This is a genomic window from Nonomuraea sp. NPDC049649 (assembly GCF_040675175.1).
GTDB lineage: Bacteria > Actinomycetota > Actinomycetes > Streptosporangiales > Streptosporangiaceae > Nonomuraea.
Map to the genome: position 1 here is coordinate 225,685 of NZ_JBFAOH010000002.1, position 223,393 is coordinate 449,077.

General features: G+C 72.4%; 209 protein-coding genes, 3 pseudogenes and 1 riboswitch (1 of these 213 cut by a window edge). Of the genes and pseudogenes, 81 read left to right on the forward strand and 131 right to left on the reverse strand.

Annotated elements, in window-relative coordinates; all coding sequences use genetic code 11:
* Positions 1-2,042 carry the 5' portion of a glycoside hydrolase family 3 N-terminal domain-containing protein gene (locus tag AB0J42_RS04290; protein WP_364288725.1) on the reverse strand. The gene continues 376 nt to the left of window position 1, outside the view, so the window shows 2,042 of its 2,418 coding nt (coding positions 1-2,042); the start codon lies at positions 2,040-2,042; its stop codon lies off the left edge, out of view.
* A gap of 332 nt (positions 2,043-2,374) precedes the next feature.
* On the opposite strand from AB0J42_RS04290, the gene AB0J42_RS04295 reads away from it, so the two are divergent.
* Genes AB0J42_RS04295 through AB0J42_RS04310 form a run of 4 tightly spaced genes read left to right on the forward strand, consistent with a single transcriptional unit; the run spans position 2,375 to position 6,678 of the window.
* The gene (locus tag AB0J42_RS04295; protein WP_364288727.1) at positions 2,375-3,676 is read left to right on the forward strand and encodes an extracellular solute-binding protein; all 1,302 of its coding nucleotides are present in this window, start codon (positions 2,375-2,377) and stop codon (positions 3,674-3,676) included.
* 53 nt (positions 3,677-3,729) lie between these two features.
* Positions 3,730-4,605: a sugar ABC transporter permease gene (locus AB0J42_RS04300; RefSeq protein WP_364288729.1), complete on the forward strand. Its 876-nt coding sequence runs from the start codon at positions 3,730-3,732 to the stop codon at positions 4,603-4,605.
* Position 4,606: 1 nt separating this feature from the next.
* The gene (locus AB0J42_RS04305) at positions 4,607-5,506 is read left to right on the forward strand and encodes a carbohydrate ABC transporter permease (RefSeq protein ID WP_364288731.1); all 900 of its coding nucleotides are present in this window, start codon (positions 4,607-4,609) and stop codon (positions 5,504-5,506) included.
* A gap of 32 nt (positions 5,507-5,538) precedes the next feature.
* Entirely contained in the window at positions 5,539-6,678 is a 1,140-nt protein-coding gene (locus tag AB0J42_RS04310; RefSeq protein WP_364288733.1) for an NAD(P)/FAD-dependent oxidoreductase, read from the forward strand.
* Here AB0J42_RS04310 and AB0J42_RS04315 read toward each other — a convergent pair.
* On the reverse strand, positions 6,668-7,609 hold the full coding sequence (locus AB0J42_RS04315) for a UbiA family prenyltransferase (protein ID WP_364288735.1): 942 nt from the start codon (positions 7,607-7,609) through the stop codon (positions 6,668-6,670). The genes AB0J42_RS04310 and AB0J42_RS04315 overlap by 11 nt on opposite strands.
* A 376-nt stretch (positions 7,610-7,985) precedes the next feature.
* Here AB0J42_RS04315 and AB0J42_RS04320 point away from each other — a divergent pair, with 376 nt between their 5' ends.
* The 4 genes from AB0J42_RS04320 (at position 7,986) to AB0J42_RS04335 (ending at position 11,604) form a co-directional block, all read left to right on the forward strand.
* Positions 7,986-9,209: a 3-oxoacyl-[acyl-carrier-protein] synthase III C-terminal domain-containing protein gene (locus tag AB0J42_RS04320; protein ID WP_364288737.1), complete on the forward strand. Its 1,224-nt coding sequence runs from the start codon at positions 7,986-7,988 to the stop codon at positions 9,207-9,209.
* A 4-nt stretch (positions 9,210-9,213) separates the two neighbouring features.
* Positions 9,214-9,723 carry an isoprenylcysteine carboxylmethyltransferase family protein gene (locus AB0J42_RS04325; protein WP_364288739.1) on the forward strand — a complete coding sequence of 170 codons (510 nt, stop codon included), beginning with the start codon at positions 9,214-9,216 and terminating at the stop codon, positions 9,721-9,723.
* Complete coding sequence (locus AB0J42_RS04330; protein ID WP_364288741.1) at positions 9,720-10,733, forward strand: NAD(P)/FAD-dependent oxidoreductase; 1,014 nt, start codon at positions 9,720-9,722, stop codon at positions 10,731-10,733. The genes AB0J42_RS04325 and AB0J42_RS04330 overlap by 4 nt, the downstream gene beginning before the upstream one ends.
* Before the next feature lie 139 nt (positions 10,734-10,872).
* Positions 10,873-11,604, forward strand: coding sequence for a carboxypeptidase-like regulatory domain-containing protein (locus AB0J42_RS04335; RefSeq protein WP_364288743.1), 732 nt, complete (start codon positions 10,873-10,875; stop codon positions 11,602-11,604).
* Positions 11,605-11,654: 50 nt separating this feature from the next.
* Here the strand turns inward: AB0J42_RS04335 and AB0J42_RS04340 are convergent, their stop codons facing one another.
* From AB0J42_RS04340 to AB0J42_RS04365, 6 genes are all read right to left on the reverse strand, one after another.
* Entirely contained in the window at positions 11,655-13,985 is a 2,331-nt protein-coding gene (locus tag AB0J42_RS04340) for a rhamnogalacturonan lyase (RefSeq protein ID WP_364288745.1), read from the reverse strand.
* The gene (locus AB0J42_RS04345) at positions 13,952-14,341 is read right to left on the reverse strand and encodes an Rrf2 family transcriptional regulator (protein ID WP_364288747.1); all 390 of its coding nucleotides are present in this window, start codon (positions 14,339-14,341) and stop codon (positions 13,952-13,954) included. Before AB0J42_RS04345 ends, AB0J42_RS04340 begins: the two co-directional genes overlap by 34 nt.
* A 36-nt stretch (positions 14,342-14,377) precedes the next feature.
* The gene (locus AB0J42_RS04350; RefSeq protein WP_364288749.1) at positions 14,378-15,307 is read right to left on the reverse strand and encodes a sulfite exporter TauE/SafE family protein; all 930 of its coding nucleotides are present in this window, start codon (positions 15,305-15,307) and stop codon (positions 14,378-14,380) included.
* A gap of 76 nt (positions 15,308-15,383) precedes the next feature.
* Entirely contained in the window at positions 15,384-15,524 is a 141-nt protein-coding gene (locus tag AB0J42_RS04355; protein ID WP_364288751.1) for a hypothetical protein, read from the reverse strand.
* A 23-nt stretch (positions 15,525-15,547) separates the two neighbouring features.
* A complete protein-coding gene (locus AB0J42_RS04360; protein ID WP_364288753.1) occupies positions 15,548-16,858 on the reverse strand; it encodes a lanthionine synthetase LanC family protein in 1,311 nt (436 codons plus the stop codon).
* Positions 16,859-16,896: 38 nt separating this feature from the next.
* Entirely contained in the window at positions 16,897-17,547 is a 651-nt protein-coding gene (locus AB0J42_RS04365; RefSeq protein WP_364288755.1) for a nitroreductase family protein, read from the reverse strand.
* Positions 17,548-17,819: 272 nt separating this feature from the next.
* Positions 17,820-17,954: riboswitch (cyclic di-AMP (ydaO/yuaA leader) on the forward strand.
* Between the two features lie 10 nt (positions 17,955-17,964).
* Here AB0J42_RS04365 and AB0J42_RS04370 point away from each other — a divergent pair.
* The gene (locus AB0J42_RS04370; RefSeq protein ID WP_364288757.1) at positions 17,965-18,723 is read left to right on the forward strand and encodes a GH25 family lysozyme; all 759 of its coding nucleotides are present in this window, start codon (positions 17,965-17,967) and stop codon (positions 18,721-18,723) included.
* Positions 18,724-18,773: 50 nt separating this feature from the next.
* Here AB0J42_RS04370 and AB0J42_RS04375 read toward each other — a convergent pair whose 3' ends face one another.
* Complete coding sequence (locus AB0J42_RS04375) at positions 18,774-19,127, reverse strand: cupin domain-containing protein (protein WP_364288759.1); 354 nt, start codon at positions 19,125-19,127, stop codon at positions 18,774-18,776.
* A 212-nt stretch (positions 19,128-19,339) separates the two neighbouring features.
* Here AB0J42_RS04375 and AB0J42_RS04380 point away from each other — a divergent pair, with 212 nt between their 5' ends.
* Positions 19,340-20,113: a sigma 54 modulation/S30EA ribosomal C-terminal domain-containing protein gene (locus AB0J42_RS04380; RefSeq protein WP_364288761.1), complete on the forward strand. Its 774-nt coding sequence runs from the start codon at positions 19,340-19,342 to the stop codon at positions 20,111-20,113.
* 56 nt (positions 20,114-20,169) lie between these two features.
* Here AB0J42_RS04380 and AB0J42_RS04385 read toward each other — a convergent pair whose 3' ends face one another.
* The 9 genes from AB0J42_RS04385 to AB0J42_RS04425 all read right to left on the reverse strand — a co-directional run bounded on the left by AB0J42_RS04385 (position 20,170) and on the right by AB0J42_RS04425 (position 26,080).
* Positions 20,170-20,589 carry an Hsp20/alpha crystallin family protein gene (locus tag AB0J42_RS04385; protein ID WP_364288763.1) on the reverse strand — a complete coding sequence of 140 codons (420 nt, stop codon included), beginning with the start codon at positions 20,587-20,589 and terminating at the stop codon, positions 20,170-20,172.
* 56 nt (positions 20,590-20,645) lie between these two features.
* The gene (locus AB0J42_RS04390; RefSeq protein WP_364288765.1) at positions 20,646-20,816 is read right to left on the reverse strand and encodes a hypothetical protein; all 171 of its coding nucleotides are present in this window, start codon (positions 20,814-20,816) and stop codon (positions 20,646-20,648) included.
* A gap of 160 nt (positions 20,817-20,976) precedes the next feature.
* Entirely contained in the window at positions 20,977-21,189 is a 213-nt protein-coding gene (locus tag AB0J42_RS04395; RefSeq protein WP_364288767.1) for a hypothetical protein, read from the reverse strand.
* Between the two features lie 3 nt (positions 21,190-21,192).
* Positions 21,193-21,921, reverse strand: a complete 729-nt coding sequence (locus tag AB0J42_RS04400; RefSeq protein ID WP_364288769.1) for an alpha/beta hydrolase — start codon at positions 21,919-21,921, stop codon at positions 21,193-21,195.
* Positions 21,918-22,529: a LysE family translocator gene (locus AB0J42_RS04405; protein WP_364288771.1), complete on the reverse strand. Its 612-nt coding sequence runs from the start codon at positions 22,527-22,529 to the stop codon at positions 21,918-21,920. The genes AB0J42_RS04400 and AB0J42_RS04405 overlap by 4 nt, the downstream gene beginning before the upstream one ends.
* Before the next feature lie 30 nt (positions 22,530-22,559).
* The gene (locus tag AB0J42_RS04410; RefSeq protein WP_364288773.1) at positions 22,560-23,531 is read right to left on the reverse strand and encodes a transcriptional regulator; all 972 of its coding nucleotides are present in this window, start codon (positions 23,529-23,531) and stop codon (positions 22,560-22,562) included.
* Between the two features lie 21 nt (positions 23,532-23,552).
* Complete coding sequence (locus tag AB0J42_RS04415) at positions 23,553-24,314, reverse strand: TSUP family transporter (protein WP_364288775.1); 762 nt, start codon at positions 24,312-24,314, stop codon at positions 23,553-23,555.
* 583 nt (positions 24,315-24,897) lie between these two features.
* Positions 24,898-25,515, reverse strand: a complete 618-nt coding sequence (locus AB0J42_RS04420) for an ATP-dependent Clp protease proteolytic subunit (RefSeq protein ID WP_364288777.1) — start codon at positions 25,513-25,515, stop codon at positions 24,898-24,900.
* Position 25,516: 1 nt separating this feature from the next.
* Positions 25,517-26,080 carry an ATP-dependent Clp protease proteolytic subunit gene (locus tag AB0J42_RS04425; protein WP_364288779.1) on the reverse strand — a complete coding sequence of 188 codons (564 nt, stop codon included), beginning with the start codon at positions 26,078-26,080 and terminating at the stop codon, positions 25,517-25,519.
* 145 nt (positions 26,081-26,225) lie between these two features.
* Here AB0J42_RS04425 and AB0J42_RS04430 point away from each other — a divergent pair, with 145 nt between their 5' ends.
* Both AB0J42_RS04430 and AB0J42_RS04435 read left to right on the forward strand, forming a co-directional pair.
* On the forward strand, positions 26,226-27,605 hold the full coding sequence (locus tag AB0J42_RS04430) for a histidine kinase (protein WP_364288781.1): 1,380 nt from the start codon (positions 26,226-26,228) through the stop codon (positions 27,603-27,605).
* Entirely contained in the window at positions 27,602-28,240 is a 639-nt protein-coding gene (locus AB0J42_RS04435) for a response regulator transcription factor (protein ID WP_364288783.1), read from the forward strand. The genes AB0J42_RS04430 and AB0J42_RS04435 overlap by 4 nt, the downstream gene beginning before the upstream one ends.
* On the opposite strand, the gene AB0J42_RS04440 is transcribed toward AB0J42_RS04435, so the two are convergent.
* A complete protein-coding gene (locus tag AB0J42_RS04440; RefSeq protein WP_364288785.1) occupies positions 28,210-29,085 on the reverse strand; it encodes a DUF2268 domain-containing putative Zn-dependent protease in 876 nt (291 codons plus the stop codon). The genes AB0J42_RS04435 and AB0J42_RS04440 overlap by 31 nt on opposite strands.
* A 34-nt stretch (positions 29,086-29,119) precedes the next feature.
* The gene (locus AB0J42_RS04445; RefSeq protein ID WP_364288787.1) at positions 29,120-29,890 is read right to left on the reverse strand and encodes a hypothetical protein; all 771 of its coding nucleotides are present in this window, start codon (positions 29,888-29,890) and stop codon (positions 29,120-29,122) included.
* 55 nt (positions 29,891-29,945) lie between these two features.
* On the opposite strand from AB0J42_RS04445, the gene AB0J42_RS04450 reads away from it, so the two are divergent.
* From AB0J42_RS04450 to AB0J42_RS04485, 8 genes are all read left to right on the forward strand, one after another.
* Positions 29,946-30,947 carry an AAA family ATPase gene (locus tag AB0J42_RS04450; RefSeq protein ID WP_364288789.1) on the forward strand — a complete coding sequence of 334 codons (1,002 nt, stop codon included), beginning with the start codon at positions 29,946-29,948 and terminating at the stop codon, positions 30,945-30,947.
* Between the two features lie 7 nt (positions 30,948-30,954).
* Positions 30,955-31,893 (forward strand): DUF58 domain-containing protein, encoded by a 939-nt coding sequence (locus AB0J42_RS04455; protein WP_364288791.1) that lies wholly within the window; start codon positions 30,955-30,957, stop codon positions 31,891-31,893.
* Positions 31,890-32,837, forward strand: coding sequence for a VWA domain-containing protein (locus AB0J42_RS04460; RefSeq protein WP_364288793.1), 948 nt, complete (start codon positions 31,890-31,892; stop codon positions 32,835-32,837). Before AB0J42_RS04455 ends, AB0J42_RS04460 begins: the two co-directional genes overlap by 4 nt.
* 11 nt (positions 32,838-32,848) lie before the next feature.
* The gene (locus AB0J42_RS04465) at positions 32,849-33,439 is read left to right on the forward strand and encodes a methyltransferase (RefSeq protein WP_364288795.1); all 591 of its coding nucleotides are present in this window, start codon (positions 32,849-32,851) and stop codon (positions 33,437-33,439) included.
* Positions 33,436-33,975 carry a TrmH family RNA methyltransferase gene (locus tag AB0J42_RS04470; RefSeq protein WP_364288797.1) on the forward strand — a complete coding sequence of 180 codons (540 nt, stop codon included), beginning with the start codon at positions 33,436-33,438 and terminating at the stop codon, positions 33,973-33,975. Before AB0J42_RS04465 ends, AB0J42_RS04470 begins: the two co-directional genes overlap by 4 nt.
* Positions 33,976-34,011: 36 nt before the next feature.
* A complete protein-coding gene (locus tag AB0J42_RS04475) occupies positions 34,012-34,812 on the forward strand; it encodes a glycerophosphodiester phosphodiesterase family protein (RefSeq protein WP_364288799.1) in 801 nt (266 codons plus the stop codon).
* 15 nt (positions 34,813-34,827) lie between these two features.
* Positions 34,828-36,270 carry an MFS transporter gene (locus AB0J42_RS04480; RefSeq protein ID WP_364288801.1) on the forward strand — a complete coding sequence of 481 codons (1,443 nt, stop codon included), beginning with the start codon at positions 34,828-34,830 and terminating at the stop codon, positions 36,268-36,270.
* A 194-nt stretch (positions 36,271-36,464) separates the two neighbouring features.
* Entirely contained in the window at positions 36,465-36,809 is a 345-nt protein-coding gene (locus tag AB0J42_RS04485; protein WP_364288803.1) for an RNA polymerase-binding protein RbpA, read from the forward strand.
* Between the two features lie 84 nt (positions 36,810-36,893).
* On the opposite strand, the gene AB0J42_RS04490 is transcribed toward AB0J42_RS04485, so the two are convergent.
* The 4 genes from AB0J42_RS04490 to AB0J42_RS04505 all read right to left on the reverse strand — a co-directional run bounded on the left by AB0J42_RS04490 (position 36,894) and on the right by AB0J42_RS04505 (position 42,537).
* On the reverse strand, positions 36,894-37,388 hold the full coding sequence (locus AB0J42_RS04490) for an FxsA family protein (protein WP_364288805.1): 495 nt from the start codon (positions 37,386-37,388) through the stop codon (positions 36,894-36,896).
* Positions 37,389-37,457: 69 nt separating this feature from the next.
* Positions 37,458-38,201 (reverse strand): polyprenol monophosphomannose synthase, encoded by a 744-nt coding sequence (locus tag AB0J42_RS04495; RefSeq protein ID WP_364288807.1) that lies wholly within the window; start codon positions 38,199-38,201, stop codon positions 37,458-37,460.
* 2 nt (positions 38,202-38,203) lie between these two features.
* Positions 38,204-39,706, reverse strand: coding sequence for an apolipoprotein N-acyltransferase (gene lnt, locus AB0J42_RS04500; protein ID WP_364288809.1), 1,503 nt, complete (start codon positions 39,704-39,706; stop codon positions 38,204-38,206).
* Between the two features lie 602 nt (positions 39,707-40,308).
* The gene (locus AB0J42_RS04505; RefSeq protein WP_364288811.1) at positions 40,309-42,537 is read right to left on the reverse strand and encodes an ATP-binding domain-containing protein; all 2,229 of its coding nucleotides are present in this window, start codon (positions 42,535-42,537) and stop codon (positions 40,309-40,311) included.
* A 341-nt stretch (positions 42,538-42,878) separates the two neighbouring features.
* Here AB0J42_RS04505 and AB0J42_RS04510 point away from each other — a divergent pair, with 341 nt between their 5' ends.
* Both AB0J42_RS04510 and AB0J42_RS04515 read left to right on the forward strand, forming a co-directional pair.
* Positions 42,879-44,195: an ROK family transcriptional regulator gene (locus tag AB0J42_RS04510; RefSeq protein WP_364288813.1), complete on the forward strand. Its 1,317-nt coding sequence runs from the start codon at positions 42,879-42,881 to the stop codon at positions 44,193-44,195.
* A gap of 44 nt (positions 44,196-44,239) precedes the next feature.
* Positions 44,240-46,450, forward strand: a complete 2,211-nt coding sequence (locus AB0J42_RS04515) for a hypothetical protein (protein WP_364288815.1) — start codon at positions 44,240-44,242, stop codon at positions 46,448-46,450.
* Positions 46,451-46,453: 3 nt separating this feature from the next.
* On the opposite strand, the gene AB0J42_RS04520 is transcribed toward AB0J42_RS04515, so the two are convergent.
* The 4 genes from AB0J42_RS04520 to AB0J42_RS04535 all read right to left on the reverse strand — a co-directional run bounded on the left by AB0J42_RS04520 (position 46,454) and on the right by AB0J42_RS04535 (position 51,404).
* The gene (locus AB0J42_RS04520) at positions 46,454-46,936 is read right to left on the reverse strand and encodes an Lrp/AsnC family transcriptional regulator (RefSeq protein WP_364288817.1); all 483 of its coding nucleotides are present in this window, start codon (positions 46,934-46,936) and stop codon (positions 46,454-46,456) included.
* A 44-nt stretch (positions 46,937-46,980) separates the two neighbouring features.
* Positions 46,981-47,574, reverse strand: a complete 594-nt coding sequence (locus tag AB0J42_RS04525) for an ATP/GTP-binding protein (RefSeq protein WP_364288819.1) — start codon at positions 47,572-47,574, stop codon at positions 46,981-46,983.
* Between the two features lie 259 nt (positions 47,575-47,833).
* Positions 47,834-48,745, reverse strand: coding sequence for a terpene synthase family protein (locus AB0J42_RS04530; RefSeq protein WP_364288821.1), 912 nt, complete (start codon positions 48,743-48,745; stop codon positions 47,834-47,836).
* Positions 48,746-48,818: 73 nt separating this feature from the next.
* Positions 48,819-51,404 (reverse strand): CHAT domain-containing tetratricopeptide repeat protein, encoded by a 2,586-nt coding sequence (locus AB0J42_RS04535; protein WP_364288823.1) that lies wholly within the window; start codon positions 51,402-51,404, stop codon positions 48,819-48,821.
* A 141-nt stretch (positions 51,405-51,545) separates the two neighbouring features.
* Here AB0J42_RS04535 and AB0J42_RS04540 point away from each other — a divergent pair, with 141 nt between their 5' ends.
* The 4 genes from AB0J42_RS04540 (at position 51,546) to AB0J42_RS04555 (ending at position 54,352) form a co-directional block, all read left to right on the forward strand.
* Complete coding sequence (locus AB0J42_RS04540; RefSeq protein WP_364288825.1) at positions 51,546-52,886, forward strand: S8/S53 family peptidase; 1,341 nt, start codon at positions 51,546-51,548, stop codon at positions 52,884-52,886.
* Positions 52,887-52,969: 83 nt separating this feature from the next.
* Positions 52,970-53,566: a sigma-70 family RNA polymerase sigma factor gene (locus AB0J42_RS04545; RefSeq protein WP_364288827.1), complete on the forward strand. Its 597-nt coding sequence runs from the start codon at positions 52,970-52,972 to the stop codon at positions 53,564-53,566.
* On the forward strand, positions 53,563-54,009 hold the full coding sequence (locus tag AB0J42_RS04550; RefSeq protein WP_364288829.1) for a hypothetical protein: 447 nt from the start codon (positions 53,563-53,565) through the stop codon (positions 54,007-54,009). The genes AB0J42_RS04545 and AB0J42_RS04550 overlap by 4 nt, the downstream gene beginning before the upstream one ends.
* Positions 54,010-54,217: 208 nt before the next feature.
* Complete coding sequence (locus tag AB0J42_RS04555; RefSeq protein WP_364288831.1) at positions 54,218-54,352, forward strand: hypothetical protein; 135 nt, start codon at positions 54,218-54,220, stop codon at positions 54,350-54,352.
* A gap of 694 nt (positions 54,353-55,046) precedes the next feature.
* On the opposite strand, the gene AB0J42_RS04560 is transcribed toward AB0J42_RS04555, so the two are convergent.
* Complete coding sequence (locus AB0J42_RS04560; RefSeq protein WP_364288833.1) at positions 55,047-56,156, reverse strand: Xaa-Pro peptidase family protein; 1,110 nt, start codon at positions 56,154-56,156, stop codon at positions 55,047-55,049.
* A gap of 131 nt (positions 56,157-56,287) precedes the next feature.
* Here AB0J42_RS04560 and AB0J42_RS04565 point away from each other — a divergent pair, with 131 nt between their 5' ends.
* Genes AB0J42_RS04565 through AB0J42_RS04575 form a run of 3 tightly spaced genes read left to right on the forward strand, consistent with a single transcriptional unit; the run spans position 56,288 to position 59,825 of the window.
* Positions 56,288-57,460: a SpoIIE family protein phosphatase gene (locus tag AB0J42_RS04565; RefSeq protein WP_364288835.1), complete on the forward strand. Its 1,173-nt coding sequence runs from the start codon at positions 56,288-56,290 to the stop codon at positions 57,458-57,460.
* Positions 57,460-58,353, forward strand: coding sequence for a 5'-3' exonuclease (locus AB0J42_RS04570; protein ID WP_364289121.1), 894 nt, complete (start codon positions 57,460-57,462; stop codon positions 58,351-58,353). The genes AB0J42_RS04565 and AB0J42_RS04570 overlap by 1 nt, the downstream gene beginning before the upstream one ends.
* A gap of 29 nt (positions 58,354-58,382) precedes the next feature.
* Positions 58,383-59,825, forward strand: coding sequence for an RNB domain-containing ribonuclease (locus AB0J42_RS04575; RefSeq protein ID WP_364288837.1), 1,443 nt, complete (start codon positions 58,383-58,385; stop codon positions 59,823-59,825).
* Between the two features lie 7 nt (positions 59,826-59,832).
* On the opposite strand, the gene AB0J42_RS04580 is transcribed toward AB0J42_RS04575, so the two are convergent.
* The 7 genes from AB0J42_RS04580 to AB0J42_RS04610 form a co-directional block, all read right to left on the reverse strand.
* Positions 59,833-62,568, reverse strand: coding sequence for a DEAD/DEAH box helicase (locus AB0J42_RS04580; RefSeq protein ID WP_364288839.1), 2,736 nt, complete (start codon positions 62,566-62,568; stop codon positions 59,833-59,835).
* Between the two features lie 79 nt (positions 62,569-62,647).
* Positions 62,648-63,535, reverse strand: coding sequence for a YegS/Rv2252/BmrU family lipid kinase (locus AB0J42_RS04585; RefSeq protein ID WP_364288841.1), 888 nt, complete (start codon positions 63,533-63,535; stop codon positions 62,648-62,650).
* Between the two features lie 17 nt (positions 63,536-63,552).
* On the reverse strand, positions 63,553-64,431 hold the full coding sequence (tatC, locus tag AB0J42_RS04590; RefSeq protein WP_364288844.1) for a twin-arginine translocase subunit TatC: 879 nt from the start codon (positions 64,429-64,431) through the stop codon (positions 63,553-63,555).
* Between the two features lie 39 nt (positions 64,432-64,470).
* Positions 64,471-64,791 (reverse strand): Sec-independent protein translocase subunit TatA, encoded by a 321-nt coding sequence (gene tatA, locus AB0J42_RS04595; RefSeq protein WP_364288846.1) that lies wholly within the window; start codon positions 64,789-64,791, stop codon positions 64,471-64,473.
* A 69-nt stretch (positions 64,792-64,860) separates the two neighbouring features.
* Positions 64,861-65,016 (reverse strand): hypothetical protein, encoded by a 156-nt coding sequence (locus tag AB0J42_RS04600; protein WP_364288848.1) that lies wholly within the window; start codon positions 65,014-65,016, stop codon positions 64,861-64,863.
* On the reverse strand, positions 65,013-65,978 hold the full coding sequence (locus tag AB0J42_RS04605; RefSeq protein WP_364288850.1) for a WYL domain-containing protein: 966 nt from the start codon (positions 65,976-65,978) through the stop codon (positions 65,013-65,015). Before AB0J42_RS04605 ends, AB0J42_RS04600 begins: the two co-directional genes overlap by 4 nt.
* Complete coding sequence (locus tag AB0J42_RS04610; RefSeq protein WP_364288852.1) at positions 65,975-66,937, reverse strand: WYL domain-containing protein; 963 nt, start codon at positions 66,935-66,937, stop codon at positions 65,975-65,977. Before AB0J42_RS04610 ends, AB0J42_RS04605 begins: the two co-directional genes overlap by 4 nt.
* A gap of 37 nt (positions 66,938-66,974) precedes the next feature.
* Here AB0J42_RS04610 and AB0J42_RS04615 point away from each other — a divergent pair, with 37 nt between their 5' ends.
* Positions 66,975-68,063: a DUF3866 family protein gene (locus tag AB0J42_RS04615; RefSeq protein WP_364288854.1), complete on the forward strand. Its 1,089-nt coding sequence runs from the start codon at positions 66,975-66,977 to the stop codon at positions 68,061-68,063.
* Here AB0J42_RS04615 and AB0J42_RS04620 read toward each other — a convergent pair.
* The 8 genes from AB0J42_RS04620 to prcB all read right to left on the reverse strand — a co-directional run bounded on the left by AB0J42_RS04620 (position 68,009) and on the right by prcB (position 74,264).
* Positions 68,009-68,488 (reverse strand): DUF3291 domain-containing protein, encoded by a 480-nt coding sequence (locus AB0J42_RS04620; RefSeq protein WP_364288856.1) that lies wholly within the window; start codon positions 68,486-68,488, stop codon positions 68,009-68,011. The genes AB0J42_RS04615 and AB0J42_RS04620 overlap by 55 nt on opposite strands.
* Before the next feature lie 33 nt (positions 68,489-68,521).
* Complete coding sequence (locus tag AB0J42_RS04625; protein ID WP_364288858.1) at positions 68,522-69,166, reverse strand: helix-turn-helix domain-containing protein; 645 nt, start codon at positions 69,164-69,166, stop codon at positions 68,522-68,524.
* A gap of 19 nt (positions 69,167-69,185) precedes the next feature.
* Positions 69,186-69,416, reverse strand: a complete 231-nt coding sequence (locus tag AB0J42_RS04630; RefSeq protein WP_364288860.1) for a hypothetical protein — start codon at positions 69,414-69,416, stop codon at positions 69,186-69,188.
* Positions 69,417-69,536: 120 nt separating this feature from the next.
* Entirely contained in the window at positions 69,537-70,460 is a 924-nt protein-coding gene (locus AB0J42_RS04635; RefSeq protein ID WP_364288862.1) for an FKBP-type peptidyl-prolyl cis-trans isomerase, read from the reverse strand.
* A 95-nt stretch (positions 70,461-70,555) separates the two neighbouring features.
* Positions 70,556-71,914, reverse strand: coding sequence for a Pup--protein ligase (pafA, locus tag AB0J42_RS04640; protein ID WP_364288864.1), 1,359 nt, complete (start codon positions 71,912-71,914; stop codon positions 70,556-70,558).
* 62 nt (positions 71,915-71,976) lie between these two features.
* Positions 71,977-72,501 carry a hypothetical protein gene (locus AB0J42_RS04645; RefSeq protein WP_364288866.1) on the reverse strand — a complete coding sequence of 175 codons (525 nt, stop codon included), beginning with the start codon at positions 72,499-72,501 and terminating at the stop codon, positions 71,977-71,979.
* An 80-nt stretch (positions 72,502-72,581) separates the two neighbouring features.
* Positions 72,582-73,427 carry a proteasome subunit alpha gene (gene prcA / locus AB0J42_RS04650; protein ID WP_364288868.1) on the reverse strand — a complete coding sequence of 282 codons (846 nt, stop codon included), beginning with the start codon at positions 73,425-73,427 and terminating at the stop codon, positions 72,582-72,584.
* Between the two features lie 21 nt (positions 73,428-73,448).
* Entirely contained in the window at positions 73,449-74,264 is an 816-nt protein-coding gene (gene prcB / locus AB0J42_RS04655) for a proteasome subunit beta (RefSeq protein ID WP_364289123.1), read from the reverse strand.
* Positions 74,265-74,465: 201 nt separating this feature from the next.
* Here prcB and AB0J42_RS04660 point away from each other — a divergent pair, with 201 nt between their 5' ends.
* Positions 74,466-75,518, forward strand: a complete 1,053-nt coding sequence (locus AB0J42_RS04660; RefSeq protein WP_364288870.1) for a DNA polymerase IV — start codon at positions 74,466-74,468, stop codon at positions 75,516-75,518.
* A gap of 193 nt (positions 75,519-75,711) precedes the next feature.
* On the opposite strand, the gene AB0J42_RS04665 is transcribed toward AB0J42_RS04660, so the two are convergent.
* Complete coding sequence (locus AB0J42_RS04665) at positions 75,712-75,921, reverse strand: ubiquitin-like protein Pup (protein ID WP_364288872.1); 210 nt, start codon at positions 75,919-75,921, stop codon at positions 75,712-75,714.
* A 150-nt stretch (positions 75,922-76,071) separates the two neighbouring features.
* On the opposite strand from AB0J42_RS04665, the gene AB0J42_RS04670 reads away from it, so the two are divergent.
* Positions 76,072-76,476 carry a hypothetical protein gene (locus AB0J42_RS04670; protein ID WP_364288874.1) on the forward strand — a complete coding sequence of 135 codons (405 nt, stop codon included), beginning with the start codon at positions 76,072-76,074 and terminating at the stop codon, positions 76,474-76,476.
* A 12-nt stretch (positions 76,477-76,488) separates the two neighbouring features.
* Here the strand turns inward: AB0J42_RS04670 and dop are convergent, their stop codons facing one another.
* On the reverse strand, positions 76,489-78,003 hold the full coding sequence (gene dop, locus AB0J42_RS04675; protein ID WP_364288876.1) for a depupylase/deamidase Dop: 1,515 nt from the start codon (positions 78,001-78,003) through the stop codon (positions 76,489-76,491).
* 85 nt (positions 78,004-78,088) lie between these two features.
* Positions 78,089-79,225, reverse strand: coding sequence for an acyltransferase (locus AB0J42_RS04680; RefSeq protein WP_364288878.1), 1,137 nt, complete (start codon positions 79,223-79,225; stop codon positions 78,089-78,091).
* A gap of 728 nt (positions 79,226-79,953) precedes the next feature.
* Here AB0J42_RS04680 and AB0J42_RS04685 point away from each other — a divergent pair.
* Positions 79,954-80,637 (forward strand): serine hydrolase, encoded by a 684-nt coding sequence (locus tag AB0J42_RS04685; protein WP_364288880.1) that lies wholly within the window; start codon positions 79,954-79,956, stop codon positions 80,635-80,637.
* A 51-nt stretch (positions 80,638-80,688) separates the two neighbouring features.
* Here the strand turns inward: AB0J42_RS04685 and arc are convergent, their stop codons facing one another.
* Positions 80,689-82,452 carry a proteasome ATPase gene (gene arc, locus AB0J42_RS04690; RefSeq protein ID WP_364288882.1) on the reverse strand — a complete coding sequence of 588 codons (1,764 nt, stop codon included), beginning with the start codon at positions 82,450-82,452 and terminating at the stop codon, positions 80,689-80,691.
* Between the two features lie 204 nt (positions 82,453-82,656).
* Complete coding sequence (locus AB0J42_RS04695) at positions 82,657-83,520, reverse strand: tRNA (adenine-N1)-methyltransferase (protein WP_364288884.1); 864 nt, start codon at positions 83,518-83,520, stop codon at positions 82,657-82,659.
* A 55-nt stretch (positions 83,521-83,575) separates the two neighbouring features.
* On the opposite strand from AB0J42_RS04695, the gene AB0J42_RS04700 reads away from it, so the two are divergent.
* Together AB0J42_RS04700 and AB0J42_RS04705 are read left to right on the forward strand one after the other, a co-directional pair.
* Complete coding sequence (locus tag AB0J42_RS04700) at positions 83,576-84,694, forward strand: GNAT family N-acetyltransferase (protein WP_364288886.1); 1,119 nt, start codon at positions 83,576-83,578, stop codon at positions 84,692-84,694.
* A gap of 99 nt (positions 84,695-84,793) precedes the next feature.
* The gene (locus tag AB0J42_RS04705; RefSeq protein ID WP_364288888.1) at positions 84,794-85,309 is read left to right on the forward strand and encodes a hypothetical protein; all 516 of its coding nucleotides are present in this window, start codon (positions 84,794-84,796) and stop codon (positions 85,307-85,309) included.
* A gap of 84 nt (positions 85,310-85,393) precedes the next feature.
* Here the strand turns inward: AB0J42_RS04705 and AB0J42_RS04710 are convergent, their stop codons facing one another.
* Positions 85,394-86,971, reverse strand: a complete 1,578-nt coding sequence (locus tag AB0J42_RS04710; RefSeq protein ID WP_364288890.1) for an FHA domain-containing protein — start codon at positions 86,969-86,971, stop codon at positions 85,394-85,396.
* A 293-nt stretch (positions 86,972-87,264) separates the two neighbouring features.
* Positions 87,265-88,401, reverse strand: coding sequence for a site-2 protease family protein (locus AB0J42_RS04715; protein ID WP_364288892.1), 1,137 nt, complete (start codon positions 88,399-88,401; stop codon positions 87,265-87,267).
* Positions 88,402-88,551: 150 nt separating this feature from the next.
* Between AB0J42_RS04715 and AB0J42_RS04720 the strand changes: the two genes are divergently transcribed.
* Genes AB0J42_RS04720 through AB0J42_RS04730 form a run of 3 tightly spaced genes read left to right on the forward strand, consistent with a single transcriptional unit; the run spans position 88,552 to position 91,337 of the window.
* Complete coding sequence (locus AB0J42_RS04720) at positions 88,552-89,412, forward strand: PD-(D/E)XK nuclease family protein (RefSeq protein ID WP_364288894.1); 861 nt, start codon at positions 88,552-88,554, stop codon at positions 89,410-89,412.
* 60 nt (positions 89,413-89,472) lie between these two features.
* Positions 89,473-90,648, forward strand: coding sequence for a sensor histidine kinase (locus AB0J42_RS04725; RefSeq protein WP_364288896.1), 1,176 nt, complete (start codon positions 89,473-89,475; stop codon positions 90,646-90,648).
* Positions 90,645-91,337: a response regulator transcription factor gene (locus AB0J42_RS04730; protein ID WP_364288898.1), complete on the forward strand. Its 693-nt coding sequence runs from the start codon at positions 90,645-90,647 to the stop codon at positions 91,335-91,337. Before AB0J42_RS04725 ends, AB0J42_RS04730 begins: the two co-directional genes overlap by 4 nt.
* Positions 91,338-91,355: 18 nt before the next feature.
* Here the strand turns inward: AB0J42_RS04730 and AB0J42_RS04735 are convergent, their stop codons facing one another.
* The 8 genes from AB0J42_RS04735 to metH form a co-directional block, all read right to left on the reverse strand.
* Complete coding sequence (locus AB0J42_RS04735; protein ID WP_364289125.1) at positions 91,356-92,345, reverse strand: dipeptide ABC transporter ATP-binding protein; 990 nt, start codon at positions 92,343-92,345, stop codon at positions 91,356-91,358.
* Positions 92,346-92,377: 32 nt separating this feature from the next.
* The gene (locus AB0J42_RS04740; RefSeq protein ID WP_364288900.1) at positions 92,378-93,403 is read right to left on the reverse strand and encodes an ABC transporter ATP-binding protein; all 1,026 of its coding nucleotides are present in this window, start codon (positions 93,401-93,403) and stop codon (positions 92,378-92,380) included.
* Complete coding sequence (locus AB0J42_RS04745) at positions 93,400-94,413, reverse strand: ABC transporter permease (RefSeq protein ID WP_364288902.1); 1,014 nt, start codon at positions 94,411-94,413, stop codon at positions 93,400-93,402. Before AB0J42_RS04745 ends, AB0J42_RS04740 begins: the two co-directional genes overlap by 4 nt.
* Positions 94,414-94,497: 84 nt before the next feature.
* Positions 94,498-96,267 carry an ABC transporter substrate-binding protein gene (locus tag AB0J42_RS04750; protein WP_364288904.1) on the reverse strand — a complete coding sequence of 590 codons (1,770 nt, stop codon included), beginning with the start codon at positions 96,265-96,267 and terminating at the stop codon, positions 94,498-94,500.
* Positions 96,268-96,312: 45 nt separating this feature from the next.
* Positions 96,313-97,305, reverse strand: coding sequence for an ABC transporter permease (locus AB0J42_RS04755; protein ID WP_364288906.1), 993 nt, complete (start codon positions 97,303-97,305; stop codon positions 96,313-96,315).
* Positions 97,306-97,531: 226 nt separating this feature from the next.
* Entirely contained in the window at positions 97,532-98,005 is a 474-nt protein-coding gene (locus AB0J42_RS04760) for a cellulose synthase (protein WP_364288908.1), read from the reverse strand.
* Positions 98,006-98,126: 121 nt separating this feature from the next.
* Positions 98,127-98,771, reverse strand: coding sequence for an HAD family phosphatase (locus AB0J42_RS04765; protein ID WP_364288910.1), 645 nt, complete (start codon positions 98,769-98,771; stop codon positions 98,127-98,129).
* A 27-nt stretch (positions 98,772-98,798) separates the two neighbouring features.
* Positions 98,799-102,263 (reverse strand): methionine synthase, encoded by a 3,465-nt coding sequence (gene metH, locus AB0J42_RS04770; protein ID WP_364288911.1) that lies wholly within the window; start codon positions 102,261-102,263, stop codon positions 98,799-98,801.
* 197 nt (positions 102,264-102,460) lie between these two features.
* Between metH and AB0J42_RS04775 the strand changes: the two genes are divergently transcribed.
* The gene (locus tag AB0J42_RS04775; protein WP_364288912.1) at positions 102,461-103,315 is read left to right on the forward strand and encodes a PAC2 family protein; all 855 of its coding nucleotides are present in this window, start codon (positions 102,461-102,463) and stop codon (positions 103,313-103,315) included.
* A 425-nt stretch (positions 103,316-103,740) separates the two neighbouring features.
* Here AB0J42_RS04775 and AB0J42_RS04780 read toward each other — a convergent pair whose 3' ends face one another.
* Both AB0J42_RS04780 and AB0J42_RS04785 read right to left on the reverse strand, forming a co-directional pair.
* Positions 103,741-104,433 (reverse strand): sirohydrochlorin chelatase, encoded by a 693-nt coding sequence (locus AB0J42_RS04780; protein ID WP_364288914.1) that lies wholly within the window; start codon positions 104,431-104,433, stop codon positions 103,741-103,743.
* Positions 104,434-104,593: 160 nt separating this feature from the next.
* Positions 104,594-105,763: a uroporphyrinogen-III synthase gene (locus AB0J42_RS04785; protein WP_364288916.1), complete on the reverse strand. Its 1,170-nt coding sequence runs from the start codon at positions 105,761-105,763 to the stop codon at positions 104,594-104,596.
* 211 nt (positions 105,764-105,974) lie between these two features.
* Here AB0J42_RS04785 and def point away from each other — a divergent pair, with 211 nt between their 5' ends.
* Complete coding sequence (def, locus tag AB0J42_RS04790) at positions 105,975-106,460, forward strand: peptide deformylase (RefSeq protein WP_364288918.1); 486 nt, start codon at positions 105,975-105,977, stop codon at positions 106,458-106,460.
* Here the strand turns inward: def and AB0J42_RS04795 are convergent.
* Genes AB0J42_RS04795 through AB0J42_RS04805 form a run of 3 tightly spaced genes read right to left on the reverse strand, consistent with a single transcriptional unit; the run spans position 106,396 to position 108,230 of the window.
* Positions 106,396-106,686, reverse strand: coding sequence for a WhiB family transcriptional regulator (locus AB0J42_RS04795; RefSeq protein WP_364288920.1), 291 nt, complete (start codon positions 106,684-106,686; stop codon positions 106,396-106,398). The genes def and AB0J42_RS04795 overlap by 65 nt on opposite strands.
* 24 nt (positions 106,687-106,710) lie before the next feature.
* Positions 106,711-107,631, reverse strand: coding sequence for a glycosyltransferase (locus tag AB0J42_RS04800; protein WP_364288922.1), 921 nt, complete (start codon positions 107,629-107,631; stop codon positions 106,711-106,713).
* Entirely contained in the window at positions 107,628-108,230 is a 603-nt protein-coding gene (locus tag AB0J42_RS04805; protein WP_364288924.1) for an HAD-IIIA family hydrolase, read from the reverse strand. Before AB0J42_RS04805 ends, AB0J42_RS04800 begins: the two co-directional genes overlap by 4 nt.
* Before the next feature lie 170 nt (positions 108,231-108,400).
* Here AB0J42_RS04805 and AB0J42_RS04810 point away from each other — a divergent pair, with 170 nt between their 5' ends.
* Genes AB0J42_RS04810 through AB0J42_RS04850 form a run of 9 tightly spaced genes read left to right on the forward strand, consistent with a single transcriptional unit; the run spans position 108,401 to position 117,884 of the window.
* Positions 108,401-110,032: a carbamoyltransferase C-terminal domain-containing protein gene (locus AB0J42_RS04810; RefSeq protein WP_364288926.1), complete on the forward strand. Its 1,632-nt coding sequence runs from the start codon at positions 108,401-108,403 to the stop codon at positions 110,030-110,032.
* Positions 110,029-111,171 (forward strand): glycosyltransferase, encoded by a 1,143-nt coding sequence (locus AB0J42_RS04815; RefSeq protein WP_364288928.1) that lies wholly within the window; start codon positions 110,029-110,031, stop codon positions 111,169-111,171. The genes AB0J42_RS04810 and AB0J42_RS04815 overlap by 4 nt, the downstream gene beginning before the upstream one ends.
* On the forward strand, positions 111,168-112,184 hold the full coding sequence (locus tag AB0J42_RS04820) for a glycosyltransferase family 9 protein (protein WP_364288930.1): 1,017 nt from the start codon (positions 111,168-111,170) through the stop codon (positions 112,182-112,184). The genes AB0J42_RS04815 and AB0J42_RS04820 overlap by 4 nt, the downstream gene beginning before the upstream one ends.
* On the forward strand, positions 112,181-113,368 hold the full coding sequence (locus AB0J42_RS04825) for a glycosyltransferase (protein ID WP_364288932.1): 1,188 nt from the start codon (positions 112,181-112,183) through the stop codon (positions 113,366-113,368). Before AB0J42_RS04820 ends, AB0J42_RS04825 begins: the two co-directional genes overlap by 4 nt.
* A gap of 2 nt (positions 113,369-113,370) precedes the next feature.
* Positions 113,371-113,919 carry an SIS domain-containing protein gene (locus tag AB0J42_RS04830; RefSeq protein ID WP_364288934.1) on the forward strand — a complete coding sequence of 183 codons (549 nt, stop codon included), beginning with the start codon at positions 113,371-113,373 and terminating at the stop codon, positions 113,917-113,919.
* Positions 113,919-115,394, forward strand: coding sequence for a PfkB family carbohydrate kinase (locus AB0J42_RS04835; protein WP_364288936.1), 1,476 nt, complete (start codon positions 113,919-113,921; stop codon positions 115,392-115,394). The genes AB0J42_RS04830 and AB0J42_RS04835 overlap by 1 nt, the downstream gene beginning before the upstream one ends.
* Complete coding sequence (locus tag AB0J42_RS04840; RefSeq protein WP_364288938.1) at positions 115,391-116,065, forward strand: SDR family oxidoreductase; 675 nt, start codon at positions 115,391-115,393, stop codon at positions 116,063-116,065. The genes AB0J42_RS04835 and AB0J42_RS04840 overlap by 4 nt, the downstream gene beginning before the upstream one ends.
* Positions 116,056-116,928, forward strand: a complete 873-nt coding sequence (locus AB0J42_RS04845; RefSeq protein ID WP_364288940.1) for a glycosyltransferase family 9 protein — start codon at positions 116,056-116,058, stop codon at positions 116,926-116,928. Before AB0J42_RS04840 ends, AB0J42_RS04845 begins: the two co-directional genes overlap by 10 nt.
* Positions 116,925-117,884, forward strand: coding sequence for a UDP-glucuronic acid decarboxylase family protein (locus tag AB0J42_RS04850; RefSeq protein WP_364288942.1), 960 nt, complete (start codon positions 116,925-116,927; stop codon positions 117,882-117,884). Before AB0J42_RS04845 ends, AB0J42_RS04850 begins: the two co-directional genes overlap by 4 nt.
* A gap of 38 nt (positions 117,885-117,922) precedes the next feature.
* Here the strand turns inward: AB0J42_RS04850 and mshC are convergent, their stop codons facing one another.
* From mshC to AB0J42_RS04875, 5 genes are read right to left on the reverse strand one after another with little or no spacing between them, the layout of a single operon-like run.
* On the reverse strand, positions 117,923-119,146 hold the full coding sequence (gene mshC, locus AB0J42_RS04855) for a cysteine--1-D-myo-inosityl 2-amino-2-deoxy-alpha-D-glucopyranoside ligase (RefSeq protein WP_364288944.1): 1,224 nt from the start codon (positions 119,144-119,146) through the stop codon (positions 117,923-117,925).
* Between the two features lie 23 nt (positions 119,147-119,169).
* A complete protein-coding gene (locus tag AB0J42_RS04860; RefSeq protein ID WP_364288946.1) occupies positions 119,170-119,808 on the reverse strand; it encodes an NRDE family protein in 639 nt (212 codons plus the stop codon).
* Between the two features lie 23 nt (positions 119,809-119,831).
* The gene (locus AB0J42_RS04865; protein ID WP_364288948.1) at positions 119,832-120,596 is read right to left on the reverse strand and encodes an SCO1664 family protein; all 765 of its coding nucleotides are present in this window, start codon (positions 120,594-120,596) and stop codon (positions 119,832-119,834) included.
* Positions 120,593-121,141, reverse strand: coding sequence for a DUF3090 domain-containing protein (locus tag AB0J42_RS04870; protein WP_364288950.1), 549 nt, complete (start codon positions 121,139-121,141; stop codon positions 120,593-120,595). Before AB0J42_RS04870 ends, AB0J42_RS04865 begins: the two co-directional genes overlap by 4 nt.
* A gap of 9 nt (positions 121,142-121,150) precedes the next feature.
* Positions 121,151-121,837, reverse strand: coding sequence for an MSMEG_4193 family putative phosphomutase (locus tag AB0J42_RS04875; protein WP_364288952.1), 687 nt, complete (start codon positions 121,835-121,837; stop codon positions 121,151-121,153).
* A 65-nt stretch (positions 121,838-121,902) separates the two neighbouring features.
* On the opposite strand from AB0J42_RS04875, the gene AB0J42_RS04880 reads away from it, so the two are divergent.
* Both AB0J42_RS04880 and AB0J42_RS04885 read left to right on the forward strand, forming a co-directional pair.
* Positions 121,903-122,850 carry an aldo/keto reductase gene (locus AB0J42_RS04880; RefSeq protein ID WP_364288954.1) on the forward strand — a complete coding sequence of 316 codons (948 nt, stop codon included), beginning with the start codon at positions 121,903-121,905 and terminating at the stop codon, positions 122,848-122,850.
* 124 nt (positions 122,851-122,974) lie between these two features.
* A complete protein-coding gene (locus tag AB0J42_RS04885; RefSeq protein ID WP_364288956.1) occupies positions 122,975-123,877 on the forward strand; it encodes a hypothetical protein in 903 nt (300 codons plus the stop codon).
* A 77-nt stretch (positions 123,878-123,954) separates the two neighbouring features.
* On the opposite strand, the gene fabI is transcribed toward AB0J42_RS04885, so the two are convergent.
* Positions 123,955-124,722: an enoyl-ACP reductase FabI gene (gene fabI, locus AB0J42_RS04890; RefSeq protein ID WP_364288958.1), complete on the reverse strand. Its 768-nt coding sequence runs from the start codon at positions 124,720-124,722 to the stop codon at positions 123,955-123,957.
* Between the two features lies 1 nt (position 124,723).
* On the reverse strand, positions 124,724-125,419 hold the full coding sequence (locus AB0J42_RS04895) for a beta-ketoacyl-ACP reductase (protein WP_364288960.1): 696 nt from the start codon (positions 125,417-125,419) through the stop codon (positions 124,724-124,726).
* Positions 125,420-125,496: 77 nt separating this feature from the next.
* Between AB0J42_RS04895 and AB0J42_RS04900 the strand changes: the two genes are divergently transcribed.
* The gene (locus AB0J42_RS04900; RefSeq protein WP_364288962.1) at positions 125,497-126,990 is read left to right on the forward strand and encodes a TldD/PmbA family protein; all 1,494 of its coding nucleotides are present in this window, start codon (positions 125,497-125,499) and stop codon (positions 126,988-126,990) included.
* Positions 126,987-128,357, forward strand: coding sequence for a metallopeptidase TldD-related protein (locus AB0J42_RS04905; RefSeq protein ID WP_364288964.1), 1,371 nt, complete (start codon positions 126,987-126,989; stop codon positions 128,355-128,357). Before AB0J42_RS04900 ends, AB0J42_RS04905 begins: the two co-directional genes overlap by 4 nt.
* 285 nt (positions 128,358-128,642) lie before the next feature.
* On the opposite strand, the gene AB0J42_RS04910 is transcribed toward AB0J42_RS04905, so the two are convergent.
* On the reverse strand, positions 128,643-128,855 hold the full coding sequence (locus AB0J42_RS04910) for a dodecin (protein ID WP_364288966.1): 213 nt from the start codon (positions 128,853-128,855) through the stop codon (positions 128,643-128,645).
* Between the two features lie 99 nt (positions 128,856-128,954).
* Between AB0J42_RS04910 and AB0J42_RS04915 the strand changes: the two genes are divergently transcribed.
* Complete coding sequence (locus AB0J42_RS04915) at positions 128,955-129,269, forward strand: DUF3099 domain-containing protein (RefSeq protein WP_364288968.1); 315 nt, start codon at positions 128,955-128,957, stop codon at positions 129,267-129,269.
* A 316-nt stretch (positions 129,270-129,585) separates the two neighbouring features.
* Here AB0J42_RS04915 and AB0J42_RS04920 read toward each other — a convergent pair whose 3' ends face one another.
* The 6 genes from AB0J42_RS04920 to AB0J42_RS04945 all read right to left on the reverse strand — a co-directional run bounded on the left by AB0J42_RS04920 (position 129,586) and on the right by AB0J42_RS04945 (position 134,943).
* A complete protein-coding gene (locus AB0J42_RS04920) occupies positions 129,586-129,843 on the reverse strand; it encodes a DUF6457 domain-containing protein (protein WP_364288970.1) in 258 nt (85 codons plus the stop codon).
* Entirely contained in the window at positions 129,827-130,882 is a 1,056-nt protein-coding gene (locus AB0J42_RS04925; protein WP_364288972.1) for an NTP transferase domain-containing protein, read from the reverse strand. The genes AB0J42_RS04920 and AB0J42_RS04925 overlap by 17 nt, the downstream gene beginning before the upstream one ends.
* Positions 130,879-132,096 carry a P1 family peptidase gene (locus AB0J42_RS04930; protein WP_364288974.1) on the reverse strand — a complete coding sequence of 406 codons (1,218 nt, stop codon included), beginning with the start codon at positions 132,094-132,096 and terminating at the stop codon, positions 130,879-130,881. Before AB0J42_RS04930 ends, AB0J42_RS04925 begins: the two co-directional genes overlap by 4 nt.
* Entirely contained in the window at positions 132,097-133,086 is a 990-nt protein-coding gene (gene moaA, locus AB0J42_RS04935; RefSeq protein ID WP_364288976.1) for a GTP 3',8-cyclase MoaA, read from the reverse strand. It abuts the gene before it with no gap.
* Positions 133,087-133,156: 70 nt separating this feature from the next.
* Positions 133,157-133,945, reverse strand: a complete 789-nt coding sequence (locus tag AB0J42_RS04940; protein WP_364288978.1) for a phosphotransferase — start codon at positions 133,943-133,945, stop codon at positions 133,157-133,159.
* Between the two features lie 62 nt (positions 133,946-134,007).
* A complete protein-coding gene (locus tag AB0J42_RS04945; RefSeq protein ID WP_364288980.1) occupies positions 134,008-134,943 on the reverse strand; it encodes a MerR family transcriptional regulator in 936 nt (311 codons plus the stop codon).
* A gap of 126 nt (positions 134,944-135,069) precedes the next feature.
* Here AB0J42_RS04945 and AB0J42_RS04950 point away from each other — a divergent pair, with 126 nt between their 5' ends.
* Genes AB0J42_RS04950 through AB0J42_RS04960 form a run of 3 tightly spaced genes read left to right on the forward strand, consistent with a single transcriptional unit; the run spans position 135,070 to position 137,929 of the window.
* A complete protein-coding gene (locus AB0J42_RS04950) occupies positions 135,070-136,224 on the forward strand; it encodes an RtcB family protein (protein ID WP_364288982.1) in 1,155 nt (384 codons plus the stop codon).
* A 14-nt stretch (positions 136,225-136,238) separates the two neighbouring features.
* Entirely contained in the window at positions 136,239-136,694 is a 456-nt protein-coding gene (gene aroQ, locus AB0J42_RS04955) for a type II 3-dehydroquinate dehydratase (protein ID WP_364288984.1), read from the forward strand.
* Positions 136,695-136,726: 32 nt separating this feature from the next.
* Positions 136,727-137,929 carry a serine hydrolase domain-containing protein gene (locus tag AB0J42_RS04960; RefSeq protein ID WP_364288986.1) on the forward strand — a complete coding sequence of 401 codons (1,203 nt, stop codon included), beginning with the start codon at positions 136,727-136,729 and terminating at the stop codon, positions 137,927-137,929.
* Here the strand turns inward: AB0J42_RS04960 and AB0J42_RS04965 are convergent, their stop codons facing one another.
* From AB0J42_RS04965 to AB0J42_RS04985, 5 genes are all read right to left on the reverse strand, one after another.
* Complete coding sequence (locus tag AB0J42_RS04965) at positions 137,930-139,183, reverse strand: IucA/IucC family C-terminal-domain containing protein (RefSeq protein WP_364289127.1); 1,254 nt, start codon at positions 139,181-139,183, stop codon at positions 137,930-137,932. It abuts the gene before it with no gap.
* A gap of 51 nt (positions 139,184-139,234) precedes the next feature.
* Positions 139,235-140,368 (reverse strand): alanine racemase, encoded by a 1,134-nt coding sequence (locus AB0J42_RS04970; protein WP_364288988.1) that lies wholly within the window; start codon positions 140,366-140,368, stop codon positions 139,235-139,237.
* 142 nt (positions 140,369-140,510) lie between these two features.
* A complete protein-coding gene (locus AB0J42_RS04975; protein ID WP_364288989.1) occupies positions 140,511-142,208 on the reverse strand; it encodes an endo-1,4-beta-xylanase in 1,698 nt (565 codons plus the stop codon).
* Positions 142,209-142,720: 512 nt separating this feature from the next.
* The gene (locus AB0J42_RS04980) at positions 142,721-143,110 is read right to left on the reverse strand and encodes a hypothetical protein (RefSeq protein WP_364288991.1); all 390 of its coding nucleotides are present in this window, start codon (positions 143,108-143,110) and stop codon (positions 142,721-142,723) included.
* Positions 143,107-144,630 (reverse strand): MDR family MFS transporter, encoded by a 1,524-nt coding sequence (locus AB0J42_RS04985; protein ID WP_364289129.1) that lies wholly within the window; start codon positions 144,628-144,630, stop codon positions 143,107-143,109. Before AB0J42_RS04985 ends, AB0J42_RS04980 begins: the two co-directional genes overlap by 4 nt.
* Before the next feature lie 139 nt (positions 144,631-144,769).
* Between AB0J42_RS04985 and AB0J42_RS04990 the strand changes: the two genes are divergently transcribed.
* From AB0J42_RS04990 to AB0J42_RS05025, 8 genes are all read left to right on the forward strand, one after another.
* Positions 144,770-145,351, forward strand: a complete 582-nt coding sequence (locus AB0J42_RS04990) for a TetR family transcriptional regulator (protein WP_364288993.1) — start codon at positions 144,770-144,772, stop codon at positions 145,349-145,351.
* 166 nt (positions 145,352-145,517) lie between these two features.
* Positions 145,518-146,534 (forward strand): LacI family DNA-binding transcriptional regulator, encoded by a 1,017-nt coding sequence (locus AB0J42_RS04995; protein WP_364288995.1) that lies wholly within the window; start codon positions 145,518-145,520, stop codon positions 146,532-146,534.
* 162 nt (positions 146,535-146,696) lie between these two features.
* Positions 146,697-147,533 (forward strand): STAS domain-containing protein, encoded by an 837-nt coding sequence (locus AB0J42_RS05000; RefSeq protein ID WP_364288997.1) that lies wholly within the window; start codon positions 146,697-146,699, stop codon positions 147,531-147,533.
* Positions 147,533-147,901, forward strand: coding sequence for an STAS domain-containing protein (locus tag AB0J42_RS05005; protein ID WP_364289131.1), 369 nt, complete (start codon positions 147,533-147,535; stop codon positions 147,899-147,901). The genes AB0J42_RS05000 and AB0J42_RS05005 overlap by 1 nt, the downstream gene beginning before the upstream one ends.
* On the forward strand, positions 147,898-148,302 hold the full coding sequence (locus tag AB0J42_RS05010; RefSeq protein WP_364288999.1) for an ATP-binding protein: 405 nt from the start codon (positions 147,898-147,900) through the stop codon (positions 148,300-148,302). The genes AB0J42_RS05005 and AB0J42_RS05010 overlap by 4 nt, the downstream gene beginning before the upstream one ends.
* Positions 148,287-149,489 (forward strand): ATP-binding SpoIIE family protein phosphatase, encoded by a 1,203-nt coding sequence (locus AB0J42_RS05015; protein ID WP_364289001.1) that lies wholly within the window; start codon positions 148,287-148,289, stop codon positions 149,487-149,489. Before AB0J42_RS05010 ends, AB0J42_RS05015 begins: the two co-directional genes overlap by 16 nt.
* Positions 149,459-151,129, forward strand: coding sequence for an ATP-binding protein (locus tag AB0J42_RS05020; protein WP_364289003.1), 1,671 nt, complete (start codon positions 149,459-149,461; stop codon positions 151,127-151,129). Before AB0J42_RS05015 ends, AB0J42_RS05020 begins: the two co-directional genes overlap by 31 nt.
* Positions 151,122-152,702, forward strand: a complete 1,581-nt coding sequence (locus AB0J42_RS05025; protein WP_364289005.1) for a SpoIIE family protein phosphatase — start codon at positions 151,122-151,124, stop codon at positions 152,700-152,702. Before AB0J42_RS05020 ends, AB0J42_RS05025 begins: the two co-directional genes overlap by 8 nt.
* Positions 152,703-152,987: 285 nt before the next feature.
* Here AB0J42_RS05025 and AB0J42_RS05030 read toward each other — a convergent pair whose 3' ends face one another.
* Positions 152,988-153,320: a YnfA family protein gene (locus AB0J42_RS05030; RefSeq protein WP_364289007.1), complete on the reverse strand. Its 333-nt coding sequence runs from the start codon at positions 153,318-153,320 to the stop codon at positions 152,988-152,990.
* 104 nt (positions 153,321-153,424) lie between these two features.
* Here AB0J42_RS05030 and rfaE2 point away from each other — a divergent pair, with 104 nt between their 5' ends.
* Both rfaE2 and AB0J42_RS05040 read left to right on the forward strand, forming a co-directional pair.
* Positions 153,425-154,858, forward strand: coding sequence for a D-glycero-beta-D-manno-heptose 1-phosphate adenylyltransferase (rfaE2, locus tag AB0J42_RS05035; protein WP_364289009.1), 1,434 nt, complete (start codon positions 153,425-153,427; stop codon positions 154,856-154,858).
* 82 nt (positions 154,859-154,940) lie between these two features.
* Positions 154,941-156,650, forward strand: a complete 1,710-nt coding sequence (locus tag AB0J42_RS05040) for a carbamoyltransferase C-terminal domain-containing protein (protein ID WP_364289011.1) — start codon at positions 154,941-154,943, stop codon at positions 156,648-156,650.
* Here the strand turns inward: AB0J42_RS05040 and AB0J42_RS05045 are convergent.
* Complete coding sequence (locus tag AB0J42_RS05045) at positions 156,647-158,068, reverse strand: N,N-dimethylformamidase beta subunit family domain-containing protein (RefSeq protein WP_364289013.1); 1,422 nt, start codon at positions 158,066-158,068, stop codon at positions 156,647-156,649. The genes AB0J42_RS05040 and AB0J42_RS05045 overlap by 4 nt on opposite strands.
* A gap of 220 nt (positions 158,069-158,288) precedes the next feature.
* Between AB0J42_RS05045 and AB0J42_RS05050 the strand changes: the two genes are divergently transcribed.
* The gene (locus tag AB0J42_RS05050; RefSeq protein ID WP_364289015.1) at positions 158,289-160,349 is read left to right on the forward strand and encodes an AAA family ATPase; all 2,061 of its coding nucleotides are present in this window, start codon (positions 158,289-158,291) and stop codon (positions 160,347-160,349) included.
* Here the strand turns inward: AB0J42_RS05050 and AB0J42_RS05055 are convergent.
* The 4 genes from AB0J42_RS05055 to xylB all read right to left on the reverse strand — a co-directional run bounded on the left by AB0J42_RS05055 (position 160,255) and on the right by xylB (position 165,569).
* Positions 160,255-161,391: an acyltransferase gene (locus AB0J42_RS05055; protein ID WP_364289017.1), complete on the reverse strand. Its 1,137-nt coding sequence runs from the start codon at positions 161,389-161,391 to the stop codon at positions 160,255-160,257. The genes AB0J42_RS05050 and AB0J42_RS05055 overlap by 95 nt on opposite strands.
* Before the next feature lie 310 nt (positions 161,392-161,701).
* Positions 161,702-163,804: an ROK family protein gene (locus AB0J42_RS05060; protein WP_364289019.1), complete on the reverse strand. Its 2,103-nt coding sequence runs from the start codon at positions 163,802-163,804 to the stop codon at positions 161,702-161,704.
* 32 nt (positions 163,805-163,836) lie between these two features.
* On the reverse strand, positions 163,837-164,142 hold the full coding sequence (locus AB0J42_RS05065; RefSeq protein WP_364289021.1) for a hypothetical protein: 306 nt from the start codon (positions 164,140-164,142) through the stop codon (positions 163,837-163,839).
* 14 nt (positions 164,143-164,156) lie between these two features.
* A complete protein-coding gene (gene xylB, locus AB0J42_RS05070; protein ID WP_364289023.1) occupies positions 164,157-165,569 on the reverse strand; it encodes a xylulokinase in 1,413 nt (470 codons plus the stop codon).
* 80 nt (positions 165,570-165,649) lie between these two features.
* Between xylB and xylA the strand changes: the two genes are divergently transcribed.
* Both xylA and AB0J42_RS05080 read left to right on the forward strand, forming a co-directional pair.
* The gene (gene xylA / locus AB0J42_RS05075; protein WP_364289025.1) at positions 165,650-166,825 is read left to right on the forward strand and encodes a xylose isomerase; all 1,176 of its coding nucleotides are present in this window, start codon (positions 165,650-165,652) and stop codon (positions 166,823-166,825) included.
* 250 nt (positions 166,826-167,075) lie between these two features.
* Positions 167,076-168,095 (forward strand): CAP domain-containing protein, encoded by a 1,020-nt coding sequence (locus tag AB0J42_RS05080; RefSeq protein WP_364289027.1) that lies wholly within the window; start codon positions 167,076-167,078, stop codon positions 168,093-168,095.
* A gap of 81 nt (positions 168,096-168,176) precedes the next feature.
* On the opposite strand, the gene AB0J42_RS05085 is transcribed toward AB0J42_RS05080, so the two are convergent.
* From AB0J42_RS05085 to AB0J42_RS05100, 4 genes are all read right to left on the reverse strand, one after another.
* On the reverse strand, positions 168,177-169,340 hold the full coding sequence (locus AB0J42_RS05085) for a histidinol-phosphate transaminase (RefSeq protein ID WP_364289029.1): 1,164 nt from the start codon (positions 169,338-169,340) through the stop codon (positions 168,177-168,179).
* Positions 169,341-169,468: 128 nt separating this feature from the next.
* On the reverse strand, positions 169,469-169,963 hold the full coding sequence (locus AB0J42_RS05090) for a hypothetical protein (RefSeq protein ID WP_364289031.1): 495 nt from the start codon (positions 169,961-169,963) through the stop codon (positions 169,469-169,471).
* Positions 169,964-170,076: 113 nt separating this feature from the next.
* A complete protein-coding gene (locus AB0J42_RS05095; protein ID WP_364289033.1) occupies positions 170,077-170,874 on the reverse strand; it encodes a hypothetical protein in 798 nt (265 codons plus the stop codon).
* Between the two features lie 69 nt (positions 170,875-170,943).
* On the reverse strand, positions 170,944-172,779 hold the full coding sequence (locus tag AB0J42_RS05100) for an AMP-binding protein (protein WP_364289035.1): 1,836 nt from the start codon (positions 172,777-172,779) through the stop codon (positions 170,944-170,946).
* Between the two features lie 108 nt (positions 172,780-172,887).
* Here AB0J42_RS05100 and AB0J42_RS05105 point away from each other — a divergent pair, with 108 nt between their 5' ends.
* Together AB0J42_RS05105 and AB0J42_RS05110 are read left to right on the forward strand one after the other, a co-directional pair.
* A complete protein-coding gene (locus AB0J42_RS05105; RefSeq protein WP_364289037.1) occupies positions 172,888-174,402 on the forward strand; it encodes an oligopeptide:H+ symporter in 1,515 nt (504 codons plus the stop codon).
* Positions 174,403-174,412: 10 nt separating this feature from the next.
* A complete protein-coding gene (locus AB0J42_RS05110; protein ID WP_364289039.1) occupies positions 174,413-175,027 on the forward strand; it encodes a trimeric intracellular cation channel family protein in 615 nt (204 codons plus the stop codon).
* A gap of 18 nt (positions 175,028-175,045) precedes the next feature.
* On the opposite strand, the gene AB0J42_RS05115 is transcribed toward AB0J42_RS05110, so the two are convergent.
* On the reverse strand, positions 175,046-176,476 hold the full coding sequence (locus AB0J42_RS05115; protein WP_364289041.1) for a PLP-dependent aminotransferase family protein: 1,431 nt from the start codon (positions 176,474-176,476) through the stop codon (positions 175,046-175,048).
* 63 nt (positions 176,477-176,539) lie between these two features.
* On the opposite strand from AB0J42_RS05115, the gene AB0J42_RS05120 reads away from it, so the two are divergent.
* Positions 176,540-177,157: a hypothetical protein gene (locus tag AB0J42_RS05120; protein ID WP_364289043.1), complete on the forward strand. Its 618-nt coding sequence runs from the start codon at positions 176,540-176,542 to the stop codon at positions 177,155-177,157.
* 35 nt (positions 177,158-177,192) lie between these two features.
* Positions 177,193-178,956 carry a glycoside hydrolase family 15 protein gene (locus tag AB0J42_RS05125; RefSeq protein ID WP_364289045.1) on the forward strand — a complete coding sequence of 588 codons (1,764 nt, stop codon included), beginning with the start codon at positions 177,193-177,195 and terminating at the stop codon, positions 178,954-178,956.
* 1 nt (position 178,957) lies between these two features.
* Here the strand turns inward: AB0J42_RS05125 and AB0J42_RS05130 are convergent, their stop codons facing one another.
* Both AB0J42_RS05130 and AB0J42_RS05135 read right to left on the reverse strand, forming a co-directional pair.
* The gene (locus tag AB0J42_RS05130) at positions 178,958-179,821 is read right to left on the reverse strand and encodes a hypothetical protein (protein ID WP_364289047.1); all 864 of its coding nucleotides are present in this window, start codon (positions 179,819-179,821) and stop codon (positions 178,958-178,960) included.
* A 40-nt stretch (positions 179,822-179,861) separates the two neighbouring features.
* Positions 179,862-180,755 (reverse strand): LD-carboxypeptidase, encoded by an 894-nt coding sequence (locus AB0J42_RS05135; protein WP_364289049.1) that lies wholly within the window; start codon positions 180,753-180,755, stop codon positions 179,862-179,864.
* Positions 180,756-180,806: 51 nt separating this feature from the next.
* Here AB0J42_RS05135 and AB0J42_RS05140 point away from each other — a divergent pair, with 51 nt between their 5' ends.
* Positions 180,807-181,691, forward strand: coding sequence for a sulfotransferase (locus tag AB0J42_RS05140; RefSeq protein ID WP_364289051.1), 885 nt, complete (start codon positions 180,807-180,809; stop codon positions 181,689-181,691).
* On the opposite strand, the gene AB0J42_RS05145 is transcribed toward AB0J42_RS05140, so the two are convergent.
* From AB0J42_RS05145 to AB0J42_RS05195, 11 genes are all read right to left on the reverse strand, one after another.
* Positions 181,663-183,549, reverse strand: coding sequence for an ABC transporter ATP-binding protein (locus AB0J42_RS05145; RefSeq protein WP_364289053.1), 1,887 nt, complete (start codon positions 183,547-183,549; stop codon positions 181,663-181,665). The genes AB0J42_RS05140 and AB0J42_RS05145 overlap by 29 nt on opposite strands.
* A 91-nt stretch (positions 183,550-183,640) precedes the next feature.
* Complete coding sequence (locus AB0J42_RS05150) at positions 183,641-184,426, reverse strand: enoyl-CoA hydratase/isomerase family protein (protein WP_364289133.1); 786 nt, start codon at positions 184,424-184,426, stop codon at positions 183,641-183,643.
* Between the two features lie 168 nt (positions 184,427-184,594).
* A complete protein-coding gene (locus AB0J42_RS05155; RefSeq protein ID WP_020547488.1) occupies positions 184,595-184,810 on the reverse strand; it encodes a helix-turn-helix domain-containing protein in 216 nt (71 codons plus the stop codon).
* A 113-nt stretch (positions 184,811-184,923) separates the two neighbouring features.
* Entirely contained in the window at positions 184,924-186,522 is a 1,599-nt protein-coding gene (locus tag AB0J42_RS05160) for an ABC-F family ATP-binding cassette domain-containing protein (RefSeq protein ID WP_364289054.1), read from the reverse strand.
* Positions 186,523-186,655: 133 nt separating this feature from the next.
* Entirely contained in the window at positions 186,656-189,235 is a 2,580-nt protein-coding gene (locus AB0J42_RS05165) for a Tat pathway signal sequence domain protein (protein ID WP_364289056.1), read from the reverse strand.
* Between the two features lie 5 nt (positions 189,236-189,240).
* Positions 189,241-190,140: a carbohydrate ABC transporter permease gene (locus tag AB0J42_RS05170; protein ID WP_364289058.1), complete on the reverse strand. Its 900-nt coding sequence runs from the start codon at positions 190,138-190,140 to the stop codon at positions 189,241-189,243.
* A 12-nt stretch (positions 190,141-190,152) separates the two neighbouring features.
* On the reverse strand, positions 190,153-191,130 hold the full coding sequence (locus AB0J42_RS05175; RefSeq protein WP_364289060.1) for an ABC transporter permease subunit: 978 nt from the start codon (positions 191,128-191,130) through the stop codon (positions 190,153-190,155).
* Positions 191,131-191,191: 61 nt separating this feature from the next.
* A complete protein-coding gene (locus AB0J42_RS05180; protein WP_364289062.1) occupies positions 191,192-192,631 on the reverse strand; it encodes an extracellular solute-binding protein in 1,440 nt (479 codons plus the stop codon).
* 113 nt (positions 192,632-192,744) lie between these two features.
* Entirely contained in the window at positions 192,745-193,368 is a 624-nt protein-coding gene (locus AB0J42_RS05185) for a DUF624 domain-containing protein (protein WP_364289064.1), read from the reverse strand.
* 199 nt (positions 193,369-193,567) lie between these two features.
* Complete coding sequence (locus AB0J42_RS05190; protein WP_364289066.1) at positions 193,568-194,590, reverse strand: LacI family DNA-binding transcriptional regulator; 1,023 nt, start codon at positions 194,588-194,590, stop codon at positions 193,568-193,570.
* Between the two features lie 93 nt (positions 194,591-194,683).
* On the reverse strand, positions 194,684-195,346 hold the full coding sequence (locus AB0J42_RS05195) for an acVLRF1 family peptidyl-tRNA hydrolase (protein ID WP_364289068.1): 663 nt from the start codon (positions 195,344-195,346) through the stop codon (positions 194,684-194,686).
* A gap of 116 nt (positions 195,347-195,462) precedes the next feature.
* Between AB0J42_RS05195 and AB0J42_RS05200 the strand changes: the two genes are divergently transcribed.
* Positions 195,463-196,563: an EAL domain-containing protein gene (locus tag AB0J42_RS05200; RefSeq protein WP_364289070.1), complete on the forward strand. Its 1,101-nt coding sequence runs from the start codon at positions 195,463-195,465 to the stop codon at positions 196,561-196,563.
* Between the two features lie 249 nt (positions 196,564-196,812).
* Positions 196,813-197,571 carry an endonuclease/exonuclease/phosphatase family protein gene (locus tag AB0J42_RS05205; RefSeq protein WP_364289072.1) on the forward strand — a complete coding sequence of 253 codons (759 nt, stop codon included), beginning with the start codon at positions 196,813-196,815 and terminating at the stop codon, positions 197,569-197,571.
* Between the two features lie 256 nt (positions 197,572-197,827).
* Here AB0J42_RS05205 and AB0J42_RS05210 read toward each other — a convergent pair whose 3' ends face one another.
* The 7 genes from AB0J42_RS05210 to AB0J42_RS05240 form a co-directional block, all read right to left on the reverse strand.
* Complete coding sequence (locus AB0J42_RS05210) at positions 197,828-198,433, reverse strand: response regulator transcription factor (RefSeq protein WP_364289073.1); 606 nt, start codon at positions 198,431-198,433, stop codon at positions 197,828-197,830.
* Positions 198,430-199,551 (reverse strand): sensor histidine kinase, encoded by a 1,122-nt coding sequence (locus AB0J42_RS05215; protein WP_364289075.1) that lies wholly within the window; start codon positions 199,549-199,551, stop codon positions 198,430-198,432. Before AB0J42_RS05215 ends, AB0J42_RS05210 begins: the two co-directional genes overlap by 4 nt.
* Positions 199,548-200,282 (reverse strand): ABC transporter permease, encoded by a 735-nt coding sequence (locus tag AB0J42_RS05220; protein ID WP_364289077.1) that lies wholly within the window; start codon positions 200,280-200,282, stop codon positions 199,548-199,550. The genes AB0J42_RS05215 and AB0J42_RS05220 overlap by 4 nt, the downstream gene beginning before the upstream one ends.
* Positions 200,282-201,166 (reverse strand): ABC transporter ATP-binding protein, encoded by an 885-nt coding sequence (locus AB0J42_RS05225; RefSeq protein ID WP_364289079.1) that lies wholly within the window; start codon positions 201,164-201,166, stop codon positions 200,282-200,284. Before AB0J42_RS05225 ends, AB0J42_RS05220 begins: the two co-directional genes overlap by 1 nt.
* Before the next feature lie 102 nt (positions 201,167-201,268).
* The gene (gene hisG / locus AB0J42_RS05230) at positions 201,269-202,114 is read right to left on the reverse strand and encodes an ATP phosphoribosyltransferase (protein WP_364289080.1); all 846 of its coding nucleotides are present in this window, start codon (positions 202,112-202,114) and stop codon (positions 201,269-201,271) included.
* A gap of 63 nt (positions 202,115-202,177) precedes the next feature.
* Complete coding sequence (locus AB0J42_RS05235) at positions 202,178-202,441, reverse strand: phosphoribosyl-ATP diphosphatase (protein WP_364289082.1); 264 nt, start codon at positions 202,439-202,441, stop codon at positions 202,178-202,180.
* Positions 202,442-202,560: 119 nt separating this feature from the next.
* A complete protein-coding gene (locus AB0J42_RS05240) occupies positions 202,561-203,322 on the reverse strand; it encodes an SDR family NAD(P)-dependent oxidoreductase (RefSeq protein WP_364289084.1) in 762 nt (253 codons plus the stop codon).
* A 262-nt stretch (positions 203,323-203,584) separates the two neighbouring features.
* On the opposite strand from AB0J42_RS05240, the gene AB0J42_RS05245 reads away from it, so the two are divergent.
* Positions 203,585-204,502: an RNA polymerase sigma-70 factor gene (locus tag AB0J42_RS05245; protein ID WP_364289086.1), complete on the forward strand. Its 918-nt coding sequence runs from the start codon at positions 203,585-203,587 to the stop codon at positions 204,500-204,502.
* Between the two features lie 419 nt (positions 204,503-204,921).
* On the opposite strand, the gene AB0J42_RS05250 is transcribed toward AB0J42_RS05245, so the two are convergent.
* The 10 genes from AB0J42_RS05250 to AB0J42_RS05295 all read right to left on the reverse strand — a co-directional run bounded on the left by AB0J42_RS05250 (position 204,922) and on the right by AB0J42_RS05295 (position 214,757).
* Positions 204,922-206,781 (reverse strand): DEAD/DEAH box helicase, encoded by a 1,860-nt coding sequence (locus AB0J42_RS05250; protein WP_364289088.1) that lies wholly within the window; start codon positions 206,779-206,781, stop codon positions 204,922-204,924.
* A 302-nt stretch (positions 206,782-207,083) separates the two neighbouring features.
* Positions 207,084-207,443: a metal-sulfur cluster assembly factor gene (locus AB0J42_RS05255; RefSeq protein ID WP_364289089.1), complete on the reverse strand. Its 360-nt coding sequence runs from the start codon at positions 207,441-207,443 to the stop codon at positions 207,084-207,086.
* A complete protein-coding gene (gene sufU, locus AB0J42_RS05260) occupies positions 207,440-207,880 on the reverse strand; it encodes a Fe-S cluster assembly sulfur transfer protein SufU (RefSeq protein ID WP_364289090.1) in 441 nt (146 codons plus the stop codon). Before sufU ends, AB0J42_RS05255 begins: the two co-directional genes overlap by 4 nt.
* 2 nt (positions 207,881-207,882) lie before the next feature.
* Complete coding sequence (locus AB0J42_RS05265) at positions 207,883-209,145, reverse strand: cysteine desulfurase (RefSeq protein ID WP_364289091.1); 1,263 nt, start codon at positions 209,143-209,145, stop codon at positions 207,883-207,885.
* Complete coding sequence (sufC, locus tag AB0J42_RS05270; RefSeq protein ID WP_364289092.1) at positions 209,142-209,888, reverse strand: Fe-S cluster assembly ATPase SufC; 747 nt, start codon at positions 209,886-209,888, stop codon at positions 209,142-209,144. The genes AB0J42_RS05265 and sufC overlap by 4 nt, the downstream gene beginning before the upstream one ends.
* Positions 209,889-209,892: 4 nt before the next feature.
* On the reverse strand, positions 209,893-210,210 hold the full coding sequence (locus AB0J42_RS05275; RefSeq protein WP_364289094.1) for a non-heme iron oxygenase ferredoxin subunit: 318 nt from the start codon (positions 210,208-210,210) through the stop codon (positions 209,893-209,895).
* Positions 210,207-211,337 (reverse strand): Fe-S cluster assembly protein SufD, encoded by a 1,131-nt coding sequence (sufD, locus tag AB0J42_RS05280; protein WP_364289096.1) that lies wholly within the window; start codon positions 211,335-211,337, stop codon positions 210,207-210,209. Before sufD ends, AB0J42_RS05275 begins: the two co-directional genes overlap by 4 nt.
* The gene (gene sufB / locus AB0J42_RS05285) at positions 211,337-212,749 is read right to left on the reverse strand and encodes a Fe-S cluster assembly protein SufB (RefSeq protein WP_364289098.1); all 1,413 of its coding nucleotides are present in this window, start codon (positions 212,747-212,749) and stop codon (positions 211,337-211,339) included. Before sufB ends, sufD begins: the two co-directional genes overlap by 1 nt.
* A complete protein-coding gene (locus AB0J42_RS05290) occupies positions 212,746-213,450 on the reverse strand; it encodes a metalloregulator ArsR/SmtB family transcription factor (protein ID WP_364289135.1) in 705 nt (234 codons plus the stop codon). The genes sufB and AB0J42_RS05290 overlap by 4 nt, the downstream gene beginning before the upstream one ends.
* A gap of 95 nt (positions 213,451-213,545) precedes the next feature.
* A complete protein-coding gene (locus tag AB0J42_RS05295; protein ID WP_364289100.1) occupies positions 213,546-214,757 on the reverse strand; it encodes a multidrug effflux MFS transporter in 1,212 nt (403 codons plus the stop codon).
* A 184-nt stretch (positions 214,758-214,941) separates the two neighbouring features.
* Between AB0J42_RS05295 and AB0J42_RS05300 the strand changes: the two genes are divergently transcribed.
* Together AB0J42_RS05300 and AB0J42_RS05305 are read left to right on the forward strand one after the other, a co-directional pair.
* Positions 214,942-215,850 (forward strand): ABC transporter ATP-binding protein, encoded by a 909-nt coding sequence (locus AB0J42_RS05300; protein WP_364289101.1) that lies wholly within the window; start codon positions 214,942-214,944, stop codon positions 215,848-215,850.
* Positions 215,851-215,909: 59 nt separating this feature from the next.
* Entirely contained in the window at positions 215,910-216,635 is a 726-nt protein-coding gene (locus tag AB0J42_RS05305; protein WP_364289137.1) for an ABC transporter permease, read from the forward strand.
* On the opposite strand, the gene AB0J42_RS05310 is transcribed toward AB0J42_RS05305, so the two are convergent.
* A complete protein-coding gene (locus AB0J42_RS05310) occupies positions 216,636-217,832 on the reverse strand; it encodes an MFS transporter (RefSeq protein ID WP_364289103.1) in 1,197 nt (398 codons plus the stop codon).
* A 108-nt stretch (positions 217,833-217,940) separates the two neighbouring features.
* Between AB0J42_RS05310 and AB0J42_RS05315 the strand changes: the two genes are divergently transcribed.
* Positions 217,941-218,858, forward strand: coding sequence for an EamA family transporter (locus tag AB0J42_RS05315; RefSeq protein WP_364289105.1), 918 nt, complete (start codon positions 217,941-217,943; stop codon positions 218,856-218,858).
* Here AB0J42_RS05315 and AB0J42_RS05320 read toward each other — a convergent pair.
* The 6 genes and pseudogenes from AB0J42_RS05320 to AB0J42_RS05345 form a co-directional block, all read right to left on the reverse strand.
* Positions 218,855-219,520, reverse strand: a complete 666-nt coding sequence (locus AB0J42_RS05320) for a GntR family transcriptional regulator (protein ID WP_364289107.1) — start codon at positions 219,518-219,520, stop codon at positions 218,855-218,857. The two genes, AB0J42_RS05315 and AB0J42_RS05320, sit on opposite strands and share 4 nt — an antisense overlap.
* A gap of 91 nt (positions 219,521-219,611) precedes the next feature.
* A pseudogene (locus AB0J42_RS05325) lies at positions 219,612-219,935 on the reverse strand (ornithine cyclodeaminase family protein); the annotation flags it as partial.
* A 194-nt stretch (positions 219,936-220,129) separates the two neighbouring features.
* Positions 220,130-220,429 (reverse strand): annotated as a pseudogene (locus tag AB0J42_RS05330) (ornithine cyclodeaminase family protein); the annotation flags it as partial.
* A 137-nt stretch (positions 220,430-220,566) separates the two neighbouring features.
* Positions 220,567-221,400 (reverse strand): annotated as a pseudogene (locus AB0J42_RS05335) (proline racemase family protein); the annotation flags it as partial.
* On the reverse strand, positions 221,397-222,398 hold the full coding sequence (locus AB0J42_RS05340; protein ID WP_364289109.1) for a proline racemase family protein: 1,002 nt from the start codon (positions 222,396-222,398) through the stop codon (positions 221,397-221,399). The gene AB0J42_RS05340 and the pseudogene AB0J42_RS05335, both read right to left, overlap by 4 nt.
* Positions 222,395-223,288 (reverse strand): dihydrodipicolinate synthase family protein, encoded by an 894-nt coding sequence (locus tag AB0J42_RS05345; RefSeq protein ID WP_364289111.1) that lies wholly within the window; start codon positions 223,286-223,288, stop codon positions 222,395-222,397. Before AB0J42_RS05345 ends, AB0J42_RS05340 begins: the two co-directional genes overlap by 4 nt.
* Positions 223,289-223,393: the final 105 nt, after the last annotated feature.

Below are 223,393 nucleotides of genomic sequence, written 5' to 3' on the forward strand. Positions count from 1 at the left end.
CCGTCGGTGGGCACCTCGGTGTCGCTGATCCGGAACTCGCCGAGCTCGAAGGAGGTGTACGAGGTCCCGTACCCGAAGGGGAAGAGCGGGGTCGGGTCCACGTTGCTGATGCCGTCGCTGTCGGCGCCGAGCGGCGGCTGCAGGTAGGTGTGCGGCTGCCCGCCGGGGGTGCGCGGGATCTGCACCGGCAGCTTGCCGCCGGGCTGGACGCGGCCGGACAGCACGCCCGCGATGGCGGCGCCGCCCTCCTGGCCGGGCATGAACGCCTGGACGAGGCCGGCGGCCCTGGGGTGGACCTCGCCGAGCGAGTACGGGCGGCCGGAGACCACGACCACCACGACCGGGGTGCCGGTGCCGGCCAGCTCGAGCACCAGGTCCTCCTGGACGCCGGGCAGGCGCAGGTCGTCGGCGTCGCAGCCCTCGCCGGAGGTGCCCTGGCCGAACATGCCGGCCAGGTCGCCGACGACGGCCACGCACAGGTCGGCGTCGCGGGCCGCGGCGGCCGCGGCGGCGAAGCCCTCGCGGTCCGGGGTCCGGACGTCGCAGCCTCGCTCGTACACGATCTCGGCGTCCGGCAGTTCGGCGCGGAGCGCGTCGAGCACGCTCGGCGCCTCCACGCCGAGGCCGAGGCCGGGGTGGCGGGGCAGCACGTGGTTGGGGAAGGCGTAGCAGCCCATGAACGTGCGCGGGTCGTCGGCGCACGGCCCGACGACGGCGATCCGGCGCGGCGCCGTGCGGTCCTCACCGAGCAGCGGCAGCGCGGTGCCGGCGTCGAGCAGGATGACGGACCGCTCGGCCAGTTCGCGGGCCAGCTCCCGATTGGCCTGCGAGTCCAGCTCGACGGTCCCGGCATCGCTCACCGAGTCCTCCGGGGTCCAGCCGGCGTCCAGCAGCCCGAGCTGCGCCTTCTGGATGAGCAGGCGGCGCGCCGCCCGGTCGATCAGCTCCTCGGGCAGTTCGCCGCGGCGGACCCGTTCGGCCAGGTGCTGGCCGAAGCCGAGCGTGTCGGGCAGCTCGATGTCGAGCCCGGCGGTGAGCGCCTGCACGCCGGCCTCGGCGGCGTCGGCGGCGGTGAGGTGCATGGTGGCCAGGAACGGAATGGACCAGTAGTCGGAGACGACGGTCCCGGTGAATCCCCAGTCGTCGCGGAGCACCTCGGTCAGCAGCCACGGGTCGGTGGCGGCGGGGACGCCGTCGATGTCGGAGTAGGAGTTCATCACCGAGCGGGCGCCGCCCAGCTCGATGGCCGTCTCGAACGGCGGCATGATCATGTCCATCAGCTCGCGCCGGCCCATCGGCACCGGGCCGTGGTTGCGGGCGGCGCGTGAGGCGGAGTAGCCGGCGAAGTGCTTGAGCGTGGCGATGATGCCGGCGCTCTCCAGTCCTCGCACGTACGCGGAGCCGATCATCGAGACGAGGTACGGATCCTCGCCCATGGTCTCCTCGACCCGGCCCCACCGGTAGTCGCGGACCACGTCCAGCACCGGCGCCAGGCCCTGGTGGACGCCGACGGAGCGCATGTCGCGCCCGATCGCGGTGGCCATCCGCGCCACCAGATCGGGGTCGAACGTGGCGGCCCAGGCGATCGCCGCCGGGTATACGGTCGCCCCATAGGCGGTGAATCCGGTCAGGCACTCTTCGTGGACCAGCGCGGGGATGCCGAGCCTGGACTGCTCGACCACCTCGCGCTGCAGCCGGACCACCTCGGCGGCGCCCTCGGCGGGACTCACCGGCTTGCTGCCGTGCACGCGGGTCAGGTGGCCGATGCCGAGGCGGACGGCGTCCCGGAACGAGGAGGTGTTCGCGGCGGCGAACACGTCCTGCAGCGGGGCGACGTTGCCCGTGCCCCCCTCCTCGGGGTCGGGGGCGACCTCGGGGTCGCCCATCGTGTTGCCCTCCCACCGGCTGCCGAGCTGCGCGACCTTCTCCTCCACCGTCATCTCGGCGAGCAGGGCGTCCACCCGCTCCTCGACCGGAAGGGTGGGATCCTGCCAGGGGCGGAGGGTCGACCCCGCCGCCGGCGACCGATCCAGAGCCGTCATTGATCGCTCTCCTTAGAGGGCGGCTCTTTGCCGCAAAGTTTCGAAATGTTTCGGGCGCCTGTCACGGCCCGGGGCGGGAGTGCTCTCGTCCCCAGTAGCCCAGCGTGACGCCCGTGCGAGCGTATCCCACTCGTCAGGCTCTTGAGGAGAGGCTTTTTTCGTGCAAGGAGAGGTTGACACCCTTGCGGCCGAAATCTAGATTGGCGTGCCACGCGGTCGTTTCGAAAATGTTTCGACATTGTGGAGCCGCGGCACCATCCCCCCGGCGTTCAAATACGGAGATCAGCGTGGAGTCCAGGACAACCTCTCGCCGCACTTTCCTCGCCCTTTCGATGGGCCTGCCCCTGGGAGCCGCGCTCGCCGCGTGCGGCACCTCCGGCCCCGGCACCACCGGTGGCGGCGGCCAGGGCGGTAGCGGCGGCGCCAAGGCCAGCTACTGGTTCCTGTCGACGGAACCGCAGGAAGGCGTCCGCAGGCGGACGGCGGAGCGGTTCAACCAGGCCAACCCCGATGGCCAGATCGAATTCACGACGTTCCAGAACGACGCCTTCAAGACGAAGATCAAGACGGCGATCGGCGCGGGCGAGGCGCCCACCATCATCTGGGGCTGGGGCGGCGGCGGCCTGCGCAGCTACGTCCAGGCGGGCCAGGTCGAGGACCTGACCTCGTGGTTCGACGAGAACCAGGCCGTGAAGGACGCCCTGTTCCCCTCGTCCTTCGGCGCGGCGACCGTCGACGGCAAGATCTACGCGATGCCGTGCGAGACGATGCAGCCGATCGTCCTCTACTACGACAAGCGCGCCTTCGACAAGATCGGCGCCCAGCCGCCCGAGAGCTGGGGCGACATCATGGACCTGGTCCCCAAGTTCAACGCCGCGGGCATCGCGCCGTTCTCGCTGGGCGGCCAGTCGCGCTGGACCAACATGATGTGGCTGGAGTTCCTCTTCGACCGGCTGGGCGGCCCCGAGGTGTTCCAGGCCGTGTTCGACGCCGAGAAGGACGCCTGGTCGCACCCCGACTCGATCAAGGCCCTCACCATGATGCAGGACCTGATCAAGGCCGACGGGTTCATCAAGGGCTTCTCCTCGGTCACCGCCGACTCCAACGCCGACCAGGCGCTGCTCTACACCGGCAAGGCCGCCATGATGCTCCACGGCGGCTGGACGTACGGCAGCATGAAGCAGGACGGCGGCGACTTCGTCTCCGGCGGCAACCTCGGCTATATGAACTTCCCGCCGATCGACGGCGGCAAGGGCGACCCCGGCAACACGGTCGGCAACCCCGGCCAGTACATGTCGATCTCCTCCAAGGCCACGCCCGAGCAGAAGGAGATCGCCAAGAAGTTCTTCGCCACCGAGCTGATCAGCGACACCTCGGCCAAGGAGTGGGTGGAGACCGGCGCGGTTCCCGTGATCAAGGGCTCGGAGAAGCACTTCGGCAACTCCGAGGACGCCGACTTCCTCAACTTCGTCGTCGGCATCGCCAACAACGCCAAGGTCTTCCAGCAGTCGTGGGACCAGGCGCTCAGCCCGACCGCCGCCGAGGTGCTGCTCGACAACATCGCCAAGCTGTTCCAGCTGTCGATCGGCCCTGAGGACTTCGCCTCCAACATGAACGCGGTCATCGGCAAGTGAGCACGTTCGTCAGCGTTCCATCCCGAGGGGGCCGGTCTGCCGCCGCGTCACGCGTGCGCGGCAACGGCTCCCTCGCGTGGCTGGCCGTCCCCGCCCTGGTCGTCTTCCTCATCTTCGCGGTGATACCTCTGATCGGGGTGCTGCTGCTGAGCTTCACGACCTGGGACGGGCTCGGCCCCGACATCTCGTTCAGCGGGCTTACGAGCTGGAAGTCGGTGCTGAGCGATCCCGGGCTCCCGCACGCCCTGTGGGTGACGTTCCTGATCATGGCGCTGTCCTGGCTGGTGCAGACGCCGGCCAGCATCCTGATCGGGGTGTTCCTGGCCGGGCGCCAGCGCTATCGGGAGCTGCTCGCGGTCCTGTACTTCATCCCGCTGCTGCTCAGCTCGGCCGCCATCGCGATCACGTACAAGGCGCTGCTCGACCCGAACTTCGGTCTCGGCGCCGGGCTCGGCCTGGACTTCCTCGTCCAGGACTGGCTCGGTGAGGGCTCACTCGCCGTCGGAGTCGTGATCTTCATCGTGTCCTGGCAGTACATTCCGTTCCACTCGCTGCTCTATCAGGGCGGCGTGCGGCAGATCCCGCGCTCGATGTACGAGGCGGCGGAGCTCGACGGGGCGGGACGCGTACGGCAGTTCTTCAGCATCACGCTGCCGCAGCTCAAGTACACGATCATCACGTCCTCCACCCTCATGGTGGTCGGCTCGCTGACCCTCTTCGACCTGATCTTCGTGCTGACGGCAGGTGGACCTGGCGACGCCACTCGGGTGCTGGCGGTCGACATGTACAAGCGGGGCTACAACGCGAACCTGATGGGCCCGGCCAGCGCCATCGCCGTCATCCTCGTCCTCGTGGGCCTCGCCCTGGCGCTCTTCCTGCGCAGGCTGGGCGGCCGGGACTCAAGTGCGAGCCAGCTCGAGGGGGCCTGACATGGCGACCATAATGTCCAGTCACCCGGACACCGCGCGGGGTTCCGGAGGCCGGCGACGCCGCCGTGGCCCGTCCACGCCGCGCGAGGGCTACAACTGGATCGGCGGGGCGCTCTCGTGGGTCTGGCTGGCGATCGTGATCGTCCCCATCTACTGGGTGGTCATCACCAGCTTCAAGTCGCAGAGCAACTACTATCTGTCGAACCCGATGGCGCCGCCCACGGACCCGACGCTGGACAACTACCGGCTGGTCATCGAGTCCGACTTCCCGCTGTACTTCCTCAACAGCCTGATCGTCGCGATCGGCGCGGTGGTCCCGGCGGTGCTGTTCTCGTTCATGGCCGCGTACGCGATCATACGGGCGACCGGGAACCGCTTCCTGAGGTCGGTCAACTCGCTGTTCCTGATGGGGCTGGCCATCCCGCTGCAGGCCGTGGTCATCCCGATCTACCTGATCATCATCAGGATGCAGCTCTACGACAGCCTGCTGGCGCTGATCCTGCCGTCGATCGCCTTCGCGATCCCGCTGTCGGTGCTGGTCCTGGCCAACTTCATCCGGGACGTGCCGAAGGAGCTGTTCGAGTCGATGCGGCTCGACGGGGCCAGCGAGCAGACCACGATGTGGCGGCTGGCCTTCCCGCTCACCCGGCCGGCCGTGGTGACGGTGTCGATCTACAACGCGCTGCAGATCTGGAACGGGTTCCTGCTGCCGGTGGTCCTGACCCACAGCCCCGACAAGCGGACCCTGCCGCTGGCCCTCTGGACCTTCCAGGGCCAGTACAGCGTGAACGTGCCCGCGGTGCTCGCCTCCGTGATGCTGACCACGCTGCCGATCCTGATCCTGTACGTGATCGGACGCCGCCAGCTGCTGAGCGGCCTGACCGCCGGGTTCGGCAAGTGACCCGGACCCCCTGACGGGGGAGAAGTCCTCCCATGGAGGACGTGTGGGATCTCGTGGTCGTGGGCGCCGGGCCCGCCGGATCAGCGGCGGCGCTCGGCGCGCTGCGTCTGCGGCCCGGCCTTAGGGTGCTGCTGCTCGACAAGGCGGGGTTCCCCCGCGACAAGGCGTGCGGCGACGGCATCGCCGCCCACGGCCGTGACGAGCTGGCCCGGCTGGGCGTGCCGGGGCTCATCGACGACTACCGCCCGGCGCCCCGGCTGACCGTGGTCTCCCCCGGCGGGCTGCGGGTGTCGGCGACCGCGGCGCGGCCCAACCACGTGGTGCCGCGCCGGGTGTTCGACGCCCGGCTGGTCGAGGCGGCCCGGGCGGCCGGGGCCGAGGTGCGCGTCCACCGGGTCAGGGCCCTATCGGGGGCAGGGCCGGTGGCCGAGGTGGACGGCATCCGGGCCCGGGCCGTCGTCGCCGCCGACGGGGCCAACTCCGCGGCGCGGCGGCTGATCGGGCTGCCGGCCTCACCCGAACGGCACACCGCCATCGCCGTGCGGGGGTACGCGTCCGTACCGGATGAAGACGACGTGCAGCTCATCGCCATGCAGCGGGCGGGCTGGCCCGCGTACGCCTGGTCCTTCCCGATCGGCGACGGCACCGCGAACGTCGGGTTCGGCATGCTCCTCCCCCGGCTGCACGCCACCGGGCTGCCCGGGCGGCAGGTCCTGCACGGCAGGCTCGCCGAGCTGCTGCCGGACCGGCCCGCCCGCGACCTGCGCGCCCACCACCTGCCGCTGTCGACCGGGCGGCCCGCGCCCGGCGCCGGGCGGGTGCTGCTGGCCGGGGACGCCGCCAGCCTGATCAACCCGCTGACCGGCGAGGGCATCTACTACGCGCTGCTGTCGGGGCGGCTGGCCGGCGAGGCGGCCGCCGCCGCGCCCGGCGACCCGCTGCCCGTCTACCGCGACGCGCTCCGGCGGGAGCTGGGGCGGCACCTGCGGACCACGGACCTGCTGGCCCGGCTGGCGCAGTCACCCGGGTTCATCGACGCCGCCATCGCCACCGCCGCCCGCCGCAAAGAGGTGTTCGACCTGCTGGTGGAGGTGGGGCTGGGGCCGGGGACGGTGCCGGTCCCGCTGGCGTGCGCGGTGGCTCTCCGCTGGCTGCGGGGCTTCATGAGGTGAGCGAGGCGCCGCCGTGCAGCAGCAGCGCCACGTCCACGCCCGCCACCGCGATGGCCGCCGCGAACGGCACCCTGGGGTGGCGGCGGGACATCGTCATCCCTGCCGCCGCGAGCCCTGTCGCCGCAGCCAGCGCGGCCCAGCCCGCCACCTCCTGGGACGGGGTAGGACAATCCCGCTTCGCCGCCTCCGAACAGACCGGCGGTGACGCGGAGGAGCGGTGCGGGGCCGTCCCCGTGGGTGGGGCGGGAGCGTCGAGCTGAGTGCCCGGGCCGAAGACGAGGAGGCAGGTGGCGGCCAGGAGCGGGAGCGGGAGCAGGGCGCGCAGGCGGGCCGCGCCGAGCCGCTGCGGCCAGCCGCGGACGCCGGTCGCCAGGTCGTCCGCCAGGTCCGGCAGCACGTTGGCCAGGTGGGCGCCCACCCCGAGCAGCGCGGCCGCCGCCGTCGCCCACCAGGCGGGCCACGGCTCCCCCGGCAGCCCGAGCGTCACGAAGCCCGGCAGCACCCCGAACCCGACCGCGTACGGCGCCCACGACAGCACGGTGGCCTTCAACCCCAGGTCGTACGCCCACGCCGCGAGCACCCCGAGGAGATGCGCCGAGCCCGCGAGCACCCCGGACGCGAACGAGAGCGGCACACAGCACACCAGCGCCACCGCCGCCGCGACCCACAGAGCGCGCGGCGTGATCGTGCCGTCCACCGCAGGCTTGTCCGCCCGCCCCGCCGCCGCGTCCCGGCCGGCGTCGGCGGCGTCGTTGCACCAGCCGATCGACAACTGGCCCGACAGCACGGCGAATGCCACCAGCAGGCAACCGCCCGCGTCCTGCCCGGCCGCCGCCGCGAGCGCGGTGACCAGCGCCGTGACGGCCACCGTCGGGCCGGGATGGCAGCCACGCGCCAGCCCGGCGACCATCCGGCGCCCGCCCTCCGTCACAGCCCGATGCTACGTTCCCCTCCCCTGCCTGAGATCACCGCGCCAACCCGCATCTACCGCCGATTCGGCCTGGAAGCGACTTTCCACCTAAAAGCGACCCGCCGGGCTTACTAGGGGCGACTCCTCCGTATGGCTTGGTAGCGCACTGCACTGGGGGTGCAGGAGTCGCAGGTTCAAGTCCTCGGCCAGGCATCTCGCCGGAGGCTGGGCGGCGTGGTCATGATTTGCCGGCGCTGATGGCCGTGCCTCGGGTGAATTGTCGTGGGTTGACCGGCTGATCCTCGGGGAAGATCGTGGTGCCGGGCTTAGGCGATCCACCTGGGGGGAAACGTGGCATGGACGAGAGTTTTCGGCCGCCCGGCCCAGGGAGCCCTCCATGACCTATGTCGCCGCAGTCCGCTGCGCCTTTCCCCCGTACCGGTACCCGCAGGCCGAGCTGACCGATATGGCGGCCCGCATCTGTCTCCCGGCCGGTGCCGACCGGCGCCTGCTCGACCGGCTGCACCGCAGTGCCCGGGTGGAGTACCGCAATCTGGCTCTGCCGATCGAGGACTACGAGAAGCTCGACGGCTTCGGCGACGCCAACGACGCGTACGTGAGCGCCGCGGTCGAGCTGGGGCGTGAGAGCGTGGGGGCGGCGCTGGACGCCGCCGGGCTGGTCCCGTCCGACGTGGACATGATCATGTTCACGTCGGTGACGGGGATCGCGGTGCCGTCGGTCGACGCCCGCCTGGTGGGAGCGCTGGGGCTGCGGCCCGATGTGAAGCGGCTGCCGATCTTCGGGCTGGGCTGTGTGGCGGGGGCTGCCGGTATCGCCAGGCTCCATGACTACCTGCGTGGCTGGCCCGATCATGTGGCCGTGCTGCTGGCGGTGGAGCTCTGTTCGCTCACCGTGCAGCGGGGCGACGGCTCGGCCGCGGGGCTGGTGGCGAGTGCGCTCTTCGGGGACGGCGCGGCTGCCGTCGTCGCCTGCGGCTCCCGCCGGGCACCGGGCAGTACGGGCGGCACCGTACGTGCGAACGAGGTGGCGGGCGGCTCTCCCGGCCGTGCGCCAGGGACGCCGGACGGGGTGGCGGGCGGCAGTCCCGGCCGTACGCCAGGGGTGGCGGACGAGCCTGGAGGTGGTACGGGCGAGGCCGCACAGCAGGTGACCGGCGGCGGGCGGGGGCCGGTGGTGGTGGCTACGCGGAGTCATCTGTATCCGGACTCGGAGCATGTGATGGGCTGGCGGGTCGGCGGGGGCGGCCTGCGGGTGGTGCTGGACGCGGGGGTGCCTGAGGTGGTGCGGCGTCATCTCGGGGAGGATGTGCGGGGGTTTCTGGCCGATCACGGGGTCTCGACCGGTGAGGTGGCGGCGTGGGTGTGTCATCCGGGCGGGCCGAAGGTGCTGGAGGCCGTGGCGGAGGTGCTGGACGTGCCGCCGGGGGCGCTGGACGTGACGTGGCGGTCGCTGGCCGAGAACGGCAATCTGTCGTCGGTGTCGGTGCTGCACGTGCTGGGCGAGACGCTCGCGTCGCGGCGGCCGGAGCCCGGCTCGTGGGGGGTGCTCATCGCGATGGGCCCCGGTTTCTGTTCCGAACTCGTCCTGCTGCGCTGGTGACCGCATGATCTGGTATCTCGTCCTCGTTCTGCTGGTCGGCCTGGAGCGGCTGGCCGAGCTGGTCGTCGCGAAGCGCAACACCGCCTGGAGCCTGGCGCGCGGCGGGGTGGAGAGCGGCGCGGGCCACTATCCGTGGATGGTGCTGCTGCACAGCGCGCTGCTGGCAGGGGCGCCGCTGGAGGTGTGGCTGGCCGGGCGGCCGTTCCTGCCGGAGCTGGGCTGGCCGATGCTCGCCCTGGTGCTGGCCGCGCAGGCGCTGCGCTGGTGGTGCATCACCGCGCTGGGGCCGCGCTGGAACACGAAGGTGATCGTGGTGCCGGGGCTGCCGCTGGTGCGGCGCGGCCCGTACCGGCTGTCGTGGCTGCGGCACCCGAACTATGTGGCGGTGGTGGTGGAGGGGTTCGCGCTGCCGCTGGTGCATACGGCGTGGGTGACGGCGCTGGTGTTCACGGTGCTCAACGCGGCGCTGCTCTCGGTACGGATCCGTACCGAGAACGCGGCGCTGGCCACGTGATCGACGTGCTGGTGGCCGGGGGCGGCCCGGCGGGGCTGGCGACGGCGATCCACGCGGCCCTGCTCGGCCTGGAGGCGGTCGTGGTGGAGCCGCGCACCGGCCCGGTGGACAAGGCGTGCGGCGAGGGCCTGATGCCGGCGGGGGTGGCGGCGCTGGCCGCGATGGGGGTGACGGTGCCGGGGCGTGCGCTGCGCGGGATCGACTACCTCGATCACCGGGGCGGGGTGCGGGCGGCGTTCGGGCACGCTCCGGGGCTGGGGGCGCGGCGGGTCGCGCTGCACGAGGCGCTGCAGGAGCGGGCGGCGGGGCTGGGCGTGAAGACGGTCACGGGCCGGGTCACGGATGTCGTGCAGGATCGCGACGGGGTCGAGGCGGCGGGGCTGCGGGCGCGCTGGCTGGTGGCCGCCGACGGGCTGCATTCGCCGCTCCGCCGCTCGCTGGGGCTGGACGCGCCGCCCGGCGGGGTGCGCCGGTACGGGCTGCGGCGCCACTATCGGGTGGCGCCGTGGACAGACTTCGTGGAGGTGCACTGGTCGCGCAGGGGTGAGGCTTATGTCACCCCGGTCGGCGACGAGCTGGTGGGAGTGGCGATCCTGAGTGCGGCGCGTCGCCCGTACGACGAACTGCTGGCGGACTTCGGCGGCCTGGCCGGGCGGCTGCGAGGGCCCGCGGTGACGGCGGTGCGCGGCGCGGGGCCGTTCCGGCAGCGGGCGCGGGCGCGGCGGGCCGGGCGGGTGCTGCTGGTGGGCGACGCGGCCGGGTACGTGGACGCGCTCACCGGCGAGGGGGTGTCGCTGGCGGTGCGCTCGGCGGAGGTCCTGGCGCGCTGCCTGGCGGAGGACCGGCCGGAGGAGTACGAGGGGGCGTGGCGGCGGCTGTCGCGCACGCACCGGGTGCTGACGGGGGCGCTGGCGCGGGTGGCCGGGCGGCCGGGCACGGCGCGGCTGGTGGTCCCGGCGGCGCGGCGGCTGCCGGGGGTGTTCGCCTCGATCGTCCGGCTGCTGGCCTGAAACGGGTAGTTCGGACTCCGTTCACAGGTTCCAAGGGGGTTGCAAGCTGAAGGATCTAGGATGTCCCGCCATGAGAAGAATGGCGCCCACGGGCGCTCTGTTAGTGTGTCTGACGGGTTGCGTCATCACCCCCATGCCGATGACCACCGAACCGCAGAGGGGCGACGAGACCCCGGTCTCGGCGGAAGCCGCAGACAGCGCCGAAAGCAGTGCCGGGGTGGAACCGGGCGTGCTCAAGGGCCGGGTGGTGGGCACCGACGGGCGGCCGCTCCGGGGCGCCAAGATCATCGCCGACAATCAGTTCTTGTATAACAGTAACCTCATCGTGCCGACCGACGCCGACGGCCGCTACCGGGTGGAGACCGACGTCGCGGCCACGTTCCGCGTGACGGCCACGATGGAGGTCGAGCGGGACGGGGTGAAATACCTGCTGGACCTGCACCCCGAGAACGACGCCTCGTTCGCCGGGCCGACCGGCGCGATCAGGGACTTCACCTGGAAGCTCACCGGCGAGAAGCCCGACGGGCTGGGCCACTACGGCGGCCTGGTCCTGTTCCACCTGGACAGCACCGACCCCCAGGACCCGGAGGCGTACCTGGAGGACGAGCACGTCGAGCTGATGCTCACCCCCGAGAGCCCGCTGCTGGACGGCTCCCCGGGTAAGGTCATCAGCCGCCGGGCGATCCGCACCCCCGATGGGTCCGGACTGGTGGACGTCCCCATCGCCCGCTACCGCATCTCGGCGGCCTACGCCGGGCGCCCGCTCCAGGTGGCGCTCCGCGACCAGGAGGAGTACGCGCCGGAGCTCGTCGCCGACTTCTCCGAGTACCTGTCCACGGTGTACTGGATCCGGCTCGACCTGAAGCTCTGACGGCGAGGGACCCGTACGGTGCGGCCGGTCACACCGTACGGGCGAGGCCGCTACCGGCGCGGGGTGTGGATGCGCGGGATCGGCACCTTCGCCCACTCGATGTCCGAGGCCAGGTAGAAGCTCGGGTAGGCGGGCTGGTTGTAGGTGGTCTGCTGCCGCGCGACGTCGGCGCGGTACTGCGCGTCGTGCATCAGCGTGTACAGCTTGCGGTCGGTGACCTCGGTGCTCATGTAGACCCGTACGGCGGTGCTGTCGGCGGTGCGCACCAGCAGCTCCTCGCGCCAGTCGCCGAGCACGTCGGCGACCAGGCCGGGGTTGCCCTTGGTCCAGTTGTTGGTGAGCGTCCCCTCGGCGGTGAGCAGGGTGCCGCGTCTCCAGTCGTCGATGGTCGGCGTCTGGAGTTCGGTGGTGGCGGTGCCGTTGACGATCTGGGTGGTCATGTCGGCGGCCCAGCGGATGCTCATGTTGGTGCCGGGCACGTCCCTGCCGAGGTGTTCGCCGCGGGCGGACCAGAGCCCGGCGTCGATGGCCTGGTCGGGCGGCATCGACGACCAGGCCTCCAGGCCGCGGCGGTCCGGGTCGATGTCGCCGACCATGCCGCGCCCGGTGTCGACGCCGCTGTAGCCGCCGAACAGCACCTCGCCGGTGGCGGCGGCGCGCATGGCCCAGCCGTAGGGCGCCCACCGGCCGCCCTCGTGCACGGTCCAGATCTCCAGGCCCTCGTGGTCGGGGTCGAAGTCGCCGACGTGCATGGCGTCGCCGTGGCCGAGCCGGACGCTCTGGCCGGGGACGGCGCTCTCGGGCGGGCCCTGGGCGAAGGAGGAGTAGAGCAGGCGGCCGTCGTGGTCGATGGTCGCGGCCCCGTACACGATCTCCTGCTTGCCGTCGCCGTCCACGTCGGCGGCGCTCAGGGAGTGGAAGCCCTGCGTGGTGAGCGTGCCGAACTCGGGGTCGGTGCCGTCGACGCCGTGCGGGGAGTCGTCGAACGGGTTGCTCATGGAGACGTGGCCGCTGTCGGCGTACCAGCGTTCCTTGAGCTTCTTGCCGTTCCAGTCGTAGGCGACCAGGGTGGAGCGGGTGTAGTAGCCGCGGGCGAAGACCGCCGACGGGCGCTTGCCGTCGAGGTAGGCGACCGCGGACAGGAACCGGTCGACGCGGTTGCCCGGCTCGATCCTGGACATCGCGTAGTCACCCCAGAGCAGGCCGTCGTCGCCGCGGCCGGGCTTGTACGGGATGGTCTGGAGTTCCTTGCCGGTGGCGCCGTCGAAGACGGAGAGGTATTCGGGGCCGGTCAGGATGTAGCCCTCGAACTCCCGCAACCGGTTGTTGCCGCTGCGGGCGGGCGCGTACTCGTCCACGAAGTAGGTGACGAGGTCGGTGGCCGCCGCGCGCGAGAGCGGGTACTCGTGCCGGGGCTCGATGCCGAAGGCCTGCTCAAGGGTGGCGGGCCAGCGGCCGGCCACCACCTCGGGGTGCTCGTGCCAGCTTTCGAAGATCCCGACGAGGTGGTCGAAGTAGTCGGCGGCGCTCTTGCGGTAGTCGTCGTGGTTGGAGTACCCGGCCTTGACGTCCTGCTTGGGCATGGTGATGTACCGCTCGGACAGGACCCGGCCGTCCTTGGCGTAGCGGGTCGTCTTCGTGCCGGGGGCGGTCTTGAGCATGGTCTCGGCGCGGCCGTCGCCGTCGAAGTCGTAGACGAGGAACTGGGTGTAGTGGGCGCCGGAGCGGATGTTGATGCCCAGGTCGAGCCGCCACAGCAGGGTGCCGTCGAACTCGTAGGCGTCGAGGTAGGTGTTGCCGGTGTAGCCGCGCTGGGAGACGTCCTTGGAGTTGGACGGGTCCCACTTGACGATGTACTCGTACTGCCCGTCGCCGTCGACGTCGCCGACGCTGAGGTCGTTGGCGGAGTACGTGTACGCCTCGCCGGTCGGGGTGACCCCGTCCGCGGGCTTTTTCAGCGGGATGTCGTGAAACGATTCAACCCACGGCGTCGCGGCAGGGCCGTGTTTCCCCTCGCGTCCCTTGACGATCGGGGCGACCCGGTACAGGGACCGTGAGGTGCCGGCGCGGTCGTGGTAGTTGGTGCTGTCGGTGACGGTGGCGATCGGCCGGCCGTCGCGGTAGACGCGGAAGCCCGGCCCCGTCATGCCCCCGGGGCCGTGGCCGGTGACCTCGTCGCCGAGCAACCGCCAGCTCAGGAAGACGCCCTGGCCGGTGGAGACCGCGACGAGCCCGCGGTCGAGGTGTTCGAGCTGGACCTTGCCGCCGGGGCGGCCGTGCCCGTCGCGGCCCGCCTGGACGGGCTGCGCGGCGAGGGTCAGGGAGAGCAGGGCCGCCGAGGCGGCCGCTAAGAAGCGGCGTGCGCTGCTGGGGGGAGACATGCCCGGATTGAATCGATATAACAACCGTTTGTCAAGAGGCGATCCCGTCCGAGGTGGTCACGCCCCCGCCGGGCTCGTCCGTACGATCGAGCACGCGATTCCCGGCAGCCGGGCAGGGCGCGGGCGGAGACATGACGTCGGCGAGGGCGACCTCGCCGAGCAGGGCGTTCTCGTGGTCGCGCAGGCGTTCCCCAGATCGCGTCCAGGGGCGCGGCGGCGCCCGGGAAGCGGCGGGTGGCCTGCTCGACGCCCTCCGTGACGCGGACGACGTCGGCCAAGGAGATCTCGGCGGCGGGGCGGGCGAGCCAGTAGCCGCCGTCGGGGCCGCGCCGGCTGTGCAGGATCGGGCCCGGCACCCTGGGCGGGGGCCGGGCCCTGCGGGCGGTCCGGGGTCAGGCGGAGGCCGTGGGCTCCTCTTTGCGCAGCTCGGCCTCGTAGGCCTCGACCGACTCGTGGGCCTTGTCCTTGCGGTACTCGCGCACCGAGTAGGCGATCGCGGCGGCCCAGACGACCGCGATCGCCGCGTAGGCGACGGCCTGCACGCCGCCGGGGGCGCCGATCCAGTCGCTGCGCAGCAGCGTGCGGACGTTGGTCAGGATGATGAGGCCGCCCACGGCCGAGCCGAGGATCCGCGGCGGGATGTGGCGCACCAGCCACGCGGCGATCGGCGCGGCGATCACGCCGCCGAGGAGCAGCACGATCACCCAGGAGAAGTCGATGTTCTCCGAGCCGAGGCCGACGAGGAAGCCGGCGCTGGCCGCGATCGCGACGAGGAACTCCGAGGCGTCGATCGACCCGATCACCTTGCGCGGCGCCAGCCGGCCGCTGGCCAGGATGGCGGGGGTGCCCACCGGTCCCCAGCCACCGCCGCCGGTCGAGTCCACGAACCCGGCGAACAGCCCGAGCGGGGCCAGGAACCGCTTGCGGAGCGGCTTGCCCAGGTTGCCGCGCGGCAGCCCGAAGGCGGTGAAGCGGACGAGGATGTAGACGCCCAGCGTGAGCAGGATGAGCGCCATGACCGGCGCCGCGACCTCGGTGGAGAGGCTGGACAGGAACGTGGCGCCGGCGAACGCGCCGACGGCGCCGGGGATGGCGATCTTGGCGACGACTTTCCAGTCGATGTTGCCGAAGCGCCAGTGCGAGATGCCGGAGGCCAGGGTGGTGCCGATCTCGGCCAGGTGCACGGTCGCCGAGGCCGCGGCCGGATTCGTGCCGATCGCCAGCAGCAGTGTGGTGGAGGTGACGCCGTAGGCCATGCCCAGGCTTCCGTCGACGAGCTGGGCGGCGAAGCCCACCAGCCCGAGCAGGAGGAGTGCTCGCACGATCGACCCTTTCCGATATACCCTACTTAATCTGTCGGGTTAATGATGATTACGGCGCGGGGCTCGCGTCAAGCCCCTATTCCCTATCTTTTTGGAAGGGATAGCGGCGCCTCCAGGGGATGAGGCGCCACAGGCGGCTCTCCGGCACCGGCTCTTCGAGCTCCGCCTCGTCGTCCGGCAGGTCGTACCAGTGGACGTCGCCGGGGTATTCGGACACCACAGACTCCGTACGTGAAAGAGCTAGCCCAGCGCGCCCGGCGGGACCGGGATGGCGGGGAAGGGGTTGTCGGGCAGGAGGATGACGCGGCGCGCGTGCTCGGCGGCGTCCAGGTGGAGCAGCGCGGCCCCGATGCCGGCCGCGCCGACCATGTAGCCGGTGTCGGCCGTCACCTCGCCGGGCCGCAGCCGCCGGTACGCCTGGTACCAGCGGTAGCCCCGCCCGTCGTGGTCGGAGGCCCGGCCGATCAGGTCGCCGGCCAGCGCGCGGGCGAAATCCAGGTGCGCGTGCCGCCCGGTCGCCGCCCACAGGCCGACGAAGAACTCCACCAGGCCCGCCGTGCCGCAGCACTGGCAGGCCACGTTCCAGTAGCCCTCGCTGCGCCGCGCGGGCGCCCCGCTGCGGACGACGCCGTTGGCGAGCCGTTCCGCCCACTCCAGGTCGCCCGGGTCGCCGCCCACCCGGTGCAGCTCGTAGAACATCCGGGCCACGCCCGCCGACCCCGAGCAGAAGCCGAGGTAGTGCAGCCGCCGGGCCTGCGGCACGTGGTGCGGGACGAGCGCGCAGCGCCCGGCCACGACGCTGAGCTCGCGGACGAACCCGGCTCCCCGCCGCGCCGCGTCCAGGAAGGACTCCTCCCCCGTCACCCCGTACAGGCGGGCGAGCAGGAAGGCGGTGCCCGCGGTGCCGGCCAGGAATCCCGGGGTGACCGCGTCCAGCGGCAGCCCGGCGCAGTCGCCGAACCGGTGGCCCGGCACGGGCAGCGCGGCGATGCGCCGCCCCGCCTCGACGGCCGTCTCCTCGTAGGCGGGCGCGCCGAAGTGGGCGGCGGCGCGCAGCAGGCCGAGGACGATGCCGCCGTCGCCGCGCTGGGCCGGGTCGCGGGACCAGCCGCCGTTCTCGCGCCACCTGCCGACCAGGAGGTCGGCGATGGCCGCGGCCTCCACCTCGAAGGCGTCGTCGCCGAGCGCCCACCCGGCCTCCAGGAGCGCGACCATCGTGCCGGTCAGCCCGTGGTACAGGGTGAGGTCGCGCTGCTCGCGCCAGGTGGCGGCGAGCCGGCGGGCGCCGGCGCGGGCGTCCTCCAGGTACGCCTGGTGGCCGGTGGCGGCCGCCAGTTCCAGGAAGAACAGGACGATGCCGGCCGCCCCGGCGTAGAGCGACGACGGCTCCGGGGTGAGCGCCGAGCCGCCGTGCGGGTCGGGATTGGCCAGCCACCGCCTGCCGTGGTCGTCGTCCACGGCGGCCGAGCGGATCCACCTCCCCGCCCTGATGGCCGCGCTCAGCGGGGATTCGGCTCGGGCACGCTGGGGGCGGATCTCGTCCAGGCTCACCGGCCGATTATCCCACACAGTTGGTAGGAATTTGAGGATTACCAGCCGTCGATGTGGAGGACCTGGTCGAGCGGGACCCGGGCGGCGGGCTTGAAGGTGTCACCGGTGTAGTAGGCCGTGGGGATGAGGACGCCCTGGCGCACGTGCGCGGGCAGGCCCAGCAGCTCGGCGATCTCTGCCTCGTACGCCAGATGGAGGGTCGTCCACGCGGTGCCGAGGCCGCGCGCCCGCGCCGCGAGCATGTAACTCCACGCGGCCGGGAGCAGCGACCCCCACAGGCTCGCCTGGCTGCCCTCCGGGAGCCGGCCGCCGGGCACCTCGATGCACGGGATGACCAGCACCGGCACCTCCCCCAGGTGCTCGCCGAGGTAGGCGGAGCTCTCCGAGATGCGCCGCTGCGCCGCCGCGCGGGCGGGGTCGTCCTTGAAGAGCTGCTCGGGGGGCGTCCCGGAGGCGTGGTAGGCGCGTACGGAACGCCCGTAGTACTCGCCGATCCGGGCGCGCAGGCCGGGGTCGATCACCACGATCCAGTGCCAGCCCTGGCGGTTGGCCCCGCTCGGCGCCTGCAAGGCGATCTCCAGGCACTCGCGCACCAGCTCCATCGGCACGGGACGGGTCAGGTCGAGGCGCTTGCGGACGCTGCGGGTGGTGGTAAGCAGCTCGTCGGGACTCAGCGGCAGGGTCGTCATGGACCCATGCTGTCAGCCGGACACCGGCGCGGCGTGTCGCGGGGGCCCGCTTGACAAATTTTACTTATGCCGGGAAAACCCCTGCTGACCTGCGGTTTTGACCTTACTCGGACGCCGCGGGACAGGGCCTGGAGGTTTGTCATACTTGCTTTATTTTTGTCGTTATATGTACGTTCTGGGGTGTTCGCGGTGGCTGATGCCTCAACCCTGAGTCGCCGCATCGATTGACCGGACCGTGCGCTGTCCTGACGGCGTCCCCCTCGCGTCAGGACAGCGCACGGCCGCCGAATCCGCGTCTCGCGGAGCCGGGGACCCACCTCTCTGGGGCGAATCGGACGTACGCGTCCGTAGGGGACTTCCAACCCCGAACCCGTCAGCTAACCCGGTAGGCGGCATGGAAGCAAGGAGTCATCCCTCATGCCCAAGCCTTGGCTTGACGCTGTCCTGACGTACCGTCCCGGCAACCGTCTCAAGGTCGCGCTCGCGGGCGCGCTGCTGGCGGGGACCACCGCCGTCGCCGGCGTGACCGGCACCGCCATCGCCGCCACCGCCACCCCCGCCGACCCCAACCCGGCCGCCGCCCAGCAGCAGGCCACCCTCACATACGGGCAGGACGTCTCGAACTACCAGCCCAACCACGACTGGGTCTCCAGCCCGGCCGAGTTCGGCATCATCAAGGCGACCGAGGGCCTCACCTTCCGCGACCACACCTTCGCCCGCCACTGGGCCGAGCTGGACAAGAAGGGCATCGTCCGGGGCGCCTACCACTACGGGCACCCGCGCAACAACCCGATCGCCGAGGCGGAGCACTTCCTGTCGGTGGTCAACTCCCAGCCCGCCAAGCCCGGCGACCTGCTGGTCCTCGACCTGGAGACCACCAACGGCCGCTCCGTCGCCGAGGTGAACGCCTGGGCCAAGGCCTGGCTGGCGCACGTCGAGTCCAAGACCGGGGTCAAGCCGATCTTCTACAGCGGCTGGCACTTCGCCGACACCTACGGCGCCGGGCTGTCGGAGTACCCGCTCTGGGTGGCCCACTACAGCAAGCCCGCGGGCCAGGTCACCCCGCCGGCCGACTGGACGTCGTGGGCCATCCACCAGTACACCGAGAACCCCATCGACCAGAACGTCTCGCCCCTGACGCCGGACCAGCTCCGCGCCCTGGGCCGCCCGGCCTGACCCGGCGCACGTGGCGCCTCCCTTTTTCGGGGGGCGCCACTTCTCCGTTCTCAGCCGGCCTCGTCCTTGGTCTTGTGCACCGTGCCGTCGGCGTGCTCGGGCGGGCCGTACACCGTGTAGAGGACGAGCGGGCCGGCGCCGGTGTTGACGAAGTTGTGCCGGGTGCCGGCCGGGACGGCGACCAGGTCGCCCGCCCGCACCGGGCGGACCTCGCCGCCGACGCGGGCCTCGCCGGTGCCGGAGACGAAGTGGAGGAGCTGGTCGGTGCCCTCGTGCACCTCGTCGCCGATCTCACCGCCCTCGGGGATGGTCATGGTGACGAGCTGGGTCCGCGTCCCGGTCCATAAGACCCGGCGGAAGTCGGTGCTCTCCTCGGCGACGGTGGCGATCGCGAAATGGTGCACGTCTGGCTCCCGTATCTCACGGTTCATACCGGCTTATGACTCTTGCCTGGGCAAAAGCCGCCATAAACCAAGTTTCCGGGACCGGGACGGGCCACGACAGGGCTGAAGGTCCTTTTCCCGGGGTCCTTCTCCCCGGTCCTTCTCCTCTACTGCCGCCCTGCCTCCATGCGATGGGCTGAGATCGCAAGGCCAACGGCAGAAGGAGGCACGACATGACACGCCGGATCGCGCCGGTCGCCATCGACCCCGCCGACGTCCTGGTCGAGACACGCGGCCCGGTCCGCCTGGGGGCCGTCGAGCACGCCCGGCAGGCCGTGGCCGACCTCACCCGGCTGGCCCACGAGCCCGTGCTGTTCGCAAGAGTCAAGCTGACCGCCCCGCCCTCCCCGGACCCGAAACGGCCCTACACCGCGCAGGCCAACCTCGACGTCAACGGGCGCCTCATCCGCGCCCAGGCCGCCGAATCCTCCATGTACCAGGCGCTCGACGAGCTGGAGGACCGGCTGCGTACCCGGCTGCGGCGCACCGCCCGGCACTGGGGTGAGCTGCGCGGGCGCCACAGCCCGCGGCGGGAGGTGCCGCTGCCGATCCTGCCGCGCCCCGAACACGAACCGGAGATCGTCCGGCGCAAGACGCTCGGCGACTACCGGGTCCCCCCGGACGAGGCGGCCTTCGACATGGAACGGCTCGACTTCGACTTCTACCTGTTCACCGAGGCCGGCAGCGGCCAGGACAGCGTCCTGTACCGGGACGGCGACGGCTACCGGCTGGCGCAGGTGGAACCGCGGCCGGAGGCTCTCGGGAAGGTCGAACTGCCGCTCCACCTCGACCCCGGCCCGGCGCCCCGGCTCACCACCGCGGCGGCGGTGGACCGGCTGGAGGCCAGCGGGCGGCCGTTCGAGTTCTTCGCCGACCCGGAGACCGGCCGCGGCCGGCTCATCTACCACCGCTACGACGGCGGATACGGGCTGATCACGATCGGCTGACCCCGCGAGACCGGCGCCGGTACCCCAGCCCCCTGGGGTACCGGCGCCTTCGCGGTCTAGTGCTCGACGGGGACGCGCTTGCCCGACGGCTTCTCCGCCTCGGACAGCCCCACGCTGACCTCCAGGACGCCGTCCCGGTAGGTCGCCTTGACGTCGTCCGGGTCGGCACCGGGCGGCAGCGCGACCGACCGGCTGAGCGACCCGTACTCGAACTCCGAGCGCCGCGCTTCCTCCCGCTTGCGGGTCTTCTCCGCGTGGATGTGGAGCATGCCCTGGTCCACGGTGATGTCGAGGTCCTTGTCCGGGTCGATGCCGGGCAGCTCGGCCCGGACCACGTAATGGCCGTCGTCCGTGAAGTCCTCGATCCGGACGGGCCTCGAGAACGGCCGCAGGCCGAACATCGGGCTCTCAAGCCACTCGAACAGGTCCGGGAACGACGGGAATCTGACCGTGTCCCTGCGCTCTGGCAGGCTCATGTCGTCCTCCTCTCTCTCGTCCTCACTAGACGTGCCTGCCCCCGAAAGGCCGGTCATCACCTGTCGGCGCAGGTGAGCGCGGCGGCGTTCGCGGCGATCCACCGGCGCCGCCGCCACCCGGCGACCAGCTCGTCGCGGCTCGGCTCTGCGAAGCGGATCCCCCGGCCGAGCACCTCCCCCAGCACCCGCACCTTCTCCGCGGTGGTGAACACCTCCGGGCCGGTCACCACGTACTCCTGCCCGCCGTGACCGCCTCCTCCAGCGGGCTCGTGTCCAGGCCGCCCTTGAGCACCGTCACCCGGCGCACCCCGGCCCGCACGATGGCGGGGCCGTTCGCCAGCGGCGAGTAGCCGGCCCCGCGGTCAGAACCGGTCTGCGATCTTCGCGCTAGCGCTTGCCGTACTTCTTGTGCACGGCCTGCTTGGTGACGCCGATCGCGTGCGCGATCTGCGCCCAGGCCAGCCCCGCCACCCGGGCCCGCCGCACCTGGACGGCCTCCAGCCGCTCGATCTCGCGGCGCAGCGCGGCGGTGGCCCGCAGCGCCAGCAGCGGGTCGTCGTCCTGGGTCTGCCGCACCAGCTCGGCCAGATCGTCCGCCATGCTCTAAAGGTAGTCCAGCAGCAGCCTGGTGACCTCCTCCGGCCGCTCCAGGGCGGGCAGGTGACCCGCCCACTCCAGCTCGACCAGCTCGGCGCCGGTCAGCCGCTCGGCGAGATGGCGGGCGCTCCGGCGGAAGTACGGCAGGTCGTACGGGCCGGTCACGATCAGCGCGGGCACCCGGATCGCGTCCAGGTCGTACTCCGGGGAGAACTCCGAGAGCTCCGGGTCGGCGGCGAGCTGCATGGTGAAGGCGTGCCGCTGCATCGCCGCCACCCGCCGCCGGGTGTCGTCGTCGGCCTCGGGGCCGAGCCAGGTGCGGGCGTTCAGCTCGGCGGCACCCGCCACGTCGCCGGCCTCCAGCAGCCGGTCCTCCTCCGCCCCGAACTCCTGTACGTCGTCGCTCTCGGGCAGATCGGAGCCGGGGTTCATGAGCACCAGCCGGCCGGCGAGCCCGGCGAGCTGCAGCGCGACCGTGCACCCGTACGAGGAGCCCACCAGCGTGGCCCGTTCGATGCCGAGCCCGGCCAGCACCTCGGCCACGTCGCCCGCGTCGCTGTACGGCCCGTCCGCCTCGTACGGCGTGTGCCCGAACCCCCGGTAGTCGACCCTGATCACCTGGAACCGCGCGGCGAGCGCGTCCCAGTGGGCGTCCCACATGCCGGCGTCGGCGGCGCTCGACGGCAGCAGCACCACCGGCTCGCCCTCGCCCGCCCGCTCGTACCAGATCGTCATCGGCCCTCCACCGCCAGCCGCACGCCCAGCCCGATGAGGACCGCGCCGGACACCTGCTCCAGCCGCCGCCTGACCGCGGGCCGCCCGAGCAGGTCCTTGGCCCGGGCCACCGTCCACACCAGCACCCCGTACCAGAGCAGGTCGACCAGCACCCAGAGGAGGGCCAGCGTGAGCAGGGTGAGCGGCACGTTCGCGCCCTGCGGCACGAACTGCGGCAGGAACGACATCGCGAACACGCCCACCTTCGGGTTCGCCGCGCACGTGCCCAGCCCGGCCAGGTAGGCGCGGCGGTTCCCGGCGACCGGCGCGACCTCGGGGGCGGCGCTCTCGCGGCGCGCCTGCCAGAGCGCCTGCGCGCCCATCACGACCAGGGTGACGGCGCCGGCGACCCGCAGGGCGTCGTAGGCGAGCTGCGAGGCCAGCAGCACCGCCGACAGGCCGAACGCGGCGGCCAGCCCCCACAGCAGGATCCCGGTCTCGTTGCCCAGTGTGGCCGCCAGGCCGGAGCGGCGCCCGGAGCGCAGCGTCTGGCGGAGGATGACGGCGGTGCTGACGCCGGGGGCCATAGCCACCAGGACGCACGCGCCGATGAATGCCAAAAGATACATGCCGGGCATCGTTTCAGAGATGAGCACCGTTCACGCATACATTTTTCCGAGCTCCGCCGCCGTCTCGGCCATCAGCGCGCGCAGCTCGGGCGGCCCCAGCACCTCCACGCCCGCGCCCAGGCGCAGCAGCAGCCAGCGGGCGTGGTTGTACGACTCGATGGGGAGGGTGAGCGTCCGGCGGCCCTCGGCGTCGGGCTCGCCCGCCTCGGCCAGCGCGGCCGTCACCACATCCTGGCCCACCGTGTAGGCGAGAAGCTCCTCCATGCCGGAGGCGAGCCTGATCTCGGCGGTCGCGGTGTAGAGCCGTTCGCGGAACTCGGCCGCGTACGACCGCCAGAACGCGGCCAGGTCGAAGCCCCGCGGGCGTTCGAAGCAGCCGGGCTCGGTGGCCAGGGTGAGGATGCGCGCCACCCGGTAGGTACGCGGGTCCCCGCCGGGCGGGGCCGCCACCAGGTACCACGACCCGCCCTTGAGGACGAGTCCGTACGGGTGGACCAGCCGCTCGACGACCCGCGGCCCCCAGCGCCGGTAGGTCATCCGGAGCGGCCGCTGCCCCCACACCGCCTCCGCCACCTCCGTCAGGTGAGGCACGTCGTCGCGCCCCCGGTACCAGCCGGGCACGTCCAGCAGGAACCGCTCCCGCATCTTGGCCGCCTGCGAGCGCGGCTCCGGCGGCAGCGCGGCCAGCAGCTTCAGCTCGGCGGTGGCGGCCACCTCGGCCAGCCCCAGCTCGGCGGCGGTGGCCGGCAGCCCCGCCAGGAACAGCGACGACGCCTCCTCGGCGGTCAGCCCGTTGAGCCGGGTACGGAAGCCGTCGAGCAGCCGGTACCCGCCCGCCGGGCCGCGATCGGCGTAGACCGGCACCCCGGCGGCCGACAGCGCCTCCACGTCGCGGTAGACCGTGCGGACCGACACCTCCAGCTGCTCGGCCAGCTCGGGCGCGGTCATCCGGCCGCGCGTCTGCAACAGCAGGAGAAGGGAGAGCAGGCGGCTGGCGCGCATGCACACCAGCGTAGAACTCGATCAGCCGAACTGCTGCCAGGCCAGCCTGGACACCATCGCGACCACGACGCAGAGCAGCACGATCCGCACGAAGCCGGTGCCGCGCCGGATCGCCATGCGGGCGCCGAGCTGGGCGCCGGCGATGTTGCAGGCGGCCATGCCCAGGCCGAGCGCCCACAGCACGTGCCCGTGCCAGCCGAAGAACAGCAGCGCGCCGACGTTCGTCCCCGTGTTGATGATCTTCGCCGAGGCGGAGGCGGACACGAAGTCCAGCCCGAGCAGCGCGGTGAACGCGATGATCAGGAACGTCCCCGTACCAGGCCCCATGATCCCGTCGTAGAACGCGATTGCGATCCCCGCCGCCAGCACCGCCGTCACCACCCGGGCCCGCGTCCGCAACTGCGGCCGGGCCGCGGCCCCCATCGCCGGGCGCAGCGTGACGAACGCCGCCACCCCGAGCAGGATCACCATCACCAGCGGCCGCAGCACGTCCGCGGAGATGGCCGCCGCGCCGGACGCCCCCAGCGCCGCACTCAGCACCGCCAGCCCCGCCGCGGGCAGCGCGACCGGCCGGTCCACCTTCGTGGTGCGGGTGTACGTGACGGCGGCGGACGCCGTGCCGAAGACCGAGGAGAACTTGTTCGTCGCCATCGCCTCGACAGGCGCCACCCCGGCCACCATCAGCGCCGGAAGCTGCAACAGCCCGCCGCCCCCCACGACGGCGTCCACCCACCCCGCCCCGGCGGCGGCCACCAGCAACATGAGGACCTGCTCCAGCGGCACGCCACTACTCCCCCGAAACCCCAACGAATCCCCGCAAGCGTAGCGATCCCCCGCCCCCGCCGATCCCCCCGCCCCAGCCACAACCCCGCACCGGTACACCAGCCCAGCACGGACACTCACCTCAACCGCCACCCGGGACGGAAAAAGGCACCACACCAACCCCACCCCGCAATTCCGCAAGGCGACCGCTTTACGCCAGCGGTGCTCAACGCCCATTTCACGGCGGGCACGAGAAAGCGGAGAAGGTGCAATCCGCCAAACCCACAAGGGAACGCCGACGCGGAAATCCGACCTGACGCGGAACAGCGCGAGGTGCCCTCCACATGCGAGGCGAGGCATGCACAATGACCGACCCGTACAAAGCCCGGCTGCCTGCGGACACAAGCCGCCCCCGTACAACCCGTACTCACGAGACCCCCGTGCGGCCCGCGCGAGACCCCCGTATGACCGCGCAGACAGGACCCCCATACGGCCCGTGCGCGCGCGAGACCCCCCGTACAACCCCCGCACACGAGACCCCCTTGCGGCCCGTGTTCGCGAAGGAAGGCGGGCGCCCGGAGCCCATGAACCGGGCGCCCGCGGCTCAGCGGGCGGGCGCGGGGGACCGCTTGCGGGAGGCGTAGACGTCGTCGATCAGCCGGTAGGTGCGCGCCTGCTCGGCGGTGAAGATCCGGTCGCGTTCGATGTCGCGCCTGATCTCCAGGGGGCTCCGCCCGGTGTGCCGGGAGAGGATCTCCTCCTGCTGGTCGCGCATCCGCAGGATCTCCCGGGCGTGGATCTCCAGGTCGCTCGACTGGCCCCGGCCGCCCTCGGTGGCGGGCTGGTGGAGCAGGATGCGGGCGTGCGGCAGCGCGGCCCGTTTGCCCGGGGTGCCCGCCGCCAGCAGCACCGCGGCCGCGGACGACGCCTCGCCGACGCAGACGGTGTGGATCTCCGGCCGGATGAACCGCATGGTGTCGTAGATGGCGGTCATCGCGGTGAACGAGCCGCCCGGCGAGTTGATGTAGAGGTTGACGTCCTGGTCGGGGGCGATCGATTCGAGGGTGAGCAGCTGGGCCATGACGTCGTTGGCCGCGGTGTCGTCGATCGGGGTGCCGAGGAAGATGACCCGGTCCTCGAAGAGCTTGTTGTACGGGTTCATCTCCCTGACGCCGTAGGAGGTGCGCTCGGTGAAGGAGGGCAGCACGTATCGCCCGCTCACGTCAGTTCATCCCTTCGGCGATGTGGTCGACGAACCCGTACTCCAGCGCCTCCCGCGCGGTGAACCACCGGTCGCGGTCGGAGTCGGCCTGGATGCGCTCCAGCGGCTGGCCGGTGTGGCGGGCGATGATCTCGGCGAGGCGGCGCTTGGTGTAGAGCAGGTTCTCGGCCTGGATCTGGATGTCGGCGGCCGAGCCGCCGATGCCGCCGAGCGGCTGGTGCATCACGATGCGGGCGTTGGGCAGGGCGTAGCGCTTGCCGGGCGCGCCCGCGCAGAGCAGCAGCTGCCCCATGGAGGCGGCGAACCCCATCGCGACCGTCGCCACGTCGCACGGCACGAACTGCATCATGTCGTACAGCGCCATGCCCGCCTGCACGGAACCGCCCGGTGAATTGATGTAGAGCGTGATATCCCGTTCGGGGTCCTCGGCCGCCAGCAATAGGAGCTCGCCGCACAGCCGGTTGCATATGTCGTCGTCCACTTCCTGGCCGAGAACGAGGATGCGTTCTTTCAGCAGGCGCTGGCCGAGCTGGTCAGGCCAGTGGGTGCGCGCGTTATCCGTCATGGACTCCGCCTTTCCGCCGCGTACCGATTACATCGAGAACGCTAAGCCCGTACGCGCCGGAGAAAAGAATGTTTTCGCTGGGGGCGCATTTCTCTGAAAGCGCATTCCACCAAGAGCGAATAATGCTCGACATAGAATCCGCGGTGTGAGATGGAACCTCCTGGCCCGGCGGTGGGCGTGCCTGATCCTCGGCGGGGCGCTGCTGATGCCGTACATGATGGCGGGGGTGCTGGTCGCCGGGTGGGCGCAGCGGGACTCGGCCACCGAGCTGCTGATGCCGGTGCAGCTCGGCGTGTTCGCCGGGGTGCTGCCGGTGGTGGCACTGACCGGCCTGTTCCTGCCGGTGCGGGCGCTGGAGGTGAACGCGGCGCAGAGCCTGCTGGGCGCCGGAGTCGAGACCGCCCCGCAGGAGGGCCCGCGCTCCTGGCAGGAACGGCGGCGCACCGCCGCCTGGTACACCCTGCACCTGGCGATCGGCGGCGTGGTCAGCGGCTGCACGCTGGCGATCGTGCCGTTCACGGCGGTGTCCACGGCAGTGCCGTTCATGGGCGACCCGTCAGAGGTGCTGGGCGTGCGGGTGGAGCCCGGCTGGGCGTCGATCGGCTGGCCCTTCGCGGGGCTGGCCATGCTGGCGCTGCTCGTCCTGCTGGTGACCTGGTCGGGCGGGCTGCTGGCCAGGCTCGCCCCCGCCCTGCTCGGTCCCACCCCGGCGGAGCGGCTGGCCGCGGCCGAGGAGCGGGCCCGGGTGCTGGCCCAGCGCAACCGGCTGGCCCGCGAGCTGCACGACTCGGTCGGGCACGCGCTCAGCGTCGTCACCCTCCAGGCCGCCGCCGCGAGCCGGATCCTCGACCGCGACCCCGGCACGGCCAAGACGGCGCTGCGGGCGATCGAGGAGTCCGCCCGGGCGGCCCTGGAGGACCTGGACCACGTCCTCGGCGTCCTGCGCGAGGGCCACGACCGGACACCCCGGGCCACGCTCGCGGACCTGGACGCCCTGGTGCGCTCCTGCGGCGCCGAAGTGCGCCAGGACATAGGCGATCTGTCGTCCGTACCCGCCCTGGTCTCCCGGGAGGCCTACCGCATCGTCCAGGAGGCGCTCACCAACGCCCTCAAACACGGCCGCGGCCCCGTCCACCTCTCCGCCCACGTCCGCGACGACTCCCTCCACCTGCGCATCACCAACCCCCTGCGCTCCGCCGCGGGCAGCCCCACCACCTTTCGCACACCGTACGAGACAAGAAGCGGGCTGGACGGCCCGCACGCCCCCTCCACCCTCGGCTCACGGGACGCGACAGGACCAAACGGAGACGCCGGCCCCCTGGGCCCACCGGACGATCGCGGAGGTACAGGGCTGGACGGACCGCACGCCCCTTCCACCACCCTCGGCCCACCGGACGACCGGGGAGGAAGAGGGCTGGACGGGATACGGGAGAGGGTCCGGCTGCTGCGGGGTGAGGTCACGGCGGGGCCCGGCAGCGACGGGTGGCAGGTGGCCGCGCGGTTGCCGCTACGGTCGGAGGCATGACGATCAGGGTCGTGCTGGCCGACGACGAGGCCCTCATCCGGGCCGGGCTGCGCATCATCCTCGACTCCGAGCCGGGCCTGGCCGTGGTGGGCGAGGCCGCCGACGGCGCCGCCGTGCTGCCCGTGGTGCGGCAGGAGCGGCCGGACGTGGTGCTGATGGACGTGCGCATGCCCGCGCTGGACGGCATCGAGGCCACCCGGAGGCTGCTCGCCCTGGACGACCCGCCCAAGGTCCTCGTGGTGACGACGTTCGAGAACGACGACTACGTGTACGACGCGCTGCGCGCCGGCGCCGACGGGTTCCTGCTGAAGCGGACCAGGCCGGACGAGCTGGTGCGGGCGGTGAAGCTGGTGGCGTCCGGCGAGTCGCTGCTGTTCCCCGCCGCCATCCGCGCCCTGGCCGCCCGCCGCCCCGCAAGGCGGGTCCCCGGGGTCGACCGGCTCACCGGGCGGGAGGGCGACGTGCTGCGGCTGATGGCCCGGGGCCTGTCGAACAGCGAGATCGCCGCCGAGCTGGTGGTGAGCCCCGAGACGGTCAAGACGCATGTGGGCAACGTGCTCACCAAGCTGGGCGCCCGCGACCGCACGCAGGCGGTCATCGCCGCCTACGAGTCGGGCTTCGTCTCCCCCGGCTGACCGGTGACGATCTCGGCGACGGGCAGCCCCGAGAGCTCCGCCGCCGTCTTGCCCGTCTCGGCCATCACCCGGTCCACCAGCCGCAGCCCGACCGCGTACCCGGCCATGTCCGGGATGCCCTTGGGCTCCTGCCCGAACCGGCGGGTGGCGCTGTCGCCGAGCACGTACGCGGGCGTGTTCATCATGCCCTGCAGCCCGAAGTCCGCCATGATCCGCTCGTACGCCAGGTCGAAGGCGTCCCCGGCCACCATCGACGACCACGGCCCCATCGCCTCCGGCCCCGACAGCTCGCGCACGAACGCCTCCGCCAGCCCTTCGGCGATCACGTGCTCGCCGACGGTGACGGTCCGCGGGTTCCATTCCACGTTCGTGTACCGCACGTTGTGGTGGAACTCGTGCACGGCGCAGTGCGCGATCCGCCCGATGACGTGCTCGTCCGGCCAGGCCAGCAGGTAGAGCCAGCCGGGGGAGCCGCCCATGCCGAAGTAGCCGCCCGCGGTGGTCATCAGGTGCTCGTCGTCGGGGTTGCCGAGGACGAACATCACCTGCAAGGTGTCGGCCTGCTTCAGGTGCCCCAGCGCCGCTGAGGCGCGTTCCAGCTCGCGCTCCACCTGGCCGAGCACGTCCGCCGAGGCGAGCCGGTCGAGCGCGGCCAGGTAGCGGGGGTCCTCGGCGTCGACGCGGAAGCCGCCGCCGCCGTGGTGGATGTCGACGATGTCACCCGGCATCGGGATCTCACCGCGGATGGGGGCCAGCATCTCCCGCAGCGCGTCGGGCCTCCGCTCCAGCGGCTCCCGCAGGATCCGGGCCATCTCGGAGACCGTGTCGTGAACGATGAACTTCATGCGGGGAACGCTAAACCCTCCCGTTACGGGAGAGTCAAAGCTGCGGATCCCCGGAGGAGTCGCCGCCGGGCGAGCGGCCGGGCGTCTCCTGCCCGCTCTCGGGGGGCGAGGGCGACGGCGACCGGGTGGGCTCCTGCGGCTCCGGCGAGGTCGGCGTCGGCGGCGGCGTCGGCATGAACTGGGTCGGCGGCAGCTGCTGCGGCATCGGGGCGTCGCCGGAGCGGCCGAGCAGCATCAGCAGCAGGAAGATCGTGGCCAGCAACAGCAGCAGCAACAGCGCCAGCGTTGCCAGCAGCACGCGCTTGCGCGTCTCGGTGAGCGGCCGCCGCCTGACCGGCGGCGCGAGCGCCGGCGCCCGGTCGGTCAGCCAGTACGGGACGAAGTCCGGGCCGTGCGCCTGCCCGATGAGCGTGCCGCCCACCATGACCGGCTCCAGGAACCGCTCGGCGCCCGGCCCGCCCGGCACGTACGGGACGGCCACCCACGGCGCCCGGCCGGTGTCGGCCCCCAGCACCGGCGGCGCGTCCTCCAGCACGGCGCTCCGCGCCCGCCCGCCGCGCGCGAACCAGCCGCGCACGCCTCCCTGCTCCGGCGCCGCCTCCTTGATCGCGGTGACGAACCGGTCGCGCGCCGCCGGGTCGAACGCGGCGCCCCGGGTCAGCAGGGCCAGCGAGACCGCGCGCCCGTCAGGCCCCTGGGCCAGGTAGACGAACCCGGCGGGGGCGGTGTGCAGGCGCGCCTGGACCACGTACGGACCGAGCCGTGGTGGATCGCCGAACTGAAGCGGACTGGCCACATCTGCCATGAAAGCACAGACGTGGCGTCGTGCAGGTTTGCGGCACCTTTGGTGGAATAGCGTCATGAGCGTCGCCGAAGAGCTGCCTGGCGGATCGGACGCGGAGGTGCTGCGTCAAGCCCTCGACGAGGTCCGGCGTGTCATCGTCGGGCAGGAGCACATGGTCGAGAGGCTGGTCGTGGCGCTGCTGGCGCGCGGTCACTGCCTGCTGGAAGGCGTCCCTGGCGTCGCCAAGACCCTCGCCGCGTCCACCCTGGCCACCGTCGTGGGCGGCACGTTCGCCCGGATCCAGTTCACGCCCGACCTGGTGCCGAGCGATATCGTCGGCACCCGCGTCTACCATCCGTCCACCGAGAAGTTCGACGTCGAGCTGGGCCCGGTGTTCGTTAACTTCCTGCTCGCCGACGAGATCAACCGCGCGCCCGCCAAGGTGCAGTCGGCGCTGCTGGAGGTCATGGCCGAGCGCCAGGTCACGCTCGCCGGCGTCACACATCCGCTGCCCAGGCCGTTCATCGTGCTGGCCACCCAGAACCCGATCGAGTCCGAGGGCGTCTATCCGCTGCCCGAGGTGCAGCGCGACCGGTTCCTGTTCCGGGTGCGGGTGCCGCACCCGAGCGCGCACGAGGAGCTGCAGATCCTGCAGCGCATGAGCGTCACCCCGCCCGCCCCGTCCCGGGTGCTGGACCCGGAGCGGCTGATGGCCCTGCAGCGGACGGCCGAGAACGTCTCGGTCCACCAGCTCGTGGCCGACTACGTGGTACGGCTCGTCATGGCCACCCGCGCCCCCGCCGACTACGGCCTGCCCGACCTGGTCGACACCATCGAGGTGGGCGTCAGCCCGCGCGCCACGCTCGGCCTGGTCTCGGCGGGGCGGGCGCTGGCGGTGCTGCGCGGGCGCGACTACCTGCTGCCCGACGACGTGCGCGACGTGGCCGTGGACGTCATGTCCCACCGGCTCATGCTCACCTTCGACGCCCTCGCCGACGGCGTCGACCCGGAGGAGGTCGTCCGCCAGATCCTGCACGCCGTCCCGCCGCCCCTCGTGGTCTGGAACCAGAACCGTTGAGCGGCATATGAGCAGCACAGCCGAGCAGGCCCTGCGCCGCCTGGAGCTCACCGTCATGAGGCGGCTCGACGGCCTGCTGCACGGCGCCCACCGGGGGCTGCTGCCCGGCACCGGCAGCGAGGCCGGCGACAGCCGCGTCTACGTGCCCGGCGAGGACGACGTGCGGCGCATGGACTGGAACGTCACCGCCCGTACGACCGTCCCGCACGTGCGCGACCTGGTCGCCGACCGCGAGCTGGAGACGTGGGCGCTGGCCGACCTGTCGCCCAGCATGGACTTCGGCACCGCCGACACCGACAAGCGCGACCTGGTCGTCGCCGCCGTGGGAGCGATCGGGTTCCTGTCCAGCCGGATGGCCGACCGGTTCGGCGCGCTCGTCATCCACGACGAGCACATCCACCGGATGCCCGCCCGCACCGGCAGGCCCGCCCTGTACGGGCTGCTGAGCGCCCTCATGGACGCCCCGCGCGGCCAGGTCGTGGCCGACCCGCCCGACCTCGCCGAGGGCATCGACGTGCTGGCCGCCACCCGCAGGCGGCGCGGCATGCGGGTGATCGTCTCCGACTTCCTGGACGCCGCCCCCACCCTGGACCCCGACGCGGAACGCCCGTGGGAGCGCCCGCTGCGCCGCCTGGCGGCCCGTCACCAGGTGCTGGCCGTCGAGGTGATCGACCCGCGCGAGCTGGAGCTGCCCGACGTGGGGCGCGTCGCGTTCGCCGACCCGGAGACCGGGCAGGTACGCGACGTGCACCTGTCCCCGAAAGTCCGCCGTGCGTACGCGGAGGCCGCGGCCCTCCAGCGGGAGGGCACCCGCCTCGCGCTGCGCCGCGCCGGCGTCGCCCATCTGGTGCTGCGCACCGACCGGGACTGGGTGTTCGACGTCGCGCAGTTCGTCCTGCGCCAGCGGCGCATGAGCCATCTGGCACACCGGAAGGTGAACCCTTGACGTTCCTGTCGCCCGCCTGGCTGTGGCTGTTCGCGGTGCTGGTGCTCCTCATCGCCGGGTACGTGGCGGCGCAGTTCGCCCGGCGCCGCTACACCGTGCGCTTCACCAACCTGGCCCTGCTCAACCTGGTCGCGCCCGGCGGCCCCGGCTGGCGGCGTCACGTGCCGCCCGTGCTGTTCCTCGTCATGATGTCGCTGCTGGTCCTCGGCGCCGCCCGCCCCGCCGGGGAGGTACGGGTGCCGCGCGACCGGGCCACCATCATGATCGCGCTCGACGTGTCGCTGTCCATGGACGCGGCCGACGTCGAGCCCGACCGGATCACCGCGGCCAAGTCGGCCGCCCAGGCGTTCGTGCGGGAGCTGCCCGACCGGTTCAACGTCGGCGTGGTGGCCTTCGCCCGCTCCGCCAACGTGGTCATCTCCCCCACCACCGACCATCAGGCGGTGGAGACCGCCATCGGCAACCTGACCACCCGGCCGGGCACCGCCATCGGCGAGGCGGTGTTCAACTCGCTCGACGCGATCCGCAACTTCGACCAGGAGGCGAGCAACGACCCGCCGCCGGCGGCGATCGTGCTGCTGTCCGACGGGGACAACACCTCGGGCCGCTCGGTGCGCGAGGCCACCGACGCCGCCCAGCAGGGCCACGTGCCGGTCTCCACGATCGCCTACGGCACGCCCGACGGCACCGTCTCGATCGACGGCCGCCCGGTGAACGTGCCGGTCAACAAGCAGACCCTGCAGTCGCTGTCCGACGGCACCAGCGGCCGCGCCTACACCGCCGAGTCGAGCCGGCAGCTGCGGGAGGTCTACGAGCAGATCGGCACCTCGCTCGGCTACAAGGTGGTCAAGCAGGAGATCACCCACCAGTTCATCCTCGGGGCGCTCTTCGCCGGCCTGCTGGTGGCGGGCGCCGCGGTCCTGTTCGGTACGCGGATCCCGTAACGTTCTGCGCTGTGGGGCACTACTTCTCCGAACGGCCGGAGGCCGAGCGCAGGCCGGGTCAGGCCGACCTCGTCCTGCCGGACCTGCATCTGCGGCTGGAGACCGACAGCGGCGTCTTCTCCCCCGATCGGGTGGATCTGGGCACGAAGATCCTGCTGGAGACCGTCCCGCCGCCGCCGCAGCACGGCGACCTGCTCGACCTGGGCTGCGGCTACGGGCCGATCGCGCTGACGATGGCCTCCCGCGCGCCCGGGGCGACCGTGTGGGCCGTCGACGTGAACCGGCGGGCCGTCGAGCTGACGGCGCGGAACGCCCGGGCCGCCCGCCTTGACAAAGTAAGGTCCGTGCATGTGGACGAGGTCCCCGACGACGTGACGTTCCAGGCGATCTGGTCCAATCCCGCCATCCGCATCGGCAAGGCGGCCCTGCACGAAATGCTCACCAGGTGGCTGTCGCGGCTGGCTCCCGGCGGCGCGGCCTACCTGGTCGTCCAGAAACACCTGGGCTCCGACTCCCTGCAGCGCTGGCTGGGCGAGCAGGGCTGGCGGGCCTCCCGCGAGGCCTCCAGGGCCTCCTACCGCGTACTGAGGGTCGAACGATGAGAAGGCAACTGCGCCCCACCGACGTCAAGCGGCTCAACCGCACCTGGCGCAGGAACACCGCCAACCGGCTGGCGCTGATCCTGGAGTCCGTCACCGGCCCGTTCAACGTCGGGTCGATCTTCCGTACCGCCGCCGCGTTCGGCGTCGAGCAGATCTGGCTGGCCGGCAACGCCACCCCGCCCACCAACCCCAAGGCGGGCAAGACCGCGCTCGGCACCGAGCGGCTGGTGACCTGGCACCCTCCGGTGCCCGCGACGGAGGCGGTCAAGGCGGCCAGGGACGACGGCTTCACCGTCCTGGCGGTCGAGCTGACCGCGGAGGCGGTGCCGCTGCACCGGGCTGCGCTCGACCGCGACGTGTGCCTGGTCGTCGGCAGCGAGGACCACGGCTGCTCCCCCGCCCTGCTGGACTCCGCCGACGGCGTCTGCTACATCCCTCAGGTAGGGCGGGTCGGCTCGGTCAACGTGGCGGTCGCGGCCGCCATCGCGCTGGCCGAGGCACGCCGCCAGGAATGGCAGAATCTCCCCGATTCGTAACCTTAACGTTCACCCGCGGAAGGCATACTTCTGATCGTGCTCAGCCGCCGATTCGCCTTTCTCGACCATCCGGGCCCGCTGGCCTTCGCCCACCGGGGCGGGGCGCTGGAGGGGGCGGAGAACTCGTTCGAGGCGTTCGAACGTGCCGTCCGGCTCGGCTACACCTATCTGGAGACCGACGCGCACGCCACCTCCGACGGCGTGCTGATCGCCTTTCACGACCACACGCTCGACCGGGTCACCGACCGCAAGGGCCGCATCTCGGAGCTGCCCTACCGCGTGGTCAAGCAGGCCCGCATCGACGGCGTCCACGAGATCCCGAAGCTGGAGGACCTGCTCGGCACCTGGCCCGAGGCCCGCTTCAACATCGACGTCAAGGAGTCGGCGGCGATCGCGCCGCTGGCCGAGGCCATCCGGCGGACCAACTCCTACGACCGGATCTGCCTCACCTCCTTCTCCGACGAACGGCTGACCCTGGCCAGGGCGGCGATCGGGCGGGAGGTGTGCTCGGCGCTCGGGCCGCGCGGCGTGGCCGCGCTCCGGGCCGCCGCCGCCACCTCCGGCTACGGCCGCCTGCTGGCCCGGCTGAAACGCGCGGCCATCCCCTGCGCGCAGGTGCCGGTCGGCTTCCGCGGCCTGCGGGTCACCACCCGCAACCTGGTGCGGACGGCGCACGCCATCGGCATGCAGGTCCACGTGTGGACCGTCAACGACACCGCCCGGATGGAACACCTGCTCGACCTGGGCGTCGACGGCATCATGACCGACAACATCACCGGCCTGCGCGGCGTCCTGGAGCGGCGCGGCCTATGGCATCCCGGCCGCATGGCCGCCTAGGAGCGACCCGACACCATGTCCGAACCCGCACCCCCCGCGGCGTCCGATCCCCCCGCAGAGTCGCCGGCCGCGCGCCGGCGCGAGCAGCGCGGCTGGTACGTCTACGACTGGGCCAACTCGGCCTTCTACACCACGATCATCTCCGTCTTCCTCGGCCCGTACATCATCGAGATCGCCAAGACGGCGGCGTGCGCCAAGGACTTCCCCCGGCTCGACGCCGCCGCCTGCGTGAGCGACTTCGACCGGCTCACCGTGCAGAACCCGGGCCTGGGATACGTGGACGTGTACGGCATGGACGTCCGGCCGGCCGCCTTCTTCGGCCTGATCACGACCGTGGCGGTGCTGCTGCAGATCGTGATCCTGCCGATGGTGGGCGCGCTGGCCGACCACACCGGCCGCAAGCGGGAGATGCTCGGCATCTTCGCCTACGCGGGCGCGCTGGCCGCGATGGGCCTGTACTTCCTCGAGGGCGACCGCTACCTGCTCGGCGGCTGGCTGTTCGTGCTGGCCAACCTGGGTTACGGCGCCTCGGTCGTCGTCTACGACTCGTTCCTGCCGCAGATCTCCACACCGGACGAACGCGACCGGGTGTCGTCGCGCGGCTGGGCGATCGGCTACCTGGGCGGCGGGCTGCTGCTGGCGCTCAACCTGGTGCTCTTCCTGAACTACGAGGGTCTCGGGCTGACGCAGGGCCACGCGGTGCGGATCGCGATGGCGTCGGCCGGGCTGTGGTGGGCGGTCTTCACGATCGTGCCGCTGCTGCGGCTGCGCAACCGGCCGGTCCCGGCGCACGAGGGCACCGCGCTGGGATCGGTGGGCGGCAGCTTCCGCCAGCTCTGGCGTACGATCAAGGAGCTGCGCCGCTACCCGCTGACGCTGCTGTTCCTGCTGGCCTACCTGATCTACAACGACGGCATCCAGACGGTCATCGGCAACAGCGCGGCCTTCGCCTCCGAGGCGCTCAAGCTGGAGCGCGACGTCCAGATCTCGGCCATCCTCATGGTGCAGTTCGTCGCCTTCTTCGGCGCGCTGCTGCTGGGACGGCTGGCGGAGCGGTTCGGCACCAAGCGCACGGTGCTGGCCAGCATCGTGGTGTGGACGGCGATCGTGCTGATGGCGATGTTCGTCCGCGAGGGGCAGGCGTTCCAGTTCTACCTCATGGCCTTCGCCATCGCGATCGTGCTGGGCGGCACGCAGGCGCTGTCGCGCTCGCTGTTCTCCCAGGTGATCCCGAAGGGCAAGGAGGCCGAGTACTTCAGCCTGCTGCAGATCAGCGACAAGGGCTCGGCGTTCATCGGCGCGCTGACCGTGACGATCGCGCTGCAGCTCACCAACAGCTACCGCATCGCCATCATGTCGATGGTCATCTTCTTCGTGCTCGGGTTCGTGCTGCTGGCACTGGTGAACCTGCCCAAGGCGATCCGCGCGGCGGGCAACGAGGTGCCGAGCAACATCTGACTCTGCGGAACGGCGCGCTCTCCCGCCGCTGCTCAGCGCGGCGGCGGGCCGCCGGAGCCCGCTGCCGCGGCAACTCCTCGGCGGTAGGGCGATTGGATCACCCTGCGGGTGGGAATCCCATCACGGTACCAAGCGTTACACACCGTGGGAGACAGACCCCCCACGCATGGGGGCCCTGTAGGAGGCATTAGAACATGGGCGAGCGCGCGCTTCGTGGCACCCGGCTCGGGGCAACCAGCTACGAGAACGACCGTAACACGGATCTGGCTCCGCGCCAGGAGGTGTCTTACACCTGCCCCAAGGGGCATCGTTTCGAGGTACCGCTTGCCGTCGAAGCTGAGATCCCGGCGACCTGGGAGTGCCGCATGTGCGGCGCGACCGCGCTGCGGGTCGACGGCGAGCAGCCGGAGTCGAAGAAGGTGAAGCCGCCGCGGACTCACTGGGACATGCTCCTGGAGCGGCGGTCCATCGAAGATCTGGAAGAGGTGCTCAACGAGCGGCTGGCGGTCCTGAGGGCCCAGCGCCGCAAGAGCGCCTGACGACACTCTCACGGTGAACCCCCCGGGCCGGCGGCCCGGGGGGTTCCGTCGTTCTCAGTCGGCGTCTTCTCAGTCGGTGTCTTCTCAATCGGTGTCGTCGCGGATGACCTCGCCGTGCACAACCTTCGCGCGCGGCTCGCCGCCCCGGGCGTCCGACGGCGCCGGGCCGGGCTGGGGCGGGAACAGGTTCGCGTACGGGGAAGCCTCGGCCATCCGCTTGACCCGGCGCTCGAAGAACCATCCGCCGAGCCGCCGCGCCCACGGCCGGGTGAACGGCAGGATGCACAGCAGGCCGACCAGGTCGCTGAAGAAGCCCGGCGTCACCAGGAGCAGGCCGCCCGCCAGCACGAGCGCCGCGTCGGCCAGCTCCCGCTCGGGCAGCACGCCGGTCCGCATCGACTCCTGCAGATCGCGCCAGGCCCGGCGCCCCTCACGCCGCATCAGCCAGGAGCCGAACACCGCGGCCGCCGCCAGCAGCCCGACGGTCTGCCAGCCGCCGATCACCGATCCGACCTGGATCAGCAGCCACACCTCCAGCACGGGGACCACCAGGAAGACCAGGAAGAGCAGGAGCCGCATCGTCGCCTCGTTTCCGCAAACGTCTTACAGCAAGTACAACGCCCGGAACCGCCGCCGCGTTCCGATGAGTCAGGTGCGCCGGCCGCGCAGCCGCGCGGGCATCCCGGTGACGCCCCACTGGAAGATCCGCCAGAACGCCTCGCCCATCACCCGGCCGCTCATCTTGCTGGTGCCGACCGTACGCTCCACGAACGTGATCGGCACCTCCGCGACCCGCAGCCCGTGACGGCAGGTCCGCAGCGTCAGGTCGACCTGGAAGCAGTAACCCTGCGACTCCACGTCGGCCAGCCCGATCTTCTCCAGCGTCGAGGCGCGGTAGGCGCGGAAGCCCGCGGTGGCGTCGCGCACCGGCAGGCCGAGCATGATCCGCGTGTAGAGGTTGGCGCCGCGGGACAGCAGCTCGCGCGAGGCCGGCCAGTTACGGACCTTGCCGCCCGGCACGTAGCGCGACCCGATCGCCAGGTCGGCGCCGTCGGACAGCGCCGTCAGCAGCTTGTGGAGCTCCTCCGGCTGGTGGGAGCCGTCGGCGTCCATCTCCACCAGCACGTCGTAGCCCTCGCCCAGCCCCCACCGGAAGCCCGCGATGTAGGCGGCGCCGAGCCCCTGCTTGGCCGGCCGGTGCAGGACGTGGATGTGGTCGTCCGCCGAGGCGAGCTTGTCGGCGATCTCGCCGGTGCCGTCGGGGCTGTTGTCGTCGGCCACCAGCATGTGGGCCGCGGGCAGGGCGGCCCGCAGCCGCTCGGTGATCCTCGGCAGGTTCTCGCGCTCGTTGTAGGTCGGGACGATGACCAGCACCCGGCCGAGCGTCTCCATCGTCAGTCGCTCCCCATCATCCGGTCGGCCCGGCGCCCGCGCCGGGCGGCGACGACGGTGGCCGCCGCGCCCAACATCATCAATGCCCACTCAGGAGCCGCGCCGACCCTCGTGGCGATGGTCTTTTCGGTACGTACCGGCACCGTCACGACGGTGCTGTCGGCGACGAGTTCCTCGGTGTGCCACGAGACCTTACCGTCGGGCGTGACAAATGCGGAGATGCCTGTGGTGGCGGCCGTGACGACCGCCCGGTTGTGCTCGACGGCCCGCAGCTTCGACATGGCCAGCTGCTGCCAGGGCAGGTTGGACTCGGCGTAGGAGGCGTTGTTGGTCTGCACCACGATCGGCGTCCCCCCGGCCCGGACGGTCTCGCGCACGGTGCCGTCGTAGGCCACCTCGTAGCAGTTGACGGCGCCGACGGTGACCGGGCCCATCTTCAGGTCGCCCGGCCCGCTGCCGGGGACGGACTGCCTGCCGACCAGGTGGGCCCGCTCGTACAGGGCGAGCACGAGGTCCTTGAACGGCGTGTACTCGCCGAACGGCACCAGGTTCTGCTTGTCGTAGTAGTCGCCGGGTCCGGTCTCCGGGTCCCACACCAGGCTGCGGGTGGCCCGGTGCTCGTCGCCGATCGCCACCACCGCGCCGACCAGGGTGGGCACGCCGATGTCGCGCACCGAGTCGTGGATGACGCGGTGGGCGGTCGCGTCGGTGTACGGGTCGATGTCGGTGGAGTTCTCCGGCAGCACCACCAGATCGGGTTCGGGCAGTTCGCCGGCGCGGACCCGCGCGGCCAGCCGCTTGGTCTCCTCGGCGTGGTTGCGCAGCACGACCGCGGGCTCGTCGCCCAGGGCGTACATGCCGCGGCCCGGCACGCTGCCCTGGACGATGCCGACGTTGACGGTGCGGCCCTCGTCCTGCGGCCTGGGCACGGCCAGCGCGATCACGGGCACGGCCAGGGCCAGCGCGACCGGGACGGCCCGCAGCAGGCCCGTGCGCGGCCGTACGAGCACCGCGTGCGCGAGCAGGGCGCCGCAGACGGCCACGGCGAACGACACCATCGGCGCGCCGCCCAGCGCCGCGTACGGGGTGAACACCGACTCGCCCTGGCTGAAGGCGACCCGCGCCCACGGGAACCCGCCGACCGGGACGAGCCCGCGGATCCACTCCATCCCCACCCAGAGCGCCCCGAACCAGATCGGCCACGCCCGCAGCCGGAAGACCGGGGCGGCCGCGGCGGCCATGGCCGCGTAGAACAGGCTCTCGACGCCGACCAGCATGACCCAGATGTCGGCGCCGAGCGCGCTGACCCAGACGAGCGTGGGCGCCAGGAACACGACCGCGGCCAGGTAGCCGATCCAGGCCGCCCTCTTCGGCCGCGTCCCGTACAGGGAACCGGCGATCAGCGCCAGCCCGGCCGGGGCGCACAGCCACCAGTCGAGCGGCGGGAACGCCAGATAGAGCAGCACGCCGCCGACGACGGCGGCGGCCAGCCGTGCGGCCAGCACCCGCCGCGGCTCCGTCTCTCTCGCGGCCGTCTCACCGGTGCCCGGGGAGGCGAGAGCACGGTCCCCGCCCGTGGCCTCAGAAGCGCCCTGGGGTAGAGGGCCGCTCCCGTCGCCGGGAAGGGCGGGGGTGGCCCGAGGGCCCGTCTTCTCCTGAACCACTGCGGGGTCTCCTTGCGATCCGCACGCCTTGCTATGCGAAAACGCTACCGCCCCGCGAGCCCTTCGCGGTCATCCCGGCATGGCGACAGGGTGATCCCGCGAGAAACGGGATCACCCGGCGCACTGGCGAGCCCTGGGCACGGGAACGGGAAGAGGGCCCGGAAACCCTTCGGACCGGACCCGTCTCGTCGGCGGCGAGCGCGGAATTCCGTTGTCTACTGGGCTCCCGGGCCCGTCCCGGGTCCAACCCCCCGCCCGGCTGGGGTGCCCCGACTCGACGGACCGACGGCCCTGCACCTGGCTGTGTGGACGGAGCTGGCTCCGTCACGGACGCAGGATCCGGCGATGTCAGAGACGGCCAACCGGCCAAGTCCCGTGCTGGACTGCGCAGCAAACTACCGACTCAGCCTCAGATGTCAACCGTGTCCCGATCAGCATAAACATCAAGTTTTCGCAGGTGGGCGGCTGTTGCCCGGTGAGTCGGCGGCCCCGGAGGCCCGCTGCCGGGCCGGCAGGCCGCGCAGCGCGTCCGAGAGCGGGCGCTCGTGGACCACGCCGAGCCGCTGGGTGGCCCGGGTGAGCGCCACGTACAGGTCGCTGGCGCCGCGCGGCGGCTGGGCGGCGATGAGGTCCGGCTCGACCACGATCACCGAGTCGAACTCCAGGCCCTTGGCGTCGGCCACGGCGAGCACGGCGACGGGCGCGTCCAGCGCCTCGGCGCCGCGGTCCCGGCCGGAGCCGGGGGTGACGACCACGGCGCCCTCGACCGCCCCGCGCACCGTCTCCCCCACCGAGAAGAGCAGGGCGTCGGGCGCCACGACCGCGACCTTGCCGCCGGAGGCGGCCTCCTCGGCGGCGATCGCGGGCAGCTCGGCCAGCGGCGCCGCCCACGGCCGCGCCCCGCTCTCGCGCACCGACCGGGGCGGCTCCAGGGCGGGGTCGATCGTGGCGAGCACCCGGCCGGCGACCTCCATGAGCTCGACGGGCGTGCGGTAGTTGACGGTCAGCTTCTCCTGCCGCCACCGCCCGGCCACGTACGGGTCGAGCACCTCCGCCCAGGAGCGGGCCCCGGCGGCCGAGCCGGTCTGGGCGATGTCGCCGACGATCGTCATGGACCGGGTGGGGATGCGCCGCATGACGGTCCGCCAGGCCATCGGCGACAGCTCCTGCGCCTCGTCCACGATGATGTGGCCGTAGGCCCAGGTGCGGTCGGCGGCGGCGCGTTCGGCGGTGGTGAGGTGCGGGCCGTCGCCGCGCTGGCGCTCGGCCAGCCGCTCGGCCTCCATGATGTCGGACAGCCCGGTCAGCTCCAGCACCTCGCGGGCGTAGGCGAGCTCGGCCTCGCGTTCGTGCTCCTCGGCCTGGCGGGCCGCGGCCAGCTCCTCCTCGGCCGCCAGGGCGCTGGCCCGCAGCACCTGCTCGTCGATCTCGCCGAGCAGCTCGGCCGCCTCGTCCAGCAGGGGCACGTCGGACTCGGTCCACTCGGCGCGGGCGTCGCGCCGCAGCAGGGCCCGCTCCTCCGGCGTCAGCGCGGCGGCGGCGTGCCCGAGCCGCTCGGGCGAGGTGTACAGGCCGATCAGCAGCCGCTGCGGGGTGAGGTAGGGCCACAGGCGGTTGAGCGCGGACCTGACGACCGGCTCGGTGCGCAGGTCCTCGCGCAGGTCGGCCAGCTCGTCATCGTCGATCAGCCCCTTGCCGATCTTCTTGGCGGCCTGCCGGGCCAGCGCGGTGAGCAGGGTGCGGACGAACACGGCGCGCGCCTGGTTGTGCGGGCGGCGGGAGCGCACGGCCCGGTTGGCGGCCGACTCCAGCATCCGGCGGTCCATCGTCAGGGTGTAGCGGCCCAGGTTCAGCTCGACGGGCTTGCGCGGGACGCGCTGGCGGTCGCGGACCGCCCGGGCGATCACCTCGGCCATCCGCAGGTCGCCCTTGATCGCGGCCACCTCGGGCGTCTCCCGGGCGGTGGCCGTCACGCCCGGGTACAGCTCGCCGACCGTCGACAGCAGCACGTCGGTCTCGCCGAGCGAGGGCAGCACCTGCTCGATGTAGCGCAGGAAGGTCAGGCCGGGGCCGAGGACGAGCACGCCGCGCCGCTCCAGCCGCTGCCGGTGCGTGTAGAGCAGGTAGGCGGCGCGGTGGAGGGCGACGACGGTCTTGCCGGTGCCGGGGCCGCCCTGGACGACGAGGACGCCGTTCAGGTCGGCGCGGATCACCCTGTCCTGCTCGACCTGGATGGTGGCGACGATGTCGCGCATCCGGCCGGTGCGCCGCTCGCCGAGCGCGGCCAGCAGGGCGGCCTCGCCGTTGAGGGTGGCCCGGTCCTCGTCGGTAAGCGCGTCGAAGTCGAGCAGGTCGTCGTCGACGGCGACCACCGTCCGGCCGCGGGTCTGCAGGTGGCGGCGGCGGGTGAGGCCCATCGGGGCGGCCGGGGTGGCGCGGTAGAACGGCTGCGCGACCGGCGCGCGCCAGTCGATGAGCAGCCGCTCCTGCTCGTCGTCGGTCATGCCCAGCTTGCCGATGTAGAGCCGGCCCTCCTCGACGTGGTCGAGCCGGCCGAAGACCAGGCCGCGCTCCACCGCCCAGAGCCGGGCGAGGCGGGAGGCGTACATGTCGGCGAAGGTGTCGCGCTCGGACCTGTTCTGCATGGTGCCGACGGCGCCGGTGGCGAGCACCTCCTTCAGCTGGTGCTGGGTGCGCTCGCGCAGTTCGTCAAGCCGTTCGTAGAGGCGGGTGACGTACGCCTGCTCCCTGGCGAGTTCCGATTGACGGGTTGCCGCCAGACCATTAATGTGGTTAATGGTGCTCTCCGGGCCATTCTGCTTGTAGTTACGACAAACGTCGACATTAGCATGGCAGCGGCGCAGTTCTCGCGCGTTTTGGGCCCTCTTTAAGCAGACCCTGTTTCCCCGGTACGGTCACGGTTCGTCGCGGCTCTTGACCGGGTGCCCCCCCGCTCTTTACGTTCACTCCTGGTTAGGAAACTTATCTAACTCCACGGGGTTGAGGGGTGACAGTGAGCGGTCCCGTACCGGGCACGCCCCGTCTGCTGCGCGCCATCAACGACCGCGCGGCCCTGCGGCTCCTCCTCGAACGCGGGCCGCTCACCCGGCCCGAGCTGGGCGCCCTGACGGGGCTTTCCAAACCGACCGCCTCGCAGCTGCTGTCCCGCCTGCGCGCGACCGGGCTGGTGGTGCTGGACGGGGTACGAGGCGGACTGCCGGGACGCACCGCCGAGGTGTACCGGATCAACGGCGAGGCGGCGTACGCGGCCGCGCTGGACGTCACCCCGGGCCGGATCGAGGCCCGGGTCGCCGACCTGACCGGGACGGTGGTCGGCGAGCACGTGCTGGAGTCGCCCGGCGGCGATCTGATCGGGCGGCTGCGCGCCGCGCTTCACGGGGCGCGTCCCCCGGCGCCGCCGCGGCACGTGGTGATCGGGGTGCAGGCGGCGCTCGACCCGGCGACGGGGCGGCTGGGGTACGCGACCGTGCGGGACATGCCCGGCTGGCACATCGACGACCTGGTGCCGGAGCTGTCCCGGGGGCTGGGCGTGCCGGTGTCGGTGGAGAACGACGTCAACCTGGCGGCCCTGGCCGAGCAGTCCCGCGGGGCCGCCGCTGGCATACCCGACTTCGTGCTGCTCTGGGCGGACGCGGGCATCGGCTCGGCCATCGTGCTCGGCGGGCGGCTGCACCGGGGCGCGACAGGCGGCGCCGGCGAGGTCGGCTACATGCCTGCGCCCGGCGCCCCCACCGCCCGGGACACCGGCCCCTACGCCGACCACGGCTTCCAGGCCCTGTCCGGCGGCGCCGCGGTCCTGCGAGTGCTCCGCCGTCACGGCATCCCGGGCACCGACCTGCGCGAAACCCTCACCAACGCGGCCCGCGCCGCCATGCCCACCCGCCCGGACGCTCCGGGCGCGACGGCGGGACCGGTGGGCGCGTACGGCATCACGCGCGCGAACGGCGTCACAGCGGACGGCGGGGCGGGCGTGGTGCGTGCCGGGGTTGCGGCGGCGGCGTTGCGGGAGGTGGCGGGGCGGCTGGCGGTGGGGCTGGCGGCGATCACGTCGGTAATGGATCCGGCGCTGATCGTGCTGGCCGGAGCGGTGCCGATGGCGGGCGGGGAGCCGCTCAGACGGCTGATCGAGGAGGAGCTGCACGCGCTGACCATCCCCCGGCCGCGGGTGCGGCTGTCGCGGGTGGCGGGCAACCCGGTGCTGGCGGGGGCGCTCGATCTGGCGCTGGCCACGGTGCGGGACGAGGTGCTCGACTCGACGGGTGTGACCGGTTCGCCCGCCTTTGACAGTGGCGCGGGCGTGACAGAGTAGGTCGTCCGCTGGCGTGACCGGCCGTGACCTCCGATGCTGCCGTCATGGACGGGTTCCTGGACACCAGCACGGGCGGGCTGACGGAGTTGCGGGTGCACGGCGTGTCCGGCACTCCCCCGGGCGAGATGCTGGCCCACCCTCATCCCCGGCTGGTCGCGGGCGACGGGACGACCGGGTTCTACCGGCGCTGGTGGCCCGCCGGGCGGCCGGAGACCGAGGACGCGGACGTGCCCGGCGAGCGTCGCCGGGAGACTTACGCGTGGGCGGGGCTCACCTCCGGCGGGCGGACGATCGCGCTGTGGCTGCTGCTCCTGCCGTTCGCGCTGGCCAACCTGGCGTACTTCATGCTGCCCAGGCCCGAGGGCGGGCGGCGGCTGCGGCGGGCGGTGGAGGCGGCGCAGCGGCTGTTCGCGCTGCTGCTGACGGGGACGCTGGTGGCGGCCGTCACCAGGGCCGGCGTGGATCTGATCGGCTGGCAGTGCACCGCTGAGGGGCGGGCGTGCTCGTACGAGACGGCTCCCGGGTGGGTGCGGTGGATGAGCGAGCTGTGGGGCGCCGACCCGTCGCGGCGGCTCGCCGCGACGGCGCTGGTGCCGCTGACGGTGGTGGGCGTGCTCTGGCTGATCGGGCGGCGCACCTGGCGGCGGGACGAGCGGACCGCCATGCCGCCCGGCGGGTCCTGGCCGCGTGGCCCGCTGCTGGCCCGGGCGCGGCTGTGGCACGGCGGCGAGCCGGTGCGGCGGCTGCGCGCGGTGCACGTGGCGTTCGCGCTCGGGTGGATCGGGCTGGCGGTGGCGGCCCCGTTCACCCGCTCGGGCCCGGGGCTGGCGCTGACGGCGGCGAACGCGGCCGTGCTGGTGGCGGCGGTCCTGGCGGTGGTCGCGCCGGGGGTGGCGCGCCGGGTGGATCCGGGCGCGGACGACCCGGGCGGGGCGCTGCTGGGCCGGATCTGCGTCGTGCTGGAGGCGGCGGGCGCCGTGGTGCTGGCGGTGACGCTGGTGAGCGCGGCGGCCGGGCTGCCCGGCGCGGCCTCCTCACGTCAGTTGCCGGGGGTGGGGGCGGGGACGGTCCAGTTCGGGCTGACGCTGGTGCTGGCGGCGGCGACGCTGGCGGGCACCTGGGCGCTGGCCAGGCGTGACCGGGGGCCGCGGGCGATGGGCGGGCTGGCGAGCTGGGTGGCGCTGCTCGCGGCCGCGGCGGTGGCCAACGCGCTCGGGCTCGGCGTGATGTTCTGGACGGCCTCGTTCTTCGGCGTGCCGGCCTCGCCGGGGGCGGGCGGGCCGGTGGGGCGGAGGCTGTTCCTCGACGAGCCGGTGTGGTGGACGGCGGCGCTGGTGCCGGTCCTGGCGGCGGGGTTCGCGGTGGTGGCGCTGGTGCTGCGGAACGCGCGCCGAACCGGCGCGGCCCGGCTGGCTCCCCGGCTGGAGCCGTACTACGGGCGGGACAGCGACGAGGTGGCCGGACAGTGGGCGCTGGCGGGGCTGACCGACCGGGCGGGGCTGGTCCTGGGGCTGCTGACCGGGATCGGGCTGGCGGGGTTCGCCGCGGTGGCGGTCTGCTACCGGTTCGAGCTGCTGAGCCCGGTGGACGGGCTGGCCGGGCTGTTCGCCGCGATCGGCAGCTGGGCGACGGCGGCGTTCCTCGCCGGGCTGGTGCTGCTGGGGCGCCGCGCGTACAGCGATCCGGGGCTGCGCCGCACGGTCGGGATCCTGTGGGACGTGGCCACGTTCTGGCCGCGCGCCACCCACCCGCTCGCCCCGCCCTGCTACACCGAGCGGGTGGTGCCCGAGCTGGTCGCCCGGGTGGGCCGGCTGACCAGGGGCGAGGGCGACGTGGTGCTGCTGTCGGGGCACAGCCAGGGCAGCGTCATCGCCGCCGCGGTGGTGCTGCAGCTCGACCCGGCGGTGCGGGGGCGGGTGCGGCTGCTCACCCACGGCTCGCCGCTGCGGCGGCTGTACGCGGCGTTCTTCCCGGCGTACTTCGGGCCCGCGGGGCTGGGCGCGGTGCGTGAGGCGATGCCCTGGTTCAACCTGTACCGGCTGAGCGACCCGATCGGCGGGCCGGTCGTCGCGCGGGTGGATCCGTTCGGGCCGCGCGAGACGATCTCTACCGTGGACCTGTTCTGCTGGGACCCGGTCCCGCCGGGGCCGGGCGATCCGCTGCCGCGGACGCTCTGGCACGCCGACTACTGGTTCGATCCCCCGTACGCGGAGGCGGTGCGCCGGCTGACGGCGGCGAGTCCGCGCGCGGGATGAGCCTCACGCGGGCACTCCGTCGGGGCCCGCGCTCTCGTCCTCGCTGACCAGGTCGGGGGCGCGGTGCTCGTACGGGGTGCTCAGCACCACCGTGGTCCGGGTCGACACGTTCGCGGCGGCCCTGATCTGCTGCAGGAGCTCTTCCAGCGCCACCGGGGACGCCACGCGGACCTTCAGTATGTAGCTCTCGTCACCGGCGACGCTGTGGCACGCCTCGATCGCGGTGAGGTGGGCGAGCCGGTCGGGGGCGTCGTCGGGGGCCGCGGGGTCGATCGGTTTGATCGAGACGAACGCGGTGAGCGGCAGCCCCACCGCGTCGTGGTCGATGATGGCCGCGTAACCGCGCACCACGCCGCGTTTCTCCAGGCGGCGCACCCTCTGGTGCACCGCCGAGACCGAGAGCCCGGTCTCCCTGGCCAGTTCGGTGAAGCTCATCCGGCCGTCACGGGCCAGCAGCGCGACGATCCGGCGGTCGATCTCCTCCATCGGTCAAAGGTAGCCGGTCGCGGTCATGACGCGTTCATGACATGTCATGACAGTGTGCCGACAGGAGAGGCACCCATGCGCATGGCGTGCTCGACGAGGGTGACGAGCACGTCCCGGCCGGACTCGCGGCGGCGGGCGTCGCAGCGCACGATCGGCACGCCCGGGTCCAGGCCGAGCGCCTGGCGCACCTCGCCGACGGTGAAGGGGCGGGCTCCGTCGAAGCAGTTCAGCGCCACCACGAACGGCTGCCCGCGTTTCTCGAAGTAGTCGACGGCCGGGAAGCAGTCGGCCAGGCGCCGGGTGTCGGCCAGCACGACCGCGCCGAGCGCGCCCGAGGCCAGCTCGTCCCAGACGAAGAAGAACCGCTCCTGGCCGGGGGTGCCGAACAGGTAGAGGGTGTAGTCGCCGCGGATGGTGATGCGGCCGAAGTCCATGGCGACGGTGGTGGTCGGCTTGGACTCCACACCGGTCAGGTCGTCGACGTAGACGCCGGCGTGGGTGAGCATCTCCTCGGTGCGGACGGTCCTGGTCTCCGACACCGCGCCGACCATGGTGGTCTTGCCCGCGCCGAAGCCGCCGGCGATCAGGATTTTGATCGGGGTGGGCAGCCGCCAGTGATCAGAGCGCCCGAAGTCCATCCAGCACCGCCTGTACGTCCCTTCGCGGTCGTGCCGCGCCCGCACGTCTCACCTCGGAGATCCCGTCAACAGGGCTTGTCAAGGCGAGTCAGAGTGATCCATCTGCCTGGCAACGAGTCACCCTAGCAATGCCACAAACCTCACTCAAGCACCTATGCCTCTCAGAAATCAATATGTCACCTTTGCCGTCCATAGCGACTTCAAAAGAGGCGAATTCGCGGTGAGTAAACCCCTCTGTCAGGGCTCCGAGCAGCTTTCACTACTTTCGGTGACTGTGATCCGAAATATTGTGATAACCGGCGTTGAAGCCGATTTGACGCCATAAGAAGGTGGCCGTGCGCGGGCTGCGCTCCCATACCTCGCGGATCCGCTCGCCCGCCTCGCGGGCGAGGCCGCCCATCGCCTCGTCCACCTCCGACCTGCCCACCCCGAGCAGCAGCACGTTGAGCCCGCCCCAGCTCAGGTCCCTGCGGTACGAGGCGAGGTCGCCGAGCAGGTGGAGGTAGCGCTGCACCTGCTCGCAGGCCGGCCGCAGCTCCTCCAGATGGGCCCTGACCCACGCGTCGCCCGCGTAGATGAGGTGGCACAGGTCGACGAAGCAGGTGCCGCGGCTGTCGGCGTTGCCGACATAGCGCTCCAGCGAGACCTCGGCCGCGCTGTCACGCCAGGCCCAAGCCCTGGACATCCCGGCCAGGGTCCGGCCGAGCTGGTCGCGCCAGAGCCGGTGGAGGGCGGCGAACTCCCCGACGGTGGCCAGCTCGTCGCGCAGGTCGGCCAGGAAGCGGGTGACGGCCGCCTTGGGAGGCGCGCCGTCGGCCACCGCCAGGCAGTCGCGGACGAGCCGGTCGACCTGATCGCGGCTGGTGGCGATACGGTCGACGAGCCGGTCCAGAGCGAGCACCCAGAGCGCGGCGCGGTTGACCACCTTGAGCCGGTCGGCGGTGGCCCAGGGCGCGCCGAACGCGCTCGCCAGCGAGAGCGACGAGTAGATCTCCGGGCCGAAGGCGGCCGCCGGGAAAAGCTCTCCGTAGATCTCCGCACAGCGCCTCAGGTCGCGGTCGCACTCGGCGGCCAGCGCGCAGGTCCGGCCCAGCTCGAACGCCTCGTCCAGCTCGCCGGGCATCCTCAGGGCCACCCGGTCGGCATGCAGAGCATCGGCGACAACCCCCATACACCCGCAGATATCAGTGTGTAGCGCATTGTCACATGGCCACTACATCCGATCAAGGTACAGCCGCGTGGCCTCAGGCCCCGATGGCGATGAACGACACGTCGTCGCCCCTGGCCCGCCGCAGCGCCTCGGCCAGCCCTAACCCGGCGCTGAGCCCCTCGTGCAGCCCCGCCATGATCGGCACGGCCTGCTCGTCGTTGACCGGCACCACGCTGGCGACGATCCCGGCCGTGCCGAGGTGGAGCAGGGCGGTGGCCAGGCCCAGCACCTCGTCGGCGCCGACGGGCGCCATCTGGGCGGAGTCGCAGCTCGACAGGACGAGCCGGTAGGGGGCGCGGCGCAGGCGTTCGAGGTCGTAGCCGGTGAGCGGGCCGTCGCCGAGGTGGAGGCTGGAGAACATGGGGCTGTCGGCGCGGAAGGTGCCGTGCGCGGCCAGGTGCGCGAGCCGGCAGCCGTCCATCGCCTCCAGCACGGCCTGCGCGGTGGCGGCCTCCCCGGTCAGCACGGTACGGCTGCGGTCCCCGTACAGCTTCTCGATCGCCCGTACCTCGGCCTCGGCGTTGGGCACGTCGGGACCGCCGACGAGCACCACGCCGCCGTCCGGAGGCGGCGCGGACGCGCGGGCGCGCAGCCAGGCGGCGGCGGACGGCGCGACACTGAAGGCCGTGCGCCGCAGCGACGGCAGCAGCCCCCACGGCGCGGCGTGCAGCACGGCGGGGGGCACCACCACGCACGGCCCGTCGTCGCCCAGCCGGGCGGCGACCGGCCCGAGCAGGGCCTCCTCCAGGTGCCGCCCCAGCGCGGCCAGCTCCGCCGGGTCGGGTCGGCGCTCGTAGGCGAGGCGGCGCAGCCGGGAGCGGGCGTACTCGGTCTCGGCGACCGCCTGCCCGGCCGGTCCGACGGCGTAGGTGCGCACCCGGCCGTCCGCGCAGAGCAGCACGTGCAGGACGCCGTCGATGATCACCAGCTCGGCCAGCCGCCCGCCGGGGCCGAGCGCCCGCAGCATCCGCCCGCAGTCGAAGCCGTGCTCCTCGCGCCCGCCGGGCCCGCGCAGGCTCAACGTCTCGGCCCGGATGCGGGCCTCCAGGGCGGCGCGCTCGCGTTCGAGGCGCGCGGCGGAGGCGGCGCCGCCGGACCGCGCGCCCGCCAGCAGCTGGTCGACCCGGCGCAGCGCGGCGAGCCGGCCGAGCAGCTCAGGGTCGTCGGCGGGCGGCGTGGGCGGCACGTCGAGCGCGGTGGCCCGCCACCGTTCGGTCCAGCCCAGCAGCTCGCGGCCGCGCCCGGCGCGGCGCAGGTGGCGCAGCGCGAGGTCGGCCAGCTCGGCGCCCTGGGCGGTGACCAGCGCCCGCAGCTCCGACGAGCCGAACGTCAGGCGGTGCTCCTCGATCAGCGCCAGCCCGGCCCGGCAGGCGCGCAGCAGCCGGCGCGGCTGCCCGGCCGCCTCCGCCCGCAGCGCCTCGGCCAGCCAGCCGCCCGCCCGCGCGGTGGCCGTGCCGACGTGGCGGGCCGCCGCGGCGGCGGCCAGGTGGCGGTCCGCCTCCTCGCCCCGGCCCAGCTCCAGCGCGGCCCGGCCGGCCAGCAGGTGCGCCTGCCACGCGTCGGGAGAGCCGAGCTCGCGCAGCCGGTCGGCGAGGCGGCGGGCGTCGCCGAGCAGCCGCGGCGTCACCCCTCCGGAGAGCCCGGCCTGGACGAGGATGAGCCGGGCGTGCTCGGCCCACCAGGCGCGCCGCTGCCCGGCGAAGAGCGCCCGGGCCTCGGCGGCGCGCTCGCGGGCGGTGGCCGGGTCGGCGGCGAGCAGCGCGGCCCTGGCGGCCAGCAGCAGCAGCTCGGCCCGCCGGGTGGCCTGGCCGCGCAGCCGTGCGATCAGCCGCAGCCCGGCGTCGGCCTGCTCCAGCGCCTCGCGGGCGAGCCCGGCGGCGAGCAGGACCGCGCACCGGTCGGCGACCAGGTCGGGCATCGGGGTGCCGAGCCGCTGGAACCCCTGGTCGGCCTCGTCGAGCCGGGCGAGCGCCAGGGGCAGGTCGCCGGCCACGAAGGCGGCGACGCCGCGGTTCTGCACGGCCACCACCGAGTCGTGCTCCTGGCGGGTGGTGGCGAACATGCGCTGCGCGGTGCGGAAGTCGGCGTCGGCGGCCCGCACGCTGCCGAGCGCGAGCTGCACGTGGCCGCGGAGGCTGAGCGCGCGGGCCGCCCACACGGTGTCGCCGGCCCGGCGCAGCGCGGGCGCGGCGATGCGCAGGTCGTCGAGCGCCTCGCGGTGCCGGCCGAGGATCCAGCGGGCGCCCGCCCGCCGGAACAGCACGCGGGCCCGGGTGGTGCCGGTGGCCCGGACGGCGGCCGAGTCCAGCGCGGACAGCCCCGAGCGGGTGCGGCCGCGGTGCACCAGCGCGATGCCGAGGGTGGCCAGCACGTCGGCCTCCCGGTCCGGCGAGCCGGAGCGGCGGGCCAGCCGCACCGCCTGCCGCAGCTCGCCGATCGCGGCCTCGACGTCGCCGAACTCGCGGTGCAGGATGCCGATCGCCTGCCGGGCGATCGAGGAGTCGTACGGGCCGCGCCCGCCCGCGAGGATGGCCTTGGCGGCGCGGAGCGCCTCTTTGGGGCGCGCGAAGACCATGGCGAGCACGTCGTGCGGATCGCCGGAGTCGCGGGCCCCAGACACGCATCGATGGTAGAACCGCCGCAGGCCGGGCGTCCACGCGGCAGGTCACACAGGTGTATCAACCGCCGGGGTGGGTGCTCATAGGTGTCAGGACGGCCTGGGAAAGCAGGCGCAGACGAGACTCCGCGGGAGGAACCGACGATGACCACACCGGATCCGGGTGGCGACGCCCGCTTCTGGGCGCAGCTCGACATGGTGAACGCCGCGCTGCCCGCCGGCCTGCGCGCGGTCGCCGGGCCGGAAGGGGCCGCGCCGGGCTCCGCGGTCGAGCCCGCCTACGCCGAGCTCGACGGACACGTCCTGGTCCGCGCCCAGGATCTGGAGCGGGCCGGCAACATGGTCGCGGACCTGCCGGGCGAGGCCGACCCGCGGGTGGTGTGGCCGCCCGAGGACGACGCGGGCCGGGTGTCGGTGCGCCGCCTGTACGTGGGCGACCGCGGCGCGCGCCTGGTCGCCGACACGCTGGGCGGGCAGCGGGTGCCCGCCACGCCGGTCCACCTCGTCTCCGTGGCCGGGGTGAACCTGTGCCCGGGCGACGAGCCCGTGCCCTCCTCCGGCCCGGTGCTGCCCGCCCCCGGGCCCCGCGACGCCGGCGCCGGGGTGCGGGTGACCGTGCTCGACACCGGGCTGGTGCCCGGCTACCTCGACCACCCGTGGCTGGCCGCGGGCTCGGGCGACCCCGCCATCCCGGCCGTCGAGGGCGACGTCACCGACGAGGTCGCCGACGGCGTGATCGGCCCGTACACCGGGCACGGCACGTTCGTCGCCGGGGTGCTGCGCTCCACCGCGCCGGCCGCGGACGTCCGGGTGCACCGGACGTTCCCGTACGCGGGGGCGGTGCCCGAGGACGAGCTGGGCCTGGCGATCCGCGACGCGCTCGCCACCCACGGCTGGCCCGACATCGTGTCGCTGTCGGCCGGCACCCGCAGCCGCGACGCGGCGGCGCTGCTCGGCCTGGCCGACTTCATGGCCGAGCTGACCCTCCACCCGGAGACCGTGCTGGTGGCCGCGGCGGGCAACGACGGCGGCACCGACCCGTTCTGGCCGGCCGCCTACGCCGCCGAGCCGGTCAACGCCTCCGGCGACCTGGTGGTGTCGGTGGGCGCGCTGCGCGAGGACGGCCAGGGCAGGGCGTGCTTCAGCAACCACGGCGGCTGGGTGACCGTGTACGCGCCGGGCGAGCGGCTGGTGAACGCCTTCGCCTCCGGCACCTACACCTACGGCTACCCGCACAGCACGTCCTGCCGCCACTCCGACACTCCGCTGTACGCCGGGTGCACCTGCGTGGCGGCGGCCAAGGCGGGCGACACGGCCACCTTCACCGGGCTCGCGCAGTGGAGCGGCACCTCCTTCGCGACCCCGATCGTGGCCGGGCTGATCGCGGCCCGCATGTCCGAGGCGGGCATCTCGTCGCGGCAGGCGGCGGCCGAGCTGGTGTCCGGGCGGCTGTCCGTACCGGATCTCAGCGGTTACCTACGGTGACGGGACGTTCTCCTGTCCTGGAGCGGCTCACGAAATATCATGAGCTTTCCGCCCCTGGACTGCTAAGGACCCTGGACTACACCGTGGAAGACAGCGCGCTGGATGACACCGCAGCCCTCGTCAAAGCAGCCGCCGGCGGCGACGCCGACGCCTGGAGGGGGCTCTACCAGCGCTTCAGCGGCCTGGTGTGGGCCGTCTCACGCGCCTACCTGCCCGTCGCGGCCGACGCGCAGGACGTGGCGCAGACCACCTGGTTCCGGTTCGCGGAGCACCTCACCAGGCTCCGCGACCCGGAACGGGCCGGCGCGTGGCTCGCCGCCACCGCCAAGAACGAAGCGCTGCGCGTCATCCGCACCAGCGGCCGGGCCATCCCGGTCAGCGACGTCGCGCTGATCGGGTTCGACGTGGACGAGCGCTCGCCCGAGCTGCTGCTGCTCGAGGCCGAGGAGGAGATCGAGGAGGCCGAGCGGGCACAGCAGGTGTGGGACGCCTTCCAGGAGCTGTCGGAGCGCTGCCGGCTCCTGCTGCGCGTCCTCATCGCCGAGCCCAGGCCCAGCTACCAGGAGGTCGCCAGCGGCCTGGGCATCGCGGTGGGCAGCATCGGCCCCATGCGGGGACGCTGCCTGAAGCGGCTCGGGACCCTGGTGGAACGACGGGGAGTGTCCGGGAGGCCGGAGTGAACGACATGGATGACGACTTCGCACTGGAGAACGAGCTGCGGGCGATCGCGAACCTGCTCGACCCGGTGCCGACGGAACTGTTCGAGGACGCCATGGTGGCGTTCCGCATGCGGGCCCTCGACGCCGAGCTGGCGCTGCTCGCCTTCGACTCGTGGGACGCGCACGCCGCCACCCGGGTCCGCGGGGCCGGCGTGCCCCGGCTGCTCACCTTCCGCGCCGCCGAGGTGGAGCTGGAGCTCGAGGTGTCGGGACCGCGCCTGCTGGGGCGGCTGCTGCCCGCTGAGGAGACGGACGTCCGCGTCCAGCGCCGCGACGGCGAGCACCTGGTGCGTTCCGACGCGCTCGGCCGCTTCGCCGCCGACTCCCTCACCCCCGGGCCCCTCCGCCTCCACGTGGTGCCCCGCGCGGGCACCCCGGTGGTCACCTCCTGGATCCGCGTCTAGCAACCCACACCGGCCCACTCTCCCCCGCCCGTGCAGCACCCTGCTCGCGTCCGTGGCTCCCGTGCTCGCGTACGAACCGGCACGGCCCCAAGTTTCCCCACAACTGAGCCTCTTTCATACTCCCGGAGGCGGATCTCTGGCCACAGAGAAACCCCCTGGCAGACGGGTTGATCACCACAATCACGTCCGTCACCACCAGGGGCTTCGGATGCTGTTTTACCGTGCCGCCGCCGATCGTCAGACGGCACCGCAAGGCGATCAAGACCTGAGCGCCGCCCGTATCTGGGGCATCGTGCGGGCGCTGGAGCAAGCCGGGATCGCAGCGGCCGGAATGGGTGGATGAACCGGTTACGCGTGGCGGGCGGGACCGGCGATCCCTGCCAGGACCCTTGGTTGAGCATCGCCGTTCCCGCCGCCACGCAGCTCCGTGGCCGCCGCGCCGGTCCCCTCCTCCGGCGCGGCGGCGTCATCGTCTGGAAGCCCGCCAGGCTCCCGTTGCGGTTCCGATGAAAAGACGTGTCGCGCGTACGTGACGGCGGCGCTCGCGCGTCTTGAGGGCGGGGCGTACGCACCCCCGGGCGGCGGCTCCCCGGCTCCCACCCCCCGGGAGCCGCCGCCCCGTGCCGGCCGCCTGACGTGGACCCCTCACGTCCCCCCGCGGCCGTTTCCCAGGCCTGGTCGCGCCCTCAGGCGCCCGTGCGGGCAGCCTGGCCAGTCCCGCGACCGACAGCCCTTCGAGGGAGATCGGGAAGGCGTCGTCGCCGGTCGGCGGCGGACGGCCGGCGTCGCGGCGGGTGACCGAGATCGGCACCCGCCGTACCCGCCCGGACGCCACCGGGCGCGGCTCGGCTCGTGACAGGCCGAGGTCCGGCTCCGACATCGCTTCCTCCTCCCTCGCCATTCCCAGAGGCGGCGAGGGCGGATTTGATACACCCCCGGCCGCAACGGATTCGAGAATTTCAGAGGAAAGTGATCGCGGGCCGCCTCACGTCCACGTGGAACGGTCCTATGGCGGCCCGCTTCGCGGCGGAACGCCGTCAGACGATGACCAGGTCCCGGGTGGTGACGTTGAGCCGGTCGGCGCCCGACTCGGTGCACACGACGATGTCCTCGATGCGCGCGCCGTGGGACCCGGGCAGGTAGATGCCGGGCTCGACGGAGAAGGCGAAGCCGGGCTCCAGCGGCTCTCCGTTGCCGGAGACGATGTACGGGTCCTCGTGGCCTTCGACGCCGATGCCGTGGCCGGTGCGGTGGATGAAGTAGTCGCCGTAGCCGGCCTCGGCGATGATGTCGCGGGCGGCGGCGTCGATCGACTCGCACGAGACGCCGGGGCGGACGGCTTCGCAGGCGGCGTCCTGGGCACGCCGCAGCACCTCGTAGTAGGCGGCGAAGTCGGCCGGGGGCTCGCCGACGCAGTACATGCGGGTGGAGTCGGAGCAGTAGCCGCTGGGCATCTGGCCGCCGATGTCGACCACGACCGGCTCGCCGGGCTGGATGACCCGGTCGGAGACGTCGTGGTGCGGGCTGGCGCCGTTGGGCCCGGAGGCGACGATGGTGAAGTCGACGGTGGCGTGGCCGGTGGCGAGGATGGCCTCGGCGATGTCGCGCGCCACCTCGCGCTCGGTGCGGCCGGGCCTCAGGAAGCCGGGCACCTGCCGGTGCACCTCGTCGATCGCCTGGCCGGCCTCGCGCAGCGCCGCCACCTCGGCGGGCGACTTGCGCATCCGCAGGTGGCGCAGCACGTTTCCGGCGAGCACCTGCTCGGTGCGGGGCATCACGTCGCGGAAGCGCAGCGACGCCATCGCCCACATGCGGTCGGCCAGGCCGACCTTGGCGACCGGGCCGAGCCGGTCGGCGGCGATCCGGTACGGGTCGTCCGTCTCGTCCCACGCGACGAACTCCAGCCCGAGCCGGGAGGCGGGCGAGGCCTCCGCGGCCGGCATCTCCAGCCGCGGCACCATCATGAACGGGTCGCCGGAGGCGGGCACCACCAGGCACGTCAGCCGCTCCAGCGGCTTGGCGTCGTAGCCGCTGACGTAGCGCAGGTCGGGGCCGGGAGTCAGCAGCAGGGCGTCGATGCCGGCCTTGGCGGTCGCCTCGCGGACAGCGGCCAGACGGGACACGGGATACAGATCAGAGGACGTCACAGGGCTTAATGTACTCGCCTAAAATCCATGAAAAGCTCTCACCACGCCCCAATCCCCGGCACATTCGGCACCCTGCACGTCACGTACTGTGATGCCAATTGTCCTGTTGCCGTGCCGGCCGGAGGTTCTAAATGAGCATGCTCGAAGGCGACTCCGAGCTGCTCGCCGCCCGTCTGGCGCACGCCCAGCGCCTGGGCAACATGGGCTGGGCGGAGTGGAACCTGCGCACCGGCGGCATCGTCTGGTCCGAGCAGGTGTACGCGATCTTCGGCAGGGACGTGGAGGCCGGCCCGCTGCCGCTGGCCGACCTGGCCTGCTACGTCGAGCCCGCCGACCTGGCGGCGCTGGACGAGCTGCTGTGGACGGTGACGCAGGGCGAGGAGCCGGTGCAGGCCGAGTTCCGCATCCGCCGGGCCGACGGCGACGTGCGCAACCTGCGCATGGTGCTGGAGCCGCTGATGGCGACCGGCGGGCCGACCGGGGTGCACGGGGTGATCCAGGACATCACGGGCCGCCGCCGCGCGGAGCGCATCATGTCGGAGTCGCGCCGCCAGTTGCTGGAGGCCCGCGTGCAGGCCGCCGAGGAACGTCACGTGATGCTGGCGCTGCGGGAGGCGATCCTGCCGGAGCCGGTCGGCTGCCTGGACCTGCCGCACACCAGGATCGCGGTCCGGTACGTGCCGGCGGAGAAGACGGCGAGCCTGGGCGGCGACTGGTTCGAGGCGGCGGAGCTGCGGGACGGGCGGGCGCTGCTGGCCATCGGCGACGTCTCCGGTCACGGCCTGCCCGCGATCGCGCACATGGCTCAGCTCCGCCACGCCCTGGTCGGGCTGACGATGACGGGCGAGCCGCCGAACCGGCTGCTGGCCTGGCTGAACGACCTGGTGCTGCACCATCTGGCCGACACCACCGCGACCGCGATCATCGGCCATCTGGACGCGTCCGCCCGGGTGTTCGTCTGGGGACAGGCCGGCAATCTGGCGCCGGTGCTGGTCCGCGACGGGGTGGCCAGCAGGCTCATCCCGCCGCGCGGCATCCTGCTGGGCGCCACGGATGACGTGCCCTACCAGCTGGCCGCGACCCGGCTGCGGCCCGGCGACCTGGTGCTGATGTTCACCGACGGGCTGGTGGAGCGGCGCACCCGCGACCTCGACGAGGGCCTGGACCTGGTGATGACGGCGGCGTGCAAGCTGCCGGGCCGCGACCTGGACGAAGGGCTGGACCGGCTGCTGGAGGACATCGGCGGCCCGAACCCGGAGGACGACGCGTGCCTGCTCGCGGTGGGCATACTGGGCACGTGCTGATGCTTCTGGACACTCCCTCGCTCTACTTCCGCGCCTTCTACGGCATCCCGGAGAAGATCACCGCGCCCGACGGGATGCCGGTGAACGCGGTGCGGGGGCTGATCGACATGATCGCCTCGCTGGTGCGCGGCCACTCCCCCGCCCAGCTCGCGGCCACCATGGACGCCGACTGGCGGCCCGCCTTCCGGGTGGCGGCGCTGCCCTCGTACAAGGCGCACCGGGTGGCCCAGGGCGACGAGGAGGAGGTGCCGGAGACGCTGGTGCCGCAGATCGCGGTGATCGAGCAGGTGCTGGACGCGGTGGGCATCGCCCGGCTGGAGGCGCCCGGTTACGAGGCCGACGACGTCATCGGCACGCTCACGTACCGGGCGCCGGGCGCGGTCGACATCGTGACCGGCGACCGCGACCTGTTCCAGCTCGTCGACGACGCCCGCCCGGTGCGGGTCCTCTACACCGCGCGCGGGGTGCGCAACCTGGAGCTGGTGGACGAGGCGTGGGTGAGCGCCAAGTACGGCATCCCGGGCCGCGGCTACGCCGACTTCGCGACGCTGCGCGGCGACCCGAGCGACGGCCTGCCGGGGGTGCCGGGCGTGGGCGAGAAGACCGCGGCGGCGCTGGTCACCCGGTTCGGCTCGGTGGCGGCGATGCTGGAGGCGCTCGACGCGGGCGGCGCCGAGGGGTTCCCGGCGGGCGCCCGCACCAAGCTGGCCGCCGCCCGCGGCTACCTGGAGGCGGCGCCGGTCGTGGTCAAGGTCGCGCACGACGCCCCGCTGCCCGAGATCGACCTGACACTGCCGGCCGCGCCGCGCGATCCGGAGGCGCTGGTGGCGCTGGCCGACCGGTACGGGCTCGACAGCCCGCTCAACAGGCTCCTGGACGCGCTGAAGCGGTAGCCCGCGGCCGCCCCGATAGGTTGGCTCCCGTGTCCACGACCTTCATCCGGGTCCCGGCCCACGTGCCCGCCCGCCTCCAGGACGGGTTCGGCCGGATCCGCCGCGAGCTGGAGCTGCCGGACGGCTTCCCGGCCAGGGTGACCGAGGAGGCCGGCTGGGTGGCGCGGGTGCCGAGGCCGGGCGGCGAGGACCTCACCGCGCTGCCGTTCGTCACCGTGGGCCCGCCCGGCTCGCCGGTCCTGGACCGGGCCTTCCACCTGGAGCGGCTGCGCGGCGGCTACCGGGTCTGGTGCGCGGTCTCGGACGTGGGCGCGTTCGTCCGCCCGGACGGTGTGATCGACACCGAGGCGCGGGCCAGGGGCGTCACGGTCCGCCTGCCCGGCGGCGACGTGCCGCTGCACCCGCCGGTGCTGTCGCAGGACGCGGCCAGCCTGCTGCCGGGCGCGGAGCGGCCCGCCGTGGTGTGGCGGATCGACCTCGACGGCGACGGCCGCACGGTCGGCGCGGACGTGCTGCGGGCGCGGGTGCGCAGCCGCGAGCGGCTCGACTGCGAGTACGTGCAGGCGGCGGTCGAGACGGGCACCGCCGACGGCACGGTCGGCCTGCTGGCCGAGGTCGGCGCCCTGCGGCTGGAGCGGGAGCGCGCCCGCGGCGGGGCGACGCTGCCGGCGCCGGAGCGGTTCCTGGTCCCGGCCGACGGCGGCACGCCGCCGGCGCCGGGCGACGGCGGCTACCGGCTGGAATACCGGGCGCCGCTGCCCGCCGAGGCGTGGATCTCCCAGCTGTCGCTGCTGGCCGGGATGGCGGCGGCGCGGATGATGCTGGAGGCGGAGACCGGCCTCCTGCGGGTGCTGCCCGCGCCCCGCCCGGCCGACCTCGACCGGGTGCGCCGCGCCGCCCTCGCCCTGGACGTGCCCTGGCCCGAGGGCGCCTCCTACGGGACGGCGGTCCGCGGACTCGACCCCCGCAAGCACGCGGCATTCCTGCACCAGGCGCGGGTGCTGCTGCGCGGCGGCGGATACGCGGCCTTCGACGGGGCGCCGCCGAAGCTGGCCGAGCACGCCGCGGTCGCCGCCCCGTACGCGCACGTGACCGCGCCGCTGCGCCGGCTGGCGGACCGGTACACCGCCGAGGCGTGCCTGGCCATCGCCGCGGGCGAGCCGGTGCCGGCGGAGGTGCGGCGGGCGCTGGCCGGGCTGCCGGAGCTGATGGCGGTCGCGGAGCGGCGGGCGCGGGCGGCCGGACGGGCCTGCTCCCGCCTCGTCGAGGCCTACCTGCTGCGCGACCGGATCGGGCAGGAGTTCGCCGCCACCGTGATCGACCGTGGTGCGGGAGCGGGCGGGCTGGTGCAGCTGGCCGGCCCGGCCGTGCTCGCGCGCTGCGACGGCGACCTGCCGCTGGGCGAGCGCGTGACCGTACGACTGATCAGAGCCGAACCGGCGACCCGCGAGGTCCGCTTCGCCCTCGCCTGACCGGCCGTCACACCAGGGTCGAGTAGGCCACCACGCCGCGCCGCATCGAATCGACCGCCTTCGTCGCGGTCCGCCTGATCGCGCTGCCGGGCGGAGCCGCGTCGCCGAGCTGGCCGAGCAGGTCCATCAGCTGCTTGATCCAGCGGACGAAGTCGCCGGCGGCCAGCTCGCTGCCGTTGACCCCGTCCATCAGCACCGCGTCGAGACTGTGGCCCTTGGTCCACCGGAACGCCGCCCAGGCGAACCCCAGGTCGGGCTCGCGGATGGTGGACAGGCCATGGTCGGACTCGATGGCCTCCAGCTCGCCCCAGAGCCGGACCATGGCCGACAGCGCGTCCTGGGCGCGCCCGGCGGGGATCTTCGGCCTGCGGGCGTCGTCGGACTGGCGCGACTCGAACACCAGCGCCGACACGCACGCCGCCAGCTCGGCCGGGTCGAGCTCCTCCCACAGGCCGCTGCGCAGGCACTCGGCGGTCAGCAGGTCGAGCTCGGTGTAGATGCGGCCCAGGCGGCGGCCCTCGTCGGTGACGTGCTCGCCGTCGAGGTAGCCCAGCTGCTCCAGCACCGTGCAGATGCGGTCGAAGGTGCGGGAGATGACGTGCGAGCGGCCCTCCACCCGGCGGCGCAGCCCCTGCGTCTCGCGGAGCAGCTTGTGGTAGCGCTCGGCCCAGCGGGCGTGGTCCTCCCGCTCGTCGCAGCCGTGGCAGGGGTGCTGCCGGATGCGCCGGCGCAGGTCGGTGATCTCCTCGTCCTCCACGGCGTGGTCACGGACCCGGGGCGGCTTGCCCAGGTCGCGGTCGCCGATCTTGGCGAGAAGCGTGGAGACCAGGTTGGCCCGTTCCTTGGGCGAGCGGCTGTTGAAGTTCTTCGGGATGCGGACCTTCTCCAGCGGCTCGACCGGCACCGGGAAGTCGGCCGGGTCGAGCTTCTTGACCTGCTTGCCGATGGTCAGCACCAGCGGGGTCGGCCCGGCCGCCATCGACCTGCCGCGCGGGTTGCGGCCGGGGTCGAGCACGATCGCCAGCCCGGCCCGCCGCCCGCCCGGCACCCGGATGACGTCGCCGGGCTCCAGCGCCTCCAGCGAGCGCACCGCGGCCGCGCGCCGGGCCGCGCCGCGCTGGCGGGACAGCTCCGCCTCCCGGTCGGACAGCCGCCTGCGCAGCGCGGCGTACTCGCCGAAGTCGCCCAGGTGGCAGGTCATCGCCTCCTGGTAGCCCTCCAGGGCCTCCTCCTGCTTGCGCAGCTGCTTGGCCAGCCCGACGACCGCCCGGTCTGCCTGGAACTGCGCGAACGACTCCTCCAGCAGCGCCCTGGCCCGTTCGCGCCCGAACTGGGAGACCAGGTTGACCGCCATGTTGTAGGAGGGCTGGAAGCTGGAGCGCAGCGGGTAGGTGCGGGTGCCGGCCAGGCCGGCCACCGACAGCGGGTCCATGCCGGGCTGCCACAGCACCACCGCGTGGCCCTCGACGTCGATGCCGCGCCGCCCGGCCCGCCCGGTGAGCTGGGTGTACTCGCCGGGGGTGAGGTCGGCGTGGGTCTCGCCGTTCCACTTGTCGAGCTTCTCGATGACGACGCTGCGGGCGGGCATGTTGATGCCCAGGGCCAGCGTCTCGGTCGCGAAGACCGCCTTGACCAGGCCGCGGGTGAACAGCTCCTCCACGACCTCCTTGAAGGCCGGCAGCATGCCCGCGTGGTGGGCGGCCAGGCCCCGTTCCAGGCAGTCGCGCCACTCCAGGTAGCCCAGCACGGCCAGGTCCTCGTCGGGCAGGTGGGCGGTGCGCTCGTCGACCAGCTGGCGGATCTCGTGGCGCTCCCGCTCGTCCGTGAGCCGGATGCCCGCGTACAGGCACTGCTGCACGGCGGCGTCGCAGCCCGCGCGGGAGAAGATGAACGTGATCGCGGGCAGCAGCCCCTCGGCGTCGAGCCGCTCGATCACCTGGGCCCGGTCGGGCGGCCTGGAGCGGGTGGGCCGTCCGTAGCCGCGCCCGCGCCGGCCGGCCAGCAGCCGCTCGGCGTCGCGGGTGACCCGCATCAGCGTCGGGTTGATGCGCGGCACGCCGTCCTCGTGCAGGAACATGTCGTAGATGCGGTGGCCGACCATCATGTGCTGCCAGAGCGGCACCGGGCGGTGCTCGTCGACGATGACCGTGGTGTCGCCGCGCACCTCGCCGAGCCACTCGCCGAACTCCTCGGCGTTGCTGACCGTGGCCGACAGCGCCACCAGCCGGACCGACTCCGGCAGGTGGATGATGACCTCCTCCCAGACTGCGCCGCGGAAGCGGTCGGCGAGGTAGTGGACCTCGTCCATGACGGCGAAGCCGAGCCCGGCCAGCGTGGCCGAGCCGGCGTAGAGCATGTTGCGCAGCACCTCGGTCGTCATGACGACGATCGGCGCCTCGCCGTTGATGCTGTTGTCGCCGGTCAGCAGACCGACCTTGGCGGTGCCGTACCGCTTGACCAGGTCGTTGTACTTCTGGTTGGACAGCGCCTTGATGGGGGTGGTGTAGAAGCACTTGCGGCCCTGCTCCAGGGCCAGGTGGACGGCGAACTCGCCGACGACCGTCTTGCCCGACCCGGTGGGCGCCGCCACCAGCACGCCGTCGCCCGCCTCAAGCGCCCGGCAGGCGTCGATCTGGAACTCGTCGAGCTCGAACTCGTAATGGCCCCGGAACGACCGGAGAGCGGCCCCATCCCCCGAGTGTTTCTGAAGGAAGGCCGCGTAGCGTTCCGCTGGGGTCGTCATAGTCGCCAGCCTACCGAAACCGCCGTTCCGGTCGGTCCGTTGGTGATCGTTCCCGGCCGCCGCCTTTACAAAGTACGGTTCAGCCGAGCACGGTCAGCGCCCCGGGCCGCACCTCGCAGGTGACCGGGCCGGGCCCGATGCGCTCGCCGTCGGCGTAGGCCACCACGCCGGGCGCCTCCAGCCGCACCTTCCTGGCCCGGCGCACGGTCACGGCCGGGTGCGTCACATGGGTGCCCCGGTAGACGCGGGGGAAGACGCGCAGGAACTCGGCCTTGCCCAGCGCCTCCACCAGCATGACGTCGAGCAGCCCGTCGTCGGGCCGCGCGTCCGGGCAGACCCGCATCCCGGCACCGTAGGAGGAGGTGTTGCCGACGGCCACCAGCATGGCTTCCTGCTCGTACGGCTCGCCGTCGTCGAGCGTGACCCGGAACGGGATGGGCTCGAACGCGCGCAGCTCCTGCGCGGTCGCCACCAGGTAGCGGGCCATGCCGGGCGGCCAGGTGAGCCGGTTGGCGCGTTCGTTGACCCGGGAGTCGAAGCCGCAGCACACCACCCCGGCGAAGAGCTCCTCGCCCTCGTCCGTACTGATGAGGGCGGCGTCCACTGGGCGCGGCCGCATCCGCAGGACGGTCCGGGCGGCGGCGATCGGGTCCTTGCGCGGCAGGCCGAGCGCGGCCGCGATGTCGTTGCCGGTGCCCGCGGGGATGATGCCGAGCGGGACGTCGGTGCCGGCGACGGCCTGCACCGCGAGGTGGACCAGGCCGTCGCCGCCGAAGGCGACGAGCGCGTCGGGCCGTTCGGCGACCGCGAGGCAGGCGCGGGCGAGCGCGTCGGCGGCGTCGGTGCCGACGATCACGGACAGCTCGGCGCCGCCGGCCCGCAGCCGCCGGGCCACGGGCTCCAGGAGGCGCAGCGTCCGGCCGCCGCGGGCGGCGGGGTTGACGAGCAGGGCGAGATGGGGGGCCACGCCCCGGAACCTATCGTCTACCGCGCGGAACCGGAATCCTCTTCGAGTTTCTTGCCGTCGGGCTCGGGGTCGAGGTCCAGCGGCGAGGCCTCGTCGTCGGACAGGTGGTCGAACTCGCCCGCCGGGCGGCGCTTCTCCCGCAGGTACATGAAGAGCTCGGCGCCCAGGAACAGCAGGATCATCGGCGTGGCCAGCGCCATCATGGTGATCGGGTCACCGCCGGGGGTGACGACCGCGCCGAAGACGAACATCAGGAAGATGACCAGCCGCCGGTGCTTGGCCACCGTCGCGTGCTGAAGGACGCCGACGAGGTTGAGGAAGACCAGCAGCAGCGGCAGCTCGAACGACACCCCGAAGATCAGCAGCATGATCAGGACGTAGTCGAGGTACTGGTCGATCCCGATGGTGGCGACCGTGCCGTCGAGGCTGAAGCCGAGCAGGAACCCCAGGGCGACGTCCATGATGAAGTAGGACAGCGCCGCGCCCGCCACGAACAGCGGGATCGCCAGCGTCAGGAACCCCAGCGTGTAGCGCTTCTCGGTGCGGTAGAGGGCAGGGGTGACGAACGCCCAGAGCTGGTAGAGCCAGACCGGCGACGACACCACCAGGCCCACCATGACCGAGATCTTCAGCGTCATGAAGAAGGACGAGAAGATGCCGTTGTAGGTGAGGCTGCACTCGCCGGTCAGCTGCTGTGACTGGGCCGTGGAGCAGTAAGGGTCCTTGAGCAGCTCCCACACCGGCCCCGACACAGTCCAGCCGACGATCACCCCCACCACCACGGCGGCGATGATGATCAAAAGCCGGTTGCGCAGCTCACGGAGGTGGTCCATGAGCGGCATCCGGCCCTCGGGGTCACGCGACGCCTTGGGGCCCGACCGTTTCAGCAGCGCCATCGATGAGTCCTCGCGACGAGGTGGACGAGGGGAACGAGGTCAGGAGCGCTTCTCGGCCTGAGCCGAGGCGCGCAGCCGCGCGGCCTGCTCCTCCAGCTGGCGGGCCTGCTCCTCGACCGAGAGCTCCGGCGCGGGGGTGGCCTGGAGCTGCGGCGGGGACGCCTGCTGCTGGGGCTGGGGCTCGGGCTGGGCCTGCACCACGGTCGGCTTGTCGTTGTCGTCGGTCAGCCCGCTGGTCTCCGCCTTGAAGATGCGCAGGGACCGGCCGACGCCACGGGCGAGATCGGGCAGCTTCTTGGCCCCGAAGAGCAGAACCAAGGCCACCAGAATGAGAACGATCTCGGGAGCTCCCAGGCTCATGTGACCCCCTTCATGATGAGAGCGAGGTGCGGTCTTACCTCACGATCGTACGCTGCCTGGACCGTTGCCTCATCCCTTCGCATCCTCTTTGGGATTGAAATGATGGCGAACGTTAGCAATTGCCCTGTTCAGCTCGGCCGCGGCGGCGTTCACCCGGGCGGCGGCGAAGGCCAGGACGGACACTCCGGCCGCGCCCAGCCCGATCGACACCAGGATCCACGTCATGCCCGCTGAGCGTACAGCTCCAGCGCCCGCTCGGCCTCCTCGCGCACCCGCCCGGCCAGCCGGGGCGGCGAGACGACCCGGCCGGTGTCGCCGAGCCGCAGCGCCAGCTTCAGGATCCAGTCGTCGTCGCGGGCGCGCAGCGTGATCCGCAGCCGTCCCTCGCCCAGCTCGGTGACCTGCTCGCACGGGTAGTACTCGGCGACCCACCGCCCGGCGGCGGTGACCTCCAGCTCCACCAGCTCGTCGGTGGGCGACGGCCGGAACACGCCCTGGGCGAGGTCGATCGGCTCGGCCTCGGCCGGCGGGTCGGCGGGCTCGTCGAGCACCTCGACGCCGAGCATCCGGTCGAGCCTGAACAGCCGCATCGCCTCGGCGCGGTAGCACCAGCACTCCAGGTAGGTGCGGCCGTCGGCGACGACGATCCGCATCGGGTCGACCTGGCGCGGGGTGACCTCGTCGCGGCCCGGCACATAGTAGCGCAGCGACAGCCGCCGCTTCCTGGTCAGCGCCTCGCGCACCCGGGGCAGCGCGTCGGGGGCGGCGTCGACGTCGACGGCGACCTGGCTGCTGACGGCGGCGGCGCCCTCTCCGGCGGCCCGTTCCAGCTTGGCGACCACGCGCGGCAGCGCGTCGCCGTCGTGCGGGGCCAGCTCGGGGGTCGCGGCGAGCATGCGCAGCGCCACCAGCAGCGCGCTGGCCTCGTCGATGCCGAGCCGGAGCGGCCGGGCGATGGTGTCGGCGTTGTCGATGAGGATCTCGCCGCCGTCCCAGGACACGTCGATGAGGTCGCCCGGGGTGTGGCCGGGCAGCCCGCACATCCACACCAGCTGCAGGTCGTCGATGAGCTGCTTCTCGGTCAGCCCGAACACCTCGGCCACCTCGCCCACCTGGGCGCCCGGGTGGGACATCAGGTAAGGCACCAGGGCCAGCAGCCTCGGCAGCCGGTCGGCGGATCCGCTCACGCCAGCGCCCCCTTCAGTCGGCGGATGACGGCCTCGCGCGCGTCGGGCGGCGAGGCCACCTCGACGTCGGAGCCGAGGCTGGCCATCCATCCGGCCAGCCGTTCGGGGTCGGTGAAGGGCAGCTCGGCCTCGTCCCAGCCGTCGCCGCCCGGGCGGACGGCGGTGGCGAGCTGGCGCAGCCCCTCGCAGGCGCCGCGGCGCACGCGCACCACCGCGACCCTCTCCTGGGCCGGCTCGTCCGGGAAGACCACCATCGCGCGCAGGTCGACGCCCTCCGGCACCTGCACGGCGCCCGCCTTGCCGACCGTGGTGACCGGGCCGGTGATGCGGCTGAGCCGGAAGACGCGCGGCGCCTCGCGGCCCCGGTCGTAGCCCGCCAGGTACCACCGGCCCCGGCGGCTGACCACGCCCCACGGCTCGACGGTGCGGGTGTGCACGTTCTCGCTACCGGCCGCGCGGTAGTCGAACCTGACCGCCCTGCGGTCGCGGACCGCCTGCCACAGCGCGGGGAAGGCCGGGTCGCGGGTGTCGACGCGCAGCTCCAGCGCCCCTCCCCCGATGGCGCCGCCGAGCGCGTCGGCGGTGTCGACGCCGCCCGCGCGCAGCTTCAGCAGCGCCCCCGAGGCCGCCTCGGCCAAGCTGGCCCGCTGCCACACCTGGGCGGCCAGGCCCAGCACCGCGGCCTCGTCGGGCTCCAGCGTGATCTCCGGAAGCTCGTACGACTCGCGCTCGATGCGGTAGCCCGGCTCGTCCTCCCACGGGTCGCGCACCACGTCGATGGGGATGCCGATCTCGCGCAGCTCGTTCTTGTCGCGCTCGAACATGCGCTGGAACGCCTCGTCGCTGTCGCGGTCGTAGCCGGGCACGGCCTGCCTGATCTGCTCGGCCGGCAGCGGGCGCCGGGTGGCGAGCAGGCAGATCACCAGATTCAGCAACCGCTCGGTCTTACGGCGCGACATCTGCTCACTCCTCCTTCAACGACGCTACCCTGCCCCCGTGATCAGATGGCGCAAGGGCGAGGTCGTACGGATCCGGCGCGAGTGGCCGGGAGCGATGGAACTGGATGTCGCCGTCCCCGGGGAGGACGGCCCGCCCGGCGGGCCGTGCCGGGCGCTGGCCTACCCGTCACTGGTGGGCCGCCCCGAGCCCGGCGACGAGGTGTTGCTCAACACGACGGCACTCGCGATGGGTCTCGGTACGGGAGGTTACGCCATGGTGGTGGCGGTGCCGAACCGTTTGCCGGAAGATCCCCAAGGGCCCGGGCACCTGGTGAAGGCCCGCTACACACCGCTGCAGGCCACGGTGCTGGGCGCGGACGAGCAGGACTCCCCGCACCACGAGACGCTGCGCGAGGCCGACTCGGTCGACGGGATGCCGGTGGTGGTGGCCGACCTGCACTCGGCGCTGGCGCCGATCCTGTGCGGGCTGTACGCCGACGCGGGGCATGAGGTACGGGTCGCGTACGTGATGCTCGACGGCGGGGCGCTGCCCGCGTGGTTCTCGATGTCGGCGGCGGCGCTGCGGGAGCGGGGCTGGCTGGCCGGGACGGTGACGGTGGGCCAGGCGTTCGGCGGCGACGTGGAGGCGGTCACCACCCACACGGGCCTGCTGGCCGCCCGCCACGTGCTGGGGGCCGACGTGGCGATCGTCGCGCAGGGGCCGGGCAACCTGGGTTCCGGCACCCGGTGGGGGTTCTCCGGGGTGTCGGCGGGCGAGGCGGTCAACGCCGCGTCGGTGCTGCTGGGGCGGCCGGTCGCGGCGCTGCGGGTGAGCGAGGGCGACCGGCGGGAGCGCCATTACGGGGTCTCTCATCATTCGCTGACCGCCTACGGCCGGGTGGCGCTGGCCCGCGCCCGGGTGCCGGTGCCGATGCTGCCGGGAGAGTTCGGCGAGCGGGTGCGGGACCAGGCCGAGTCGCTGGCCGTCCGGCACGAGCTGGTGCCGGTCGGGGTGGACGGCCTGCACGAGGCGCTGCGGGCCTCGCCGGTGCGGCTGTCGACGATGGGCCGGGGGCTGGAGGAGGACCTGGCCTACTTCCTGGCCTCGGCGGCGGCGGGCAGGCTGGCGGCCTCGCTGCTGTCGTAGAAGTCCTTGAACGTGAACGCCTCGGGGCCGGGGCCCTCGGCCTTGAGGCGTTCGAGCCGTGCCATGCCCTCGGCGAGGGAGGGCAGGGTGCCCTCGGGGACCCACCACATGACCGCGTACGGCTCCATCACGCGGTGGAACCACTCCCGGCGGCGGCGCAGCAGTTCCAGGTGGCGGCTGCGGTAGACGAAGTCCCACAGGGAGTCCCGGTCCTCCCAGACCGAGAAGTTGATCAGCAGGTGGTCGCCGTAGTCGTGCCTGATGGTGGCCGTGGGGTCGTCCTCACTCTCCTTCATCCGCCACACGAAGCCGGGAGAGCGGTCGGCGAGCGCGTTGATCGGTTCTAGCAGGGCGACGAACTCGGCGAGCTCGGCCGAGTCGATGGGCGCGCGCAGGTGCGCGGCGTTGAGCTCCGCGAGATGCATGACACCCAGGGAAGCATTGCGCGCACTTCTATGTCAATGCTCATTTGTTTTAGAGAGGGCGACACAGCACTCCCCCGGCCGGGGATCCAGCCGCGCCCGGCCCGGATCGTCGCCCAGCCCGTCGAGCAGGCCCTGGCAGAGCGCCAGATTCATGGAGCAGACGAGCAGCGGATGCTCGCCCGACAGGACGTGGAACGGGCAGTTGCGCATCCGCAGGCCGCCCGCCTCGCCGTACGGCTCGTAGCCGCGCTCGCGCAGCACCTCTTCCACGGTCCGGCCGCGGCCCTGCCTGCCCAGCCGCTCCCCCTCCGCGCGGGCCGCCCGCTCGGCGCGCTCCTCGGCGCCCACCTCGTCCACCACACCGGCCAGCACGGCGGCGAGCGTCACGTAGTCGCGCGGCGGCACGCTCACCGACCGCTCCCCCGGCGCCCTGCGGTAGACCTTCGCGGGCCGGCCGCTGCCGGGGCCGCCGCGCTCCGGGCGGCGGAACCCGCTCTCCAGCAGGCCGGCCTCGACCAGCTTGTCCAGATGGTGCCCGGCGAGGGTCCGGGAGACTCCGGCGGCCTCCGCCGCCTCCTGCCTGCCCACCTCACCCCCGCGCCCGGCCACCACCTCGTAGAGACTGCGCCGTACGGGGTCCTGCAGCAGAGCCAGGGCATCGAGGTCGTCTTCAGTCACAGCCGGAGTCTAGGACGGCTCAGAACCTTCTTGAGCGTGCGGGAGCGGCCCGGCTGGAGCTCGGTGACGCGGCACCGGCTCCCCTCTTGACGACATGGACGGTGATGCCCGCCGACGCGCCGTACCGCCTGCGCGCCGCCTTGGCGTTGCCGACCACCCGCGCGGCGACCGTACGCGCCTTCCGCTTCGACGGGGCGGCCGCGTGCACCCAGGTCCCTCCCAGGTCGCCGCCCCACGCACAGCGGCGCACCTTCGTACAGAACGGCGGCACATCAGGCGCGCGCTACCTCGGCGGTGCCGGCGAGGTGCCCCTATACACAGGACGGGCGTGCCCCCCTGAAGCTGGGAGGCACGCCCGTACGGAAGGTCGTCAGTAGGCCGACAGGACGTCGACCACGAAGACCAGCGTGCTGTTGGCCGGGATGCCCTGCTGATCCTGGGCGCCGTAGCCGAGGTCCGGCGGGATGCTCATGACCACGCGGCTGCCCACCGGCACGCCCTCCAGGCCCTTCTGCCAGCCCTGGATGACCTGCGCCAGCGGGAACGAGGCCGGTTCGCCCCTGCCCCAGCTGGAGTCGAACTCCTTGTCGGTGCCCCAGATCTTGCCGGTGTAGTGGACGGTCAGCGTGTTGCCCGCCTTGACCGGCTCGCCCTCACCCTTGATGAGCGTCTTGACGACGAGCTCCTTGGACGGCTTCTCCTTGGTCTTGGTGGTCAGCGTGGGCGCCTTGTCGCCGCCCGGGCTCTCCACCTTGACGCCCTTGAGGGTCTCGCCGGTCTCCTCGCCGGTGGCGGCCGCCAGCGGCTTCGGCGGCGTGCCGACCACGTCCATCACGAAGACCTTGGTCGGCTCCGCGGGCGGGGTCTGGCCCGCCGGCGGGGTGACGAGGTCGTTGGCCATGACCGCCAGCAGCCGCCCGCCGTGCTTCATCTGGGTGAAGCCCTCGCGCAGCATCTTGGGCAGCTGATCGTTGACCGGCAGCGTCTCCGGCGTGTTGTTGTCGTAGGTGGAACCCTGGAGGGCGTTGTCCTTGCCGTCCCAGTTCCAGACGGACAGGTTGACGATGAGCTGGTCGCCCTGCTTCACCTCCGGGCCGGTGCCCGGCTCCAGGATCTTGTACGAGGACGTGGTGGCGGGGTCGCCGGAGGGGAAGGTCACCGTGGGCTTGGCGCCCACCTGGCCGGTGACCTCCACCCCCGCGGCACCGTCTCCTGCCGGAGGCGACTCGGAGCCGCAGGCGGCGGCGAAGAAGAGCAGAGGCACGGCGGCAACAGCGGCCAGAGCGCGGCGCATGGATTTTCCTCGGGAACGTACGGTCAGATTCGCGTCACCCTACCCGACGCGGAGTACGCCCGAGGTAAACCCACGCAGTCAACGTGCCGTCCCGCTCACATTCCGGCGATCAGCTTGTCCACCCTCTCGTCGACGCTGCGGAACGGGTCCTTGCAGAGCACGGTCCGCTGCGCCTGGTCGTTCAGCTTGAGGTGCACCCAGTCGACGGTGAAGTCGCGCCGCTTCTCCTGCGCCTTGCGGATGAACTCGCCGCGCAGCCGGGCCCGGGTCGTCTGCGGCGGCACCGACTTCGCCTCGAAGATCTTCAGGTCGGACGCCACCCGCTCCACCGAGCCGCGCTTCTGCAGCAGGTAGTAGAGGCCGCGCTTGCGGTGGACGTCGTGGTAGGCCAGGTCGAGCTGCGCCACCCGGGGCGACGACAGCGGCAGGTCGTACTTCTTGCGGTAGCGCTCGATCAGCTGGTACTTGGTCACCCAGTCGATCTCCCGGGCCACCAGGTCGAGGTCGCCGGTCTCGACGGCGCGCAGCGTCCGCTCCCACAGCTCCAGCACCCGGTGGGCGATGGTGTCGCCGCCGCGCCGGTCGACGAAGTCCTGCGCCTTCGACAGGTACTCCTGCTGGATCTCCAGGCTGGACGCCTCGCGCCCGTTGGCCAGCCGGACCCGCCGCCGCCCGGTCATGTCGTGCGACACCTCCCGGATGGCCCTGATCGGGTTCTCCAGGGTCAGGTCGCGCATCACCGTGCCCGCCTCGATCATGCGCAGCACCAGGTCGGTCGCGCCGACCTTGAGCAGCATCGTGGTCTCGCTCATGTTGGAGTCGCCGACGATGACGTGCAGGCGGCGGAAGCGCTCGGCGTCGGCGTGCGGCTCGTCACGGGTGTTGATGATCGGCCGGGACCGGGTGGTGGCGGACGAGACGCCCTCCCAGATGTGCTCGGCCCGCTGCGAGACGCAGTAGACCGCGCCGCGCGGGGTCTGCAGCACCTTGCCCGCCCCGCAGATGATCTGCCGCGTCACCAGGAACGGGATCAGCACGTCGGCCAGCCGGCCGAACTCGCCGTGCCTGCCCACCAGGTAGTTCTCGTGGCATCCGTAGGAGTTGCCGGCCGAGTCGGTGTTGTTCTTGAACAGATAGATGTCCCCGGCGATGCCTTCCTCGCGCAGCCGCTTCTCGGCGTCGACCAGAAGGCCCTCCAGGATCCGCTCACCCGCCTTGTCGTGGGTGACCAGCTCGATGACGTTGTCACACTCGGGGGTTGCGTATTCAGGATGGCTGCCTACGTCGAGGTAGAGGCGTGCGCCGTTGCGGAGGAAGACGTTGCTCGATCGGCCCCAGGACACGACCCGCCGGAACAAGTAGCGCGCGACCTCGTCCGGCGACAGCCTGCGCTGCCCCCGGAACGTGCAGGTCACGCCGTACTCGTTCTCCAGCCCGAAGATGCGACGATCCATCACCTCACACTATGTCCCCCGGGCAAGAATCGGGAGAGATCCCCGCCCGGTGTTTTCCACGGTCAGGGCGTGAAGATCTCCTGGACCCGCACGATCCTGCCCTTGCGGACGGTGATGAGCGCCGGTCGCTCACCGCCCCGGGCCCTCTTGATCAGGTCGGCGCGCGGGCAGCGTTTGCTTCCCAGGCCGGTCCGGCGGTCGACGGTGGCGCGGGTCATCTTCTGCCCGCAGCCCAGAGCGGACAGGAAGACCACGTTCCGGGCGATGGGCGAGGCGTAGACGCGCACGTCGCCCTCGGGCGGGCCGACGAAGCGGCCCTCGGTGTACTTGCCCTTCTTCCACTTGATCGGCTCGTACTCGGCCACGCCGCCCGCGTGCACGTAGGTGATCCAGCCGCGCAGGATGCCGTCGCGGCGCGGGTGGGGCGATCTGGTGAAGTCGTGCTCCGGGTCGGCCTGGAAGGAGGTGCCGAAGATCTTGGGTGCCTTGTGACGCGGGGCCGCGGCAGCCTCGGCGGCCACCGCGGACGTCAGGAGCGTGGCCGCGGCGGCACCGCCGGCGATGAGGCTGCGGATCGTCGTATTCACGGATCTTTCGATGATCCTTGACGGCCCGGGGTTCGCACGACCCCGGTGTGAGAGGGATCACACCGGGGTCGCGCGGGAGGCTACAGCGGGGACGAGCCGTCGTCGACCGGGCCCTCGGGACCGGTGGGCGGCGGCTTCTCGCCCGAGCCCTTGTCCGTGTCCGAGCCCTTGCCGGTGTCCTTGCCGGTGTCCTTGTCCGTGTCCTTGTCCGGGCCCTTCTCCGAACCCTCCGCGGGCGGCTCCGGCGCCGAGGCCAGCAGCTGCTCGAGCTTGGCGCGGGTCAGGCGCTTGAACTTGCGGTGCTCGCGGTTGCGGTCGAGCACCGCGACCTCCAGCTGCTCCACCGGCGGCCGCTCCCCGCCCTGCTCGGTCAGCGCCGCCAGCGCCACCTGCAGCGCTTCCGACAGCGACATCGACTCGCGGTAGCGCTCCTTCAGCCGGCCCAGCACCGCGTCGGCCTGGCCGCCCATCGCGGCGAAGCCGTGCTCGTCGAAGACCGAGCCGTCGAAGGTCAGCCGGTAGATCGCGTCGCCCTCGGGCTCGTCGCCCACCTCGGCGACCACGACCTCCACCTCCAGCGACTTGATCGACTCGGTGAAGATGCGGCCGAGGTTGGACGCGTACAGGTTGGCCAGGCCGCGGCCGGTCACGTCGGAGCGGTCGTAGGCGTAGCCGTTGATGTCGGCGTAGCGGATGCCGCCGAGCCGCAGCTCCTCGAACTCGTTGTAGCGGCCGACGGCGGCGAACCCGATGCGGTCGTAGATCTCGCTGATCTTGTGGAGCGCCCGCGACGGGTTGGGCGCCACGAACAGGATCCCGTCGACGTACTGCAGCACGACCACGGAGCGGCCCCGCGCGATGCCCTTGCGCGCGTAGTCCGCCTTGTCCCGCATGATCTGCTCTGGGGACGCATATCCGAAAGGCATGGACACGGGTGAGGGTCCTTTCTAGCGCAGCGGAGCGATGGGTCCGTCAGGAGAGATCATTCGCGCGTCCATCATCTGCTGGACGTACCCGGAGACCTGCTCATCGGTCAGCCGGCGGAAACCATCGGCGTCGACGACCGCCACGACCGGGAAGATCTTCCGCGCCATGTCGGGGCCGCCGGTCGCCGAGTCGTCGTCTGCGGCGTCGTACAGAGCCTGGATGGACATCATCACGGTGTCCTCGGCCGACGCCCCCTCGCGGTAGAGCTTCTTCAGCGAGCCCCGCGCGAAGATCGAACCCGATCCGATCGCGTCGAACCGGTCGCGCTCGTAAGGACCGCCCGCCACGTCGTAGCTGAAGATCCGCCCGCCGTCGCGGTCGGGGTCGTACGCGGCGAACAGCGGCACCACCACCAGCCCCTGCAGCGCCATCGCCAGGTTGCCGCGGATCATCGTGGCCAGCCGGTTGGCCTTGCCCTTCACCGACATCGTGCGGCCTTCGAGCTTCTCGTAGTGCTCCAGCTCCACGCGGTAGAGCCGGGCCATCTCCAGGCCGGTGGAGGCGGTGCCGGCGATGCCCATGCACGAGTAGTCGTCGGTGCGGAACACCTTCTCCACGTCACGCTGGGAGATGATGTTGCCGGACGTGGCGCGCCGGTCGCCGGCCATCACCACCCCGCCGTCGAAGGTGGCCGCCACGATCGTCGTCGCGTGCGGAACCTGGTCACCGACCGGCGTAGCCAGCACCTCGTCCCTGCGGGGCAGCAACTCGGGCGCGTACGCGCTCACGAACTCGGTGAACGAGGAACTTCCGGAGTTCTGGAAAAGCTGGCTCATCAAGCCGGTGGGCAGATTCCTCTCAGCCACGCGACTCCCTCCCAACATTCAGTGTTCCTGAGCCGACCCTACTGGTGTTGCGTCGCTGTCTGCACTTCCCACGATCAGCTCACGGCGAACCGTTCATCAGATCGTTTCTTTACACCCCGCGGGGCCCGGACTCCAACCGGAGCGCCGGAATAGGGGGCGGATACTGGCCCTATGAGGACCTGGGTCCTGCACGTCGACCTCGACCAGTTCATCGCCGCCGTCGAGCTCCTGCGCCACCCCGAGCTGCGCGGCAGGCCCGTGGTCGTGGGCGGCGACGGCGACCCCACCCGCCCGCGCACCGTCGCGGCCACCGCCACCTACGAGGCCCGCGCCCGCGGCGTCCACTCGGGCACGCCGCTGCGCACCGCCCTGCGCCGCTGCCCGGAGGCCGTCTTCCTGCCCAGCGACCCGCCCGCCTACGAGGTCGCCTCCGCCCGCGTCATGGCCGTCCTGCGCGGGTTCCCCGCCGACGTGGAGGTCTGGGGCTGGGACGAGGCGTTCCTGGGGGTGCGCACCGCCGACCCCGAGGGTCTGGCCCGCGACATCCAGCGAGCCGTACGGGAGCGCACCGGGCTCTCCTGCTCCGTCGGGATCGGCGACAACAAGCACAAGGCGAAGCTCGCCTCGGGCTTCGCCAAGCCCGCCGGGGTCCACCGCCTCACCGGCGAGACCTGGGCCGGGCAGATGCACCACCGGCCCGCCGACGCGCTGTGGGGCATCGGGGCCAAGACCGCCGCGAAGCTCGCCGATCTCGGCATCCATACCGTGGCCCAGCTCGCCGCCGCCGACCCCGGCCGGCTGGCCGCCCGCTTCGGCCCCGTCAACGGGCCCTGGCTGCGCTATCTGGCGCTCGGCAAGGGCGAGGCCGAGGTCGTCACCACCCCCTGGATCCCGCGCGGCCACAGCCGCGAGACCACCTATCGGGAGGACCTCACCGACCCCGCCGAGATTTCCGCGCAGGTGGCCGAGCTCGCCCGCCGCGTCACCGCCGACGCGGCCGGAGCGGGCCGCGCCATCATCCGGGTCACCGTCAAAGTCCGTTTCGCTCCGTTCGTCACGCAGACCCGGCAGACGACGCTTCCCGCTCCCACCACCGACCCCGGCGCCGTCACCCGCGCCGCGCTCGACGCCCTCGCCCGTTTCGCTCTTGATCGGCCCGTCCGCCTCCTCGGCGTCGGCGCCGGTTATCAGATGCCCGCCCGCACCGGTCAGGCCCGTCGCTAGGCCGCGCCGCCTCCGATCGGCGCCGCCGCTCTCGTACCCGGGGCAGATCTCGTCCGGACGCGGCGGCGCGCCCGCCCAACCGGCGGGCGTGCGTTCAGCGCAGGCCGCGGGGAGGCTTCCGGCCTCCCCGCGGCCCGCGGCTCATCCGGCGTTCCCACCCGATCTCCACTCCTTCTCGATGTCCGGTGTCGGACTACTCGCCGCCCTTCTGGACGTAGCTGCGCACGAACTCCTCGGCGTTCTCCTCGAGCACCTCGTCGATCTCGTCCAGAATGGCGTCGACATCGTCCGTGAGCTTCTCCTGGCGCTCCTGGACGTCCGGCGCCGCGGTCGCCTCGGTCTCCTCGACCTCGGACTCACGCCGCCCTGCTTGCTTCTGGCCGCCGGTGTCCTTAGTAGCCATGCCCTACCTCCATCTCGGGGGACTTGCCTCTCAGTCCATATCTTCCCCGAACGGCACGACATTTCGCGCCGATCGTCCTCTGACCATACCCGCTTGACTGGATAGTGACGCTATCCAATACTGGGGGCCCCGACGGCACAGGAGGTTCCGATGTCCCCCGCCTCGCTCAGCACGGCAGGCGTGCTGCTCATCACGGTCCCGGCGGTCGTCTTCGGCGGCGTGACGCTGCTGCGGTTCCTGATGCGGAACGTTCCCGGCTACCTCGACAACCCGGCCCGGCGCCGCCTGTGGCGGGCCGGGCACGCGCACGCGGGCGTCCTGGTGCTCTTCAGCCTCGTGGCGATGCCGTACGTGGACCAGGCGGCGCTGCCGGACCCGGTGAAGACGCTGGTGCGCCTGCTGATCGTGGCGGCGCCGATCCTGATGCCCCTGGGCTTCTTCCTGTCGGTGGCGCGGCCGTCCGACACCGAGCCGAACCGGCTCATCGGCCTGACGTTCCTGGGCGGGGCGTCGCTGGCGGCGGGGACGCTGACGCTGGGCGTCGGGCTGCTCTAGCCCGACGCCCGGCTACTCGCCGCCGGTGAGGGCGGCGACCAGGTCGGCGGCCGTGCGGCAGCGGTCGAAGAGCTCGCCGACGTGCGCCTTGGTGCCGCGCAGCGGCTCCAGCGTGGGAACGCGCTGGAGCGACTCCCTGCCGGGGATGTCGAAGATGACCGAGTCCCAGGAGGCCGCGGCGACGGACTCGCTGTACTGGCGCAGGCAGCGGCCGCGGAAGTAGGCGCGGGTGTCGGTGGGCGGGTTCTCGACGGCGCGCTGGACCTCGTCCTCGGTGATCAGCCGGTGCATGCGGCCGCGGGCCACCAGCCGGTTGTAGAGGCCGCGGTCGGGCCGGATGTCGGAGTACTGCAGGTCGACGAGCTGGAGCCGGGGGTGCGACCAGGCGAGGCCGTCGCGGCTGCGGTAGCCCTCCAGGAGCTCCAGCTTGGCGACCCAGTCGAGCTCCTTGGACAGCTGCATGGGGTCCTCGGCGAGGCGGGTGAGCACCGACTCCCACCGGTCGAGGATGTCCTTGTTCATCTCGTCCTGCGCGGTCCCGCGCTCCTCGACGTACTTGCGCGCCTGTTCGAGGTACTCCATCTGGAGCTGGACGGCGGTGAGCTTGCGGCCGTCGCGCATCGGGATCTCGTAACGGCACGACGGGTCGTGGGAGACGGCGCGGAGCGCCTGGACGGGGTTCTCGACGGTGAGGTCGCGGGTGAGGAACCCGTCTTCGATCATGGCGAGGACGAGCGCGGTCGATCCCAGCTTCAGGTAAGTGGAGATCTCCGACATGTTGGCGTCGCCGATGATGACGTGCAGCCGCCGGTACTTCTCCGGGTCGGCGTGCGGCTCGTCGCGGGTGTTGATGATCGGCCGCTTGAGCGTCGTCTCCAGGCCCACCTCGACCTCGAAGAAGTCGGCGCGCTGGCTGATCTGGAAGCCCTCGCCGCGCGAGTCCTGGCCGATGCCGACCTTGCCGGCGCCGACGACGACCTGCCGGGAGACGAAGAACGGGGTCAGGTGGCGGACGATGTCGGCGAAGGGCGTGGCGCGGCGCATGAGGTAGTTCTCGTGGCAGCCGTAGCTGGCGCCCTTGGCGTCCGTGTTGTTCTTGTAGAGCTGGATCGGCGAGTTGGACGGCAGGGCGCCGGCCCGCTGCGCGGCGTCGTACATGACGCGCTCGCCCGCCTTGTCCCAGATGACGGCCGCGCGCGGGTTGGTGCACTCCGGCGTCGAGTATTCGGGATGGGCGTGGTCGACGTAGAGCCTGGCCCCGTTGGTGAGGATGACGTTGGCGAGGCCGAGGTCCTCGTCGGTCAGCTGGCTGGGGTCCGCCACCTCTCTGGCGAGGTCGAACCCTCTGGCGTCGCGCAGGGGATTCTCCTCCTCGAAGTCCCACCGCGCCCTGCGCGCCTTGGCCGCCGAGGCGGCCAGGTACGCGTTGACCACCTGTGAGGAGGTCACCATCGCGTTGGCGCCTGGCTGACCGGGCACGGAGATGCCGTACTCGGTCTCGATACCCATCACCCGACGCACCGTCATGCGCACCCTCTGTTCGTCCGGATCTGTCTATCCGCCGTTTATATGCCCGAGCCTATGCCCTTCACAGTGCCCCAGGGTCACAGAGTTATGGCACCGTCGTCCTTTCCCCCTGCACATCCCCCTGCACCGGGGGCGTGGCGGCGTCCTGCCGCGCCCGCCGGGGCCTGAGCATCCGCTGGATGGGGCGCTCAGCCAGAACATATATCGCATACGACGCAAAGAGGGCGATAGCGGTGGTGAAGAGGGCGGTGAACCAGGGCGGCAGCCCGCTCGTGAGCGGCGGAATGAGCACGACCGCGATGACGGAGTGGAACAGGTAGAGCGGGTACGTGGTCGCGCCGAGCGCGGTGAACACGGGACGCGCCCGCATCCGCACCAGCCCGAGCGCCACCAGCGCCATGACCAGATAGATCAGCGTGACGGTGATGACCACGCTGGTGTCGGTGACGGGCATGTTCTTGAACCCGGCCAGCTCGATCCGGCCGCGCACCCGTTCCAGCGCCGCGTGCAGGGACATGCCGTACGAGCCGAGGACGTAGATCCAGGGCAGCCAGGCGCCGCCGTGCTTGTGGATGAGGTAGAGCGCCATGCCGGCGATGAAGTACGGCGCGTACCGCGGCATCAGGATTTCGCTGAGCACCGGGTTGCCGAGCAGCTCGGCGCCGAGCGCCCCGGCCAGCCACACCCCGCAGAAGACGAGCACGCGGCCGTAGGTGACGCCCACCACCACGAGAATGCTCGCCAGCAGGTAGAACCGGAGCTCCGCCCAGAGCGACCAGTAGACGCCCGAGGCGTCGCCCACCTTGACCAGCCGCTGGAACATGGTGGCGTTGACCAGATAGTCGCCCGCGGAGAGCTTGGGGTCGAGCGCCTTGGCGTCGGTCAGGCCGTAGACGGCGGCGACCGCGATCAGGCTGAGCCAGTAGGCGGGATAGAGCCGGATGAACCGGGACCGCGCGAAGGACCCGAGGCCGCGCCCCCAGATCGTCATGAGGATGACGAAACCGCTGATCATGAAGAACAGCTCGACGCCGAGGATGCCTAACCCGGCGATCGGCGCCACGGCGGGGAACAGCTCCGCCGGCCGGTCCCCCCAGACGGACGCGTAGGCGACCAGGTAGTGGAATGCCAGCACGGCCAGGGCGGCGATGAAGCGCAGCAGGTCGAGTTCGGCCAGGCGACCGTCCCGGGGTGACCGCTTCGGCCGGTTCTGTTGGTGCACGGCGACTTAGACGTGCCACTGATCGTTTCGGTTCCCTTCCGTCACATCTGTCACTCTGGTCCCCCTTGTAAGCAAAGCTCCGGGGCCGTCCGAGGGGCTGCGCCTGGTTTCGGACCGGTCCGGAGACCTGTGATTCCGGGGCCGTCCGGGGGCCCGTGTCCGACTCCTGGGCCGTCCGAGAAAATGACGATCACCCCGTACGTCCCGGAAGGAACCATCCCGTGACCCCGAACGACCGCCCCTCGCCTGCGCGCGCCGCCGAAATCCTCCGCGCCGCCCTATCAGCGGTGGAGGCGAACGGCATCCCCGCCGCCACAGGGAGCGACGCCGCCGCCCTCGCGGGAACGTTGCAGCGCATCGCAGCCGCCTGCCCCGGCGAACTCGCCGTATCCGTCCGCCCCGCCGTCCCTCTCTCCCCCGCGGACACGCCCCTCCACCAAGCAGTCCCGCCCCACCCCCACCCCGCCCACACGGAGACCGCGCACGCCGACCCTGCACACGCTGGGGCCGCACACACGGGAACGGCCACCGGCCCCTCCGGCACCAGCTCGGCACCCGCCGCGTCCTCCCCCACCAACTCGGCGCGCATGGGGACGGACACCGACCCCGCCGACACGAGCTCGGCACCCGCCCCACCCTCCCCCACCGGCACGGCGCACACCCACCTCTCTGACCCCGGCCACTCCCACACGGGTGCAGTGTCCGGCGGGTCGCTAACCGGAGAGGAGGTGTTCGCTGCGCTGGCGTGGAACGAGGACGTGGAGATGCCGCTGGCCAGCGTGGGCAAGCTGTTGCTGCTGGCCGAGGTGGCGAGGGGCATCGACGGCGGGACGCTGGACCCGGAGGAGCCGGTGCGGCTGCACGAGGACGACTACTGCGGCGGGTCGGGGCTGCTGACGGGCCTGTCCGCACGGACGTGGACGGTGGGCGATCTGGCGCTGCTGACGGCGGCGGTGAGCGACAACACGGCGACGAACGCGCTGCTGCGCCATGTGGGCCTGGACCGGGTGAACGCGGGCGCCAGGGCGCTCGGCCTGACCCGGACCCGGCTGCTGGACCGGATCCGGGAGCCGCGCGGGCCCGAGCACCCGCCGGCGTTCGCGGTGGGCACCGCCAGGGAGCTGGCGGGGCTGGTGGCGGGCGCGGCGGGGTGGCAGCGGGTGATGCGGGAGTGGATGCTGGCCAACACCGATCACGGGCTGGTCCCCGCCCTGGTGCGGCACGATCCGGAGGGCCGCAGGCTGGCGAACAAGACGGGCACCGACGACGGCGTCCGCTCGGATGCCGGGATCATCGGTTCTGTCGCGTACGCGGTCCTGGCGTGCGGCCCGGCCGGGTCGGACGCGGGCCTGGCGCGGGCCGTGCGTCAGGCGGGGGCTCTGGTCATCGCCGCGTCCGGAACGCTCCCCTGAGACGGCAGGAGCCGCCGCCCGGCGTGCGGGCGGCGGCTCTTGATCGGGTTGTTACAGGTACTGGCCGGTGTTGGCGACGGTGTCGATGGAACGGCCGGCCTCGGCGCCCTGCTTGCCGGAGACGAGCGTGCGGATGTAGACGATCCGCTCGCCCTTCTTGCCGGAGATGCGGGCCCAGTCGTCGGGGTTGGTGGTGTTGGGCAGGTCCTCGTTCTCGGAGAACTCGTCGACGCAGGCGGCGAGCAGGTGCTGCACCCGCAGGCCCTTCTGGCCGGTCTCGAGGAACTGCTTGATGGCCATCTTCTTGCCCCGGTCGACGATGTTCTGGATCATCGCGCCGGAGTTGAAGTCCTTGAAGTAGAGGACTTCCTTGTCGCCGTTGGCGTAGGTCACCTCGAGGAAGCGGTTCTCCTCGCTCTCGGTGTACATGCGCTCCACGACGCTCTGGATCATGCCCTGGATGGTGGCCTCTCGGGAGCCGCCGTGCTCGTTCAGATCCTCGGGGTGGAGCGGGAGGTCGGGGACCAGGTACTTGGAGAAGATGTCCTTGGCCGCCTCGGCGTCCGGCCGCTCGATCTTGATCTTGACGTCCAGGCGGCCGGGCCGCAGGATCGCCGGGTCGATCATGTCCTCGCGGTTGGAGGCGCCGATGACGATGACGTTCTCCAGGCCCTCGACGCCGTCGATCTCCGACAGCAGCTGGGGCACGATGGTGTTCTCGACGTCGGACGAGACGCCCGAGCCGCGGGTCCGGAAGATCGAGTCCATCTCGTCGAAGAACACGATCACCGGGGTGCCCTCGGAGGCCTTCTCGCGGGCTCGCTGGAAGACCAGGCGGATGTGCCGCTCGGTCTCGCCGACGTACTTGTTGAGCAGCTCCGGGCCCTTGATGTTGAGGAAGAAGCTCTTGCCTTCCTGGCCGGTGCGCTCGGCGACCTGCTTGGCCAGCGAGTTGGCGACGGCCTTGGCGATGAGCGTCTTGCCGCAGCCGGGCGGGCCGTAGAGCAGCACGCCCTTGGGCGGTCGGAGCTGGTGCTCGCGGAACAGGTCGGAGTGCAGGTAGGGCAGCTCGATGGCGTCCCTGATCTGCTCGATCTGCCGGGAGAGGCCGCCGATCTCGTGGTAGGAGATGTCGGGCACTTCTTCCAGGACGAGCTCTTCGACTTCGGACTTGGGAATGCGCTCGTACACGTAGCCCGAGCGCGGTTCGAGCAGGAGTGAGTCGCCGGCTCTTATGGGCTGGCCGATCAGCGAGTCGGCCAGGCGGACCACGCGCTCCTCGTCGGCGTGCGAGATGACCAGGGCGCGCCTGCCCTCGTCGAGGAGCTCTTTGAGCATGACGATCTCGCCGACCTCTTCGTAGCCGAGGGCCTCGACCACGTTGAGCGCCTCGTTGAGCATGACCTCCTGGCCACGCTTCAGCGAGTCGACGTCGACGGACGGGCTGACGTTCACCCGCAGCTTGCGGCCGCCGGTGAACACCTCGATCGTCCCGTCTTCTCTGGCCTCCAGGAAGGTGCCGAAGCCGGACGGCGGCTGCGCCAGCCGGTCGACCTCCTCCTTGAGAGCGACGATCTGGTCCCGGGCTTCCTTGAGGGTTGCCACCAGGCGTTCGTTCTGGCCGGTGACGGCCGCGAGGTTCGCCTGTGCCTCATGGAGACGCTCTTCAAGGACCCTGGCCTGACGGGGTGACTCGGCCAGCTTCCGCCTCAGCGCGGTGATCTCCTCCTGGAGGAAGGAGACCTGTGTTGAAAGATCAGCGACCTCCCGTTCGCGCTGCGCGGCTCGAGCCTCAGCATCATCGCGAGCTGCCACGCCCCGTCACCTCCTTCCCAGTCGAGGGCGACTACTTAGGACCTTACCTATCTCGGGCCCCTCCGTAACCTGGCCGGGCAGTGTTCGTACAGTGACAACAAGTATTCGGCGAATAATCCCCAATAGGGCGTTTAATACTCCCAGCATATGAACACGGTGATCTGTTCCCGTGTCACGCATCGGCGCAGCCTCGTGGCCAAATCGTCATATTTCCTCGGTGGTTCCCTTCGGTCTCCGGCGGCGCGGCGGCGGGGTCACGCCGTCGGCCATGCGCCTGGCGGTGACGAGGAAACCGGTGTGCCCGACCATCCGGTGATCGGGCCGGACAGCCAGTCCTTCGACATGCCAGTCGCGAATCAGGGTCTCCCACGCGTGAGGCTCGGTGAAACACCCGTGATCGCGAATGGCCTCGACCGTTTTGGACAGTTGCGTGGTGGTGGCGACGTAACAGCAGATCACGCCGCCCGGCGTGAGCGCCTTGGCCGCGGCGTCCACACACTCCCAGGGAGCGAGCATGTCCAGGATCACCCGGTCGACGTCGGACTCGTCGATCGAGGAGACGAGGTCGCCGACGACGAGCCGCCAGTTGACCGCCGCAGGGCCGTCCTCGCCGGAGCCGAAGAACTTCTCCACGTTCTTGCGCGCCACGTCGGCGAAGTCCTGGCGTCGCTCGTACGAGGTCACATGCCCTTCGGGGCCGACGGCGCGGAGCAGGAAGCAGGTCAGTGCGCCGGAGCCGACGCCGGCCTCGATCACCCGCGCGCCCGGGAAGATGTCGGCCATGCCGACGATCATCGAGGCGTCCTTGGGATAGATGACGGCGGCGCCGCGCGGCATGGCGAGCGTGTAGTCCTGCAGCAGGTGGCGGAAGGCGAGGTACGGGGTGCCGCCGGAGGAGCGCACGACCGAGCCCTCGGGCTGCCCGATCAGCTCGCTGTGGGGGATGGCGCCCTTGTGGGTGTGGAAGACGCCGTCCTCCTTGAGCGTGATCGTGTGGCGCTTGTTCTTGGGGTCGGTGAGCTGCACCTGATCCCCGGGCCGGAACGGCCCATGCCTGCGGAAACCCATGGCGGCAAGGTTATAGGGCTTTCGGACGGCTTCCGACGCGCGATATCTATGGGGGATGCTCCCCCGTGAGATCATCGCCGTCGGCTCCCTGGTGCTGCGCCCGCCGGTGGAGGCGGACGCGCCCGCGATCCGGGCCGCCTGCGACGATCCGCTGACCGCCCGCCGCCTGCCGCTGATCCCGTCCCCGTACACGCTGGAGGACGCGCACGCGTACGTGCGGCGCGCCGAGGCGGTGTGGGAGTCGGGCGGCGCGGAGTTCACGATCACCGAGGACGGGCGCTACGCCGGCTCGGCGGGGGTGACGCCGCTGACCCCCCACGGATCGGCGCGGGTGGAGCACGTCATCGCGCCGGAGGCGCGCGGGCGGGGCGTGGCCGGGGCCGTGGCGCGCGGGCTGACGGAGTGGCTGCTCGACCACGGCGTGGAGCGGGTCGAGCTGGAGGCCGAGATGGAGGACCTGCCCGCGCTGCGGGCCGCCTACCGCGCCGGGTTCCGGGAGGAGGGGCGGCGGCGCGGCGCCAAGGCGCTGCGCGACGGGCGGCGGGTGGACCTGGTGACGTTCGCCCGGCTCGCCCGCGACGGCGGCGAGCCGGTGGAGCAGGCGCTGCCGTTCTTCGACGGCGGCTTCGAACGCGGCGAGCTGGGCGACAGGGTGGTGCGGCTGACACCGCTGGCGGCGGAGGACGCGGCCGACTTCCACCGGATGCTGGGCGACCCGGGCGTGGCCCGGTTCGGGGTGGGGCCGGCCGCCTCACTGGAGGACGACGAGCGGCGCTGCCGCGCCACCGGCTACCTGTGGCTGTCGGGGCAGCGGATCGAGCTGGCGGTACGGGACGCGGCCGGCGGGGCGTTCGCCGGTCACCTGCAGCTCATCAACGGCATGCCCGCGTTCGGGGAGGCCATGCTGGGTTACTCGCTGCTGCCGGAGTTCCGGGGCAGGGGGCTGATGACGCGGGCGGTGCGGCTGCTGTCGGACTGGGCGTTCGCGCGTACGTCGCTGCACCGGCTGGTGGCGGGCACCGACGCGGCCAACACGGCCTCTCAGTCGGTGCTCGAACGCGCCGGGTTCGTGCGCGAGGGGGTGCGGCGGGAGTTCTTCCCGCAGCCGGACGGGCGCCGCACGGACGAGGTCTCGTGGCTCCGGTTGCGCCCGAAAAGGGCGATTTCCTCTTGAGGTCTGGTCAAGGGTCGCCCCGCGGGTGATACTCCGGGTCACCGCTCCTGAGTGTCACGTGATCGGGCTGCGCCTCCGAGCTGACGAGGGAATGCCGCGATGCCGCTTGACCGTGCCGAAGTCGCCATGCGTGAGCTCGTCTCGACCTTCGCCTGCCTGGACTCGGCGGGGCTGATGGACCGGCTGGCCCGGACCGCCGCCGCGATGGTACGGGTGGGCTACGCCGGGTTCGTCCGGGTGGATCCGCTGCGGGAGGAGGCGTGCGCCGTGATGACCCACGCACCGCCCGGCGACCCGCTGCGGATCGCGGCGTGGCTGGCCGAGTCGGGGGTGCTGAAGGAACTGGCCGCGTCCGCGGGACCGGTGCTGCTGGCCTGCCAGTGGCCCGCGGGGGCGCCCGGGTTCCTGGCGACGCCGGTGGCCACCGCCACGTGCGACCACGCCTTCCTGTGGGCGGCCGGGCGGGACTTCGACGACCGCGACGAGCACCTGCTGGGACGCTTCGCCACCGCCGCCGGGCGCGCACTGGAGGCGTCCGGCGGCCTGGAGGCCGCCGCCCGCCTGCTCCGCGCCGTGCAGGCCCTCCCCGGGCCCTGCCGCGCCGATCCCCGCTGACGCCGGTCAGGCCCGATGGGCCTGGAGGCGGAGAGTACGCGACACCGACCCGCACGGTCGCGCCCGTGCCCCGCCGAAACCGGTTCAGGCCCGGTGGGCCTCGAAGCGGAGGGTACGGGAGACGCCGACCCGGACGGTCGTGCCCGGGGCGATGGTGACCGGCTCGTTCGGCGGGATGTCGTAGAAGTTCGGGTCGCCCGGCGGCTGGATCTGGGTGCCGTTGACCGATCCGAGGTCGACCAGGTTGACGTCCCAGCCGTCGAGCGCCACCCGCAGGTGGCGGCGGGAGACCGACCCGTCGGGGCTGGTCACCTTGGCCGGGCGGGCGCTGCCGCCCGCGACCTCGGGCGCCCGCTCGGGGTCGCGGCCGAGCAGGTAGTCGGTCTCCAGCGGCAGTGTCGTGCCGTCGTCGAGGACGAGGACGCCCAGCGACGGGCGCGGCCCTTTGTAGGGGACGAGCGCGCGCTGCACGAGGGCGATGCCGCACACCGCGCAGTAGGGCGCGCGCGGGTCGTTGAAGTGGTCGTTGCTGCAGTCGACGCCGTAGACGTGCGGCCGGTCGCCGTGCTCGGCCTGCTCCTGCGCGGGCTGCTGGTCCTGCGACGGCGGGCCCATCGGCGGGTGGAGGTCCTGCGACGACGGCCCCATCGGCGGAGGGAGGTCCTGGGGGCCGCCCATGAGGGGCGGGGCGGGCTCGTAGTGGTCCTGCGGCGGCGCGCCCATGGGGCCGGGCTGCTGCTGCTCGTAGTGGTCCTGGGGGCCGCCCATGGGGCCGGGCTGCTGCTCGTACTCCGGCACGGTGCCGTTGCCCGGCGGCGGGCCGGAGTGGCCGGGCTCCTCATAGGAGGGGAACGGCGGCGGCTCGGAGCGGGGGGCGTGGTCGGCGATCGGCGCCGGCTGAGGCTGGGAGTGGGGCTGCGGCTGGGGGCCGGAATGAGGCTGCGGGCCCGAGTGGGGCTGGGGGCCGGAGTGGGGCTGCGGGCCCGAGTGGGGCTGGGGGCCGGAGTGGGGCTGCGGGCCCGAGGGCGGCTGGGGAGGCAGCGGCGGCGGCTGGTCGGCGCCCGACATCGGGTAGGGCGGCGCCTGCGCGGGCGCGGGGGGCTGCTCCTGGCGGGGCATCAGGTCGGGCTCGAAGTGGAGCGCCGTGTTGGGCATCTCGCTGGTGAGCGGCCGGGACTGGGCCGCGCCCTGGGCGGTGAGCTCGCCCGCGATGCCGCCGCCGTGGACGACTCCGCCCTCGAAGCGGACTGCCGGGTGGGGGTGGCCCGCGCCGGGCAGGGCCAGCTCGACGCGGTCGACGGGACCGGCGATGAGCCGGTCGGCCCAGGTGAGCGAGTCGCTGCCGGACAGGCGCGTCTCGCCGGACGGGCCGATGACGTGGGCGGAGGCGGCGCCGCTGACCAGCACGGCCACGCCGTCGCCGACGCGGCCCGCGACGGCACAGGTGGCGGGGTCACCGGTCATGGTGGCGGCGAGCACCTGGGCGGCCCGCCGCGCGAGCGCCCGGCCGTCGCCGCCGGACGCGGCGGTCTCGCGCAGCGCGTCGATGAGGCGGGCGCCGGAGGCTTCGTCCACGTCGCACACCAGCAGCAGGCCGCCCTCGTACGCGACGAGCCCGTTGCCGGGAAGCGGCCGCACCGTCCCGAAGCCCTGGTCCGTCATGAGTCCTCCCACATGACCGTGCTGAGCTCGGTCACTCAACTGTCCTTCCCGGAAGCAGGCGATGCCGTGGTGCGCGGACCGCCGTGCTGGCCACCAGCCATACGCATACCCAGGCGCCGGGACCACGTCGCGTCTCGATTCGGTGAACCGGGGGACGTGGTAAACCCGTCAACTGTGCAAGTTTGGCCAAACAGCACACTATCGGGCTAGACGTCCTGTCTTCGAATCGCGGGGCGGCTAGATCACCGGAGATGACATTAGTGGTGGCGCGCCGCAGATTCGAGTGGGACAAATCAGACGCCGGTGAAGACCCGGTTGACGTCGGCGGTGGACAGCACCCCGTAGATCTCGCCGCCGCGCTCGACGAGGAGGTACTCGCCCGCGGGCGCCTCGCGCATCGCGTCGATCAGCGGCTCGCCCACGAGGTCGGCGGCGAGGACCATGGACGGCTCCAGGGTCTTGGCCATCGAGCCGACGTTCACCCAGGGGCGGCGGTGCTCCGGCGTGGCCTGCACCGCCGACTCGTTCACGATGGCCAGCGGGCGCCCCTCGTGGTCGACCACGACGAGGGCGCCGGCCCGCTGCTCACCGGCCCGGCGCAGCGCCTCGGCGAGCGGCGTCTCGGCCGTGACCGGGATCGCCCTGCGGGCCAGGGTGCGGGCGTTGACCTGCGGGATGCGGGCGCGGATGCGGGCCACGCGCAGCGACTGGGTGGCGCCCATCCAGATGAAGGAGGCCAGCACCAGCGGCCAGATGAGGTCGCGCAGGTCGATCTCCTGCCCGGTGGCCGTCGCCAACGCGAACGGGGTGGCCACGAGCAGCACGGCGAGGATCCGGCCGCCCCAGGCGGCGGCGACGGTGCCGGTGCCGGGGTTGCGGGCCAGCTTCCACACTCCGGCGCGGAGCATCCGGCCGCCGTCGAGCGGCAGGCCGGGCAGCAGGTTGAAGATGCCGACGATGAGGTTGGCCACCCACAGCTGCCAGATCAGCACCTCGGCGACTCCCCCGCCGTCGACGAGGTAGACGTCGGCGAGGTAGCCGACCCCGGCCAGGCCGAGGGAGAGCGCCGGCCCGGCGGCGGCGACCATGAACTCCTTGCCGGGGGTGGGCGGCTCCTTCTCGATCTCGGAGACGCCGCCCAGCAGGTAGAGGGTGATGCGGCGCACGGGCAGCCCGTACCACTGCGCCAGGACGCTGTGGGCCAGCTCGTGCAGCAGCACCGACACGTACAGCAGCACCGCGAACGCGAACGCGACGCCGTAGGCGGCGGCGGTGCTGATCTCGGGCAGCATGTGACGGAAGGTGTCGCCGAACAGCCAGGTGATGAAGGCCGCGACGAGGAACCACGTCCACGACACGTAGACCGGGATGCCGAACGGCTTTCCCATCCGGAGACCGGAGAACTCCTGCCGCGGGCTCTGCTCGCTCACCGCACTCCTTGCCGTCGACCCTGGCTGCGCCTGCCTCGATGCCTGCCTCGATGCTACGCGCCGGATCAGGTGATCCAGGACGCGTGGCCCTATTGTGCCGGGCCGATCGCCGGAGGCAATGTGTCAGGCCGGTGTCCTAGAGTGCCGTGCATGACGCTGACCGAGCCGGTGATCATCGGAGCCCTCTCCCCGTCCCGGGCGGGCGACTTCATGACCTGCCCGCTGCTCTACCGGTTCCGCGTGGTCGACCAGCTGCCGGAGAAACCGTCGCCGGCGGCGGTGCGCGGCACGGTCGTGCACGCGGTGCTGGAGCGGCTCTACGACCTGCCGGCGCCGGAGCGTTCGGTCCGCGCGGCGCTGGAGCTGCTGGAGCCGCAGTGGTCGCGGCTGCTGGCGGAGGACCCGCAGCTCGGGGAGATGTTCGCCGACGACGACGAGCAGGCGGCGTGGCTGGGCCAGGCGCGCGAGATGCTGGAGCGCTACTTCACGCTGGAGGACCCGACCCGGCTGGAGCCGGCCGAGCGCGAGCTGTACGTGGAGGCGGTGCTCGACGGCGGGCTGATGCTGCGGGGCTACGTCGACCGGCTGGACGTGGCGCCGACCGGCGAGGTCCGGGTGGTCGACTACAAGACGGGCAGCGCGCCGGGGCCGGACTTCGAGGCCAAGGCGCTGTTCCAGATGAAGTTCTACGCGCTGGTGCTGTGGCGGCTGCGCCGCCGGGTGCCGCGGCTGCTGCAGCTGGTCTATCTGGGCGGGCGGGGCGAGGTGCTGCGGTACGCGCCGGACGAGGCCGATCTGCTGGCCACCGAGCGCAAGGTGAAGGCGCTGTGGCAGGCGATCGAGCGGGCGCTCGACACCGGCGAGTGGCGGGCGCGGCGCAGCCGCCTGTGCGACTGGTGCGATCATCAGGCGCTCTGCCCGGAGTTCGGCGGCACTCCCCCGCCGGTGCCCGACCGGCAGCCGGGCGACACGGTGCGCGGCAGCCGGCGCGCGGCCACCGACGAGTTGTAGCCCGCTTCTCCTCCTGGAGGAGGAGGCTCCCCCCGTTCACCTGGGCCTACAGTGAAAGCCGTGCGCGCTGACCGAACGACGTTCCATGACTCGGTCCTGGCGGTGGCGGCGGCCGTGGTGTCGCTGTCGCTGTTCCTGGTCCAGGACGTCGACCGGCTTGAGGCGCGCGGGCTGGTGGTCGAGGGGCTGCGCGGCCCCGACGCGCTGGGCGGGGTCCTGGTGCTGGCGGCGTGCCTGCCGGTGGCGGCGCGCAGGCGCTGGCCCCTGGCGGGCCTGTGCGCGAGCCTGGCACCCGAGACGCTGCTGTCGGCCCTCGGCTACGGCTACGGGCTGGGCGGGGTGCCCGCCCTGATCATGCTCTACTCGGTGGCGTCCTGCCGCGGGCTGGCCACGGCGCTCGGCGGGCTGCTGGTGTCGCTGGCGGTCTACGCGGTGGGGGCGGCCGCCGGGCCGGTGCGCACGGCCCACTGGAGCGACCATCTGATGATGGCGGTGGTGCTGGCGGCGGTCTGGGGCGCCGGCCGGAGCCTGCGGCTGCGCCGCGCCTATCAGGCGGAGCTGAGAGACCGGGCGGCGCGGCTGGAGCGGGCGCACGCGGCCGACACCCGGGCGGCGCGGGCGGAGGAGCGCTCCCGGATCGCGCGGGAGCTGCACGACGTGGTGGCGCACCACGTGTCGGTGATGACCGTGCAGGCCGCGGCGGCGCGGCGGGTGCTGGCCTCGGACCCGGAGGTCGCGCGGGAGGCGCTGGCCGCGATCGAGCAGACCGGCCGGCAGGCGATGTCGGAGATGCGCGACATCGTGTCCGTGCTGCGCGGGGACGCGGACGCCGAGCTGGGGCCGCAGCCGGGGGTGCGGGACCTGCCCGCGCTGGTGGAGCAGATGACGGAGGCGGGCCTGCCGTCGCGGCTGTCGGTGGAGGGCGAGGGCGGCCCGCTGCCGGCGGGCGTCGACCTGGCCGCCTACCGCATGGTCCAGGAGGCGCTGACCAACAGCTTGCGGCACGCGGGCCCGGGCGCGAGCGCCGTGGTGACGGTGCGGCACCGGTGGTGCGAGCTGGACGTGCGGGTGGTGGACGACGGGCGCGGCGGGGCCGCGGAGCCCGAGGAGCCGGGTCTCGGGCTGGTCGGGATTAGCGAGCGGGTGGCGCTCTGTGGTGGAATTCTGAGCGTCGGCCCGAAATCGGGGGGCGGTTTCGAGGTGCGGGCCAGATTCCCGTTGAAGGACGGATCATGACGATCAGGGTGCTGCTGGTGGACGACCAGCCGCTGCTGCGCACCGGTTTCCGCCTGATCCTCGAGGCCGAGCCGGACATCACGGTCGTGGGGCAGGCGGGCGACGGCCACGCCGCGCAGGAGCAGACGAGGGCGCTGCTGCCCGACGTGGTGCTGATGGACATCCGCATGCCGGGGGTCGACGGCATCGAGGCGACCCGCCGGATCGTGCGCGACGCGCCCCGGCTCTCGGCCTCGGCGCACGTGCCGAAGGTGCTCGTGCTGACGACGTTCGACCTGGACGAGTACATCGTGGAGGCGCTGCGGTCGGGGGCTTCGGGGTTCCTGCTGAAGGACGTGCCGCCCGACGAGCTGGTGCAGGCGATCCGGGTGGTGGCCGCGGGTGAGGCCATAGTGGCGCCGAGCGTCACGCGCAGGCTGCTCGACCGGTTCGCGGCCCGGCTGCCCCCGGCCTCCGAGCAGGCCACTCCCGCGAAGCTGGACCGGCTGACCGAGCGGGAGCTGGAGGTGCTGCGGCTGATCGCCAAGGGCATGTCCAACGCGGAGATAGCGGCCAAGCTGGTGGTCAGCGAGACGACGGTCAAGACGCACGTCGGCAACGTGCTGACCAAGCTGGGGCTGCGCGACCGCGTCCAGGCGGTAGTGCTGGCCTACGAGACGGGCCTGATCACCCCGGGCGCCATGTCGTAGCGGCGCCCGGGGCGGCGGTCAGGCCTGGGCGGCGTCGTCCGGCGCGGCGGCGGCGACGGGGGCGTTCTCCGGGAAGTGGCAGGCCACCCGGTGACCGCCCGACAGCTCCTCCAGCGGCGGCTCGACCGTCTTGCAGATCTCCTGCGCCTTCCAGCAGCGGGTGTGGAAGCGGCAGGCGGGCGGCGGGTTGAGCGGGCTGGGCACGTCGCCGGTGAGGCGGATGCGCTCGCGGTCTCGGCGCGCCTTCGGGTCGGGCACCGGCACCGCCGACAGCAGCGCGTTGGTGTAGGGGTGCATGGGCGCCGCGTACAGGCTCTTGCGGTCGGCGATCTCGACGATCTTGCCGAGGTACATGACCGCGACCCGGTCGCTGATGTGGCGCACCACCGACAGGTCGTGGGCGATGACCACGTAGGTGAGGTCGAGCTCGTTCTGCAGGTCCTCCAGCAGGTTGACGACCTGGGCCTGGATGGACACGTCGAGGGCGGAGACGGGCTCGTCGGCGATGATGAGCTTGGGCTTGAGCGCGAGCGTGCGGGCGATGCCGATGCGCTGGCGCTGGCCGCCGGAGAACTCGTGCGGGTAGCGGTTGTAGTGCTCGGGGTTGAGCCCGACCAGTTCCAGGATGTCCTGGACCGCCTTCTTGATGCCGTTCTCGGTCTTGATGCCCTGGATGCGGAACGGGGCGCCGACGATGGCGCCGACCGTGTGCCGGGGGTTGAGCGACGAGTACGGGTCCTGGAAGATCATCTGCATGTCGCGGCGGAGCGGGCGGAGCTTGCCCTGGCTCAGGTGGGTGATGTCGCGGCCCTCGAAGACCACCTTGCCGCCGGTGGGCTCCAGCAGGCGGGTGACCAGCCGCCCGGTGGTGGACTTGCCGCAGCCGGACTCGCCCACCAGGCCGAGGGTCTCCCCCTTGAACACCTCGAAGCTGACCCCGTCGACCGCCTTGACGGCGCCGACCTGCCTTTTGAACAGGCCCGCCGTGACGGGGAAGTGCTTCTCCATGTCGTGCACGGAAAGAAGCGGCTCGTTCTCGCTCACTGCGTCTCCAGGACTGGCTTGATCTCGTTCTCCCACAGCGCCCGCCGTTCCGTCCTGGGCATGTGGCAGCGCACCAGGTGGCCGCGCTCGGTCGGCGCCAGGTCGGGGACCTCGGTGGAGGCGCGCCCCTCGGTGCGCTCGGCGTACGGGCAGCGGGGGTGGAAGGCGCAGCCGGGCGGCACGTTGATGAGCGACGGCGGGGAGCCCTTGATCGGCAGCAGCCGTTCGGTCGGCTCGCGGTCGAGCCGGGGCATCGAGCCGAGCAGGCCCCAGGTGTAGGGGTGCTCGGGCCGGTAGAAGATGTCCTCGGCGTCGCCGTACTCGACGCACTTGCCCGCGTACATGACGAGGATGTCGTCGGACAGCTCCGCCACCACGCCGAGGTCGTGGGTGATGATGATGAGCGCGGAGTTGAACTCGCGCTGCAGGTCGCGCATCAGGTCGAGGATCTGCGCCTGCACGGTCACGTCGAGCGCGGTGGTGGGCTCGTCGGCGATGAGCAGCTCGGGGTCGCAGGAGAGCGCCATGGCGATCATGGCGCGCTGGCGCATACCGCCGGAGAACTCGTGCGGGTAGCTGTCGACCCGCCGGCCCGGCTCGGGGATGCCGACGCGGCCGAGCAGGTCGACGGCGTGCTTGCGGGCGACCTGCTTGCTGACGTCGTTGTGGATACGGTAGGCCTCGACGATCTGGTGGCCGACGGTGTAGTACGGGTGCATCGCCGACAGCGGATCCTGGAAGATCATCGCCATCCGCTTGCCCCGCAGGCCGCGCACCTGCTCGGCGGACATGGCGACCAGGTCCTGGCCGTCGAGCAGGATCTCGCCGGAGATCCGCGCCCGGCCGCCCTTGTGCAGGCCGAGGATGCCGAGGCTGGTGACGCTCTTGCCGGAGCCGGACTCGCCGACGATGCCGAGGGTGCGCCCGCGTTCGACGGAGAAGGTCAGGCCGTCGACGGCCCTGACGAGACCGTCGTCGGTGGGAAAGTGGATCTTCAGATCCTTGACGTCAAGGAAGCTCACGACAACCTCACCCTCGGGTCGACCCAGGCGTAGAGAAGGTCGACGACCAGGCTCGCGACGACCACGAAGCTCGCCGCGAACAGGACCACGCCCATGACCTGCGGCAGATCCTGGTTCCTGATGGCCAGGATGGCGAACTGACCGAGGCCCGGCAGCGTGTACGTGGTCTCGGTGAGGATCGCGCCGCCGATCAGCAGGCCGAAGTCGATGCCGAAGAGCGTCAGGATCGGGGTGAGCGCGGCCCGCAGGCCGTGTTTGACCACCACGTCCCGTTCGTGCAGGCCCTTGGCCCTGGCGGTGCGGATGTAGTCCTCCCCCATGGTCTCCAGCATGCCCGCGCGGGTGAGCCGCGCATAGGTGGCGGCGAACAGGAACGCCAGCGTGATCCACGGCAGCAGCAGGTTGTAGGCCCACTGCCCCGGATTCTCGCTGAAGTCCGTCCAGGACCCGCCCGGCGGCGTCCAGCCGAGGCCGTACGAGAAGACGACCAGCGAGAGCATGCCGGTGAAGAAGATGGGCAGCGACACGCCCGCCAGGGCGGTGCCCATGGACAGGCGGTCGAAGAAGCTGCCGCGCCGCAGCGCGGAGATGACGCCGACGGAGACGCCGGCGACGACCCAGAGGACCGCGGCGCCGATGGCGAGGGAGAACGTCACCGGCATCCGGTCGATCAGGTCGGGCCAGACGGGCTGGCCGCTGATGAAGGAGTAGCCCAGGCAGGGCGCCGGGCAGTGCTCGACTCCCGCGCCGTAGTCGTACTCGGCGCCGGCGAAGATCCCTTTGACGAACCGGCCGTACTGGACGACCACGGGATCGTTGAACCCCAGCCTCTCCGCCACCAGGGCCACCGTCTGCTCCGTGGCCGCGCGGCCGACGTAACGAGAGGCGAGCGATTCCGGGGTCGCACCGGCCCACTGCGGCACCACGAAGAAGATGCCGAAAGTGACCATGCTGATCACGACCAGCATGGCGACCGCGCCGATGAGTCGTCTGATGATGTATGTGAGCACCGCTACCGGCCGGATGGCCTGCCCGTCGCCGGGCAGGCCATCCCTGCCTTCACCTGCCTTCGCTAGATCCCCGTGCCCCGCCTGCTATTCGACGCCGAGCAGGATGTAGTCGTACATCGCCTGGCCTTCGTTGTAGGCGATGTTGGTCACGCCCTTGCCGCGCAGGAGCAGGGCCTTGGCCCAGACCACGGGCAGCATGGAGGCGTCTTCCATGACCGCCTTGTCGACGTCGACCCAGAGCTTGGCGCGGGCGTCCGCGTCGAGCTCGGACGAGGCTTGGTCGATCAGCTGGTCGACCTTGTCGCTGTTGACGCTCAGGTTGTAGTTGCCGGCGCTGCGGATCGTGCGGCTGTCGACGATGGCCTGCATGAAGCCGTAGCCGTCGGGCCAGTCGGCGCCCCAGCCGTGACCGGCCAGGCCGATGTTGTTCTTCTTGACGTACTCGGTGTTGCCGGCGTAGTCGGAGAAGTAGCTGGAGGCCGGGAAGCCCTTGAGGTCCACCTTGATGTTGACCTTGGAGAGAGCCTGCTGCATGGCCTCGGCCAGCGCCTTCTCGCGCGGGCGGTCGGCGCGGTAGACCATGGTGGTCTCGAAGCCGTCAGGCTGGCCGCACGCGGTCAGCGCCTGCTTGGCCTTCTCGACGTCGCCCTTGTTCTCCGGCGTCTCGTACAGGTCGAACTTCTCCTGGCCGACGATGGGCGGCGGCAGGACGTTGGTCGCGATGTCGCCGCCGGCGACGGGGCCGCCGTAGGCGGTCTGGTTGGCGACGCGGTCCGCGGCGAACATGACGGCCTTGCGGCACTCGACGTTGTCGAGCGGCGGGTTGTACGGGATCACCGAGATGTACCAGAGCCGCGGGATGACCGGGTTGTCCGTGCGGGCCTTCATCTCCGGGTCGGGCAGCACCTTGCCGAGCGCGGCCGGCTGGAGGCCGGTGCCCGGGATGTCCAGGTGGATGTCGCCGGAGATGAGCTGGTTGTCGAGGTCGTCGGCGTTGACGTTGAGCTGGACCTCGATGCGGTCGGGCAGCGCGGGACGGTTCGGGTCCGTCGCCGGGTCCCACTGGTCGTTACGGACCATGGTGAAGCGCTTGCCGATCTCGTTGGTCTCGAACTTGTACGGACCGGACGAGATCACCTTCTCCTTGTACTTGGCGCCGGTGTCCTTGTCCTTCGGCACCGGGGCCGTCATCGGCATCTGGACGATGTAGTCCATCGACGCGAACGGCTTCTTCAGGTGGAAGACGATCGTGTGGTCGTCCGGGGTCTCGATCGCGGAGCTGTAGTCCACGTCCGGGGTCTTGTAGACGCCTTCGAAGTCCTTCGGCCACTCGAGCAGCTCGTTGAGGTAGGACGGGCCGTGCGGGAACGTCTCCTTGTCGAAGGAGCGGGCGACCGCGTAGGCGATGTCCTTGGACGTGATCGGGGTGCCGTCCTCGAACTTGAGGCCCTGCTTGATCTTGTACGTCCAGGTCTTGCCGTCTTCGCTCGGCTCGCCGAGGGACTCGGCGAGGTCCGGGATGACGGTGTTGCCGTCGGGGCCGGGACCGGGCTTGTACATCGTCAGCGTCCGCCAGTAGAACCGGCCGAAGTTGAACGAGTAGCCGTAGTAGGTGTCGCCCGGGTCGAGGCTGTCCCAGTCGGCGGAGTGCGCGGCCTTGAGGGTGCCGCCCTTCTTGGTGGAAGGGTTGTACACCTGGGTCAGGGCGGCGTCGGCCACGGGTTGCGCGGCGTCGCCGGAGGCCGACTGGGCCGGCTGCTGCTGCGTACCGCCCCCTCCGCCGCCGCCGCAGGCGGAGAGCACCAGGGCGAGCGCCGCGGTCGCGGCCGCTGCCAGTGCGGATTTCCTTCTCATTGATACCCCTTGTCAGTGGAGATGGGGATGGTGCGTTGGCGAAGGTCAGTGGGCCCGGGGGTCGAAGGCGTCCCTCAGCCCGTCGCCGAACAGGTTGAAGGCGAGGACGGTGATGAAAATCGCCAGACCGGGGAAGATCACGAAGTGCGGCAGCGTGTAGAACCGCACCGCCTCGGAGAGCATGCCGCCCCAGGTGGGGGTGGGCGGGTTGATGCCCACGCCGAGGAACGACAGCGCCGCCTCGAACAGGATGTTCGCGGGGATGAGCAGGGTCGCGTAGACCAGGATCGGCGCCATCAGGTTGGGCATGATCTCCCGGAACAGGATGTAGCCGTTGCGGGCGCCCAGGCTCCTGGCCGCGTCGACGAACTCGCGCTCGCGCAGCGACAGCGTCTGGCCGCGGACGATGCGGCCGATGCTGGGCCAGCTGAAGAAGCCGATGATGAAGATCAGCATGGCGATGCGCAGGCCGTTGCCCTCCAGCCCGAAGCCCTCGTTCGGCATCACGCCGACCAGCGCGATGGCGAAGACGAGCAGCGGGAAGGCGAGGAACACGTCCATGATCCGGCCGATGATCTGGTCGACCCAGCCGCCGAAGTAGCCCGCGACGACGCCCATGACGGTGCCGATCAGCACCGACACCATGGTGGCCAGGAAGCCGATCAGCAGCGAGACGCCGGCGCCGGCGACGATCCGGCTGAAGATGTCGCGGCCGTTGACCGGCTCGACGCCGAGCAGGAACTCCGAGCTCATGCCGCCGAAGTCGCCCTTGGGCAGCAGCGTGCTCTGGTCGATCGCGTCCTGGTGGAACTCCAGCGGGTCGTGCCCCAGCAGGTTGATGATGGGGGTGGCGAAGACCGCCATGAGGATCAGCAGGATCACGACGATGCCGCCGCTGAGCGCGACCTTGTCACGGCGGAGCCGCATCCAGGCGATCCGGGTGAGGGACCGGCCCTGGACGGCCCTGCCCGAGTCGGAGAGCGTGGTCTCCGGCGGCGCTCCCGCGGAAGCGCCGGAAACGTCGAGCGGTGCGGTCATGCCGGATTGCCCCCTGGGGTTCAGACGACGTTGTCTGGAGTTTCGTCTTACCGGTCGCCTCGTCGCGACCTCAGGAGGCAGGATGTATGGCCTGAGCTGCGCTGACTAGCCCCTCAGGCCGCTATGTGGCTCAACTGTGATTGACGCGAAACGCATTCGTATCGATCTTGATCTGAATGTCTGGGGCCCGTCCTGGTTGCGTCCCGGATCTGTGACATATCAGGACCTAGCTGATGCCTCGCTGTCGCAGAAGATCCTCAATGTCCGAGAAGTCGTCATCGCCCTTCGGCGCCTTCTTCTTGCTCTCGACCGCGGGCTTGGCGGCCTGCTTCTGAGCGGGCGCCCCGGGGGCCGCGCCGCCCTCAGCCGCCTTGCCGCCCTTCCCGGCCTTGCGGAGCTTCCTGCCGCGCAGCACCCCGGAGACGACGAACAGGACGAACGACAGCCCCGCCACGGCGACGCCCGCCCACACCATCGGGTTGAACACCAGGTTCGTCACGAACCCGACGACCGTGGCGCCGATCGTCCACAGCGCCTGCAGCGCCTTGGTCAGGTAGGCCGCCAGCGGCAGCAGCGCCCACGCGGCCATGCGCAGCCCCGAGGCCGCGCCCCGCCTCCGGAACGCCAGGAAACTCAGCACGAGCCCCGCGGCGGTCAGCCCTATGCAGAGCGGGAACCATGCGATCTGATCGAAACCCATCCGGGCCACTCCTCGGTATTCGCCTTTACCTTCCATCCTGGCACGCGAACCGGAGAGCGCCCCTCCTCCGTGAGAACCACCGATCCCTTAGGGGAATCTCACCGTGGCCCGTACGGGAGCCTCAGAAGGGCAGCAGGGCGCGCAGACGGGAGGGGCTGACCTCGGTGAGGGACGGCACCACGAGACGGCCCGGAGCCGCCTCCACGGGCAGCAGGTTGGGCACCGCCACCACCGCGCATCCGGCGGCCGTGGCCGCCGCCACCCCGTTGGGCGAATCCTCCAGCACCACCGACCGCACCGGCTCCGCCCCCAGCAGCCGCGCGGCCGTCAGGTAGGGCTCCGGGTCGGGCTTGGTGCGCTCGACGTCGTCGGCGGTGACGACGGCGTCGAAGCGGTCGCGTCCGGCGCTCTTGAGCGCCGCGTCGGCGATCTCCCGCAGCGAGGAGGTGACCAGCGCCACCGGCACCCCCTCGTCGCGCAGCGCGTCGAGCAGCTCGAAGGCGCCCGGCAGGGGCCGCACCCCGCGCGCCAGGCGGGCGACCATGCCGGTCACCATCCACTCCCGGACGGTCCACGGCGGCACGTCCGCCCCGGACACGCCCAGCATGTAGTCGACGGTCCGCTCCATGGAGCCGCCGACGAGGTGGACCTGGTGCTCGGGCGTCCAGGACGCGCCGAGCCGGTCCATCACCTCGGTCTCGACCTCCAGCCACACCCGCTCGGTGTCGAGCAGCAGGCCGTCCATGTCGAAGAAGACCGCTTCCACCCGTTCCCCCTGAAGATCCGCGGGCCGTCAGACGTTGAAGTACTTGGCCTCGGGATGGTGGGCGACCAGGGCGGAGGTGGACTGCTCCGGGTGGAGCTGGAACTCCTCCGACAGCTCGACCCCGATCCGCTCCGGATCCAGCAGCTGGAACAGCTGCACCTGGTCTTCCAGGTTGGGGCAGGCGGGGTAGCCGAACGAGTAGCGGCAGCCCTGGATGTTGACCTTGAGCATGTCGTCGAGCGACTCGTCGCCGCCGATGCCCAGCTCGGCGCGGACCCGGGCGTGCCAGTATTCGGCCAGCGCCTCGGTGAGCTGCACCGACAGGCCGTGCAGCTCCAGGTAGTCGCGGTAGGCGTCCTTGGCGAACAGCTCGGCCGTGGCCTCGGAGATCCGGCTGCCCATCGTGACGACCTGGAAGCCCACCACGTCGACCTCCCCCGAGTCCTTGGACCGGAAGAAGTCGGACAGGCACAGATGGCGGTCGCGCCGCTGGCGCGGGAACGTGAAGCGGGTGCGCTCGCCGCCCGACTCGTCGAGGATGATCAGCGAGTCGCCGTCGCTGACGCACGGGAAGTAGCCGTAGACGACGGCCGACTCCAGCAGCCCCTCGGTCTGCAGCCGCTCCAGCCACATCCGCAGCCTGGGCCGGCCCTCGGTCTCGACCAGCTCCTCGTAGCCGGGACCGCCGCCGCCCCTGGTCGGCTTGAGCCCCCACTGGCCCAGGAAGAGCGCCCGCTCGTCGAGGAAGGCCGCGTAGTCGGCCAGCGGGATGCCCTTGACGATGCGGTCGCCGTGGAACGGCGCCTTCGGCACCGGGTTGTCGGCGGCGACGTCGGAGCGGGACGGCAGCTCCTCGACGGGAGTACGGTCGAGCGTCGCGCCGGTCTTGACCCGGCGCTGGCGCAGCGGCGGCAGCTCGGCCCCGGGCACGCCGCGCTTGACCGCCATGATGGCGTCCATCAGCCGCAGGCCCTCGAAGGCGTCGCGGGCGTAGCGGACCTCGCCCTCGAACAGCTCGGCCAGGTCCTGCTCGACGTAGGCGCGGGTGAGCGCGGCGCCGCCGAGCAGCACGGGGTACTTCTGGGCCAGCCCCCTGGAGTTGAGCTCCTCCAGGTTCTCCTTCATCACCACGGTCGACTTGACCAGGAGCCCGGACATGCCGATCACGTCGGCCTTCTGCTCGTCGGCGGCCTCCAGGATGGCCGAGACCGGCTGCTTGATGCCGAGGTTGACGACCTCGTAGCCGTTGTTGGACAGGATGATGTCGACGAGGTTCTTGCCGATGTCGTGCACGTCGCCCTTGACGGTGGCCAGCACGATGCGGCCCTTCGTCTCACCCTCGACCCGCTCCATGTGCGGCTCCAGGTGGGCGACGGCGGCCTTCATCACCTCGGCCGACTGCAGCACGAACGGCAGCTGCATCTGGCCGGACCCGAACAGCTCGCCGACCGTCTTCATGCCGTCGAGCAGCACGTCGTTGATGATCTCCAGGGCGGGCCGCTGGGTCAGCGCGTCGTCGAGGTCGGCCTCCAGGCCCTTGCGCTCGCCGTCGATGATGCGCCGCTTGAGCCGCTCCCAGAGCGGCAGGGCGGCCAGCTCCTCGGCCTTGCTGGCGCGCAGCGCCGCCGCGTCGACGCCCTCGAACAGGTCCATGAACCGCTGCAGCGGGTCGTAGCCCTCGCGCCGCCGGTCGTAGACCATGTCGAGGGCGACCTGGCGCTGCTCGTCGGGGATGCGGGCCATCGGCACGATCTTGGAGGCGTGCACGATGGCCGAGTCGAGGCCGGCGTTGACGCACTCGTTCAGGAAGACCGAGTTGAGCACCATGCGGGCGGCCGGGTTGAGGCCGAAGCTGATGTTGGAGACGCCGAGCGTGGTCTGCACGCCCGGGTAGCGGCGCTTGAGCTCGCGGATGGCCTCGATGGTCTCCAGGCCGTCGCGCCTGGTCTCCTCCTGGCCGGTGGCGATGGGGAAGGTGAGGCAGTCGACGATGATGTCCTCGACCCGCATGCCCCAGTTGTTCGTCAGGTCCTCGACGAGGCGGGTGGCGACGCGCACCTTGTGCTCGGCGGTGCGGGCCTGGCCCTCCTCGTCGATGGTGAGCGCGACCACGGCGGCGCCGTGCTCGCTCACCAGCCGCATGATCCGCTGGAAGCGCGAGTCGGAGCCGGTGCCGTCCTCGTAGTTGACGGAGTTGACCGCGGCGCGGCCGCCCAGCAGCTCCAGCCCGGCGCGGAGCACCTCCGGCTCGGTCGAGTCGAGCATGATCGGCAGGGTGGAGGCGGTGGCCAGCCGGAAGGCCAGCTCCTTCATGTCGGCCACGCCGTCGCGGCCCACGTAGTCGACGCACAGGTCGAGCATGTGGGCGCCGCCGCGGGCCTGGTCGCGGGCCATCTCCACGCAGTCGTCCCAGCGGCCCGCCAGCATGGCCTCGCGGAAGGCCCTGGAGCCGTTGGTGTTGCACCGCTCGCCGATGGCGAGGAAGGAGGTGTCCTGCCGGAACGGGACGGTCTGGTAGAGCGAGGAGGCGCCGGGCTCCGGGCGCGGGCGGCGGGGGGCGACCTCCCGGCCCCGCAGCCGCTCGACCACCTGGCGCATGTGCTCGGGGGTGGTGCCGCAGCAGCCGCCGACGATGGACAGGCCGTAGTCGCGGGCGAAGGCCTCGTGGGCGTCCGTCAGCTCCTCGGCGGTCAGCGGGTAGTAGGCGCCGTCGGCGGTGAGCACGGGCAGCCCGGCGTTGGGCATGCACGACAGCGGCAGCCGCGAGTGGCGGGCGAGGTAGCGCAGGTGCTCGCTCATCTCGGCGGGGCCGGTCGCGCAGTTGAGGCCGATCACGTCGACGCCGAGCGGCTCGATCGCGGTGAGCGCGGCGCCGATCTCGGAGCCGAGCAGCATCGCGCCGTTGGTCTCGATCGTCACCTGGGCGATGATCGGCACATCGCGCCCGGCCGCCTCGATGGCCCGCTTGGCGCCGATCACGGCGGCCTTGACCTGCAGCAGGTCCTGGGCGGTCTCGATGATGAGGGCGTCGGCGCCGCCCGCGATCAGGCCGGCGGCGTTGTCGCGGTACGCGTCGCGCAGGGTGGCGAACGGCAGGTGGCCGAGGGTGGGCAGCTTGGTGCCCGGCCCGATCGAGCCGAGCACGAAACGCGGGTGGTCGGGCGTGGACCAGTGGTCGGCCCGCTCCCTGGCGATCCTCGCCCCGGCCTCCGAGTATTCGTAGACCCGGTCGGAGATGCCGTACTCGCCGAGCGCCGCCAGGTTGGCGCCGAAGGTGTTGGTCTCCACGCAGTCGACGCCGGCCGCAAAGTAGGCGTCGTGGACGCCCTGGACGATGTCGGGCCGGGTGACGTTCAGAACCTCGTTGCAGCCCTCGTGACCTTGGAAGTCGTCGAGCGTGGGATCGTGGGCCTGCAGCATCGTGCCCATGGCGCCGTCGGCGACGACCACACGCTGGGACAGCACTTCTCGGAATGTCGGCACGATGCTCATGCGAACAAGCCTATCGGCTGTGCCGCATGCGAGATCCGCACGCCCTTCCCGCCCGGTTTCGGCCGGCAGCGTACGCGCTCGGTCCCTATAACGGTCAAAGGGTACGGTGGGAGCCGTTGATCGCGCTTACCACGTGACAGGAGTACCACCTCAGCGCATAGGCTTAGCGCGACAGTGCAGACAGCAGGAGGCGACACGTGATCGAGCTCGAAGGGCTCCCCGAGCTCGTCGACCCGGTGCTCATTGCCGCGTTCGAGGGGTGGAACGACGCGGGCGAGGCCTCGAGCGGTGTGATCGCCCATCTCGAGTCCGCCTGGAAGGCCGAGCCGCTGGCCGAGCTGGACCCCGACGACTACTACGACTTCCAGGTCACCCGCCCGGTCGTCGAGATGGGCGACGGGCTGACCCGGTCGATCATCTGGCCGACGACGAGACTGCTGCGCGCCCGCCCGCCGGGCAGCGAGCGCGACGTGGTGCTGCTGCGCGGCATCGAGCCCAACATGCGCTGGCGGTCGTTCTGCGCCGACATCATCGAGTTCTGCCGCGAGCTCGGCGTCGAGACGGCCGTCATGCTGGGCGCGCTCCTCAACGACTCGCCCCACACCCGGCCGGTGCCGGTCCTCGGCTCGGCCACCGACGACGGCCTGGCCCGCTCGATAAACCTGGAGCTGAGCCGCTACGAAGGCCCGACGGGCATCGTCGGGGTGCTGCAGCACGCGTTCGGCCGCGCGGGCCTGAGCGCCATCACCCTCTGGGCGTCGGTCCCCCACTACGTGGCCCAGCCGCCCAACCCCAAGGCCACGCTCGCGCTGCTGCGCCGGCTGGAGGACGTGCTGGAGATCCCGATGCCGCTGGGCGACCTCGACGAGGAGGCCCGCGCCTGGGAGCACGGCGTCGACGAGCTGGCCTCGCAGGACAGCGAGGTCGCCGAGTACGTCAAGGAGCTGGAGGAGCGCAAGGACGCGGCGGAGCTGCCGGAGGCGAGCGGCGACGCGATCGCGGCCGAGTTCGAACGCTACCTCCGCCGCCGCAACCGCGACACCGACACCTGACCTGCCCTGGAAGCCCGGCACCTGACCGTGCCGGGCTTCTTGCTGTGGAACGCCGGCGGCTGACCGCGCGCCCGGCCTGCCCCGGAACGCCGACACCTGACCGTGCCGGGCTGTTTCTTGTGGAACGCCCATGTCTGACCTCGTCCGGCGGCCTGGCCGGAAAACGCCGACAGCTGACAGCGCCCGGCGACTTCGGCCTGGAACACCGATGGTTCCGTCGTACACGGTTGGCGACCTGTCCTGGAATGGGTGCTTCCTCTGCTGCCACGAGGGCCGTCGGGTGGGACGCGTCCGTTTCCGGGCATTTCCGTCGAAGGCTTTCCGGCCGTTGTCTCCGGCCTTCGAGGGATCGTACGAGAACGCGCCGAAACCGCCGTGCCCTCGTCAGCACGGGAAGCTTGCCGGGCGTGTCGGAGCGCTGGGAGTCAACGGCGGGACGCGGTGGCCGTGGAGTGGAGGGCTTGGTCGTGGCGGTGCCAGACCAGGGCGGCCACGTCCGGGGCGGCGCCGAGCGGCGGGGTGACGAGGTCGGCGCCCGCGGCCGACAGGCGGGACTGGAAGAAGCCGGGGGCCAGCAGGTAGGAGGCGAGCGCCACCCGGGATGCCGGGCCGGAGCGCAGGCGTTCCACGGTCTCCTCCAGTCCGGGCGTGCCGGTGGAGACGAAGGCGGCGGTGACCGGGCGGGACAGGCGGGCGGAGAGCAGCCGGGCGGCGGAGCGTACGTTCGCCGGCCCGCCGGGGTCCGCCGAGCCCGCCGCGCCGAGCACGACCGCGTCCGAGGCCCTGAGCCCGGCGCGGGTCAGGTGGCGGGTGAGTGCGGCGGTCAGCAGGGGGTGCGGGCCGAGCGGTGCGCCGACCAGGGCATCCGGTCGGTGCTCGGCGACGACGGCGGGGAGGTCGAGGTGTGCGTGGTAGCCGCCGGACAGCAGGAGCGGGACCACGACCACCGGGCCGCGCGCGGCGGCGAGGACTTCGGGCAACGGCGGGGCGCTGATCTCCAGGTAGCCGAGCTCGACGCGGTGACCGGGCCGTGCCGCGCGGACCGCCGCGGTCAGCTCGGACATGGTGCGCTCCCCCTCGGGACTGCGGGTGCCGTGGGCGGCCAGGACGAGCGTCACAGAGCCCCCTCCGGAATCCGGTAGCCGCGCTGCTCCCCTTCCGGAATGTGGATGCCGTGAGCGGCCAGGACGGGCGTCACCGCGTCCCCTCGTACCGGCAAGCGAACCGGTAACGGCGCGGCTCCCCGCGTCCGAGATGCGGGTGCCGTGGACAGCGGAGTCACCGTTCCCCCTCGTATCGGCAGGCGAGGCGGTAGCCGCGTTTGACCACGGTTTCGACGATGCCGGCGGGGCCGAGGGCGCGGCGCAGGCGGGTGACGGCCATTTCGACGGCGTGCTCGGCCGGGTCCCGGGCGGCGCTGCCGGGCAGGACGGTGCGCAGGTCGGCGCGGGAGACGACGTGGCCGGGTTTGTCGGCGAGGCGTTTGAGCACGGCCATGGGGGCGGGCGGCAGGGGCCGGAGTTCGCCGTCGACGGCGACGGCGTGGCCGCGGATCTCCAGGTGGTGGCCGCCGGCTGAGAGGCGGGTGACGGCGTGGCCGGGGAGGTGGCGGGCGAGGGCGCGGGCGAGCGCGCCGAGGCGGGCCCGGTCGGGCTGGAGGGTGGGGACGCCGCGCCCGGCGAGGGGGCCCGCGGTGACGGGGCCGACGCAGGCGGCGACGACGGGCCCGGCGAAGGCGGCGAGCAGGGCGTCCTCGGCGCCCGCGGCGCGGGCGGCGTCGAGCATGGCGTGCACGGCGGGGGCGCTGGTGAAGGCGACGGCGTCGACGGCGCCGGAGACGGTCTGGGCGATGAGGCGGCGCAGCGGTGAGGGGTCGCGGTAGGGCAGCCACCGGTAGACGGGGATCTCGATCACTTCGGCCCCGGCACGGCGCAGGTCGGCGACGAAGTCGGTGAGCGGCTCGCCGTGCTGCTGGACGGCGATGCGCCGGCCGCGCAGGTCCTGGGCGAGCAGGTGGTCCCTGACCTCGGCGCAGGACTCGGTGGCGGGCGTCCAGTGGTCGTTGAGGCCGGCGGCGCGGACGGCGCCCCTGGCCTTGGGCCCGCGGGTGAGCAGGCGGGCGGAGGCGAGGTGGCCGACCAGGTCGGCGGAGAGGCCCCAGCCTTCGGCGGCGGCCATCCAGCCGCGGAAGCCGACGCCGGTGGTGACCACCACGTCGTCGACGGGCGCGCGCAGGCACTGCCGGGTGGCGGCGAGCAGGTCGGCGTCCTCGGCGAGCGGGACGAGCCTGATGGCAGGGGCGCTCAGCACGCGGGCGCCGCGCCGTTCGAGCAGCGCCCCGAACTCCTCGCGCCGCCGGGTGGCCGTGACGCCGACGGTGAAGCCCGCCAGCGCGTCCGGGGCCGTCTCGGGCGGGGAGGCGAGGTCCCCGCCGCCCGGGGCCGTCATGCGGGCACGCCCGGCCGGGCCCCGAGCACCCGGCCGGGCATCACAGTCACGTCAACCGGAAGTGAGATCACGCCTTCATCGTGGCGGCGCGGGGTTTCCGCGCTGGGTCTCTTCTGTTACCGCTGTGCTACAAGCGGCGGCCTGCGCGGTTGGCGGACGATCAGGGCGGGAAACCCGGAGATGTACGGCGCGGCCATTTCGGGGAGTTGTGGTGACGGTGCTGCCGATCAGGGCGTTCGACGACCCGGTGCTCCGCTCGGTGGCGGAGCCGGTGCGGGATTTCGACAAGGAGCTGCGCAGGCTGGTCAAGTCGATGACGCTGACGCTGCGTGCGGGCGCGGGGCGGGCGGGTCTGGCCGCGCCTCAGGTGGGGGTGCCGCTGCGGGTGCTGGTCTACGCGTACGAGGGCGCGTCGGGCCATCTGATCAATCCGCGGCTGGAGTTGTCGGAGCGGCGCGTCACGGCGGACGAGGCGTGCCTGTCGGCGCCGGGTGTGTGGTGGCCGCTGGAGCGTGCCTTCCGCGTGGTCGCCCGGGGCCGTGACATGTTCGGCAAGCCCGTGACCGTGCGGGCGCTGGGCGTGCTGGCGCGCGTGCTGCAGCACGAGGCCGACCATCTGGACGGCGTGCTGTTCAGCGACCACCTGTCAGCGGACGAGCGTGGACGGTTTCTGGCCGCGGCGCTGTCCTCGGGATGAGCGCGCGCCGCTGTTCGGGATCCAGGCCGCCCCAGACGCCGTGCGTCTGGCCGCTGCTGATCGCATAGTCGAGGCATGGCCTGCGCACGGGGCAGGTCCGGCAGACGGCCTTGGCGCGTTCCACCTGTGACTGGCCCGGCCCCTGGAGCGAGATAGGAAAGAACAGCTCAGGGTCCAGGTCGGAGCAGGCGGCCCTGCGTGACCAGTCGAGCATCATCATGCTCATCGCGCCTACCCAGCGTAGTCCGGCTCATACCTGTGCGAGCAGGCGGTCCCAATCCCGGTGGAATCTGTCGAGCCCGTAGCGTGCCAGCGCGGCCGCCCGCGCGGCCTTGCCCGCCTGGGCGGCCCGTTCCGGATCGGCCGCGAACTCGCGGAGCGCCCGGGCCAGCACGCCGACCCGGGTCGAGATCACGCCCGCCTCGGGCGGCACGGCCTCGACCGCCTCGGTGGCGGCGACCGCCACCACGGGCATGCCGAGGGTCATGGCCTCGATGAGGGCGAGCCCGAGCGAGGTCCACCGGTACGGGTGCAGGTAGACGCGCCGCCTGGCCAGTTCGGCGTGCATCCGGGCCTGCGGCAGGTCCTCGTACGTCCCGTACGGAAGTCCTTCGACCTTCATGCCGAACAGGTCGAGCGGGACCTCGGCGGCGAAGCGCGGCAGCAGGTCGGTGCCGGCGACGCGGGTGCGCCGGACGGGCTCGTTGACGACGACGCCCGCCCTGGGCAGCTCGCCGGTGTAGAGGTGGCCGGGGTCGACGACGCCGTGCTCGATGACGCGGGTGGGGGCCCGGCCGTTGTCCCAGAACAGCTCGTTGAAGTGGGTGACGTGCACGAGCGTGAGGTCGCTCCGCCCGGCCAGCGGGTGGCGGGTGCGCGGCACGTCGCCGGCGGGGGTGTTGTGCTCGACGTAGACGCCGGGCAGGTCGCGGCCGAGCCATTCGCGGGCGAGGTCCAGCTCGTGGGGGCGCTGATAGACGATCACGTCGACGGGTTCGTGGCGCAGGCGGTCCCACGGCACTTCGCGGGCGTTCTCCGGCCAGGGGTAGGTGTCGGCCCGCCCGCGCCCGTCGGGGCCGCGGTCGGGGACGAGCGGCAGGACGTAGTCGTGGCGGCCGTGCACGAACGAGGTGGTCCACGAGCCGTGGACGTGCCAGAGGAGGATCCTCACCAGCGGCTCCAGCCGAGGGTGCGCGACCAGGCGGAGCCGCCGGCGGTGAGGGCGGCGGGCGCGGCCTCGGTCTCGCGCAGCAGCCGGTCGGCGACGTCGCCGAGGTCGTGGGCGACCTCGGGCGCGCGCTCGATCTCGGAGCGCAGCGTCTCCTCGGTCGGGACCAGGATGCCGCGCGCCCCGGCGGCCCTGGCCGCGTCCATGTCGCGGCCGATGTCGCCGACCACGACGCATTCGCGCGGGCTGACGTCGAGCACCGCGGCGGCCCTGATGACCAGGCCCGGCGCGGGTTTGCGGCAGGTGCAGCCGTCGCCGCCGTCGTGGACGCAGATCGCCCACGCGTCGAACGGCCCGAGCAGCTCCTCGACGCGGCGGTTCACCTGTTCCATCTCGTCGGCGGTGATCAGACCTTTGGCCACGCCCGACTGGTTGGTGACCACCGCCACCGGCAGGTCGGCGCGGCGCAGCCTGCTCAGCGCCTCCAGGGCGCCCGGCGTGGGCCGCACCAGGGCCGGGTCGCCGTTGTACGGGACATCCCTGATGAGCGTTCCGTCCCTGTCGAAGAGCACGGCCCCGGGACGTCGTTGTTCGAACACCATCCACCTCCGTCGCGTGGCCGACAGCTACCCCTGACCTCCTCCGGCAAACCACTACCGAGCGTGACCAAAGGCGGGAGTTCGCGGGGCTGTTTCCGCACGTCAGCGCGGGGGGTGTGTTTGAGGAGCGCTTCTCTCGGTAGCGGTTCTCCTCATCTGCAGGAAGGGAACCGATGAGATTTCTCGGCATCAACGCGATCTTCCACGATCCGGCGGCGGCCCTGGTCGCCGACGGGAAGGTGGTCGCCGCGGCGGAGGAGGAACGGTTCAGCAGGCGCAAGCACGGCAAGCGGCCGCTGCCGTTCTCCGCGTGGGAGCTGCCCGAGCAGGCGGCCGCGTGGTGCCTGCGGGAGGCGGGCATCGGGCCCGAGGACGTGGACGCGGTGGCCTACTCCTACGATCCCGCCCTGGTCGAGCAGCGGCCGGACGGCGACTGGGAGGACCTGCGCACCCGGTACGCGGTGCGCGCCCCGCTGTTCCTGTCCACGGCGCTGCCGGGGCTGGATCCGGCGCGGGTCCGGTTCGTGCCGCACCATGTGGCGCACGCCGCCTCGGCGGGGCTGGCCTCGCCCTGGCGCGACTGCGCGGTGCTGGTGTGCGACGGCCGCGGCGAGGACGTCTCCCACCTGGCCGGGCGCTATGCGGGCGGCGAGCTGGAGGTGCTGGCCGCCCAGCGGCTGCCGCACTCGCTCGGGCTGATGTACGAGGACGTGACCGCGCATCTGGGCTTCCTGCGTTCCAGCGACGAGTACAAGGTCATGGCGCTCGCCTCGTACGGGCGCCCGCGCTTCCTGGAGGAGCTGCGCGAGCTCGTCTACGCGACGGACGACGGCGGCTTCCACGTGACGCCGATCGAGTGGGCCGGGTACGCCAAGGCGCTGCGGAAGGGCGAGCCGTGGACGGCCGACCACGCCGACCTGGCGGCCAGCGTGCAGGCCCGGCTGGAGGAGGTGCTGCTGGACCTGGCCCGCTGGCTGCACGGACGTACCGGTGAGCGGCGGCTGGCCCTGGCCGGCGGGGTGGCGCTGAACTGCGTGGCCAACACCCGGCTGCTCGCCGAGGGGCCGTTCGACGAGGTGTGGGTGCAGCCCGCCGCCGGAGACTCCGGGACCGCGCTGGGCGGCGCCCTGCACCTGGCCCAGGCGTACGGGGAACCGGCCGCGCCGATGGGCACCGCGGCGCTCGGGCGCGGCTTCACCGACGAGGAGCTGCGGGCCTGGCTGGACGTGGCGCGCGTCCCGTACACGCGGCCGGCCGACCTGGCGGCGGCGGTCGCGGCCGAGCTGGCCGCCGACCGGATCGTGGCCTGGTTCCAGGGCCGGTCGGAGTACGGGCCGCGGGCGCTCGGCCACCGCTCGCTGCTGGCCCACCCGGGACGGGCGGCCAACACCGAACGGCTCAACGACGTCAAGGGGCGCGAGCAGTTCCGGCCCATCGCGCCGATGGTGCTGGAGGACCGGGCGGCCGGGATCTTCGGGCGGGGGCCGGTGCCGTCGCCGTACATGCTGTTCGTGCACGACGTGCTGCCCGCCTGGCGCGACCGCGTCCCGGCCGTGGTGCACGTGGACGGGACCGCCCGGGTGCAGACCGTCTCCCCGGCCGCCGAGCCGCTGATGGCGCGGGTGCTGGCCGAGTTCGAGGCGCGGACCGGGCTGCCGGTGCTGGTCAACACGAGCCTCAACACGGCGGGGCGGCCGATGGTGGACGACCCGCGTGACGCGCTGGAGTGCTTCGGGTCCTCGCCGGTGGAGGTGCTGGCCCTGGGGCCCTTCCTGATACGGCGGGGGGAGGTGTTCGCGTCGTGATCACCGTGGTGATCCCCACGATCGGGCGGCCCAGCCTGCGTGCCACGCTGGCCGCGCTGCCGGGCGTCCCCGTCGTGGTGGCCGACGACCGGCCCGGCGCCCGCGCGCCGCTGGAGGTGCCTTCCGGCGTACGGGTCGTACGGTCGGGCGGTCGCGGGCCCGCGGCGGCGCGCAACGCCGGATGGCGGGCGGCGGACACGCCGTGGGTGGTCTTCCTGGACGACGACGTGGTGCCGTCGCCCGGCTGGGTGGACGCCGTCCGCCGAGACCTGGCGGACCTGCCTGAGGAGGTGGCGGGCAGCCAGGGCCGCATCGTGGTGCCGCTGCCGTACGATCGGCGGCCCACCGACGGCGAACGGCACACCGCCGGGCTGGAGTCCGCCGACTGGCCGACGGCCGACATGGCCTACCGCCGCCCCGCCCTGGAGCGCGTCGGCGGCTTCGACGAGCGTTTCCCCCGCGCCTACCGCGAGGACGCCGACCTGGCCCTCCGCATGCGGCGATCCGGCTACCGCCTGGTCAAGGGCGACCGCGTCACCCTTCACCCGGTCCGCGACGACGGCTTCTGGGCCAGCGTCCGCTTCCAGCGCGGCAACGCCGACGACGCCCGCATGCGCCGCCTCCACGGCCCCCTGTGGCGCTCCGCCATCGGCGGCACCCCCGGCCGCCTCCCCCGCCACGCCCTCACCACCGCCTTCGCCGCCACCGCCCTCGCCCTGGCGGCCTACGCCCTCACCCTGCCCCGCTCCCCCGCGCGACTCCCGCGTACGAGACGACTCACCTCGCTCGCCCTCACGAAACTCCGCCGTACGAACCGGCCGCAAGCAGGACGGACCTCCTCCGGCGCGGACATCCTCACGGATCTTCTCTCCGTCGCGGGACTGCGCCGTACGGACCGGCCGGGGAGAGGGCGGATCGTCCTCGTGTCCCCCGCGCGGTTCACGCGCGCGAAGGGGGCTCTCGCGGCCGGGGTGGCCGCGGCCGGGTGGGCGGTCATGACCGGGGAGTTTCTGTGGGCGCGGGTGCGGCCCGGGCCGCGGAGTGCCCGCGAGGTGGCGCGGATGGCCGTCACCAGCGTGCTGATCCCGCCGGTCGCCTGCTGGCACCGGCTCAAGGGGGAATGGGAGGTGCGGCGATGAGCGGTCCGCGGGTGCTCGTGGCGCGGCTCGACGACGCCGGGGACGTGCTGCTGGCCGGTCCCGCGGTGCGGGCCGTGCGCGAGCGGGCGGGCGAGGTCGTGTTCCTGGCCGGTCCGGCGGGCAGTGGGGCGGCTGAGCTGCTGCCGGGGGTGGACCGGGTGGTGGTGTGGCGGGCGCCGTGGATTCTGGGTGACCCGCCGCCGGTGGACCGGTCCGAGGTGGACGCGCTCGTACGCCGGATCCGCGGCTGCGAGGAGGCGCTGATCCTGACCTCGTTCCACCAGTCGGCGCTGCCGCTGGCCCTGCTGCTGAGGCTGGCCGGGGTGCGGCGGATCGCCGCGATCAGCAACGACTACCCGGGCTCGCTGCTGGACGTCCGCCATCAGGTCGACGAGTCGGTGGACGTCCCGGAGGCGGAGCGGATGCTGGCGCTGGCCCGCGCGGCCGGGTTCGCGCTGCCGCCCGGCGACGACGGGAGGCTCGCGGTGCGGCGGCCGCTCCCCGATCTCGGCGGGGACGTGCGGCGGCTGGCCGGCGAGGACGCCTATGTGGTGGTGCATCCGGGGACGTCCGCGCCCGCCCGGGCCTGGCCCGCCGAACGGCACCGTGAGGCCGTGCGGGAGCTGGTCCACGACGGGCACCGGGTGGTGGTGACCGGCCAGGAACGTGAGCTGACCGCCTTCGTCGCCGGGAGGGACGGGGTGGATCTGGGCGGGCGGACCACGTTCGCCGAGCTGGCCGCGGTGCTGGAACGCGCCGCCGTGCTGGTGGCGGGGAACACGGGCCCGGCCCACCTGGCGGCGGCCGTCGGCACGCCGGTGGTCAGCCTGTTCGCCCCCGTCGTCCCCGCCGAGCGGTGGGCCCCGTACGGCGTGCCCGCGGTGCTGCTCGGCGACCAGCAGGCGCCCTGCCGCGCGAGCAGGGCGCGCGCCTGCCCGGTCCCGGGGCACCCGTGCCTGTCGCAGGTGACCAGCGAGCAGGTGGTCAAGGCAGTGAGGGAGCTGACCCAGTGAAGATCGATCTCGTCTCGGAGCACGCCGACCCGCTCGCCGGGATCGGCGGCGTCGACTCCGGCGGCCAGAACGTGTACGTGGCCTCGCTCGCCACGGCGCTGGCCGCGCGCGGTCACTCGGTGGTCGTGCACACGCGGCGCTCCCATCCCGCCCAGCCGCCGTCGGTGCGGGTCTCCCCCGGCGTGACGGTCGAGTACGTGCCCGCCGGCCCGGCGGCCCCGGTGCCGAAGGACGAGCTTCCCCCGTACATGCCGGAGTTCACCGACCGGCTGGCCGACCGGTGGGCGCTGCGCGTCCCCGACGTGGTGCACGCGCACTTCTGGATGAGCGGGCAGGCGGCGCTGCAGGCGGCGGACGGCTTCCCGGTGGTGCAGACGTTCCACGCGCTCGGCACCGTGAAGCGGCGCTGGCAGGGCCCCGCCGACACCAGCCCCGCGCACCGCCTGGCGACCGAGCGCGCGATCGGGCTGCGCGCCGACGCGGTGCTCGCGACCTGCGGCGACGAGGTGGACGAACTGGCCGCGATGGGCGTGCCCGAGCAGCGGATCACCGTCGTGCCGTGCGGCGTCGACCTGGACATGTTCTGCCCCGACGGGCCGGTGGCGCCGCGCACGGACGGGCCGATGGTGCTCAGCATCGGCCGGCTGGTGCCGCGCAAGGGCGTGGACACGGTGATCGCCGCGCTGCGCCGGCTGCCCGGGGCCGAGCTGGTGATCGCGGGCGGGCGGGCCGACGACGCAGAGGCCGTGCGGCTGTGCGAGCTGGCGGACTGCTACGGGCTCGCGGACCGGGTGCACGTGATCGGCAGCGTGCCGCGCGAGCGCGTCCCGGCGCTTATGCGCGCAGCGGACGTGCTGGTCACCGTGCCGTGGTACGAGCCGTTCGGGATGGTCCCGGTCGAGGCGATGGCGTGCGGCGTGCCCGTCGTGGCGTCGGCGGTCGGCGGCCACCTGGACACGGTCGCCGGGTGCGGGCTGCTGGTGCCGCCGCGCAGGCCGAGGGCGCTCGCCAGGGCGCTGAAGGAGGTGCTGGACAGTCCGGACAGGGGCCGGGAGATCGGCAGGGCGGGCGCCCGGCGCGCCCGCGAGCGGTACGGCTGGCCGCGTGTCGCCGAGCAGACCGAGGCCGTGTACACGCAGGTGATCGACGGACAGCCGAGCCGTCTCGCCGCGCTTGGGGGGTAACCATGGACACGCATCTGCAGAAGCTCCGCACGGCCCTGGCCAGGGTCGACGGCCACGCCACCACGATCCGCGCCTGGGGCGGCAAGCTCGCGGGCGTGCTCACGGCCGGGGGCAGGCTGCTGGCCTGCGGCAACGGCGGGTCGGCGGCGGAGGCCCAGCACCTCACGGCCGAGCTGGTCGGCAGGTTCCGCGCCGACAGGCAGCCGTACGCGGCGATCCCGCTGCACGCCGACACCTCGTCTCTCACCGCGATCGCCAACGACTTCGGCGCCGACGAGATCTACGCCCGGCAGGTGGGCGCGCACGGCCGTCCCGGTGACGTGCTGGTGTGCCTGTCGACCAGCGGCGGCAGCCCGAACGTGCTGGCCGCCGCGGAGGCCGCCCAGGAGCGCGGCATCCTGTCGTGGGCGCTCACCGGGCCCGCCCCGAACCCGCTCGCCGACCTGTGCGACGACGCCGTCGCGGTGCCGGCGGGCGACACGGCGACGGTGCAGGAGGTGCACCTGGCCCTGATCCACATGCTCTGCGACGCGGTCGAGGAGGCTCTCTGATGGATCGGGACGTCCAGCGCCGGGGGCCGCTGGTCGTGATCGGCGACACGTTGCTGGACGTGGACGTCGAGGGCGCGGCCGGGCGGCTCTGCCCGGACGCTCCGGTGCCGGTGGTGGACGTGGCCGCCGAGCGCGCCCGGCCCGGCGGGGCGGGGCTGGCGGCGCTGCTCGCCGCGCGGGACGGCGCCGGCGTGGTGCTGATCAGCGCGATCGGCGACGACCCGGCGGGCCGCCGCCTGTGCGGGCTGCTGTCGGCGGAACTGGAACTGGTACGTCTCCCGCTGCGAGGCGAGACCGTACGCAAGACCAGGGTCAGGGCGGGCGGCCAGACGCTGCTCCGCCTCGACACCGGCGACGGCGTCGCGCCCGCCCCGCCCACAGACGGGAACGCGTACGCGGAAGACGGCACCGGAAACGTCCGCATGTGGCCCGCCGAGGTACGCGCGGACGGGGCGGCGGGCGGGAAGGGATGCGGGTGGGATGGGCCGGCCCGCGAAGGGTGGGTGCGGGCCGCCGAGGTGGTCGCGGCGGCCGGGGCGGTGCTGGTCGCGGATTACGGGCGGGGGATGGCCGAGGTGGCGCGGGAGCTGGTGCGGGGGTGCGCGGCACCGGTGGTGTGGGATCCGCATCCGAGGGGCGGGAAACCGCCCGCGGGGTGTGCGCTGGTCACGCCGAGTGAGGCTGAGGCCGGGGTGCTGTGTCCCGGGACGTTTCCGGGGGCGGACCGGGCGGCGCGGGTCATCCGGGAGGAGCTGGGGGCGGGGGCGGTGGTGGTCACGCTGGGGACCAGGGGGGCGTCCCTGGCGCTGCCCGACGGCGGTCTGGTGAGGATTCCGGCGCCGGTGCTGGCGAGCGGGCAGGACGTGTGCGGCGCGGGTGATCGGCTGGCGAGCGCCGCCGCGCTCGCGCTGCGGGACGGGGCGGGCGTGGCGGAGGCGGTCACCGCCGGGGTGGGCGCGGCGTCGCGGTTCGTCGCCGGCGGCGGCGCGGCCGCTCTGCGGGTGCAGGAGCAGGAGCTGGGTGACCGGCCGCGCACCGCTGTCGAGGTGGCCGAGCTGACCCGGGCCTCCGGCGGGCGGCTGATCGCCACCGGCGGCTGCTTCGACCTGCTGCACGCCGGGCACGTCAGCCTGCTGCGGCGGGCCCGCGCGCTCGGCGACGCGCTCGTGGTGTGCGTGAACTCCGACGAATCCGTGCGCAGGCTCAAGGGCCCGTCCCGCCCGATCGTGGACGCGACCGACCGGGTCGAGGTCCTGCGCGCGCTGAGCTGCGTGGACGCGGTGCTGGTGTTCGACGAGTGCACCCCGGTCCGCGCGATCGAGCTGCTCCGCCCCGACGTGTGGGTCAAGGGCGGCGACTACGAGGGCGGCACGCTGCCCGAATCCGAGGTCCTGGCCGGCATCGGCGCCGAGACGGTGGTGCTGGACCTGCTGCCGGGACGTTCGACAACCAATCTGATCAGGGAGATCCGATGAACGTATTGATCACGGGGGGCGCCGCGGGGCTCGGCCTGGCCACCGCGGAGGCGGTGGAGAAGGAGGGCTGGCAGCCGCTGGTCGTCGACGTGCGCGGGCCGGACCAGCGGTTCGAGCACGTCACCGCCGACGTGGCCGACCGGGAGCAGGCCGAGCGGGCGGTCCGCGAGCTGGCCGGACGGGCGGGCGGCCTGGACGCGGTCGTCACCGCGGCGGGCATCGACCGGTGCGGGCGGCTGGAGGACGTGCCCGCCGGCGACTGGGAGCAGGTCGTCAAGGTCAACCTGCTGGGCACCGCCTCCGTCATCAGGGCGGCGCTGCCGTACCTGAAGAGCTCGCGCGGCCGGATCGTCACCTGCGCGTCCACGCTCGGGCTGCGCCCGCTCAGCGACGCGTCGGCCTACAGCGCCTCGAAGTTCGGCGTGGTGGGGCTGACCCGCGCGCTGGCTGTCGAGCTGCGCGGCGAGGTGGGGGTCACCCTGCTGGTGCCGGGCGGCATGCGGACCGGCTTCTTCGACGGCCGGCCCGAGCAGTACAAGCCCGGCCCGGAGGCGGGGCTGAACGACCCCGCCGACGTGGCCCAGGCGGTGGTGTTCGCGCTGGGCCGGCCGGTGGGCTGCGAGATCAGAGAACTCGTCATCTGCCCCGACACGGAGACATCATGGCCCTGAATCTGCTGGTGCTGCGCGGGCTGGGGCTGGGCGACCTGCTCACGGCGGTCCCCGCGCTGCGGGCGCTGCGCCAGGCGTATCCGGAGCACCGGATCACCCTCGCCACCCCGGCCTACCTCGGCCCGCTGCTGCCGTTCATCGGCGCGGTGGACGACCACCTCGATGTGAGCGGTCCCGGCCCGGTGCCGTTCGAGCGGCCGGACCTGGCGGTCAACCTGCACGGCCGGGGCCCGCAGAGCATCGAGGCGCTGCTCCGTACCGAGCCCGGAAAACTGATCGGCTACGAGACAGGACCGCCCTGGCAGGACGGCGTGCACGAGGTGCGGCGCTGGTGCGACCTGCTGGAGTGGTACGGCATCCCGGCCGATCCGCAGGACCTGACGCTGGGCATCTCGGACCGGACGGGTCCGGCGATCGTGCATCCCGGCGCCGCCTACCCGGCCCGGCGCTGGCCGCCGGAGCGGTTCGCCAAGGTGGCGGCGCTGCTCGACGACGTCGTCGTCACCGGCAGCGCCGAGGAGGTCGGGCTGGCCAGGAGGGTGGCCGAGCTGGCCGGGCTGCCTGCGGACCGGGTGCTCGCCGGGCAGACCGACGTGGCCGACCTCATCGAGCTGGTGAGCCGGGCACGCCTGGTGGTGTGCGGCGACACCGGCGTGGGCCACCTGGCCACCGCGTTCTGCGTGCCGTCGGTGGTGCTGTTCGGGCCGGTGTCGCCGGCGCAGTGGGGCCCGCCGCCCGGGTGGCGGCACGTGGCCCTCTGGGCCGGTCACCGGGGCGACCCGCACGGCGACCGGCCGGACCCGGGCCTGCTGGAGATCGAGGTGTCGGAGGTCGTCGACGCCGCCCTGGAGGTCACGTCATGAGAGCGCTGGTCACCGGCGGAGCCGGGTTCCTCGGCTCGCATCTGTGCGAACGGCTGCTGGATCAGGGGGCCGAGGTGGTCTGCATGGACAGCTTCCTGACCGGCGGGCCGCGCAACGTGGAGCACCTGATCGACCGGCCGGCGTTCCGCATCGTGGAGTGCGACCTGACCGGGTACGTGCACGTACCCGGAAAAGTCGACCTGGTGCTGCACTTCGCGTCGGCCGCCTCGCCCGCCGACTACCTGCGCTACCCGATCGAGACGCTGCGCGTCGGCAGCGTCGGCACGCTGCACGCGCTCGGCCTGGCCCGGGAGAAGGGCGCCAGGTTCGTGCTGGCGTCCACGAGCGAGGTGTACGGCGACCCGCTGGAGCATCCGCAGCGCGAGTCGTACTGGGGCAACGTCAACCCGGTGGGGCCGCGGAGCGTCTACGACGAGGCCAAGCGCTTCGCCGAGTCGCTGACCACGGCCTACCGGAACTCGCGCGGCACCGACACCGGCATCGTGCGGATCTTCAACACGTACGGGCCGCGCATGCGGCCGTTCGACGGCCGGGCGATCCCGACGTTCATCCGCCAGGCGCTGACCGGCGAGCCGATCACCGTCACCGGCGACGGCTCGCAGACCCGGTCGATCTGTTACGTGGACGACACGGTGTCGGGCGTGCTGGCGATGGCCGCGAGCGACTTCGCCGGGCCGGTGAACATCGGCAACCCGGACGAGCTGACCATGCTCGGCCTGGCCACCATGATCAAGGAGCTGGCCGGGTCGTCCTCGCCGATCGTCTTCGTCGAGCGGCCCGAGGACGACCCGAAGGTGCGCCGGCCGGACACCGCGCTGGCGGCCGGCCGGCTCGGCTGGTCGGCGGCCGTGCCGGCGCTGGACGGGCTACGGCGGACCATCGACTGGTTCGCCGCGGAGCTCGCCGGGCACCGGCCGGCCGGGATGACGGCCTAGAGCGCCACGCCGAGCAGCGCGTCGGCCGGGATGACGGCCTAGAGCGCCACGCCGAGCAGGGCGTCGGCCAGGTCGCGGACCAGGGCCGGCGCCGACGGGTCGCTCCCGCCCCCGCCGAGGGCCTCGGCGGCCCACCGGTCGACGGCGGCCACCGCGCCCGGGGCGTCGAGGTCGTCGGCGAGCCGGGCGCGCACCTCGGCCAGCAGCGGCCCGGCCGGCGGCCCGGCGGCGAGGGCCACGGCCGAGCGCCAGCGCTCCAGCCTGGCCTCGGCGTCGGCGAGCATGCCGGGGGTGTAGTCCCAGTCGGCGCGGTAGTGGCGGCACAGCAGGACGAGCCGGACCGCCATCGGGTCGTGCTCGGCCCGCAGCTTGGAGACGAACACCAGGTTGCCCCGCGACTTGGACATCTTCTCGCCGTCGAGGCCGACCATGCCGGCGTGGGTGTAGAAGCGGGCGAACGGCCACCGCCCGGCGGCGGCGTAGCCCTCGGCGGCGCCGCACTCGTGGTGCGGGAAGATCAGGTCGGAGCCGCCGCCCGCCACGTCGTAGCCGGGGCCCAGGTGGTCGAGCGCGATCGCGGTGCACTCGACGTGCCAGCCCGGCCGGCCGCGGCCCAGCCGCGAGTCCCAGGCGGGCTCGCCGGGCCGCTCGGCCCGCCACAGCAGCCAGTCGAGCGGGTCGCGCTTGCCGGGCCGCTCCGGGTCGCCGCCGCGCTCGGCGAACAGCTCCAGCATCTGCTCGCGGGGGTATCCGGAGATCTCGCCGTAGTGGGGGGCGGCGCTGACGTCGAAGTAGACGTCGCCGTCGACGGTGTAGGTGACGCCGCGGTCGGCCAGCTCGCCGATCACCTCCGCGATGCGGCCGACGACCTCGGTGACGGCCACGTACTCGCGCGGCGGCAGGACGCGCAGCGCCTCCATGTCGGCGCGGAACAGGTCGGTCTCGCGCTCGGCCAGGGCCTGCCAGTCGACGCCGGTCTGCTCGGCGCGTTCCAGCAGCGGGTCGTCGACGTCGGTGGCGTTCTGGGTGTAGTGGACGTCGTGACCGGCGTCGCGCCACATGCGGCCTACGAGGTCGAAGGCGAGGTAGGTGTTGGCATGGCCGAGATGGGTGGCGTCGTAGGGGGTGATGCCGCAGACGTACATCCTCGCGGTCGGCCCGGGATCGGTCTGCCGGACCTGACGGGAAGCGGTGTCGTAGAGCCGCAGCGGGACGCTCTCGCCGGGGAGCCTGGGAACGTTGGGGGCGGACCACGATTTCATGTCTTCGAGCCTATCCGTGCTGATCAGCTGGTCATGTCGGTGAACTCGTACGTCGCACCGTCCGGCGCCAGCGTCACGAGCGTGACGCTGAGGGTGGCGAAGACGCGGCCGTCGGGCAGCTCGTGCCGGACGATCAGCGCCTCGCCCGCGTCGGAGGGCGGGTCGCGGAGCGGCTCGTGCCAGTCGGCGTCGCCGGCGAACCTGGGCAGGTGGGCGGTGACGCGCTCGTGGCCGTGATCCAGCCCGGTGTTGACGATCATGCTGGTGCCGTCCGGGAGCTCGGTGACTTCCGGGCGGTGGCCGTCCCAGCTGAGCAGGCGGGCTCCGGCCGGGTCGGCGAGCACCAGGTGGAAGGGGTCGTAACGGGTCAGGTCGGCGTCGGGCAGCTTTCCGGAGGAGACGGCGCGCAGCGCCAGGTCGCCGCGGGAGACCCGGACGGCGTCGGGCGCGGGCGTGCCGCGGCCGTTCAGCAGGGCGGCGGCGCGGCCGGCCGCCTGGTCGATCGCGAGCCAGGTGCCGCCCGCCTTGAGGTCGCGTCCGCCGACGACGCCGGGGTGGTCGGGCCAGTGCTCGCCGGGCCCTTCCCATGGACGGTCGGCGAACTCGTCCCTGATGCCCATCAGGGTGAGGGGCCGCCCCGTTCTCACGATCACGGTGCACATGCGGCAAAGCGTACAAAACCGGCCTAGATGGGTGGCCAGGGGATGGCGGGCCAGCCCTCGAAGGGGTACGGGTGCACGCCGGTGTCGAGCAGCCGCCGCACGCGCTTCCACGTCGCCTCGACCTCGGCGGTGGTCAGCAGGTCGCGCAGCCTGCGGCCGAGCGAGCCGGAGTCGAGCTCCCGCTCCAGCTTGGCCAGCACGCCGACGGCCTCGCGCGACAGCGGCTTGCCCCGCCACTGCCACAGGACCGTGCGGAGCTTGTCCTCCACCGCGAAGCAGACGCCGTGGTCGACCCCGTAGACGTGACCGGTCGGCATCGGCAGCAGGTGGCCGCCCTTGCGGTCGGCGTTGTTGACCACCGCGTCGAAGACCGCCATCCGGCGCACCACGGGGTTGCGGCTGCGGACCAGGCGCATCAGGTCGATCTCGCGCTCGGTGTCGATCCAGAGCTGGCACATGCCGGGCCCGAACGGGCCGTCGCGGTAGACGGTGGGGGGCACGATGTGCCAGCCGGTCGCCCGCGAGACCTCGTAGGCGGCGACCTCGCGGGCGGCGAGCGTGCCGTCGGGGAAGTCCCACAGCGGGCGCTCGCCGCGCACCGGCTTGTAGACGCAGGCGGCGGACCGCTCCCCCAGCCTGACCGTGCAGTAGAGGGTCATGTTGGTGGCTTCGACGAGGCGCCCGGCCATCTCCAGGCGGCCGTCACGGAGCAGCTTGAGCGTCTCCTCCTCGTCCAGGGCCGAGGGGAGGGCGGGCCTGACGGCCGGCTCGCTCTCCGGAGCGGTCATGAAGCCGCCTCACCTCCGCGGTAGCCGTTGAGACGTACACACACATGTCCCTTGGCGTCGAGTGGCTGCCCGCAGAGCGGGCAGGGCGGTCGGCCCGCCGCGACGACCTCCAGGGCCCGCCTGCTGAAGGCACGGGCGGCGCCGGCGCTGATGCGCACCCGCAGCACCGCGGGCTCCGGCGCGTCGAGGTCCTCCTCGTCGACCATCTCCTGTGCCTCGATGACCACCTGCGACCGTTCGGGGTCCCACGCCAGCGCCATGGTGCCGACCCGGAAGTCCTCCGACACGGGGGGGTCGAGCGGGCCCTCGTCGGTCAGGTCGGCGGGGGCGATGGCGGGCACCTGGGCGGTGCCTCCGCTGCGCCTGAGCACCTCGTCGAGCAGCTCGTCGAGCCTGCCCGCGAGCGCGGCGACCTGCATCTTCTCCAGCGCGACCGTGGTCAGTCTGCCCTCGGCCCTGGCCTGCAGAAAGAAGGCGCGCGCGCCCGGCTGGCCGAGGGCGCCCGCCACGAACCTCTCTGGCGGGTCGTAGTCGAAGACCGGCATAGCCTGACCTTACGTGGTCCCGGGCCCGCCGCCGACGGCGGCATCGCTCCCGGTGGAGTTTTCTCCCCCGTCTTTCTCCTCCGAATCCTCAGGCAGCCTCAATTCCCCCATATCGTTAAGTTTGAGAACAAAGGGGCGCAAGGGGGCATAGCGAATCACGGTGAGAGCGGCCGGATCAGCGGTTATCCGCTGAAACTGATCGAGGTGGAGCCCCAGCGCGTCCGCGACGATCGCCTTGATCACGTCTCCGTGGCTGCAGGCGAGGTAGACAGCCTTCTCCCCCAGGCGTCGATTCCAGTCCCGGACCGCGGCCACGGCCCGGTGCTGCACCGCGGCCATCGACTCCCCGCCGGGGAACGTCGCCGCGCTCGGATGGGACTGCACCACCGGCCAGAGCGGATCCTTGGACAGCTCCTTCAGCTTCCGCCCGGTCCAGTCGCCGTAGTCGCACTCCAGCAGCCGCTCGTCGGTGACGACGGGCAGGCCGCGGCCCGCGGCGACGGCCTCGGCGGTCTCCATGCAGCGCTCCAGCGGGCTGGAGACGACGGCGTCCAGCCTGACACCGGCGATCCGCTCCGCGAGCGCGGCCGCCTGCGCCCGCCCCGCGTCGCTGAGATGGACCCCGGGGGTGCGGCCGGCCAGCACCGGCCCCGTCAGATCGGTGAGCCCGTGACGGGCGAGCAGGAGGGTGGTCATCCAACCAAGTGTCGCAGGCCGCTCTCCCGGCGTTTCAGCCGCCCGGGCGGTAACCTGGCGGGATCATGGAGCAGCGCTATGTCGGCCGCAGCGGCCTGTCGGTGTCCCGGCTGGGCCTCGGCACGATGACGTGGGGGCGTGACACCGACGCCGACGACGCGGCGGCGCAGCTGGGGATGTTCCTCGACGCGGGCGGCACCCTCGTCGACACGGCCGACGTCTACACCGGCGGCGACGCCGAACGGGTGCTCGGCCGGCTGCTGCGCGACCAGGTGCCCCGCAGCGAGCTGGTGATCTCCACCAAGGCGGTGGTGACGCCGATGGGCCGCCGGCCGCGCGACGCCTCCCGGCGTCATCTGATCGCCGCCGTCGACGAGTCGCTGAGCCGGCTCGGCGTCGACTACGTCGACCTGTGGCAGCTGCACACCTACGACCCCGAGGTCCCGCTCGACGAGACGCTGGCCGCGCTCGACGCGATCGTCTCCTCCGGCCGGGCGCTGTACGCGGGCGTGTGCGACTACGCCGGCTGGCAGCTCGCCGCGGCCGCGGTGACGCAGCGGTCGGTCCCCGGCCGGGCGCCGATCACCTCGGTGCAGACCGAATACTCCCTGCTGGCCCGCGACGCCGAGCGCGAGGTGCTGCCCGCCGCCTGCCATCTGGGCGTGGGCGTGCTGGCCTGGTCGCCGCTCGGCCGCGGGGTGCTGACCGGCAAGTACCGCACCGGCATCCCCACCGACTCGCGCGCCGCCACCCCGCACTTCGCCGACTTCGTCCGCCCGTACCTCGACGACCGGTCCCGCAGCGTGGTCGAGTCGGTCGTGACCGCCGCCGATGGGCTCGGCGTCTCACCGGCGGCGGTGGCGCTGACCTGGGTCCGCGACCAGCCGGGGGTGGCCTCGGCGATCGTCGGGGCCCGCACGCTCGCACAGCTCAAAGGCACACTGCTCGCCGAAGACCTGGTGCTCCCGATCGAGATCCGAGAGGCCCTGGATGACGTCTCGTCCCCCGAATGACGAACGAGAGGCTCCTTCGCGTATCACTAGTCGATACCGAATCGCAACTTTACCGCCGAAAGCCCTGCGGCCTCCGTCCCATTCGCATAAGGATTTTCCTGGAAAGCGACGCGGGAGGGGACGGATGGGGAGCAGGACCGCTATCTCGGCGGGAATCCTCGCGATGTCGATGGTGGCGCTCCCGGCGGCGGCAGGCCCGGCGGCGGCCTCGACGGCCGACTGCGAACACGGCCGGGGCGGCCTGCTGTCGGGGGTGACCGACGGCCTCTGCGACGTCGTGGGGTCCGTCACCGGCACGGTCGACAGGCTGACCGGGGGCCTCACCGAGCCGATCACCGGAGGACTTGAGAAGACCACCGACAAGGTGCTCGGCACCGTCGGGGACGTGGTGCCGACCAGCCGGCCGCGCTCGAGCGACACGCCCTCCGCCGACCCGGCGCCGTCGGCCAGTCCGAAGAAGTCGGCCCTGCTGCCGACGCCGCTGGACGAGGTCTGCCTGCCCGGCCTGGCCTGCGAGGGCGAGGGCCTGCTGGAGTCGACGCTCCGCCCGACCCCCGAGACCCCCGCGCGCCGGACGGCCGAGCCCGAGCCGGAGCCGGAGCCCGAGAAGGAACGCGCGGAGCGCCGCCGCGACCGGGAGGAGGAAGAGGAGGAGGCGGACGCGCTGCCCACGGCCGCGCCCACCGTCCGGCCCACGCCCGGGCCGACGCCGCCGCCCGCCCGCGAGACGCACTCCATCGGCGACGGCGAGAAGCCGGTCGCCGACGAGCCCGTGGCCGACCCGGAGGACCTGCGGGTCGACCTGCTGTGGCCGGACCCGTTCACCGACCGGCTGCCCCTGCCGGTGGTCGAGGAGCCGGTGGTGCGGCCGGTCGCCAAGGCCTCCGACGTGGTCGGCACCACGCTGACCGTGGTGCTGCTCGGCACGGCGGTGCTGGCCAGCCGGGTGGTGCAGCTGCGCAGGCGGCGGAGCGAGCAGCAGGAGACGATGCCGTTCGAGCCGGCGGGACGCCACCGGCTCGCCTGAGATCAGCCGCCCACGGCGGGGCGGCTGGCTCGCCTGAAGTCAGCCGCCGACGGGGGGGCGGCACCGGCCGCCTGAGGTCAGCCGCCGATGGCGTGGACGCCGCCGTCGACGTGGACGATCTCGCCGGTGGTGGCGGGGAACCAGTCGGACATGAGCGCCACGCAGGCGCGGGCGGCGGGCTCGGTGTCGGCGAGGTCCCAGCCGAGCGGGGCCTTCTCCGGCCAGCTGTCCTCGAACTCCTTGAAGCCCGGGATCGACTTGGCCGCCATCGTGCGCAGCGGCCCGGCGGCCACCAGGTTGACGCGGATGCCGTGCGTGCCGAGGTCGCGCGCGAGGTAGCGGTTGCACGACTCGAGGCCGGCCTTGGCCACGCCCATCCAGTCGTAGACCGGCCAGGCCTTGCTGGCGTCGAAGTCGAGGCCGACGACCGAGCCGCCGCCCTCCTTCATCAGCGGCAGGCAGGCCACGGCGAGCGACTTGTAGGAGAAGGTGGACACGTGCAGGGCCGTGGCGACGTCCTCCCACGAGGTGTTGAGGAAGTTGCCGCCGAGCGCCGACTGCGGGGCGAAGCCGATGGAGTGGACGACCCCGTCGAGGCCGTCGACGTGCTCGCCGACCCGGTCGGCCAGCGTGTCGAGCTGGTCGGTGTCCTGCACGTCGAGCTCCAGCACCGGGGCGGGCTCGGGCAGCCGCTTGGCGATCCGCTCGACCAGGCTCAGCCGGCCGTAGCCGGTGAGCACCACCTTCGCGCCCTCCTGCTGCGCCAGCTTGGCGACCGAGAACGCGATGGAGGCGTCGGTCAGCACGCCCGTCACCAGGATCCGCTTGCCTTCGAGGATGCCCATGTCAGTGTCCCATTCCCAGTCCGCCGTCGACGGGGATCACGGCCCCGGTGATGTAGGAGGCGTCCTCGCTCGCCACGAAGCGGACGACGCGCGCGATCTCCTCGGGGCTCGCCTGGCGCCCGAGGGGGATGTTCTTGACGATCGCCTCCTTGTCGAGGTCGGCCGTCATGTCGGTGTCGACGAACCCGGGCGAGACCACGTTGACGGTGATGCCGCGCGAACCGTACTCGCGCGCCAGGGAGCGGGCGAAGCCGACGAGACCGGCCTTGGAGGCGGCGTAGTTGGCCTGACCGGCCTGGCCGAGCAGGCCGATCACGGAGGAGATGAGGACGATGCGGCCGCGCTTGAGCCGCATCATGGGCCGGATGGCCCGCTTGGCGACGCGGTAGGCGCCCGTGAGGTTGGCGTCGATGACGTCGGTGAAGGTCTCCTCCTTCATCATCGCCAGGAGGGTGTCCTTGGTGATGCCGGCGTTGGAGACCAGGACCTCGACCGGGCCCTGCTCCGCCTCGACCTTGTCGAAGGCGGCCTCGACGTCGGCCATGCTGGTCACGTCGCACCTGACGCCGAAGAGCCCCTCCGGGGGCTCTCCCGAGCGGTAGGTGACGGCGACGGCGTCGCCGGCGGCGGCGAGTTCACGGGCGATCGCGAGGCCTATGCCGCGATTGCCTCCGGTGACGAGTACAGAGCGAGCCATGACACCTGACGGTATCTGCTACCGGCGGGTATGCCGTTATCCGGGCGACACAAGATCGCACGGTTAGGATCGTTGACATGCGCCAGATCGACTCCGACTTCCTCGCGCTGCCGCTGCGGCGGCTCGCGGACGCGGCCCTGCAGCGCGCCCGCGACCTGGGCGCCGAACACGCCGACTTCCGGCTGGAACGCGTCCGCGCCGAGACGCTCAGCCTCTACGACGCCCGTCTGGAAGGCGCGGCCGACGCCGACGACCTGGGCTATGCCGTACGGGTGGTGAAGGGCGGCACGTGGGGCTTCGCGGCGGGGATCGACCTGACGCCGGAGAGCGCCGCGCGGGTGGCCGAGCAGGCGGTGCGGGTGGCGGAGGTGAGCGCCCCGATCAACCGCGAGCCGGTCGAGCTGGCGCCCGAGCCGGTGCACGCCGACGTCACCTGGGTGTCGTCGTACGAGATCGACCCGTTCGAGGTGCCGCGCGGCGAGAAGGTGGCGCTGCTGGCCGACTGGTCGGCGGGGCTGCTCAAGGGCGCCGACCACGTCTCGGCGCGGCTGCTCCAGGTCAAGGAGCAGAAGTTCTACGCCGACACGGCCGGCACCACGACCACGCAGCAGCGGGTCCGGATCCACCCCCATCTGAACGCGATGAAGGCGTCGCAGTCGGGGTTCGACGACATGTCCACGATCGCGCCGCCGGTGGGGCGCGGCTACGAGTACCTGACCGGCGAGTGGTGGGACTGGCAGGGCGAGCTGGCCGCGCTGCCGCAGCTCCTGGAGGAGAAGCTGGCGGCGCCCTCGGTCGAGGCGGGCGACTACGACCTGGTGATCGACCCGTCCAACCTGTGGCTGACCATCCACGAGTCGATCGGCCACGCCACCGAGCTGGACCGGGCGCTCGGCTACGAGGCCGCCTACGCCGGCACCAGCTTCGCCACCTTCGACCAGATCGGCGAGCTGGTGTACGGCTCGCCCCTGATGAACGTCACCGGCGACCGCACCGCCGAGCACGGGCTGGCCACGATCGGCTACGACGACGAGGGCGTGCGGGCGCAGAGCTTCGACATCGTCCGCGACGGCATCCTGGTCGGCTACCAGCTCGACCGGCGGATGGCCCGGCTGAAGGGGTTCGGCCGGTCCAACGGGTGCGCGTTCGCCGACTCGCCGGGCCACACGCCCATCCAGCGGATGGCGAACGTGTCGCTCCAGCCCGCGCCGGGCGGCCCGGACACCGACGCGCTGATCGCGGGCGTGGAGCGGGGGCTGTTCATCGTCGGCGACAAGAGCTGGTCGATCGACATGCAACGTTACAATTTTCAATTTACTGGTCAACGCGCCTACCGGATCTCCCACGGCAAGCTGGCCGGGCAGGTCCGCGACTTCGCCTACCAGGCCACCACGACCGACTTCTGGCAGTCGATGGAGGCGGTCGGCGGGCCCCAGACCTATGTGCTGGGCGGCGCGTTCAACTGCGGCAAGGGCCAGCCGGGGCAGGTCGCGCCGGTGAGCCACGGCTGCCCGTCGGCGCTGTTCAGGAACGTCCGGATCCTCAACACCGTTCAGGAGGGCGGAAAGTGACTCCCCAGGAGATGGTGGAGAGGGCTCTGGAGCTCTCCACGGCCGACGGCTGCGTGGTGCTGGCCGACGAGCGGTCCACGGCCAACCTGCGGTTCGCGGGCAACACGCTGACCACCAACGGCGTGGCGCGCTCCAGCCGGCTCACCGTGATCTCGGTGGCCGGGCAGGGGGTGGGCGTGGTGTCGCGCGCCGCCGTCCGGCCCGATCAGCTCGCCGACGTGGTGGCCGCGGCCGACGCGGCGGCGCGCGAGGCGCGGCCCGCCGAGGACGCCCGCGAGCTGGTGTCCGGGGTGCCCGCCAGCGCGTCCTGGGACGAGCCGGTGACGCCGACCGGCATCGACGTGTTCACGGGCTTCGCGCCCGCGCTGGGCGAGGCGTTCTCGGCCGCCGAGTCGGGCGGCAGGAAGCTGTACGGGTTCGCCGAGCACACCCTGACCTCGACCTTCCTCGGCAGTTCCACGGGGCTGCGGCTCCGTCACGACCAGCCGACGGGGCGGCTGGAGCTGAACGCCAAGTCCTCGGACCTCAAGCGCTCGGCGTGGACCGGCGTGGCCACCCGCGACTTCTCCGACGTGGACGTGGCGGCCCTCGACGGCGGGCTGGCGCAGCGGCTCGACTGGGCCAAGACGCGGGTCGACCTGCCCGCGGGCCGCTACGAGACGCTGCTGCCGCCGGCGGCGGTGGCCGACCTGATGATCTACATGTTCTGGTCCGCGGGCGCCAGGGACGCCCTGGACGGCCGTTCGGTGTTCTCCAAGCCGGGCGGCGGCACCCGGGTGGGCGAGCAGCTCGCCGCGCTGCCCGTGACGCTCTCCAGCGACCCGGCCGCCGAGGGCGTCGCCTGCTCGCCGTTCGTGACGGCGCGCTCCTCCGGGCGGGAGAGCTCGGTGTTCGACAACGGGCTGCCGCTCTCGGCCACCGACTGGATCCGGGAAGGGCGGCTGGAGTCGCTGCGGCAGACCCGCTACTCGGCGGAGCTGAGTGGTCTGCCGGTGACGCCCGCCATCGACAACCTGATCATGCGGGGGCCGGGCGGCGGCCGTTCGCTGGAGGAGATGATCGCCTCCACCCGCCGCGGGCTCCTGGTGACCTGCCTGTGGTACATCCGCGAGGTCGACCCGCAGACGCTGCTGCTGACCGGGCTGACGCGTGACGGCGTCTACCTGGTCGAGCACGGCGAGGTGGTGGGCGAGGTGAACAACTTCCGGTTCAACGAGAGCCCGGTCGACCTGCTGGGCCGGCTGAGCGAGGTCGGCCCGTCCAGCCCGACGCTGCCGCGCGAGTGGGGCGACTACTTCACCCGCGCCGTCATGCCCGCGATCCGGGTGCCCGACTTCAACATGTCGACGGTCAGCCAGGCGAGCTGACGGACCCGCGACGCCGGGGAGGTGGCGGTCGTGACGGACCACCGAGGCGCCCGGCGTCGTGGGGGTGCTGCTCGGCGGGCTGGGTGAGACGCCCCGGTCGGCGGCGGTGGTGGAGGGCATGCGGGAGCTGGGGACGGAGACCCAGGCGGCGCTCGACCGGTCAGCCGCCTGACCGGCTCAGGGCGCTGCCCGGGTCTGCTGCGCCGGACCCCGGGCCGTCGGATACGAGCCGGTCGGCCGGCTCCGGCACGTGTGAGGCGCTGCGGCGCGGCTTTCGCGCCTTCGCTAGGCGTCTTCGAGGCGGAAGCCGACCTTCAGGCCGACCTGGAAGTGGGCCACCTCCCCGTCCTCGATCTGGCCGCGTATTTCGGTCACCTCGAACCAGTCGAGGTGGCGCAGGGTCTGCGCGGCCCGGCTGATGCCGTTGCGGATGGCCTGGTCGACGCTCTCCGGCGAGGTGCCGACGATCTCGGTCACCCGGTACGTGCGATCCGTCATCTCCAGATCCTCCTTACTCCAAGGCCATGGTCGCATGGCCCCTCCGTCCGGCCAGGGGCCCTGTCGCCACCGGCCCGTCCGAGGTCTAACGTGGGGTTTATGAGGAGTTGGCGCAGGAAGCAGGCGGTCCACACAGTCACGGACGCCAAGCCTTCGCTCAGCAGCGACATCCGTCATCGGGAGCGGAGCTACCTCATCAAGATGGGGATCCGCACGATCTGCCTGATCCTGGCGGTGGTGGTGCCGCTGCCCTGGCCGTACAAGCTGCTGTTCATCGCCGGGGCGGTCTTTTTGCCGTACATAGCCGTAATCCCGGCCAATGAGCGGGGCAAGGACGCACCACCTCCCACCTTTCAGACCCCGGACGCTAACCAAAGCGAGATCCCAATGCACCGACGCGAGATCGGGTCGTGACTAACTCTTGACGCATCTCAGGGGTTGTAGGTGTACGCTTTAGACAAGCGCTCCGGTCCCCCGTCGGAGTGCTGATGCCGGCGTTCCGGGCCCCCGTCGGAACGCCGATGAAGCGACGCCGGGTGGTTTGCCCCCGTAACCACCCGGCGTCGCCCTTTTCCCGGCAAAGTTTTCGAATCGGATGATCTTATCCGGGTGGCCGGCTTGGCAGTCGGATAGGGCCGCTTTCCCGAAATCGTTTACACCCCACCCGTACCCGAATTCACAGGGAATCTTCAGGTTCGGGCGGGGTTGACTGCCTTAGTTCGTTCCAGTCTCAGCGGTCCGTCAGCGTCTCGGTCGTCGCCTGGCCCCAATTCCGGGCCAGCGCCGTCAGCCGCTCCACCGCCTCCTCCGGCGCGGTCCCGGCCCCCTGCGCCAGCCCCAGCAGGTACGCGGTCAGCGGCGCGGCGGGCCTTGTGACGCCGTGCGCGACCTCCTTCGTCAGGTCGAGGATCTGGTCGCGGTCCACCTTGGCCGGGTCGATCCCCAGCTCCTCGCAGGCCAGCGCCGTCCACTCAGCGAGCACGTTCATTCCGAGCCTCCTCCAGGTCTTCACCAGTGTCACAGTCGAACCAGGCCTGCCGCGGCAACGCCACCCGCCGGTCCGCGAGCGGGCCCAGCAACCCGCGCAGCGACCGCCCCTCGTACGCCTCCAGCGCCTCACGGAGTGCGGCGGTCTCCCATACGCCGAGCAGCCACTGCTCCCGGCCCCCGGCGTCCACGGCGACGACCCCACGGGGCCTGTCCGCCGGAACCGTGGCGGCCACCCCGCGGGGCCTGTTCGCCGGATCCGCGGTGCTGCTCGTCTCCGATGGGGCGCCTTCCCTGCCGCCTGAGCCAGGTCCACGGGTGGAGTTCCCGTCCGACAGGGCTAGGTCGCCGCCAGATCCGCCTGTAAGGCTCCCGCCAGACAAGGGTGGGTCGCTGCCGTGTCCTCCGGCGAGGTTCCCGCCAGACAGGGCCGGGCCGCCGCCAGGCCCACCTGTGAGGCTCCCGCCAGACAAGGGTGGGTCGCTGCCCTGTCCTCCGGCGAGATTCCCGCCAGACAGGGCCGGGCCGCCGCCAGATCCACCGGTGAGGCTCCCGCCAGACCACGCCGGGCCGCCGCCAGGCCCGCCAGTGAAGCTCCCGCCGGACGGGGGTGGGGCGCTGTCAGGGGCAGCGGGATCGCTGGAAGGGTGCTCGTGCTGCCGGATGCGGGGGGCCGGGGTGGTCGGGGCGTTCTGGGCCGGGAGGTGGGTCAGGAGGGCGGTGAGGTGGGAGGGGGCGAGGAAGGGGAGGTCGCCGGCCAGAAGGGCCACCCGGGGGGCGGTGACCTCGGCGAGGCCGGCGCGGAGGGCGGGGATCGGTCCGGCGCCCGGCGGGTCTTCACGGACGTAGACGGCGCCGGGGATGTCTCTGGGCGGGCCGACGATGATGACGCGGGCGGCCTCGCGGGCGGCGGCGGCGACGTTGGCGATCATCGTCGTGCCGCCTACCTCGAGGCCCGGTTTGTCCACTCCGCCGAGTCGTTGCGCCCTGCCGCCTGCCAGGATCACCGCGTCGAACACGTCTCCACCGTACGCGGTCATCGGGACCGCAGGAGGTCCAGGAGGCGCGGCGCGTCGAGGGCGTGGGCGGTGCGGCCGTCGACGCCTGTGGTGGTCTCGGCGGCGAGCAGGGAGTTGAGCACGGACTCCTCGACGGTGTCCATGGCCGCGGCGAAGAGCGGGTTCAGCTCGTGGTCGGGCATGGGGGCGACGCCGGTGCGGGTGGTGAAGGCGATGGCGTAGTCGCCGCTCCCGTGGCTGTAGTCGGCGCCGACCCGGGCGAGCGCGTACACGGCCCGTCTGGCGATCCGGGTGAGCTGCCGGGCGTCCACCGGCGCGTCGGTGGCGATCACGATCATGCAGGACCCGTCCTCGTCCGAGGTGGGCTGCCGGTCCTCAGCGGAAACACCACCCTCGGCCGCGCCTGTGAGAGTCCGCTCCCCCGGTCCCACGTCCGTGAGAGCCTGCTCCCCCGCGAGATCAGTCCCGTGTTCGGGAGGGCCTGCGGGGCAGCCCGCTCCCCCCGTCGTGCCGGTTCCCGTGTTCGGAAAGGTCTGCTCCTCCGGCGCGGGGTCGCTCGTACGGGGGAGGAACCGCTTCTGTGGGGTGGGGAGGTTCAGGAGGGCTGGGGTGATGGGGTGGCCGTGGAGGCGGAGGGTGCCGCTGAAGTTGGCCTGGACGAGGGCGCCGAGGGTGTGGCTGCCGTGCGGCGTCTGGATGAGGCGGGAGGCGGTGCCGATGCCTGCTTTGAAGCCGAGGGCGGTGGTGCCGGTGCCCGCGCCGACGCAGCCCTCCGCCACCGGGCCGCCGGTGGCCGTGGTGATGGCTTGCAGGACGTGGGTCTCGGTGATGGGACGGGCGCGGATGTCGGACAGGTGGCCGTCGTTGCACTCGCCGACCACCGGGTTGAAGGTCCGTACGCGCGAGCAGCCGGGCTGGGTGAGCATCCACGTCACCAGGGCGTCGGCGGCGCGGAAGGCGGACAGGGTGGCGGTGAGGACGATCGGGGACTCCAGCAGGCCGAGTTCGGCGAGCTGGGTGGCGCCGATGAGCTTGCCGTAGCCGTTGCCGGTGAACAGGCCGGCGGGGAGCGGCGCGTGCGGGCCGATCCCGGCGGGGACGACGGCGGTGACGCCGGTGCGGACGGCGGGGTCGCGGACGAGGGTGACGTGCCCGGCGCGGACGCCGGGCACGTCGGTGATCGCGTTGTGCCGGCCGCAGGGGCCGGTCGCGAGCCCCAGGCCGGCGGTCCGCATTCAGCCGCCGATCGCGGACATGGGGCGGGCCGGCTGGAGGAAGGAGGGATCGTCGATGCCGTGGCCGGGGCGCTTGCTCGCCACGGCGGCGATCCACCGTTCGGCGAGTTCGTCGTCGGTGGCCCCGGCGCGCAGGGCGGTCTTGAGGTCGGACTCCTCGCGGGCGAACAGGCAGTTGCGGATCTGGCCGTCGGCGGTGAGCCGGACGCGGTCGCAGGCGCCGCAGAACGGCCGGGTGACGGACCCGATCACGCCCACCCGGGCGGGCCCGCCGTCGACGAGGAACCGCTCGGCGGGTGCGCTGCCGCGTTCCTCCAGGTCGTCGGGGGTGAGGTCGAAGGAGCCGGTCAGCATTTCGAGTATCTCGTCGGCGGTGACCATGTTGTCGCGCCGCCAGCCGTGCTGGGCGTCGAGCGGCATCTGCTCGATGAAGCGCAGCTCGTAGCCCCGTTCCAGGCACCAGCGCAGCAGCGGCACGGCCTCGTGCTCGTTGACGCCGCGCATGAGGACGGCGTTGACCTTGACCGGGCGCAGCCCGGCGTCGTGCGCGGCGGCCAGGCCGTCGAGCACGTCGGTCAGCCGGTCCCGGTGGGCGAGGCGTTTGAAGGTCTCGCGGTCGAGGGTGTCGAGGGAGACGTTGACCCGGTCCAGCCCGGCGTCGGCGAGGGCGCCGGCCATGCGGGCCAGGCCGATGCCGTTGGTGGTGAGCGAGACCTGCGGCCGGGGGTCCAGCGCGGTGGTGCGGGCCACGATGTCGGGGAGTTCGCGGCGGAGCAGCGGCTCTCCGCCGGTGTAGCGGACTTCGGTGATGCCCAGGCGTTCGACGCCGACGGCGACGAGCCTGACCACCTCGTCGGCGGTGAGGAGCTGGGCGTTGGGCAGCCAGTCGAGCCCTTCCGGGGGCATGCAGTAGGTGCAGCGGAGATTGCACTTGTCTGTGAGGGACACCCGTAGATCGGTGGCCACCCGCCCGAACGAGTCACGCAACATGGGCGTCACCTCCAGTGGTCGCCAAAAGGACAGCCTATGCTCGGACTCCGGCGGGTCTCAAAACGGCGCATCACCGTACAGCCTCCTGCAGAGCTGGCGCGTAGCGTGCCACGTGGGCCGCGTCGGCGAGATACAGCTCATCATGGCCCCCGGCCAGATGCGCCGCGAAGGCGGCGTCGCCCGCGGCGGCCTTCTCCCTGATCAGCCGGGCCAGATCCCGCAGGCGCTCCGCCACCGTCTCGGTGAAGGCCGCGCGGTCGGCGAGCCCGTACGCGTCGCAGAAGAGCCGCGCCCGGCGCGCCTGCTCGGCGACCGGCAGCACGGCGCCGCCGTGGCGCGGGGAGCCGGTGAGGGGGACGAACCGGTAGGCGGCGTAGGCCACGTCCCAGAGCCGCGGCGCGGGGTGGGCGGTATCGAAGTCGATGAACGCGACGGGCGCGCCGTCGCGGAAGACGCAGTTGTACGGGGCGACGTCGCCGTGGCAGACGACCTCGGCGGGTTCGCGCGGCGGGAAGTACCACGTGGCGTCCGGGGGCGGGACGAAGCCGGCCGTGGCGTCGTGGTAGGCGCGCAGCAGGCGGGCCACGGCGGTCAGGGTGGCGTCGTCGCGCAGGTACGGCAGGGCCGGGTCGTGGGCGACCTCGCCGGGGACGAAGTCGAGGATCTCCCGGCCCTGCTCGTCCAGGCCGTGCGGGCGGGGCGCGCCCGGGAAGCCGCGGGCGGCGAGGTGGCGCAGCAGCGCGTGCACGGCGGGCGTCCACGGCCCGGCGGGCCTGCGCACGGTGTCTCCGCTGCGGGCGACCTGGTTGACGCCGCCGCCTTCGAGGAGTTCCTCGGGCGGGTCAGGCGGCACAGTCACGCTTCACCTGGACCTCTCGGGTGGGAACGGGGGTGATCGTGACAACACCGCCGGTGTGTTCTTTAGTCCCGGTGGCCGCGCAGCCAGGCGAGGACCTGCCCGGCGTGCTCGCCGGGCGGGAAGATCGGGTAGAAGACGTGCTCGATGCGGCCGTCGCGGATGATCAGGGTGTGGCGCCGGTAGAAGCGCCGCCCGCCCGCCTCGAAGGTCGGCAGGCGGAGGGCCTCGGCGAGCCGGAAGCCGGGGTCGGCGAGCATGGGGTAGGGCAGGTGCAGGCGGTCGGCGACGCCCTTCAGGTAGGCGGCTTCCTGGACGGACAGGCCGTACACGCCGGACGCGCCGGCGGCGAGGAGGTCGGCGTGGTGGTCGCGGAAGCCGCAGGCCTCGGGCGTGCAGCCGCGCGCCCCGGGGATGGTGTCCCAGCCGTCGGGCAGGTCGACGTCCGGGGTGCCGATGAGCGGGAAGAGGTAGAGCACGTGGCGTCCGCGCAGGGCGTGCGGCCGGACGGGGTCGCCGGTGCTTGCGGCCAGTTCGATCTCGGGCATGGGCAGGCCGGGCAGGTGGCGGGCCGCGCCGTCGTCCTGGGGCACGGGCAGGGCGGTGTGGTCGGTCATGGGGATCGGCTCCTGGTCGTGGTGGGGGAAGCTCCGCCCGGCCGCCTCTCGCAGGCGGGCGGCGAGTGTGTCTCGTCGTTCGGTGAGTGCGCGGATCCTGGCGGTCAGCTCGTCGATGGCGGCGCGGTAGCCGGCCAGTGAGGAGGGGCAGTCGTCGGCGTGCTCGTGACCCGCGTCCAGGCAGTCCAGGAAGGGCCGCGTCCGGCCGGCCGGGATGCCCAGCCGGTTGAGTTCGCGGATCTCGCGGATGCGCCGGACGTCGCCGGGCGAGTAGTCGCGGTAGCCGTTGCCGAGCCGGGCCGGCGTGATCAGACCCAGGGACTCGTAGTAGCGGATGGTCTTGGTCGTCACGCCGGCGCTGCGGGCGGCTTCACTGATCCTCATCGGCATCACCTGCGGGAGAAGCTAGACCTTGCCCCCGGGGGCAAGGTCAAGCGCGGATTAAATGATTGGGCTTGACCAGCGATTCCAGGGCAGACTGGATCAAGAACGAACAAGGAGCCCCAAGTCATGCCGAATCGTCCCGCACCTAACCTGCTGTCCTGGGCGAGCGAGATCGACGACCAGACCATCGCCCAGGCGGCCCGCGCCGCCCGGCTGCCGTTCGTGTCCGGTCACGTGGCGCTCATGCCCGACGCGCACGTGGGCATCGGCGCGACGGTCGGCTCGGTGATCCCCACCGAGGGCGCGATCATCCCGGCCGCCGTCGGCGTCGACATCGGCTGCGGCATGGTCGCCACGGAGACCACGCTGACCGCCGACGACCTGCCCGCCACCCTCGACGCGCTGATGCCGCTGGTCGAGCGCCGCATCCCGGCCGGGGTGGGCAAGGGGCACGAGGACCCGTCGGTGGACAGGGCGCTCGCCGCGCTGGGCCGCCCGCACACGAGCCTGACGTCCAAGCAGGAGGAGAAGGTCGCCCGCCAGTTCGGCACCCTCGGCTCGGGCAACCACTTCGTCGAGGTCTGCCTGGACGAGCGCGACCGGGTGTGGACCGTGCTCCACTCGGGGTCGCGCGGCATCGGCAACCAGCTCGCCACCATGCACATCACCGGCGCCAAGAAGCTGATGAAGCGCCAGGCGGTCGGCCTGGAGGACCCGGACCTGGCGTACTTCGTGCAGAACACGCCCGAGTTCGACGCCTACATCGAGGACATGCTCTGGTCCCAGCACTACGCGATGGCCTCGCGCGCCCGCATGGACAAGGTCCTGGTCGACGCCCTGTTCCGGGTGGTCGGCCACGGCCGGCGGGTGCGGACCATCAACTGCCACCACAACTTCACCCAGCTGGAGACCCACCACGGCAAGCGGCTCTGGATCACCAGGAAGGGCGCGATCAAGGCCGACAGCGGCGACGAGGGCGTCATCCCGGGCTCGATGGGCGCGCAGTCGTACATCGTGCGCGGGCGCGGCAACCCCGACTCCTACCACTCGTGCGCGCACGGCGCGGGGCGGCGGATGTCGCGCACCAAGGCGAAGCGGGAGCTGTCGGCCCGGTCGCTGCGGGAGGCGATGCGCGGCCGTACCTGGAACGCCGACCGCGCGGCCGCGCTGGTCGACGAGCACCCGGACGCCTACAAGCCGATCGACCAGGTGATGGCGGACCAGAAGGACCTGGTCACCGTCCAGCACACGCTCCGGCAGGTGTTCAACTACAAGGGCTGAGTACGATCAGGCGGATGACATCCGTCTACGTGTTCAACGGCCCGAACCTCAACCTGCTCGGCACCCGCAAGCCGGAGGTGTACGGGACCACGACCCTGGCCGACGTCGAGGCGATGTGCCGCGAGGAGGCCACGGCGCTCGGCCTGGAGCTGGTCTTCGGGCAGTCCAACCACGAGGGCCAGCTCATCGACTGGATCCAGGAGGCGGGCGCCGCGGTCAAGGCCGGAAACGCCATCGGCGCGGTGCTCAACCCGGGCGCCTACACCCACACCTCGGTCGCGCTGCACGACGCGATCGAGGGGGTGGAGCTGCCGGTGATCGAGCTGCACATCTCCAACGTGCACCGCCGCGAGCCGTTCCGGCACCACTCGTACATCTCGCCGGTGGCGCGCGGGATCGTGGTCGGTTTCGGGGTGTACGGGTACGTGCTGGCGATCAGGGGGCTGCACAACGCGTCCCGCCCGGTCTAGAATCTCATTCTAGATTCTCCCGGGGAGGCGCGGTGGGCGAGCTGAAGGTGACCTGCGAGCCGGAGGACGTCGGCCTCGACTCCGCCCGGCTCCGCCGTATCGACGCCCATCTCGCCCCGTACGTGGGCGACGGGCGGCTGCCCGGCTGGCTGGTGCTGGTGAGCCGGCGCGGCGAGATCGCCCACCTGTCCACGTACGGGTTCCGCGACGTCGCGTCGCGGGCCCCCGTCGAGACCGACACGCTCTTCCGCATCTACTCCATGTCGAAGCCGATCACGTCGGTCGCGGTCATGATGCTGTACGAGGAGGGGCTGCTGGAGCTGACCGACCCGGTCAGCCGCCACCTCCCGGCCTTCGCCGAGATGCGCGTCCACGACAAGGGCCCGGCGGCGGAGCCGGTGCGGATCTGGCACCTGCTCACCCACACCTCGGGCATGGTGTACGGGTTCCAGCGGGCGAGCGCCGTGGACGAGCTCTACCGCCGGGCGGGCTTCGACCGGGGCGCGCCGCGCGGCATGAGCCTGGCCGAGGCGGTCGACCGGTGGGCGGAGCTGCCGCTGCTGTTCGAGCCGGGCACGCAGTGGAACTACTCGGTGGCCACCGACGTGCTCGGCCGGCTGGTCGAGGTGGTGTCGGGCCGGCCGCTGGACCGGTTCCTGAGCGAGCGGATCTTCGGGCCGCTGGGCATGGACGACACCGGGTTCTGGATCGGCGAGGAGGACGCGGGCCGGATGGCCACGCTCTACTCGGCCGACCGGCACCGCAAGGCCGTGGCGATGGACACGCGGGGCGCGGAGCTGCGGCGGCCGTCGTTCCTGTCCGGGGGCGGCGGGCTGATCTCGACGGCGGGCGACTACCACCGCTTCACCCAGCTGCTGCTGCGCGGCGGGGAGCTGGACGGGGTGCGGCTGCTGGGGCCGCGCACGGTCGCCTACATGACGCGCAACCACCTGCCGGGCGGGGCCGACCTGGAGGACTTCGGGCGGCCGGTCTTCGCCGAGGTGTCGTACGCGGGGATGGGGTTCGGGCTCGGCTTCGCGGTGGTGCAGGACGCTGTCCGGCACCGGACGCTGGGCTCGGAGGGCGAGTTCAGCTGGGGCGGGGCGGCGAGCACCACGTTCTGGGTGGACCCGGCGGAGGAGCTGACGGTCGTGTTCATGACCCAGCTCCTCCCCTCGGACACCCACCCGATCAGGAGCAGGCTGCGGCAGCTCGTCTACCAGGCGCTGGTGTAGTCAACGCCAGGCGGGGGGCTCGCCGGTGTCGACGAGGTTCCACCGGCCGTTGCCGTGCAGGCGGTCCTCGTAGTAGTGGACGGTGGGCGGCAGGGTGACCCCGGGGCCGGTGGCGAAGGTTTCGCGGGCGGCCTGACGCAGGCGTTCGGGGTCCACCGCTAGCGTGTCGGCGGCGACCTGGGCGAGGCGGTCGAGCGCGTGGTGGCCCATGAAGCTGTCGTAGGTGAGGCTGAAGACGCGCTCGCGCGGCTGGCGGACGTCGCCGGAGATGACGTTGACGGGGGGCAGGCCGCGGGTCAGGCCGCGCTCGGCCCGGATGGCCGGGTCGACGTAGACGCCGCAGTCGCGGTAGACGATCGCGGTGCGGCGGCCGTCGGGGTCGAAGGCGACCAGGGTGTTCTGGCCGTGCGGTTCGGGGACGCAGCCCGTGGTGGTGACGGCGTGCAGCCAGAGGCGCACCATCGGGGCGACGACGCGGCGGGCCAGCCACCCGGCCGGGTCCTCGCCGCTCCGGGCGATCAGCTGCGCCATGAGCGGCGGGTCGCCGGGCTCGCGCACGTCTCGCCCGTACAGCGCGAACAGCGGCACCGTGAACCGCGGCGTCCCGGACGCGGCCGGGACGGAGGTGCGGGCGGGGTCCCGGCCGGAGTCGTGGGCGCGGGGGCGGGTCTCGCGGATGAGGAAACCCCAAGCCTCGGCCGGGGTGCTGCCCAGGACTCCGGCGGCGACCTCCGGCAGGACCGGCAGCCCGGCCGCCGTCAGCTCCTCGGCCGCCCAGAGCTGGAGCGAGATGATCGGCTGCCGCAGCCGCCGGGTGAAACGGGACAGCCGCCGCGGGTAGTGGAGCTTGATGAAGTGCGGCTCGACCGGCTCACCGCCGATCCGCTCGACGAAGACCGTGCGCGCGTTGGCCGACGGCACCACGGTCAGGTCGGGGCCGCGTTCGGTGAGCGCGTCCAGGCCTGGCAGGCCGGGGAAGGCGAGCGTCTCCGGATGGACGGGCAGCAGGAACCCGTCGCCGCCCCGGTAGAGCTTGACCGTCGTCGACTCCAGGGTGTTGCGCAGGAAGGCGCCCCGCTCGGGCGGCACCCGGAAGGTCGGCACCGCGAACCGGTCGAGGCCGAGCTGCGGATGGTACGGCTCGGAGATCTCCAGGTCCTGGGAGAAGCGGCTGTAGGCGCGGGTGCCCGCGCCCAGATACCGCTCGGCGTACTGCCACACCAGCGGCGGTTCCTGCCGGTCGTCAAGGATCATTCGCACCCGTTTCTGATGAGAGAGCCGGTTGATACCCGGCATCGGGCCGTCTCAGTCGAGGTAGCGGAAGCAGGGCGGGGGATGCATGAGGAACTCGTGGTGGGACAGGTTCCAGGCGTACGCGCCGGCCAGGGCGAACACCACCAGGTCGCCCGGCCGCAGCCCGCTCACCGGGACGTCGCGGGCGAACACGTCCCTCGGGGTGCAGAGCTGGCCGACGAGGGTCGCCGGGCCGTCCAGCGCGGGTCCGCCGCCCGCCCGGCGCAGGACGGTGAACGGCTGGTCGTGGCCGCGGGCGACGGGGGTGCGCAGGTGGTGGGTGCCGCCCCGCAGGACGGCGTAGCCGCGGCCGTGGTTCTGCTTGACGTCCAGGACGTCGGTGACGTACCAGCCGTGGTAGGCGGTGAGCGACCGGCCGGGCTCGACCCGGAGCCGTGCCCCGGTGGCGGGCAGGGCGGCGGCGTACGCCTTCCAGTCGAACCGCAGCTCCGGGTCCCGGTAGTCGACGCCCATGCCGCCGCCCAGGTCGAGCTCCGGGCCGTCGAGCGCGGGCAGGTGGTCGCGGAGCCAGGGCAGCGCCCAGGACGTCACGCGGCGCGCCAGATCGGCCATCGCGGCGGCGTCGTGCTGGGCCCAGGTGAGGTGGGTGTGCAGGCCGCGCACCCGGACGTGCGGGGCCCGGGCCAGCAGGGGCAGGCAGGCGGCCAGGCCGTCCTGGTCCATGCCGAACGGGCTGGCGGCGGCCTGCCGGGTGTCCTCGCCGGGCAGCTCCGGGTTGGCGCGCAGCAGCACGTCCGCGGGGGCGCCGAGGGCGATGAGGCGGGCCAGCTCGCGGGGGCTCTCCACGTGCAGCCGGTGGACGGGCGGCGACAGGGCCTGGGCCAGCTCGGCGTCGGTCTTGCCGGGGCCGCTGAAGGCGACCGGCAGGCCGGGGGCGACCTCGCGCACGCGGGCCAGCTCGCCGCCGGAGGCGACCTCGAAGCCGTCCACGTACGGGGCGAGCGCGCGCAGGATCCCGGCCGCCGGGTTGGCCTTGACGGCGTAGTAGATCTCCGCGGTCCCGGCCAGGGCGGCGCGCACGGCGGCGGCGTGCTCGCGCAGGCCCCGCAGGTCGTACACGTAGGCGGGCAGGTCCCCGCTCCCGGCCACGCGCAGCGCCTCCGCCCGCACGGGTTCCGTCATCATCGGCGCTCCCCCTCTCGTCTCCGGAGCAGACGGTACGGGAGAGCGATCATGGTCCGCATCCCCGGAGCTCCGGCATGAGGAAACCCCGTCCCGCCTCGCTCCGGGGTGCTGGGGAGAGGCGGGACGGGGTTGTCCTGACGGGTCAGCCGGAGCAGGTGAAGCCGGAGACCGTCTGGGTGTTGCCGTTGGGGCGGTTGACCTGGAAGCCGAACGTGGTGCTGGCGTTCGGGCCCAGGTTGCCGTTGTAGCTCATGTTCTTCGCGGTCACCGTCTGGCCGCTGGTGGTGAAGTCGGCGTTCCAGGAGCCGACGATGGTGTGGCCGGCGGGCAGGGTGAAGGTGACGGTCCAGCCGCTGAGGGCCGACGAGCCGGTGTTGGTCACGGTGACGGGCTCGATGACGTACCCCTCGCCCCACTGGGTCTGGAGGTTGCCGGTCGCGGTGCAGGGTCCGCTCGGGCCGCCGCCGCCCTCCTCCGTGGTGAAGGTGACGGTGCTCGACGCGTCGGACAGGTTGCCGGCGCCGTCGCGTGCTCGCACGTACACCGTGTACTGGGTGTCGGCGGACAGCCCGGTGAGGGTGATCGAGTTGGTGGACGACTGGCCGAGCAGCGGGTCGGTGGCGCCCTGCTCACGGTAGACGTTGTAGCCGGCCAGGCCGCTGCCGCCCGAGTCGGTGGAGGCCGACCAGGTCAGTGTGGCCGAGCTGGAGGTGACGTTGGATGCCGTGGGAGTGCCGGGGGTGGTCGGCGGGGTGGTGTCGTCCGGCGTGCCGGTGCCGTCGTCGAGCGCGTCGTGGACGGCGTCGTAGGACGCCTTCTTCTGGTAGTTCTCGTCGTAGATGAGCGCGGCGCCCTCACCGGAGAACGTGTCGGGCACCCACGAGTGCCGGTCGGTGAAGCCCCAGATGGTGACGCCCGAGCAGGCGTTCACGGCCAGGCAGGCCTCGATCACCTGGCGGTAGTAGTTGGCCTGGGTGCTGTCCTTGCTGGAGTTGCGCGGCATCTGCATGCGGACGTCGATCTCGGTGACGCGGACCTCGACGCCGAGAGCGGCGAAGCGCTCCATGTTCTGCCGGATGTCGTTCGGGAAGCCGTACTGGATCGCCAGGTGGCCCTGGAAGCCGACGCAGTCGACGGGCACGTTCTGCTCACGCAGCGACCGCACCAGGTTGTACATGGCGGTGCTCTTGGCGTTGATGCCCTCGACGTTGTAGTCGTTGATGCAGAGCGTGGCGTCCGGGTCGGCGGCGCGGGCGTAGCGGAAGGCGTCGGCGATGAAGCTCTGGCCGAGCGTGTTGTACCAGAACGAGGAGCGCAGGTTGCCGTTCTCCTCGAAGACCTCGTTCACCACGTCCCAGGAGACGACGGTGGGGTTGTCGGCGTAGCGGCCGACGACCTGGCTGATGTGGTTCTGCATGGCCTGGCGCATGGCGCTGGCGCCGAGGCCCTGCACCCAGCCCGGGGTCTGGCTGTGCCAGACGAGGGTGTGGCCGTGGACCTGCTGGTTGTTCTGGGTGGCGAAGTCGACGATCGCGTCGGCGCCGGAGAAGGTGAACTGGCCCTGGTTGGGCTGGGTGGACTCCCACTTCATCGCGTTCTCGGCGGTGATCTGGTTGAACTCGGTCGCCGCGATGTTGCGGTACTGGGTCTCGTTCTGCAGCGGCCCGGTGGCGAGCGCCGTGCCGATGAACTTGCCCTGCGCGGCGGCGTGCTGGCGCAGCGGCGCCGAGGCGTCGGCGGGGCTGACCGGCAGGAAGAACACGGCGAGCAGCCCGAGCAGGGCAGCCGCAGCGAGCGTCCTGGGCCGGGTGCCGGGTCTGATGAGCGTTGACGAAAGCACGAGCACCTACCTCCGGAAGCGTGCCAAGATCCGGGTCCCGAAATTTTCGGCGACTTCGGGTCCCTGCCGGGACGGTAGGGACGGCTGGAGACAGGGTCAATGGGTGTACGGCCCCGGAGCTGTTCGAGCAGGTGACGGCCGGAAATTATCGATAACATCGTGAAACTTTCATCCCGGCTGTCAGACAGAAGCGGTGTGCCCGCCCCGCTGGGAGCGGCGGGGCGGGCACGGAGTGACGGCTCTCCGGGCGCCGCGGCCGAGGGCCGCGCCGCCCTTGCCACCGGGCCTGAGGGAAGGCGTCAGGGAGCCAGGCCTGGGCCGGCGTGAAGCCGGACCACGAGGGTGGCGGCCGCCGGCAGGCGGTCGATGGAACGCATGCACCTCCTTGAGCGGGTAATCGGATCACCACCCCTACTACTACCCACCGTAATCAAGAAGTAACACTCCGCGCATGGGCTGCCGGGAAAACTCCCCTGCCTTTCGGACTAATCCCGCTTCACGCCACCTTTGCGTCAACCGGAGGGACGACACTGCCGGACGTAGTCGTCCAGGCCCTGGGCGAAGAGCGACAGTTCCTCCCACCGCGCGGACCTCAGCCAGAGCTCGTCACCGCGGCCCGGCGGATCCGGCCGCCAGCCGTGCTCGGCCAGCCGGGCGCGCGCCCTCTCCAGGGCGGCTCCGGAGGTGGCGGTTCCCATGTCGACGACAAAGGTCTCGTTGCGGGACGTGACCCGCGGCCCCTGGTCACCCCAGTACCACCTGCTCGTCGCCTCGGCGACGACCTGGCCGATCGACCGGACCTCCGCGAGGGCGCCCGGGTCGACGCGGTGTTCCCCGCCGCACGCGGTGAGCAGGAGCGCCGCGAGCAGGATGAGGACGGCACGGCCCGGTAAGGGGGTCACGAGGCGATCGGCTCCTTGGGGTCGGGCAGGTCGATGGTGTCGCGGAGGGTGACCGGCTTGAAGAGCAGGGTCGCGATGATACCGACGACGCCGAGCCCGGCCGAGATGAGGAAGATGTGCCCGGTGGCGTCCCCGTAGGCGGCGCGGACGATCATCTTGATCGGCTCGGGCAGGGCGGCGAGGTCGAGGGTGTCCGTGCCGGAGCCCCCGGACACCGGGATGCCCGCCTTGGCCAGCCCCTCGGAGATGCCGGTGGCGACCTGCCCGGCGAGCACCGCGCCCAGCACCGAGACGCCGACGGTGCCGCCGAGCGAGCGGAAGAACGTGATGGCGCCGCTGGCCGCGCCCAGCTCTCGCAGCGGGACGGTGTTCTGGATGGCGAGCACCAGGTTCTGCATCGACATGCCGACGCCCGTGCCGACCAGCGCCATCGCGGCGGCGATGATGAGCAGCGAGGTCTGGTGGTCCATGGTCGACAGCACCAGGAAGCCGAGGGTGAGCACGATCGAGCCCGTCACGACGTACGGCTTGATCCTGCCGCTCCTGGAGACCATGCGCCCGCTGATCGTGGAGGAGACCAGCACGCCCGCCATCATGGGGATGGTGAGCAGCCCCGCCTGGGTGGGCGTGTAGCCGCGGCCGACCTGGAAGTACTGGCCGAGGAAGACCGCGCCCCCGAACATGGCCATGCCGACCGCGAGGCTGGCCACGATCGCCAGGGCGGGGGTGCGGCGGCGGATGACGTGCAGCGGCACGACCGGCTGGGCGGCCCGGCTCTCCACCCAGGTGGCCAGCGCCAGCAGGACGGCGCCGCCGCCGGCCATGGCCGCGGTCTGCCACGACAGCCAGTCGAAGGAGTTGCCGACGAAGGTGACCCAGATGAGCAGCACGCTCACCCCGGCCGCGATCAGCGTCGCGCCCGCGTAGTCGATCTTGACGTCGTCGCGGCGGACGGTGGCGACGCGCAGCGTCTTCTGCAGCAGGGCGAGGGCGACCACGGTGAACGGCACGGCGATGAAGAAGCACCAGCGCCAGCCGAGCCACGGGGTGTCGGCGATGAGCCCGCCGAGCAGCGGCCCGCCGACGGTGGCGACGGCCATCACGCCGCCCAGGTAGCCGTTGTAGCGGCCGCGCTCCTTGGGGCTGATCATCGCGGCGATGACGACCTGCACCAGGATCTGCAGCGCGCCCATGCCGAGCCCCTGGAGGGCGCGGAAGGCGATGAGCTGGCCGGTGTTCTGGGCGAAGCCGCAGGCCAGCGAGGTCACCATGAAGATGACGATGGCGATCTGGAGCAGCAGCTTCTTGCTGAACAGGTCGGCCAGCCGTCCCCAGATGGGCGTCGACGCGGTGGCGGTCAGCAGTGAGGCGGTGACCACCCAGGTGTACTGCGACTGGGTGCCCTTCAGCGCTCCGATGATCTCAGGCAGCGCGACCGCGACGATCGTGCCGCTGAGCATGGCGACGAACAGGACCAGCAGCAGCCCGCTCAGGGCTTCCAGCACCTGCCGGTGGGTCATCGGCTCGGCGGGCGCCGAGGTGGGTGCGCTCACGCGCGACCTCCGTTCAAGCTCTCGGGGTGACCAGGACACCCTACTTCCCACTGGGAAAGTTTGCGCATTGGGAATCTATTCCCCGGATCGGTAGAGTGGCAGCGAGATGGACACCACGACGCTGGGGCTGCGCGAGCGCAAAAAGGCCGAGACCCGGCAGGCCGTACACGAGGCGGCGCTGCGGCTGGTCGTCGAGCACGGCTTCGACGGCGTGACGGTCGAGGCCATCGCCGACGCCGCCAACATCTCCCGGCGCACCTTCTCCAACTACTTCGCGGGCAAGGAGGACGCTCTCCTGTACGGGGAGGGGAAGCGTTTCCGACGGCTGGTGGCGCTGGTGCGCGAGCAGCCTCCCGGCGACAGCGCATGGCAGGCCATGTGGGCCGCGATCGAGCAGCTGTACGAGGAGGTCGGCATACCGGACCGGGAGTGGGCGGTCCGCACCCGGCTGGCCAAGAAGCATCCGGCGCTGCTGGCCCGTCAGCTCGCCATCCACGCCGCCCTGGAGCGCGAGCTGGCCCAGGCGATCGCCGACCGGCGCGCCCCGGCCCGGCCGCGGGTGATGGCGGCGGCCTTCCTCGGGGCGCTGCGGCTGGCCACCCACCAGTGGATCGAGGAGGAGGAGTCGCGGTCCCTCGTGGAGATCAGCCGGGAGATCATGGACGAGGTGGCCCGGCCCTTCACCTGACCAGTGGTGTCTTCTCTCGCGCGCCCCGCGGCATCTCTTCGAAGGAGCGGGTGGACCTATCTCCCGTGGTGGCCGCCCGCCGAAGTGTAGAACGTTCTCCGTTGATATCCTGCGGTCTTGAAGGTCTGCCACCCTGTGGGGTGTGGTTCGTTCTACGGAGGGCTGATTGACCGCCAGGGTGACGATCGCGGATGTCGCGCGGCGCGCGCAGGTGTCCACCTCGGCGGTGTCCAAGGTGCTGCGCAACGCGTACGGGGTCAGCCCCGCGATGCGGACCCGGGTGCGGGCGGCCATCGACGAGCTGGGCTACCGGCCGCACAACGCGGCCCGTGCGCTGCGCGGCCACGCCTCGACGCTCGGGGTGCTCCTCCCCGACCTGCGCAACCCGTTCTTCCCCGATCTGATCGACGGCGTCACCGCGGGGGTCGGCGGCACCGGCTACACGGTCGTGATCAGCCAGTCGGGCAGCGGCCCGGAGAGCGAGTCCCGGGCCGTCCACGCCCTGATCGACCAGTCGGTGGGCGGGGTGGTGCTGGTGGCCCCGCTGAGCCCGCAGGCCCAGCTGGAGGCCATCGCCAGGACGGTGCCGGTCGTGGTGCTGGGCCGCCACGACCGCTCGCCGTACTACGACGCGGTCTTCGACGACGACGAGGTGGGCGCCGAGCTCGTGGTCGAGCACCTGGCCGCGCTGGGCCACCGCCGCATCGCACACGTGGCGCACCGCGACGCGGGCCGGGGCCATCCGGACACCCTGCTGGAGAACCTCCGGGCGCGCGCCTACGAGCGGGCCATGATCCGGCTGGGCCTGGGCCACCACACCGACATCGTGTGGACCTCGTACAGCGAGGAGGGCGGCCGTCAAGGCACCGCCGAGCTGCTGAGCAGGCCGGAACCACCCACGGCGATCTTCGCGGGCGCCGACCTGGCCGCGATCGGCGCGCTGGCGGCGCTGAGCGAGGCCGGCCTCGCCGTGCCGGAGGACATGTCCGTCGCCGGTTACGACAACACGTGGCTGGCCTCGCTGGCGCACATCTCGCTCACCAGCGTCGACCAGTCGGCCGCCGACATGGGCCGGACGGCGGGGCGGCTGCTGCTGGAGCGCATCGGCGGCAGGACCGCCTCGGCGCGCATCTCGATCACGCCGAGGCTGGTGCCGCGGCGCACCACGGCGCCGCTGTCCTGACCGTACGCCGGCCCGGCCGCGCGGCGCTGAGGCGGTGCCGGGCATCGGATATCGTCGAGAGCGAGACGGTAACGGGATGATTCGCACATCTGCTACCCGCCGGACATTCAGGCCGTTACCCTGCCCGGCAGTGCCGCCCACCCAATCTTTCGGGAGTCCCACTTGACCGTCCACGCCGACGTCGCCAGAGAGCGCATCGAGGAGCTGCTCAGAACCGCCGAGGAGCGGATCCTGCGCCGCTGGAGCACCATCGCCCGGACTCCGGCCGACGAGCTGCACGACCTCTACCAGGCCCTGCGCACCGCCCTCGGGCAGGAGCAGCAGGACCTGAGCGACGTCCGGGGCCTGCTCGCCGAGCTGTCGCGCGCCCGCGCCCGCCAGGGCCACACCCCGTCCGACACCGCCCGCGCCGTCTACGGGCTGAAGGAGGCGGTGTACGAGCTCGTCGAGACCGACGGGGACCCCGAGGCGCTGCGCGGGTTCATCTGGTTCTCGCGCCTCATCGACGACCTCGGCCTCTACACGATCGAGACGTACGCGGCCGCCCGCGAGAAGGTCATCCTGGACCAGGCCGAGCAGCTGCTGGAGCTCTCGACGCCGGTGGTCAAGCTGTGGGACGGCATCGTGGCCGTGCCGCTGGTCGGCACCCTCGACTCGGCCCGGACCCAGGTCGTGATGGAGAAGCTGCTGCAGACCCTGGTCGAGACCGGGTCCGAGCACGCCGTGATCGACATCACCGGCGTGCCCGCCGTCGACACCGAGGTGGCCCAGCACCTGCTCAAGACCGTGGTGGCGGCCCGGCTCATGGGCGCGGAGTGCGTGATCTCCGGCATCAGCCCGCAGATCGCGTACACGATCGTCACGCTCGGCATCGAGTTCGGCGACATCGTGACCAAGGCCACGCTGGCCGACGCGCTCGCGTACGCGCTGCGCCGCAGCGGCATCGAGGTCGGTGAGCGCCGCCGGACGCGGGTCGCGGTCCGGACGGAGGACGCGTGATGGAGCGCGTCCCGATCCTCAAGCTCGGCGACCTCCTGATCATCTCCATCCAGATCGACCTGGACGACCAGAGCGTGCTGGCGCTCCAGGAGGACCTGGCGGACCGGGTGGTCGCGACCGGGGCGCGCGGCGTCATCATCGACATCACCGCCGTCGAGATCATCGACTCCTTCATAGGCCGGATGTTCGCCACCATCGCGGGCATGTGCCGGATGCTCGACGCCGAGACCGTGGTCGTCGGCATGCGCCCGGCCGTGGCCATCACGCTGGTGGAGCTGGGCCTGTCGCTCGGCGGCGTACGCACCGCGCTCGACCTGGAGAAGGGCGTGGCGCTCCTCGGCGACGCGGGCCGGGGCGCCGGGCGATGACCGGGGCGGGGCGGCTGGCCATCGCCGGCAGCGCGGACCTCGTGATGGTCCGCCAGCAGGTACGGGCCGTCGCGATCGAGGCCGGCCTGTCCCTGATCGACCAGACGAAGGTGGTGACCGCGGCGAGCGAGCTGGCCCGCAACGCGCTGGTGCACGCCGGCGGCGGCACCGTCACCATCGAGGTCGTCGAGGACGGGCGGCGGCGCGGCCTGCGCCTGGCCTTCAGCGACGACGGGCCCGGCATCCCCGACACCGAGCAGGCGCTCACCGACGGCTTCACCACCGGAGGCGGGCTGGGGCTGGGCCTGGGCGGCTCGCGCCGCCTGGTCGACGAGTTCGACCTGACCTCCGCGCCCGGCAAGGGCACCATGGTGGTCGTGACGAAATGGATCCGCCGGTGAACCGGGCCGGGCAGGACGTCTGGATCCGCGCCGAGGAGCCGAGCGCGGTCGGCGCGGTGCGCAGGGTCGCCGTCGGCCTCGCCCAGGACGCGGGATTCGACACCGAACGGGTCGGGCAGGTGGCGGTCGCGGTCACCGAGGCCGCCTCCAACCTGGTCAAGCACGCGGTGGAGGGAATGGCGCTGGTGCGGCCCTGCCCGGGCGCGCCGGAGGTCGTCGAGCTGATCACGCTGGACCACGGGCCGGGCATGCCGGACGTGGCGCGGGCGATGCGCGACGGCTACTCGACCTCGGGCACCCTCGGCATCGGACTGGGGGCCATCACCCGGATCGCCTCCTCGTACGACGTGCACTCCCTGCCCGGCAAGGGAACGCTCCTCGCCGTCCACTTCGGCGCCGCCCGCTCCGGCCCCATCTACTCCACCCCCGTCCCCCCGGCCCCCGTCGAGCCCGGGGGCCACTCCGGCTCGGGCCGTCCGGGCGCCGCCCATCCCGGCCCCGCCGGCTCCGGGTCTCGCGACTCGGGCCCCGCCCACTCCGGTTCCGTCCACGAAGGGGGCGAGGGCGGCGCGCACTCCGGGGCCGGGCGCGTGGGGAAGGAGTGGGAGGGGCCGCCGCGGGCCACCGGGCTCGTGCGGGCGATCGGTGAGGAGACCGTCTCCGGCGACGCCTTCGCCCTCGCCATCGGCGAAGAGGCGACCACCGTCCTGATCTGCGACGGGCTCGGCCACGGACCTGCCGCCGCGTGCGCCTCTCAAACCGCCGTCGAGCTGTTCCGGAGCGGCCCGGACGACGAGCCGCTGGCCATCCTGCGGCGCCTGCACGCCGGTCTGTCCCCCACCCGCGGCGGCGCGGCCGCGGTCGCCCGGGTCACGCGGGAGAAGGTGACTTACGCGGCGGTGGGCAACATCTCGGGCTGGATCGTCCACCCCGACCGCCGCCAGGGCATGGTGTCGGTGCCCGGCATCGCCGGGCATCAGGCGCGGCGGCTCCAGCAGTTCGAGTACGAGCTGGACGAGTACGCGACCGTCGTGCTGCACTCCGACGGGCTGTCGGGCCGCTGGTCCCCCGCCGCCATGCCGGGCCTGTTCTCCCGCTCCCCCGCGGTGGTCGCCGCCGGGCTGCTGCGGGAGGCGGGCACCCGCAGGGACGACGCGTGCGTCGTGGTCGTGAGGCCGCGGCGATGACGGCGCTCGAACTGGCCAGGATGCGCCTGAGCGAGGAGCGGGACGTCTTCGCGCTGCGCCGGCTGGGCCGGGCCGTCGCCGAGCTGGCCGGGCTGGAGGCCCAGGACCAGATCCGGGTCGCCACCGCGCTCAGCGAGGTCGGCCGGGAGGTGGTCGCCGCCGGGGCGCTGGTGCTGTTCGTGCTGGACGCCGGGGAGCTGCGCGTCACGGTCGAGCACACCGCGCGGGTGACCGATTCGGAGGGCCTGGCCCTGGCCGCCCGTCTGGTGGACGGCGTCGTACCGGAGGAAGGGCGCGTCACGATCACCAAGCGGCTGACGGGAGCGGCGCCCCAGCTGCGCGAGGGCCAGGTCCGCGAGCGGCTGGCCCGAATGGCGCCGGTCAGCGCGATGGACGAGCTGCGTCACCAGAACCAGGAGCTGGCCGCGACCCTGGAGCACGTGCTGCGGCTCAACGCCGAGCTGCAGGAGACCAACCAGGGCGTGATGGCCCTGTACAACGAGCTCTCCACCGAGCTGGAGGAGACCAACCGGGGCGTGGTCGCCCTCTACGCGGAGCTGGACGAGAAGTCGTCGCAGCTGCGGGAGGCGGCCGAGGCCAGGAAGCGGTTCTGGGCGACGGTCAGCCACGAGCTGCGCAGCCCGCTCAACTCCATCATCGGGTTGGTGCGGCTGCTGACCGGGCCGGGCGGCGACCCGCTCACCGAGGAGCAGGAGCAGCAGGTCGGGTTCATCGGCGGTTCGGCCGAGACCCTGCTGATGCTCGTCGGCGAGCTGCTCGACATGGCCAAGGCCGAGTCGGTCCCGCTCCGGCCCGAGCACGCGCCCGTCGACCTGGTGGCGCTGGCGCACCACCTGCGGGCGACCATGCAGCCCACGGGAGCGGTGGTGCTGAGCACGGACGTGGCCCCGGAGGTGGCCGAGCTCTACACCGACGAGACCATGCTCGTCCGGGTGCTGCGCAACCTGCTGTCGAACGCGCTGAAGTTCACCCCGGAGGGCGAGGTGCGGCTCGACGCCCGCTTGGACGAACGGGCCGGCGAGGTGGTCATCGCCGTCTCCGACACCGGCATCGGCATCGCCGAGGAGGACCAGCGCCACGTCTTCGAGGAGTTCTTCCAGGTGCCGAACGCGCTGCAGGTCAAGGCCAGGGGCACCGGGCTGGGCCTGCCGTACGCGCGCAGGCTGGCCGAGGCGCTCGACGGCCGGCTCGACCTGACGAGCGCGCCGGGCGAGGGCACCACCGTGACGGTGCGGCTGCCCCGCCACCACGGCACGCCGGAGGTCGGGCGGCTGCTGATCGCCGACGACGACCAAGGCTTCCGCGAGCTGGCCCGTAGGATGCTGTACGGGATCGCGCACGAGGTCGACGAGGCCGCCGACGGCGCCGAGGCGCTGGAGATGATGACAGCGCGGCGCCCGGATGTCATCGTGCTTGACATGCTGATGCCCCGGCTCGACGGCAACGGCCTGTTGCAGCGGATGTCGGAGGACGAGACCCTGGGGGAGGTCGCGGTGGTCGTGGTGACGGCGGCGCCCGGCGCGGCGGTGCGGGGCCATCCCGTGCTGCCGAAGCACGGGCTCCGGCGCGAGCAGCTCCTGGAAGCGGTGCGCGAGGCGATCCGGGGACGCCGTGCCTGACTCCGGTCCCGCGAACGTGCTGGTGGTCGACGACATGCCGGCCAAGCGCTACATCCTCTCCAGCTGGCTGCGCCGGGCCGGTCATCACGTGGTCGAGGCGGGCGGCGGCGAGGAGGCGCTGGCCGTGCTCGGCGCGCGCCACCCCGACCTGGTGGTCCTCGACGTGCGGCTGCCCGACCTCGACGGCTTCGAGGTCTGCGAGCGCATCAAGGCCGACCCGGCGACCGCCTCGATCCCGGTCATCCAGGTGTCGGGCAACGCGACGACGGTCCGCGACCGGGCCGAGGGGCTGGAGCGGGGCGCCGACGCGTACCTGTCGGAACCGATCGAGCCCGACGAGTTCACCGCGACGGTGGAGGCGACGCTGCGCTATTCGCGGGCGCGGCGGCGGGCCGAGGTGATGGCGGCCAGGCTGGCCGAGCTGGCCGAGGTGACGCTGCAGATCAACCGCTGCGACTCGTTCGAGAGCCTGCTGGCGGTGGCGGCGGCGGGCACGGCCTCGATCCTGGGCCGCCAGGCCCGGATGCTCGCGCTCCCGGCCGACGGGCGGCTGCGCCGCTACGTCGCCCGGCCCGGCGAGGCCGCCGCCGCGGCGCACGTCCCGCAGAACCTGCTGGAGCGGCTGTGCGGCCTGGCCCTGGGCGAGGAGCCCGGCGCCGAGGTCATCCACCTGGCCGCCACCGCCTGGACCGAGCTGCTGCACGGCTCGGGGGCCGAGCGGCCCGTCACAGGCGTGCTCTGCCGCACCAAGACGGGCCGGCCGCCGGTGTTCCTGGGCGTGGAGGCCGGCACGGCGCTCGACGACGACGAACTCAACCTGCTGCGGCAACTCGCCCAGGAGCTGGCGCTGGCGGTCGACGCGCTGCGCGCCTACACCGAGGAGCACGCCACCTCGCTCACCCTGCAGCGCAGCCTGCTGCCGCAGCGGGTGCCGGAGGTGCCCGGGCTGACGGTGGGCCTGCGCTACCGGCCCGCCCGGGACAACGTCGAGGTGGGCGGCGACTTCTACGAGGTGCTGGAGGCCGGCGACCGGGTGCTGGTGGCGATCGGCGACGTGATGGGCCACTCGCTGCACGCCGCCACCATCATGGCCGAGCTGCGGCACGCGCTGCGCGCCTCGGTGATGGACCGGGTCGACCTGGCGGCCTCGATGGACCTGCTCAACAAGGTCCTGCGCCGCTACCACCCGGGCATCACGGCCACGGTCTGCCTGCTGCTGCTCCATCCCGGCACCGGCGAGCTGCAGCTGGCCAACGCCGGTCACATCCCGCCGTTGCTGGCCGGGCCGGGGGCGCGCTACCACGGGCTGGGCAACCTGCTGCTCGGGGTGGCGGAGGAGGACTACAAGGTGGATCACCTGGTGCTGCCGCCCGGGGGGACGCTCATGCTGTTCACCGACGGCCTGCTGGAGGACCGCGACGTGCTGCTCGACACCAGCCTGGAGCGCGCCAGGGAGCTGGCGGAGACGGTCGAGGACGACCTGGAGCGGTTCTGCGACCGGATGCTGGCGGCGTTCGGGTCGCGGGAGGACGACGTGGCGCTCGTGGTGCTGCGCCGCGATCCCCTGGGGTGACGGACTTCAGGTGCGCGGCGCGTACATGATCACCGCCATTGCCTCGCACCCGGAAAGGTCCCGTGACCTGCAAGGCGCCATTCGGCGTGACACCGCCGCGTGACGCAGGTCGTACGGGCGGCGCGCCAGCGAGGAGTCCACCTACTGAGAGACGAAGGCGATGCGGCGGGCCTGCTTCCAGACCATGCCGAAAGCGGACGGAGGAAGAGGGGACATGAACATCCGGGTAGCGCCAGGTCAGGAAGGAGGTCCCAACAGCTCCGGAGCCTGGGTCCGGCCGGAGAGTCAGGTACGGGGGGCGTACATGATGACCGCCACCCCGAGCAGGCAGATCGCGGCGCCGATCAGGTCCCAGCGGTCGGGCCTGAACCCGTCGGCGACCACGCCCCACAGCAGCGAACCGGCCACGAACACCCCGCCGTAGGCGGCCAGGACCCGGCCGAAGTGGGGGTCGGGCTGGAAGGCGGCGACGAACCCGTACGCGCCGAGCGCGAGCACGCCGGCGGCGATCCAGAGCAGGCCGCGCTGCTCCCGCAGCCCCTGCCAGACGAGCCAGGCGCCGCCGATCTCGGCGACGGCGGCCAGCACGAAGAGGATCAGGGAACGCACGGTGGTCATGGGCGCGACTTTACCGGCGAGGTTCCGCCGGTCCGCCCGGGCGAGCGGCGCTCCCCCGCGTCCGGCGGCCGTTTGAGAAGCGTTTCTCCTGGTAGTCGCCTCGCATGGACAGGGACATCCAGGCGGTGGTCATCGGTGACGTGATGCTCGACTCGTGGCTGCGCGGGCCGGTCCGGCGCATCGCCCAGGAGGCGCCGGTGCCGGTGGTCAGCGTCGAGGCCACCGACGACGCGCCGGGCGGGGCGGGCAACACCGCCGCCAACCTGGTCGCGCTGGGCGCGCGGGTGCGGCTGATCGGCCCGGTCGGCGACGACGCCTGCGGGGAGAAGCTGGCCACGGCGCTCGGCCTGCTCGGCGTGGACGCCCGCCTGGTGACCGTGCCCGGCAGGCGTACCCCGCACAAGCAGCGGCTCATGGTCGGCGAGCAGCTCATCGCCCGCTACGACGAGGAGGACCGCGAGCCGATCCCCGCCTCCGCCGAGGCCCGGGTCCTGGAGGAGCTGGAGGAGGCGCTGCCCGGCGCCGACGTGGTGATCGCGTGCGACTACGGGGCGGGCGGGTGCACCGGCGCGGTGCGGCGGGTGCTGACCGGGCTGCCGCTGCTGGTGGTGGACGCGCACGAGATCACGCCGTGGCGGGGATGCGCCCCGGCGGCGGTGCTGCCGAACTACGGCGAGGTCCTGCGGCTGCTGCGCGAGGAGGGCGATCACCAGGACCGGGTGCGCTTCCTGACCGGGAGCTCCGGGCGGCTGCTGGCCGAGTCCGGCGCGCGGATGGTGGTGACCACGCTGGACGGCGAGGGCACGCTGCTGCACCAGGAGGGACGGCCGCCGTACCGGACCTACGCCGAGCCCGCGCCGGACCACATGACGACCGGGGCGGGCGACACGTACACGGCGGCGTTCGCGCTCTGGCTGGCCGCGGGCGCGACGCCGGAGCAGGCGGCGCAGGCCGCGCAGGCCGCCGCCGGGGTGGTGGTGCGCAGGCCGGGCACCGCCACCTGCACCCGGCGGGAGCTGCTGCGGGCGCTGCACCGCGAGGACGGGCAGGCGCAGACGCCGGAGCGGCTCGCGGCCCGGCTGGACGAGCACCGGCGGCGCGGGCAGCGGATCGTGTTCACCAACGGCTGCTTCGACGTGCTGCACCGGGGGCACGTGACCTACCTGGAGCGGGCGGCCCGGCTCGGGGACGTGCTGGTGGTGGCGGTCAACAGCGACGCGAGCACGGCGCGGCTGAAGGGGCCGGGGCGGCCGATCAACTCGTGTGAGGACCGCATGTCGGTGCTGGCGGCGCTCGGCTACGTCGACTACGTGACCTCGTTCGAGGAGGACACGCCTGAGCGGCTGCTGCGGATGGTCCGGCCCGACCTGTACGTGAAGGGCGGCGACTACACGCCGGACATGCTGCCGGAGGCGCCGCTGGTGCGGGCGATGGGCGGCGAGGTGCGGGTGCTGGACTACATCTCGGACCGGTCCACGACGGCGATCATCGAGCGGGTGCGGTCCCTGCCGGAGGAGGGGACGGCGGACCCGGTGTGAGCACTATGTCACTTTACGGTGACATTTCGTGATATTGGGGTACGGATTCTCGGGGTTCGTTGCTCGTTCGGGGGGATCAAGAATGGCCGGCAGACCTGTCGTGATCGGCGTCAACCGCACCCAGGATGGATCGATCGCGGTCGCGTGCGGCCGGACCTCGGTCCACAGCCTGCAGAAGGAGCGGATGAGCCGCCGCAAGCACCACTGGGGCCGGCTCGGCGACCTGCCGGACCACTACCTGCCCCGGCTCTCCCAGCTCGCGGGGCCGGTGGACCTGGTGGTGGAGGGCTACTCCTCCGACGAGGAGATCGCCAACCTGGCCGCCTACCGGGCGGAGCTGCGCGAGACGCTCGGCCTGGGCGAGGAGACGCCGATCGTGCTCGTCTCGCACCACCTGAGCCACCTCTACAGCGCCTTCCCGCCCTCCCCGTTCGAGGAGGCCGCGGGGCTGGTGGTGGACGCGCAGGGCAGCCGGGTGCGGGACTTCACCGAGCCCGTGGACCTGCCCCCGGGCACCCCGGGCGGCCTGCTGGAGGTGTCCTCCTTCTACCGCTGCTCGCGTGACCGGATCGAGTGCCTGGCCAAGCAGCTGTGGGACGGCGACTGGGCCAGACCGGCCGGGCTGGGCTGCTTCTACTCGCTGCTGACCCGGATGCTCTGGCCGAGCGGCGAGGGCAACGAGGGCAAGGTGATGGGCCTGGCCCCGTTCGGCGACCCGGACGCGCTGGGGCTGCCCGAGCTGGACGTGCGCGGGCACGAGGTGTTCATCCCGCAGGAGTGGCTGGACGCCTTCGCGCAGGGCGCGGCGTTCCGCTACGTGACCAACGGGGCCAGCACGTTCAAGCGGTCGGCCAACCTCGCCGCCGCCGGGCAGCGGGCGTTCGAGCGGGCGCTGGCGCGGCTGGTGGCCTGGCTGCACGAGCGGACGGGGCAGGCCAACCTGGTGTTCGCCGGCGGCACCGCGCTGAACTGCTCAGCCAACGGGCGGCTGATCCGCGAGTCGCCGTTCCGCGAGGTGTTCATCCCGCCGAGCCCCCACGACGGCGGCACCGCGGTCGGCTGCGCCCTGTACGGGCTGATCGAGTGCCTGGGCGTGGAGAGCGGCTTCCGCTGGGCCGACGACTTCCTCGGGCCGGACCCGGACCCGGCCGCGATCGACGCGGCGGTGCGGGCGCTGCCCGAGGACCTGACGGCCGAGCGGCCCGCCGACCTGACGGGCGCGATCGTCGAGCTGCTGGCGAGCGGCCGGACGGTGGGACTGCACCAGGGCCGCTCGGAGTCGGGGCCGCGCGCGCTGGGCAACCGGAGCATCCTCGGCGACCCGCGGGTGCCGGCCATGCGCGACTACGTGAACTTCGAGGTGAAGGGCCGCGAGTGGTTCCGGCCGCTGGCGCCGCTCGTGCTGGCCGATCACGCGGAGCGGATCTTCGACGTGGACCGGCCGGCGCCGTTCATGCAGTACGCGGCGGACGTACGGCCCGAGCACCGCGACGCGCTGCCCGGCATCACGCACGTGGACGGCACGGCCCGGCTGCAGACGGTCGAACCGGTCCGTACGCCGTTCCTGCACGAACTGCTGACCCGCTGGCACGAGCGGACCGGCTGCCCCGTGCTCATCAACACCTCGCTGAACGGGCCGGGCGACCCGCTCACCGAGACGCCTGAGCACTCGATCGCCACGCTGCGCAAGACCAACCTGCACGCGCTCGCCCTGCCGCCGTACCTCATCCGCAAGCGCGACGAGCCGCCCGTCCCCGGGGAGGACTGGCAGCCCCCGGCCCGTCCCGCCTAGCGGCCGAGCCGGTCCAGCACGTTGCGGGTGATCCGCTCGACCACCGGGCAGCGGTCCAGGCCGCGCACCCAGTCGGTGGTGGCGGCGGTGAACACGGTCCCGTCCGACGGCGGGCCGTCGGAGATCGGGTGGTCGGAGGGCGGGCCGCCGGGGGTGTGCACGCCCAGGGTCGCGGCCCCGTTGCCCATCCCCCAGCCGCTCGGGCGGCAGTCGCCGACGGCCAGGATCGTGAAGTCGGCCGGGGTGCCGTCCGCGCCCGTCGGCGTCGCCCGCCCGCCCGCCTCGTACGCCGCCCGGTCGAACTCCGCGCCGTCGCACTCGTACCCGACGAGGTAGTCGCGCTCGCCGAACACGTCGCCGTCGCGCACGCCCGTGCCCTCGAACACCCAGTGGCCGGCGTGCTGGACCCGGAAGCCGACCCGGATCGGGTGGTCGTCGCGGTCCCGCTCGCCGCCGTTGCGGAAGCTGACGCCGGTCAGCGCGTTCTCCGGGCGGCCGTGCTCGTGCCAGAGCCCGGTCCGCTCGTACGTCACCTCGTCGTGGAAGGCCACCCGCCACCAGCAGGTGTTGCCGCCGAAGAAGGCGGCGTTCCCGCCGCCGCGCACCCAGCCCTCCACGGCGTCGCGCATGGCGTCGGACCAGTACTCGTCGTGGCCGGCGCTGACCAGCAGCCGGTACGGCTCCAGCAGCGCGCCGCCGTCGCGGTGCAGGTCCAGGTCGGTGCAGAAGTCGACGGCGTATCCGGCGCGGGCCAGCCAGGCGGTGAAGCGGGCGTCCCAGTGGGCGAAGGTCTGTCGGGGTGTCGGGTCGTACGGGTCGTGGTTCGCGATGTCGTACGGATGACCGCCGGTTCCGCCGCCGGGCCGGTGCAGGCTCACTCCGGCGGGCACCGGGCGCGGCAGGTCCTCCGGGCGGGGCTGGTTGTACAGGCACCACTGGCCGTGCCCGGTTTGCGGGTCGAAGGCGGGGCCGCAGGCGAGGTTGTAGGCGTGGTAGGTGAACAGCGGCAGCTTGTAGAGCACGGCCGCCGTCGGCTCGGCGGGGCGGACCACGAACAGCGCCCTGGCCTCGCGCCCGTCGGGTGTGCCGGGGTCGGGCCGGGTGGCGTCGCGGCCCCGGCCGTCGCCCTCGACCAGGAGCGCCACGTACAGGCCGGGGGTGTCCGGCGCCCGCATCGGGTAGGCGGCCCAGCCGGGCAGCGGCTCGTCGCGCAGGCCCGTGCCGGGGCTCCCCCAGTCCTGGAACGGCAGGTGGGGCGGCGCGTCGGCGCCGGGGAGCCAGTCCGACCCTCCGGCGGGGCGGAGCGCGGACCCGTAGCGGTGGAACTCGACCCGGAACTCCGGAGCGCCGGTCGCCACCCGCAGCACCAGGGTCCCACCGGCGCGCGGGCTCGGCTGCTCGGCGTACCCCCGGATCATCCTCGTCCCCCCGATCGGCCGGTCGCCGTGCGCCGTGCCCGGGGGCGATCATCGGCAAACGCCCGGATCGGCCAAGGCTGCGCCGTCCCCGGTGATGAGGCCGGTGTGAGCACTGTGCCGTTCCCCAGGATGGGGCCGGTGTGAACTCTGGGGAATTTTTCATACTTTGACGGGGCGAATAGCCACGTCTTGTCAAGATCACACAGCTATCGTGGCGCGCATGTTATCGGAAGTAGACACGGGCCGCCCGTCGCTGGGGCACCGGCTGGAGGCCGCCCGCGACCGCGCCTTCGTGGGACGCGAGGAGGAGCAGGCGCTCTTCCGTGCGGCGCTCGGCACGGACCGCTCGTTCATGGTCCTGTTCGTGCACGGCCCCGGGGGCATCGGCAAGTCGGCGCTGCTGCGCCGGTTCGCGGCCGACGCCGCCGCGGCGGGGCGGCCGGTGGTGACGGTGGACGGCCACACGGTGGACCCCTCCCCCTGCGCCTTCGAGGCCGAGGCGGGGCAGGTGCTCGCCCAGGAGCGGGGGGTGCTCCTGGTCGACACGTTCGAGCGCTGCCAGGGCCTGGAGGGCTGGCTGCGCGAGAGGTTCCTGCCGCGGGTGCCGGCAGGAACCCTCGTGGTGGTCGCCGGGCGCAACCCTCCCGATCTGCGCTGGCAGGCCGACCCCGGCTGGGCGGAGGTGCTGCGGGTGATCCGGCTGCGCGCGCTCGCGCCGGGGGAGGCGATGGCGCTGATCGACGCCCGCGGGGTGACGGCGGAGCTGCGCGAGCCGCTGCTGGAGTTCGCGCAGGGCCATCCGCTGGCGCTCTGCCTGGGCGCGGCGGTGGCCGCCAAGGACGAGCGGGCGTCGGCGCGCTGGGCCCTGGAGGACAGGGACATCCCGGAGGAGCTCGCCGAGACCCTGCTGGACCAGCTCGTCGGCGAGGTGCCGTCGGCGGCGCACCGGCACGCGCTGGAGGTGTGCGCGCACGCCCACGCCACCACCGAGGAGCTGCTGCGCGCGGTGCTGCCGGAGCGGCCGGGGCCGCTGTTCGACTGGCTGCGCCGGCTGCCGTTCATCGAGTCGGGCCGGCATGGGCTGTTCCCGCACGACGTCGTACGCGACGCGCTGGAGGCGGACCTGCGCTGGCGCGACCCCGAGGGGTACGCGGACATGCACCACCGCATCCACGCCCACCTGGCCGCGCAGGTCCGCGCCGCCTCCGACCAGGACGCGCTGGCGGCGATGGGCTCGCTGTTCTTCCTGCATCGCCACGACGGGGTGACGCCGAAGTTCCAGAACTGGCGCGGCGACGGCGAGGTGCACGAGGAGCCGTTCAGTCCCGAGGACCGTGACGAGGTGCTCCGCATGGCGGCCCAGGCCGAGGGCGAGGGGTCGGCGGCGGACGCCGCGTACTGGCTGGAGCAGCAGCCGGAGGGGTTCTGGGTGCACCGGCACACCGAGACCGGCGAGGCCGTCGCGCTCATGTCCTGGGTGCGGGTCAGCGGCCCGGCCGAGGCGGACGCCGCCTGCCCGCTGCTCGCGGCGGCGTGGCGGCACGCGGAGGAGACGGCGCCGCCCCGGCCCGGGGAGCACATCGCGCTGGCCCGCGCCTGGGTGCTGCCCCGCTACCACGGCAGGTCGCCGGTGATGGACCTGGTGCAGTGGCGCGCGGTCGGCGAGTGCCTGCGCTCCCACCGGCTGGCCTGGACGTTCCTGGTCATGCGGGACCCGGACTCGTGGCGGCGTTACCTGCGCCAGTACGACATGCACGACCTGGACGCCCGGATCCCGGTGGGCGGCGAGACGTTCGGCCTGTTCGCGCACGACTGGCGCACCACCACCCCGGAGGCGTGGCTGGAGCGGATGAGCACCCGCGGTCTGGGCCGGCGCAGCTCCGCGCCCGCCCGGGGCGAGGAACTGGCGGTGCTGGCGCGTACGGACTTCGACGCGGCGGTACGGGACGCGCTGCGGAACGTGTCGCGGCCGGGCGCGCTGGCGGGCAACCCGCTGGCCCGCTCCCGGCTGGTGGCCGCGCACCCCGAGGGCGACCCCGCCCGGGCCGTGCGCGCCCTGCTGGAGCAGGCGGTCGAGCAGGTGCGGCAGGACCCGCGCGCGGACCGCTTCCACCGGGCGCTGGCCACCACCTACTTCGGCCGGGTCCCCACCCAGGAGGCCGCGGCCGAGCGGCTGGGGCTGCCGTTCAGCACCTACCGGCGGCACCTGTCGGCCGGGCTGGAACGGGTGGCGGAGATCCTGTGGCATCAGGAGGTGTTCGGGGCCCGGCCAGGCGCCTGAGCAGCGGCGCGGCGGGCCGCTCGACCCAGCGGTGCACGGCGTGCGCGGCCAGGCACATGACGGCGACCAGCGCCGCCAGCAGCACCCACCGGTTCACCGCGCCGCCGGTCCGCTCGATGACGATGAAGCCGATGTGCGCGTGGAGCAGGTAGAGCGGGTAGGTGAGCGCGCCGGCCGCGACCAGCCAGGGCCTGGCGAGCGGCCGGACCGCGCGCACCGCGGCCAGCGCCATGACCAGGAACGCCGCGGTGATCACGGTCGCGATCACCCGCGGGTCGTACTCGACGCCGTACCGGGCGCCGACGGCCTCGGCGTACCCGAGGCCGCGGTGGACGGCGTTGGCCAGGCAGAGCGGCACGAGCAGCAGCGTCTGCCAGGTCACCCCGAACTGGTAGACCATGAACAGCGCCATCCCGCCGATGAAGTAGTGCGCGAACTCCGACTGCACGACCAGGTCGGCGACGCGCGGCAGCACCCCGAGTTGAACCAGGGCGGTCATGGCCAGCCACCCCCATAGCAAGGCCATGACCCGGCCCCTGGTCACCCCCATCCAGGCCACCACCAGGATGAGGAAGTAGAAACGCATCTCCGCCCAGAGCGTCCAGTAGACGACGTCCACGTTCGGCACGTCGAACACCGGCTGGAACATGGTCAGGTTGACCAGGATCTGGACCGGCGAGAGGTCGAACATGCCCTGCCCGAGCGTCACCGTGACGAGGCCGGTCACGATGACGCCCAGCCAGTAGGCGGGGTAGAGGCGGGCCAGGCGGGAGGCGGCGAAGGCGCGCGGTGTCCTGCCCCAGGCGCTCATCAGCACGACGAAGCCGCTGATGAGGAAGAACAGGTCCACGCCCAGGTAGCCGTACTGGGTCAGACCCGAAATTTCGGGATAGGTGACCGAGGTGGTGCCGCCCACCGGACCGGAGAAGGTGTAGTGGAACAGCACCACGCAGAGCGCGGCCAGCAGCCGCAACCCGTCCAGCTCGTACAGCCGGTCCGCCTTGCGACGGCGGCTCCGATACGTCCTCTCCCCCGTGTTCACCCGGGTGAGCATGCCGCCGGGCACTGCTCGGTCAACAGATCGTTTTACGCTCGATCACTGCTCAATGTCTTATCGGACGGGGCAGAACAGGGGAAGCGGCTTAATCGGGGTCGTCTTAGGGAGCGGAACGGGGAAGCGGCTTACCCGAAGGAGTGCCTTATTAAACGGGCGCGTCCCCGACCGCGAAGCCATCGCCGGCACCGCCGTCGACCTGCTCGCCGGTCTCCTGGCCGGTCCCGACCCCGGCCGGCGGCCCCAGGAGGTCTGCGCCTCCCACACCCTCATCGCCCGCGAGAGCACCCTCCGGCTTTCAGGCCCAGAGCGACGCCGGGTCCTCCAGCACCGACCGCACCGTCGCCAGCGCCGCCCCCAGCAACGGCCCCCGCCGCCCCAGCTCCGACACGGTCAGCGCCTGAGGATCCCAGGCCCGTACGGTCACCCGCGCGGCCAGCTCCCGCCGCATCGGCGGCACCAGCCACTCCCCCAGCTCCGCATAGGCCCCGCCCAGCACCACCGCGGCCGGATCCAGCAGATTCACCGCCCCCGCCAGCGCCGTCCCCAGCGCCCGCCCGGCGTCCTCCAGCGCCGCCACCACCCGCGCGTCCCCCTCCCGCGCCCGCGCCACCAGCACCCCGATCCCATCCGCCCGCCCACCCGAGAGACCAGCCGCGACCCCAGCCCCGGAACCAGCGGGCACCTCCTCCGCGGACACTCGGACGGGCTCGTACGACCGAGCAGCCGTACGTTCCTTCCCCGCCGCACCGGGTCCGGAGAGAGGATCGGCCTTCTCCGCAGGCACGCTGAACGGCCCCTCCGCCCTGACAACCTCCGGCCCGTACGAACGAGCAGCCGCACGTTCCTTGCCCGCCGTACCAGCACCAGCCGGAGATCCCTCCGCAGGCACACCGGAGAGACGGCCCTCCGCCTCGCCAACCCCGGGTTCGGGCGGAGAAACGGCCACGGACACGGCGGAATCGCGCCGGCGGGCCTCTGCCGCGACGGCTCCCGTCCTGTACGAGCGAGCAGCCGCGGACTCTGAGGACGCTGCTCGGTGCCCCGCGCGGCCATCGGCGGGTTCGTCATGTGAGACCGGGCGGGGCTGCCCCGCCGATACGCCGGAGCCGGGTGGCAGGCTCGCCGGGGTGGTACCAGCCTGAGGGATGCCGGAGACGGACGGACGCGCTGCTTCGTGCCCAGGTTGGCTGGAGGCGGGGGCGTCGAGTGGAGCCGTGGCGTGATCGGTCGGCATGCCCTCTGGGGTGGCGCTGGACCCGGGGGTGGAAGGTGACGCTGATCGGCTGTCTGCCGGGCCGGATCCCGGGGTGAGAGAAGACGCTGATCGGCTGCCCGCCGGGGCGGTAGCGGACTCCGGGGTGGGAGGAGACGCTGACTGGCTGCCCGCCACGGGGGTACCGGACTCCGTGACGGGAAGCGCTGGTTGGCTGCCCGCCGGGGTGGTAGGGGCCTGGGGAGTGCCGGACGCGGCATGGCTGTCTGCCAGGCCGGGCCCCGGGGTGGGAGGAGGCGCTGATTGGCCGCCTGGCGGGATGCTAGGGGCCTGGGGACTGCCGGACACCGCGTCTGAAGGGGTGGGGGACGTGAGGGGTGGTGGGGCGGGGAGGCCGGCGGCGCGGAGGACGGCGGCCTTGGCGGCGTACTGTTCCAGGCAGCCGCGGGCGCCGCAGGAGCAAGGGGGGCCGTCGGGGTGGACGGGCATGTGGCCGAGTTCGCCCGCCAGGCCGCGGGCACCGGTGAAGAGGCGGCCGCCGACGACCAGGGCCGCGCCGATGCCGCTTTCGGCCGAGACGTGGATGAAGTCGGCCGCCACCGGGTGCGCCCACAGCTCGGCGAGCGCGCCCAGGTTGGCCTCGTTCTCGACGCGCGGCGGGAGCGCGCCCGGCCACAGCTGCGTGACCGGGACGTCGTGCCAGCCCAGGTTGGGGGCGCTCTCGACGGTGCCGGAGTCGCGGGCGACCAGGCCGGGCACGGCCATCACCGCCGCCACCGGCCGCAGCCCGAGCGCGGCGGCCTCGGCGACGGCGGATCCGGCGAGCGCGGAGAGCCGGGCGAGCACCCCGGCCGGGGGCAGAGCCGCGTTGGGGCTCTCCACGACTGTCCAGACGCGCACCTGGCCGCGCAGGTCGGTCACGCACACCCCGAGGTGCTCGACCCCCACTTCCAGGCCGAGCCCGGCGGGGCCGCGGTCGCTGACCATGAGCGCGCTGCCCGGCCGCCCGACCCGTCCGTTGGCGGCCGGGCCCAGCTCGGTCAGCAGCCCGGCGGCGAGCAGTTCGTCCACCAGGCTCGACACGGCGGGCCTGGTCAGCCCGGTGTGCCCGGCGACGGCCGCCCTGGACGCCGGGCCGTGCCTGGCGACGGTGTCCATGACGAGGGCCAGGTTGTGCCGTCGCATGCTCTGCTGCGACGCCGGCCGTGTCCTGCCTCTCACCGCGCTTCTCCCCCGCCGGACACCCTCACCCGGCCCTGACCAGAACCGGTACGGCACTCGTACCGGAAGCCGCCGGACCCGGTCCCGGACGCCCCCATCCGGCCCTGACCAGAACCGGTACGGCACTCGTACCGGAAGCCGCCGGACCCGATTCCGGACGCCCTCACCCGGCCCTGACCAGAACCGGTGCGGCAGTCGCCGGGACCGGCGACGCCGTGGCGGCGGGAGAGGACCCGCCGGGGGCGGCGGGAGAGGACCCGCCGGGGGCGGCGGGCGATGGGGTGCCGGCGGCTGTGACGCATGCGGGTCCTTCCGTTCAGAGCCGGGTGAACAGCTGACCGGCCCGGGGCAGCGTACCGGCGATCCGCTCCATCGCCGCCGTGTCCTGGGCCACCGGCTCCAGCAGCTCGCCGCGGGCGGTGCCCCAGCGGCGGGCGACCTCGTCCGCGGCCTCGCCGGTGAGCAGGGCGGCGGCCTGGGCGGCGGCGCCGAGGGCGACGAGCTCGGCCGCCGCCGGGACCACGACCGGCCGCCCGGACAGGCGCAGGATCGTCTGCCGCCAGGCCGTGCCCTTGGCGCCGCCGCCGATGAGCAGCAGGGGCGTGGCCGGGTCGGGCTGCTCGCCGCCGGCGCGGAGCACGTCGTCGAGCGCGGCCAGCAGGGCGGCGGCGGCGCCGTCGTAGGCGGCCTGGAGGATCTGGCCGGGGGTGGTGTCGTGGCGCAGCCCGTACACGAGCCCGGCGGCGTGCGGCAGGTTGGGGGTGCGCTCGCCGTCGAGGAACGGCAGCACGACGACGCCGCCGCCGGGCTCGACCGCCTCCCGGTCGCGGCCGAGCAGGCTCGCCATCTTGTCGATGGCCTGGGTGCAGTTGAGCGTGCAGGCCAGCGGCAGCCAGTTGTCCAGCGCGTCGGCGAACCCGGAGACGATGCCGGTGGGGTCCTCGGGGTGCTGCCGGGCGACCGCGTAGACGGTGCCGGAGGTGCCGAGGCTGAGTACGGGGGTGCCGGGTTCGAGGCCGAGGCCGAGGGCGGCGGCCATGTTGTCGCCGGTGCCGGCGGCGACGGGCGTGCCTTCGGGCAGCGGCCCGCCGGCCTTGACGGTGCCAGCCTGGCCGGAGACGACCCGGGGCAGCAGCGCGGGGTCGAGCCCGATGTCGCGCAGCAGGTCGGTGTCGTAGCCCTGGGGCGTCCACCAGCCGGTGCCGGAGGCGTCGCCGCGGTCGGTGACGCCCTCGCCGGTCAGGCGTTCGGTGAGGTAGTCGTGCGGCAGCCGGACGGCGGCGGTCCGCTCGGCGTGGTGCGGCTCGTTCTCGCGCAGCCAGAGCCACTTGGTGATGGTGAACGACGAGGTGGGCACGCTGCCGGTGCGCCGGGCGAGGGTTTCGGCGCCGTACTTGTCGATCAGCGCGGCGGCCTGCCCGGCGGAGCGGACGTCGTTCCAGAGCATGGCGGGCCTGATGGGCTCGCCGGCGTCGTCGAGGGTGACCAGGCCGTGCTGCTGGCCGCCGACGGAGACGGCGCCGGCCCGGTCGGCCCAGCCGGTCTGCTCGACGGCCGTGCAGAGCGCCCGCCACCACTGCTGGGGGTCGCTCTCGCGGCCCGCGCCGGAGGAGACGGTGTGCGGGGCACGGCCTTCTCCGACGATGGCGCCGCTGTCCACGTCTACTGCGACGGCCTTGGCCGACTGGGTGGAGCTGTCGATCCCGATCACGACGCGCTGTGCCGACATGGTGCCTCCCGGGTTTCTGGGCTTCCCTACCGCGCCTCCGCATACTAATTTGTTTTTTGCCCTTACGAATAGGAGTCCCGATGACTGACAGCCTCACGCCCCGCCCTGAACACAAGTTCTCGTTCGGCCTGTGGACGGTCGGATGGCAGGGTCGCGACCCGTTCGGCGACGCCACCAGGGCTCCGCTGGACCCGGTGGAGTCCGTCAACCGCCTCGCCGAGCTCGGCGCGTACGGGGTGACCTTCCACGACGACGACCTGATCCCGTTCGGTTCGAGCGACACCAAGCGCGAGTCCCACATCAAGCGCTTCCGCCAGGCGCTGGACGCGGCCGGTCTCGTGGTGCCGATGGCGACCACCAACCTGTTCACCCACCCGGTCTTCAAGGACGGCGCGTTCACCGCCAACGACCGCGACGTGCGCCGCTTCGCGCTGCGCAAGACCATCCGCAACATCGACCTCGCGGTCGAGCTGGGCGCGAAGGTCTACGTCGCGTGGGGCGGCCGGGAGGGCGCCGAGTCCGGGGCGGCCAAGGACGTGCGGGCGGCTCTCGACCGCATGAAGGAGGCCTTCGACCTGCTCTGCGAGTACGTGATCAGCCAGGGGTACGATCTGCGCTTCGCGGTCGAGCCGAAGCCGAACGAGCCGCGCGGCGACATCCTGCTGCCCACCGTGGGCCACGCGCTGGCGTTCATCGACGAGCTCGCCCACCCGGAGATGGTCGGCCTCAACCCGGAGACCGGTCACGAGCAGATGGCCGGGCTCAACTTCACCCACGGCATCGCCCAGGCGCTCTGGCACGGCAAGCTCTTCCACATCGACCTGAACGGCCAGACCGGCGTCAAGTACGACCAGGACCTGCGCTTCGGCGCCGGCAACCTGCGTGACGCGTTCTGGGTGGTCGACCTGCTGGAGACCGGCGGCTACACCGGCCCGCGGCACTTCGACTTCAAGCCGCCGCGGACCGAGGACATGGACGGCGTGTGGGCCTCGGCGGCCGGGAACATGCGCACGTACCTGCTGCTGAAGGAGCGCGCGGCGGCGTTCCGCGCGGACCCGGAGGTGCAGGAGGCGCTGCGCGCGGCCCGGCTGGACGACCTGGCCCGGCCGACGCTGGCGGACGGGGAGTCGCTCTCCGATCTGCTGGCGGACCGCGGCGCGTACGAGGAGTTCGACGCGGACGCGGCGGCCGCGCGCGGCATGGCGTTCGAGCGGCTGGACCAGCTCGCGATGGACCACCTGCTCGGCGCCCGCTGACCGGTTCCCTTCGCGGCCCCCGTCCTTCCAGGGCGGGGGCCGCGGCATGTCCGGGGTCCGGCGCGAGAGTGAACCGAACCCCGCGAATCGCCGTATCTCCCTTTAGGCACCCCCGTACCAGGAGGAGCCTAGACGCTTCAGGAGCCACTTAGGTTTACCCCAATATCCGGATTTCGGGGACAAACCTGAGCAGGACTCGACAGAATGCGGATTCCATCCAGCGTCTACCGCAAACTGGAGGGAACCCCCCATGCGTAGACCCTTAGGGGTACTCGCGTGCCTCGTGAGCGCGGCCGCGCTCTCGGCACCGGTCGCCACGGCGCATGCCGCGACGGTGTCCCAGCCGGCCTGCCGCGTCTCCGTGGCCAAGCCGCGCCTCACCGAGGACGGCAAGATCAAGGCGACCGCCTCGCTGCGCGACTGCTACCGGCCCGGCATGGTACGGGTGCGCATCCTGCGCGCCGTGCCCGGGAAGGACCGCGTGCTCAAGAGCGGCGCCGACCGGGGCCGCCGCCCCCGCGTCACCATCGCGATGCCGTGCGCGCCGGGCACCTACTACGCCGTCGCCACCGACTACCGCGGCAACACGGGCAAGTCCCGGGCCCTGCGGGTGAAGAAGTGCGACCTGCCCGCGCCCGCGCCGACCGCGACCTCGACCAAGCGGCCGCAGCCGGCCCCCACCGTGACGGCGAGCAGCCGGCCGCGGCCCACTCCGACCACGACGGCGACCAGCAGGCCCCAGCCGACCGTGACGGCCACGAACCGGCCCCAGCCGGTCCCGACCCGCACCACGACCACCCCGCCGCCGCCCGCCCCCAGCCCCACCCGCACGGCGACGCAGGCCCCGCAGCCCGTGCCGACCAGCACGCCGGGCACGGTCGGCACGGCCGAGGAGAACGAGGTCGTCCGCCTGACCAACGCCGAGCGGGCCAAGGGCGGCTGCCAGCCGCTCAAGCACGACCCGCAGCTGCACCAGGCCGCGTCCGGGCACTCCGCGGACATGGCCAAGAAGGGCTACTTCAGCCACACCTCGCAGGACGGCCGCACGTTCATGGACCGCATCCGCCAGGCCGGCTTCACCGGCGGCCGCGGCTGGGCCGAGAACATCGCGATGGGCCAGCGCACCCCGGCCGACGTGGTCAAGGCCTGGATGAACAGCTCGGGCCACCGGGCGAACATCATGAACTGCTCGTACACCCTGATCGGCGTCGGCGCCGTGAAGAACTCCTCGGGCCAGATCTACTGGACCCAGAACTTCGCCGCCCGCTGACCTGAAGATCTTCTCCTCACGCGGCGTGTGGAGGAGAGCCGCGGCGCCCCGCTACTCCCACGGCGGGGCGCCGCGGCATGTCTAGGCCGGCAGCGAGTCCGGGCGGCGGTGGTGCAGCCCGATGACCGGCACCTCGTGCAGGCTCCCCGAGTACAGGAACTGGGTCATGCCGACCAGCAGCCGCCGCACGTCCTCCTGGGGCCGCACCACCAGGCGCAGGAACTGACTGGTGGTGCCCAGCTTGTTGCCGCACTCCCGCACGTACACGCCGTGCTCGGTGAGCAGGTGGTCGCGGAGCGGCACCCCGTCGAACCCGGACGGCAGCTTCACCAGCAGGAAGTTGCCCTGAGAGGGGAAGACCGTCAGGTCCGGCATGCACGACAGCTGGTGGTGCATGGCGCGCCGGTCCTGGGCCAGGCGGCGCAGGCTCTCCTGGTACTCCCCCATGCACTGCCTCAGCATGAACACGACCACCTCGGCGAAGGAGTTCAGGTTCCACTTGGGCAGCGCGTCCGCGATCTTCGCGGTCAGCGCCGGGTTGGCGACCAGGTAGCCGAAGCGGATGCCGTGCAGCCCGAAGTTCTTGCCGAGGCTGCGCAGCACGATCACGTTCGGCCGCACCGCCGCCTCCGCCGCCACCCCGGGGTAGGGCTCGGCGTCCACGAAGTCGCCGAACGACTCGTCCACGATCACCAGGTCGAGGTGGATGAGCTGGTCGAGCAGGTGCAGCACCTCGTGTTTGGGCAGGTAGCCGCCGTCGGGGTTGTTCGGGTTGCAGATGACCGCGACGCGGGAGCCGCGGGTACGGATGAACGACACGTAGTCGCTGACGTTGAGCGCGAAGCCGCGGCTCTCCTGCAGCGGGTACATGTCGACCCGCTTGCCGGTCTCCAGCGGCTGGTCGGTCCAGCGGCCGAAGGTGGGGATCGGGACGGCCAGGCTCTCCCGCACCAGCAGGTGGTCGATCCAGGTGATCAGCTCGGTGGAGCCGTTGCCCATCGCCACCGTCTTGGGATGCAGCCCCATCGTGGCGGCCAGCTCGGCGGTGATGGTGCCGGCGCCGCTGGGATAGTACTTGAGGATCGTCTCCAGGTTCTTCCCCAGGTGCTCGAAGATCTCCGGCGTGGGGAAGTACGGGTTGCAGGGGATGCAGAAGTCCACCGGCGGGCGCCGGCCGTCGGAGTCGCGCAGCAACGAGAAGTACGAGGGACTGTGCGCCTGGGCACGCAGACTGCCGAGCTCCACGAAACCTCCATGAGACGGCCCATGAGACGGAACGTGTGGAGGTACGCGCGGCCGGGTGTGCGGGTTCAGCGCCTTTACAACGTAGATCGCCCGGCCCCTGGCAGGGACCGGGCGAGGCCGTCACTCGATCAGTGGCGGTGGTGCTTGCGGTGGTGGTGGCGGTGGCCCACGACCTTCACCCAGTCGGTGTCCTCGGCGGAGGCCAGGTGGCGGGAGCCTTGGAAGACCGCGCGCCAGGTGCCGGACGTGCGCGCCCGGACCTTGGTGTGGAACGAGCCGTCACGGCGGGTCTTGACCGTGTCGACGTGCTGCCACCCGCTGCTGCCGGCCGGCTGGAAGAGGATGGCGATCCGCTTCCAGCCGAGGCGGTGCCAGGAGCCGCTCGTGTCGCAGTGGTCGGCGTGGTGGACCGAGACGAAGCCCTCGATGTAGTCCTCGGAGCACTTCACCGACAGCTTGCCCGTGACCGACAGCGGCTTGCCCCGCCAGGCGGGCTCGGGGGTGACGTCGAGTTGGAGGCTGGTGCGGCCCCCGGAGTCGGCCACGGCCGGGGTGGCCGCGCCCGCGAGCACCGCGGCGCCCATCGCTGCCGCCGCCGCTCCGGCGGCGAGTCGTCGCAACATGAAAAATCCTTCCCCGTGCTTGACGCGCCCCGGACAGGGCGTGTCAACGCCAAAGACGCACAAAGGTCAGGAAAAGTTGCGGTAAATCCGGTCACGATTGGGCAACGGCGGCGTCAGGACGCGCGCGGCCGGGCGGCGTCCGCGGCGTACTTCCTGGTCCCGGGGAAGTAGGCGCGCCACTCGCCCGGACGGCCGCCCACGGTGCGGGAGAACCGGCCGCCGGAGTCGGTGGTGGTCCCGGTGACCGTCTCCCACTCCGCCGACGGGTCCCGGCGCCACTGGATCGCCACCCGCTGCCCGCCGAACGGCGTGAACGCGGCCAGGCCGCGCGGGTCCAGCCGCTTGAGCCGGCCGCTCAGCCGCAGGCCCCCGCCGTGGTGCCCGGCCCGCACCGACGTCAGCCGGGTCTCGCGCTTGAGCTCGAACGCGGCGTACTCGGTGACCTCCGCTCCCCCGGCGCCGCGCGCGGTCACGGCGACCGTCCAGGTGCCGGCCGGGTAGAAGCGGTTGAGCCGCTTGTCGGGCAGGAACCGCCAGGTCTCCCAGCCGCCGGGCTCGGCGCGGCCCCACTTGGGCTCGCTGGTCCAGATCTCGTCCGGTTCCCCGAACGGCGCGGGGCCGGGGCCGGACCAGTCCTCTTCCTCTTCTTCCGCGGGCGGGCGCCTGTCCTCCAGGAGCGGGCCGGGCGGCGGGCCGGGCTCGACCTCGACGACGACCCCCTGCCGTCCCCGCACCCCCTTGGCGACCACGTCGATCACCAGGCGGACCGAGTCCGACGGGCCGACGACGGGCGCGGCGGGACGGATGTCGATCTCCCTGATGACGGGCTCGTCCGGGACGGCGGCGGACGCCGGGGCCGGCGCGCCCAGCGCCGCCGCCGTGAGCGAGGCGAGAAGAAGGCATCTGGTCATGCGCAAGACGGTAGGAACCGCCCGGTCACGACCAGGGCCACGACACACGCCTCTGATGGCAAAAACGGTCTAATCGGTGTACAGGCTCTCGATCAGGTCGGCGTACTTGCTGTGCACCACCCGCCGCTTGAGCTTGAGGCTGGGCGTCAGCTCCTCGGTCTCGGGCGTCCACTCGGTGCCGAGCAGCGCCCACTTCTTGACCTGCTGCACCCGGGCCAGCTTGGCGTTGGCGGCCTCGACGGCGGCGGCCACCTCCTTCAGCACGTCGGGGTGCTCGGCCAGCTCGGCGAGCGTGCCGTAGGCGATGCCGCGCGACTGGGCCCAGCCGGGGGCGATCTCGCCGTCGAGAGTGAGGATGGCCACCGGGTAGGGCCGCCGGTCGCCGTAGGCGAGCGCCTGGCCGATCAGCGGGTGCTCCTTGAGGTGGTTCTCGATCTCGGCGGGCGAGATGTTCTCCCCGCCGGCCGTGATGATCAGCTCCTTCTTACGGTCGATCACCCGGTAGAAGCCGTCCTCGTCGACGGTGCCGATGTCGCCGGTGTGCAGCCAGCCGTCGGCGTCGATGAGCTCGGCGGTGGCCTCGGGCCGGTTGAGGTAGCCGGTGGTGTCGAGCGGGCTGCGGGTGAGGATCTCGCCGTCCTCGGCAAGGCGGACCTCGACACCCGGCTCGGCCCGGCCGACCGTGCCCAGGCGGTAGCAGGTCGGGGCGTTCCCGGTGAACGCCCCGGTCGTCTCGGTCATCCCGTACACGTCGATGACCTTCAGCCCGAGCCCGGCGTAGAAGCGCTGCACCTCGGCGGGGAGCGGCGCGGCGCCGGTGGCGGTCCACTTGGCGCGGTCGAACCCGATCATGCCGCGGACGATCGACAGCAGCGAGCTGTCGGCCTTCTCGTACGCTTCCTGGATCTCGGGGGTCATGGTGTGGCCGTACTGCCCGGCCTCCACCCAGGCGACGCCGGCGGCCATGGCCTGGCGGACCGCGGCCTGCTGCTCCTCGGGCTGGGTGGACAGGACCGCGAGGAGCTTGGCCATCATCTTCTCCCACACGCGCGGCACGCCGAAGAAGAGCACCGGCCGGACCTGGCCGAGCACGGTGCCGAGGTTGGCCAGGTCGGTGCAGAAGTACACGTGGGAGATCTTGACCAGGGGCAGGTAGAGGCTCAGCACCCGCTCGGCGATGTGCGCGTAGGTCAGGTAGGAGATCTGGGTGCCCTCGGTCGGCAGGTTGGCCATCCGGTCGGTGCAGGCCACCTCGTAGAAGACGTTGTGGTGGGTGAGCGGGACGCCCTTGGGCTGGCCGGTGGTGCCGGAGGTGTAGAGGACGGTGACGGGGTCGTCGGCGGTGACGGCCCGCCAGCGGGCGTCGATGTCGGCGGGGTCCTCCTCCAGCCGGGCCCGGCTCAGGTCGAGGAAGTCCTGCCAGGACATGAACCGGTCGCCGTCCGGCGCCCCCTCCAGCATGATGATCTTGCGGAGGTCCGGCAGTTCGTCCAGCGACGGCTCCCAGCGGGCCAGCTCGGCGGGCCCGCCGATGACCGCGATCTTGGCGTTGACGTCGCCCGCGACGAAGGCGACCTGCTCGGGCGCGAAGGTGCTGTAGATGGTGCAGCCGACGCCGCCCGCGTGCACGGCGCCCAGGTCGGCGAGGACGTGCTCGCTCCGGTTGACCATCATGAGCGCGACCGCGTCGCCGGGTTCCAGCCCCAGGGCGGCGAAGCCGGCCGCGATCTCCAGCACGCGGCGCCTGGCCTCGGCGTAGGTGAGGGTGGACCAGCCGTCGCCGTCCGGGTCGGAGTAGGCAGGAGCGTCCGGGTGTTGCTCGGCGGCCTTTCTCAGCTGCTCGCACAGGGTGAGCCCGGCGATCGAGCGTTCGATCTCCGCCCGTACCTCGAGGACGTCGGCCATGGACCTGCCTCCAGTCAGTAATCACTTGCAAGGCTGGGATGCATCGCACCACACGGCGCGGGTAGCGGCAAGTGCCTGGAGAACTCGTCACGTACAGTGATGATTCCCATGCGAGACGTGACCGGAGATGGCATGACCGACGGCGGCAGGACGTTCTTCGGCCAGCCCTGGGGGCTGGCGACGCTGTTCGGCACCGAGATGTGGGAGCGGTTCAGCTGGTACGGGCTGCGCGCCATCCTGGCCACGTTCATGGTCGCCTCCCCCGCCCGCGACGGGCTGGGCCTGTCGGAGGAGACCGCGCAGGCCGTGGTGGGCATCTACGGCGCGCTGATCTACCTGGTCGCGCTGCCGGGCGGGTGGGTCGCGGACCGGATCCTGGGCGCGCGCCGGTCGGTGTTCTGGGGCGGGTTCGTCATCATGTGCGGCCACATCAGCATGGCCGTCCCGGTGCCCTCGCCCGCCTTCGTCTGGCTGGGCCTGCTGCTGATCGTCCTGGGCACCGGGCTGCTCAAACCGAACATCTCGGTCATGGTGGGCAAGCTGTACCCGGAGGACGCCGACGCGCGCCGCGACGCCGGGTTCTCGCTGTTCTACCTGGGCATCAACCTGGGCGCGTTCTTTGCGCCGATCGTGGTCGGGCGGCTGGCGGAGGGCGACCGGTGGCATCTCGGCTTCGGCGCCGCGGCCGTCGGCATGGCGCTCGGCCTGCTGCAGTACGTGATCGGCGGGCGGGTCAGCCTGCGCGGCACCGGCGACCGGCCCGGTGAGCCGCTCCCGCCGCACGAGCTGCGGAGGTACGGGCTGATCGCGGCGGCCGGAGTCACCGGGGCGGTGCTGGCGCTGGGCGCGTGGGCGGCGACGGGCACGTTCACGCTGGGCCGGTTCACCGCGGTGATGACGGCGGTGATCCTGGCGGTGCCGGTCCTCTACTTCGGCTACATCATGCTGGGCGCGCACGGCCTGACCGAGGACGAGCGGACCCGGATGAAGGCGTACATGTGGCTCTTCGCCGCCGCCGCGATCTTCTGGATGATCTACGACCTGGCGCCGAGCAAGCTGCTGTTCTTCGCGCAGAACAACATCGACCTGTCGCTGTCGGGCATCCCCATCCAGGCCGCCACCACCCAGGCGTTCAACCCGCTCCTCATCATGATCTTCGTGCCGGTCTTCGCCGCGCTCTGGGTACGGCTCGGCGACCGGGTGACCACCTCGCAGAAGTTCGGCTTCGCGCTGGTCATGGTGGGGCTGAGCTTCGTCGTCATGGCGTTCGCGGCCCGGCTGGCCGAGAGCGGCCGGGTGTCGGTGTGGTGGCTGGTGCTGGTCTACCTGGTGCAGGTCTTCGGCGAGCTGGCGATCAGCCCGGTGGGGCTGTCGGTCACGACCAAGCTGGCGCCGCACGCGTTCAAGGGGCAGATGCTGGGCGTCTGGTTCATCGCGGTGTCGGTGGGCGACGCGGTCGGCGGCCAGACCGGGCGCCTCGGGGCCGTGCTGCCGGACCCGCTCTACTACCTGCTGCTGGCCGCGATGGCGATCGCCGCCGGGCTGGCGCTGCTCGTCTTCACCCGGAAGCTGCGCGCCATGATGGCCGAGCACCCGGACCCGGTGGCCCCGCCGATCCGGTAGACAGTCCTGCGTGGCAGAACTCTTCGACCTCGCCGGCATCTTCGTCTTCGCGCTCACCGGCGCGCTGATGGCGGTGCGCAAGCGCCTGGACGTGGTGGGCATGGCGGTGCTGGCCGAGATCACCGCCCTGGGCGGCGGCATCGCGCGCGACCTGGTGCTGAACGTCACGCCCACGGCGTTCCTGAGCCTGGGCTACGTGCTGGTCCCGCTGGCGGCGACGGCCGTGGTGTTCTTCTGGCATCCGCACGTGACCCGCGTCATGCCGGTCCTGCTCGTGCTGGACGCCGCCGGGCTCGGCCTGTTCTGCGCCGTCGGCACCGCCAAGGCGCTGCTGTACGGGCTGAGCCCGCTGCACGCCGCCCTGCTCGGCGTCACCACCGCGGTGGGCGGCGGCATGCTGCGCGACGTGCTGGCCGGGGAGATCCCCACGCTGCTGCACGACCGGCAGCTGTACGCGGTCCCCACCATGGTCGGGTCGGGGGCGCTGGCCGCGATGGACGCGGCGGGGCTGAAGGGCTGGCCGGTCGCGCTCGGGGCGGCCGTGCTGACCTTCGTGCTGCGGATCGCCGCCATGCGGTTCAACTGGCGCGCCCCGCTGGCCCGCGGCGTCCGCAGGGAGCCCTAGACCTGCCCAGACCCTGTTTCAGACGACTGGGCTCAGCGCGTCGGGCGCCCGGACCGCGCCGGTGCGGCCCAGCCGCCGTGCCGTCACCAGCCGGGCGACGCCCTCCCGCAGCACCTGGGGCGGCTGGGTGAAGGGCAGCCGCAGGTAACCCTCCAGCGTGCCCTCCAGGCCGAACCAGGGGCCGGGCGCGATCCGTACGCCATGACAGGCGGCGGCCTCGGCGAGGGAGACGGCCGAACCGGAGTCGAGCCGGATCCAGAGCGTGCCGCCGCCGGGCGGCACCGTGAACCGCCACTCCGGCAGGTGCTCGCGCAGCTCGGCGACGAGCGTGGCCCGTGAGGCGCGCAGCGCGCGGCGGCGCTCCTGCCGGGTCTCCTCCAGCCGGTCGAAGAGCGCGGCCACGACGAGCTGCTCCAGCACCGGGCTGGCGATGTCCACCGACGCCCGGTGCGCCGCCAGGCGGCGGGCCAGCGCGGCCGTGGTGCGGATCCAGCCGATGCGCAGCCCGCCCCACCACAGCTTGGACGCCGAGCCGATGCTGATCACCCGGCCGCCGGTGTCGAAGGCGGCCATCGGCGCGGTCCGCGGCACCTCGTCCAGCGCCAGCTCCGCCCAGGTCTCGTCGGCGACCAGCAGGGTGCCGGAGCGGCGGGCCGCGGCGGCGACCGCCGAGCGGGTGGCGTCGTCCATGAGCGCGCCGGTCGGGTTCTGGAAGTCGGGCATCAGGTAGGCGAGCCGGGCGCCGACCTGCCGCATCGCGCCGGAGACCAGGTCCTCGTGCCAGCCGTCGGCGGAGACGCCGGTGGAGACTACCCGGGCGCCGCGCCGGCGAACGGAGTCGACGGCGTGCGGGTAGGTGGGCGACTCCACCAGGATCGCGTCGCCCGGGGCGGCGAGCGCGCCGAGCACGACCTCGATGGCGTGCTGGGAGCCGGTGGTGACGAGGATCTGCTCCGGGCGGGTGGCCACGCCGCGCTCGGTGTAGCGGGCGGCGATCCGCTCCCGCAGGACGGGCAGCCCGAGCGGGTGGTAGCCGTTGCCCATGCCGTACCGGGGGATCTCCTCGACGGCCTCGGTCATGGCCGCGCGCAGCGCCGACGGCGCGGGCGGGGCGGCGGCGTGCAGCTGGATGAGGCCGTCGCCGTCGACGGCGAGCCAGGGGTTGTCGGGGGTGAGCGCCGGGTCGGGCAGCGCGGTCCAGCTCCCGGCGCCCTGCCGGCTCTCCAGGAAGCCGCGCTCGCGCAGCAGGTCGTAGGCGGCGGTCACGGTGGTGCGGCTGACGCCGAGCGCCCGGGCCAGGTCGCGTTCGGCGGGCATGCGGACCCGGACCGGGATCTGCCCGTCCAGGACGGCGGCGCGCACGGCGTCGGCGAACGCCCGGTAGTAGGGCCGCTCCCGGGGTCCGGCGCCGACGAGCCGGGCGAGCTGACCGGCCGACAGATGACGCATGAGGCCACTTTCGCGGATTGGCCCTGTAGGGGCAACCCGGGGACATGGCACGGTGGAGACACCATGAAAGAAGCGACCGTCACGCACACCGGCTCCCTGCCCGCCCGCCTCACACGTCTGTACGGCGGCCTGGCGCTCTACGGGACCGGCATCGGGCTCCAGATCGAATCCGGCCTCGGCAACGGCCCCTGGGACGTGTTCCACCAGGGCGCCGCGCTCCTGACCGGCCTGTCCATCGGGACGATGATCATCATCGTGGGCGCGCTGGTCATGCTGGCCTGGATCCCGCTCCGGCAGCGCCCCGGCTTCGGCACGATCAGCAACGTGATCTTCGTAGGGGTGTTCGCCGACGTCTCACTCCACCTGCTGCCCACGCCCGACCACCTCCTGCTCCGCTGGCTCTTCGTCGCGCTCGCCGTGACCTCCATCGCGCTGGCCACCGTCCTGTACATCGGCGCGGGCATGGGGGCGGGCCCGCGCGACGGCATCATGACGGGCCTGATGCGGCTCGGCCTGTCGGTGCGGCTGAGCCGGTTCCTCATCGAGGTCACCGTGCTCGCCGCCGGATGGCTGCTGGGCGGCACCGCCGGGCTGGGCACGATCGCCTTCGCGTTCGCCATCGGCCCGCTGACCCAGCTCTTCACCCGCTGGTTCCCGCTGTCCCCGGTCCGGCACACGTGAGCCGGAGCAGCCGCGGCAGACGCTAGTGTCAAGCCATGCGGATCGAGGACTACGCGCTCATCGGTGACATGCAGTCGGCGGCACTGGTCGGCAGGGACGGTTCCATCGACTGGCTCTGCCTGCCCAGGTTCGACTCCCCCGCCTGCTTCGCCGGTCTGCTCGGCGACGACCGCAACGGCCACTGGTGGCTCGGCCCGACCGGCAGGCCGATGGCCGACCGGCGCCGCTACCGGCCCGACACACTCATCCTGGAGAGCGAGTGGGACACCCCCACCGGCACCGTCCGGGTGATCGACTTCATGCCGCCGCGTGACGTGAACCCCGACGTGGTCCGCATCGTGGAGGGCGTGTCCGGCACCGTCGAGATGTCGACCCAGCTGCGGGTCCGCTTCGACTACGGCCGGATCGTGCCGTGGATGCGCCGCAACGGCAGCCATCTGCAGGCGGTCGGCGGGCCCGACTCGGTCTGGCTGCACTCCCCGATCCCGCTGCGCGGCGGCGACTACGCGCACGAGGCGACCTTCGAGGTGAAGGCGGGCGAGCGGATGCCGTTCGTGTTCACCTGGCACCCCTCCCACCAGCCGATGCCGCCCCAGATCGAGTGCGAGGACCAGCTCGCCCAGACCGAGGCCATGTGGCACGACTGGGTGAGCACCTGCAGCCACCAGGGGCCGTGGCGGGAGGCCGTGATCCGCTCCCTGATCACGCTCAAGGCGCTCACCTACGCGCCCACCGGCGGCATCGTGGCCGCCCCCACCACCTCCCTGCCGGAGGACATCGGCGGCGTACGCAACTGGGACTACCGCTACTGCTGGCTGCGCGACGCCACCATGACGCTCGACGCGCTGATCGGCGCCGGCTACCTGGACGAGGCCGCCGCGTGGCGGGCGTGGCTGCTGCGCGCGATCGCCGGCCGCCCGCAGGACCTGCAGATCATGTACGGGGTCGCGGGCGAGCGCCGGCTGCCCGAGCTGGAGCTCGACTGGCTCGACGGCTACGAGAGCTCCCGCCCGGTCCGGATCGGCAACCAGGCGGTCAACCAGCTCCAGCTCGACGTGTACGGCGAGGTCATGAGCTCGCTGTACCTCGGCCGTACCTCCGGGCTGACCCCCGACGAGCGGGCCTGGTCGATCCAGCGGCAGCTCCTCGACTACGTGGAGGAGCACTGGGACGAGCCCGACGAGGGCCTGTGGGAGGTGCGCGGGCCGCGCCGCCACTTCGTGCACTCGAAGATGATGTGCTGGGTGGCGTTCGACCGCGCGGTCAAGTACGTCGAGCGGTTCGGCCGCACCGGGCCGGTCGAGCGGTGGCGGGCGGTGCGCGACAAGATGCACGCCGAGATCTGCGACAAGGGCTACGACCCGGCCCGCAACACCTTCACACAGTCCTACGGCTCCCGCGAGCTCGACGCGTCGCTGCTGCTCATGCCGATGGTCGGGTTCCTGCCGATCGACGACCCGCGGGTGACCGGCACGGTCGCGGCCATCGAGAAGGAGCTGATGGCCGACGGCTTCGTGCTGCGCTACCCGGTGGCCGAGGACAACGACGTCGACGGGCTGCCCGGCGCCGAGGGCGCGTTCCTGGCGTGCAGCTTCTGGCTGGTCGAGGTGATGGCCATGCAGGGGCGCAAGGACGAGGCGGTCGAGCTGTTCGAGCGGCTGCTGGCGCTCCGCAACGACGTCGGGCTGCTCGCGGAGGAGTACGATCCGCGCTACGGCAGGCAGGTGGGCAACTTCCCGCAGGCCTTCTCGCACGTCCCGCTGATCCACGCCGCGCGGGCGCTGACGAAACTGCTGTGATCTAGGCGGCCAGCCTCGCCAGCACCCGGGCGAACTCGGGCGGCGGGGCCACGACCAGCCTGGTGTGGCCGCTGCGCAGCTCGATGTCGGCCCTTATCAGCGCGAGCCGCCCGTCGTGCCACCAGTAGACCTGCGAGCTCAGCCCGCCGGTGCGGGCGGCGTGCACGCGCAGCCGCTCTATCGCCCGGACCACGCCGAGCCCGTGGACCGGGTGGACGAGCAGGGTGTACGGGTCGGGCAGGACGGCGAGCACCCCGTCGTCCGGCACCGGGAGATAGTCGTCCAGCCAGCGCAGGTGGGTGGCGGCGGCCGGGGTGGCCGCGGTGAGCCGGGTCACTGGGGTGCCGGACAGCTCGATCGACTCGACGGTCAGCCGTTCGCCGACCCGCACGTTCGACACGGCCAGCTCCAGCGCCCGCGCGGCGGGCAGCGGCCAGCAGCCCGCCTCCTCGGGCCGCACCGGGCGGTCGCCGACGGCGAGGATCTCCAGCAGGTCGCCGTTGAGGTGCCGGCCGACGACCCGGGCGGGGTCGGCCACCTCGTCGGCCGACTCCACGCGGGTGGTCAGCAGGGAGCGGACCTGGTCCAGGTCGCAGTAGTCGAGCGGGTCGCCGGAGACGGCGTGCGCGAGGTGCTCGGAGACCAGGGTCGGCCAGTCCTCGCGGGCCCGGCGGCCCGCCTCCCTGCGCAGCCCGGCGAGCCGGACCCGGATCTCCCGGGGCCCGCGCATGGTCAGGGAGGCGCCGTCCGGCGCGAACACGCAGGTGTACCCGAGGGACTCGGTGACCAGCGCCAGCAGCGAGTCGAGGTCGACGTCCTCGGCTGACCGGCGCGAGGGCTCCCGGTCACGTGGAAAGGATGGCACGCGCCATGTCCCTTTCTGTCGGATTTGTCCCTTTTCTCTCCTACCTTGCCTGGCTCTCGTTCCAGTACGGGCCCGTCAGGGAGCACGATTCGGTATCAATAGCACCAAGAGCCCCAAGCCACACACTCATCTGGGGTGATCCATGGCCTGCGGGAAGCCCGGCGACGACCGGCACCCCGAGCGGCGCCAGCCGGTCGCGGAGCGCCGGATACGGGTCGCCGCAGTCGACCCAGGAGCCCAGCGCGATCCCCCGCACGCCCTCGAACGCCCCCGCCTGCAAGAGCTGGGTGAGCATCCGGTCGACGCGGTAGGGCTCCTCGCCGATGTCCTCCAGGAACGCGATCCCGCCCGCGAACGACGGCTGGTAGCGCGTGCCGCAGAGCGAGGCGAGCAGCGACAGGTTACCCCCGCTCAGCACCCCCTCGGCCCGGCCGGGCACCAGCACCCGGTCGCCGGTGACCGGCGCGGCGGCCCCGGTCAGCGCCGCCCGCAGATGGGCCAGGGTGTCCGGCTCGGGACCCTCCTCGCCGCCGAGCAGCGCGCTGCCGGGCATCGGGCCGTGCAGCGTGGGCACGCCCAGCTCCACCGCGAACGCCCGGTGCAGCGCGGTGATGTCGCTGGAGCCGACCAGCACCTTCGGCCCGGCCGCCCGCATCGCGTCCCAGTCGAGCAGCGGCAGCAGCCGGCCCGCCCCGTAGCCGCCCCTGGCGCAGAACACCGCCGACACCGCAGGATCGCACCACGCCGCCTGGAGGTCGGCCGCCCGCGCCGCGTCCGTCCCCGCCAGGTACGGCAGGTCCTGGCGGTCGAACACGTGCTGGCCGACGACCACCTTCATGCCGAGCCCCTCCAGCCGCTCGACCCCGCGCCTGAGCGCGGCGGCGTCCACTGGACCCGAGGGGGCCACGACGGCGACGGTCGCGTCATGATGCAAGAATCCAGGTGTCTCAATCACCCGGGAAACGGTGTCACACTTACCTCTCCTATGCGACTTCCGCCCCACATCCTCGTGGTCAACGGCATCAAGGTCCGCAGGCCGGTGTTCCTGGTCGGCGCCCCGCACTCGGGCACGGACCTGGTGGCCCGCGCCCTCAAACGGGCGCCGGGGTTCCACCTGACGACCGGCCGCGCCTGCGTGGCCCACGTGGTCTACGCCTTCGCCCGGCGGCCGTCGATCGGCCGCACCTCGGGCGCGGTGCGGGTGATACGCGACGCGCTCGCCGAGTCGTGGCAGGTGCTCGACGGCTCGTGCGGGCTCTGCTCGGACGTCTGCCGCGAGGCGGGCGGCGTGACCAGCACCGGCCCGTGCGTGGCGACCGGCGAGGTGACGAGGTTCGGCGACGCCAGCCCCGACCTGCTCTACGCGGCGCCGGTGCTGCTGCGCGCCTTCCCCGACGCGCGGATCGTGCAGCTCATCCGCGACGGCCGGGACGTGGCCGCCGACATGCTCGGCGACCCGGCCTGCCTGGCCTGGTTCAAGCCCGTCATGCTGCCGGAGGACACCGAGTTCCCCAACGCGTTCCTCGGCGTCAACCGCGACGAGCACCGCGACCGGTGGAAGACCATGCCGGTGGCCGGCAAGTGCGCGCTGCGCTGGCGCAGCGCGGTGCGGCTGAACGCGGCGCTGCGCAAGGAGCTGCCGGAGGAGCAGCTCATCACGGTCCGCTACGAGGACCTGGCGCGCGACCCGGCGCGGGAGGCGGCCAGGCTGTCGGAGTTCCTGGGCACGCGGGTGCCGAAGGTGGCCCTGTACGGGGCGGCGGCGCCCCGGGTGGGCGGCTGGCGCACCCGGCTGCGCTCGGCCGACGCCGAGCTGGTGGAGAAGGTGACCCGCGAGGAGCTCACCCGGCTGGGCTACCTGAAGAGCTGAACTGGGTGCGGTAGAGCTCGGCGTAGAGCCCGCCCTTCCGCAGCAGCTCCTCGTGACGCCCGCGCTCGGCGATCCGGCCCTCGTGCACGACCAGGATCTCGTCGGCCTCCCGGATGGTGGAGAGCCGGTGCGCGATGACCAGCGAGGTGCGGCCCGCCAGCGCCGTCTTGAGCGCCTGCTGCACGGCCGCCTCCGACTCCGAGTCCAGATGCGCGGTCGCCTCGTCGAGCACCACCACGCGGGGCGCCTTGAGCAGCAGCCGGGCCAGCGCCAGGCGCTGCTTCTCGCCGCCGGACAGCCGGTAGCCGCGCTCGCCCACCACCGTCTCCAGCCCCTCGGGCAGCCCCTCGACCAGCTCGCCGATCTGCGCGGCCCGCAGCGCCGCCCACATCTCCTCCTCGGTGGCGTCCGGCCGGGCGTAGCGCAGGTTGGCCGCGATGGTGTCGTGGAACAGGTGGGGGTCCTGTGTGACCACGCCGACGGTCTCGCGCAGCGAGGCGAGCGTGGCCTCGCGCACGTCGAGGCCGTTGATCCGGACCGCCCCGCCGGTGACGTCGTAGAGCCGGGACACGAGCGAGGTGATCGTCGTCTTGCCGGCGCCGGAGTGGCCGACCAGGGCGACGAGCCTGCCGGGCGCGGCGGTGAAGGTCACGCCGTCGAGCACCTGCGGGGACGGGCCGTTGTCGGCCTTGGCGATCGACTCCAGCGACGCCAGCGACACCTCCTCGGCCGACGGGTAGCGGAAGCGCACGTCGTCGAAGTCGATGGTGACCGGGCCCCCGGGCACCGGCCGGGCGTCCGGCCGCTCGGCCACCATCGGCTTGAGGTCCAGGATCTCGAACACCCGGTCGAAGCTGACCAGGGCCGTCATCACGTCGACGTGCACGTTCGACAGCGACGTGAGCGGCCCGTACAGGCGCATGAGCAGCGCGGCCAGGGCGACGAGCGTGCCGAGCTCGAAGGCGCCGGACACGGCCAGCACGCCGCCGACCCCGTACACCAGGGCCGTCGCCAGCGCGGCGACCAGGCCGAGCGCGACCCGGAACACGGTGCCGTACATGCCGACCCGCACTCCGATGTCGCGCACCCGGGCGGCCCGCTCGCCGAAGACGGCGGCGTCGTCCTCGGGGCGGCCGTAAAGCTTGGCCACCATGGCGCCGGCCACGTTGAAGCGCTCGGTGGTGACGCTGCTCATCTCGGCGTCGAGCTGCATCTGCTCGCGGGTCAGCGCCGACATGCGGCGGCCCACCCACTTGGCGGGCACGATGAAGATCGGCAGCAGCACCAGCGCGATCAGCGTCACCTGCCAGGACAGCACGAGCATGGCGCCGAGCACCAGCACGAGGCTGACCACGTTGGCGACCACGGACGACAGCGTGGTGGTCAGCGCCCGCTGGGCGCCGATCACGTCGGTGTTGAGCCGGGACACCAGCGCGCCGGTCTGCGCCCGGGTGAAGAACGCGACCGGCATCCGCTGCACGTGGTCGAAGACCTCGGTGCGCAGGTCGTAGATCAGGCCCTCGCCGATGCGGGCGGAGAACCACCGCTGCACCAGCGTCAGCGCGGCGTCGGCGAGCGCCAGCCCGGCGATCGCCACCGAAAGGGCGATCACCAGGCCGGTGTCGCCGGGGATGATGCCGTCGTCGATGATGGCCTTCATGAGCAGCGGGTTGGCCACCACGATGCCCGCACCCGCCACCACGAGCAGCAGGAACGCGGCGATCTGCCCGCGGTAGGGCAGGGCGTAGCCGACGATCCGCCGCACCGTGCCGGGTGCGAGCCGCTGCTTGGTCACCGAGCCGTCGCGCCGCAGCGACGCCCAGACACCGGGGCCGAAGCCCCCGCCCATCATCGACATATAGGGGACATCCCTCCACTCCCCCAGCTAAGCGTCTCCGGGCCGTCCGCCGATTCCCTGATCAGCTCAAGGCGAAACCGCCGCCGTGAGGTCAGGACCGGCCGCCGAAGAGGGCCTTGAGGCGCTGGGCCTGCTCGGCGCCCTCCGCCGCTCGCTGCTCGTCGAGGGTGCGCCCGGACGCGCCCTGGAGCAGTCGTTTGGTCGCGGCCGCCGCGTCCCGGTCGGTCGACAGCAGCTGCGCGGCCTTCTCAGCCACGGCCCCGGCCAGGTCGCCGGCGGCGACCACCTGCTCGGCCAGGCCGATGCGGTAGGCCTCGTCGGCCTCCACCACCCTGGCGGTCAGGCAGATGTCGATCGCCTTGGCCAGGCCCACCAGCTCCACCAGGGGCTTGGTGCCGGTCAGATCGGGCACCAGCCCGAGTGCGGGCTCTTTCATGCAGAACTTGACGTCGTCGGCCACGATCCGCAGGTCGCAGGCGAGCGCGAGCTGGAATCCCGCGCCGATCGCGTGCCCCTGCACGGCCGCGACGGAGACGATATCGGGGCGGCGCAGCCACAGGAAGCCCTGCTGGGCCTTGTCGACCGCCTGCTTGAGCGAGTCGTCGTCCTGGCTGCTCGCCGAGCCGAACGAGCCCTGCCCCGGCACCCCCTCGTCACTGAACATCCGCAGGTCGATGCCTGCCGAGAAGGACGGTCCCTCACCTTTCACCACGACCACGCGCACCTGCTCCGGCAGGGCGTCGCCGATGCTCCTCAGGGCCGACCAGGTCGCGAACGTCTGCGCGTTGCGCTTGTCCGGCCGATCGAGGGTGACCGTGGCTATCTCACCGTCCACCTCGTAGCGCAGGCCGATCTCCGCCAGATGGTCGGCGGACATCTCCTCCGCGTACCCCCCGCGCTGCTGTGGCGCCTTCACGTCCGCCATCACCGCTGCCCTCCTCGCTGGACCGTCGCGCCCGAGCTTACAGAATGACATTCTGGGCTCGGGCGCGACGGCAGGCTGACTAGGGACGAGCGGCTGCGGTCGCACGTTCCGAGGCGGCCGTCAGCGCTTGGACTTACCCCGGGTCGCCCCTCCGCGCCCGCGCAGAGTCACGCCGGACTCGCTGAGGATGCGGTGGATGAACCCGTAGGACCGGCCGGTCGAAGCGGCCAGGGCGCGGATGCTCTCGCCCGCGGCATAGCGCTTCTTCAGATCGCCGGCCAGTTTCTCGCGATCGGCCCCCGTCACACGGGTGCCCTTCTTCAGTGTCTCGGCCACGAGTACCTCCTGTAGTGCCGGACTTCCGCAGCGTTACTCCGCCATGATCAGTCATTTCAGCGGGATCGGCTACCTACTCCACGGGAAAAGATCCGTACCCACTCAAATTAAGATCAGGCAAGTGCCACAAGATCGGAAAATTCTTCGCTCCATGCGTCTTCAGTTCCGTCAGGTAGCAAGATCACCCTATCTGGTGACAGGGCGTCAACGGCACCCTCATCATGGGTTACAAGAACGATAGCTCCTGAATACGACCTCAGTGCATTGAGGACCTGCTCACGGCTCACCGGATCGAGGTTGTTGGTGGGCTCGTCGAGCAGCAGGACGTTGGCGCTGGACAGCACCAGCGTGGCCAGCGCGAGGCGGGTCTTCTCGCCGCCGGAGAGCACCCGGGCGGGCTTGTCGACGTCGTCGCCGGAGAACAGGAACGAGCCGAGGACCTTGCGGAGCTCGGCGTCGGTGAACGCGCCGCCCGCCGAGCGCATGTTCTCCAGGACGGTCCTGTCGCCGTCGAGCGTCTCGTGCTCCTGGGCGTAATAGCCGATCTTGAGCCCATGGCCGGGCCGGATCTCCCCGGTGTCGGGCTTCTCCAGACCGCCCAGCAGGCGCAGCAGGGTGGTCTTGCCGGCGCCGTTGAGCCCGAGGATGACCACCCGGTGACCTCGGTCGATGGCCACGTCCACGTCGGTGAAGACCTCCAGCGACCCGTAGGACTTCGACAGCCCCTCGGCGATCAGCGGGGTGCGGCCGCACGGCTGCGGCTCCGGGAAGCGCAGCCTGGCGACCTTGTCGCTGACGCGCTCCTCCTCGGTGGAGGCCAGCATGCGGTGCGCGCGGCGCATCATGTCCTGCGCGGCCTTGGCCTTGGTGGCCTTGGCGCGCATCTTGTCGGCCTGCGCCAGGAGCGCGCCGGCCTGCTTCTCGGCGTTGGCGCGCTCGCGCTTGCGGCGCTTCTCGTCGGTCTCGCGCTGGGCGAGGTAGGTCTTCCAGCCGACGTTGTAGTGGTCGACGACGCACCGGTTGGCGTCCAGGTGGAGGACCTTGTTGACCGTGGCTTCAAGAAGCTGGACGTCGTGGCTGATGATCACCAAGCCGCCCTGATGAGATCGCAAAAAATCACGAAGCCACCCGATTGAGTCCGCATCTAGGTGGTTTGTCGGCTCGTCCAGAAGGAGAGTTTCCGCGTCACTGAAAAGAATTCTGGCCAATTCCACCCGGCGCCGCTGACCGCCAGAAAGCGTTTTCAGGGGCTGTCCCAGCACCCTGTCGGGCAGGCCGAGGGAGGAGGCGATGGCGGCCGCCTCCGACTCCGCGGCGTAGCCGCCGAGCACGTGCATCTGGTCTTCGAGGCGGCCGTAGCGCCGGACCGCCCTCTCGCGCGTGCGGTCGTCGGCCGAGGACATGGCCCGCTCGGCCTCGCGCAGCTCGCGCAGGACCGTGTCCAGGCCCCGGGCCGAGAGCACGCGGTCGCGGGCGAGCACGTCCAGGTCGCCCGTGCGCGGGTCCTGCGGCAGGTAGCCCACGCTGCCGGTGCGGGTGACGGTGCCGCCGGCGGGCAGCGCCTCTCCGGCCAGCACCTTGGTCAGCGTCGTCTTGCCGGCGCCGTTGCGGCCGACGAGCCCGATCTTGTCACCGGGGTTGACCCGGAAGGAGGCGTTCTCGATGAGGAGCCGCGAGCCCGCACGCAGTTCGATGTCAGTAGCAATGATCATGATTGGCGAAGCACTCCCGTGCTAGGAGACGAGGGATGAGGGCGTGCGACGCCGGTCAATCGGGAGTGTGCATACCGATCAGTGTAGGGCCCGTTGCTGGAGCTCCAACTCTGCGTGAGCAGCGGTGTACCGGTCAGTCCTCCGGCAGGTGCCCGGGGATCAGGGCCAGGTTCTGGATCGCCGCGAGCCCGTACTGGGCGGCGTCGTTGGTGCTGACGAACGGCGCGTCCCAGAGCGCGGCGGGCACGTGCGGCCCCTCGACACGGGTGAGCCGCCACTCCGGCTCGCGCTGCAGCGCGTTGCTGTTGAGCTGGTCGCCCTCGTCGCGGAAGAACTTCCGCCAGGCCAGCGCGGCGAGCCCGGCGTCGCCGAGGCGGGCCGCGGCGTAGGCGGCCAGGCGGCTGTGGGCCTGGATCAGCGAGATGCCGGTCAGCGCGCGGCCGGTCTCGGCGGCCTGCCGCTCGGGCGCGGCGAGGTAGAGCCGGCAGTAGTCGAGCCAGGCCCGCTCGAAGCCGGGCGCGTCCAGGCCGAGCGCGATCAGCTCCGAGCAGATCTCGGGCAGGCCGAAGACCGCCGACAGGTGCGAGACCTCGACGGCGTCGCGCGAGGTGTCGAACCGGCCGGTGGCCAGGTCGAGGCGGGCCTCGCCGGTCAGGAAGCCGCGGGGCAGCGCGCCGATGCCGGTCATGGTGCCCAGCAGCCGGTCCCTGGCCCGCTCGTCGCCGTGCCGTTCCCAGCGGGTCAGCCAGGCGGCGGCGAGCGCCCCCCAGTCGGTGCCGAGCCCGACGGACGGGGCCGACGGGTCGTGACCGCCCCGGCGGAGCTTGCGCAGCGGGTCGAGCGCGGCGTACGCCTCCTCGGCCCCGGCCACCTCGTCGAGCAGGTCGCCGGTCCGCTCGTCGGCGGTCAGGTAGTAGAAGATCCGCCGGTAGACCGCGCTGGAGATCCGCAGCTGCTTGCAGCTGCACCCCCAGTGCTGCACGTTGTGCCGGCTGCCCAGGCCCTTCCACCGGCCCAGGTGGTAGACGTCGACCTCGCCGGTGTGGCGGGTCATGGCCTCGGCGAAGCGGAACACGCCGGCCCGGCCGGTGCGCAGGAACTGGTACCACAGCCACAGGTCGGGCGAGAGCTCGGAGTTGTCCCAGGCGTAGCCGCCGACGTCGTAGCGCCAGGTGCGGCGGTCGGCGTCGTAGGTGTGCATCACGTCGCCGTAGTCCCAGAAGCCGTACCAGCGGCGCTGCTCGCGTTCTCGCTCGTACAGGTCGAACAGGAAGTCCAGGCGGTCCTCGATCGCGGCGCGGGCGGGCGTGCTCCGGTCGGCGGGGGCCCAGTCGCCGAACACGCCCGCCGCCCGGATCCGCCCGGGGCCCGCGACCAGCAGCGGCGGCTCGTTCATCGCGGCGGCGTGCGCCGCCAGGTCCGGGTGCGCGGGCGTCGCGCCGTACACGCGCAGGGTCAGCTCGTGGGTGCGGGCGATGCCGTGCGCGTCGCCGAAGCCCGGCTCGTGGTCCTCGTACGTGATCTCCAGGCCTTCGAGCTGGGCGGCGTGGGTGTCCTGGCCGAGGCCGTCGTGCCAGAACCGCAGGTCCATGGCGGGCGCGGACGGGGACCAGAGCCAGACCGTGGCGGTGGCCAGGTCCTGGGCGGCGTCGCGGACGTCGAGCCGCGTGGGGTGCAGCCGCCAGAAGTCGCGCAGGCCGAAGCCGAGGCCGCCGCTGACGCCGCCGAGGTAGCCGTACCCGGCCGAGCGGGTGCCGGACGGGATCGTCACCCAGGCGTGGCCCTCGGCGGTGCGCTTGCGCAGCAGGTAGCCGTCGGCGGAGAGCTGGTCGAGGGTGTAGTCGTTCCAGGCGGGGATGAGGTGGAGGCGGCCGGACACCTCGGGGTCGCCGATGGGGCCGCACGGGCGGCCCGCCACCTGGGCGCGCCGGACCTCCTCGCCGGGGTCGCGGCGCAGGCCGGTCAGGCCGCGCACCGCCTCGGTGAGGAAGCCGCCGGGCCCGGCCAGCCGGACGTGCCGGTCGTGCGGCTCGTCCCGCATCACCACGCCGGCGCGCAGGCCCAGCCCGGCGAGGAAGTCGCGGCCGGGGTCGCCGTCCCAGACGAAGCTGTGCACGATCCGCACGTCCTCGGCGCCCGCGTAGAAGTACAGGCGGACGGTGAAGGGCAGCCAGTCGCCGTGCCGGCCCTCCGCCCTGACGACCGCGCGGACGGGCCCGTCCTGCTCGACGGTGACGCGCTCGATCCGGCCGGTGGCCCTCTGGCGGTGTACGGTGCCGCCCTCGTCGGGGGTGGGCCCGTCCTGGCGCAGGCTGATCAGGCGGACGTCGCGGAGGATCTCCCGGCCGTCGCGGGCGGCGGAGCGGACCAGCGTCTCCCCCGCGTCCTCGATCGTCCAGGCGACGGTCCCGGTGCTCACGGTGAGCCGCCCGTTCTCGCGGGCGACGGTGACGGGCGACGGGGGCGCGGCGGGCTCCTGCCCCGGGTGGAGCCGGTACGGGCCGTCGCCGGGAGGTACGGCGGCGTGGGCGGACCACTTGACCGAGCCGTCCGGCCAGGTGGCGGTCACCCAGCTCTGCACCGGCGTCTCCTGCCCGCCGGGACCGGTGAGGGCGAAGGGGGCGTCCGGGGAGACGGCGCCGCGCGGCCACGGGACGCCCCAGGTCACCCCCTGCCCGCCCGGGCTGTCCAGCCAGCGCAGCGACGTCTCCATGCCGGTCACTCCTTCACCGACCCGATCAGCACGCCCTTGGCGAAGTGCTTCTGCAGGAACGGGTAGAACACCAGGATCGGCAGCGTCGCGATGACCACGACCGCGAACATCAGGCCCTTGGCGGGGAAGAACACCGTGTCCAGGGCGCTGATGGCGTTGGCCGCGTCGGGGCTGGTGAGCTGCCGGACCAGCACCTGCAGCGTCCACTTGTCGTTGTCGTTGATATACAGCAGGGGCGACATGTAGTCGTTCCAGATGCCCACCGCGTAGAACAGCGAGAACGTGGCGATGATCGGCTTCGACAGCGGCATGACGATCTTGAGGAAGACGCCCATCTCGTTGCAGCCGTCGATCCGCGCCGCCTCCTCCAGGGCCTGGGGCAGCTCCTGGAAGAACGACTTCACAATGATCAGGTAGAACGGGTTGATCGCCAGCGGCAGGATCAGCGCCCAGTAGCTGTCCAGCAGCCCCAGGTCGCGCACCACCAGGTAGGTCGGCACGATGCCGCCGCCGAAGACGAGCGTGAACACGACCAGGTTCAGCACCAGGGTGCGGCCCGGCAGGTAACGCTTCGACAGCGGGTAGGCCATGGTGAAGGTCAGCGCGACCTGCACCAGCGTGCCCACCGCGGTCACCGCGATGGTGGTGAGCAGCGCCCGCAGCATGGTGTCGTTGGCGAAGATGTACTCGTACGTGCTGGTGACGAACTTCTCCGGCCACAGGAAGAACGGCCGGGTGGAGATCTCCGACTCGGTCGCGAACGACCCGGCGAGCACGTAGAACAGCGGGAGCACGGTGATCAGCGCCACCGAGCCGAGCAGGAGCACGTTGAGCGTGTCGAACACGCGGCTGCCGAGCGAGCTGTAGTGCTTGATCGGCGTGTGGGCGGATTTCTTGTCGGACACGGCCGCGCGCTCCTAGAAGAGTCCCCGCTGGCCCATGCGCTTGGCCAGCCAGTTGGCACCGAAGATCAGGATGACACCGGCGATGCCCTTGAACAGGCCGACCGCGGTGGCGTAGCTGTAGCCGCCCCCGGCGATGCCGACGTAGTAGACGAAGGTGTCGAACACCTCGGCGGTCGAGCGGTTCAGCGAGTTGGTGAGCAGCCAGATCTGCTCGAAACTCTGGTCGAGCAGGTTGCCGGAGGTCAGGATCGCCATGACGACGATCGTCGGGCGGATCGCCGGCAGGGTGACGTGCCAGAACTGCCGGAAACGGCCGGCGCCGTCCATCCGCGCCGCCTCGTACAGCTGGGTGTCGACGCCCGCCAGCGCGGCCAGATAGATGATCGTCCCCCAGCCCGACGTCTTCCACAGCAGCTGCAGGATGACCAGCGGCCGGAACCACTCCGGCTGGGCCATGTAGTCGACCCGGGGACCGCCGCCGGACAGGGCGTGGATCCAGCTCGCGATCACGCCGAAGTCCACCGCGAACAGCAGGTACGTCAGCGAGAAGACGATCGTCCAGGACAGGAAGTGCGGGATGTAGATCAGCGACTGCACGAACCGCCGGTAGACGCTGACCCGCAGCTCGTTCAGCAGCAGCGCCAGGATGATCGGCGCGGGGAAGACGAAGACCGCGGTGAGCAGGGCGAGGAACAGGGTGTTGAAGAGCAGCCGCGCGAAGTCCGGCCCGGCGAACAGCGCCTCGAAGTGCTTGAGGCCGACCCAGGGGCTCCCGGAGTAGCCGAGGAACGGCACGAAGTCCTGGAAGGCGATGGTCAGGCCGTACAGCGGCAGATACCTGAAGAGCGCGAAGTAGACCAGACCGGGGACGAGCATCACGTACAGCCAGCGGTAGCGCGTCAGCGCCGCGCGGACCCGCACCCCGCCGGATCCGTCCCGCTTCTTCTTGGGGGCCGCCTCGGCGAGGGGCGGCGCCAGATCGGTGGCCACGGCGGCCTCCTTTCGCGAGGAGAGGCCCGGGGGGCGGCCCCGGGCCTCTCGGGTCGGGCCGTCAGCCGCCTAGCTTGGAGATCCCTTCCTGGAGCTCGGCGAGGATCTGGGTGCCGCCGCTGTCGTACCAGCGCTTGATCTCGGCCTTGAACTGCTCCTCGGACAGGGCCCCGGCGAGATACTTGATGCGGGCGTCGGTCGGGATCGGGCCGAGCGTGGCGCCCTTCTCGACCGCGGTCTGCGAGATGACCGGCAGCGACGGGTCGTGCACCGCGGTCTGCAGGTCGAGCTCCGCCAGCTCGTCGCGCTGCTTGAGCCACTCCTTCTCGGCCTCGCTGGGACGCATCCACTCGTACGCGTCGCCGGCGACGCCGACGCTGGCGGTGGTGCCGAGCTGGATGAAGCCGAACTGCACGTCGTTGTTGATGACCTTGACCGCCGGGTCGTCCTCGTTGATCTTGACGGCGTAGCCGTCCTCGACCTTGAAGTTGCGGCCCTCGATGCCGTTGTTCAGCAGGATCGAGCCTTCCTTGCCGGCCAGCTTGTCCAGGGCGGACAGCACGTCGTCGAGCTGCTCCTCGGTGCGGACGCGCTGTTTGGAGACGGTCACGATGCCGTTGTGGCCCGTGAACGGCAGGGAGAACTTCTGCCCGTCGGGCCTGCTGAGGTTGCCCGCCATGGCGACCTTCTGGTCGTAGGTCTCCGGGTCCAGCTCCTTGAACTTGTCGAACAGCTCACCGGCCCGGACGTTGACGTCGATGATGATGCCGCCCTTGCCCTGGAGGAACGGGTCGTTCCACTTGCCGGTGTCCAGGGTGGCCCAGTCGGGGTTGACCAGGCCCTCGTCGATGAACCTCTTGATGTACTTCTGCGCCTCCCAGAACTCCGGCACGTCGAACTCGGGCACGAGCTTGCCGTCGCGCATGCCGTAGTTGTTGGGCGTGCCGAACCAGACGTCGATGGCGTTGTACGGGCTGGACGCGGAGAACACGGGGGCGGGCCACTTCGGCAGGATGAGGCCGTAGGTGTCCTTCTCGCCGTTGCCGTCGGGGTCCTTCTCGGTGAACGCCTTGGCGATCTCGTACAGGTCGTCGGTGGTCTTGGGCAGCTCCAGGCCCAGCTTGCCGAGCCAGTCCTTGCGCAGGATGACCGCCGAGCGCAGCAGCGGGCGGACCCGGTAGACGCCGTAGTTGCGGCCGTCGGTCTTGGAGTTGATCCAGGCCTGCTCGGACCTGGGCTTGAGGTTCGGGTACTTGTCGAGCTTGTCGGTCAGGTCCCAGAACGCTCCCGCCTTGGCGGCCTGGACGAACGAGGCGCCCTTGGGGTCCTGGATGACCATGACGTCGGGCAGGGCGTCGGAGGCGAGGGTGACGTTGGTCTTCTCGTTGTACTCGGCGTTGGGCACCCAGGTGATCTGCAGCTTCTTGCCCACCAGCTTCTCGACCGCCTGCTGCACCTCGCCCTCCGGGTCGGGGGCGGTCTGGAAGAGCGGGACCATCATGGTCAGGGTGCTGAGGTCCGCGGCCTCATCGCCGCCGGCGGAGCAGGCGGACGCGAGGAGAGCTGCTGTCAGCGTTAACGCGCCGGCAGCCAGCCGGCGACGACGGGATGCGGTCATCGGTTCCCTTTCGAATCGAGGCGCGCCTCGTTCTCCTCGAAGAAGCGCAGACAGAGCCACGTGTTGAGGTAGATCCACGCGCCGGCGCTGAGGACCAGTGCGAGGAGGGGCGCCGCCGCCGTCGCGAAGACGACCGCGGCGAGCACGAACAGCAGCAGTACGGACGAGGCCGGCCGGGTGAGCGCGAGCAGGGACGCCTTCGGCAGGTAGGCCGCCAGGGGCAGGTCGTAGTGGGCGTAGAGCGGCCCGAGGTAGCACCCGACGGCGGCCAGCGCCACGAGCGCCACCAGCGTGGCCGCCTGCCACCCGGTGGCCCCCGCGTTCGCGAAGTACAGGAAGTTGCCGGCCAGGACGGTGGCGGCCACCGCCAGCGGCAGGACGAGCAGCGACGCGCGGACGAACTCGCGCCGGTAGACGCGCCAGAACTCCGCCCATCCGTGAATCGTTTCACCTCGGGCGTGCCTGCGGGCCAGCGTGTACGCGGCGACGGTGGCGGGCCCGATCCCGAGCACGACGCCGCCGAGGAGGGTGAAGCCGATCCACAGCGCGTTCAGCCTGGCCGCCCAGACCACCTCGGAACAGGCGGCCTGCAACCTGATTGACATGGCGGGATGGCTCATCCGGCAGCACCTTCTCGTGGCGTGTGCGCGGACCCGGGAAGAGGACGCGTGACGTCGTGGTTCCCGTCCCGTTACGCGGGGGTGAACGGCATCGGTTGCTGCGAAAGTAGTGTTGAATCGACTCAAAGTCAATGAGCCGGGGACTCCGAATCGCGACCCCGCCTCACCTGTTACCCGCGGCCGCCCGTACGAGAAACCCTCAGCCGTTCTCGCGCAGCGCCTTGCTCGACTCCCGGACCACCAGGTCCGGCTGGAAGATCACCTGCCGGTGCCGGTGCTCCCCGGGCGAGGAGACCTCCTCCAGCAGCAGCTCGATGGCGGTGCGGCCGAGCAGCTCGCGCGGCTGGCGCACCGACGACAGCGGCACCGCCGCGGCGGCGGCGAAGTCGATGTCGTCGTAGCCGACGATCGCCACGTCGCCGGGCACCTTCAGCCCGCGCAGCGACATGGCCTGGAGGAACCCCAGGGCGAGCAGGTCGTTGACGCAGAAGGCGGCCGTGGGCCGCTCCCGTTCGGGCAGCGCGGCCAGCCGTTCGCCGGCGGCCCGCCCGGCGGCCACACCCAGCGCCGCGGTCTCGAAGTCGACCAGCTCGACCCCCTCCCCCGCGGCCTCGACGGCGGCGGAGGCCCCGGCGTAGCGGTCGGCCACCTGCTTGATCGAGAACGGCCCGCCGACGAACGCGATGCGCCGGTGACCGCGCTCGATCAGGTGGGCGGCGGCCACCTGACCGCCGAGCCGGTCGTCGACCGCGACCGAGCACTGCATGCCGGTGGCGGCGCTGTCGACCAGCACCACGGGCGTGCCCCGCGCGGTCAGCTCGGCCAGCCGCGGGCTGGCGGCGTCGACCGGGGTGATCAGGATGCCCAGCACCCGCTGCTGTTCGAGCTGGTCGAGGTGGCGGCGCTCGCGGTCGGGGTCGGCCGAGCTGTTGCAGAGCATCATCATCGTGTCGTGCTCGTCGGCCACCGCCTCGGCGCCCTGGGCGACGTCGGCGAAGAACGGGTTGGACACGTCCAGGACGACCAGCCCGACCGTGCGGCTGCGCCCGACGCGCAGGTGGCGGGCCACCTCGTTGCGGACGAAGCCCAGCTCGCGGATGGCCTCGAAGACCCGCTCACGCGTGGCCGGGGAGACGATCTCAGGGCGGTTGAGCACGTTGCTCACGGTGCCGACCGAGACCCGCGCCAGCTGCGCGACCTCTTTGATGCTCCTGGTCCCCATTGATCCTCACGAGGCCGTGCCGCTGTGAACGCGACCATCATAGCCGTCCTGAAGATTTTTTTGAATCGTCTCAAACATGTGCCGTTCCCGTGATCAGCCGCCCCCGGGCGGATCCGTCAGATCGACGCGGACGGCCCGGAACAGGGCCGGGGTCTCCTTGAGCACCGCCAGCTTCGGGTCCGGGACCGTCAGGAAAGGCGCCGCCTCCAGCGCCAGCAGCGGCGCCAGGCGCCGGTCGGCGCGGAGCGCGTCCACCGCCCGCCGGTCGCCGCCCAGCACGACGGCGTCCAGCCCGTCCAGGTGGGGCGTCAGGACCCGCAGCGCCGTCTCGGCCGCCGCCTCCAGCGCCTTGCCCGCCTGGTTGGACCTGCGGCGGGCGAAGCGCTGCTGGGACCAGCCGCCCGCCGCCGTGCGCCCCTGCACCAGCCGCGACCCGACCTTGGAGGCCACCAGCTCCGTGCCGTCGAACACCCCCGCCGCGTACCCGCCGCGCCGTACCAGCACCACCCCCACCCGCCGGGCGGCGAGAGCGTGCTCGACCAGCCGGGTCACGTGCGGCGGGCCGGGCCGCATCGGCGGGAACGGCACGTGCAGGGCGGCCAGCGCGCCGTCGCGGGCCGCCAGCCGCACCATGCGGTCGTCACCGTCGGCCTCGAAGGGCCCGTGGCGGGCGGCGAACCCGTCGATCCACGGGTTCAGCCGCTCCGGCGGCACCGACACCCACCGGCCGCCGCCCTTCGCCGGTCGCGCGCTCATGCCGGAAGGCTAGCCGACATCCTTCGTTCACCAGCCGGGGAATCTCGGGGGAAATGTCGGTGAATTCCGTCCCCGCAGCCTGTCGCGGCGTCCCCGTGACCGAGCATCATCGCTACGTGTCCTCCCTGATCACAGGCCCCATCGTGGACCTCGACACGGGTTCGGTGATCGCCCGTCCGGCGATGCTCGACCCCTCGGGACAGCTCCGCGCCGCGCCCCTGCCGATGGTGCTGGACGTCCCCGTCCCCGTCGTGCTGTCGGGCGCCGGCGCCATGGCCCCGCTGCACGAGGCGCTGCGCCGCGCGGGCCGGCATCCGCGCGAGATGATCCTGCTGCTGAGCGGCCCCTGCGCGCCGCAGGACCGCCGGCTGCTCGGCGTGGCCCTCGACGGGCTGCGCACCCACGGCTACCTGCTGGGCTTCGGCGGCGCCGGCACCGGGCACGTGCCGCTCGACCTCATCGCGGACGCGTCCCCGTACCTGGTGGGCATCGCCCCGGAACTGATCGCGCGGGCGCCCCGCGACCACCGGGCCACGGCGGCGGCCCGCGCCGTGGCGACGCTCACGCGCGGCGTCGGCGCCCACCTGCTCGCCCCCGCCGTCGAGGACGAGACGCAGCTCGCGGCGGCCCGCACGTGGGGCGCGCGGCTGGCGACCGGGCCGCTGCTGTCGCCCGGCCCCGACGGCCTGGTACGGGTACCGCTCGCCGCAGGGGCCTCACCGGCGGAGACGGCGACGCTCGGCCCCCGCGTGCAGGAACTGCTGCTCCCGGCCGTGACGCTGCCCGAGGACGCCAAGGCGGAGGAGGCGGTGGAGACGTTCGGCCGCGAGTCCTCGATCACCAGCGTGATCCTGGTGGACGAGTACCAGCGGCCCAAAGGCAGCCTGGACCGCGGCCGGTTCCTCCTGTCGATCGCCACCCGCTACGGCCACGCCCTGTACGGCTCCAAACCGGCACGCAGGCTGGCCGACCCGCCGCGCACGGTCCCGCTGACCACTCCCGCGGTGGCGGCCATGCAGGCGGCCGGCCGCGACACCGGCCGCGTCTACGACGACCTGGTGGTCACCGACGAGGTGAACCGCTGCCTGGGCATCGTCCGCGTCTCCGACCTGATCCGCCAGGTGACCACCCGCCCCACCCTCTGGGCAGACCACCACCCATCAGGACGAACCACCGCCTCGACCTCCCCCGGACCTCCGACCCGCCCCACCAGATAACCCCTCTCAGTCCACCGTGACGAACCACCGCGCCCTCAGACTGATCAGCCAGGTAACGACTCGCCTCGCCCTCTGGGCAGACCGCCGCATACCGGGATGAACCACCAACCCACCCTCTGGATCTCAGACTGATCAGCCAGGTAACGACTCGCCTCGCCCTCTGGGCAGATCACTGCGTACCGGGATAGGAAGGGAGCGTGTGACGGAAGGTGCGCCGGGCCGCGGCGGACGCACCGTGAAAGGACTGGCATGGACTGGGCCGAGCCGTACGGGCCGCTGATCGAGACGACGGTACGGGTGCTGACCTGGAACGTGTGGGGCGAGCACGGACCGCACGAGCAGCGGGCGGAACGGATCGCCAAGCTGGTCCGCGAACTGGACCCGGACGTGGTCGCCCTCCAGGAGTGGGACGGGCGGGAACTCGGCTACGAGCACGCCGCCACCACACCGGGGCGGCTGTGCGCGATCCTGTCACGCTGGCCGATGGTCCGGCAGGAACAGCGGACCCTGCCCGGAGGCATCCAGCCGGGCGGCGCGCTCTTCTGCGAACTGGACGGGCCGCGCGGGCCGCTGCAGGTGTTCAGCGTGGCCCTCGGCGCCTACCGGCTCGGCGACTCGGAGAAACGCCAGGACCAGGTGCGGGCGCTGACGGCGTTCGTCGCACGGGCGGCCGCGGGCCGGCACCCGGTGGTGGTGTGCGGCGACTTCAACGCCCCGCCGGACAGCGACGAGATCAGGATGCTCACCGGCCGGACGGCGCCGGGCTCACCGGGCGTGGTCTTCTACGACGCCTGGGAGATGGCGGGCACGGGCGGCCCCGGCCACACCTGGAGCAACGCCAACCCGTACGCCCGCCCCGCCCTCTACCCGGACCGCCGCTTCGACTACGTGTTCAGCGCCTGGCCGCGCCCGGGCGGCGCGGGCCACCCGGTGCGCTGCGAGGTCGTCGGCGACGGCCCCGACCCCGGCTCCGACCACTACGGCGTACTGGCCGAGCTGCGCTACTAGAGCCCCCGCGCCCCTACTACCAGAGCCCCTGCGCCTTACGGGGTTCCTAGAGCCCTCGCACCTTGCGGACAGCAGAACCTCCGCGCCTTACGCGAAGCGCGCTTCGGGCGTCCTTCTCCCGTCCCCTGGCCGCGATCGCACCATCGGCGGGGACCTCCAGGTGGAAGCGGTGCAGCGGCTCGTGCACGCGGGTGCCGGCGTCGCCGCTGACCGCTCCCGCCGCGGGCCGGCGAGATGAACCGTGGAGGGACGACCGCTAGAGCCAGCCCTGGAGGCGGGCGCGGTGGGCGGCCTCGATGCGGTTGCGCGCGTGCGTCTTCTGGATGGCCGACGACAGGTAGTTGCGGACCGTGCCCTCCGACAGGTGCAGGCGTCCGGCGATCTCGCCGATGGTGGCTCCGTCGGTGGCCGCCGCCAGCACGTCGCGCTCACGGGCCGACAGCGGGTTGGGCCCGGCGGTCAGCGCGGCGGCAGCCAGGTCCGGGTCGATGACGCGCTCCCCGTCCCGCACCCGCCGGATCGCCGCGGCCAGCTCCCGCGCCGGGCTGTCCTTCACCAGGAAGGCCACCGCCCCGGCCTCCATGGCGGTGCGCAGGTAGCCGGGCCTGCCGAAGGTGGTCAGGATCATCACCCGGCAGCCGGGCACGGCGGCGCGGATCCGCTCGGCGGCCGCGATGCCGCCACCGCCGGGCATCTCGATGTCGAGCAGCGCGATGTCGGGCCGCTTCGCCGCGGCGACGGCGACCGCCTCCTCGCCGTCGCCGGCCTCGCCGACGACCTCGATGTCGGGCTCCAGCCCGAGCAGCGAGGCGAGCGCGCCCCGTACCATGCTCTGGTCCTCGGCCAGCATCACTCTGATCATCCGGCGTCCTCCGCTCCGGCCGGCACCTGGACGCGCAGGCGGAAGCCGCCCTCCGGCCCGGGCCCCGCCTCCAGGACGCCGCCCGCGTCGCGGACGCGTTCGGCGAGCCCGGCCAGCCCGCTGCCCGAGTCGCGGCGCGCGCCGCCGTGCCCGTCGTCCACGATGTCCAGGGTGGCCGTCCCTTCCTCGTACGTCACGTCGATCGTGCAGTGTGCGGCCCCGGCGTGCCGGACCACGTTGGTGACGCCCTCCCGTACCGCCCAGGCGAGCAGGGCATCGGCCCGCGGCGGCAGCGGCGGGCCCGGCAGGCGGGTGCGCGCCTCGGCCCCGGCGGCGCGCAGCACGGCGACGGCGCCGTCGATCTCCTCGGCCAGGCTGCGCTGACGGTAGCCGGCGACGGCCTCGCGCACCTCCGCCAGAGCCTTCCTGGCGACCGACTCGATGTCGCCGATCTCCCGCCGCACCTCCGGCACGTCCTCGGCCAGCCGCCCGGCGAGCTCGGCCTTCAGCACGATCACGGACAGGCTGTGGCCGAGCAGGTCGTGCAGGTCGCGGGCGATGCGCAGCCGCTCGTCGGCGGCGGCCAGCCTGGCCACCTCGCCCTGCGCGTCGCGCAGCCGCCGGGCCAGCACGCCGGTGCGCCGCACCCGGGTGAACAGCAGCCCGATCGTGACCACCTGCAGCGCGTAGACGGCGATGACCGCCGGGTCGGTGCCGCCGGCCGCCCCGCCGGCCACCTCCGCGGCCAGGATCGCGCCGATCCCCGCGGTCGCGGCCCGGGGCGGCAGGATCATCCCGTACAGCACGACCGTGAACACCGGCAGCGCCAGCCAGACCCCGCCGAACACGGCGGGCGGCACCAGCCCGAGCACGGTGGTGAGCGCGAGCAGCGGATACGTCCATCGGGTCGGCTGGTCGAAGGCGGGCGGGCCGAGCGCGGTGGCCAGATAGCTGACGGCGAAGGCGGCCAGGGCGAGCCCCGCCCAGACCGCCCGCGCGCCGGTCAGCCTGCCGAGCACGATCTCCACCACCGGGAAGGCCAGGTAGCACAGCCCGAACGCCATCAGCACCAGGCGGCGCGTGCGGCTCGCCCCGATCGTGTCCGCCTCCGCGGTCATGACCGCACGGTAGCGCGCCGGAAGGCTTGGACGGCGGCCGCGCCGAGCGCGACGGCCCAGGCGAGGACGGACAGGAGGCCTGCCGCCGGAAGCCCGCCGCCCGCGACGACGCTCCAGCCGAGCTCGGCGTACCGGTAGACCGGGGTGGCCGCGGCGACGGCGCGCAGCGGGCCGCTCATGATCTCGACGGGGAACCAGAGGCCGCCGGCGAGCGACAGCCCGAACATGACGGCGACCGCGGCGGGCTGGGCGGCGTCGGGCGGCAGCAGCGAGCCGATGGCGAGCCCGAGAGCGGCGAACGGGATCGTGCCGAGCCACAGGGCGGGCACCAGCAGGGCCCACTGCCCGGCGGGCAGCGACACCCCCGCCACGACCACGGCGGCGGCGAACACCAGCGCCAGCGCCGGCAGCACGAGCAGCAGAGCGGCGCCCGCTTTGACGGCGATGACCGCCCAGCCCGGCAGCGGGGTGACCCGCAGCTGGTCGCTCCAGCCGGAGGCGCGCTCCTGCGCCCACGGCAGGGCGGTGCTCATCATGGCCGCGGCCAGCGCCCCGTAACAGGCCATCGACACCATCAGGTAGACCGACTGGCGGACGCCGCCCGCGGCGGTCTGCTCTCCGTAGATGCCGGAGTTGATCAGGTAGAGGGCGACGGGGAAGACCACCACGAAGATCGCGTACCGCTTGTTGCGTAACGTACGGAGCGTCTCGATTCTGGCGTAGTACAGCATCACGGCTCCCTGGTGAGCGCGAGGAAGGCGGCCTCCAGCCCGGCCGCGGAGAGTTCGAGGTCGCGGACGTCGAGCGTGGTCCGCCGATAGAGCGCGGCGAGGGTGGCGTCGGCGTCGTCGGTGCGCAGCACCGCGGTGCCGCCGGCGACCTCGGCGGAGGTGACGCCCGGGAGCCGGTCGAGCCCGGAGGCGGGCTGGCCGCCCAGCGTGAACCGGATGACGTGCCCGCCCGCCGCCGCCTTGATCCGCGCCGCGGTGCCGTCGGCGGCCAGCCCTCCCCCGGCCAGGACGATCACCCGGTCGGCGTGCTCGTCGGCCTCCTCCAGGTGGTGGGTGGCGAACAGCACCGTCCGGCCGTCCGCCGCGTAGTCGCGCATCCCGTCCCAGAACCGGAGCCGGGACTCCACGTCCATGGCGGCGGTGGGCTCGTCGAGCACCAGGACCCGCGGGGCGCCCGCGACGGCCAGCGCGAACCGCACCCGCTGCGCCTGCCCGCCGGACAGCGTCCCGGCCCGGCGGCGGGCCAGGCCGGTCAGCCCGGCGAGGGCGAGGATCTCGTCCAGATCGAGCGGGCGCGGGTACAGGCCGCGGACGAGCGCGACGAGCTCTCGTACGGTCGGCTCCGGGATGAGCCGCCCCTCCTGAAGCATGGCGCCCAGCTCGCCCGCGGCGGCGGCCGCGCGGGGCGGGCGCCCGTGCACGTACACCGCGCCGGAGCTGGGCTCCAGCAGCCCCAGCAGCATGCGGATGGTGGTGGACTTGCCCGCGCCGTTGCGGCCGAGCAGCGCCACGGTCGAGCCGGGCTCGATGGCGAAGGACAGCCCGCCGACCGCCGTCACGTCCCCGAACCTCTTGCCGGCCTGGTCGAACACGATGGCTTTCATGGGTCCGACGCTAGGCGCGGCCGGAGGCGGCGGTCAGTGCCGTCCTTCCGGTCCTGACCGTGACATTTGTCAGAATCCGGTGCCGAAGGCGGCCGGCCGGGGTCAGAGGCGGCAGGCGTAGATGTCGGTGACGAGGATGGCGCGGGCGCCGATGTCCCAGAGCTTGTCCATGACCTGCTGGTGGCCCTGGCGGCGGACCATCGCGCGTACCGCCACCCAGCCCTCGCGGTGGAGCGGCGAGACCGTCGGCCCCTCCATGCCCGGCGTGATCGCGATGGCCTCCTCGATCCGCTCGGCGCGGATGTCGTAGTCCATCATCACGAAGTCGCGGGCGTGGACCACACCCTGGAGGCGGCGGACGATCTGTTCGAGGCCGGGCGTGTCGGGGGTGCCCTGCCGCTTGATCAGCACCCCTTCGGAGTGCATGATCGGGTCGCCGAACACCTCCAGCCCGACGTTGCGCAGCGTGGTGCCGGTCTCGACCACGTCGGCCACCGCGTCGGCGACGCCCAGCCTTATGGCGGTCTCGACGGCGCCGTCGAGCTTGATCACGCGGGCGTCCACGCCCTGGTCGGACAGGTACTTCTCCAGCAGCCCGGTGTAGGAGGTGGCCACCCGCAGGCCGTTGAGGTCGTGGACGCTCTTCATGGCGCCCGCCCTGGTGGCCAGCCGGAAGGTGGAGACGCCGAAGCCGAGCGGCATGATCTCCTCGGCCGGCGCGCCGGAGTCGATGAGCATGTCGCGGCCGGTGATGCCGGCGTCGAGGGTGCCCTCGCCCACGTAGACGGCGATGTCGCGGGGCCTCAGGAAGAACAGCTCGCAGCCGTTGGCCTCGTCGACGACGAACAGTTCCTTGCTGTCTCTGCGGGGCCGGTAGCCGGCCTCCCGGAGCATGGTCTGGGCTGCCTCGCTGAGGGCGCCCTTGTTGGGTACGGCCAGACGTAGCATGTCGTGGTTTCCTTGGATGTGTCGCTGAAGTGATGGGACGGGCGGAAACGGGCGCTCGGCGCCCTAGAGATGCTTGTACACCTCGTCCAGCCCGATCCCCTTCGCGATCATCAGCACCTGCACGTGGTAGAGGAGCTGGGAGATCTCCTCGGCGGCCCGGTCGTTCGACTCGTACTCGGCGGCCATCCAGCTCTCGGCGGCCTCCTCGACGACCTTCTTGCCGATGGCATGGACGCCGGCGTCGAGCGCGGCCACGGTGCCCGAGCCCGCGGGCCGGGTCTGCGCCTTCTCGGACAGCTCAGCGAACAGCTCTTCGAAGGTCTTCATGATCTCTCTCGTCGGTCGGCAGGTGTGCGACTCCAGCCTAGTCTGCGACAGACACCGGCCTGGCCCAGGGGCAGGCCGGTGTCTCGGCGCGTCGCGCAGGTCCAAGCCCGCTGGGGCCGTCACCAGGGCACGGGGCCGTCCACGCTGAAGAACCCGGCGGTGGGCCCATCGGCGTCGAGCGTGGCCAGGCGGACCACGACCTCGGCGCCCTGCGCGGGGGTGAGGAACCCCTGATGGTCGTTGATGTCCGTGGCGACGTATCCGGGGGCGGCGGCGTTGACCAGGATGCCGTCCTTGCGCAGTTCGTTGGCGTACTGCACGGTGAGCGCGTTCAGCGCCGTCTTGGAGGGCGAGTACGCGGCGGACGGCGGCAGCCCTGTCAGCGGGCCGTCCGGGTCGCTGTTGAGGGCCAGGGAGCCGCCCCCGCTGCTGAGGTTGACGATGCGCGGCGCCGGCGACCGCCGGAGCAGCGGCAGCATCGCGTTGGTCACCGCGATCACGCCGAACACGTTGGTCTCGAACACCGCCCTGACCATGTCCAGGTCGACACCGCTGGGGATCTGGTCGACGGCGTCCACGGGCGACACCCGGCCGGAGCCGGTGATGGCGGCGTTGTTGATCAGCACATCGAGGCGGCCGAAGCGCTCCCCCGTCCACCTGGCGGCCTCCCGCACGGTGGCCGCGTCGGTGACGTCCAGGGTGACCGCGTGCGCGTCGCCGCCGCCCGCGCGCACCGCCGCGGCGGCCTCCTCGCCGTGCCCCGGGTCCCTGGCCCCCATCAGGACCGTCATGCCCAGCCCGGCGAGCCGCTCCGCGGTCGCGCGCCCGATCCCCTTGTTCGCTCCCGTGATCAACGCGATCTTCTGATCCGTTGTCTGCATGGTCCTCAACTCCTGTACGAGTGTGCCTGTCTCCCCCGGGACGAGACGGCCGGGCCGCTCTGTGACATGGGCGCGCCGATGTCACAGAACAGGCAGGCTGTCTCGTCCCGGGTAGTGGAGACGGCCACCGAAATCGGAGAGGTGACGGCCATGCGAGGTTTCCACGGAGTCCCGCCCACACGAGGGGAACCGTCATGAACCGGGCCGAGGAGTTGCCCACGCGGGGTTTCCACGGAGTCCCGCCCACGCGAGGAGAGCCGTCGTGAACCGGGCCGAGGAGTTCCAGGAGCTGCGGCCGCTGCTGTTCTCCATCGCCTACCGGATCCTCGGCAGCGTGAGCGAGGCCGAGGACGCGGTCCAGGAGGCCTGGCTGCGCTACGGCTCCTACCCCGGGCGGCCGGCGTCGGCCAAGGCGTTCCTGTCGGCCACGGTGTCCAGGATCGCGATCGACGTGCTGCGCTCGGCTCGCGTCCGGCGGGAGGAGTACAGCGGGCGCTGGTTCCCCGAGCCGCTGCTGGAGGACCCGTACGAGGACCCGGAGCGGTCCGCGGAGCTGGCCGACTCGGTGTCGATGGCGGCGCTGCTGCTGCTGGAGCGGCTCAGCCCGCTGGAGCGGGCGGTCTTCGTGCTGCGGGAGGTGTTCGGGTTCGGCTTCCGCGAGGTCGCCTCGGCGGTGGGCCGCTCGGAGGCGGCGTGCCGCCAGCTCGCGTTGCGGGCGCGCCGCCACATGGACGCGGGACGCGCCCGGTTCGAGACCGACCGGCGGGAACGTGAGGAGCTCGCCGGCCGGTTCTTCGACGCCTTCCGGGAGGGGGACGTGGACGCGCTGCGCGAGCTGCTCGCCGCCGACGTGCAGATGGTCGGCGACAGCGGCGGCAACGCCCCGCTGTGGGGCGCCGGCGTCTTCGGCGCCGCGAAGGTGGCCAGAGCCCTGTCGGCGATCTCCGGGCCGTTCGTCCGGATCGGCGGTGTGATCGAAGCGCACGAGGTCAACGGCCAGCCCGGGGCGATCTTCCGCGACCGCGACGGCAAGGTGGTCAACACCCTCACGTTCGACATCCTCGGCGGCCGGATCCAGACCATCCGCGCCGTCATCAACCCCGACAAACTGCGCCACCTGGGCCCGGTCGCGGACGCCTGGGCCATCGTCCGCGAAGCCAACCGCGCCCGCCGGCCGTGACGCCGGGGCAAGGCGATGAGGGACTGGGTGCACGTGTGGGGCCCCTAGGAAGGCACCTCGCGAGACCCCTCATATGCCGGCTCCCCCGCACAAGTGCACCGTGCGGGAATCCCCCGTACGCCAGCATCCGCATCCAAACGCACGTGCAGGACACCCTCATAGACCAGCCCCCGCACGATCCGAACGCACCGTGCGGAGCGCTACAGACGCCGACACCCCCGCACGATCCGAATACACCTGCGGGAACCCCAGAGACGCGGCACCCCCGTACGGTTCGAATGCACCGTGCGAGAAACCCCCGGAGACGCCAGCACCCCCGTACGGTTCGAATGCACCGTGCGAGAAACCCCCGGAGACGCCAGCACCCCCGCACGGTTCGGATGAACGGTGCGAGGGTGTCAGGACTTACCGGTTACGGGTCAGCGGTCGAAGCGGCGGCCCGATCCGCCGCGGCGGTAGCCGTTGCCCCTGCCGCCTTCCGAGCGGAAGTTGCCCGGGCGGTGGCCGTCGCGGGGCCGGTCGTCGGAGCGGTAGCCGCGGTCACGGTCGCCTGAGGGGCGGCCGCGGTCGGAGTAGCGGTTGCCGCGGTCCTCGGAGCGGTAGCCGCCACCGCGCGGGGCGCGGTCGTCACGGTAGCCGCCGCGGGTGCGGTCGCCGTCGCGGTAGCCGCCCTGGGGACGGTCGGCGCGGAAGGGGCGGTCGCCGCGGTAGCCGTCCTGGTCGCGGCGGTCCTCGCCGAAGGTGCGCGGTTCGCCGTACGAGTCGCGGCGGTCCTCACCGCGGTAGCCGCCCTGGTTGCGGCGGAACCCGCCGTCACGGCGGTCCTCACCGAAGGTGCGCGATTCGCGGTAGCCGCCCGAGTCGCGGCGGTCGTCGCCGAAGCCGTCGTGGCGGCGCGGGCCGCCGAACGGGCGGTCGCCCTCGTGACGGCGGGTGAAGCCGTCCTCGTTGCGGCGGGGGCGGCGGTCGCCGTCGTAGTCGCGGCGGGGGCGGCGGGAGCGGCCGCCGTGGTTGTCGCGGCGGGGCCGCAGCGGCTTGCGGACGTCGGGCTCCCAGACGGGGATCTGCTCGCCGCTCGGGGTGCGGGCGCCGGTGACCTCGGCCACGCGCGGGTGGCCGGGGGTCGCCTTGAGGCGGAACGGGTGGATGCCGGCCCGCCGGGTCAGCGACTCGGTGGAGCGGCGCTCGTTCGGCAGCACCAGCGTGACGACGGTGCCCTTCTCGCCGGCGCGCGCGGTCCGGCCGCCCCGGTGGAGGTAGCTCTTGTGGTCCTGGGGCGGGTCGACGTGCAGCACCAGGCTGATGTTGTCGACGTGGATGCCGCGGGCGGCGACGTCGGTGCAGACGAGCACGTTGACGGAGCCTTCGCGGAACTCGGACAGGATGCGGGTGCGCTGGTTCTGGCGCTTGCCGCCGTGCAGGCCGCCCGCCTTGACGCCGACCCGGGCCAGCTGCTTGCAGAGGCGGTCGACGCCGTGCTGGGTGCGCACGAAGATGATCGTGCGGCCCTCGCGGTTGGCGATCTCGGCGGTGATGTCGAACTTGTCGTCCCGGCTCACCTGGAGCACGTGGTGCTCCATGGTGTCGACGGGCGAGGTGGCGGGGGCGACCGAGTGGGTGACCGGGTCCTTCAGGAAGCGCCGGACGAGCTTGTCGACGTCGCCGTCGAGAGTGGCGGAGAACAGCAGCCGCTGCCCGCCGGGCGGCGTCTGCCCGAGCAGTTCGCTGACCACCGGGAAGAAGCCGAGGTCGCACATGTGGTCGGCCTCGTCCAGGACGCTGATCTCGACGTCCTCCAGGGAGCACTCGCCCTGGCCGATCAGGTCGCCGAGCCGGCCGGGGGTGGCGATGACGAGGTCGACGCCGCGGCGCAGCGCGTCGATCTGCTTGCCCATGGACATGCCGCCGACGACGACCTTCATGCGCAGGCCGAGGCCGCGGCCGAGGGGTTCGAGGGCGTCGTGCACCTGGAGGGCGAGCTCGCGGGTGGGGACGAGGATCATCGCGCGGGGACGGCCGGGAGCGGGCCTGACGCCGGCGATGCGGGCCATGGTGGGCAGGCCGAAGGCGAGGGTCTTGCCGGAGCCGGTCTGGCCGCGGCCGAGCACGTCGGCGCCCGCCAGCACGTCGGGGATGGCCGCGCTCTGGATGGGGAACGGGGAGTCGATGCCCTGCCTCGCCAGGCCGTTCACCAGCGGCTTGGGCAGGCCCAGCAGCTCGAACGCGGACGGGCCCTGCTCTGGGGTCGTCTCGGGCAGGGCAGCGTCAAGTATGGTCACGAAATTCGTGCCTTTCAGTCGAAGTGGCACGTCACTTCTGCGAAAGGACGAGCCAGGACGTACGGCGGCGTCGCCGTACAGATTGCAGTGCGCCCGCCATCGGGGCGGAGCTTGGGGGAAGGCGCACCTGAGGGCGCCGGCCGCAGGCGGCGCGGGACGCGCGATGAGGCGTCAGGTGTCCTTATGTGCCAACACGGGCTTGATCATAATAATTCCCCGAGGAGAGTGTCCGGACTTTCCGGAACCCTCGGCACGCTGAAGTGGCCGGCGCCGCCGGGGGCGCCAGCCTCCAGCCGAAGATATCAGACGTTGAAGCCTAGCATACGGAGCTGGTCACGGCCGTCGTCCGTGATCTTGTCCGGGCCCCACGGCGGCATCCAGACCCAGTTGATCTTCACGTCGGAGACCATGCCGTCGAGCGCCGAGTGCGCCTGGTCCTCGATGACGTCGGTCAGCGGGCAGGCGGCGCTGGTCAGGGTCATGTCGATGGTCGCGACGGGCTTGCCGTCCGGATCCGCATCGAGGTTGACGCCGTAGACCAGGCCGAGGTCGACGACGTTGATCCCGAGCTCGGGGTCCACGACGTCCTTCAGCGCTTCCATCAGTTCGTCGACGGTCGCCTCCCCTCCGGTGCCGGTGGGGGTCTCGACAGGCTTGCTCATCGCGTAGTACTCCTCACCACAGCGTCCTTGTAGGCCATCCACGACAGCAGCGCGCACTTGACGCGCGCCGGGAACTTGGCCACCCCGGCGAACGCCACCGCGTCGCCGAGCACGTCCTCGTCGGGTTCGACCTGCCCCCTGCCCTGCATGAGGCGGGTGAACTCGTCCACCACGGACATCGTCTCCTCGACGGTCGAACCGGCCGCCAGCTCGTACAGCACCGACGCGGCGGCCTGGCTGATGGAGCACCCCTGCCCGTCGTAGGAGACGTCCTCGATCTTGCCGGCGTCGCCCACCCGGACCCGCAGCGTGATCTCGTCGCCGCAGGTGGGGTTCACGTGGTGAACCTCCGCGTCGTACGGCTCACGAAGCCCCCGCCCCTGCGGGTGCTTGTAGTGCTCCAGGATCAGCTCCTGGTACATCGACTCGCCGATCATGGCTATGCGAACACCTTCTGAACGTGGTGGAGGCCGCGCACCAGGGCGTCGATCTCGCCCGTGGTGTTGTACAGGTAGAACGACGCCCGCGTGGTCGCCGGTATTCCGAAGCGCAGGTGCAGCGGGCGCGCGCAGTGGTGGCCCACCCGCACCGCGATCCCGAACGAGTCGTCCAGGATCTGGCCGACGTCGTGCGGGTGGATGCCCTCCAGCGTGAACGAGAGCGTGCCGCCGCGCGACTCCACCGAGTCGGGGCCGATCAGCCGCAGCCCCGGCACCTCGCGCAGCGCCTCCAGCCCGTACGCGGTGAGCTCGCGCTCGTGGGCCTCGATCGCCTTCATGCCGACCCCGGTGAGGTAGTCGACGGCCGCGCCGAGACCGATGGCCTCGACGATCGGCGGCGTGCCCGCCTCGAACTTGTGGGGCGCGGGGGCGAAGGTCGAGCGGTCCATCCAGACCGCCTCGATCATCTCGCCGCCGCCGAGGAACGGAGGCATGGCGTCGAGCAGCTCACCCCGGGCCCACAGCACGCCGATGCCGGACGGGCCGACCATCTTGTGGCCGGTGAAGGCGACGAAGTCGACGCCCAGGGCGGCCACGTCCACCGGGTGGTGGGGCACCGACTGGGAGGCGTCGAGCATCATCAGCGCGCCGGTCTGGCGGGCGCGGGCCAGCACCTCGGCGACCGGGTTGACGGTGCCGAGCACGTTCGACTGGTGCGCGATCGAAACGATCTTCGTCCGCTCGGTGATCAGCTCGTCCAGCTTGGACAGGTCGAGCCTGCCCTCGTCGGTGACGCCGAACCACTTCAGGGTCGCGCCGGTGCGCTGCGCGAGCAGCTGCCACGGCACGATGTTGGAGTGGTGCTCCATCTCCGAGATGACGATCTCGTCGCCGGGACCGAGCCGGAAGCGGTCGTCGGTGTTGGCCGGGTTGCCGAACGAGTAGGCGACCAGGTTGAGCGCCTCGGAGGCGTTCTTGGTGAAGACGACCTCGTCCCGCGAGGGCGCGCCGATGAAGGCGGCCACCTTGTCGCGGGAACTCTCGAAGGCCTCGGTCGACTCCGCCCCGAGCACGTGCATGGCACGGCCGACGTTGCTGTAGTGCGCCGCCAGGTGCTCGCGCATGGTCTCGATGACCTGCGCGGGCTTCTGGGAGGAGTTGCCCGAGTCGAGGTAGACGAGCGGACGCCCGCCGGGCAGCTCGCGGGAGAGGACCGGGAAGTCCTTCCTGATCCTCTCCACGTCCAAGCTGGTCTGATTCATACAGCTGCCTTCGTGTACTGCTCGTAGCCCTCGGCCTCGAGCTTGTCGGCCAGCTCCGGCCCGCCCTCCTCGACGATCTTGCCGTTGGCGAAGACGTGCACGAACTCGGGCTTCACGTAGCGCAGGATGCGAGTGTAGTGGGTGATGAGCAGCACGCCGGTGTCACCCGAGGCGCGGAAGCGGTTGATGCCCTCCGAGACCACGCGCAGCGCGTCGACGTCGAGGCCGGAGTCGGTCTCGTCGAGCACCGCGATCTTCGGCTTGAGCAGCTCCAGCTGGAGGATCTCGTGGCGCTTCTTCTCACCGCCGGAGAAGCCCTCGTTGAGGTTGCGCTGGGCGAAGGAGGCGTCGATGGCGAGCCCGTCCATGCCCTTCTTCAGGTCCTTGGCGAACTCGCGCAGCTTGGGCGCCTCGCCGCGGACGGCGGTGACGGCCGAGCGCAGGAAGTTGGAGACCGAGACGCCGGGGACCTCGACGGGGTACTGCATGGCCAGGAAGAGGCCGGCGCGGGCCCGCTCGTCGACCGACATCTCCAGCAGGTCGACGCCGTCGAGCAGCACCTGCCCGCCGGTGATCGTGTACTTGGGGTGACCGGCGACCGCGTAGGCGAGCGTGGACTTGCCGGAGCCGTTGGGGCCCATGATGGCGTGGGTCTCGCCCGCCTTCACGGTCAGGTTGACGCCGCGCAGGATCTCCTTGTCCTCGACGGCGACCTGGAGGTCACGGATCTCAAGGGTGGACATGTGCTTATGACTCCTTCGAGAGCGAGACGAGCACGTCATCGCCGTCGATCTTGACTGTGTAGACGGACACGGGCTTGGTGGCGGGCGGGCCGGTGGGCTTTCCGGTGCGGATGTCGAAGCACGAGCCGTGCAGCCAGCACTCCAGCGTGTCGTCGTAGACGTCGCCTTCGCTGAGCCGCACCTCGGCGTGCGAGCAGACGTCGTACAGCGCGTGCACCTCGCCGCCCTTGCGCACCAGCGCGACCGGCGTCTCGCCGACCTCGACGCCCAGGACACCCCCGTCGGGGATGTCGCCGATCTGGCAGACCTTCTCGAAACTCATCGTGCGAGCTCCGCCTCCAGCGCCGCCATGACGCGCTCGCGGATCTCCTCGACCTCGATCTTCTCGACGAGCTCGCCGAGGAAGCCCCGGATGACCAGGCGGCGCGCCTCGTCGTACGGGATGCCCCGGGCCTGCAGATAGAACAGGTGCTCGTCGTCGAGCCGGCCGGACGTCGAGGCGTGCCCCGCGCCGGTCACCTCACCCGTGAGAATCTCCAGGTTGGGCACCGAGTCGGCGCGGGCGCCGTCGGTGAGGATGAGGTTGCGGTTGAGCTCGTACGTGTCGGTGGCCTCGGCCTCGGCCCGGATGATCACGTCGCCGATCCAGACCGCGTGCGCGTCCTGGCCCTGGAGGGCGCCGCGGTAGTCGACGTTGCTGCGGCAGTTGGGCCGCGAGTGGTCGACCAGGAGGCGGTGCTCCAGGTGCTGGCCCGCGTCGACGAAGTAGACGCCGAGCAGGTCGGCGTCGCCGCCGGGGCCGGTGTAGGACACGCTGGGCGACAGCCGGACCAGGTCGCCGCCGAGGGTCACCACGAAGCTGCGGAAGGTGGCGTCCCTGCCGAGCCGGGCGTGGTGGTGGCTGACGTGGACGGCGTCGTCCTGCCAGTCCTGGAGGCTGACCACGCGCAGCGTGGCGCCGTCGCCGACGTCGAACTCCACGTTGTCGGAGTAGACCGCGCTGCCCTGGTGGTCGAGCACGATCACGGCCTCGGCCATCGGCTCGACCCGGACCAGCAGGTGGCCGAAGGCGGCGCCGTCGCCGGCGCCGGTCAGCGTGACGACGGTCGGCCTGGAGGTCACGGCCTCGCGCGGCACCGTGAGCACGGTGGCCTTCTCGAAGGACGTGTAGGCCTGGGCGCTCACCCGGTCGGAGGGCACGTAGACCTTGCCGAGCCGCGGGTCGTCGCGGCCCACGGTCTCGACGGTGACCTCGGGCGCGGCGTCCACGTCGACCTTGACGTGGCCGACATGGCCCTCCGCCACGGCCTTGCCGTCGTGCAGGCCCTTCAGGCGCGAGAGCGGGGTGAAGCGCCACTGCTCCTCGCGCCCGGTGGGAACCTCGAAGTCGGCCAGGTCGTAGGACGCCTTCTCGTGCAGGGTCGACAGGGGCTTCTCGTTCAGGCCCATCAGCCGACGGCTCCTTCCATCTGCAGCTCGATCAGCCGGTTCAGCTCGAGCGCGTACTCCATGGGCAGCTCGCGTGCGATCGGCTCGACGAAGCCGCGCACGATCATGGCCATCGCCTCGTCCTCGTCGAGCCCGCGGCTCATGAGGTAGAAGAGCTGGTCCTCGCTGACCTTGGAGACCGTGGCCTCGTGACCCATGGCGACGTCGTCCTCGCGGACGTCGACGTAGGGGTAGGTGTCGGAGCGGCTGATCTGGTCGACGAGCAGCGCGTCGCACTTGACGGTGCTGGCGCTGCCGTGGGCGCCCTCCTCGATCTGCACGAGACCGCGGTAGGAGGTGCGGCCGCCGCCGCGCGCCACCGACTTGGAGACCACGCTGGAGCTGGTGTGGGGCGCCAGGTGGACCATCTTGGACCCGGCGTCCTGGTGCTGGCCCTCGCCGGCGAAGGCGACGCTCAGCGTCTCGCCCTTGGCGTGCTCGCCCATGAGGTAGACGGCGGGGTACTTCATCGTGACCTTGGAGCCGATGTTGCCGTCGACCCACTCCATGGTCGCGCCCTCGTAGGCGACGGCGCGCTTGGTGACCAGGTTGTAGACGTTGTTCGACCAGTTCTGGATGGTCGTGTAACGGCAGCGGGCGTTCTTCTTCACGATGATCTCGACCACCGCGGAGTGCAGCGAGTCGGAGGAGTAGATCGGCGCGGTGCAGCCCTCGACGTAGTGGACGTAGCTGTTCTCGTCCACGATGATCAGGGTCCGCTCGAACTGGCCCATGTTCTCGGTGTTGATCCGGAAGTAGGCCTGCAGCGGGATCTCGACCTCGACGTTCGGCGGCACGTAGATGAACGAGCCACCGGACCACACGGCGGTGTTGAGCGCGGCGAACTTGTTGTCGCCGACCGGGATGACGGTGCCGAAGTACTCCTTGAAGATGTCTTCGTGTTCCTTCAGGGCCGTGTCGGTGTCGAGGAAGATGACGCCCTTCTCCTCGAGGTCCTCACGGATCTTGTGGTAGACGACCTCGGATTCGTACTGGGCGGCGACACCGGCGACGAGGCGCTGCTTCTCCGCCTCGGGGATGCCGAGCTTGTCGTAGGTGTTCTTGATGTCCTCGGGCAGTTCTTCCCAGGACGTCGCCTGCTTCTCCGTCGAGCGGACGAAGTACTTGATGTTGTCGAAGTCGATGTCGGTGAGGTCGGAACCCCAGGTCGGCAGCGGCTTCCTGTCGAACAGGCGGAGGCCCTTCAGGCGAAGGTCGAGCATCCACTCCGGCTCGTCCTTGAGCGCGGAGATGTTACGAACGACCTCCTCGGACAGGCCTCGCTTGGCCGCAGCACCGGCGGTGTCGGGGTCGGCCCAGCCGAACTTGTAATTCCCGAGGCCTTCCAGCTCCGGGCGGTCGGTGACAGTCACCCTCCGGTCTCCTTGCTCTTCTCGGCAGTAGCTCTATAGGGGGCCCCCAGTGACTGGGGGCTGACGTGCGTGGTGCAGACCCCGTCGCCGTGGGCGATCGTGGCCAGGCGCTGCACGGGAGTGCCGAGCAGCTGCGCGAACGCCTCCGTCTCGGCCTCGCACAGCTGCGGGAACTCCGCGGCCGCGTGGGCCACCGGGCAGTGGTGCTGGCAGAGCTGGTCACCGCCCGACTTGGCCTTGCTGGCCGAGGCGGCGTAACCCTCCTCGGACAGGGCCTGTGCCAGCACTTGGACGCGCTGGTCGGGTGGGACCTGCCGCATGACCGGCTCCAGCCGCTGTAGCAGGCCTTCGACCTGCGTGCGGGCGAAGTCGGCCACCGCCTCCTCGCCCAGCCGCTCCGACAGGAAACGCAGCGCGCTCCCGGCCAGATCGTCGTAGGCGTGCACGAAGGCGCTGCGCCCCGCGTTGGTGATGGCGAACAGCTTGGCCGGACGCCCGCGTCCTCGCTGGCCGCGCGGCCGCGCCGTACGGGGCTCGATCATCCCCTCGGCGAGCAGCGCGTCCAGGTGACGCCGGACGGCCGCGGGCGTGAGCCCGAGCCGTTCGCCCAGCGCCGACGCGGCGATGGGCCCGTGCTCAAGAATGAGCCGGGCGACACGGGCGCGGGTGCTGCGCTCGCTACCTGGCTCTTTCAAGGGCACACTTTTCACAACATCAGTGTGCCCTAATTCCTTCCCGCTCCACAAACGGTTCCGAACAGCAGGTCAATGCAATTTCTCACGCAGGTTAGCCTTGCCTAACCAGACTTCCGGGCCAGGGTCGTGAAGGCGACGGCGGAGCAGGCGAACAGGACGATCATGACGGCGGCCATCGGCAGCGCCGTTCCCTCTCCGAAGATACCGGCCAGCGGAGCCGCGGCCGCCCCCAGCGCGAACTGCAGCACGCCGAGCAGCGCCGAGGCCGCCCCGGCCACCTGCGGCGGCTGGCTGGCCAGGGCCAGCGCGCCGGTCCCCGGCAGGATGAGGCCCTGGCCGCACATGACGACGAACAGCCCCGCCACGACCGCGCCCAGGCCCATGCCCGCGACGACGGCCAGCAGCAGCAGCGCCCCGCCGGACAGGGCGAGGACCAGCCCGGTGAGGACGAGCCCGACCTGTGACACCCGCCCGGCCAGCCGCCCGCCGACCTGCGCCATGACGACCAGGCCGAACGCGTTGATCCCGAAGATGAGCGAGTACTGCTGCGGCGTGGCCGCGTACACCTCCTGGAGCACGAACGGCGAGCCGGAGATGTAGACGAACATGGCGCCGAACGCGAGCCCCGCGGTCAGCCCGCTGCCCATGAACGGCCGGTCCCGCAGCAGGCCCCAGAAGCTGCGCAGGGTGTGCCGGAGCCCGCCGCCCTCCCGCTGGCCGGCCGGGAGCGTCTCGCGCACCCCGGCCAGCACCGCCGCCATGAGCGCCAGCCCGATCAGGCTCAGCGCCACGAAGACGCCCCGCCACGAGGTGAACGCCAGCAGCTGGGCCCCGGCGATCGGCGCCAGGATCGGCGCCAGGCCGGCGACCAGCATGAGCGCGGCGAAGATGCGCGCGATGGCGGCCCCGTCGTACAGGTCGCGCACCACGGCCCGGACGATGACCAGGGCCGCGCCGCCGAGCATGCCCTGCAGCAGCCGGAACACTATGAGCACCGGCACCGAGGGGGCGAACGCGCACAGCAGCGACGCCACCGTGAACCCGGCGACGCCGACGATCAGCGGCACCCGGCGCCCGCGCACGTCGCTGAGCGGCCCGGCGATGACCTGCCCGGCGGAGACGCCGATGAGACAGGCGGTCAGCGTGAGCTGGACCTGCGCGGGGACGCTGAGCAGCTCCTCGGTGATGGCCGGCAGCGCGGGCAGGTACATGTCGATGGACAGGGGCCCGATCGCGGAGAGCGCGCCGAGGATGAAGAGCAGGAGCCGTCGGCGCTCCTTGACGGCCGGTTGCGCGGCTGCTGCCACGGACATGCGGGGGTACCTCTCTCCGTACGGGGGCCAGGGCTGGTGAGGAAGGGTGACGAGGGCTCAAACCCCGATTCGGTAGATCTCATTCCCAGAGCAGGGAAACATCCGGTAAACCTATCTTTGCCCGCCGAGGCGTCGCCCAGGGCTGCGCGGCGGAGCGCCCTTCCAGGTCCCTAGACTCATGGGCATGACATCGCCAGCCGTCGAGATCGTCGACCTCGTGAAGCGGTACGGCGGCACCGCCGCGATCGACGGTCTCACTCTGACGGCCGCGCGCGGTGCGGTGACCGCCGTCCTCGGGCCCAACGGCGCCGGCAAGACCTCCACGGTGGAGATCTGCGAGGGGTTCCGCACCCCCGACGGCGGCACGGTACGGGTGCTGGGGCTGCCGCCCGGGTCGCCCGGGCTGCGCGCCCGGGTGGGGATCATGCCGCAGTCGGGGGGCGTGCCGCCCGCCGCGCGCTGCGGCGAGTGGCTGCGGCTGGTGTCGCGCTTCTACGCCCGTCCGCTGGATCCGGCCGCGCTGCTGGACCGGCTCGGTCTCTCCGATCATGTACGGACGCCCTTCCGGCGGTTGTCGGGCGGGCAGCAGCAGCGGCTGTCGCTGGCCGCGGCGGTGATCGGCCGGCCGGAGCTGGTGTTCCTCGACGAGCCGACGGCGGGGCTCGACCCGCAGGCCCGGCACGCCTGCTGGGAGCTGGTGGGCGAGCTGCGCGCGGCCGGGGTGTCGGTGGTGCTGACCACCCACCACATGGACGAGGCGGAGCGGCTGGCCGACCACGTGGTGATCATCGACCGGGGGCGGGTGGTGGCCGAGGGCAGCCCGGCCTCGCTGACCGGGGCCGAGCGGCAGCTCCGCTTCCGCGCCCGCCCGGGGCTGGCGCTGGAGGAGCTGCTCAACGCGCTGCCGCTGGGCAGCGCGGCCAAGGAGTCGCCGTCGGGCCACTACATCGTCGAGGGCCAGGTCGACCCCGAGCTGCTGGCCACGGTGACCGCGTGGTGCGCGGCGGAGGGCGTGACGGCCGACGACCTGCGCATCGAGCGGCGCACGCTGGAGGACGTGTTCCTGGAGCTGACGGGCAGGGAGCTGCGGTGACGAGCACGGCCAAGACCCTCGACCTCACGCCGGCGCCGGGCGCGGCGCCGTTCCCGCGGATGGTGCTCGCGCAGACGGGCGCCGAGGTCCGCGCCATGCTGCGCAACGGCGAGCAGCTCCTGCTCACCATGATCATTCCGGTGCTGCTGCTCGTCGGCTTCTCGCTGGCGCCGCTGATCGACGTGGGCGGCGGCCGCCGGGTCGACTTCCTGGCCCCGGGCGTGCTGGCGCTGGCGGTGATGTCGACGGCGTTCACCGGGCAGGCGATCGCGACCGGGTTCGAGCGCCGCTACGGGGTGCTCAAGAGGCTGGGCGCGACCCCGCTGTCCAGGGGCGGGCTGATGCTGGCCAAGACGGCGGCGGTGCTCGTGGTGGAGGCCGTCCAGGTGGCTGTGCTCGTCGCGGTGGCGGTGGCGCTCGGCTGGAGCCCGCAGGGTTCGCCGGTGACCGCCGTGCTGGCGGGCGGGGTGCTGGTGCTGCTGGGCACCGCGGCTTTCAGCGGGCTCGGGCTGCTCATGGCCGGTCTGCTGCGGGCCGAGGCGACGCTGGCCGCGGCCAACCTGGTCTATCTGCTGCTGCTGGCGGCGGGCGGGGTGGTGTTCCCGCTGGACAAGTTCCCCGCGCCGGTGCAGCCGGTGCTGGAGCTGCTGCCGATCTCGGCGCTGACGGGCGGCCTGCGCACGGTGGTCTCCGGCGGCGCGCTGCCGCTGGGGGCGGTGGCGGTGCTGGCGGTCTGGGCCGCCGTCTCGCTGGGGCTGGCCGCCCGTACCTTCCGGTGGGAGTGATCACTCGGGACGGCGCTCGCCCTCCTCGGGCGCGCGCGACCCGTAGCGGCGGCGGCCGAGGGCGGCGACCGCCGTCAGCGGCACGGTGACGGCGGCGGCCAGGCCGAACAGCAGCGTGTACGATCCGCTCCCGGCGAGCGGTCCCGCCGCCCAGGACGAGACGGCGCTGCCCATGAACAGGCACGAGGCGAAGAACGCCACCGTCGTGCCGCGCGCCTGCGGCACCACCGAGGTCGCCCAGGTCTGCAGCGACGAGTGCATGAACGACCAGCCGCCGCCGAGCAGCAGCGCGGTCAGCGCGACCGTGACGACGTTCGCCTCCACGGCCAGGATCGCGTAACCGGCGCCCATCTGGGTCCCGCCGGTCAGGATGAGCCGCCACACCGGCCAGCCTCCCGCCAGCCGCTTGACCACCTGGGAGAACAGGTAGACGCCCACCCCGTACCCGGCGGCGGCCAGCCCGGCCAGCGCGGAAGAGACGCCCTGCTGCTGCAGGACCGTGGCCAGGAACGTCAGCGTGCCGAGCAGCACCGCGCCCTCGACGAAGGCGAGCGCGAACACCAGCCGCGCCCACCGGCTGCGCAGCACCGTGCCGACGTGCCGGCCCAGGCCGCCGATCTCGGCGCGCGGCGGCTCCGGCAGCACCCGCAGCGCCAGGGCGCACACCAGCGCGCACACCGCGGTCACGGTGAACACCGCCCGCCAGCCCGCCGCGTCGCCCAGCAGGCCGCCGAAGCCGGTGGCCAGCGCGGTGCCCAGCGCCATCAGGCCCATCAGGTGGGACAGGGCGTGCTGCCGTACCGAGACCGCGACCGTGTCGCCCACGTACGTCAGCGACGTCGGGATGACGGCGCCGAAGCAGGCGCCCGCCGCGACCCGGGAGACGATCAGCGCGGGCAGCACCGGCATGGCCGCCGAGGCCAGGCCCGCCAGCCCCGCCCCGAGCAGCGCCAGCCGCATCACCCGGACCCGCCCGAACCGGTCCGACAGCAGGCCCCAGAACGGCTGGGACACGCCGTAGGCGAGGTAGTAGCCGCTGGCCACGGCGACCGCGGTGGCCAGCGGGACCTGCAGCTCGCCCGCGATCAGCACCAGGAGCGGGGTCACCGCCAGCCGGTCGAAGCTGCTGACGAACGATGCGGCGGCGAGCGGGACGGGGGGCCGGGTGAGGGTGAGGAATGGTGCTGCGGCGCTCATGTGCTCCTGCGTCCGGTCGGGGGTTCCGGCCCAGTAAAACACCTGCGGTCGGGAATGTCGGAAAGGGCCGCTACGCTTCTGTCCGTTGTGTCCGATCTGAGGAGCCGTGTGCCCGCCTTCACCCTCGACGACCCGATCGACCGCGGCCGGAGCCTGCCGCGGCCGGGGAACCTGCTGCGCACCGCCGCGGACGCCATCCCGCCGTCCGGGCTGGTGCTGCTGGCGATCTTCTCGGTGCAGCTCGGGGCCGGGTTCGCCAAGCAGCTGTTCGCCACGCTCCCGCCGAGCGCGGTGGTGTTCCTGCGCATCGTGATGGGCGCGCTCATCATCGGCGCGGTGGCCCGGCCGCGGCTGCGGGGTCTGGGGCGGCGCGACTGGGCGGTGGGGATCGGGTTCGGCCTGACGCTCGCACTGATGAACCTGTCCTTCTACGAGGCGCTGATGCGGCTGCCGCTGGGCGTGGCGGTCGCCATCGAGTTCCTCGGCCCGCTGGGCGTGGCGGTGGCCGCCTCCCGGCGCAGGCTGGACCTGCTCTGGGTGGCGCTCGCCGGGACCGGGGTGGCGCTGCTCGCGCCGTGGGGCGAGTCGGCGACGGCGAGCTGGCTGGGGATCGGGTTCGCGCTGGCGGCGGGCGCCTGCTGGGCGGGCTACATCCTGCTGGCGGCGGCGGCCGGGAGCCGGTTCCCGGGGACGACCGGGCTGGCGTTCGCGATGATGGTGTCGGCCCTGGTGATCGCGCCGGTGGGAGTCGCCACCGGCGGGACCGACCTGCTCCGGCCCGAGGTGCTGCTGATCGGGCTGGGCGTGGGGCTGCTGTCGTCGGTGATCCCGTACTCGCTGGAGCTGAAGGCGCTGCGCCGGATGCCCAAGCACGTGTTCGGCATCCTGATGAGCCTGGAGCCCGCCGCGGCCGCGCTGATCGGGGTGCTGGTGCTCAGCGAGCTGCTGCACGTGCAGCAGTGGGTGGCCATCGTCGCCATCGTCGCGGCCAGCCTCGGCGCGACGCGCTCGGCGTCGAAGAGCTAGCGGGCCCAGATGCCCCGCACGTGCTGGATGTGCTCGCTCATGATGTGCTCGGCGGAGCGGTCGTCACCGGCCTGGAGAGCGTCCAGCAGCGCCAGGTGCTCCCGGGCGGAGTCGGCGAGCGTGCCGCGCTCGGCCAGCTGCGACAGCCCGTAGAGGCGGGCGCGGGTGCGCAGGTCCCTGACCACCTCGACCAGGTGGCCGTTGCCGGACAGGGCCAGCAGCTCCAGGTGGAACCGCAGGTCCGCGTCGACGTAGGCGAGCAGGTCGCCCCGCTCGGCGGCGGCCAGGATCTCCTCGGCGGCCGGGCGCAGCCCCTCGAAGTCGGCGGCCCGGCCCGCGTCGGCCAGCCTGGCGACCGTCGGCACCTCGATCAGCTCGCGCAGCTCGGTCAGCTCGTCGAGGTCGCGCTCGGACAGCTCCATCACCCGGAAGCCCTTGTTGCGGACCGCCTCCACCAGGCCCGCCCGGGCCAGGTCGAGCATCGCCTCGCGGACCGGCGTGGCCGAGACGCCGAACTGGGCCGCCAGCACCGGCGCCGAGTAGACCACCCCGGGGCGCATCTCCCCCGTGATCAGTGCCGCTCTGAGCGCCTGCGCCACCTGCTCGCGCAGGCTCTGCCGCTCGCCCACCATCGGCAGGTCGAGCCGGTCCTCGGCAGCCATCGCCCATCCCTTCCCTAGGTCTCCCTCTCGCCTCGCTCCAGGCCTCGTACGCGGCGGCGGCGACCACCAGGTCCTGCCATGCCATGCCGGTGCCTTTGAACACGCGCGGCCCGGATCCGCTCTGCACCCGGCCGGCTACCAGGTCGGCGAGGTCGCCGGCCAGATGGCGGGTGGTGATCGTACCGTGGCCGATCGGGATGACGACATCGCCGGCCTCGGCGAGCGCGGCCGTCCGGGCCTCCACCACCACCGTGGCCCGCGCCATGAGCTCCCCGTCGAGCTCCCGCGCGTCCGGCTCGTGCGACCCGATCGCGACGACCGTCGCACCGTCGCGGACCAGCCCGCCGGAGAACAGCGGCTCCCTCGCCGTCGTGCAGCACACCACCACCTCGGCCCGCCCGACGGCCTCCGCCACCTCCTCGGAGACTCCCCTCGGACCCGCACCGCGAGCAGGGGCCGCCGCCGGGCCGAGCCGTGATCCGCCTCTCCGGAGGCGTGAAAGTTTCCGGCGACGGCGGGCGGAGTGGTGAGGGGGCGGGAGTCCAGGCCGAGGGTGGCGCAGCGGGCGGCGAAGGCGGCGGTGCGGGCGGGGTCGCGGCCGACGACGGTGATCCGGCGCAGGGGGCGGACCTCGCGGGGGGCGAGGACGTGGCCCCAGGCTTGCGGGCCGGTGCCGAAGAGGACCAGGTCACCCGCGTCGGGGGGTGCCAGGTGGCGGACGGCCAGGGCGGAGACGGCCGGAGTCCGCAAGGAGGTGAGGGCGATGCCGTCCAGAGCGGCCAGCGGAGCCAGGGTGTCGCCGTCGTACAGGAGGTAGACGCCCTGGATGCGGGGCAGCCCGCGGGCAAGGTTGCCGGGCGCGACGGTGGCCGCCTTGACGCCGGCGTAGCGCCCGAAGGCGGCGGGCATGAGCAGGAGCTGCCCGGCGGGCAGGCCGACGACGGGCCGCTGCGGGGTCTGCTCGGGGTCGAGACCGGCGCGGAGCGCGTCCTCCAGGCCATGCCCTCGATCTCGGGGAACACCCCGGCGGCGGTCACCCCGGCCACCCGCGCCAGGAACGCCGTGCCGACGATGCTCTCGTGCCGGAGCGGGCCGCGCAGCCCGTCCTCGTGCAGCAGGGCCAGCCGGGCGGCGGTGCCGGACCCGCACGGCGACCGGTCGACCTCCCCGTCCGCGAAGACGGTCACGTTCCGCTGGCGGGCGGCTCCGTCCAGCTCGTCGTGGAAGATCACCCCGTACACGCCCGACAGCCGGTCGTCGCCGGGGTGCCGGGCCGCCGGATGATCGGCGAGGGCGGCCTTGACACGCCGCCCCCAGGCGATCAGCTCGGTCAGGTGCTCCGGCCGGACCTCCAGCCCGACCGCCGCCGCGGGCACCGAGGCGTAGATCGCTCCCCCGTACGCGAGGTCGGCCTTCACCCCGGCGGCCGGGACGCCGCGCGCGATCACGTACGAGGGGACGCTGACGAAGGTGACGGCGGTGACCCGCCCGCCGTCGAGGCGCACCCGCGCCGTGACGCGGCCGGACGGCACGTCGACGATCACGTCCGTCTCCCCGTCGGGGGCGGCCTGGACGAGACCTTCGCGGACGGCGTGGACGCCGAGCGCGATCGTGCCGTGGCCGCACGCCGTGGAGTAGCCGTCCTTGTGCCAGAACAGCGCGCCGAGGTGCGCGCCGGGGTCGTCGGGAGGTACGAGGAAGCAGCCGTACATGTCGGCGTGGCCGCGCGGCTCGTTCACCAGCAGCTTGCGGAGGTGGTCGACGTGGGCGGTATTGGCGCGGCGTTCCAGGACGGTGGCGCCCGGGATGGCGGGGACGCCGCCGGTGACGATCCGGAACGGCTCGCCCGCCGTGTGGTAGTCGACGGTGGTGACGGTCACAGTTCGAAGCCCTCCGGGAACGGGTCGCGCGGGTCCAGGAAGTACTGGGCGGTGCCGGTGATCCAGGCGCGGCCGGTGATGGACGGCACCACGGCGGGCCTGCCGCCGACGCTGGTCTCCTCCAGGATCCTGCCGGTGAAGCGGGTGCCGATGAACGACTCGTTGACGAAGTCGCGGCCTACCGGCAGCTCGCCGCGGGCGTGCAGCTGGGCCATCCGGGCGCTGGTGCCGGTGCCGCACGGCGAGCGGTCGAACCAGCCGGGGTGGATGGCCATCGCGTGCCGCGAGCGGCGGGCATCGGAGCCGGGGGCGGCGAAGTAGACGTGGTGGCAGCCGCGGATCCGGTCGTCCTCCGGGTGCACCGGCTCGCCGGCCGCGTTGATCGCCTCCATCGTGGCCAGGCCCGCGGCCAGGATCTCGCTGCCCGCCTCGCGGTCGAACGGCAGCCCGTACGCGTCGAGGGGGACGATCGCGTAGAAGTTGCCGCCGTAGGCCAGGTCGTAGCGGATCTCGCCGTACCCGGGGACCGTCACCGCGGCGTCGAGCCGGTCGGCGTAGGAGGGGACGTTCCGCAGCGTCACCGACATCGCCGCGCCGTCCCGTACGGCCACGTCCACCACGACCAGCCCGGCCGGGACCTCCAGCCGCACGGTGGTGACCGGCTCGGTGACCTCGACCATGCCGGTCTCCACCAGCACGGTCGCCACGCCGATGGTGCCGTGGCCGCACATCGGCAGCAGCCCCGACACCTCGATGAACAGCACGCCCCAGTCGGCGTCGGGCCGGGTGGGCGGCTGCAGGATGGCGCCGCTCATCGCGGCGTGGCCGCGCGGCTCGTTCACCAGCAGCTTGCGGATGTGGTCCAGGTGGTCACGGAAGTGGATCCGCCGCTCGGCCATGCTGGCACCCGGTACGGTCCCGACGCCGCCGGTGATGACCCGGGTGGGCATGCCCTCAGTGTGCGAGTCGACGGCGTGGAAGACCCGGCGGGTCCTCATCGCAGGCCCTCCGCGAGCGCCTTCTCGGTCAGGGCGCGGACGGCCGCCTCCTGCTCGGCGGTGAGCGGCTGCCGGGGCTCGCGGCACGGGCCGCCGGGGCGTCCGGCGACGTCCATGGAGAGCTTGATGGCCTGTACGAACTCGGTCTTGGAGTCCCAGCGCAGCAGCGGATGGAGCTGCTTGTAGAGCGGCAGCGCGGTCTCCAGATCGTGTGCCACGGCCGCCCGGTAGAGCGCGACGGTGGAGGCGGGCAGCGCGTTCGGGTAGCCGGCGATCCAGCCGACGGCCCCCGCCAGCGCCAGCTCCAGCAGCGCGTCGTCCGAGCCGATGAGCAGGTCGAGACCGGGGGCCAGCTCGGCGATCTCGTAGGCGCGGCGCGGATCGCCGGTGAACTCCTTGACCGCCACGATCAGCCCCTCCTCGTGCAGCCTGGCCAGCAGGGCGGGGGTCAGGTCGACCTTCGTGTCGTACGGGTTGTTGTACCCGACCACGGGCACCCCGGCGCGGGCCACCTCACGGTAGTGCGCGAGGACCGCCCGCTCGTCCGCCCGGTAGGCGTTCGGCGGCAGCAGCAGCACCGACCCGCAGCCCAGCTCGGCGGCCCTCTCGGCCCACCGCCGCGACTCTGCCGCGCCGTACGCGCCCGCGCCCGCCATCACCCGGTTCCCGCCGACCGCCTCGACGGCCGTCTCCAGGACCTTGGCTCGCTCCTCGGGGGTGAGGGTCTGGTACTCGCCGAGCGAGCCGTTGGGGACGACGCCGTCGCAGCCGTTCTCCACGAGCCAGCGGCAGTGCCCGGCGTACGCGTCGTAGTCGACGGACAGGTCGTCGCGGAGCGGGAGTGCGGTGGCGACCATGATGCCGTGCCAGGGGTGGGTCCGTTCGGTCACTAGGGCACCCTCTTTCTCGCAGGCACCGCTACGGTGCTTGGTGAAGGGACTCGGCGGGAGCCGGGGTGACGGTCTGGTCCGGTCGCCGCTCGACGGCCTGTATGA

Excerpts from the sequence above, each read along its gene's own strand:
- AB0J42_RS05190 (WP_364289066.1), bottom strand. The coding sequence starts at position 194,590 with ATGGGGACCAGGAGCATCAAAGAGGTCGCGCAGCTGGCGCGGGTCTCG.
- AB0J42_RS04410 (WP_364288773.1), bottom strand. The coding sequence starts at position 23,531 with ATGCGCGCCAGCCGCCTGCTCTCCCTTCTCCTGCTGTTGCAGACGCGC.
- prcA (WP_364288868.1), bottom strand. The coding sequence starts at position 73,427 with ATGCCTTTCGGATATGCGTCCCCAGAGCAGATCATGCGGGACAAGGCG.
- AB0J42_RS04340 (WP_364288745.1), bottom strand. The coding sequence starts at position 13,985 with ATGTCTCCCCCCAGCAGCGCACGCCGCTTCTTAGCGGCCGCCTCGGCG.
- AB0J42_RS05185 (WP_364289064.1), bottom strand. The coding sequence starts at position 193,368 with ATGAGCCATCCCGCCATGTCAATCAGGTTGCAGGCCGCCTGTTCCGAG.
- AB0J42_RS04520 (WP_364288817.1), bottom strand. The coding sequence starts at position 46,936 with ATGGAGGAGATCGACCGCCGGATCGTCGCGCTGCTGGCCCGTGACGGC.
- AB0J42_RS04610 (WP_364288852.1), bottom strand. The coding sequence starts at position 66,937 with ATGTCGCGCCGTAAGACCGAGCGGTTGCTGAATCTGGTGATCTGCCTG.
- mshC (WP_364288944.1), bottom strand. The coding sequence starts at position 119,146 with ATGAAATCGTGGTCCGCCCCCAACGTTCCCAGGCTCCCCGGCGAGAGC.
- AB0J42_RS05195 (WP_364289068.1), bottom strand. The coding sequence starts at position 195,346 with ATGAGCGCGCGACCGGCGAAGGGCGGCGGCCGGTGGGTGTCGGTGCCG.
- AB0J42_RS04455 (WP_364288791.1), top strand. The coding sequence starts at position 30,955 with ATGAGCAGCACAGCCGAGCAGGCCCTGCGCCGCCTGGAGCTCACCGTC.
- AB0J42_RS05210 (WP_364289073.1), bottom strand. The coding sequence starts at position 198,433 with ATGATCAGAGTGATGCTGGCCGAGGACCAGAGCATGGTACGGGGCGCG.
- AB0J42_RS04930 (WP_364288974.1), bottom strand. The coding sequence starts at position 132,096 with ATGCGGACCGCCGGCCTGGGGCTCGCGACCGGCCCCTGCGGCCGGCAC.
- AB0J42_RS04325 (WP_364288739.1), top strand. The coding sequence starts at position 9,214 with ATGATCTGGTATCTCGTCCTCGTTCTGCTGGTCGGCCTGGAGCGGCTG.
- AB0J42_RS04295 (WP_364288727.1), top strand. The coding sequence starts at position 2,375 with ATGGGCCTGCCCCTGGGAGCCGCGCTCGCCGCGTGCGGCACCTCCGGC.
- AB0J42_RS04670 (WP_364288874.1), top strand. The coding sequence starts at position 76,072 with ATGTCCCCCGCCTCGCTCAGCACGGCAGGCGTGCTGCTCATCACGGTC.
- AB0J42_RS05235 (WP_364289082.1), bottom strand. The coding sequence starts at position 202,441 with ATGAAGACCTTCGAAGAGCTGTTCGCTGAGCTGTCCGAGAAGGCGCAG.
- sufC (WP_364289092.1), bottom strand. The coding sequence starts at position 209,888 with ATGTCCACCCTTGAGATCCGTGACCTCCAGGTCGCCGTCGAGGACAAG.
- AB0J42_RS04990 (WP_364288993.1), top strand. The coding sequence starts at position 144,770 with ATGGACACCACGACGCTGGGGCTGCGCGAGCGCAAAAAGGCCGAGACC.
- AB0J42_RS04555 (WP_364288831.1), top strand. The coding sequence starts at position 54,218 with ATGCTGTTTTACCGTGCCGCCGCCGATCGTCAGACGGCACCGCAAGGC.
- AB0J42_RS04885 (WP_364288956.1), top strand. The coding sequence starts at position 122,975 with ATGGGGAGCAGGACCGCTATCTCGGCGGGAATCCTCGCGATGTCGATG.
- AB0J42_RS05145 (WP_364289053.1), bottom strand. The coding sequence starts at position 183,549 with ATGTCGATGATGGGCGGGGGCTTCGGCCCCGGTGTCTGGGCGTCGCTG.
- AB0J42_RS04865 (WP_364288948.1), bottom strand. The coding sequence starts at position 120,596 with ATGACCGCTCCGGAGAGCGAGCCGGCCGTCAGGCCCGCCCTCCCCTCG.
- AB0J42_RS04880 (WP_364288954.1), top strand. The coding sequence starts at position 121,903 with ATGGAGCAGCGCTATGTCGGCCGCAGCGGCCTGTCGGTGTCCCGGCTG.
- AB0J42_RS04425 (WP_364288779.1), bottom strand. The coding sequence starts at position 26,080 with ATGACGGATAACGCGCGCACCCACTGGCCTGACCAGCTCGGCCAGCGC.
- xylB (WP_364289023.1), bottom strand. The coding sequence starts at position 165,569 with ATGTCGGCACAGCGCGTCGTGATCGGGATCGACAGCTCCACCCAGTCG.
- AB0J42_RS05275 (WP_364289094.1), bottom strand. The coding sequence starts at position 210,210 with ATGAGTTTCGAGAAGGTCTGCCAGATCGGCGACATCCCCGACGGGGGT.
- AB0J42_RS05045 (WP_364289013.1), bottom strand. The coding sequence starts at position 158,068 with ATGATCCGGGGGTACGCCGAGCAGCCGAGCCCGCGCGCCGGTGGGACC.
- AB0J42_RS04875 (WP_364288952.1), bottom strand. The coding sequence starts at position 121,837 with ATGACCACCCTCCTGCTCGCCCGTCACGGGCTCACCGATCTGACGGGG.
- AB0J42_RS05240 (WP_364289084.1), bottom strand. The coding sequence starts at position 203,322 with ATGCAGACAACGGATCAGAAGATCGCGTTGATCACGGGAGCGAACAAG.
- AB0J42_RS04515 (WP_364288815.1), top strand. The coding sequence starts at position 44,240 with ATGGACGGGTTCCTGGACACCAGCACGGGCGGGCTGACGGAGTTGCGG.
- moaA (WP_364288976.1), bottom strand. The coding sequence starts at position 133,086 with ATGTTGCGTGACTCGTTCGGGCGGGTGGCCACCGATCTACGGGTGTCC.
- AB0J42_RS05115 (WP_364289041.1), bottom strand. The coding sequence starts at position 176,476 with ATGCGTCATCTGTCGGCCGGTCAGCTCGCCCGGCTCGTCGGCGCCGGA.
- AB0J42_RS04985 (WP_364289129.1), bottom strand. The coding sequence starts at position 144,630 with ATGACCCACCGGCAGGTGCTGGAAGCCCTGAGCGGGCTGCTGCTGGTC.
- AB0J42_RS04525 (WP_364288819.1), bottom strand. The coding sequence starts at position 47,574 with ATGGACTTCGGGCGCTCTGATCACTGGCGGCTGCCCACCCCGATCAAA.
- AB0J42_RS04970 (WP_364288988.1), bottom strand. The coding sequence starts at position 140,368 with ATGATGACGGAACCCGTGCGGGCGGAGGCGCTGCGCGTGGCCGGGAGC.
- AB0J42_RS04365 (WP_364288755.1), bottom strand. The coding sequence starts at position 17,547 with ATGACGACCCTGCCGCTGAGTCCCGACGAGCTGCTTACCACCACCCGC.
- AB0J42_RS04570 (WP_364289121.1), top strand. The coding sequence starts at position 57,460 with ATGCTTCTGGACACTCCCTCGCTCTACTTCCGCGCCTTCTACGGCATC.
- AB0J42_RS05340 (WP_364289109.1), bottom strand. The coding sequence starts at position 222,398 with ATGAGGACCCGCCGGGTCTTCCACGCCGTCGACTCGCACACTGAGGGC.
- AB0J42_RS05090 (WP_364289031.1), bottom strand. The coding sequence starts at position 169,963 with ATGTTGCGACGACTCGCCGCCGGAGCGGCGGCGGCAGCGATGGGCGCC.
- AB0J42_RS04820 (WP_364288930.1), top strand. The coding sequence starts at position 111,168 with ATGAGCGGTCCGCGGGTGCTCGTGGCGCGGCTCGACGACGCCGGGGAC.
- fabI (WP_364288958.1), bottom strand. The coding sequence starts at position 124,722 with ATGGGCATCCTCGAAGGCAAGCGGATCCTGGTGACGGGCGTGCTGACC.
- AB0J42_RS04405 (WP_364288771.1), bottom strand. The coding sequence starts at position 22,529 with ATGTATCTTTTGGCATTCATCGGCGCGTGCGTCCTGGTGGCTATGGCC.
- AB0J42_RS05060 (WP_364289019.1), bottom strand. The coding sequence starts at position 163,804 with ATGCGACGGCACAACCTGGCCCTCGTCATGGACACCGTCGCCAGGCAC.
- tatC (WP_364288844.1), bottom strand. The coding sequence starts at position 64,431 with ATGGCGCTGCTGAAACGGTCGGGCCCCAAGGCGTCGCGTGACCCCGAG.
- AB0J42_RS05300 (WP_364289101.1), top strand. The coding sequence starts at position 214,942 with ATGACATCGCCAGCCGTCGAGATCGTCGACCTCGTGAAGCGGTACGGC.
- AB0J42_RS04835 (WP_364288936.1), top strand. The coding sequence starts at position 113,919 with ATGGATCGGGACGTCCAGCGCCGGGGGCCGCTGGTCGTGATCGGCGAC.
- dop (WP_364288876.1), bottom strand. The coding sequence starts at position 78,003 with ATGACGGTGCGTCGGGTGATGGGTATCGAGACCGAGTACGGCATCTCC.
- AB0J42_RS05160 (WP_364289054.1), bottom strand. The coding sequence starts at position 186,522 with ATGATCATTGCTACTGACATCGAACTGCGTGCGGGCTCGCGGCTCCTC.
- AB0J42_RS04450 (WP_364288789.1), top strand. The coding sequence starts at position 29,946 with ATGAGCGTCGCCGAAGAGCTGCCTGGCGGATCGGACGCGGAGGTGCTG.
- AB0J42_RS04915 (WP_364288968.1), top strand. The coding sequence starts at position 128,955 with ATGAGGAGTTGGCGCAGGAAGCAGGCGGTCCACACAGTCACGGACGCC.
- metH (WP_364288911.1), bottom strand. The coding sequence starts at position 102,263 with ATGAGCATCGTGCCGACATTCCGAGAAGTGCTGTCCCAGCGTGTGGTC.
- AB0J42_RS04495 (WP_364288807.1), bottom strand. The coding sequence starts at position 38,201 with ATGGAGACGCTCGGCCGGGTGCTGGTCATCGTCCCGACCTACAACGAG.
- aroQ (WP_364288984.1), top strand. The coding sequence starts at position 136,239 with ATGACATCCGTCTACGTGTTCAACGGCCCGAACCTCAACCTGCTCGGC.
- AB0J42_RS04895 (WP_364288960.1), bottom strand. The coding sequence starts at position 125,419 with ATGGCTCGCTCTGTACTCGTCACCGGAGGCAATCGCGGCATAGGCCTC.
- AB0J42_RS04395 (WP_364288767.1), bottom strand. The coding sequence starts at position 21,189 with ATGGCGGACGATCTGGCCGAGCTGGTGCGGCAGACCCAGGACGACGAC.
- AB0J42_RS04750 (WP_364288904.1), bottom strand. The coding sequence starts at position 96,267 with ATGAGAAGGAAATCCGCACTGGCAGCGGCCGCGACCGCGGCGCTCGCC.
- AB0J42_RS04485 (WP_364288803.1), top strand. The coding sequence starts at position 36,465 with ATGGGCGAGCGCGCGCTTCGTGGCACCCGGCTCGGGGCAACCAGCTAC.
- AB0J42_RS04755 (WP_364288906.1), bottom strand. The coding sequence starts at position 97,305 with ATGACCGCACCGCTCGACGTTTCCGGCGCTTCCGCGGGAGCGCCGCCG.
- AB0J42_RS05295 (WP_364289100.1), bottom strand. The coding sequence starts at position 214,757 with ATGTCCGTGGCAGCAGCCGCGCAACCGGCCGTCAAGGAGCGCCGACGG.
- AB0J42_RS04600 (WP_364288848.1), bottom strand. The coding sequence starts at position 65,016 with ATGACGTGGATCCTGGTGTCGATCGGGCTGGGCGCGGCCGGAGTGTCC.
- AB0J42_RS05225 (WP_364289079.1), bottom strand. The coding sequence starts at position 201,166 with ATGAAAGCCATCGTGTTCGACCAGGCCGGCAAGAGGTTCGGGGACGTG.
- AB0J42_RS05220 (WP_364289077.1), bottom strand. The coding sequence starts at position 200,282 with ATGCTGTACTACGCCAGAATCGAGACGCTCCGTACGTTACGCAACAAG.
- AB0J42_RS04635 (WP_364288862.1), bottom strand. The coding sequence starts at position 70,460 with ATGCGCCGCGCTCTGGCCGCTGTTGCCGCCGTGCCTCTGCTCTTCTTC.
- AB0J42_RS04370 (WP_364288757.1), top strand. The coding sequence starts at position 17,965 with ATGCCCAAGCCTTGGCTTGACGCTGTCCTGACGTACCGTCCCGGCAAC.
- AB0J42_RS04320 (WP_364288737.1), top strand. The coding sequence starts at position 7,986 with ATGACCTATGTCGCCGCAGTCCGCTGCGCCTTTCCCCCGTACCGGTAC.
- AB0J42_RS05030 (WP_364289007.1), bottom strand. The coding sequence starts at position 153,320 with ATGACCACCGTGCGTTCCCTGATCCTCTTCGTGCTGGCCGCCGTCGCC.
- AB0J42_RS05180 (WP_364289062.1), bottom strand. The coding sequence starts at position 192,631 with ATGATGGTCCCGCTCTTCCAGACCGCCCCCGACCCGGAGGGCGAGGTG.
- AB0J42_RS04565 (WP_364288835.1), top strand. The coding sequence starts at position 56,288 with ATGAGCATGCTCGAAGGCGACTCCGAGCTGCTCGCCGCCCGTCTGGCG.
- AB0J42_RS04705 (WP_364288888.1), top strand. The coding sequence starts at position 84,794 with ATGCCGCTTGACCGTGCCGAAGTCGCCATGCGTGAGCTCGTCTCGACC.
- AB0J42_RS05005 (WP_364289131.1), top strand. The coding sequence starts at position 147,533 with ATGGAGCGCGTCCCGATCCTCAAGCTCGGCGACCTCCTGATCATCTCC.
- AB0J42_RS05265 (WP_364289091.1), bottom strand. The coding sequence starts at position 209,145 with ATGAATCAGACCAGCTTGGACGTGGAGAGGATCAGGAAGGACTTCCCG.
- AB0J42_RS04440 (WP_364288785.1), bottom strand. The coding sequence starts at position 29,085 with ATGAAGTTCATCGTTCACGACACGGTCTCCGAGATGGCCCGGATCCTG.
- AB0J42_RS04760 (WP_364288908.1), bottom strand. The coding sequence starts at position 98,005 with ATGGGTTTCGATCAGATCGCATGGTTCCCGCTCTGCATAGGGCTGACC.
- AB0J42_RS04380 (WP_364288761.1), top strand. The coding sequence starts at position 19,340 with ATGACACGCCGGATCGCGCCGGTCGCCATCGACCCCGCCGACGTCCTG.
- sufD (WP_364289096.1), bottom strand. The coding sequence starts at position 211,337 with ATGGGCCTGAACGAGAAGCCCCTGTCGACCCTGCACGAGAAGGCGTCC.
- AB0J42_RS05320 (WP_364289107.1), bottom strand. The coding sequence starts at position 219,520 with ATGGCTGCCGAGGACCGGCTCGACCTGCCGATGGTGGGCGAGCGGCAG.
- AB0J42_RS04470 (WP_364288797.1), top strand. The coding sequence starts at position 33,436 with ATGAGAAGGCAACTGCGCCCCACCGACGTCAAGCGGCTCAACCGCACC.
- AB0J42_RS04700 (WP_364288886.1), top strand. The coding sequence starts at position 83,576 with ATGCTCCCCCGTGAGATCATCGCCGTCGGCTCCCTGGTGCTGCGCCCG.
- AB0J42_RS05095 (WP_364289033.1), bottom strand. The coding sequence starts at position 170,874 with ATGACCAGATGCCTTCTTCTCGCCTCGCTCACGGCGGCGGCGCTGGGC.
- AB0J42_RS04400 (WP_364288769.1), bottom strand. The coding sequence starts at position 21,921 with ATGACGATCTGGTACGAGCGGGCGGGCGAGGGCGAGCCGGTGGTGCTG.
- AB0J42_RS04845 (WP_364288940.1), top strand. The coding sequence starts at position 116,056 with ATGGCCCTGAATCTGCTGGTGCTGCGCGGGCTGGGGCTGGGCGACCTG.
- tatA (WP_364288846.1), bottom strand. The coding sequence starts at position 64,791 with ATGAGCCTGGGAGCTCCCGAGATCGTTCTCATTCTGGTGGCCTTGGTT.
- AB0J42_RS04870 (WP_364288950.1), bottom strand. The coding sequence starts at position 121,141 with ATGCCGGTCTTCGACTACGACCCGCCAGAGAGGTTCGTGGCGGGCGCC.
- AB0J42_RS04830 (WP_364288934.1), top strand. The coding sequence starts at position 113,371 with ATGGACACGCATCTGCAGAAGCTCCGCACGGCCCTGGCCAGGGTCGAC.
- AB0J42_RS04305 (WP_364288731.1), top strand. The coding sequence starts at position 4,607 with ATGGCGACCATAATGTCCAGTCACCCGGACACCGCGCGGGGTTCCGGA.
- AB0J42_RS04910 (WP_364288966.1), bottom strand. The coding sequence starts at position 128,855 with ATGACGGATCGCACGTACCGGGTGACCGAGATCGTCGGCACCTCGCCG.
- AB0J42_RS04920 (WP_364288970.1), bottom strand. The coding sequence starts at position 129,843 with ATGAACGTGCTCGCTGAGTGGACGGCGCTGGCCTGCGAGGAGCTGGGG.
- AB0J42_RS04665 (WP_364288872.1), bottom strand. The coding sequence starts at position 75,921 with ATGGCTACTAAGGACACCGGCGGCCAGAAGCAAGCAGGGCGGCGTGAG.
- AB0J42_RS05120 (WP_364289043.1), top strand. The coding sequence starts at position 176,540 with ATGAAAGAAGCGACCGTCACGCACACCGGCTCCCTGCCCGCCCGCCTC.
- sufU (WP_364289090.1), bottom strand. The coding sequence starts at position 207,880 with ATGATCGGCGAGTCGATGTACCAGGAGCTGATCCTGGAGCACTACAAG.
- xylA (WP_364289025.1), top strand. The coding sequence starts at position 165,650 with ATGACTGACAGCCTCACGCCCCGCCCTGAACACAAGTTCTCGTTCGGC.
- AB0J42_RS04785 (WP_364288916.1), bottom strand. The coding sequence starts at position 105,763 with ATGACGGCCCCGGGCGGCGGGGACCTCGCCTCCCCGCCCGAGACGGCC.
- AB0J42_RS04710 (WP_364288890.1), bottom strand. The coding sequence starts at position 86,971 with ATGACGGACCAGGGCTTCGGGACGGTGCGGCCGCTTCCCGGCAACGGG.
- pafA (WP_364288864.1), bottom strand. The coding sequence starts at position 71,914 with ATGGATCGTCGCATCTTCGGGCTGGAGAACGAGTACGGCGTGACCTGC.
- prcB (WP_364289123.1), bottom strand. The coding sequence starts at position 74,264 with ATGAGCCAGCTTTTCCAGAACTCCGGAAGTTCCTCGTTCACCGAGTTC.
- AB0J42_RS04620 (WP_364288856.1), bottom strand. The coding sequence starts at position 68,488 with ATGCATCTCGCGGAGCTCAACGCCGCGCACCTGCGCGCGCCCATCGAC.
- AB0J42_RS04445 (WP_364288787.1), bottom strand. The coding sequence starts at position 29,890 with ATGGCAGATGTGGCCAGTCCGCTTCAGTTCGGCGATCCACCACGGCTC.
- AB0J42_RS05165 (WP_364289056.1), bottom strand. The coding sequence starts at position 189,235 with ATGGAGACGTCGCTGCGCTGGCTGGACAGCCCGGGCGGGCAGGGGGTG.
- AB0J42_RS04925 (WP_364288972.1), bottom strand. The coding sequence starts at position 130,882 with ATGACCGCGTACGGTGGAGACGTGTTCGACGCGGTGATCCTGGCAGGC.
- AB0J42_RS05050 (WP_364289015.1), top strand. The coding sequence starts at position 158,289 with ATGTTATCGGAAGTAGACACGGGCCGCCCGTCGCTGGGGCACCGGCTG.
- AB0J42_RS05065 (WP_364289021.1), bottom strand. The coding sequence starts at position 164,142 with ATGCGTCACAGCCGCCGGCACCCCATCGCCCGCCGCCCCCGGCGGGTC.
- AB0J42_RS05100 (WP_364289035.1), bottom strand. The coding sequence starts at position 172,779 with ATGGCCGACGTCCTCGAGGTACGGGCGGAGATCGAACGCTCGATCGCC.
- AB0J42_RS04530 (WP_364288821.1), bottom strand. The coding sequence starts at position 48,745 with ATGGGGGTTGTCGCCGATGCTCTGCATGCCGACCGGGTGGCCCTGAGG.
- AB0J42_RS05105 (WP_364289037.1), top strand. The coding sequence starts at position 172,888 with ATGCGAGACGTGACCGGAGATGGCATGACCGACGGCGGCAGGACGTTC.
- AB0J42_RS04310 (WP_364288733.1), top strand. The coding sequence starts at position 5,539 with ATGGAGGACGTGTGGGATCTCGTGGTCGTGGGCGCCGGGCCCGCCGGA.
- rfaE2 (WP_364289009.1), top strand. The coding sequence starts at position 153,425 with ATGGACAGGGACATCCAGGCGGTGGTCATCGGTGACGTGATGCTCGAC.
- AB0J42_RS05015 (WP_364289001.1), top strand. The coding sequence starts at position 148,287 with ATGGATCCGCCGGTGAACCGGGCCGGGCAGGACGTCTGGATCCGCGCC.
- AB0J42_RS04965 (WP_364289127.1), bottom strand. The coding sequence starts at position 139,183 with ATGATCCTTGACGACCGGCAGGAACCGCCGCTGGTGTGGCAGTACGCC.
- AB0J42_RS04540 (WP_364288825.1), top strand. The coding sequence starts at position 51,546 with ATGACCACACCGGATCCGGGTGGCGACGCCCGCTTCTGGGCGCAGCTC.
- AB0J42_RS05205 (WP_364289072.1), top strand. The coding sequence starts at position 196,813 with ATGGACTGGGCCGAGCCGTACGGGCCGCTGATCGAGACGACGGTACGG.
- AB0J42_RS04945 (WP_364288980.1), bottom strand. The coding sequence starts at position 134,943 with ATGAGGATCAGTGAAGCCGCCCGCAGCGCCGGCGTGACGACCAAGACC.
- AB0J42_RS05010 (WP_364288999.1), top strand. The coding sequence starts at position 147,898 with ATGACCGGGGCGGGGCGGCTGGCCATCGCCGGCAGCGCGGACCTCGTG.
- AB0J42_RS04860 (WP_364288946.1), bottom strand. The coding sequence starts at position 119,808 with ATGTGCACCGTGATCGTGAGAACGGGGCGGCCCCTCACCCTGATGGGC.
- hisG (WP_364289080.1), bottom strand. The coding sequence starts at position 202,114 with ATGCTACGTCTGGCCGTACCCAACAAGGGCGCCCTCAGCGAGGCAGCC.
- AB0J42_RS04950 (WP_364288982.1), top strand. The coding sequence starts at position 135,070 with ATGCCGAATCGTCCCGCACCTAACCTGCTGTCCTGGGCGAGCGAGATC.
- AB0J42_RS04490 (WP_364288805.1), bottom strand. The coding sequence starts at position 37,388 with ATGCGGCTCCTGCTCTTCCTGGTCTTCCTGGTGGTCCCCGTGCTGGAG.
- AB0J42_RS04580 (WP_364288839.1), bottom strand. The coding sequence starts at position 62,568 with ATGACGACCCCAGCGGAACGCTACGCGGCCTTCCTTCAGAAACACTCG.
- AB0J42_RS04480 (WP_364288801.1), top strand. The coding sequence starts at position 34,828 with ATGTCCGAACCCGCACCCCCCGCGGCGTCCGATCCCCCCGCAGAGTCG.
- AB0J42_RS04695 (WP_364288884.1), bottom strand. The coding sequence starts at position 83,520 with ATGGGTTTCCGCAGGCATGGGCCGTTCCGGCCCGGGGATCAGGTGCAG.
- AB0J42_RS05040 (WP_364289011.1), top strand. The coding sequence starts at position 154,941 with ATGGCCGGCAGACCTGTCGTGATCGGCGTCAACCGCACCCAGGATGGA.
- AB0J42_RS05305 (WP_364289137.1), top strand. The coding sequence starts at position 215,910 with ATGGTGCTCGCGCAGACGGGCGCCGAGGTCCGCGCCATGCTGCGCAAC.
- AB0J42_RS04385 (WP_364288763.1), bottom strand. The coding sequence starts at position 20,589 with ATGAGCCTGCCAGAGCGCAGGGACACGGTCAGATTCCCGTCGTTCCCG.
- AB0J42_RS04735 (WP_364289125.1), bottom strand. The coding sequence starts at position 92,345 with ATGGAGAAGCACTTCCCCGTCACGGCGGGCCTGTTCAAAAGGCAGGTC.
- AB0J42_RS05310 (WP_364289103.1), bottom strand. The coding sequence starts at position 217,832 with ATGAGCGCCGCAGCACCATTCCTCACCCTCACCCGGCCCCCCGTCCCG.
- AB0J42_RS04810 (WP_364288926.1), top strand. The coding sequence starts at position 108,401 with ATGAGATTTCTCGGCATCAACGCGATCTTCCACGATCCGGCGGCGGCC.
- AB0J42_RS04435 (WP_364288783.1), top strand. The coding sequence starts at position 27,602 with ATGACGATCAGGGTCGTGCTGGCCGACGACGAGGCCCTCATCCGGGCC.
- AB0J42_RS05080 (WP_364289027.1), top strand. The coding sequence starts at position 167,076 with ATGCGTAGACCCTTAGGGGTACTCGCGTGCCTCGTGAGCGCGGCCGCG.
- AB0J42_RS05125 (WP_364289045.1), top strand. The coding sequence starts at position 177,193 with ATGCGGATCGAGGACTACGCGCTCATCGGTGACATGCAGTCGGCGGCA.
- AB0J42_RS04660 (WP_364288870.1), top strand. The coding sequence starts at position 74,466 with ATGAGGACCTGGGTCCTGCACGTCGACCTCGACCAGTTCATCGCCGCC.
- AB0J42_RS04900 (WP_364288962.1), top strand. The coding sequence starts at position 125,497 with ATGCGCCAGATCGACTCCGACTTCCTCGCGCTGCCGCTGCGGCGGCTC.
- AB0J42_RS04720 (WP_364288894.1), top strand. The coding sequence starts at position 88,552 with ATGACGCTGACCGAGCCGGTGATCATCGGAGCCCTCTCCCCGTCCCGG.
- AB0J42_RS04730 (WP_364288898.1), top strand. The coding sequence starts at position 90,645 with ATGACGATCAGGGTGCTGCTGGTGGACGACCAGCCGCTGCTGCGCACC.
- AB0J42_RS05140 (WP_364289051.1), top strand. The coding sequence starts at position 180,807 with ATGCGACTTCCGCCCCACATCCTCGTGGTCAACGGCATCAAGGTCCGC.
- AB0J42_RS04850 (WP_364288942.1), top strand. The coding sequence starts at position 116,925 with ATGAGAGCGCTGGTCACCGGCGGAGCCGGGTTCCTCGGCTCGCATCTG.
- AB0J42_RS04805 (WP_364288924.1), bottom strand. The coding sequence starts at position 108,230 with ATGGTGTTCGAACAACGACGTCCCGGGGCCGTGCTCTTCGACAGGGAC.
- AB0J42_RS05215 (WP_364289075.1), bottom strand. The coding sequence starts at position 199,551 with ATGACCGCGGAGGCGGACACGATCGGGGCGAGCCGCACGCGCCGCCTG.
- AB0J42_RS05150 (WP_364289133.1), bottom strand. The coding sequence starts at position 184,426 with ATGTCCGCCGACCATCTGGCGGAGATCGGCCTGCGCTACGAGGTGGAC.
- AB0J42_RS04335 (WP_364288743.1), top strand. The coding sequence starts at position 10,873 with ATGACCACCGAACCGCAGAGGGGCGACGAGACCCCGGTCTCGGCGGAA.
- AB0J42_RS04840 (WP_364288938.1), top strand. The coding sequence starts at position 115,391 with ATGAACGTATTGATCACGGGGGGCGCCGCGGGGCTCGGCCTGGCCACC.
- AB0J42_RS04795 (WP_364288920.1), bottom strand. The coding sequence starts at position 106,686 with ATGAGCATGATGATGCTCGACTGGTCACGCAGGGCCGCCTGCTCCGAC.
- AB0J42_RS05255 (WP_364289089.1), bottom strand. The coding sequence starts at position 207,443 with ATGAGCAAGCCTGTCGAGACCCCCACCGGCACCGGAGGGGAGGCGACC.